Source organism: Rhizobium bangladeshense, from assembly GCF_017357245.1.
Lineage (GTDB): Bacteria > Pseudomonadota > Alphaproteobacteria > Rhizobiales > Rhizobiaceae > Rhizobium > Rhizobium bangladeshense.
Genome location: NZ_CP071612.1, coordinates 860312 through 1084323, shown reverse-complemented (window position 1 = coordinate 1084323; position 224012 = coordinate 860312). Strand labels below are relative to the sequence as shown.

General features: G+C 62.2%; 210 protein-coding genes, 2 tRNA genes and 5 pseudogenes (2 of these 217 running past the window's edge). 104 read left to right on the top strand and 113 right to left on the bottom strand.

Features of this window, described 5'->3' with window-relative positions; genetic code table 11:
• On the bottom strand, positions 1–495 hold the beginning of the coding sequence (locus tag J2J98_RS05210; RefSeq protein WP_207602522.1) for an elongation factor G. 1467 nt of this gene lie to the left of the window's left edge; 495 of the gene's 1962 nt are visible here — the first part of the coding sequence; the start codon lies at positions 493–495; its stop codon lies off the left edge, out of view.
• 672 nt (positions 496–1167) lie between these two features.
• On the opposite strand from J2J98_RS05210, the gene J2J98_RS05205 reads away from it, so the two are divergent.
• Both J2J98_RS05205 and J2J98_RS05200 read left to right on the top strand, forming a co-directional pair.
• Positions 1168–1443 carry a DUF4242 domain-containing protein gene (locus J2J98_RS05205; RefSeq protein WP_138393711.1) on the top strand — a complete coding sequence of 92 codons (276 nt, stop codon included), beginning with the start codon at positions 1168–1170 and terminating at the stop codon, positions 1441–1443.
• A gap of 203 nt (positions 1444–1646) precedes the next feature.
• On the top strand, positions 1647–3431 hold the full coding sequence (locus tag J2J98_RS05200) for an adenylate/guanylate cyclase domain-containing protein (protein WP_207602521.1): 1785 nt from the start codon (positions 1647–1649) through the stop codon (positions 3429–3431).
• A gap of 116 nt (positions 3432–3547) precedes the next feature.
• Here J2J98_RS05200 and J2J98_RS05195 read toward each other — a convergent pair whose 3' ends face one another.
• Complete coding sequence (locus J2J98_RS05195) at positions 3548–4294, bottom strand: glucose 1-dehydrogenase (RefSeq protein WP_207602520.1); 747 nt, start codon at positions 4292–4294, stop codon at positions 3548–3550.
• Between the two features lie 107 nt (positions 4295–4401).
• Between J2J98_RS05195 and J2J98_RS05190 the strand changes: the two genes are divergently transcribed.
• Positions 4402–4746, top strand: a complete 345-nt coding sequence (locus tag J2J98_RS05190) for an ArsR/SmtB family transcription factor (protein ID WP_207602519.1) — start codon at positions 4402–4404, stop codon at positions 4744–4746.
• 1390 nt (positions 4747–6136) lie between these two features.
• Here the strand turns inward: J2J98_RS05190 and J2J98_RS05185 are convergent.
• From J2J98_RS05185 to J2J98_RS05155, 7 genes are all read right to left on the bottom strand, one after another.
• Positions 6137–6727 carry a hypothetical protein gene (locus J2J98_RS05185; RefSeq protein ID WP_207602518.1) on the bottom strand — a complete coding sequence of 197 codons (591 nt, stop codon included), beginning with the start codon at positions 6725–6727 and terminating at the stop codon, positions 6137–6139.
• Between the two features lie 13 nt (positions 6728–6740).
• Positions 6741–6938: a response regulator transcription factor gene (locus J2J98_RS05180; protein ID WP_207602517.1), complete on the bottom strand. Its 198-nt coding sequence runs from the start codon at positions 6936–6938 to the stop codon at positions 6741–6743.
• Complete coding sequence (locus tag J2J98_RS05175; RefSeq protein WP_207602516.1) at positions 6935–7231, bottom strand: GcrA family cell cycle regulator; 297 nt, start codon at positions 7229–7231, stop codon at positions 6935–6937. The genes J2J98_RS05180 and J2J98_RS05175 overlap by 4 nt, the downstream gene beginning before the upstream one ends.
• Positions 7228–7626 carry a hypothetical protein gene (locus tag J2J98_RS05170; RefSeq protein WP_207603086.1) on the bottom strand — a complete coding sequence of 133 codons (399 nt, stop codon included), beginning with the start codon at positions 7624–7626 and terminating at the stop codon, positions 7228–7230. Before J2J98_RS05170 ends, J2J98_RS05175 begins: the two co-directional genes overlap by 4 nt.
• The gene (locus J2J98_RS05165) at positions 7592–7960 is read right to left on the bottom strand and encodes a hypothetical protein (RefSeq protein ID WP_207602515.1); all 369 of its coding nucleotides are present in this window, start codon (positions 7958–7960) and stop codon (positions 7592–7594) included. Before J2J98_RS05165 ends, J2J98_RS05170 begins: the two co-directional genes overlap by 35 nt.
• Before the next feature lie 29 nt (positions 7961–7989).
• Positions 7990–8256, bottom strand: a complete 267-nt coding sequence (locus J2J98_RS05160) for a hypothetical protein (RefSeq protein ID WP_138393718.1) — start codon at positions 8254–8256, stop codon at positions 7990–7992.
• A gap of 138 nt (positions 8257–8394) precedes the next feature.
• A complete protein-coding gene (locus J2J98_RS05155) occupies positions 8395–8619 on the bottom strand; it encodes a hypothetical protein (RefSeq protein WP_207602514.1) in 225 nt (74 codons plus the stop codon).
• Positions 8620–8702: 83 nt separating this feature from the next.
• Here J2J98_RS05155 and J2J98_RS05150 point away from each other — a divergent pair, with 83 nt between their 5' ends.
• From J2J98_RS05150 to J2J98_RS05135, 4 genes are all read left to right on the top strand, one after another.
• Positions 8703–9350, top strand: a complete 648-nt coding sequence (locus tag J2J98_RS05150; protein WP_207602513.1) for a S24 family peptidase — start codon at positions 8703–8705, stop codon at positions 9348–9350.
• A gap of 792 nt (positions 9351–10142) precedes the next feature.
• On the top strand, positions 10143–10406 hold the full coding sequence (locus J2J98_RS05145) for a hypothetical protein (RefSeq protein WP_138393721.1): 264 nt from the start codon (positions 10143–10145) through the stop codon (positions 10404–10406).
• Positions 10407–10662: 256 nt separating this feature from the next.
• Complete coding sequence (locus tag J2J98_RS05140) at positions 10663–10914, top strand: type II toxin-antitoxin system Phd/YefM family antitoxin (protein ID WP_138393928.1); 252 nt, start codon at positions 10663–10665, stop codon at positions 10912–10914.
• Positions 10911–11360: a type II toxin-antitoxin system VapC family toxin gene (locus tag J2J98_RS05135; protein WP_207602512.1), complete on the top strand. Its 450-nt coding sequence runs from the start codon at positions 10911–10913 to the stop codon at positions 11358–11360. Before J2J98_RS05140 ends, J2J98_RS05135 begins: the two co-directional genes overlap by 4 nt.
• 25 nt (positions 11361–11385) lie before the next feature.
• Here J2J98_RS05135 and J2J98_RS05130 read toward each other — a convergent pair whose 3' ends face one another.
• The gene (locus J2J98_RS05130) at positions 11386–11625 is read right to left on the bottom strand and encodes a DUF982 domain-containing protein (protein ID WP_064694135.1); all 240 of its coding nucleotides are present in this window, start codon (positions 11623–11625) and stop codon (positions 11386–11388) included.
• Between the two features lie 120 nt (positions 11626–11745).
• On the opposite strand from J2J98_RS05130, the gene J2J98_RS05125 reads away from it, so the two are divergent.
• A complete protein-coding gene (locus J2J98_RS05125; protein WP_138393723.1) occupies positions 11746–12357 on the top strand; it encodes a hypothetical protein in 612 nt (203 codons plus the stop codon).
• A gap of 72 nt (positions 12358–12429) precedes the next feature.
• Here J2J98_RS05125 and J2J98_RS05120 read toward each other — a convergent pair.
• A tRNA-Pro gene (locus J2J98_RS05120) sits at positions 12430–12506 on the bottom strand.
• A gap of 262 nt (positions 12507–12768) precedes the next feature.
• On the opposite strand from J2J98_RS05120, the gene J2J98_RS05115 reads away from it, so the two are divergent.
• Complete coding sequence (locus J2J98_RS05115) at positions 12769–13176, top strand: hypothetical protein (protein WP_064710963.1); 408 nt, start codon at positions 12769–12771, stop codon at positions 13174–13176.
• A 346-nt stretch (positions 13177–13522) separates the two neighbouring features.
• Here the strand turns inward: J2J98_RS05115 and J2J98_RS05110 are convergent, their stop codons facing one another.
• Positions 13523–16498 (bottom strand): NAD(P)-dependent oxidoreductase, encoded by a 2976-nt coding sequence (locus J2J98_RS05110; RefSeq protein ID WP_207602511.1) that lies wholly within the window; start codon positions 16496–16498, stop codon positions 13523–13525.
• Between the two features lie 924 nt (positions 16499–17422).
• Between J2J98_RS05110 and J2J98_RS05105 the strand changes: the two genes are divergently transcribed.
• Together J2J98_RS05105 and J2J98_RS05100 are read left to right on the top strand one after the other, a co-directional pair.
• A complete protein-coding gene (locus J2J98_RS05105; protein WP_207602510.1) occupies positions 17423–18616 on the top strand; it encodes a TCR/Tet family MFS transporter in 1194 nt (397 codons plus the stop codon).
• Positions 18617–19178: 562 nt separating this feature from the next.
• Entirely contained in the window at positions 19179–19463 is a 285-nt protein-coding gene (locus tag J2J98_RS05100; RefSeq protein WP_207602509.1) for a GIY-YIG nuclease family protein, read from the top strand.
• 1449 nt (positions 19464–20912) lie between these two features.
• Here J2J98_RS05100 and J2J98_RS05095 read toward each other — a convergent pair.
• From J2J98_RS05095 to J2J98_RS05085, 3 genes are all read right to left on the bottom strand, one after another.
• Entirely contained in the window at positions 20913–24308 is a 3396-nt protein-coding gene (locus tag J2J98_RS05095) for an acyl-[ACP]--phospholipid O-acyltransferase (RefSeq protein WP_207602508.1), read from the bottom strand.
• 92 nt (positions 24309–24400) lie between these two features.
• Entirely contained in the window at positions 24401–24682 is a 282-nt protein-coding gene (locus J2J98_RS05090) for a YiaA/YiaB family inner membrane protein (RefSeq protein ID WP_011424367.1), read from the bottom strand.
• Positions 24683–24728: 46 nt separating this feature from the next.
• Entirely contained in the window at positions 24729–25415 is a 687-nt protein-coding gene (locus J2J98_RS05085) for a PspA/IM30 family protein (protein WP_207602507.1), read from the bottom strand.
• Positions 25416–25526: 111 nt separating this feature from the next.
• Here J2J98_RS05085 and J2J98_RS05080 point away from each other — a divergent pair, with 111 nt between their 5' ends.
• From J2J98_RS05080 to J2J98_RS05060, 5 genes and pseudogenes are all read left to right on the top strand, one after another.
• A complete protein-coding gene (locus J2J98_RS05080) occupies positions 25527–26141 on the top strand; it encodes a TetR/AcrR family transcriptional regulator (protein ID WP_097597583.1) in 615 nt (204 codons plus the stop codon).
• Between the two features lie 528 nt (positions 26142–26669).
• Positions 26670–27443: an SDR family NAD(P)-dependent oxidoreductase gene (locus J2J98_RS05075; protein ID WP_207602506.1), complete on the top strand. Its 774-nt coding sequence runs from the start codon at positions 26670–26672 to the stop codon at positions 27441–27443.
• Positions 27444–27626: 183 nt separating this feature from the next.
• Positions 27627–28010: a type II toxin-antitoxin system RelE/ParE family toxin gene (locus tag J2J98_RS05070; protein ID WP_246569394.1), complete on the top strand. Its 384-nt coding sequence runs from the start codon at positions 27627–27629 to the stop codon at positions 28008–28010.
• Positions 27997–28365 carry a helix-turn-helix domain-containing protein gene (locus tag J2J98_RS05065; RefSeq protein ID WP_207602505.1) on the top strand — a complete coding sequence of 123 codons (369 nt, stop codon included), beginning with the start codon at positions 27997–27999 and terminating at the stop codon, positions 28363–28365. The genes J2J98_RS05070 and J2J98_RS05065 overlap by 14 nt, the downstream gene beginning before the upstream one ends.
• A gap of 73 nt (positions 28366–28438) precedes the next feature.
• Positions 28439–29118, top strand: a pseudogene (locus J2J98_RS05060) (SDR family oxidoreductase); the annotation flags it as partial.
• A gap of 74 nt (positions 29119–29192) precedes the next feature.
• Here J2J98_RS05060 and J2J98_RS05055 read toward each other — a convergent pair.
• The 8 genes from J2J98_RS05055 to J2J98_RS05020 all read right to left on the bottom strand — a co-directional run bounded on the left by J2J98_RS05055 (position 29193) and on the right by J2J98_RS05020 (position 39341).
• Positions 29193–29762 (bottom strand): hypothetical protein, encoded by a 570-nt coding sequence (locus tag J2J98_RS05055; protein ID WP_207602504.1) that lies wholly within the window; start codon positions 29760–29762, stop codon positions 29193–29195.
• A gap of 155 nt (positions 29763–29917) precedes the next feature.
• Positions 29918–30436, bottom strand: a complete 519-nt coding sequence (locus J2J98_RS05050; protein WP_207602503.1) for a hypothetical protein — start codon at positions 30434–30436, stop codon at positions 29918–29920.
• 93 nt (positions 30437–30529) lie between these two features.
• On the bottom strand, positions 30530–33724 hold the full coding sequence (locus J2J98_RS05045) for a type I restriction endonuclease subunit R (protein ID WP_207602502.1): 3195 nt from the start codon (positions 33722–33724) through the stop codon (positions 30530–30532).
• Positions 33725–33746: 22 nt separating this feature from the next.
• Complete coding sequence (locus tag J2J98_RS05040; protein ID WP_246569392.1) at positions 33747–35831, bottom strand: GmrSD restriction endonuclease domain-containing protein; 2085 nt, start codon at positions 35829–35831, stop codon at positions 33747–33749.
• A 44-nt stretch (positions 35832–35875) separates the two neighbouring features.
• The gene (locus J2J98_RS05035) at positions 35876–36298 is read right to left on the bottom strand and encodes a hypothetical protein (protein WP_207602500.1); all 423 of its coding nucleotides are present in this window, start codon (positions 36296–36298) and stop codon (positions 35876–35878) included.
• Positions 36295–37566, bottom strand: coding sequence for a restriction endonuclease subunit S (locus J2J98_RS05030; protein ID WP_207602499.1), 1272 nt, complete (start codon positions 37564–37566; stop codon positions 36295–36297). Before J2J98_RS05030 ends, J2J98_RS05035 begins: the two co-directional genes overlap by 4 nt.
• Positions 37563–39113, bottom strand: coding sequence for a class I SAM-dependent DNA methyltransferase (locus J2J98_RS05025; RefSeq protein WP_207603084.1), 1551 nt, complete (start codon positions 39111–39113; stop codon positions 37563–37565). Before J2J98_RS05025 ends, J2J98_RS05030 begins: the two co-directional genes overlap by 4 nt.
• Before the next feature lie 153 nt (positions 39114–39266).
• Positions 39267–39341 (bottom strand) — tRNA-Gln (locus J2J98_RS05020).
• 165 nt (positions 39342–39506) lie between these two features.
• Between J2J98_RS05020 and J2J98_RS05015 the strand changes: the two genes are divergently transcribed.
• Genes J2J98_RS05015 through J2J98_RS05005 form a run of 3 tightly spaced genes read left to right on the top strand, consistent with a single transcriptional unit; the run spans position 39507 to position 42607 of the window.
• On the top strand, positions 39507–40415 hold the full coding sequence (locus J2J98_RS05015) for an MBL fold metallo-hydrolase (RefSeq protein ID WP_207602498.1): 909 nt from the start codon (positions 39507–39509) through the stop codon (positions 40413–40415).
• Positions 40416–40439: 24 nt separating this feature from the next.
• The gene (locus J2J98_RS05010) at positions 40440–40889 is read left to right on the top strand and encodes a thiol-disulfide oxidoreductase DCC family protein (RefSeq protein ID WP_207603083.1); all 450 of its coding nucleotides are present in this window, start codon (positions 40440–40442) and stop codon (positions 40887–40889) included.
• Complete coding sequence (locus J2J98_RS05005; protein ID WP_207602497.1) at positions 40886–42607, top strand: saccharopine dehydrogenase family protein; 1722 nt, start codon at positions 40886–40888, stop codon at positions 42605–42607. The genes J2J98_RS05010 and J2J98_RS05005 overlap by 4 nt, the downstream gene beginning before the upstream one ends.
• Positions 42608–42646: 39 nt before the next feature.
• Here the strand turns inward: J2J98_RS05005 and J2J98_RS05000 are convergent.
• A pseudogene (locus tag J2J98_RS05000) lies at positions 42647–42796 on the bottom strand (VOC family protein); the annotation flags it as partial.
• Positions 42797–42996: 200 nt separating this feature from the next.
• On the opposite strand from J2J98_RS05000, the gene J2J98_RS04995 reads away from it, so the two are divergent.
• From J2J98_RS04995 to J2J98_RS04985, 3 genes are all read left to right on the top strand, one after another.
• Positions 42997–43449, top strand: a complete 453-nt coding sequence (locus J2J98_RS04995; RefSeq protein ID WP_207602496.1) for an NUDIX hydrolase — start codon at positions 42997–42999, stop codon at positions 43447–43449.
• Entirely contained in the window at positions 43446–44444 is a 999-nt protein-coding gene (locus tag J2J98_RS04990) for an extracellular catalytic domain type 1 short-chain-length polyhydroxyalkanoate depolymerase (protein ID WP_207602495.1), read from the top strand. Before J2J98_RS04995 ends, J2J98_RS04990 begins: the two co-directional genes overlap by 4 nt.
• 234 nt (positions 44445–44678) lie before the next feature.
• On the top strand, positions 44679–45359 hold the full coding sequence (locus tag J2J98_RS04985) for a peroxiredoxin-like family protein (protein ID WP_207602494.1): 681 nt from the start codon (positions 44679–44681) through the stop codon (positions 45357–45359).
• 511 nt (positions 45360–45870) lie between these two features.
• On the opposite strand, the gene J2J98_RS04980 is transcribed toward J2J98_RS04985, so the two are convergent.
• On the bottom strand, positions 45871–46779 hold the full coding sequence (locus tag J2J98_RS04980; protein ID WP_138393740.1) for a DUF1499 domain-containing protein: 909 nt from the start codon (positions 46777–46779) through the stop codon (positions 45871–45873).
• Positions 46780–47145: 366 nt separating this feature from the next.
• Between J2J98_RS04980 and J2J98_RS04975 the strand changes: the two genes are divergently transcribed.
• Complete coding sequence (locus J2J98_RS04975; protein WP_207602493.1) at positions 47146–47532, top strand: hypothetical protein; 387 nt, start codon at positions 47146–47148, stop codon at positions 47530–47532.
• A gap of 16 nt (positions 47533–47548) precedes the next feature.
• Here J2J98_RS04975 and J2J98_RS04970 read toward each other — a convergent pair whose 3' ends face one another.
• Positions 47549–47794 carry a hypothetical protein gene (locus J2J98_RS04970; protein ID WP_064711269.1) on the bottom strand — a complete coding sequence of 82 codons (246 nt, stop codon included), beginning with the start codon at positions 47792–47794 and terminating at the stop codon, positions 47549–47551.
• 121 nt (positions 47795–47915) lie between these two features.
• On the opposite strand from J2J98_RS04970, the gene J2J98_RS04965 reads away from it, so the two are divergent.
• Positions 47916–48113, top strand: a complete 198-nt coding sequence (locus J2J98_RS04965; protein WP_064707025.1) for a hypothetical protein — start codon at positions 47916–47918, stop codon at positions 48111–48113.
• 388 nt (positions 48114–48501) lie between these two features.
• Here the strand turns inward: J2J98_RS04965 and J2J98_RS04960 are convergent, their stop codons facing one another.
• Positions 48502–48786 carry a GIY-YIG nuclease family protein gene (locus J2J98_RS04960; RefSeq protein ID WP_207602492.1) on the bottom strand — a complete coding sequence of 95 codons (285 nt, stop codon included), beginning with the start codon at positions 48784–48786 and terminating at the stop codon, positions 48502–48504.
• Positions 48787–49984: 1198 nt separating this feature from the next.
• Between J2J98_RS04960 and J2J98_RS04955 the strand changes: the two genes are divergently transcribed.
• A complete protein-coding gene (locus tag J2J98_RS04955) occupies positions 49985–50245 on the top strand; it encodes a hypothetical protein (RefSeq protein WP_207603082.1) in 261 nt (86 codons plus the stop codon).
• Between the two features lie 34 nt (positions 50246–50279).
• Here the strand turns inward: J2J98_RS04955 and ppdK are convergent, their stop codons facing one another.
• Positions 50280–52946, bottom strand: coding sequence for a pyruvate, phosphate dikinase (gene ppdK, locus J2J98_RS04950; protein WP_207602491.1), 2667 nt, complete (start codon positions 52944–52946; stop codon positions 50280–50282).
• A gap of 780 nt (positions 52947–53726) precedes the next feature.
• Here ppdK and J2J98_RS04945 point away from each other — a divergent pair.
• On the top strand, positions 53727–54710 hold the full coding sequence (locus J2J98_RS04945) for a phosphotransferase enzyme family protein (RefSeq protein WP_207603081.1): 984 nt from the start codon (positions 53727–53729) through the stop codon (positions 54708–54710).
• Positions 54711–54791: 81 nt separating this feature from the next.
• Positions 54792–55442 (top strand): glutathione S-transferase family protein, encoded by a 651-nt coding sequence (locus tag J2J98_RS04940; RefSeq protein WP_207602490.1) that lies wholly within the window; start codon positions 54792–54794, stop codon positions 55440–55442.
• A gap of 1344 nt (positions 55443–56786) precedes the next feature.
• Here the strand turns inward: J2J98_RS04940 and J2J98_RS04935 are convergent.
• The 5 genes from J2J98_RS04935 to J2J98_RS04915 form a co-directional block, all read right to left on the bottom strand.
• Positions 56787–60248, bottom strand: coding sequence for a chromosome segregation SMC family protein (locus tag J2J98_RS04935; RefSeq protein ID WP_207602489.1), 3462 nt, complete (start codon positions 60246–60248; stop codon positions 56787–56789).
• A gap of 108 nt (positions 60249–60356) precedes the next feature.
• On the bottom strand, positions 60357–61127 hold the full coding sequence (locus J2J98_RS04930) for a DsbA family protein (RefSeq protein WP_375337103.1): 771 nt from the start codon (positions 61125–61127) through the stop codon (positions 60357–60359).
• Between the two features lie 155 nt (positions 61128–61282).
• Positions 61283–61585: a type II toxin-antitoxin system RelE/ParE family toxin gene (locus J2J98_RS04925; RefSeq protein ID WP_207602487.1), complete on the bottom strand. Its 303-nt coding sequence runs from the start codon at positions 61583–61585 to the stop codon at positions 61283–61285.
• On the bottom strand, positions 61575–61850 hold the full coding sequence (locus J2J98_RS04920) for a type II toxin-antitoxin system ParD family antitoxin (RefSeq protein WP_064706399.1): 276 nt from the start codon (positions 61848–61850) through the stop codon (positions 61575–61577). The genes J2J98_RS04925 and J2J98_RS04920 overlap by 11 nt, the downstream gene beginning before the upstream one ends.
• A gap of 77 nt (positions 61851–61927) precedes the next feature.
• A complete protein-coding gene (locus J2J98_RS04915; RefSeq protein WP_207602486.1) occupies positions 61928–62419 on the bottom strand; it encodes a DUF721 domain-containing protein in 492 nt (163 codons plus the stop codon).
• A gap of 97 nt (positions 62420–62516) precedes the next feature.
• On the opposite strand from J2J98_RS04915, the gene mutY reads away from it, so the two are divergent.
• Genes mutY through J2J98_RS04900 form a run of 3 tightly spaced genes read left to right on the top strand, consistent with a single transcriptional unit; the run spans position 62517 to position 64596 of the window.
• Entirely contained in the window at positions 62517–63608 is a 1092-nt protein-coding gene (gene mutY, locus J2J98_RS04910) for an A/G-specific adenine glycosylase (RefSeq protein WP_207602485.1), read from the top strand.
• Between the two features lie 2 nt (positions 63609–63610).
• Positions 63611–64225 (top strand): HAD family hydrolase, encoded by a 615-nt coding sequence (locus tag J2J98_RS04905; protein ID WP_207602484.1) that lies wholly within the window; start codon positions 63611–63613, stop codon positions 64223–64225.
• Between the two features lie 5 nt (positions 64226–64230).
• Positions 64231–64596: a nuclear transport factor 2 family protein gene (locus J2J98_RS04900; RefSeq protein ID WP_207602483.1), complete on the top strand. Its 366-nt coding sequence runs from the start codon at positions 64231–64233 to the stop codon at positions 64594–64596.
• A 222-nt stretch (positions 64597–64818) separates the two neighbouring features.
• Here the strand turns inward: J2J98_RS04900 and J2J98_RS04895 are convergent, their stop codons facing one another.
• The 3 genes from J2J98_RS04895 to J2J98_RS04885 form a co-directional block, all read right to left on the bottom strand.
• Positions 64819–65949 carry a site-specific DNA-methyltransferase gene (locus tag J2J98_RS04895; RefSeq protein ID WP_064706395.1) on the bottom strand — a complete coding sequence of 377 codons (1131 nt, stop codon included), beginning with the start codon at positions 65947–65949 and terminating at the stop codon, positions 64819–64821.
• 120 nt (positions 65950–66069) lie between these two features.
• Positions 66070–66420, bottom strand: a complete 351-nt coding sequence (locus J2J98_RS04890) for an antibiotic biosynthesis monooxygenase family protein (protein ID WP_064710934.1) — start codon at positions 66418–66420, stop codon at positions 66070–66072.
• A complete protein-coding gene (locus tag J2J98_RS04885) occupies positions 66417–66746 on the bottom strand; it encodes an NIPSNAP family protein (protein ID WP_207602482.1) in 330 nt (109 codons plus the stop codon). The genes J2J98_RS04890 and J2J98_RS04885 overlap by 4 nt, the downstream gene beginning before the upstream one ends.
• 69 nt (positions 66747–66815) lie before the next feature.
• Between J2J98_RS04885 and J2J98_RS04880 the strand changes: the two genes are divergently transcribed.
• The 5 genes from J2J98_RS04880 to J2J98_RS04860 all read left to right on the top strand — a co-directional run bounded on the left by J2J98_RS04880 (position 66816) and on the right by J2J98_RS04860 (position 69905).
• Complete coding sequence (locus J2J98_RS04880) at positions 66816–67502, top strand: ArsR/SmtB family transcription factor (RefSeq protein ID WP_207602481.1); 687 nt, start codon at positions 66816–66818, stop codon at positions 67500–67502.
• 205 nt (positions 67503–67707) lie between these two features.
• On the top strand, positions 67708–68178 hold the full coding sequence (locus J2J98_RS04875) for a hypothetical protein (RefSeq protein WP_064706391.1): 471 nt from the start codon (positions 67708–67710) through the stop codon (positions 68176–68178).
• A gap of 51 nt (positions 68179–68229) precedes the next feature.
• A complete protein-coding gene (locus tag J2J98_RS04870) occupies positions 68230–68574 on the top strand; it encodes a hypothetical protein (RefSeq protein WP_064710932.1) in 345 nt (114 codons plus the stop codon).
• A gap of 9 nt (positions 68575–68583) precedes the next feature.
• Positions 68584–69027, top strand: a complete 444-nt coding sequence (locus tag J2J98_RS04865) for a hypothetical protein (protein WP_064706389.1) — start codon at positions 68584–68586, stop codon at positions 69025–69027.
• Positions 69028–69215: 188 nt separating this feature from the next.
• Complete coding sequence (locus tag J2J98_RS04860; RefSeq protein ID WP_207602480.1) at positions 69216–69905, top strand: HAD family hydrolase; 690 nt, start codon at positions 69216–69218, stop codon at positions 69903–69905.
• Between the two features lie 890 nt (positions 69906–70795).
• Here the strand turns inward: J2J98_RS04860 and J2J98_RS04855 are convergent.
• Together J2J98_RS04855 and J2J98_RS04850 are read right to left on the bottom strand one after the other, a co-directional pair.
• Positions 70796–71443 (bottom strand): hypothetical protein, encoded by a 648-nt coding sequence (locus J2J98_RS04855; protein WP_171049194.1) that lies wholly within the window; start codon positions 71441–71443, stop codon positions 70796–70798.
• An 82-nt stretch (positions 71444–71525) separates the two neighbouring features.
• On the bottom strand, positions 71526–71702 hold the full coding sequence (locus J2J98_RS04850; protein WP_207602479.1) for a hypothetical protein: 177 nt from the start codon (positions 71700–71702) through the stop codon (positions 71526–71528).
• On the opposite strand from J2J98_RS04850, the gene thrC reads away from it, so the two are divergent.
• The 7 genes from thrC (at position 71695) to J2J98_RS04815 (ending at position 79670) form a co-directional block, all read left to right on the top strand.
• The gene (gene thrC, locus J2J98_RS04845) at positions 71695–73119 is read left to right on the top strand and encodes a threonine synthase (protein WP_207602478.1); all 1425 of its coding nucleotides are present in this window, start codon (positions 71695–71697) and stop codon (positions 73117–73119) included. The two genes, J2J98_RS04850 and thrC, sit on opposite strands and share 8 nt — an antisense overlap.
• 3 nt (positions 73120–73122) lie before the next feature.
• Complete coding sequence (locus J2J98_RS04840) at positions 73123–74418, top strand: M16 family metallopeptidase (RefSeq protein WP_064710928.1); 1296 nt, start codon at positions 73123–73125, stop codon at positions 74416–74418.
• Positions 74419–74446: 28 nt separating this feature from the next.
• The gene (locus J2J98_RS04835) at positions 74447–75061 is read left to right on the top strand and encodes a GNAT family N-acetyltransferase (RefSeq protein WP_064706383.1); all 615 of its coding nucleotides are present in this window, start codon (positions 74447–74449) and stop codon (positions 75059–75061) included.
• On the top strand, positions 75058–77970 hold the full coding sequence (locus J2J98_RS04830; protein WP_138393758.1) for a sensor domain-containing phosphodiesterase: 2913 nt from the start codon (positions 75058–75060) through the stop codon (positions 77968–77970). The genes J2J98_RS04835 and J2J98_RS04830 overlap by 4 nt, the downstream gene beginning before the upstream one ends.
• A gap of 108 nt (positions 77971–78078) precedes the next feature.
• Positions 78079–78498 (top strand): hypothetical protein, encoded by a 420-nt coding sequence (locus J2J98_RS04825; protein ID WP_064710926.1) that lies wholly within the window; start codon positions 78079–78081, stop codon positions 78496–78498.
• A gap of 93 nt (positions 78499–78591) precedes the next feature.
• Entirely contained in the window at positions 78592–78900 is a 309-nt protein-coding gene (locus tag J2J98_RS04820) for a Dabb family protein (RefSeq protein WP_064706380.1), read from the top strand.
• A 77-nt stretch (positions 78901–78977) separates the two neighbouring features.
• Complete coding sequence (locus tag J2J98_RS04815; protein WP_207602477.1) at positions 78978–79670, top strand: substrate-binding domain-containing protein; 693 nt, start codon at positions 78978–78980, stop codon at positions 79668–79670.
• 33 nt (positions 79671–79703) lie between these two features.
• On the opposite strand, the gene J2J98_RS04810 is transcribed toward J2J98_RS04815, so the two are convergent.
• The 5 genes from J2J98_RS04810 to J2J98_RS04790 form a co-directional block, all read right to left on the bottom strand.
• Positions 79704–80606 (bottom strand): metal ABC transporter solute-binding protein, Zn/Mn family, encoded by a 903-nt coding sequence (locus tag J2J98_RS04810; protein WP_207602476.1) that lies wholly within the window; start codon positions 80604–80606, stop codon positions 79704–79706.
• 16 nt (positions 80607–80622) lie between these two features.
• The gene (locus J2J98_RS04805) at positions 80623–81495 is read right to left on the bottom strand and encodes a metal ABC transporter permease (RefSeq protein ID WP_207602475.1); all 873 of its coding nucleotides are present in this window, start codon (positions 81493–81495) and stop codon (positions 80623–80625) included.
• Entirely contained in the window at positions 81492–82241 is a 750-nt protein-coding gene (locus J2J98_RS04800; protein ID WP_207602474.1) for a metal ABC transporter ATP-binding protein, read from the bottom strand. The genes J2J98_RS04805 and J2J98_RS04800 overlap by 4 nt, the downstream gene beginning before the upstream one ends.
• A 523-nt stretch (positions 82242–82764) precedes the next feature.
• Entirely contained in the window at positions 82765–83250 is a 486-nt protein-coding gene (locus J2J98_RS04795) for a peroxiredoxin (RefSeq protein ID WP_138393766.1), read from the bottom strand.
• An 81-nt stretch (positions 83251–83331) separates the two neighbouring features.
• Positions 83332–84171, bottom strand: a complete 840-nt coding sequence (locus tag J2J98_RS04790; RefSeq protein WP_207602473.1) for a protein-disulfide reductase DsbD domain-containing protein — start codon at positions 84169–84171, stop codon at positions 83332–83334.
• 140 nt (positions 84172–84311) lie between these two features.
• Between J2J98_RS04790 and J2J98_RS04785 the strand changes: the two genes are divergently transcribed.
• The 3 genes from J2J98_RS04785 to J2J98_RS04775 all read left to right on the top strand — a co-directional run bounded on the left by J2J98_RS04785 (position 84312) and on the right by J2J98_RS04775 (position 86411).
• Positions 84312–84917, top strand: a complete 606-nt coding sequence (locus J2J98_RS04785) for a YqgE/AlgH family protein (protein ID WP_064706374.1) — start codon at positions 84312–84314, stop codon at positions 84915–84917.
• 152 nt (positions 84918–85069) lie between these two features.
• On the top strand, positions 85070–85261 hold the full coding sequence (locus tag J2J98_RS04780; protein ID WP_064706373.1) for a CsbD family protein: 192 nt from the start codon (positions 85070–85072) through the stop codon (positions 85259–85261).
• Between the two features lie 88 nt (positions 85262–85349).
• Complete coding sequence (locus J2J98_RS04775) at positions 85350–86411, top strand: zinc-binding metallopeptidase family protein (protein ID WP_207602472.1); 1062 nt, start codon at positions 85350–85352, stop codon at positions 86409–86411.
• Positions 86412–86688: 277 nt separating this feature from the next.
• On the opposite strand, the gene rnhA is transcribed toward J2J98_RS04775, so the two are convergent.
• From rnhA to J2J98_RS04750, 5 genes are all read right to left on the bottom strand, one after another.
• Positions 86689–87144, bottom strand: a complete 456-nt coding sequence (gene rnhA, locus J2J98_RS04770; protein WP_138393769.1) for a ribonuclease HI — start codon at positions 87142–87144, stop codon at positions 86689–86691.
• The gene (locus J2J98_RS04765) at positions 87141–88106 is read right to left on the bottom strand and encodes a homoserine kinase (protein ID WP_207602471.1); all 966 of its coding nucleotides are present in this window, start codon (positions 88104–88106) and stop codon (positions 87141–87143) included. Before J2J98_RS04765 ends, rnhA begins: the two co-directional genes overlap by 4 nt.
• Positions 88107–88160: 54 nt before the next feature.
• Positions 88161–89162 (bottom strand): 4-hydroxy-3-methylbut-2-enyl diphosphate reductase, encoded by a 1002-nt coding sequence (ispH, locus tag J2J98_RS04760; protein WP_064706367.1) that lies wholly within the window; start codon positions 89160–89162, stop codon positions 88161–88163.
• 63 nt (positions 89163–89225) lie between these two features.
• Positions 89226–89981, bottom strand: a complete 756-nt coding sequence (locus J2J98_RS04755; RefSeq protein ID WP_207602470.1) for an SURF1 family protein — start codon at positions 89979–89981, stop codon at positions 89226–89228.
• Complete coding sequence (locus tag J2J98_RS04750) at positions 89974–90354, bottom strand: DUF983 domain-containing protein (RefSeq protein ID WP_207602469.1); 381 nt, start codon at positions 90352–90354, stop codon at positions 89974–89976. The genes J2J98_RS04755 and J2J98_RS04750 overlap by 8 nt, the downstream gene beginning before the upstream one ends.
• 136 nt (positions 90355–90490) lie before the next feature.
• On the opposite strand from J2J98_RS04750, the gene J2J98_RS04745 reads away from it, so the two are divergent.
• Together J2J98_RS04745 and J2J98_RS04740 are read left to right on the top strand one after the other, a co-directional pair.
• Positions 90491–91132 carry a chloramphenicol phosphotransferase CPT family protein gene (locus J2J98_RS04745; protein ID WP_207602468.1) on the top strand — a complete coding sequence of 214 codons (642 nt, stop codon included), beginning with the start codon at positions 90491–90493 and terminating at the stop codon, positions 91130–91132.
• On the top strand, positions 91132–91590 hold the full coding sequence (locus tag J2J98_RS04740; RefSeq protein ID WP_138393774.1) for a GNAT family N-acetyltransferase: 459 nt from the start codon (positions 91132–91134) through the stop codon (positions 91588–91590). Before J2J98_RS04745 ends, J2J98_RS04740 begins: the two co-directional genes overlap by 1 nt.
• A 406-nt stretch (positions 91591–91996) precedes the next feature.
• Here J2J98_RS04740 and J2J98_RS04735 read toward each other — a convergent pair whose 3' ends face one another.
• The 6 genes from J2J98_RS04735 to coxB form a co-directional block, all read right to left on the bottom strand.
• Positions 91997–92875, bottom strand: coding sequence for a cytochrome c oxidase subunit 3 (locus J2J98_RS04735; protein WP_064706363.1), 879 nt, complete (start codon positions 92873–92875; stop codon positions 91997–91999).
• Between the two features lie 60 nt (positions 92876–92935).
• The gene (locus J2J98_RS04730; RefSeq protein ID WP_138393775.1) at positions 92936–93541 is read right to left on the bottom strand and encodes a cytochrome c oxidase assembly protein; all 606 of its coding nucleotides are present in this window, start codon (positions 93539–93541) and stop codon (positions 92936–92938) included.
• Entirely contained in the window at positions 93538–93678 is a 141-nt protein-coding gene (locus J2J98_RS04725; RefSeq protein ID WP_092752087.1) for a hypothetical protein, read from the bottom strand. Before J2J98_RS04725 ends, J2J98_RS04730 begins: the two co-directional genes overlap by 4 nt.
• Positions 93678–94628 (bottom strand): heme o synthase, encoded by a 951-nt coding sequence (locus J2J98_RS04720; protein ID WP_064707018.1) that lies wholly within the window; start codon positions 94626–94628, stop codon positions 93678–93680. The genes J2J98_RS04725 and J2J98_RS04720 overlap by 1 nt, the downstream gene beginning before the upstream one ends.
• 67 nt (positions 94629–94695) lie before the next feature.
• The gene (ctaD, locus tag J2J98_RS04715; protein WP_064706361.1) at positions 94696–96393 is read right to left on the bottom strand and encodes a cytochrome c oxidase subunit I; all 1698 of its coding nucleotides are present in this window, start codon (positions 96391–96393) and stop codon (positions 94696–94698) included.
• Between the two features lie 17 nt (positions 96394–96410).
• A complete protein-coding gene (coxB, locus tag J2J98_RS04710; protein ID WP_064706360.1) occupies positions 96411–97295 on the bottom strand; it encodes a cytochrome c oxidase subunit II in 885 nt (294 codons plus the stop codon).
• Between the two features lie 316 nt (positions 97296–97611).
• Between coxB and J2J98_RS04705 the strand changes: the two genes are divergently transcribed.
• Positions 97612–98274 (top strand): invasion associated locus B family protein, encoded by a 663-nt coding sequence (locus J2J98_RS04705; RefSeq protein ID WP_138393776.1) that lies wholly within the window; start codon positions 97612–97614, stop codon positions 98272–98274.
• Between the two features lie 275 nt (positions 98275–98549).
• Here the strand turns inward: J2J98_RS04705 and J2J98_RS04700 are convergent, their stop codons facing one another.
• Positions 98550–99518 (bottom strand): DMT family transporter, encoded by a 969-nt coding sequence (locus tag J2J98_RS04700; RefSeq protein ID WP_064710914.1) that lies wholly within the window; start codon positions 99516–99518, stop codon positions 98550–98552.
• 310 nt (positions 99519–99828) lie between these two features.
• On the opposite strand from J2J98_RS04700, the gene J2J98_RS04695 reads away from it, so the two are divergent.
• Positions 99829–100743: a LysR family transcriptional regulator gene (locus J2J98_RS04695; RefSeq protein ID WP_064707017.1), complete on the top strand. Its 915-nt coding sequence runs from the start codon at positions 99829–99831 to the stop codon at positions 100741–100743.
• On the opposite strand, the gene J2J98_RS04690 is transcribed toward J2J98_RS04695, so the two are convergent.
• Complete coding sequence (locus J2J98_RS04690) at positions 100732–101685, bottom strand: alpha/beta fold hydrolase (protein WP_207602467.1); 954 nt, start codon at positions 101683–101685, stop codon at positions 100732–100734. The genes J2J98_RS04695 and J2J98_RS04690 overlap by 12 nt on opposite strands.
• A 23-nt stretch (positions 101686–101708) precedes the next feature.
• Complete coding sequence (locus tag J2J98_RS04685) at positions 101709–101930, bottom strand: DUF2798 domain-containing protein (RefSeq protein WP_064710912.1); 222 nt, start codon at positions 101928–101930, stop codon at positions 101709–101711.
• 179 nt (positions 101931–102109) lie between these two features.
• Here J2J98_RS04685 and J2J98_RS04680 point away from each other — a divergent pair, with 179 nt between their 5' ends.
• The 8 genes from J2J98_RS04680 (at position 102110) to J2J98_RS04645 (ending at position 107400) form a co-directional block, all read left to right on the top strand.
• The gene (locus J2J98_RS04680; RefSeq protein WP_207602466.1) at positions 102110–102892 is read left to right on the top strand and encodes an SDR family NAD(P)-dependent oxidoreductase; all 783 of its coding nucleotides are present in this window, start codon (positions 102110–102112) and stop codon (positions 102890–102892) included.
• A 262-nt stretch (positions 102893–103154) separates the two neighbouring features.
• Positions 103155–103589: a cupin domain-containing protein gene (locus J2J98_RS04675; RefSeq protein ID WP_207602465.1), complete on the top strand. Its 435-nt coding sequence runs from the start codon at positions 103155–103157 to the stop codon at positions 103587–103589.
• 1 nt (position 103590) lies between these two features.
• The gene (locus J2J98_RS04670) at positions 103591–104046 is read left to right on the top strand and encodes a carboxymuconolactone decarboxylase family protein (RefSeq protein WP_064706353.1); all 456 of its coding nucleotides are present in this window, start codon (positions 103591–103593) and stop codon (positions 104044–104046) included.
• A gap of 129 nt (positions 104047–104175) precedes the next feature.
• Positions 104176–104619 carry a peptide-methionine (R)-S-oxide reductase MsrB gene (gene msrB / locus J2J98_RS04665; RefSeq protein WP_064706352.1) on the top strand — a complete coding sequence of 148 codons (444 nt, stop codon included), beginning with the start codon at positions 104176–104178 and terminating at the stop codon, positions 104617–104619.
• Positions 104620–105126 carry a peptide-methionine (S)-S-oxide reductase MsrA gene (msrA, locus tag J2J98_RS04660; protein ID WP_207602464.1) on the top strand — a complete coding sequence of 169 codons (507 nt, stop codon included), beginning with the start codon at positions 104620–104622 and terminating at the stop codon, positions 105124–105126.
• A 156-nt stretch (positions 105127–105282) separates the two neighbouring features.
• Positions 105283–106011 carry a hypothetical protein gene (locus J2J98_RS04655; RefSeq protein ID WP_207602463.1) on the top strand — a complete coding sequence of 243 codons (729 nt, stop codon included), beginning with the start codon at positions 105283–105285 and terminating at the stop codon, positions 106009–106011.
• Positions 106012–106209: 198 nt separating this feature from the next.
• Complete coding sequence (locus tag J2J98_RS30825) at positions 106210–106332, top strand: hypothetical protein (protein ID WP_138393779.1); 123 nt, start codon at positions 106210–106212, stop codon at positions 106330–106332.
• Positions 106333–106458: 126 nt separating this feature from the next.
• Entirely contained in the window at positions 106459–107400 is a 942-nt protein-coding gene (locus J2J98_RS04645; RefSeq protein WP_246569390.1) for a YeeE/YedE thiosulfate transporter family protein, read from the top strand.
• Between the two features lie 102 nt (positions 107401–107502).
• Here the strand turns inward: J2J98_RS04645 and J2J98_RS04640 are convergent.
• Positions 107503–107898 (bottom strand): annotated as a pseudogene (locus tag J2J98_RS04640) (alpha/beta fold hydrolase); the annotation flags it as partial.
• A 1-nt stretch (position 107899) separates the two neighbouring features.
• Here J2J98_RS04640 and J2J98_RS04635 point away from each other — a divergent pair.
• The 6 genes and pseudogenes from J2J98_RS04635 to J2J98_RS04610 form a co-directional block, all read left to right on the top strand.
• Positions 107900–108007: pseudogene (locus J2J98_RS04635) on the top strand (invasion associated locus B family protein); the annotation flags it as partial.
• A gap of 439 nt (positions 108008–108446) precedes the next feature.
• Positions 108447–109088, top strand: coding sequence for a peroxiredoxin-like family protein (locus J2J98_RS04630; RefSeq protein ID WP_064706347.1), 642 nt, complete (start codon positions 108447–108449; stop codon positions 109086–109088).
• A 217-nt stretch (positions 109089–109305) separates the two neighbouring features.
• Positions 109306–110721 (top strand): metalloprotease TldD, encoded by a 1416-nt coding sequence (gene tldD, locus J2J98_RS04625; RefSeq protein ID WP_138393780.1) that lies wholly within the window; start codon positions 109306–109308, stop codon positions 110719–110721.
• A gap of 14 nt (positions 110722–110735) precedes the next feature.
• Complete coding sequence (locus J2J98_RS04620; RefSeq protein WP_207602462.1) at positions 110736–111227, top strand: GNAT family N-acetyltransferase; 492 nt, start codon at positions 110736–110738, stop codon at positions 111225–111227.
• Positions 111228–111454: 227 nt separating this feature from the next.
• Entirely contained in the window at positions 111455–112096 is a 642-nt protein-coding gene (locus tag J2J98_RS04615; RefSeq protein WP_207602461.1) for a DUF47 domain-containing protein, read from the top strand.
• Entirely contained in the window at positions 112096–113109 is a 1014-nt protein-coding gene (locus J2J98_RS04610) for an inorganic phosphate transporter (RefSeq protein WP_207602460.1), read from the top strand. The genes J2J98_RS04615 and J2J98_RS04610 overlap by 1 nt, the downstream gene beginning before the upstream one ends.
• A 30-nt stretch (positions 113110–113139) precedes the next feature.
• Here the strand turns inward: J2J98_RS04610 and J2J98_RS04605 are convergent, their stop codons facing one another.
• Together J2J98_RS04605 and J2J98_RS04600 are read right to left on the bottom strand one after the other, a co-directional pair.
• A complete protein-coding gene (locus J2J98_RS04605) occupies positions 113140–113448 on the bottom strand; it encodes a nucleoside triphosphate pyrophosphohydrolase family protein (protein ID WP_207602459.1) in 309 nt (102 codons plus the stop codon).
• Positions 113449–113524: 76 nt separating this feature from the next.
• Positions 113525–114808, bottom strand: coding sequence for a D-alanyl-D-alanine carboxypeptidase family protein (locus J2J98_RS04600; RefSeq protein ID WP_207602458.1), 1284 nt, complete (start codon positions 114806–114808; stop codon positions 113525–113527).
• 236 nt (positions 114809–115044) lie between these two features.
• Between J2J98_RS04600 and J2J98_RS04595 the strand changes: the two genes are divergently transcribed.
• A complete protein-coding gene (locus J2J98_RS04595; RefSeq protein ID WP_207603079.1) occupies positions 115045–116061 on the top strand; it encodes a polysaccharide deacetylase family protein in 1017 nt (338 codons plus the stop codon).
• A gap of 4 nt (positions 116062–116065) precedes the next feature.
• Here the strand turns inward: J2J98_RS04595 and pdxH are convergent, their stop codons facing one another.
• The gene (gene pdxH, locus J2J98_RS04590) at positions 116066–116686 is read right to left on the bottom strand and encodes a pyridoxamine 5'-phosphate oxidase (RefSeq protein WP_064706340.1); all 621 of its coding nucleotides are present in this window, start codon (positions 116684–116686) and stop codon (positions 116066–116068) included.
• Between the two features lie 66 nt (positions 116687–116752).
• On the opposite strand from pdxH, the gene J2J98_RS04585 reads away from it, so the two are divergent.
• The 4 genes from J2J98_RS04585 to J2J98_RS04570 all read left to right on the top strand — a co-directional run bounded on the left by J2J98_RS04585 (position 116753) and on the right by J2J98_RS04570 (position 120301).
• Positions 116753–117211, top strand: coding sequence for an RT0821/Lpp0805 family surface protein (locus J2J98_RS04585; protein WP_138393785.1), 459 nt, complete (start codon positions 116753–116755; stop codon positions 117209–117211).
• A 351-nt stretch (positions 117212–117562) separates the two neighbouring features.
• The gene (locus J2J98_RS04580; RefSeq protein ID WP_207602457.1) at positions 117563–118732 is read left to right on the top strand and encodes a DnaJ C-terminal domain-containing protein; all 1170 of its coding nucleotides are present in this window, start codon (positions 117563–117565) and stop codon (positions 118730–118732) included.
• A 121-nt stretch (positions 118733–118853) separates the two neighbouring features.
• Positions 118854–119672 carry an enoyl-ACP reductase FabI gene (gene fabI, locus J2J98_RS04575; RefSeq protein ID WP_011424285.1) on the top strand — a complete coding sequence of 273 codons (819 nt, stop codon included), beginning with the start codon at positions 118854–118856 and terminating at the stop codon, positions 119670–119672.
• Positions 119673–119692: 20 nt separating this feature from the next.
• Positions 119693–120301: a histidine phosphatase family protein gene (locus J2J98_RS04570; protein WP_064706337.1), complete on the top strand. Its 609-nt coding sequence runs from the start codon at positions 119693–119695 to the stop codon at positions 120299–120301.
• 89 nt (positions 120302–120390) lie between these two features.
• Here the strand turns inward: J2J98_RS04570 and J2J98_RS04565 are convergent, their stop codons facing one another.
• Entirely contained in the window at positions 120391–120651 is a 261-nt protein-coding gene (locus J2J98_RS04565; RefSeq protein WP_003569889.1) for a DUF1344 domain-containing protein, read from the bottom strand.
• A gap of 238 nt (positions 120652–120889) precedes the next feature.
• Between J2J98_RS04565 and J2J98_RS04560 the strand changes: the two genes are divergently transcribed.
• From J2J98_RS04560 to ribB, 3 genes are all read left to right on the top strand, one after another.
• Positions 120890–124069, top strand: coding sequence for a bifunctional diguanylate cyclase/phosphodiesterase (locus tag J2J98_RS04560; protein ID WP_207602456.1), 3180 nt, complete (start codon positions 120890–120892; stop codon positions 124067–124069).
• A gap of 163 nt (positions 124070–124232) precedes the next feature.
• Positions 124233–125330 carry a chorismate synthase gene (aroC, locus tag J2J98_RS04555; RefSeq protein WP_207602455.1) on the top strand — a complete coding sequence of 366 codons (1098 nt, stop codon included), beginning with the start codon at positions 124233–124235 and terminating at the stop codon, positions 125328–125330.
• Positions 125331–125338: 8 nt separating this feature from the next.
• Positions 125339–126442: a 3,4-dihydroxy-2-butanone-4-phosphate synthase gene (ribB, locus tag J2J98_RS04550; protein WP_138393788.1), complete on the top strand. Its 1104-nt coding sequence runs from the start codon at positions 125339–125341 to the stop codon at positions 126440–126442.
• A gap of 328 nt (positions 126443–126770) precedes the next feature.
• Here the strand turns inward: ribB and J2J98_RS04545 are convergent, their stop codons facing one another.
• Complete coding sequence (locus J2J98_RS04545; protein WP_064706333.1) at positions 126771–127961, bottom strand: winged helix-turn-helix domain-containing protein; 1191 nt, start codon at positions 127959–127961, stop codon at positions 126771–126773.
• Between the two features lie 342 nt (positions 127962–128303).
• On the opposite strand from J2J98_RS04545, the gene J2J98_RS04540 reads away from it, so the two are divergent.
• From J2J98_RS04540 to J2J98_RS04530, 3 genes are read left to right on the top strand one after another with little or no spacing between them, the layout of a single operon-like run.
• Positions 128304–128978, top strand: a complete 675-nt coding sequence (locus J2J98_RS04540; protein ID WP_207602454.1) for an energy-coupling factor ABC transporter ATP-binding protein — start codon at positions 128304–128306, stop codon at positions 128976–128978.
• Positions 128978–129586 (top strand): energy-coupling factor transporter transmembrane component T family protein, encoded by a 609-nt coding sequence (locus J2J98_RS04535; RefSeq protein ID WP_207602453.1) that lies wholly within the window; start codon positions 128978–128980, stop codon positions 129584–129586. The genes J2J98_RS04540 and J2J98_RS04535 overlap by 1 nt, the downstream gene beginning before the upstream one ends.
• A gap of 24 nt (positions 129587–129610) precedes the next feature.
• Positions 129611–130174 (top strand): biotin transporter BioY, encoded by a 564-nt coding sequence (locus J2J98_RS04530; RefSeq protein WP_207603078.1) that lies wholly within the window; start codon positions 129611–129613, stop codon positions 130172–130174.
• Between the two features lie 847 nt (positions 130175–131021).
• Here J2J98_RS04530 and J2J98_RS04525 read toward each other — a convergent pair.
• The 4 genes from J2J98_RS04525 to J2J98_RS04510 form a co-directional block, all read right to left on the bottom strand.
• Positions 131022–132125, bottom strand: coding sequence for a helix-turn-helix transcriptional regulator (locus J2J98_RS04525; protein ID WP_207602452.1), 1104 nt, complete (start codon positions 132123–132125; stop codon positions 131022–131024).
• Between the two features lie 308 nt (positions 132126–132433).
• Positions 132434–133783: an SLC13 family permease gene (locus J2J98_RS04520; protein ID WP_207602451.1), complete on the bottom strand. Its 1350-nt coding sequence runs from the start codon at positions 133781–133783 to the stop codon at positions 132434–132436.
• Between the two features lie 91 nt (positions 133784–133874).
• On the bottom strand, positions 133875–135389 hold the full coding sequence (locus J2J98_RS04515; protein ID WP_207602450.1) for a malonate--CoA ligase: 1515 nt from the start codon (positions 135387–135389) through the stop codon (positions 133875–133877).
• Positions 135386–136810: a malonyl-CoA decarboxylase gene (locus J2J98_RS04510; RefSeq protein WP_207602449.1), complete on the bottom strand. Its 1425-nt coding sequence runs from the start codon at positions 136808–136810 to the stop codon at positions 135386–135388. The genes J2J98_RS04515 and J2J98_RS04510 overlap by 4 nt, the downstream gene beginning before the upstream one ends.
• Before the next feature lie 160 nt (positions 136811–136970).
• On the opposite strand from J2J98_RS04510, the gene J2J98_RS04505 reads away from it, so the two are divergent.
• Positions 136971–137621 carry a GntR family transcriptional regulator gene (locus J2J98_RS04505; protein WP_207602448.1) on the top strand — a complete coding sequence of 217 codons (651 nt, stop codon included), beginning with the start codon at positions 136971–136973 and terminating at the stop codon, positions 137619–137621.
• Positions 137622–137916: 295 nt separating this feature from the next.
• On the opposite strand, the gene J2J98_RS04500 is transcribed toward J2J98_RS04505, so the two are convergent.
• A complete protein-coding gene (locus J2J98_RS04500; RefSeq protein ID WP_064706324.1) occupies positions 137917–138318 on the bottom strand; it encodes an acyl-CoA thioesterase in 402 nt (133 codons plus the stop codon).
• Positions 138319–138596: 278 nt separating this feature from the next.
• Here J2J98_RS04500 and J2J98_RS04495 point away from each other — a divergent pair, with 278 nt between their 5' ends.
• The 4 genes from J2J98_RS04495 (at position 138597) to J2J98_RS04480 (ending at position 141654) form a co-directional block, all read left to right on the top strand.
• Entirely contained in the window at positions 138597–139532 is a 936-nt protein-coding gene (locus tag J2J98_RS04495) for a histone deacetylase family protein (RefSeq protein ID WP_207602447.1), read from the top strand.
• Between the two features lie 2 nt (positions 139533–139534).
• Positions 139535–139786 (top strand): exodeoxyribonuclease VII small subunit, encoded by a 252-nt coding sequence (locus J2J98_RS04490; protein WP_003545921.1) that lies wholly within the window; start codon positions 139535–139537, stop codon positions 139784–139786.
• Positions 139787–139873: 87 nt separating this feature from the next.
• On the top strand, positions 139874–140641 hold the full coding sequence (locus tag J2J98_RS04485; RefSeq protein ID WP_207602446.1) for an SDR family NAD(P)-dependent oxidoreductase: 768 nt from the start codon (positions 139874–139876) through the stop codon (positions 140639–140641).
• 89 nt (positions 140642–140730) lie between these two features.
• Complete coding sequence (locus J2J98_RS04480; RefSeq protein WP_207602445.1) at positions 140731–141654, top strand: pirin family protein; 924 nt, start codon at positions 140731–140733, stop codon at positions 141652–141654.
• A 36-nt stretch (positions 141655–141690) separates the two neighbouring features.
• Here J2J98_RS04480 and J2J98_RS04475 read toward each other — a convergent pair whose 3' ends face one another.
• Positions 141691–143670, bottom strand: a complete 1980-nt coding sequence (locus tag J2J98_RS04475) for a phospholipase D-like domain-containing protein (protein ID WP_207602444.1) — start codon at positions 143668–143670, stop codon at positions 141691–141693.
• Positions 143671–143933: 263 nt separating this feature from the next.
• Here J2J98_RS04475 and dxs point away from each other — a divergent pair, with 263 nt between their 5' ends.
• Positions 143934–145850, top strand: a complete 1917-nt coding sequence (gene dxs, locus J2J98_RS04470; RefSeq protein WP_064706319.1) for a 1-deoxy-D-xylulose-5-phosphate synthase — start codon at positions 143934–143936, stop codon at positions 145848–145850.
• A gap of 346 nt (positions 145851–146196) precedes the next feature.
• Here the strand turns inward: dxs and J2J98_RS04465 are convergent, their stop codons facing one another.
• Positions 146197–148140, bottom strand: coding sequence for a methyl-accepting chemotaxis protein (locus J2J98_RS04465; protein WP_207602443.1), 1944 nt, complete (start codon positions 148138–148140; stop codon positions 146197–146199).
• Between the two features lie 264 nt (positions 148141–148404).
• On the opposite strand from J2J98_RS04465, the gene J2J98_RS04460 reads away from it, so the two are divergent.
• Both J2J98_RS04460 and J2J98_RS04455 read left to right on the top strand, forming a co-directional pair.
• Positions 148405–149151 carry a TlyA family RNA methyltransferase gene (locus J2J98_RS04460; RefSeq protein WP_207602442.1) on the top strand — a complete coding sequence of 249 codons (747 nt, stop codon included), beginning with the start codon at positions 148405–148407 and terminating at the stop codon, positions 149149–149151.
• Positions 149148–150398 carry a class I SAM-dependent RNA methyltransferase gene (locus J2J98_RS04455; RefSeq protein WP_207602441.1) on the top strand — a complete coding sequence of 417 codons (1251 nt, stop codon included), beginning with the start codon at positions 149148–149150 and terminating at the stop codon, positions 150396–150398. The genes J2J98_RS04460 and J2J98_RS04455 overlap by 4 nt, the downstream gene beginning before the upstream one ends.
• Positions 150399–150402: 4 nt before the next feature.
• On the opposite strand, the gene J2J98_RS04450 is transcribed toward J2J98_RS04455, so the two are convergent.
• Together J2J98_RS04450 and J2J98_RS04445 are read right to left on the bottom strand one after the other, a co-directional pair.
• Complete coding sequence (locus J2J98_RS04450) at positions 150403–151158, bottom strand: crotonase/enoyl-CoA hydratase family protein (protein ID WP_207602440.1); 756 nt, start codon at positions 151156–151158, stop codon at positions 150403–150405.
• Positions 151159–151167: 9 nt separating this feature from the next.
• Complete coding sequence (locus J2J98_RS04445; protein WP_207602439.1) at positions 151168–152943, bottom strand: acyl-CoA dehydrogenase family protein; 1776 nt, start codon at positions 152941–152943, stop codon at positions 151168–151170.
• A 206-nt stretch (positions 152944–153149) separates the two neighbouring features.
• On the opposite strand from J2J98_RS04445, the gene J2J98_RS04440 reads away from it, so the two are divergent.
• Together J2J98_RS04440 and J2J98_RS04435 are read left to right on the top strand one after the other, a co-directional pair.
• On the top strand, positions 153150–154145 hold the full coding sequence (locus tag J2J98_RS04440; protein ID WP_064710898.1) for a transporter: 996 nt from the start codon (positions 153150–153152) through the stop codon (positions 154143–154145).
• Between the two features lie 431 nt (positions 154146–154576).
• Positions 154577–154840: a DUF982 domain-containing protein gene (locus tag J2J98_RS04435; protein WP_064706312.1), complete on the top strand. Its 264-nt coding sequence runs from the start codon at positions 154577–154579 to the stop codon at positions 154838–154840.
• Positions 154841–154967: 127 nt separating this feature from the next.
• On the opposite strand, the gene J2J98_RS04430 is transcribed toward J2J98_RS04435, so the two are convergent.
• Positions 154968–155456 carry a BA14K family protein gene (locus J2J98_RS04430; RefSeq protein ID WP_064706311.1) on the bottom strand — a complete coding sequence of 163 codons (489 nt, stop codon included), beginning with the start codon at positions 155454–155456 and terminating at the stop codon, positions 154968–154970.
• A 126-nt stretch (positions 155457–155582) separates the two neighbouring features.
• Positions 155583–156827, bottom strand: coding sequence for an aromatic ring-hydroxylating oxygenase subunit alpha (locus J2J98_RS04425; protein WP_207602438.1), 1245 nt, complete (start codon positions 156825–156827; stop codon positions 155583–155585).
• Positions 156828–157227: 400 nt separating this feature from the next.
• On the opposite strand from J2J98_RS04425, the gene J2J98_RS04420 reads away from it, so the two are divergent.
• The 3 genes from J2J98_RS04420 (at position 157228) to J2J98_RS04410 (ending at position 160349) form a co-directional block, all read left to right on the top strand.
• Positions 157228–157836: a DUF6656 family protein gene (locus J2J98_RS04420; RefSeq protein ID WP_064706310.1), complete on the top strand. Its 609-nt coding sequence runs from the start codon at positions 157228–157230 to the stop codon at positions 157834–157836.
• Between the two features lie 68 nt (positions 157837–157904).
• Entirely contained in the window at positions 157905–158879 is a 975-nt protein-coding gene (locus J2J98_RS04415) for an L-threonylcarbamoyladenylate synthase (protein ID WP_064707011.1), read from the top strand.
• Between the two features lie 33 nt (positions 158880–158912).
• Positions 158913–160349, top strand: coding sequence for an FAD-binding oxidoreductase (locus tag J2J98_RS04410; RefSeq protein WP_207602437.1), 1437 nt, complete (start codon positions 158913–158915; stop codon positions 160347–160349).
• A gap of 372 nt (positions 160350–160721) precedes the next feature.
• Here J2J98_RS04410 and J2J98_RS04405 read toward each other — a convergent pair whose 3' ends face one another.
• Complete coding sequence (locus J2J98_RS04405) at positions 160722–164045, bottom strand: DUF1217 domain-containing protein (protein WP_207602436.1); 3324 nt, start codon at positions 164043–164045, stop codon at positions 160722–160724.
• A gap of 301 nt (positions 164046–164346) precedes the next feature.
• Between J2J98_RS04405 and J2J98_RS04400 the strand changes: the two genes are divergently transcribed.
• The gene (locus tag J2J98_RS04400) at positions 164347–164913 is read left to right on the top strand and encodes a DUF6101 family protein (protein ID WP_064706307.1); all 567 of its coding nucleotides are present in this window, start codon (positions 164347–164349) and stop codon (positions 164911–164913) included.
• A 94-nt stretch (positions 164914–165007) separates the two neighbouring features.
• Here the strand turns inward: J2J98_RS04400 and ubiA are convergent, their stop codons facing one another.
• From ubiA to J2J98_RS04375, 5 genes and pseudogenes are all read right to left on the bottom strand, one after another.
• A complete protein-coding gene (ubiA, locus tag J2J98_RS04395) occupies positions 165008–165967 on the bottom strand; it encodes a 4-hydroxybenzoate octaprenyltransferase (protein WP_207602435.1) in 960 nt (319 codons plus the stop codon).
• 80 nt (positions 165968–166047) lie between these two features.
• Positions 166048–166859 (bottom strand): annotated as a pseudogene (locus tag J2J98_RS04390) (MipA/OmpV family protein).
• 142 nt (positions 166860–167001) lie between these two features.
• Complete coding sequence (locus J2J98_RS04385) at positions 167002–167583, bottom strand: histidine phosphatase family protein (RefSeq protein ID WP_207602434.1); 582 nt, start codon at positions 167581–167583, stop codon at positions 167002–167004.
• A gap of 34 nt (positions 167584–167617) precedes the next feature.
• Entirely contained in the window at positions 167618–168877 is a 1260-nt protein-coding gene (locus tag J2J98_RS04380) for a cyclopropane fatty acid synthase (RefSeq protein ID WP_064706304.1), read from the bottom strand.
• A 133-nt stretch (positions 168878–169010) separates the two neighbouring features.
• A complete protein-coding gene (locus tag J2J98_RS04375; RefSeq protein ID WP_207602433.1) occupies positions 169011–171320 on the bottom strand; it encodes a Tex family protein in 2310 nt (769 codons plus the stop codon).
• A gap of 226 nt (positions 171321–171546) precedes the next feature.
• Here J2J98_RS04375 and glyS point away from each other — a divergent pair, with 226 nt between their 5' ends.
• Positions 171547–173661 carry a glycine--tRNA ligase subunit beta gene (glyS, locus tag J2J98_RS04370; protein WP_207602432.1) on the top strand — a complete coding sequence of 705 codons (2115 nt, stop codon included), beginning with the start codon at positions 171547–171549 and terminating at the stop codon, positions 173659–173661.
• Between the two features lie 138 nt (positions 173662–173799).
• Positions 173800–174288, top strand: coding sequence for a 2-thiouracil desulfurase family protein (locus J2J98_RS04365; protein ID WP_064706301.1), 489 nt, complete (start codon positions 173800–173802; stop codon positions 174286–174288).
• A 79-nt stretch (positions 174289–174367) separates the two neighbouring features.
• Here the strand turns inward: J2J98_RS04365 and J2J98_RS04360 are convergent, their stop codons facing one another.
• The 11 genes from J2J98_RS04360 to J2J98_RS04310 all read right to left on the bottom strand — a co-directional run bounded on the left by J2J98_RS04360 (position 174368) and on the right by J2J98_RS04310 (position 187333).
• Positions 174368–176191: a methyl-accepting chemotaxis protein gene (locus J2J98_RS04360; RefSeq protein WP_207602431.1), complete on the bottom strand. Its 1824-nt coding sequence runs from the start codon at positions 176189–176191 to the stop codon at positions 174368–174370.
• A 430-nt stretch (positions 176192–176621) separates the two neighbouring features.
• Positions 176622–177083 (bottom strand): plant virulence effector HPE1-like domain-containing protein, encoded by a 462-nt coding sequence (locus J2J98_RS04355; protein ID WP_064706299.1) that lies wholly within the window; start codon positions 177081–177083, stop codon positions 176622–176624.
• Between the two features lie 93 nt (positions 177084–177176).
• Entirely contained in the window at positions 177177–178460 is a 1284-nt protein-coding gene (purD, locus tag J2J98_RS04350; RefSeq protein WP_207602430.1) for a phosphoribosylamine--glycine ligase, read from the bottom strand.
• Between the two features lie 64 nt (positions 178461–178524).
• Entirely contained in the window at positions 178525–180459 is a 1935-nt protein-coding gene (locus J2J98_RS04345; protein ID WP_207602429.1) for a DUF2207 domain-containing protein, read from the bottom strand.
• Positions 180460–180497: 38 nt separating this feature from the next.
• Entirely contained in the window at positions 180498–181760 is a 1263-nt protein-coding gene (aroA, locus tag J2J98_RS04340; protein ID WP_207602428.1) for a 3-phosphoshikimate 1-carboxyvinyltransferase, read from the bottom strand.
• A gap of 91 nt (positions 181761–181851) precedes the next feature.
• Entirely contained in the window at positions 181852–182403 is a 552-nt protein-coding gene (locus tag J2J98_RS04335; protein WP_207602427.1) for a LemA family protein, read from the bottom strand.
• A gap of 112 nt (positions 182404–182515) precedes the next feature.
• The gene (locus J2J98_RS04330) at positions 182516–184261 is read right to left on the bottom strand and encodes a DUF2207 family protein (RefSeq protein WP_207603077.1); all 1746 of its coding nucleotides are present in this window, start codon (positions 184259–184261) and stop codon (positions 182516–182518) included.
• A 226-nt stretch (positions 184262–184487) separates the two neighbouring features.
• Positions 184488–185039, bottom strand: a complete 552-nt coding sequence (locus J2J98_RS04325; protein ID WP_138393820.1) for a P-loop nucleotide/nucleoside kinase family protein — start codon at positions 185037–185039, stop codon at positions 184488–184490.
• Positions 185036–185992, bottom strand: coding sequence for a glycine--tRNA ligase subunit alpha (locus J2J98_RS04320; RefSeq protein WP_064706293.1), 957 nt, complete (start codon positions 185990–185992; stop codon positions 185036–185038). The genes J2J98_RS04325 and J2J98_RS04320 overlap by 4 nt, the downstream gene beginning before the upstream one ends.
• Before the next feature lie 270 nt (positions 185993–186262).
• Positions 186263–186454 carry a hypothetical protein gene (locus J2J98_RS04315; RefSeq protein WP_064694015.1) on the bottom strand — a complete coding sequence of 64 codons (192 nt, stop codon included), beginning with the start codon at positions 186452–186454 and terminating at the stop codon, positions 186263–186265.
• Positions 186455–186472: 18 nt separating this feature from the next.
• Positions 186473–187333 carry a S49 family peptidase gene (locus J2J98_RS04310; RefSeq protein WP_064706292.1) on the bottom strand — a complete coding sequence of 287 codons (861 nt, stop codon included), beginning with the start codon at positions 187331–187333 and terminating at the stop codon, positions 186473–186475.
• 181 nt (positions 187334–187514) lie between these two features.
• Here J2J98_RS04310 and J2J98_RS04305 point away from each other — a divergent pair, with 181 nt between their 5' ends.
• Positions 187515–188855, top strand: coding sequence for an Nramp family divalent metal transporter (locus tag J2J98_RS04305; RefSeq protein ID WP_207602426.1), 1341 nt, complete (start codon positions 187515–187517; stop codon positions 188853–188855).
• A 63-nt stretch (positions 188856–188918) separates the two neighbouring features.
• On the opposite strand, the gene J2J98_RS04300 is transcribed toward J2J98_RS04305, so the two are convergent.
• Positions 188919–189695, bottom strand: coding sequence for a tRNA1(Val) (adenine(37)-N6)-methyltransferase (locus J2J98_RS04300; RefSeq protein ID WP_138393822.1), 777 nt, complete (start codon positions 189693–189695; stop codon positions 188919–188921).
• 7 nt (positions 189696–189702) lie between these two features.
• A complete protein-coding gene (locus tag J2J98_RS04295) occupies positions 189703–189930 on the bottom strand; it encodes a putative signal transducing protein (RefSeq protein ID WP_003569978.1) in 228 nt (75 codons plus the stop codon).
• Positions 189931–190038: 108 nt separating this feature from the next.
• Here J2J98_RS04295 and J2J98_RS04290 point away from each other — a divergent pair, with 108 nt between their 5' ends.
• The 4 genes from J2J98_RS04290 (at position 190039) to moaB (ending at position 194464) form a co-directional block, all read left to right on the top strand.
• A complete protein-coding gene (locus tag J2J98_RS04290) occupies positions 190039–191055 on the top strand; it encodes a polyprenyl synthetase family protein (protein ID WP_207602425.1) in 1017 nt (338 codons plus the stop codon).
• A gap of 131 nt (positions 191056–191186) precedes the next feature.
• Positions 191187–193016, top strand: coding sequence for a tetratricopeptide repeat protein (locus tag J2J98_RS04285; protein ID WP_064706288.1), 1830 nt, complete (start codon positions 191187–191189; stop codon positions 193014–193016).
• 12 nt (positions 193017–193028) lie between these two features.
• Positions 193029–193913, top strand: a complete 885-nt coding sequence (locus J2J98_RS04280) for a 4-(cytidine 5'-diphospho)-2-C-methyl-D-erythritol kinase (RefSeq protein ID WP_207602424.1) — start codon at positions 193029–193031, stop codon at positions 193911–193913.
• Positions 193913–194464 (top strand): molybdenum cofactor biosynthesis protein B, encoded by a 552-nt coding sequence (gene moaB / locus J2J98_RS04275; RefSeq protein WP_207602423.1) that lies wholly within the window; start codon positions 193913–193915, stop codon positions 194462–194464. The genes J2J98_RS04280 and moaB overlap by 1 nt, the downstream gene beginning before the upstream one ends.
• A gap of 46 nt (positions 194465–194510) precedes the next feature.
• On the opposite strand, the gene J2J98_RS04270 is transcribed toward moaB, so the two are convergent.
• Positions 194511–194837, bottom strand: a complete 327-nt coding sequence (locus J2J98_RS04270; protein WP_207602422.1) for a hypothetical protein — start codon at positions 194835–194837, stop codon at positions 194511–194513.
• Between the two features lie 311 nt (positions 194838–195148).
• Positions 195149–195667: a glycosyltransferase family 2 protein gene (locus tag J2J98_RS04265; protein ID WP_207602421.1), complete on the bottom strand. Its 519-nt coding sequence runs from the start codon at positions 195665–195667 to the stop codon at positions 195149–195151.
• A gap of 139 nt (positions 195668–195806) precedes the next feature.
• Here J2J98_RS04265 and J2J98_RS04260 point away from each other — a divergent pair, with 139 nt between their 5' ends.
• A complete protein-coding gene (locus tag J2J98_RS04260; protein ID WP_064706283.1) occupies positions 195807–196964 on the top strand; it encodes a PA0069 family radical SAM protein in 1158 nt (385 codons plus the stop codon).
• A 266-nt stretch (positions 196965–197230) separates the two neighbouring features.
• The gene (locus J2J98_RS04255) at positions 197231–197920 is read left to right on the top strand and encodes a ribonuclease HII (protein WP_064706282.1); all 690 of its coding nucleotides are present in this window, start codon (positions 197231–197233) and stop codon (positions 197918–197920) included.
• A gap of 318 nt (positions 197921–198238) precedes the next feature.
• On the opposite strand, the gene J2J98_RS04250 is transcribed toward J2J98_RS04255, so the two are convergent.
• The 11 genes from J2J98_RS04250 to J2J98_RS04200 all read right to left on the bottom strand — a co-directional run bounded on the left by J2J98_RS04250 (position 198239) and on the right by J2J98_RS04200 (position 209593).
• Positions 198239–198730 carry a F0F1 ATP synthase subunit B gene (locus J2J98_RS04250; protein WP_064706281.1) on the bottom strand — a complete coding sequence of 164 codons (492 nt, stop codon included), beginning with the start codon at positions 198728–198730 and terminating at the stop codon, positions 198239–198241.
• Between the two features lie 3 nt (positions 198731–198733).
• Positions 198734–199357 carry a F0F1 ATP synthase subunit B gene (locus J2J98_RS04245; protein ID WP_207602420.1) on the bottom strand — a complete coding sequence of 208 codons (624 nt, stop codon included), beginning with the start codon at positions 199355–199357 and terminating at the stop codon, positions 198734–198736.
• A 77-nt stretch (positions 199358–199434) separates the two neighbouring features.
• Positions 199435–199662 (bottom strand): F0F1 ATP synthase subunit C, encoded by a 228-nt coding sequence (locus tag J2J98_RS04240; RefSeq protein ID WP_010026583.1) that lies wholly within the window; start codon positions 199660–199662, stop codon positions 199435–199437.
• 67 nt (positions 199663–199729) lie between these two features.
• A complete protein-coding gene (locus J2J98_RS04235; protein ID WP_064706279.1) occupies positions 199730–200482 on the bottom strand; it encodes a F0F1 ATP synthase subunit A in 753 nt (250 codons plus the stop codon).
• Positions 200483–200545: 63 nt separating this feature from the next.
• Entirely contained in the window at positions 200546–200884 is a 339-nt protein-coding gene (locus J2J98_RS04230; protein ID WP_064706278.1) for an AtpZ/AtpI family protein, read from the bottom strand.
• A gap of 273 nt (positions 200885–201157) precedes the next feature.
• Positions 201158–202387 (bottom strand): cell wall hydrolase, encoded by a 1230-nt coding sequence (locus J2J98_RS04225; protein ID WP_207602419.1) that lies wholly within the window; start codon positions 202385–202387, stop codon positions 201158–201160.
• Positions 202388–202644: 257 nt separating this feature from the next.
• Positions 202645–204543, bottom strand: coding sequence for a potassium transporter Kup (locus J2J98_RS04220; RefSeq protein ID WP_207602418.1), 1899 nt, complete (start codon positions 204541–204543; stop codon positions 202645–202647).
• A gap of 18 nt (positions 204544–204561) precedes the next feature.
• Entirely contained in the window at positions 204562–205536 is a 975-nt protein-coding gene (locus tag J2J98_RS04215) for a magnesium transporter CorA family protein (RefSeq protein WP_207602417.1), read from the bottom strand.
• 451 nt (positions 205537–205987) lie between these two features.
• Positions 205988–207172, bottom strand: coding sequence for an iron-sulfur cluster carrier protein ApbC (gene apbC, locus J2J98_RS04210; RefSeq protein WP_207602416.1), 1185 nt, complete (start codon positions 207170–207172; stop codon positions 205988–205990).
• Positions 207173–207805: 633 nt separating this feature from the next.
• Positions 207806–208540, bottom strand: coding sequence for a helix-turn-helix transcriptional regulator (locus J2J98_RS04205; protein WP_064706272.1), 735 nt, complete (start codon positions 208538–208540; stop codon positions 207806–207808).
• Positions 208541–208798: 258 nt separating this feature from the next.
• Positions 208799–209593, bottom strand: a complete 795-nt coding sequence (locus tag J2J98_RS04200; RefSeq protein ID WP_207602415.1) for an IclR family transcriptional regulator — start codon at positions 209591–209593, stop codon at positions 208799–208801.
• 138 nt (positions 209594–209731) lie between these two features.
• Here J2J98_RS04200 and J2J98_RS04195 point away from each other — a divergent pair, with 138 nt between their 5' ends.
• The 5 genes from J2J98_RS04195 (at position 209732) to J2J98_RS04175 (ending at position 213774) form a co-directional block, all read left to right on the top strand.
• A complete protein-coding gene (locus J2J98_RS04195; protein WP_064706270.1) occupies positions 209732–210493 on the top strand; it encodes an SDR family NAD(P)-dependent oxidoreductase in 762 nt (253 codons plus the stop codon).
• The gene (locus J2J98_RS04190) at positions 210493–211410 is read left to right on the top strand and encodes a 2-dehydro-3-deoxygalactonokinase (RefSeq protein ID WP_138393834.1); all 918 of its coding nucleotides are present in this window, start codon (positions 210493–210495) and stop codon (positions 211408–211410) included. Before J2J98_RS04195 ends, J2J98_RS04190 begins: the two co-directional genes overlap by 1 nt.
• A 13-nt stretch (positions 211411–211423) precedes the next feature.
• Positions 211424–212056, top strand: a complete 633-nt coding sequence (locus J2J98_RS04185; protein WP_207602414.1) for a 2-dehydro-3-deoxy-6-phosphogalactonate aldolase — start codon at positions 211424–211426, stop codon at positions 212054–212056.
• A 4-nt stretch (positions 212057–212060) separates the two neighbouring features.
• Entirely contained in the window at positions 212061–212948 is an 888-nt protein-coding gene (locus tag J2J98_RS04180) for an SMP-30/gluconolactonase/LRE family protein (protein WP_064706267.1), read from the top strand.
• A 220-nt stretch (positions 212949–213168) separates the two neighbouring features.
• Complete coding sequence (locus J2J98_RS04175; protein WP_207602413.1) at positions 213169–213774, top strand: PRC-barrel domain-containing protein; 606 nt, start codon at positions 213169–213171, stop codon at positions 213772–213774.
• A gap of 277 nt (positions 213775–214051) precedes the next feature.
• Here the strand turns inward: J2J98_RS04175 and J2J98_RS04170 are convergent, their stop codons facing one another.
• Both J2J98_RS04170 and J2J98_RS04165 read right to left on the bottom strand, forming a co-directional pair.
• A complete protein-coding gene (locus J2J98_RS04170; RefSeq protein ID WP_064706265.1) occupies positions 214052–215416 on the bottom strand; it encodes a putative bifunctional diguanylate cyclase/phosphodiesterase in 1365 nt (454 codons plus the stop codon).
• A 162-nt stretch (positions 215417–215578) separates the two neighbouring features.
• Positions 215579–217309: a response regulator gene (locus tag J2J98_RS04165; protein WP_064706264.1), complete on the bottom strand. Its 1731-nt coding sequence runs from the start codon at positions 217307–217309 to the stop codon at positions 215579–215581.
• 184 nt (positions 217310–217493) lie between these two features.
• On the opposite strand from J2J98_RS04165, the gene mutL reads away from it, so the two are divergent.
• Together mutL and J2J98_RS04155 are read left to right on the top strand one after the other, a co-directional pair.
• Entirely contained in the window at positions 217494–219296 is a 1803-nt protein-coding gene (mutL, locus tag J2J98_RS04160; protein ID WP_207602412.1) for a DNA mismatch repair endonuclease MutL, read from the top strand.
• Between the two features lie 67 nt (positions 219297–219363).
• Positions 219364–219594: a DUF2093 domain-containing protein gene (locus tag J2J98_RS04155; RefSeq protein WP_064706262.1), complete on the top strand. Its 231-nt coding sequence runs from the start codon at positions 219364–219366 to the stop codon at positions 219592–219594.
• Here J2J98_RS04155 and lpxK read toward each other — a convergent pair.
• The 5 genes from lpxK to J2J98_RS04130 all read right to left on the bottom strand — a co-directional run.
• On the bottom strand, positions 219591–220631 hold the full coding sequence (gene lpxK, locus J2J98_RS04150) for a tetraacyldisaccharide 4'-kinase (RefSeq protein ID WP_207602411.1): 1041 nt from the start codon (positions 220629–220631) through the stop codon (positions 219591–219593). The genes J2J98_RS04155 and lpxK overlap by 4 nt on opposite strands.
• Before the next feature lie 101 nt (positions 220632–220732).
• Positions 220733–221455: an HAD family hydrolase gene (locus J2J98_RS04145; RefSeq protein ID WP_064706261.1), complete on the bottom strand. Its 723-nt coding sequence runs from the start codon at positions 221453–221455 to the stop codon at positions 220733–220735.
• Positions 221456–221464: 9 nt separating this feature from the next.
• Positions 221465–222784 (bottom strand): lipid IV(A) 3-deoxy-D-manno-octulosonic acid transferase, encoded by a 1320-nt coding sequence (gene waaA / locus J2J98_RS04140; protein ID WP_064706260.1) that lies wholly within the window; start codon positions 222782–222784, stop codon positions 221465–221467.
• A gap of 140 nt (positions 222785–222924) precedes the next feature.
• Complete coding sequence (locus tag J2J98_RS04135; protein WP_064706259.1) at positions 222925–223173, bottom strand: DUF4170 domain-containing protein; 249 nt, start codon at positions 223171–223173, stop codon at positions 222925–222927.
• Between the two features lie 62 nt (positions 223174–223235).
• Positions 223236–224012, bottom strand: partial view of a 3'(2'),5'-bisphosphate nucleotidase CysQ gene (locus J2J98_RS04130; protein WP_207602410.1) — the 3' portion only. It continues 33 nt past the right edge of the window; 777 of the gene's 810 nt are visible here — the last part of the coding sequence; the start codon falls outside the window, past its right edge — the gene reads right to left on this strand; its stop codon occupies positions 223236–223238.

Sequence of the window (224012 nt, the reverse complement as noted above, 5' to 3'; positions counted from 1 at the left end):
CGCCGAAGTCTGGCCTTCCCGGTATTGCCACGCCCGTTCTGAAATGAGATCGCAGCTCCCCACGATCCTGTCCCCCTCGCGGATCGGGATCTGTCGAAGCAGAAGAGTATGGTTTGCATAGTCCTGAAGCGCCGCGATCACATCCCTTAGCCGTCCTCTCGGTTCGTCGATTCGATTGACGAAGAGGATGCAAGGCGTCTCCGATGCCTCGATTATGCGCAGATAGGGCGCGGCGAGCACAGCTTCCTCGGGAGCCGGAGAAACGCACAGGATGCAGGCGTCGCTGGCAAGAAGCGCGTGCTGCACATGCGCCAACGCTTCGTTCGGTCCTGGCGCATCCAGCGCGCACCACGCCTCGTTTCCAAAGGTGAATTCTGTGAGGTTCAGTCCATAAGGGGAGCTGGATTTTCTCGGCGCCCCCTCCAACGAGCCGAGCTTTTCCACGACTGTCGATTTTCCGGTCTGCGAAGGTCCAAGCACGGTAAAGCAGCGCATCGGCATTCCTCCAACTGCCATAAACACAATTTTCAGCCATCATAGGATGCCCTGAACCGCTGCAAGGCGCCAGAGGTGTTCAGTTTCACAAAACGCTTTGACCTGAAGACCTAGGAACTGTTCTCGAATTGCCAGCGGGGCCGACTCGGCGGTCATCCCCGCCCCTTCAGGAACCAGTCCTCGGCTGTCATCGGCTCTTCGCGACGGGCCGCAAGCGCTGCCTGGTCGCTTCGCGACGTTCAAGGCACGACCGATCCAGGCGTCGTCATCGTGCATTCGGGAACATTCGCCGAAGTGGCAGCCCACCCGGATTGGCAGATCGTTCGCCTGGCCGGCTGTCAGGTGACGCCGCCGTTGCTTCCAACAGGCGATGAGTTTCAGGAGAAATGGACGACTACATCAGCAGATTCTAATAGATAAAGATGCCCGTCGCCTGTAAACTTCTCGTGCCGTCGCCCGTATTGGCTGGCAAGCGTCTGAGACAGGTAAAGATATTCTGAAATCGCGCTCGTGATCGTGTCGCGCGAAACCGTGTTTCAACGCGCTGAGTGTCGGACGAGGTCTGTGAATACGGCGGCAAAATAGATGTCGGTTCGCAACGGCCGGAAGTCAAAGCGAACGCGCGGCATGTCCAAACGCATGTTGTCATCGCTCAACACAGGGACAATCGTCATGCCACAGTATATGGTCGAAAGACACCTGCCAGGAATCACTCCCGATCAGCTCAGTGCGGCGGCATCCCGCGCGAAAAATGTCACTGCCGAGATGACCAGGCAGGGTAAGCCGGTGCGCTATCTGCGCTCGACATTCGTACCCGCCGAGGAACGATCATTCTGCCTGTTCGACGCTTCGTCGGAGCAGGAAGTGAAGGAGGCAAACGAACGCGCCGAAATCCCGCTGGTGAGAATTACCGAAGTCAAGCACATCTCGGCCGACGAAGTGGACTAGCGCATCCGGCGCGACAGAGCGCATATGTTGCGGCACCGCGTCCGGCCAGCCAAGGCCTTGAGCCCTTCCGGACTGGCTGAACCGCTTGTTGCTCCGTTGCTATCACCAAGAGGACAAGTTTGGCTGCGGGAGTTTTTGCTGGGGCAGCCGTTGCCCGCTGGCCAAGTCGCTGCGCTAGATTGCTCGCAGAGCACTCGGAGTCTGTGTATAATCTCGATCAAAAGGGGATGGGGTTGCCGACGGATCGGGCCAAACGCAGGCTCTGCGCCATTTTCGCCGCCGATGTGGCTGGCTATAGCCGCCTCATGGGAATCGATGAGGAGGGGACGCTTACTCGGCTGACAATGCATCGCCGCGACGACGTTGATCCTACCATCAGGCGAAACGGCGGCAGCATTGTCAAAGCCACAGGTGACGGTTTGCTGGCGCAGTTTACGAGCGCAGTTGATGCAGTTCGGTGCGCGGTCGAAGTTCAGGCTCTTATGGCGAACTGTAACGCCAGTGAACCCGTGGAGTCGCGGATAGATTTTCGGATCGGCATCAATGTCGGGGATGTTGTAGAGCAGGACGGCGACATTTTCGGCGACGGCGTCAACATCGCCGCACGGTTGGAAGGCATCGCCGAACCGGGTGGCATCTGCGTGTCGGCCCGCGTGCGGGAAGACGTAGCCGGAAGAGTTGACTGCACCTTCGAAGACATGGGCGATCAGACGCTGAAGAACATCGCCCAGCCAGTCCATGTTTTCAGGATGCGAGTTGCGCACCCTTCAATGACCGGCCGAGCCGCGCAGGCCACATCGCGCGAAAGGCCATCGATCGCTGTCCTGCCGTTCGAGAACATGAGCGGTGACCCGGACCAGGAGTATTTCGGGGACGGTATCACTGAAGACATTATCACTGCATTGTCGAAGGCGCGAGGCTTCTTCGTTATCGCGCGCAATTCGACCTTCGCTTACAAAGGCAAGGTGCTAAGTAGCCGTCAAGTCGCTCGTGAACTCGGTGTTCGCTATGTGCTGGGAGGCAGCGTGCGCAAGTCAGGTGATCGGCTGCGAGTGACTGGCCAACTCGTCGACGCGACCAGCGACAACCACATCTGGGCGGAGCACTACGATCGGCTCACCGCCGACATCTTTGCGCTGCAGGATGAGATCACTGCCAGTGTCGTCGCCACGATTGAGCCGCAGCTCTACGCTGCCGAAAATCTTCGGCTTCAGACCAAGCCCCCGGAGAGCCTCGACGCTTGGGGGTGCGTCGTGCGAGCAATGCCCTACATCTGGACCTGGGTTTCCCAGAACGACGACACAGGTATCACCCTACTCAAGCGAGCTATCGAACTTGATGCCGGCTATGCGCGGGCGCACAGTCTGCTGGCCTGGATTTTCGCCACCAGAGTCGCGCTCGGCAATATGGATTTCGGGCGCGGGGTATCGGAAGGCTTGATTCTTGCCCAGCGCGCGATCGATCTCGATCCGGACGATCCCTGGGGACATCTGGCCGCCGCCTATGTCTTCACCTTGTCGCGGCGCTTTGGCCCCGCTGTTGAAGAGCTAAATGAAGCGTTGCAGCGCAACCCGTGTTTCGCATTGGCACGAGTCATTCTGGCCGTTACCTACGCTTATGCAGGTCTTGCGGAGGAAGGTTTCCGCGAACTAAAGATTGCCAATCGATTGAGCCCCCGCGACTTCGCCCAACCCGCCAATCTCTCGATCGAAGGCCTGTGCCATCTTATCGCGGGCCGCTACGTGGACGCGGTCAATGCCGAGCGTCGGGCTGTTCAACTCCGGCCTGACTACGGTACAGCCTGGCGAACCCTGACTGCAGCCGCTGGCCTCGCGGGTGACGCTGAGCTGGCGCGACAGGGTCTCGCCGAGTGCAGGCGATTGCAGCCGAACGTCAGTATCGCTTGGGTCGAGAAATATCACCCACTGATCCGGGTTGAAGACCGTGCCCGATATATCGAGGGCTTGCGGATCGCGGGGCTCGATTAGGGCACGTTCGCTGCAATATTGATCGAATGCTGGTCGGCCCCGAGGACGACGGAGGGTGGCTGGACCCGTATCCGAGTATGCGCGCGCTCAAGAAGCGCGCGCTTTTCACTTACATCTCAGCGGTAACCGCCGCTGGCTACCAGACGTTCGCCGGTCAGCCAGCGGGCGTCGTCGGAGGCGAGGAAGACCGCGACGTCGGCGATATCATCGGGCTGGCCGATGCGGCCGAGCGGCGTCTGGGCGGCGATGCTCTGCTCGAGATCCGAGCCGATGACGCCGGCCGAGTGCGTCCCCTCGGTCTCGATCATGCCTGGCAGGATGGCGTTGACGCGGATCTTGCGCGGGCCGAGCTCCTTGGCCAGCACGCTGTTGATGCCTTCGACGGCGCCCTTGGTGCCGGTGTAGACGGCGGTGGCCGGCAGCCCCAGGCTGGTGACCACCGAGGAGATGTTGATGACGCTGCCGCCCTCGCCGAGATGCTTGACCGCCGCCTGGGTGGTCAGGAGAACACCGAGAACATTGATGTCGAAGATGCGGCGATACTGCTCCTCGGTCACCTCGTCGATCGGTGCGAATTCATAGACGCCCGAATTGTTGACCAGCACGTCGAGCTTGCCGAATTCCTTGACCGCGGCATCGACCAGTCCCTGCGCCTGCTCGGCCTTGGAAACGTCGCCCTGGACCGCGATAGCCTTGCCGCCCTTGGCGCTGATCGCCTCCACCACGGCATCGGCTCCCGCCCTGCTCGAGGCGTAATTGACCACCACTTGCGCCCCCTCTGCTGCGAGCGCCTTTGCGATCGCGGCGCCGATGCCTTTGGACGCCCCGGTTACGACTGCGACCTTCCCTGTGAGCTTAGCCATCTCTTGTTCCTTCTGATCCGGACAGCCGCCGGAATTGGCAGCTTCGTTCCGTAGTTCAGAAATTCGGAACTGTTGATCTCGATGTCAAGTGGGACTATATAAAATTCATGAGACCGCTCTTTCACCCAGCCCTGGAGGACATAAAGCCCGAGGCAATCCTCTATGCGCTGTCCGATCCCGAGCGCGTCGCGATATTCGCCAAGCTCGCCGGCACCGCCTGCGGCGGGACCTGTTCTGCGCTGGCTGACCTCGGTGACCGCATCATTCCAAAATCGTCGCTATCGAACCATTTCAAGGTGCTGCGCGAATCCGGCCTGATCCGCAGCGAGCGCCAGGGCGTGGAGATGCGCAACCAGACCCGCTGCGCGGAGCTCGACGAGCGCTTTCCCGGCCTGGTCAGGGCGATTCTGACGGCTTACGGACAGCTTCCCGAGCAACTGAAGACGGATTGACCGCCCCTAGAACAGAATGCTTCCGCATGGAGGCTCGCCTGCGTCCTCGGACAAGCCCCGGGGACGGAGACCTGTCGTCCGTTATAAGGTTTTGGCAGGAACCTATAACTCTGATGAGAAGTGAGCGACGAGGACTTCGCCAAGCGACGGGAAATGGAAAGGCGACTGGAGCTCACTCGCTATCGCGCGACAATGTGGCATCGCTCCAGTCCTATCCGCGCGCCCGCTCGATCTTTCCGCAGGCCTATCGCAGCCTGACGACCACTCCGCGCTTCCTGTTTTCCCGGCGGTGAAAACATGAGGGGATGCGGGGTTTTGCGCTGGAGCTGCCGGGCGCACCGTTCAAATCTCTCTGAAGCGCGTCGCATCCAAAATGTTCAGCCGGCTCGGGAACAACGGGCTTTGCCGATCGTAAGTATTATGGGCCGTGCGGAGGTGCTTACAACGCAGCCATGCACTTCGATACTCTGTGCGGCCCACTCCAGTCAAAGCCAGGGCGCGTCCATATGTTTGGAGGCGCCCACATCCCTTGCCCAGTTCTGATCGGCATCGCGATTGGAGCGGCAAAAACACCCGCCCCGACCTCCGTCATCCCATGCCTTGAGCCTGGGATCGATGCCCGGAGTTGGAGGTCGGCGTGGATCCCAGGGTCAAGCCCTGGGATGACGGAGGGTGGGGTTGGCCTTGTGCCCAACGCACCGCCGGTGCGGCTTGCGCCGCTTTTGCCGCAGTTGCCGCCGGTGAAGCGTGTGAGGCGCGGCTTTTGGCGTGGTACCGCCGGCCAGCGTGAGGGCCGCCTTTGCCGTAACGTCATCGCGCCGATGCCGCCTATCTCTCCCGGCACCACCTCTCCTCCGTCATCCCAGGGCTTGACCCTGGGATCCATGCGGGCGAGGCACTGCGTGCCGACGGTGTGCGACGGAAACAACTGCAGCCGCGTGCATGGCTGTGGATCCCAGGGTCAAGCCCTGGGATGACGGAGTGTGGCGTTGGCCTTGTTGCCCAACGCACCGCCGGTGCGGATTGCGCCCGCTGTTGCCGCAGTTGCCGCCGGTGAAGCGTGTGAGGCGCGGCTTTTGGCGTGGTACCGCCGGCCAGTGTGAGGCGCCGCGTTTGCCGGAACGTCATCGCGCCGACGCCGCCTATCTCTCCCGGCACCACCTCTCCTCGGTCATCCCAGGGCTTGACCCTGGGATCCATGCGGGCGAGGCACTGCGTGCCGACGATGTGCGACGCAAACAACTGCAGCCGCGTGCGTGGCTGTGGATCCCAGGGTCAAGCCTGATCCTCGGGTCAAGCCCGAGGAGACGGAGTGCGGGGTTGGCCTTGTTGCCCAACGCACCCGCGGTGCGGACGGAGGATGAGGCACGCTCTGCGGCAGACCCCCATATCACCCCTTCGCCCTGCGCAGCGCAATCAACCCGCGCCGCAGCCACAGCAATTGCTGTGGCGGCATCTGGCGCAGATGTTCGTAGTCCATCACAGCGACGTTATAGACGGTGCTGCGCACCTGCGGCCCGTCCTCGCAGCGGAGAAGGACGGCCTGCAGTTCCATCATGCGGTTGCTGGCCTTGCGGGCGCGGTCGGCGAGGCTTTCGGTCACCTCGCCTTCATGGCCCTTGACGGCAAAGAGCGACTGGGCCCTCGGGCTCGGGGCCGGGATGCCCGTCGTCTTGTGGTAGCGGGCCATGACCTCGGCGTAATCGTCGCCGGCCTGGCGCTGCTCGTCTGATATCAGCCCGTCGAGAAACATGCGGCCGAGGGTATAACCGGCATAGGGGCTTCTGACTGTCTCGTCATCAACCGTCCTGCCGAAGCCGTGAATGCGCCGGCGCGCCGCCATCGCGACGCTGATATTCTCCTTCTCGGTTTCGAACGGCTTGATCTTGCCGCAGGGGAAACGCTCGACATTGGCCTTGCGCGGCCGACCTGCGCCCTTGTTTGCCCGCTGTATCTTCACCTTGGTGGCCTTGCCGCCCATGGGGATGTCCTTCCTATCGAATGATGCCGTTTCGAAGTGCGGCGGCGACCAGCGCGGTCTCCTTGAACACGCCAAGTTTCGCCTTGGCGTTGGCAACGTGGGTGTTGACGGTGATCGGCGAGATGCCGAGGATGGTGCCGATCTCGGCGGCGGTCTTGCCTTGCGCCATCCAGCCGATGATTTCCCGCTCGCGCGGGGTCACGGCGCTCATGGCGCCGGCCCGTCGATCGTCGGCACACGCGGCATCGTCACCTCGGCGCCCGACAGCGTCACCCGCCTGACACGGTCGGGATGGCGGATCGGCGCGGGCGCCGCGCCGGCGGTCGCCAACTGCCTGCGCGCATCCTGCCTTGACGGAAACCTGTCGCGGTTGCGATGCGCCATGTTGATGACGGTGTTCTTCTTCGAGCCGAAGAGTTCGGCGATCTCACGCGCCGAAAACCCTTCCTGCCAGAGCTTCTGCGCCTTGACGATCTTGTCTTCCGTCCAGAACAGATCTCTCATCCCACTGCCTCCTGTGCGTCTCGTGCGGCCTTTGCGATGACCGGATTATCGGGAAACATCTCAGCCAGCGCCCGTTTGGCGCTGCGGCTGCCGTTTGCCGCCTGTCTCAGCAGCAGCATCTTCTCGGCCGCGACCTTCGGCTGCGGCTGTTCGGGTGGCGCCTCGACGCGCGGGCGGCTTTCCGCCGTCATCACCGCCTGCTGCTGGCGGGCGATTTCGGCGAAGCTCGCCGAGCTCGGGGCGAAGGCGCGGTTATGGTCCCTGACCTTGCCTGACAGGAACAGCTTCGCGGCGCGCCACACCGCTTCTGCCGGAATGCCGTCGATGGCGACGAGATAGGCGCGGATCTGCATGTCGGGATCAATGCCGGCGGAGGCCGGAAAGCCCGAAAGCATCCCCGCTATGATCTTCACCGGAGAGGAAATCTCTTGCGGCATCGACCGTCGTCCTTCTGCCCACGCTTGCATTGATCGGCCCGGCTTCCCTCGCCTTCTCATTGAAATACCAATCGGATTTGATCGCCCGCCAGCCGCGCAGGATCTGCATCTCGGCGGCCTCGACCGGATTGCCGGTCTTGAGATACTCCCTGACCTGGATCCTCGCCGCATAGGCCGTCAGCGGCTTCTTCAGCGTGCGGCTGCGATGCTCGATGATCGCCTCCGCCAGTTCCTGCCCCAGCACCGGGCTGAGGATCTCCATGATGTCCTTGTGGATCTCTTGCTTTTCCATGCGACTGCCTTCCCGCTCGAGAGCTCCCCTCAAATCCGGAGCCTGCGTCGGGCGCCAGCGAAACCGACCAGGGCGCCGGGCTTGGCGGCGCGGCCGGCAAACCGCCTGGCTTTGCCGGCGGCGTAATCCTGCTGGGCGGTGTCGCCCTTCTCGGCGCTGCGAAGCCGGTGGATCTCCATTTCCACGGCGGGCACCGACATGCCTAGAATGCTGGCGATCTCGATATAGTCCCGGCCGGAGCGGAAGAGCTCGAGGGCGTTCATGTCAGTGCCTTGATAGGCTGTGGCGATGCTCATCGCTTGATCCTCTTTCTCATTTCGATCCGCAGCCGGCCCTTCCCGCCAAGCGGGCGCCGGCCAGATCGTTCATTTTCAAACTTGTGGAAGAGGCTGGCGTCGCCGAGGGAGCGCGACGACGCCAGCTGCCGAAAGCCTTCAGGGAGGAGTGAGGCTGTCGGAATTGGTGATCGGCTGGGGACCGGGGAAGACCGGCGTCTGCCGCATCTCTTCCGGCTCCGTCTGCCGGCCGCAATTCTCGCAATGGCGCTCGATCACCTCGGCGATCGACAGCGCCCTGCCGCAGCGCGGGCAGCCGGTGTAGCGGGCATTGGCAATGCCCGAAAGCCGGGGCCGTTTGTTGGCGTAATCAATGCTTGTCATGGGAATAAGGGTACGTAAAATACCTCGCACGTCAAGCGAATTAGGGGATTACATGTACCTTTTTTTAGGGTATGATTTATATCATGTTGAAAGATCAGGAACAATTTGAGCGCGAAGAACGCGCAAAGCGTCTGGTCATGGCCAGGAAGAACGCGGGCTTTGCCGGGCCGAAGGCGATCGTCGATCGTTTGGGCTGGAACGCCAATGTCTACAAGGCGCACGAGTCTGGCCGCAACGGCTTCGGCATCGCCGATGCGAAGAAATATGCCAAGGCGTTCAAGGTCAATCTCAACTGGCTGCAGTTCGGAACCGGCGATGCGCTCGATCCGGAGGAGCGGCCGGTCTCCGTCGCCGACGTGCCGAAGATCTCCTGGGTCAGCGCCGGGCAGTTGACCGAGCAGGCGCCGATCACCGACTTCTCGGAATTCCCGACCGTCGCCGCGCTCGATCTGCCCGACGGCGACTGGATCGCGCTCGAGGTCGAAGGCAATTCGATGAACAAGATCTCGCCGCCGGGCTCAATCATTTTCGTCAACCGCCGCGACAAGCGCCTGGCGCCGAATGCGCTCTACGTCGTCGCCGACGAGACCGGGGCCGCGACCTACAAGCGCTACCGTCCGAACGACAATCCGCCCTTCCAGCCCGCCTCCTACGAGGACGTGCCGCCGCCGGAATTCCAGGGCGCCGTCACCATCGTCGGCCGCGTCCGGCGGTCGGTGATCGAGATGTGAGAGTCCGAGCCCTACAAAAAACGTCAATCAGTCCCGCGATATAGCTCTCACCATTCCAGCAACACTCCAACGTCTTCCCAAAAAGATTCAAGGCAATCCGCCCGCCGTCACGAGCCGGCAGAATCTGTTCTCTATCGTCACACTTGCCGTACTGATCATCGCTTTCGGCGCCGCGCGGGCGGTCCTGCTTTGAGGTGAACCTCTCGCAAGCCGGAAACCGGCTCTGCCCGGCGCTTCGCGCAACCACACGCAATGCATGCCGCAACTTTGCGAGACTGACGGCTGCAAACAACCGTTTCGAGCTCGGGCGTCAAAATCTGAAAGCTGCGACGCGCCGCAGAGCGGATCATCGCCCGCCCCGCGCGCCTGCGATATCCTGGTCTCTCTCACTCCCTCTCTCTCCCATCTCTTTCCAGTTCCTGAAGGCTGGTGAGGGAGGGTTCCGGCCAAAGCTTCCCCCTACCCCATGAGCAAGGCCCATGAAGCCGGGAGAGCATTGGCCATGTCCTGAAGGCCGGAGCCGGGATGGGACACGTGCCAGAGGGGCCATTCGCTTCACCCTCGTCCTGATTTTCTGACAGCGCACTTAAGGACTTTCGCTTCCCGCGCCGCTGGGCTTCGTCAGCTCGGGAGTTGCACCCGGTCGCCCAATCATCTGCCTGAGACATACGCCTACGATTCGTACCTCGTCAACCGTTTGGGTATTTTTTATACCTTATCTAATTGACGATCTGAGGTATGATATATACCTTAAACTCGACGCCGAGGGCCGGCACGAAAGAGGGCAGAGCGATGCAGCATATCCGCGGGATCGAGACCGAACAGAGCCGGCGGGACGCCCGCTGGAATGCTGCCCGAGGGCTCGGCGACTGCGCAGCCTATATGGCCAACGAGGCCCAGCGCATGGGCGCGCTCGGCTTTGCCTATCTCGGCCGCCCCGAACATTCGGTGCGCGGCCCGTCATGGCTGCGCGGCGCCACGGCCAGCGTCGAGGCGCATTACCGCTATGCCCGCGAGGTCATGGGCATCACGGATGGCGATCAGCTTTATGCCTGAGGGAGAAAAGGACATGTCCGCCGATTGCGTCATCAAAGCCTTTTCCGGCTGCGCCTGCCCGCCCGGTGAATGCGCCGAGAAGCCCATCATTCCGGCGCCGGTCACCTTCGTCTCCTGGCGGATTCAAGCAATCACCTGCATCGCCTTCGGCATCATGGCCGCGATCCTCTCGGCCGCGTGGATGGGAATTTTCCTTGATTCCAGCCGCGGCCAGCCTATTTTGACTACATATGGTCATACTGGACAGGAGGTGGCGATGTCGACAATCAGCGTCGCGGAGGCAAAGGCTGGTTTCGCCGGCCTGGTGGATGAAGCTGCAAAGGGCGAATTCGTAACCATAACCCGCCATGGCAAGCCCGCCGCCGTATTGGTTTCCGTGGAAGCGGCCGAAGCTGCAAGGAAGGCACTCAGCAAGCCGCGGCCGAATTTCGGGGATTTCCTGCTGACCTTCCCCGGCGGCGTCGAACTGGAGCGCAACCCCTCAAAATTGAGGGATACCGATCTTTGACCGCGTATCTCCTCGATACGAACATTATCAGCAAGTTTGCGCCGGATCGCACACCACCCTCGGATTCCGTTCGAGCATGGTTCCACGCTCGGGGCGAAGCCGACGCGCTTTTTCTGTCGGTCATGACGCTTTCCGAAGTCGAAAAGGGAATGCGCAGCCTTCACCGTCGCGGGGGCATCGAGCGGGCAAAGCGGCTTTCGCAATGGCTGAATTTCATCACCGACAGTTTCGGGGATCGTATCCTGCCGATGGACGCCCTTGTCGCGCGGATCGCCGGCGCCCTGGCGGACGAGGCCGAAAGCAAAGGCTGTCATCCCGGCCTTGGCGATCTCATCATCGCGGCGACGGCACGCGCCTATGACCTCACCGTCGTCACGGAAAATTTGCGGCATTTCCAGCCGCTTGATGTACCTGTGGATCTTCCCGCAGCTTTCCGGCGGGAGTGATTAACCCATCGGCCGGTGAGGCCGGTCAGGAACTGAACTTGATGTCGCTCGCCTTGGCAGCGGTAATGAATGCCCGCCGCACCTGCTCGGGCTCGGCAACATCGTTGAAGACATCGAGCACAAGCAGCTCGGCAGCCTTGGCCGCCGGCGTCTGCTCCGGCCAATCGTTCAGCAAGGTATTGCCGGCCTGGACGACGTTATAGACGGTCCTGGTCTTGCCATTGATGGTGATCTTCACCGGCTTGAAGCTTCGTCGCCTGCTCATGATGCAACCCCCCAACGCGGAACACGCGACTCAACGAGCGGCGTTCGGACTCGTTCCAGTTGAGGTGACTATCTCACATGTTATCGTCGCTGGGCGAATCAACTTGCCGCCAGCCAAAACGTGCCAAAGCCAGAAAAACGTAGCGACCGGTTTACGTGGACATATGCCCTCTGGCTGTTGCCGCTTCTGGCGGAAGTTTGGCTCTACTGGCTTGCGCCTCGATGGGACTGGGGAACGATCGGTCTTATCATTTGGCTCGCGACGCTGATCGCCGTTGCGGGCTCCATGTGCTTCAACCTGGCGCTGCGGCGCTGGCGACGCGTCCTGTCTCTCCTGACAGCGCCCCTGCTGTTGCTCTTCGCCCTTTATCTCCTCGCCACGGCCTCTATAACGCCCGACAGCGTTCGATTTGCGCTGACCAGGCAGGCGTATTTGGCTGAGATCGAACGAAGCGATCCGCCGGACGAGGCGCCGCGCTTGCGCACATTCGTATGGGACGACACGTTCAGGGCTAAGACATACTCGACGCTCGTCTATGATGAGAGTGACGAGATCGCCTTGCCCAAAGGCGCGCAATCCGCTGCCTGGCAACAGCGCCTTCAGAAATCCTGTTTGGAAAACAAGAAAGAATGCGTCAATCTCGATCCGGGTCCGGACGAGGTCGTCGGCGTCAGAAAGATCGGCGAGCACTTCTATATTCTGGACAACAGCTTGCCAAACGCGTTTCCTTAAGCCGCGTCTGTGACTTTACGCGCAGCAACACCAGCGAGAAACGAAAAACCCCGCCAAAGCGGGGTTTCTAGCTGGTCGGAGTGGAGTGATTCGAACACTCGACCCCCACGTCCCGAACGTGGTGCGCTACCAGACTGCGCTACACTCCGTGACCAGCGGCGCTTCTATAGAACAGCCTATCTGGTTGCACAAGCGCCAAATTTCAAAAAGCCGAGGGAATTTTTGACGGGTTGATGACGGCGGGCGAAAGCGGCTGCTGCAGCAAAAAGACACACCGCGGGCAAATCGAACGGAAGTGCAAAAGGGGCAATTTTCTTTTGCCGGGTTCCGCGCTAAAGGGCTCGGCGGGACAGGCGAAACCGCCGTGACGGCGGCTTCGCAGCCATTGCGCTAGAGATCAGGGACGACACGATGAAACTCCGCACCATCACCGCGGCCGGGCTTGCCATTGCGCTTGCCGGATGCACAACCATTCCTTCCGCCGGCAATCCGATCGAGGCCCGCTGGGTCGGCAAATCGGCCGGCATCTTCTTTGCCGCCTACGGGCCGCCGATCAGCGATCGCGAGGAAGGTTCGAGCACCATCTATACCTGGCGCGGCGGCTACAAGACCGTGCGCATTCCGGCTAGATATGCCGAGGGCGCCGATGGCAAGCGCGGCAAGCAGATCGCCGCTGCCCGCACCGCCTATCTGCGTTGCCAGGCCGAAATCACCACGAATTCCGATTACACGATCCGCGACATCCGCACTGTCGCCGACATTCCTGGCGTCAACGGCCCGTCCTATTGCGCCGAATTCCTGGCACCCGAACAGAAGTAACGGGCTCGTCCGGCTTATGGAGACAGGCGGCAAGGGTGCCGCCTGAGACCGCCGGTAAATACCCCCTCTGCCCTGCCGGGCATCTCCCCACAAGGGGGGAGATCGGATGAGCTTTAGGGCTTCCCCAAACAAATTCCGTTTACAATGCCCGCTCGTCTTTTCGAACGAATCTGCGCATCGGCGAGCGAGGGACGAAGTGTTCGCCTCCTGCCAATCGGGGCTCCACGGGAATGCGACGCCCACGTCTGCCCACGCGCTGAGCGGTCCCCATAATCGAGATCGTCTATGCCGCAATCCCTCATTCCGCAACGACAGGAGGCCGTTGGGGCCGAACCGCCGCTGCAACTCACCCCTGCGCCGGCCCGTAGAGGCCGAGCTGGTCGAGAAGCGCGCGCTGCCGGTCGGCATTTTCGACCAGGAGGCCGGTGTAACGCTCGACGATGCGCGCGCGGTGGCCGGGATCGGAGACGGCGGAAAGCGCGCCTGTGATCGCCGCGATCCTTTCCGAGACCTGGCGCAGTTCCTCCAGCAGTTCCGCCTTGCCGGCGGCCTCCGCGACCGCCTGCTTCGTCACCTTGCCGATGCCGGCCGGCGTGCGGCTGCCGGCGGAGACGTAACCCTCCGGCAGGTCGCCCTTGAGATTGACGACCGACTTGAAGCGGATGACGTCGAAGATCTGGTCGACCGCCTGCTTGGCGCCCGTCACCCGCGAGGGGTGATCGGTGTCGGCGGCGGCATGCGGCAGGAGCTCGAGCTTGCCCTTGTGGCGCCGTTCGAGCGGCAGATAGGGCAGCATCGGGCCGCTGAGCGTGCCGGTCGCGGCGTCCTTGAAGAGATCGGCGTCGATCGCCGCATGGGCGATCTTGCCCGACGACAGTGCCGCGTCGAGCGCATTGCGATCGACGACTTCGCCGCGGTCGTAATTGACCAGCACAGCGCCATCCTTCATGGCGGAGAGCACCTTCGCATCGACGGTGCCGGCATTGGAATAGCGGCCGGTCGATGCGTCCAGACGGCCGAGGCCGATATGGACGGAGAGCACATCGGCGCCGTTTGCCGCTTCCACCGGGCTGGCGGCATAGTCGAAACCTTCCGCCTCGATCCAGCGCTTGTGATGTTCACGCGCATAGATCGCCACCTTCATGCCGAAAGCCTTGGCGAGCTTGGCGACCTCGCGGCCGATATTGCCGTAGCCGAGCACGGCGAGCTTGCGGCCCTCGAGCTTGGCTGTCGGGAAATCCTTCAGCTGACGGCCGGTATCGAAATCGCCGCCGGCGACCATCCGGTGCAATCTATCGACCGGCAGGTCGGGAACGACCTTCAGGATCGCCTTCATCACCATCTGGGCGGTCGCCCGGCTGTTGATGCCGGGCGTGTTCATAAGGGCCGCAGTACCGCCCTCGCCGTTGCCGCCGCCCCAGGAGGCCGAGCCCATATTGCCGGTGCCGGCGCCGATGCGCACGCCGCCGAGCGGAAAGATTGAGGCCTTCGGGATGAAGGTCGCCGCCGCGATCAGCGCGTCGTACTGGCCCTTGTCGGTCTGCGGCAGGATCTCCGCCTCGGTGCTGAGGTTCGGCTGGTAGAAGAAGTGGATGCGGCCCTTTTCAAGGCCGGCGCGATCGCCGAGCGGACCGAGATGGAAGACGCCGCCCTTCTCCTCGATATAGGCCTTGACCTCGCTGTAATCAGGCTCGCCGTCGGCGCCGAAGCGCAGGCCGACCAGGTCGGCGATCAGCACCGTATAGGCGCGGTTCGGATCGTCCTTGCGAACGGCGCCTTCGGCTTTGACAGGCGCCTCGAAGGTGACGCCGTGCTTTTCCAGCTCCTCCTCGAGAACGACGATCTTGGCGCGGAGATAGGCATATTGCAGGTTTTCCAGGAGGGCGACGACATCGTCCGGTTCGCGAATGCCGCCGACCCAGGCGCGGTAGTCGCCCGGCGTGCCCGGGAAGGCGTTGACATAGCGGGCCGCGTCGAGGCCGGGCTCGTATTCGCCGTTCGGATGGGTGATGCCCTCATAGCCGAGCAGCTGCTTGGACCGGGCGATGATGCGGGCGTGGATGGCGGCATCGGTGATGTCAGCATCCCAGACCTTCAGCAGCGTCACCGCAGCACCGCGCCGTTCGGCATCGGTGACGGTCAATGACAGCAGCGGATGCGACTTGACCCAATCGTCGATGACGGCGCGATTGGCGGCGGAGCGGCGGTTGAGCTCGACGACGGAGCCGACCCGGGCCTCCGACTTCAGCAGGCCGAAGGTGGTCTCGGCAAAGGCGAGCGCGCTGTAGGTATTGATGACGCCGCCCAGCATGCGGTCTTCAGCCGCATCGTAGAACGGGCCGGCATCGACGGAGCGCTTGGCCGAAAACGGCTGGCGCGGATCGACCGGCGGGGCGATCTTCAGCTGCCGCGGGATCGCCCAGGCCGGATCCTGCTGGTTCTTCTCGATCAGCGCCAGGGCATGCGGCGTGAAGGAAGCGACGAAATAGCCGGAAATGCCGCCGATCGCCTTCTGGAACGGCATGAACAGGCAGCATTTCGCCATAACGGCGCTGACCAGTTCCGGCTCCCACGGCATGGCGCCGAGCATCGAGGTGGCGTCGAACACCGCATGGCGGTTGGCCGGATCGCCGTCGAGCCAGCTCAAGAGTTCGCGGATCTCGCGGCTGGTATAGGCGTTCGCCCCGGTCGTCTCGTGGCCGACGCCGACGAAGATCGAAACGCCGAGGTCGGCAAGCTCGGCCGCCGTCGGGATCACGCCCTCGGAGGCGGCGAAATGGATGCGGCTCTCGCAGCCCTTTTCGGCGAAGCGCTGCATCTCGATCAGCTGTGTGGCCCATGACTGGCGGAAGAAGCCGGCGGCCTTGGACGGATCGCTCTCCGGCCGCGGCGTATCGACATAGACGCGCTGGCCGGCGTCGTTGGCATTCATCAGGTGCTGGATGCAGACGGTGAAGCCGCTATGGCCGCCGCCGAGCCCGACCGCCATGCGGTTCTCTTTCGGGAAACCGAAATAGCGATGGATCGCCCGCATCATGTCGGTCAGGATCTTATCGGCCGGATAGCCGCGATGCATGCTGCGGGAAATCTCGGCCGTGGTGAAGCCGCCGATATCATTGCCCTTGTCGTCGAACTTGCGATAGGTCTTTTCGATCCAGGCGTCGAAGGCGATGCGCCGCAGGCGGCTGTCGACCTCGTCGGTCGTCGCATCGGTGATCGGCCCGACGCCGAAGAACGGGTTGGACGGCAGTCTCGGCGCGCCAGACGCGGTCTGTCGAAGGGCGCTCAACCGCTGTTCCTGCATCTGCGCAATATCTGTCATGGCCTGCCTGTCTCTATCCGGAGCTGAAGTTGCCTTCATGGTGAAGCGAGTGCACGGGCAGGACAAGCTCATATGCGCCGAACGACAGGCGAAACGCGTCATCGGGGGCCAACGTTTCGGTAGCCACCGCCAAGATCACCGACATCTCGCCGGAGGCGAAACGCGCGCGCCGCTTCGGCCTGTTCAACGCGATGTTCTATGCGCTCACCGTGCCGCTCGCTCTGCGTCTCGGGTTGACGACGCCGGAACGGGCGCCGGCGAGCTGAACCGCTGCGGCAGGCCTGGTGCCGCCCGGATTCGTCCGGGAGCCGGTCATCGGCGCGTTTGGCGAGAACGCCACCTACACTCCGTCATCCCAGGGCTTGACCCTGGGATCCACAGCCAGGCGCGCGGCTTCAATTGTTCCCCTTCAGATCATCGCTCTTCTGCAGTGCCAGCCGCATGGATCCCAGGGTCAAGCCCTGGGATGACGGAGGAGAGGTGGTGCCCGGGATGACGGAGGAGAAGTGGTGCCCGGGATGGAGGAGGAGAGGCAGTGCCGGGGACCAAAAGCCTCGCCAAGGCGATGAAGCGAACCGCGAGCGCGGCGCCACAAAGCGTCACAGCCGCAACCATCCCCCGCACAAAAACAGGCTTGCCGCACGCAACCATCCGGCGTATGTCTTTGCCGTCGCGAAAAGCGACTGCCTCCCTTGATCCGCTCAGTGGCGGAGTAAACAGGTGGACGAATGGGTCGTCCAGGCGGTCGAGCACACGCCATCCATGCGCATCAGCCATGGTTCGGCCAGCACTCCCTGAAACCAACGCCTGACCAGATCAGGCCTCATCGTGAGCCCTCGGCGTCGCGACGCAATTCCGTGATTTGAACGAAATCAGGGATGCGCTGGCGAGCCTCCCGGCTTGCGTCGACCACGGAACGCACCCATGACCAGATCCCTCACCGTCATCTTTACCGCCATTGTCCTCGATGCCGTCGGCATCGGCCTCATCTTCCCCCTCCTGCCGCAGCTCTTGCAGGAGATCACCCACGCCGACAACGTCGCGCCCTATATCGGCACGCTGACCGCGCTTTATGCTGTGATGCAGTTCGTCTTCGCGCCGGTGCTCGGGGCGCTGAGCGACCGGCTCGGCCGCCGGCCGGTGCTGCTGATTTCGCTTGCCGGTGCAGCCGTCAACTACCTGTTCCTCGCCTTTGCGCCCAACCTGCTGCTGCTCTTCATCGGCCGGGCGATCGCCGGCCTGACAAGCGCCAACGTCTCGGTGGCCACCGCCTATATCACCGACATATCGCCGGAGGAGAAACGCGCCCGCCGCTTCGGCCTGTTCAACGCCATGTTCGGCCTCGGCTTCATCATCGGCCCGGTCCTCGGCGGCGTGCTCGGCGATCACTGGCTGCGGCTGCCCTTCATCGCAGCCGCCGCGCTGAACGGCGCCAACCTGCTGCTCGCCCTCTTCGTCCTGCCGGAATCGCGCCCGGGCAGCCGCGAAAGGATCGCGCTGTCGGCGCTCAATCCGCTGAAGCCGCTCAGCGCCGTGCTCGAGGTCAAGAGCCTGCTGCCCGTCATCATCCTCTTCTTCCTCTTCAGCGCCACTGGCGAGGCCTACGGCACCTGCTGGGCGCTGTGGGGCAGCGACGCCTTCCATTGGGACGGGCTGTCGATCGGGCTGTCGCTCGGCGCCTTCGGCCTCTGCCAGACGCTCGCCCAGGCCTTCCTGCCGGGACCGGCCGTCAAGCTGTTCGGCGAACGCGGGGCGATCCTGACCGGCGTCGCCGGCGTCTCCATCGCGCTCACCGTCATGGCCTTCGCTAGCCGGAGCTGGATGATCTTCGCCATCATGCCGGTCTTCACCCTCGGCGGCATCGGCGTGCCGGCGCTGCAGTCGCTGGCAACAAGGCAGGTGGACGAATCCAGGCAAGGCCAGTTCCAGGGCGTGCTCGCCTCGGCCGTCAGCCTCGCCTCTATCGCCGCGCCGCTTGGCTTTTCCAGCATCTATTTCCTCGTCCGGCAGGCATGGCCGGGCGCCATCTGGCTCTCGGTCGTCGCCGTCTACGCGCTCGCCGTGCCGCTGGTTCTCATCCTGCGACTGAAGAAGCCGGAGGTGGCGCCGACGAGTTGAAACACTGCAGCGACGGGCTTCTGCGTCCCGGCACCCACCTCTCCTCCGTCATCCCAGGGCTTCAAGCTGTGCCGGCAGTGCGTTTGGCAACAAAGGCAATCCCACCCTCCGTCATCCCAGGGCTTGACCCTGGGATCCATAGCCGGGCACGCGGCTTGAATAATCTCCTGCAGCTGCACTCCATCACTCCACACGCGCCAGCCGCATGGATCCCAGGGTCAAGCCCTGGGATGACGGAGGAGAGGTGGTGGCGGGACGCGAAAGCCAGCCAGCGCGGAGGAGAGGTGGTGCCGGCACGCATAAGACCGCCGGTGCGAAGGAGAGATGGTGCCGCGACGCATAAGTCCGACCGCGCGCAACAGAGGTGGTGCGGGACGCTCGGCTTAGCGGCGCAATGAGGCGCCGGTAAAAGCGACGCCGCACAAGCCTCGGCGCGAGCGACATCCCACAAGCTGCCCCGGCGCTCAATCTGCACCAGCGGTGCATTTGGTCGAGAACGCCAACCCAGACTCCGTCATCCCAGGGCTTGACCCTGGGATCCACGACCAGGCACTCTGCGCAAATGGCAGGATATGTTTACATCATCACCAACCAGAAAAACGGTACGCTCTATATCGGCGTGACCTCCGATCTGGAGCGCCGCATCTATGAGCACCGCGAAGGGCTGACGCCGGGTTTTGCCTGGAAATATGGCTGCACCCGCCTCGTCTGGTACGAGGAGCATTGGGACATCGGCAGCGCGATCCAGCGCGAGAAATCGTTGAAGCGGTGGAACCGGCAATGGAAGATCGACCTGGTCGAGGCGATGAATCCCGAGTGGGAAGATCTCTATCTTACGCTGGGGTAATGCCGGCCGCGTCTCCTGCAGCGCCAGCCGCATGGATCCCAGGGTCAAGCCCTGGGATGACGGAGGAGAGGTGGTGGCGGAACGCACAAGCCGGCGCGGACGAGGGGTGGTGCCGGGACGCATAAGTCCACCCGCGTGGACGGGAGGTGGTGGCGGGAGGCATAAGTGCGCCAGCGCGGAAGCGAGGTGTGCCGCAACGCATCGGCTCAGCAACGGTGAGGAAGCTGCGGCAAAGCGGCGCCGCACAAGCCTCGGCAAAAGCGACGCCGCACAATCTGCGCCGGTTCTCAAGCTGCGCCAGCGGTGCATTTGGTCGAGAACGCCAACCCCACACTCCGTCATCCCAGGGCTTGACCCTGGGATCCACAGCCAGGCACGCGGCTTCAGTTGTTTCCCTGCAGTTGGAGGCGATCAGTCCACGAGTGCCAGCCGCATGGATCCCAGGGTCAAGCCCTGGGATGACGGAGGAGAGGTGGTGGCGGGACGCACAAGACGGCGCGGACGAGAGGTGGTGCCGGGACGCACAACCCGGAGGTGGTGCCGTGACCCATCGGCTCAGCAGCGGCGATGAAGCCTCGGCAAAGGCGACATCCCACAAGCTGCGCCGGCTCTTAAGCTGCGCCAGCAGTGCATTTGGCGAGAACGCCAACCCCACACTCCGTCATCCCAGGGCTTGACCCTGGGAGCCACAGACAGGCGCGCGTCTTCAATTGTTTTCCCTCAGCGGCACAAATCAATTCCCGCAGAGCCAGCCGCATGGATCCCAGGGTCAAGCCCTGGGATGACGGAGGAGAGGTGGTGGCTGAACAGGCCGCCTCCGCAGGCGCGATTAAGCTTCTGACGGAGGAGAGGTGGTGCCTCGACACAAAGCCTCACCGGCGCGATGGAGCCACGAAAGCGGCGCCTCACCCTTCGCCGGCGGTGCTGCGCCAAAAGCTCGCCTCGGCTGCGGCAAAAGCGTCGCATAAGCTGCACCGGCGGCGCGCTGGGCGAGAACGCCAACCCCACACTCCGTCATCCCAGGGCTTGACCCTGGGATCCACAGCCACCCACGCGGCTTTACTAATTTCCCGCAGACGGCCTCCATCAATTCACGTAGTGCCAGCCGCATGGATCCCAGGGTCAAGCCCTGGGATGACGGAGGAGAGGTGGTGCCGGACGCACAAGCCGGCGCGGACGAGAGGTGGCGCTGGAATACATAAAGCCGCCAACGCGGAAGCGAGGTGGTGCCCGCATAAGCCGCCAACGCAGGGGAAAGGTGGTGCCGGGATGCATAAATCCGGCCAGCGCGGATGCGATGTGGTACCGCGGCGCATCGGCTCAACAGCGGTGAGGAAGGTTCGGCAGATGCAGCGCCACACAAGCCTCAGCGCCGCCCGCATGGATCCCAGGGTCGAGCCCTGGGATGACGGAGGAGAGCTGGCGCCCTCCCCCAACCCAACGCAAGCGCTACGCCGCCTCCTCCTTCTGCACCGCCCCCTCCGCCAGCTTGCGCGCCGCGACGAAATCGACCTTGCCGGAGCCCAGCACCGGCACCTTGCCGATGGTGACCTCGGCCGGGACCATCATGTCCATGGCGCCCTTCGATTTGGCGAAGGCGAGGAATTCGGGGCGGGTGGCGGTCGGCGCGTCGGTGAGCAGCACCAGGCGCTCGCCCTTCTTGGCGTCGGGGAGCGACGAGACGACCGAGAGTGCGCCCGGCCAGAGCTCGGCGGCAAGCGCCTCGATCGCCGCCAGCGACACCATTTCGCCGCCGATCTTGGCGAAGCGCTTGGCGCGGCCGCGGATCTTGACGAAGCCGTCCTCGTCGATGCTGACGATGTCGCCGGTGTCGTGCCAGCCATCGGCGAGCGGCTCGAGCACGCCGGGCTTTTCGGCACGGAGATAACCGGCCATGACATTGGCGCCGCGCACATGCAGCCGGCCGCCCTCGTCGATGCCGGGCACCGGCTCGAGCTTCCATTCCATGCCCGGCAGGATTTTGCCGACCGTGCCGGAGCGGTTGTACATCGGCGTGTTGATCGAGATGACAGGCGCGGTCTCGGTGACGCCGTAACCTTCGAGGATGCGCAGGCCGAATTTTTCCATATAGGTGTGGCGGGTCGAAGCCTTCACCGGCTCGGCGCCGGAGAAGATGTAGCGGATCGAGCGGAAATCGTAAGGATGCGCCGTCCTGGCATAACCGTTGAGGAAGGTGTCGGTGCCGAAGATGATCGTGGCATTGGAGACATAGATCAGCTCCGGCACGATGCGGTAATGCAGCGGCGAGGGATAGAAATAGACCGGCACGCCCGAGATCAGCGGCAGCACGGTGCCGGCCGTCAGCCCGAAGGAATGGAAGACGGGCAGGATGTTGAACACCTTGTCGCCGCTGTGGAAATCGATGCGGGCGGCGGCCTGGGCGGCGTTCGACAGGATGTTGCGGTGGGTCAGCACCACGCCCTTCGGCGTGCCTTCCGAGCCTGACGTAAAGAGGATGACGGCCGGATCGTCGGCCTGGCGCTTGACGAGCGGCCGGGCCTTGCGGAGCAGGCCGATGAGCTTGTCCTTGAATGAGATTTCGGCTCTCAGATCATCGAGCCAGACGACCGTCAGCTGCTTTTCCAGCTCCTCGATCACAGGACCGAGTTTGGCCTGGGCGACGAAGGCGCGCGAGGTCAGCACGTGTTTCACCTCAGCCGCCTTGCAGGCAGAGAGGATATTGGTGGCACCGGCGGTGAAGTTCAGCATCGCCGGAACCTTGCCCGCCGTCATGACGCCGAGAATGGTGGCGGCGGCGCCATTGGCATTCGGCAGCATGACGCCGAGGTTCTTCTCCGGGAAACGGGCGCGGAACTTGGCGCCGAGCACGGCGGCACCGGTCAGCAGCTTGCCATAGGTCAGCCGGCCGGTGACCGGATCTTCGACGGCGAGCTTGCCCATGCCGAATTCGCGGCCGGCCTGAACGACGCGGTCGAACACGGTGGACGAGGTATCGGCGGTGCGGAACAGCAGGTTCGACATCACCTGGTAGAGGGCGGCACCCGCCGCCGTGCGGCGCTTGCGGCCTTTCAGCTCCGGCTCCACCTCGAGCTTCACCGGCTCGAGAATGGTGACCTTGACCTTGGGAAACAGCCGGCGGCGGATCTTGCCGTTGTCGAGGTAGGAGAAATAGGTCTTCTCCAGCCCGTCGATCTTGACCGGCACCACCATCGAGCCGGTCTTGTCGGCGACCATGGCCGCACCGTCATAGACCTTCATCAGCGTGCCGGTCACCGTCAGCCGGCCTTCGGGGAAGATGCCGATCGGGCTGCCTTCCTGCGCCACCTTGATCAGCGAGCGCGTCGCCATCGGCTTTGTCGGGTCGAGCGGCAGGAATTTGCACATTTTCAGGAAGGGGCGCACCCACCAAGCCTGGGCGATCTTGTAATCGACGGCAAAGGTGGGCTCTTCCTCGGTGATGGCGAGCGCCAAGGCCCCATCGAGCAGGCTGACATGGTTCAGCGCAATGATCGGCGCCGGGCCGGCCTTCTTGATATTCTCCAGCCCCTCGACCTCGAGCCGCATGAAGGCGCGGAACAGGATCGAGATGAAATCGCGGAAGGCATTGGTCGGCAGCGTCTTCAGCATCAGCCAGGCGACAGCGAAATTGACGATGCCGAGGCCGATCAGGATCTGAGGAATGCTGGCGCCGAGCGCCTGGATGACGGCGACGAGACCGAGGCCGACGGTGATGAACAGCGCCGAAAGCACGTTGGCGGCGCCGATGACGCGGGCGCGGCGATCTTCATGCGCCCAGCTCTGCAGGCCGGCGAAAGTGGGAACGGCGATGAAGGCGCCCGAGATCGCCATGCCGGCGAGATCGATGGCGACGCGGATGGTATTTTCGCCGGCGAAAAAGGCGAGGATGGTCGTCGCGTGCGAGGTCGAAGCCAATCCCCAGAGGTTCCAGGCGAGATCGAGGCTGAAGAGGCCGAGCAGCGCGGTGCCGACCGGGGCCGGCAGCAGCACGATGCGGCCCGCCGACATCCAGGCGGCGATGCCGGAGCCGACGGCGACGGCGATCGCAAAAACGGTGAGATAGGCCGGCACGACGAGCTCGGAGCCACCCAGCAGCTCGGTCACCATGGTCGGCAGGATGGAGAGAATGAAGGCGCCGACCAGCCAGAACCAGCAGTTCATCAGCGCCGAACGCCACAGCCTCTTGTCCTCACGGATTTCCATGACCAGCGTGTAGCTGGAGCGGATGACATTGCGGTCGATCTGAAGATCCGGCGCCTTGGAGCCTGTCGGCGGGATCATCCGGGCCGAAAGCCAGCAGAGCAGCGACAGCCCCATCATCATCGAGCCGAACAGCAGCACATTGTCGCCGCTGGAAAAGGCAAGGGCTGCGATGATCGTGCCGCCGAGAATGGCGATGAAGGTGCCGCCCTCGATCCAGGCATTGGCCTTCGGCAGGTCGCGGCGTTCGAGATGATCGGGCAGGATGCCGTATTTGATCGGCCCGAACAGCGCCGAGACGACGCCGAAGCCGAAGAGCGCCACCATCAGCACTGAAATGGAGGAGAAGCCGAGGCCGACGACGGCAAGGGCGGCGATGCCGATCTCGCAACGTTTCAACAGCTCGGCGATTTTGGCCTTGTCGTGCTTGTCGGCGATCTCGCCGCCCAGCGCCGAAAGCAGCAGGAAGGGCACGATGAGGATGACGCCGGCCAGCGTCGCCAGTGCTGCCCCCTCGCTCGCCGACATCTTGAAGAGGATGAGGAATACCAAAGTATTCTTGAGGAAATTGTCGTTGAAGGCGGTCAGGAACTGCGTCCAGAACAGCGGCGCGAATTTCCGCGATGTCATCAGATTGGTTTGCACGGCGGGACCCTCTTTTGGTGGGCAGAGAAGGCCACAGAGTTGTTACGCAAAAGTTGAGCGCGATAACAACTCTGCGATGTGGTTAAGGAAGATCAATCTTCATCGCTACGATTGAATTTGACCAGCAGCTTTTCGGTGCGGGCATCCTCGACCTTGCGGATCAGCTTCTCGGATTCGGCATTGTCGCGCAGCGTCTTGGTGATATTCACCGTCGTCTGCACCAGCATCAATATGCCCATGGCGAGATAGCCCTTCCCCCAAAGATCGAGCGGCATCATGTAGAGGCCGAGCGCCAGCATGAAGGCGGCGGCGCCGAAGGAGATGTAGGAGAAGCTGACCCAGCTGGCGGAATGTTTCTGGAAACTGTCGTTCATTTCAGTGACCCTTTAATTTCTAGGGGTGGATGGTGGGATGACGATGTCAGGCGGCCGGCGTGATGCGGCTCTTTAACCGGGCGAGCACGTCATCGGCCGATGAGGTGAGCGGCGCGCCGCAGCCGGCATTGGCAAGCTTTTCGATGATGCCGGCCGGCCGCGTGGCGCTTTCCATCTCCTTCAGCGCCGCCGCCGTCAGCTCGTTCTGGCTCTGGCGAAGGCGAAGCCTGGCCAGCGTCTCGTCGGCTTCGTCGAGCGTCGCGAGGCCGGGGCCGGCGACTGCGACATCGAGCTTCTGCGCCTCTTGCGTGGCGCGGGCCAGCCGCTCACCGCGCTGCAGCGCCTGCAGCCGCGCCTCGGCATCCCTGACGATGCCCTTCAGCTTGGCGATCGATGTGGTGAACTGGCTCTGCGCCTGTTCCGACGCGTCGCGCTCGGCCTCGAGAAAGGCGATCGCCTCGGCCGCTTCCCGCGCCAGGCCTTCATTGCCCTTGGTGAGTGCCGCGGTGGCGCGGGTTTCGAGATCGGCGATGCGGGCGAGGATCGTCTGATGCTGCGCCTTCTCCTGCTCGTTCTGGGCGATGGCGACGGCGACGCTGCGCCGCGCCGTCTGGATCGATTGCGCCGCATCACGGATCTGCTGGGCCAGCAGCGGCACGGCGTTGCGATCGGCGAAAGCCTGCTCGGCATCATGCGCCCTGCCCCGCAGCAATGTGGAAATCAATTTGAACATTTCTGTCCTCCGGTTTATGAACGTTGTTCACGAGATGAGTTATGGCAGAATCATGAACGACGTTCAAGCTATTTTTTGAACGTCGTTCAGAAATTCGAAGGGAAATGGTTAATGGCCGGCAGACGAGAAGAAAAACGCGAGGACCTGAAGGCCCGGCTGATCGAGGCGGCGCGCGAGCGCATCGCCCGCGACGGCCTTGCCAACCTGCGCGCCCGCGACATCACCCAGGATGCCGGCTGCGCGCTGGGCGGCCTCTACACCGTCTTCACCGACCTCGCCGAGCTCGTCATCCATGTGAATTCCGCAACGCTGAAGGCGCTGGAGGCCCGGCTGACGCTTGACGAGGCCAGGGGCAAAAGCCCGACCGATCGCCTGCGCAACCTCGCCCAGGGCTACCTCGCCTTCGCGGTGGAACACCGCAATCTCTGGAAGGCGCTGTTCGACCACTTCCCCCCCGCCACCAGCCCGACGCCGCAATGGCACCTCGACGAACACCTCTTCCTGATGGACGTGATCGCCGAACCGCTCGCCGAACTGCAACCCGACATGCCGGCCGAAGACCGCGCCATTCGGGCGCGCACGTTGTTCGGCGCGGTGCATGGGGTGGTCAGCATCAGCCTCGAAGGCCGCTTCGTCGGCCTGCCGCTGGAGCGGCTGGCGCGCGAGGTGGACGAGCTGGTGCAGACGATTGCGGCGGGGGCGGAGCTGCGGCGGCAGGGGATGTGAGGTGGTCTGGGGTGGAGTGAGGTCGGAGGACGAGCGGACGTCGAAAGAGCCGTGTTTGGTAGAATGACGTAGAGAGGAAGCGGTATCATCTGATTACCCGCCTTGCGGTTCTAGCCTAAGCCCCACCCCACTCTCCGTCGTCCTCGGCCTTGAGCCGAGGATCCAAGCACGCCACCGATGATCTCGACGGGTATTTGCGACAACCCGCTGAAATCACCGCAAAAAACGCCCCTCATCCGCCTGCCGGCACCTTCTCCCCGTAAACGGGGCGAAGGGGATATGCCGCACCCTCTCCGTCCCTCCCCCACGTTCCGCAGGGCACGTCCCCTCTCCCCGTCAGAACGGGGAGAGGGCTAGGGTGAGGGGCAGAACCACAGGCAAAATCGCACCCACACGCTGGTGGAATTGCTCCACCATCTCGCCTCTTGCCGATCCTGTCCTCCCTACCTCCGTCGTCCTCGGGCTTGACCCAAGCACCCATACCCAAGCACTCTGCCCCCACCCCACGCCCCTGCGAAAGGAACCTCCATGAGCCGCATCTTCATCACCGGTTCCACCGATGGCCTCGGCCTCGCCGCCGCCCGCACCCTCATCCGCGAAGGCCACGAGGTCGTCCTCCACGCCCGCTCCCGCGAACGCGCCGCCGCCATCGCCGAGACCTCCGCCGCCGCCCTCGGCCTCGTCATCGGCGATCTCGCCAGTGCTGCGGAAACCCGCTCGATCGCCGAGCAGGTCAACGCCATCGGCCGCATGGACGCCGTCATCCACAATGCTGGCATCTACCTTGAGCGCAGCCGCGGTGACACCCCGGAAGGTCACGCCAAGACGCTGGCAGTCAACACCCTCGCCCCCTATCTCCTCACCGCCTGGATCACACGGCCTGACCGGCTGATCTATCTCACCAGCGGAATGCACCGCAGCGGCGGCAGCGCGCTTGACGATATCGACTGGAAGAAGCGGCCATGGAGCGCCAGCCAAGCCTATTCCGAAAGCAAGCTCTACATCGCCACGCTTTCCGCCGCCATCGCCCGCCACTGGCCGGATGTTCTCAGCAACGCCGTCGACCCCGGCTGGGTGCCGACCAAAATGGGCGGCGCCGGCGCGCCTGACGATCTGGAGATGGGGCATCTGACGCAGACGTGGCTTGCGACGAGCGAGGAGGAAGCTGCGAAAGTGAGCGGCGGGTATTGGTATCATCGCCAGCAGCGGGAGGCCTCGGCGGAGGTGCGTGATGTTGGGTTTCAGGAGGTGTTGGTGGAGAGGCTCGTGGGCGTGACTGGGGTTCGGCTCTTTCGAAATTGAGGGTAAGCCAGACGGCGCTCACGCTCCGCCCAGACATCATTCCCCTTAGCACTTGACGCAATATGCCAGATCTGGCATATTGCGTAGCGAGGAGGGTGATATGCTTTCGCCCTGCCGCCAGAGGTGAGGAGGGGACCATCATGATAGGCAGCAAATGCCGACTGGTAATTAAAGGGCGAAATCGTGAAGCAGATCATTTTTCTCGGGTCGAGTAATGATGAAATTCGTAATTTTCCAAGGGAGGTTAAAGAAGAGATAGGCTTTTCTCTATATCTCGCTCAGCGAGGCGACAAAGCCATCAACGCGGTCGCGCTCACCGGGTTCGGAAACGCGATGGTCCCCGAGATCATCGTTGACCACATGGGTGATACCTACCGCTCCGTGTACACGGTGCGCTTTAAGGAGGCGGTGTACGTGTTGCACGCATTCAAGAAGAAATCGAAAAATGGTCGATCAACACCAAAGCAGGAAATCGATCTCGTTAAGAGGCGGCTAAAACAAGCCCAGACCCACTACGAGGAAAACTTTGGAAAGAAGATTGAGAGGAAGAAAAATGTCGGCACGTGAGGACGATAGAGAGACGATCGTCCGTAGCTCTGGTAATGTGTTTCGTGACCTGGGCATTGAACTCACACCCGAGGATGAGATCAAAATTGAGATCGCTCGGGAGATCACGCGCGTCATTCAGATGCGTGAGTACACACAAAAGCAAGTCGCTGAACTGTTGTGTACCGATCAAGCCAAAGTTTCGAACATTGTACGAGGTCGGTTGTCTGGATTCTCTGCAGAAAGGCTGCTTCGATTTTTGCTTTCACTTGGCGTGAACGTCGACGTTCACCTGTCTGAAGTCAATATCGGTGCCGATAGCGCACCAAGCGAAGGTCGCGTCACATTCCATACGCCATTAGCCGCATGCGGCTAATGGCTCAAGCTCGTTTAATGCGGTGAGTGTGACGAAATCTCCTATCTGCGCTCCGTCACTTTGGCCGTCCTGCTCCCGCAAGCGCGCCGCGGCAATAGCAGGACCTCAGCCGCCGCGCTCGGCCTCGTCATCGGCGATCTCGCCAGCGCCGTCGAAACGCGCTCCATCGCCGACCAGTTCAACGCCATCGGCCGCATGGACGCCGTCATCCACAATGCCGGCATCTACCTCGAGCGCAGCCGCGGCGAAACACCCGAAGGTCACGCCAAGACGCTGGCGGTCAACACGCTCGCCCCCTATCTCCTCACCGCCTGGATCACGCGGCCCCACCGCCTGATCTATCTCACCAGCGGCATGCACCGCAGCGGCAGCAGCGCGCTCGACGACATCGACTGGAAGAAGCGGCCATGGAACGCCAGCCAGGCCTATTCCGAAAGCAAGCTCTACATCGCCACCCTTTCCGCCGCCAACGCCCGCCACTGGCCGGATGTTCTCAGCAATGCGGTGGATCCCGGCTGGGTGCCGACCAAAATGGGCGGCGCCGGTGCGCCGGATCTGGAGATGGGGCATCTGACGCAAACATGGCTTGCGACGAGCGAGGACGACGCTGCGAAGGTGAGCGGCGGGTATTGGTATCATCGCCAGCAGCGGGAGGCCTCGGCGGAGGTGCGTGATGTTGGGTTTCAGGAGGCGCTGGTGGAGAGGGTGGCGGGGCTGACCGGGGTGCGGCTCTTCGAAAGGTGCTCCACGTGAGGAACTGTTCACCTCCGACAACGTCTGCACCGCACGTTTTTGAGAAGGCTCCGCCAAGAGTCCCCTCTGCCCCGTCAGCACGTCTCAGCCTTGAAGTTATGAGACGACGATGCCGGGGACTTGGGCGCGGCACGTTCTGCCAGATTGACGACAGCGATGTTGTAGCCCGTCTTCCTGATGCTGGTTTGAGCCTGTCGTTCTATTCTTGTACCGACAACAAAATAGAAGTGTTCCCCTTCCATGAGCGAAAGCTTTGCGAGTGTTCTTTTCATGCGGCTGTGAAGCACGCCCTTCGCATGTGGCGACGTGGTCACTTCGGCTGATATCCGCACGCCGTCCAAGTCCGCGCCACGTAAGTCTGGCTCATCTTTCGTCCCACCAGCCCTGGGATTCCAGTACCAGACAAGGCCTCCCAGGTCTGGACGATGGACGTTGAGCCATTCCATTGCCCTGACGAGAGCGTATTCGTGCTGAATTTGGTTCAGCTCTTCGTAGATTTCCTTCCTGTAATCAGCAAGGACTGGCACCGCTTGGTCGATTGAATGCAAAGTCGTCGCCGAGAACCTCCTCGTTGCCTGGGCGAGTCGCTGCACATCCTCCCAAAGTTTTTGGCGGCAATGCTCCAGAGCGCCAACCATTTCCATTCGACAGCTCCCCGGTCGTGTCCGCGCTTTCGGTATCAAAAAAAGCTACGCCAACATACATCATCCGATTTAAGTACCCTCACAAGAGGATCCAGTTCAGATACGGTTCGATAATGCCCATGCTACGAAGCTTGCCAAGCACCGACCAGAGGCCATCAGCGCTCGTTGAAATGCGCGCGAAGGGCTTCCAAGCGGCGGCTCATTTCCTCTGAAGTTAGAGGAACATTCAGCACGGGGGCTTCCGCCGCTTTCGGAGGAGACCTCCGGCGCTCGCTTCTGCTCGGCATCGCCGATATGTCCACTCTCTTTGATTTGGCCGGGACAATGATGCGGGCAGCAGCACGCTCTGCCACACGAGTGTAAATCCGAGCGAGGAGAAAATAGACGAGGCGCGGGTTCCATTCTTTTCCCGCCCATGTACGAATTTGCTCCTTGTTCAGAAGGTGAGACACCTGCGCGGGCTTCTTAAAACCGGCTTTCGCATATCCAATGATTTTCTCCGTCAAGCTGGAGGCGAACTGATCGAACCGTTCTTCGGTCAGCCCAAAATGCGCCAAGTCTTCCTTTCGCAACACCGGCTTAGCATTTGCGTAATCAGGCGTGTTGTCGGGGAGCGAACGATCTCGCTTGGCTGCCCCTCGTTGCATTGATCTTACTTGAGCCTTGCTCCCCATCCAGTTTGCTCCCCACACACTGAAATTCATGAAAGTGCGTTTGAGGCTGCACGATAGTGGTGTTTTCGACAAGCTCTCACCATTGTCACTGCCTTAACTGGCGCCATTGCTCACGACTTCCCTTAGCAGCACCTCGGCTTGCGCCAGCACAGTTTGAACGGCCTCCTGCTCCAGATCGGGCGGGTAGCCGAATTTCTTGAGTATGCGCTTCACCAGGACCCGCATTTTCGCTCTCGCGCTCGCCTTGTGCTGCCAGTCTACCGTGACAGAGCCCCGCATTTGCTCCACCAACTCATGGGCGATCACGCGCAATTGCTCGCTGCCCATAACTTGCACCGCTGTTTCATTACCAGCGAGGGCGTCGTAAAACGCAATCTCTTCAGGGGAAAGTCCCAGTTCATCGCCTCGGGCAGCTGCCGCTTGCATCTCCTTTGCCAGGCCAATCAATTCTTGAATCATCTCGACGGTTGAAATCGCGTTCGCATGGTAGCGGGCAACAGCTTCCTCGAGGCGCCGCGAGAAAGTTTTGGCTTGCACTACGTTGGTCTTGGACCGGCTCTTGATTTCCCCGTTCAGAAGCTTCTTTAAGGCCTCAAGCGCCAGATTCTTCTTCTCCATCTTCTGGACGTCCATCAGGAACTGATCGGAGAGAACGGAGATATCCGGCGACTGCAACCCAGCCGCCTTTAGGATGTCGACGATCTCGGCATTGGCCACGGCCTGATTGAGAAGCTGTTCCACTGCGAGCGACTTTGCCTTGTCGGACATCTTGCCTGTGGCCGTGGTCTTCACCAGGGCAGCTCGAACAGCTTGGAAGAAGCCTACCTCGTCGCGGATTTCAGTCGCTTCATCGCTGGCAGAGGCCAGGGCATAGGCTTTGCTGAGTTCCAGAACAGCATCCTGATAGCGGCGATGCGCCTGCTTCTTCGCCTCCGGGCTTTCAACCTTCGCCGCTTCCGCCTGTTGCCATTTCAAGATCCAGTCGATTCCATCCGCCAGCGCCTTCAACCGCTCCACAGGTTTGCCCGTCACGCCTAGGCTGTAATCGTGCCCGTTAAATATTCCCCGTACGATCTCGTATTTCTCAAGCAAGAGGGCAATGGCTTCCTCTTCATCAATCCCTGTCTTTTCGCGGTCGGATTGCGAGTACTGGGCTAGAGCCTTCTTCAGGTTGGTGGCGATGCCAATATAGTCGACCACCAGACCGCCCGGCTTTTCCTTGAACACTCGGTTCACGCGGGCGATGGCTTGCATCAGCCCATGACCGCGCATCGGCTTATCAATATACATCGTGTGCATACAGGGAGCATCGAACCCCGTCAGCCACATGTCACGAACGATGACCAGTTTTAACGGATCATCGAGCTTACGTGCTCGCTTGGCGAGATCATCGCGACGCCTCTTGTTACCTATATGCGGCTGCCACTCGAGCGGGTCGGAAGCTGAGCCGGTCATGACGATCTTTACCGATCCCTTGTCGTCGTCGTCCGAATGCCAGTCGTGCCGGAGCGCAATGATCTCGTTGTAGAGATCGACGCAAATGCGGCGGCTCATGCAGACGGCCATGGCCTTGCCCGGTAGTCCTTCCATGCGCTTCTCCAGATGCTCCACCAGATCGGCAGCAACCTGAGCCAACCGCCTCTTGGAGCCGACCAGCCGCTCAACCGTAGTCCACTCAGCCTTCTGCTTTTCCTGCTCCGTCAGTGTCTCGTCCTCGAGCATGGCGTCGATCTGCTCATCGATCGTCGACTTATCGTCCTCGTTCAACTCGATCTTGGCCAAACGGCTTTCGTAATAGATCGGCACTGTAGCGCCGTCTTCCACCGCCCTGCTGATGTCGTAGATATCGATGTATTGCCCGAAGATCGCCGGGGTGTTGACGTCCGCTGCTTCAATCGGCGTCCCCGTTAAGCCGATGAAGGAGGCGTTCGGCAGTGCCTGACGGATGTAATGGGCGTAGCCATAGCGGCGCTCGCCGGTTTCCCGGTTCAGCTTGGCGTCGAAACCATACTGGCTACGGTGCGCTTCATCGGCCATGACGATGACGTTGCGGCGCTCGGTCAGCACCGGAAACACCTCTTCACCCTTTTCCGGCGTGAACTTCTGCACGGTCGTGAAAATCACGCCACCGGAAGCGCGGTTCAAAAGCTGGCGCAGATCCTCGCGGCTGTCTGCTTGCTCTGGGTTCTGACGGATCAGATCCTTGCACAGGCTAAACGTGCCGAAGAGCTGGTCGTCCAGATCGTTGCGGTCGGTCAGTACGATCAGCGTTGGGTTTTCCAGCTCGCGGGAGCGCACGATCAGGCCGCCAAGGAAGGCCATCAGCAAGCTCTTACCGGAGCCTTGCGTGTGCCAGATTACGCCGATCTTGCGGTCTCCCTCGGGCGTTGCCGCCTCGATGGCGCTAGTGATGGCTTTGCGGGCTCCATGGAACTGATGGTAACCGGCAATGATTTTGAACGGCCCTTCGCCGCGATCTCCAAAGACCGTGAAGTCGCGGATCAGGGCGAGGAAGCGCTCCTTGTCAAAAACGCCCCGCAATAGCGTGTCCATCTCATAGGGGCCATGGGGTGTGAAATCGCTCTCGGCCCCGGTAACGGACCGCCAAGGCATGAAGCGCTCTTCATCTGCCGTCAGCGAGCCGATCCGCGCCAGCATTCCGTCAGAGGCCACCATCACCGCATTAGTGCGAAATAACGAGGGGATCTGCTCCTTGTAGGTCTGAAGCTGATTGTAGGCATCGTTGATAGTGGCGTTTTCGCTCGCCGCGTTCTTCAGCTCGATGATACCAAGCGGCAGCCCGTTGACGAAAACCATGACATCGGGCCGCCTTGTGTATTTGCCCTCTGCCACGGTCAACTGACTGGTCACCCAGAAGTCATTGTTCTCCGGCTGCTCAAAGTCGATGAGCCACAGCTTGTCGGCCTTCACCTCTCCATCGCCAATGCCAAACTCCACATCGACACCCTCGGTGATCAGGCGATGGATGCGGCGGTTTTCTTCGACCAGAGACGGTGTTTCGCTCAGAGAAAGCTGGCGAATGGACTGTTCGCGGGCATCTGCCGGAATGTTCGGGTTCAGGCGCTGAACGGCAGCGGCCAGCACATCCGAAAGCAGCACATCCCCATACGCCAGACGGGCTGGAGCGGAGCCATCCGGCGAGATGACCTGCGAGGGCTGATAGAGGTAGCCAAGCTCTTGAAACGTCGCGAGAACGACCTCTTCGACGAGACCTTCGGAGAAGCCGGAAGGTGAGGTCGAAGTTTGCCGATAGAGAATATCTTCCATAAGGCCCCTCCCGCCGCCTATCTCAGACGAAGCGCTCCTTGATGTAGGTGATGGCTTGGTCGCCTGTCATTTCGCGCGAAGAATTGCCATTCCGGACGTAAAACCGGTCCTGGGCAGCCCCACCCTTGTCCGCCAGCTTGATGTAGATTGGCTTGTTGGCCGGCAAGATTTCAACCCGGCAGATTTCCTTCTCACCAACTTCGGGAAAAGCAAGCTTGAGCTTGGTCGCAGCAAAGGCCTCGCCGAACGTATTGATGATCAGAGTCTTGAGATGAAGTTCGAACTTGTCCCGATTTCCGCCGTTGAGAGACTTGTAATCATTATCCAAGCCCATGATCTCGCCATTGTCGGCGATCCCGATCAGAAGCGTACCTCCCTGCGCATTCGCGAAGGCAGCGATCGTTTTCATGATCACCCCCTCCAGCTCCTTGTTTACGTTGCCCAACTTGATGTCCCAGCGAAGGGACTGCTTGAACTCGACCTCTTCGTTCTCCCCCTCGGCAATCATGTCTTCGAGCGAGACTTTTTCCGCAACTGCATGAGTCTCGGCAAGTCCTTGCAGCCAAGCATTCAGGCCGTCAGCAAGCATTTTGCGGCGAGTCTTGAGGAAGAGCTCGTAGTTCTCAATCTGCCAAAGCTCGCGATCATCCGGTATGAGCTGCAAGGCGAGCGCGTTTGGCTGGTTCTCTGCGACGCCAGTCAGATAGGCTTCAGTTTCCTTTGCACCCTTAGATCGGTTTGCGGTCTGGGTAAGAATGGCGCGGTTCGTCAGCTCCTGCGCCAATTGATAGCGAAGTCTGTTCTCTTGACCATATCCGGCTGCCCTCAGATTGGCGAAGGCGAAGATGTGGTCGTATTCCAGCCTGTATTTCTCGCCCATCGGCTGGTGGATCGAAACGCCTGTTGTCAGGCACTTTGCACCACGGCTTTTCAGGTGCCAACGCAGGAGTCCAAACAATGGGTGCTGAACGGCACTGCCAATAAATTCGTCTGGAGAGATGGCGATGTTGCCGCCGCGGTCCTCCCGGATGACGTCCAGCAGTCGATCGAATGGGGTCTCATTGCTCGCAACGATCTTGAGATCGTGGTCAAGCTTCTGCGGAAGCTGGCTGACGTAGCGCCGGCGCACCTGCGAATAATAAAACCACTTCACCACCTTCTGGATGTCGTTGTGGCTCAGATTGCAGTTCATCCGGTGGCAATAGGCGACGATTGGGATGAGCGCATAAATCGAGTTGATTTCATCGGTATGGTCAACGAAGGCATGGCCGCGCAGCAGGTTCGCCACATAGTCCAGAACCTGCCCGTCGAGGTCTTTCCATACCTTCCGAATCTGATCGTTGTTGTCGGCTGAATGCAATTTACGCATATCGGAACCGCCCTGATGCAGAATGGCTAGCAGCGCATAGACGATGAAATCGAGCTTGAAGATGAAGCCATTCTTCTTCAGCGCGTCGAGTTTCTTCTTGAAGGCTTCACGGGCCTGCGGCCAGTATCCGGAGATCTGAGCCAATGCCAGTTCGGCGTCCGTCAGCGCCACGCCGCCTGCGTTGACAATGTAAAAGATGTCGATCGCTTCGCGCAATGAAGCCTTGATCGGTATGTTCTGTTCGGGAAATTCCCGGTCAAGAATGCCCTGCACGGCAGAAAACGTATCATCGATATTGTCTTCTTCCTGGCGTGATACTTGGCGCCCAGCCTGTTCCAGCTCTCGGACGACGTCGCGTGCCCGCTTTGTCCGGCTGAAAATGTCCGTGACATTCAACCAGCGTGGATCGGCCTCCATCCGCCTCTGATAGTATTCGATCTCTCGCGTCTCGACATTGATGTGCAGGCCGCGCGTGTCCTCGGTGATCTCTTCGAGCGTATAGTAGGGCGGTAACTCACCGCGGATCAGCATGTAAAGCGTCGTCACCCGCTGCTGACCGTCGAGCAGGATCTTGATCGCGCCTTGGAGTGGATCATAGATGTGGCCACCCTTCAGTTCGGGCGGTAGGTTGGTGTCCCAAGTAAGGATGGTGCCCGTCGGATAGCCCTTGATCATCGAGTCGATCAGTAGCTTGGCGTCCTTCTTCTTCCAGACATATTCGCGCTGGAAGGCCGGCACAAAGAGCTGCCGTTCGTCGATCTTCTCCAGAATGCTGCTGATTCTCATGAGGATGCTCTGCCTGATTTCAGGTTTTCAGGATATTCGGAAAGATTTTTGAGGGCTTTGATGATCGCCCGGACGTCGGCCAGCGTCTTCGGCACGAATTTGGCCAGGTCGGCATAGGCCAGTTGCGGCATGTGCTCCAGGGCACTGTGACGTCCGTACTGACCGGGCTCCCGGTTCAGGCGGTCTGCACGGTCGATCTCGCAGTCAACGCCCTCCACATGGTCGGTGACCTTGGCGAGACACCAGATGTTCGGCGGCGTCTTTGTACCCTTTTCGTACATTACCTCAAATGGTACGCCGCCTGTGACGTGGATGACGTATCTACTGGCATAGACGCCTTGATGCTTTGCACGGTGCTCCCGTCCCACCTGATCCAACAGCTTTTCCACTTGCTTCTTAAACTGCATGTCCTGGGTCACTGCGCCGCCTCCATCAGGCCTTCCGCCTCGGATAGACGGATTTCGCCGGACATCAGCTTGGGGAGGAGAAGGTCGCGGGTGGCTGCAAGGGTCCGGTTTTCCTCTTTGGATGACTCCATTTTTGCAAACATGGGAGCTGCGAAGCCGGAAAAGCCTGACGCCACATCGCTAGGAACCAACGGCAGTGTGGTCGCGATAACAACCTCGGGCTTGACAGCGGGATACGCTCCGCCGTCGGCAAGCTTTTCCAACCTCTGAATGTTCTCAGGCGACGTCGCAGCACAGTTCACAAGCTCATTGAAAACAGGTTGCTTCGGGCGAAGAACGGCGAAGCCGGTACTTGCAGTTAAACCGCTGCGCCCCACAAAAGCGTAGGAACCATTGCCCGGTCTGACTGTGCCGACAATCGTATCCCCAGATCGGACGATGCGCCGCGCTCGGCTTGGGGCGTCTTCCCAACTGTACACGGAGGTGCTTTCGATCGTTCCCCACTTGGTATTTGCAAGGTCAACATACTCGACCTGATCTGGAGCTGTTTTCGGGCTCCAACTTTCGGGATTCAGAGAAGCGTAACTTTGAAGGGTGGTCTCGTTCCACCCCTCCGGCAGTTCATCATCCCCAAGCGCAGTTGGGAATAGATCGGCAAGGGCTTGTGCCCGCTCAGTGTCCTGCACGAGGCCGCCCATAATGGTGAGCGGATCGGTTGCGCCTTCAAGCTTGCGGCGGGTGGGGCCGAAATCCACGAACCAGTCGCGGAAGATCGCTTGCGCCATCGCCTCCAGCGTCTCGTTCATTCGCCGATTCAGTTCGATCTTGTCGTCCAAAGAGCCGAGTAGTCGAACAATCTGCATTTGCTCTTCTAACGAGGGGCAAGGAACCATCACACGGTTGAGGCTGCTCTGCGAAAGCTTCGGGATGGTCGAACCAGTCACGTATCCCGAGATGTCTGCCAGGTTGATGGCGTAGTACAAAAAACGTGTGTCGGCCTGCTTATTGCCTTGTAGGATGTGGGCATGATTATTTACCCAAAATTTACCCTTTGCCAGCAGTGCGATAGGTTCTTTTCGGGAGCGCAAGTTCTCGCCATCTTCGGCCACCAACATGTATTCGCCATCAAAGATGTAATCGTGAACGTGGTCTGCAATGCCTTGAGCGCCATAATACGGGAACGGACCAGGCTTGCGGTCAGCCGATTTTACTGGACGACGCTTGGCGTCGAAGTTCACTGTCACTTCCGCTAATGCCCGATGGGGGAATGATGCGGTCATGGGATTTGCCCCAACACAAGGCGGATTATTGCATTTAGCCGCTCGCCATCTTGGAACTGTATGTCCAATGTTTCTCGTAACCCCTCAAGCTTCTCCGCAAACGAAACCCCATCATCCTCCGCATCCGCAGCAGCCACATAGCGGCCCGGCGTCAGTACGTGGCCGTGGCTCCGCACCTCTTCCAGGCTGGCGGATTTGCAGAAACCCGGCTCGTCCACATAGTCCGCCCAGCCATGTTTCGCCCGCATTTCCGGCTTCGAGCGCCACCGATGATAGACGCCAGCGATCTTCTCGACATCCTCTGCCGTGAACTCGCGGCGTACACGGTCCACCATGAAGCCCCTCTTGCGGGCGTCGATGAAGAGGATTTCGCCGCGCCGGTCGCGGTGGCCATTGGCGCTCTTGTCGCGGGCCAAGATCCAGAGACAGGCGGGGATCTGGGTGGAATAAAAGAGCTGGCCCGGCAGGGCCACCATGCAATCCACCTGATCCGCTTCGATCATCGCCTTGCGGATCTCACCTTCACCAGATTGTTGCGAGGACATAGAGCCATTGGCCAGCACCACGCCAGCCGTTCCGCGCGGGGCAAGGTGATGGATGATGTGCTGCAGCCAGCCAAAGTTGGCATTGCCATTTGGCGGCTTGCCAAACTTCCAGCGGGCATCATCCGCCAGCCGCTCGCCGCCCCAATCTGAAATATTGAAGGGCGGGTTTGCGAGGATGAAATCGGCCTTCAGGTCCGGCAACTCATCGCGATGAAAGCTGCCCTCGTTGTTCCAGCGGATATCGGCATCGATGCCCTGCACGGCGAGGTTCATCTTGGCCAAGCGCCAGGTGGTGTGGTTGATCTCCTGTCCATAGACGGCAATGTCATTGCGCCGCCCGCCATGCCCCTCGATGAACTTTTCCGACTGTACGAACATGCCGCCTGAGCCGCAGCAGGGATCATAGACGCGACCCTTGTACGGCTCCAGCATCTCAACAAGGGTGCGCACCACGGACCGCGGTGTGAAGAACTCGCCACCGCGCTTGCCTTCGGAGCTGGCGAAACCGGAGAGGAAATACTCGTAGACTCGGCCCAGCAAATCCTTCGCCGTGTCGGAGGAATCGTGCAGCCCGATGTTGGAGAATAGGTCGATCAGTTCCCCCAACATGGTTTTGTTCAGCGTTGGGCGAGCGTAGTTCTTCGGCAGAACACCCTTCAGCCCCTCGTTCGACGGGAAGCGCTCGATAGCCTCCATCGCCTCATCGATCAGCTTGCCGATCTCGGGTCGCTTAGCACTGGCCTGAAGATGGCTCCAGCGGGCCTCTCTCGGGACCCAGAAGACATTCTCCGCAAGATATTCCTCCGGGTCTTCCGCATTGGCATATTCGTCTGCCTCAAGCTTGGCATGAAGACCATCAAAGGCATCGGAGATGTATTTCAAGAAGATGAGGCCGAGCGCCACATGTTTGTATTCCGAGGGCTCCAAATTGCCCCTAAGCTTATCTGCAGCCCTAAAAAGCTCGGCCGTGAAGCCGAGGTCACCATTATTCTCTTTTGCCACTCGTGCGCTCCCAGTAACTGGGCCGACGATAGCAGGGAAGCGTGCTGTGTAAAGGACGAAAGGCAAGTCTTAGTTGTCGACGGGCGATGTACGAACCTGGTGTATCGTCACCGCAACATATCGCCTTAAGGATTGTTTATTAGACTTAAAAATTGGCTGGGGCGCCTGGATTCGAACCAGGGGATGGCGGTACCAAAAACCGCTGCCTTACCGCTTGGCTACGCCCCACCAGAGCTTGAGCGGCGAACCGCGCTCACAAATCGACGCCTGATTAGCAAAGCTCTTTGCCTGTCACAATGACTAAGTTTAAGCCTCGTGCAGATTTATGCGCGCGAAGCGGCGGGCGGCGTGCTAGCATAAGGCGATATTATCAACCTGAGATCATCGTCCCGCATGGAAAGTCCCGCATTCGACCTTGCTTTCGAGCCGGCCTATGGGCGCGCCGTGCCAGTTGCTCCTGATATCTTGCGCATCACGGCGGAAAATCCCGGGCCGTTCACCTTTTTCGGCACCAACAGCTATCTCGTCGGCTCTTCCTCGCTTGGCGTCATCGATCCCGGGCCGGAGGACGAGGCGCATTATCAGGCGCTGATGGCGGCGATCGGCGGGCGGGAGGTGACGCATATCTTCGTCAGTCACACCCATCGCGATCACTCGCCGCTCGCCCGCCGGCTGCAGGCGGAAACGGGGGCGGTGACGGTGGGGCAAGGGCCGCACCGACCGGCGCGGCGGCTGCGGGAGGGCGAGATCAATCCCTTTGCCGAGAGCTCGGATATGGAGTTCGTGCCGGATATCGCGCTCGGCGACGGCGAGACGATTTCGGGCGATGGCTGGTCGCTGACAGCGGTGCTGACGCCGGGGCATACGGCCAATCATGCCGCCTTCGCGCTCGAGGGCCGCGAGATCCTGTTCTCCGGCGATCATGTCATGGCCTGGTCGACCTCGATCGTCGCGCCGCCGGATGGGGCGATGGCGGATTACATGGCTTCGCTCGACAGGCTGATTACGCGCGAGGATGCCCTGCTCTTTCCCGGCCATGGCGGGCCGGTGACGGAGCCCCGCCGTTTCCTGCCGGCGCTGAAGGCGCATCGGCTGGGGCGCGAGCAGGCGGTGCTGGCGCGGGTCGCGGCCGGCGATCGAGAGATATCGGAGATGGTGAAGGCGATCTATCGCGATACCGATCCGAAGCTGCATGGGGCGGCGGCGCTTTCCGTGCTCGCCCATATCGAGCATCTCATCGAGCGCGGCGAGATCGCGGCGGATGGGCCGCCTTCGCTTGCCGCGCGCTACCGGCCGGCGTAAAGGAGAGGCGGAGGGGAGATGAGCATGGGCCGCGCCGATTACAGCTATCGCAACGATCCCGCCGTTCCCGCCTTTGCCGATGACCGGCCGCTGATCGTCTTCGATGGCGAATGCGTCTTCTGCTCCGGCTGGGTGAAATTCGCGCTGAAACACGACAGGCGGCAGCGCTACCGGTTTGCCGCGGCGCAGTCGCCGCTCGGGCAAGCGCTCTACCGCCATTACGGGCTCGATTGCCGCGATTACGAAACCAATATCCTCATCGAAGGCGGCCGCGCCTTCTTCAAGTCGGATGGCTCGATCCGCATGGTGGCGGGGCTCGGTTTTCCCTATTCGCTGGTGAAGCTGTTCCGGCTCCTGCCGCGGCGCGCAGCCGACGCGCTTTATGAATTCATCGCCCGCAACCGGCTGAAGATCGCCGGCCGCCAGAGCTGCATGGTGCCGACGCCGGAGCAGCGCGGCCGCTTCATCACATGAGCGGCGGCACCTTTTCCCTGCTGATCATCGGCGGCTACGGCAGCTTCGGCGGCCGGCTCGCCCAGCTGCTCGGCGAGGAACCCAGGCTCCGGTTGCTGATTGCCGGGCGCTCGCTCGAAAAGGCCGATGATTTCGTCTTCGATATGCGATCGCCGAAAGGGGGCGCCGGGCGGCTGGGCAGCAACGATCTCGGGGCGTGGCTGCAGGCGGTCGCCTTCGATCGCGATGGTGATCTCCAGGAGCAGCTGACGCGGCTGAGGCCCGATCTCGTCGTCGATGCCTCCGGGCCGTTCCAGAGCTTCACCGGCGATGGCTACAAGCTGGTGCGGGCCTGCATCGACCTCGGCATCGATTATGCCGATCTCGCCGACAGCACCGGCTTTGTCGCCGGCGTCAGCGGGCTCGATGCTGAGGCCAAGGCCAAGGGCATCTTTGTGCTGTCGGGGCTGAGCAGCCTGCCGGCGCTCTCCTTCGCGGCGCTGCAGGCGATGGCGCCGCATTTCTCCCGCATCGAAAGCGTGGCGGCCGGCATTGCCCCGTCGGCGCATGTGAAGATCGGCCTCAATGTCGTCAGGGCGATCGCAAGTTATGCCGGCAAGCCGGTGGCGGTGCTGCGCGAGGGGCAGCCGGCCGAGGGACGCGGGCTGATCGATGAGATGCGGGTGGCGATCGCGCCGCCCGGTGCGGCGCCGCTCGCCAGCCGGACGTTCCTGCTGGTCGATGCACCGGATCTGGCGCTGCTGCCGCAGCACATTGCCGGGCTGCAATCCACCTTTACCGGCGTCGGCACCGAGCCGCAGGCGCTGCAGCGGCTGCTGAGCCTTGCCGCCCGGCTGGTGAAGCTGCGGCTGCTGCCCTCGCTCATTCCGTTCGCGCGGCTGGTGCAGGCCGCCAGCCACCGCTTCGCCCTTGGCGCCCATCGCGGCGGCATGTTCGTGCGCCTGGGCGGCCTCGATCATGAGGGGCGGCGGCTGACGGCCGACTGGTCGCTGATTGCCGAAGGTGATGACGGGCCGTTCATTCCGGTTCTCGGCGTCGAGGTGCTGGTGCGCCGGCTGCTCAAAGGCCAGCGGCCGGAAAGCGGCGCACGGCCGGCGGCGGGGGAATTGCCGCTTGCGGATTTCGAGGAGGCCTTCAGCCGGTTCTCGATCACATCAGGCATCCGGCTGGATTACCAGGAAGAGGCGCAGCCGCTGTACCGGCGCATCCTCGGCGACGCCTGGGAGAAGCTGCCGCCGGCGCTGGCGGCGATCCATGGCGGCGGCACCCGGCTTGCCTCCGGCCGGGCGCGCATCGAGCGCGGCCGCGGGCTCTTCGCCCGGCTCGTCGCCGGCATCATCGGCTTTCCCGCCGCCGGCGAGGATGTGCCGGTCGCGGTGCGCTTTGTCGCGGATGGCGAGAAGGAGATCTGGACGCGGTCTTTCGGGGGCAAGACATTCCGCAGCTGGCAGGCGGCGGGCACCGGCGGCGAGCGCCACCTGATCGCCGAGGTGTTCGGGCCGTTCCGGGTGCTTTTGGCGCTGGTGCCGGAGGGGCAGAAGCTCAGGCTCATCGTGCGCGGCTGGCGTTTGTGCGGCATTCCGCTGCCGCTGTTTCTGGCGCCCGGCGGCGAAACTTACGAGGAGGAGCGCGACGGGCGCTTCCATTTCCATGTCGAGATAGGCGGGCGGCTGACGGGGCTGGTGGTGCGGTATTCGGGGTGGCTGGTGCTGGAGTGAGAGGCCCCTCGCCCGGCATCAACGGCCGGCGAAACGCCGTCACGCGGCGTCGGTGACGGGCGTATAGAGGGCGACGCGTGTTCCCTCGGGATCGGAAAACTGCGCTGTCCGATTGCCCCATGGCAGATCCTTGGGCGCGTGCACCACCGTGACCCGGTCCTTGAGCCGGGCGAATTCCGCATCGACATCCCCTGCGCGGACCTTGCCGGTTCTCGCAAAAGATCGGAACCAACCACGGCGTTGAGGGCTTCCTGTGCGGGTCGAGCTTGTTTTGGGTCTCGGACGACAACGTGAACTCCGGCTGCCGGAGGAACCAGCTCAACGCGGACCAGACTGTCATGATCCGATGCTACAGCTCTGAAGCAAGATAGGAAAAATCGAAAACAGCCATGCTCCACGCTCACGATCAATCCAACTCGACAATCTCAATCGTCCGCGATGTTCAGCAGGCCGGCGCGATCTGTTATCGAAGAAACGGAAGCGGGCAGCTTCGCATCCTTCTCGTGGGAAGTCGTCGGAATGGACGATGGGGCGTTCCGAAAGGCAATCTCGACCCGGGCGAGACAACATCTGCAGCGGCAAGGCGGGAATCTTTCGAGGAAGCGGGCGTCGTTGGCGATGTGGAGGCGACAGCTTTCGGTTCGTTCAGCTACCGCAAAGACAGCTCGCCGCATCACTACCATGTCACCGTTCATCTGCTGCACGTCGTCGAGGCGCAACTTGATTTCCCCGAGAAGGGCACGCGCAAACAGAAATGGTTTCCTTTGAAAGTCGCGATCCGCGATGCGGCACAGCCCGGCTTGAAGGCTCTGCTTTCCAGGCTTGAAGGCGTGGTCCTTTGAAGCTCGGCTTCACCAAATCGCTGTCGGGATTGCTGAAGACGCGACGGAGAGCCGCGCGCTTGTTGGAGAAGGCATGGAGCCCGCTTCGCCGCAAGCCGTCCAGGCCGGAGCGACCGAGGCTCCAGACGACCCCCGCATTTGGCAGCAACCCCGGAAGGCTTGTGATGAAGACCTTCGTGCCCGCCGATCTGCCAAGCAAGCCGGCCCTTGTGGTGGTGCTTCATGGATGCCGGCAGACGCCGGAAAGCCTGGACGCCGCCAGCGGCTTCTCGAGACTGGCCAGGGAGAGAGGCTTCGTGGTGCTTTATCCGCAGCAGACCCACAGCAACAATGCCCACAAATGCTTCAACTGGTTCCGTCCGAGCGAGGTCGCTCGCGATCGCGGCGAGGTGCTTTCCGTCAAGCAGATGATTGACCATGCCCTCAAACGACATCGAGCCGATCGCACGCGCGTTTACATTGTCGGCCTTTCTGCCGGCGGAGCGATGACAGGTTCATTGGTCGCCAACTATCCCGATATGTTTGCCGGTGCCGCTATCGTCGCCGGAATGCCGGTTGGCGCCGTGCGCGATGCAATGTCAGCGTTGCGGGCGATGAAATCCGGCGCGGCACTGCCTTCGGATGGCTGGGGAGCAAGGATTGCCGAAATCTCCCCTCGCCGACGGTCCTGGCCGCCGATCAGCATCTGGCAGGGGACTGCGGATCGCACGGTCAACCCGGCAAATGCGAGGGCTTGCGTCGATCAATGGCTTGAAGCGAACGCCGTTGATCGAAGCAGCGTCCGTGTCGAGAGGAAGCCTTGGGGCGAGTTGTCCTCCTGGAACGCCGGCGGTGCACGCCGCGTATCGCTCTACTCAATCCATGGCATGGGGCACGGTCTTCCCGTCAAGAGCCGAAAGCCGGCCCCCTCCGGATCGACAGATCCATTCGTGTTGACAGCGGACATCTCGGCTCCGGTCGAACTGATGCGTCTGTGGCGTCTGCCAACGCGGTAGGACGTGGCCAAACTGGGTATGCCCCTTGTGGCGCCAACCTGCCGATGCCGCATTGTGTCGGTTGGTGGCAATCGCTCATAACTGCGGATCTTTGCCGGCGTGCCGTGTCGCCCCTCTCGGGGCATGCCTGCCACTTCAGGCGATCTTGACATCGAGCGCTGGGTCTTCTTGCAACGAGTGCTATATTCAATTTCGGTCGTTTCACCTGAGACGAGCCCGGAAAGGAATTCTTCCATGGGAGACCAGAAGCGCCCGCTGCAACCCGGAAACACCGCGCCCGCGTTCGAACTCGCCACGGCCAATTTCGACGGAACGGTCTCCTTGGCCGATTTGAGCGGTCGGCCGTTCCTGATCGGCTTCTTTCGCGGGCTGCACTGCCCGTTCTGCCGGCGCCAGCTCGAACAGCTTGCCGGCATAGAGCCCACCTTGCGCGCCGCCGGGGTGAAGATCGTCGCCGTCATCAACACGCCGGTGGAACGGGCTCGCCTGTATTTCCGCCACCGGCCGACGCCGGTGACGCTGCTATGCGATCCCGACTGCCGCACGCATCGCGCCTATGGTGTGCCGCATGCCGAATTCCTGCCCGATGGGAGCAGCGATCAGCCGGAATGGCCTTATCGCGCGACGATGGCGCAGTTCCAGGCGGCGCGCATCAACCCCACCGGCGAGTTCCCGGAACCTGTCCAGCCGATGGAAGCCAACACGGTGCTCAATGCCAAGGACCGCTTCGAGCTTGTTGAAGCCGATCATGCGATCTTCGCCAAGCACGGCACACAGCTCGTCGGGCACTTCCTGGTCGATCAGAACGGCACCATCGCCTGGGCACGAATCGAGTCGCTGGACGGACCCAACAGCCTTTGCATCTTCCCGAGTGCCGCGGAGATTATCACTGCCGTGGGTGAGCTTCGACGCTGATCTGCAGCGGTGGCCGAAGATTGCCAACGCCTTTGGCGGGAGGGAGCCCGGTCTGTCGCACCCTTTCCCGGCCCTTCGCTTTGGGCTCGGGGCGTTCGCCCCGCCCTCATTCCTGTGCTCGTCACAGGAATGAGGGCGGTTGGGATGGCGATCTCTCGGACCATCGAGTTGCGGCACGGTATGAGGTCGCGTCTGCCGCGCCCTATCCCGGCCCTTCGCTTTGGCTCAGGGCGTTCGCCGCTGCAATCGATTCACTGGATCGATTGCTGCCGCCTGCGGCGGCACAGGAACAGGGGTCGGGTCTGCCGCGCCCTCTCCCGGCCCTTCGCTTGGGCTCAGGGCGTTCGCCGCTGCAATCGATTCACTGGATCGATTGCTGCCGCCTCTGGCGGCACAGGAACAGGGGTCGGGTCTGCCGCGCCCTATCCCGGCCCTTCGCTTGGGCTCAGGGCGTTCGCCGCTGCAATCGATTCACTGGATCGATTGCTGCCGCCTGCGGCGGCACCGCGGCTCACCCACCCGCAATCCCGAGGAGTTCGGAGTCAAGGGCCTTCAGGTAATCGCCGGCGATGGCGGCGCTGAAGCCGAGGTCGTGCTGGCCGTAGCGGGAGGCGACGCGGATGTCGACGAAGGTGGTTTCGGCTTCTTCGCGCAGCCGGATGATCATATCGAAGCGCAGGCCGAGGACCAGCGTGCGGGTGGTCGCCTGCAGCGTCACGCCGTTGGCGCCGCGGATCAGCCTGGCGACATCGTCGTCATAGGGGCGCGGCGTCGGCACCGGAACGGGGCCGGGTGCATCGGTCACGGCGTCGTCGCCGGGGGCGGGCCTTGCCGGCCTGTCCTCGAGATCGCGGCCCGGCTCGGTCGTGCCGGTGCTCTTGACGATCACAAAGCCGCTCTGCTTGGCGACCTTGCGCACCGCCTCCAGCACGCGGTCGAGCGCCCCCTCATAGCGCCGGCCGGTCAGTTCGGGATAGGCCTCCATCTGCTTTTCGCGATCCTCCGGCGTCACGAGCGGGTTGCGCTTCAGCCAGATCTGGTCGGATGCCGGCGGCGACAGCCAGTCGGGTGCGGCGACCGGATCTGTGGAGACATCGTAGATCGCGGGCAGGCTGAGGTAGCGCTCGGCGGCGAAAGCGCCGATGCCGAGCGGAAAGGCGGCGTAGATCAGCGCCGCCAGGGCGGCGAGTCCGCCTTCGGCGCCCGTCATCCACAGGCTGCGCAGGCCGATTGCGGCCAGAAATGCGGCCAGCAGCGCCCAGCCGGCGGCGGCGATCAAAAGCAGCACCAGATAGGGGGTGGCGAGCCCGCCGAAGCGGTGGGCGATCAGCACGGCGAGCGCCAGAACCAGTGAAAACGCTCCAAGGAGCCGCGAAAGATGGGCGGCGCTGGAAACGGGACGGTCGTAACGGATGGCCATCAAACTTACCGGTTGCTGATCAGCGCCGCGTCACGAACCACGCAAATCGCCGTAACCCTGTTTAGAGCATGATTGAGAAAAGTGTGAAGCGGTTTTCGGACGACATCATGCTCTATTTCTTTGATTTAGATCCGGATTTCAGAATGCTTCAATCCAACCCGGAAAGGCTCTAGGCCGCCCCGGCCTAAAATCATCCGGATCTGTGCACGATTCGCCTGAATTGAAACTGGTGTCTCGGAATATCAGATGGAATTCAGCGGAGACCGCCGGCAATCGGCCGTCCACTTCATAAGCCCTTGCTGATATGACAAAAAAAGGCCATTCTGCAGCGGTTTCATCTCCAAAGTCACGGACAGGAGAGACGGGATGATTTCACCCGAGATTGCAGCAAGGCCGCAGGCGTCTGCGCTTGGCGGGATCGATCACACCGAACCGACGCTGCCGATGGAGCTCGTCGAGCTCGAACTTTCGCTCGAAGGTTATGCCGGCGGCGATGTCGGCTTCTGCGAGGCAGTGCGCCAGGCAGCCGGCCGCTCAGGCGGCGAACTGCTGTTCGACCTGCCGGCAGCCGGCCTGATCGGCGATTGCCGCCGCATCGCCGTGCTGCGCATTCCTGATGGCGAAAACATGCGCGTCGTGCTGGCGCTGCTCGATCAGAACGGCACCGAGATCCGCATGCAGGCGCCCGATGAGGACACCGCACATCTCGTGCGTTTCGCCGATGCCTTCGTCGAGGTGCTGGAGCGGATCTGAATACCGCCCGAGATTTCTAGCGTCGTTCCGTCGCGGCTTCCGCCAGGCTGCGGAAGGGAAATTTGCGCCCGCATTCGCACTTGATCATGAAGCTTTCCTGGTGGTTGGAAGCCCGCTGTACGCCAAAGCCGCGCGGCAGCTGGTCAACCTGGAAATCCGGGTGCTTGCGCTTGGGATCGTCGATCTCCGAAGCCTCGGCAAAACCCGCATTGCCGCATTGCGGGCAGTTCAGTTTCTTCGAGAATCGATCGCGAATGGCCATGCTCAGTTCCATGTTGCAGGCCCTCTCATATAGAGGAATGCCGCTTATGCATAGCAAGGTCGGCGGCGAAAGTGGAACCATCCGAAGGCCGTGCCGTTCCTTTTTCGAAAAGGAGGCGATCATGCCGAACAGAGATCCGATCCCGACACCGACGACCGACACACCGCGCGGCCCGACGCCGACACCCGGCATTCCCGACCGCGTCCAGGAAAAACCGCCGCTGACCCCGGCCCAGGACCCCGGCGACACGAAAAACCCGCAAGACCCGCCGCTCGACCCGGCGCTGCTGCCGATCGGGGATCCCGCCGGGGCGGCGTGAGTGTGGCGAGAAGCGTTGCACGCCTTGAGCGGCCGGCACCGTGTGAGGAGCGATGGCATTTTCTCGTAAGTAATTGAAGCCGCGCGCCTGGCTGTGGATCCCAGGGTCAAGCCCTGGGATGACAGAGTGTGGGGTTGGCTTTGTTGCCACATGCACGGCCGGTGCAGCTTATGACGCGCCGCTGTGCCTCAACTTCATCGCGCCGCCGGAGTCGATCAGTTGCGCGACCACTTCTCTTCCGTCACCGTCGCCAAAAGCGTCGCCACTTTTCACATCGCTTCATCGCCGCTGCCGAGCCGATGGAGCCAGGCACCAACCTCTCCTCCGTCATCCCAGGGTTTGACCCTGGGATCCATGCGGCTGGCCCTGCGGGAAGACGCAGCCGGCATCACCACAGCGTAAGATAGAGATCGTCCCACTCGGGATTCATCGCTTCGACCAGATCGATCTTCCATTGCCGGTTCCACCGTTTCAGTGACTTCTCGCGCTGGATGGCGCTGCCGATGCCCCAATGCTCCTCGTACCAGACGAGACGGGTGCAGCCATATTTCCAGGCAAAGCCCGGCGTCAGTCCTTCGCGATACTCGTAGATGCGGCGCTCAAGATCGGATGTGACGCCGATATAGAGGGTGCCGTTTCTCTGGTTGGTGATGATGTAAACATATCCTGCCATGTGGGCAGAGTGCTTGGCTGTGGATCCCAGAGTCAAGCCCTGGGATGACGGAGTGTGGGGTTGGCTTTGTTGCCAAATGCACCGCTGGCGCGGCTTGAGAACCGGCGCAGCTTGTGAGACCTCGCTTTCGCCGAGGCTTGTGGCCGCCGCCTTTTCCCAAGCTTCCTCACCGCTGCTGAGCCGATGCGTCGCGGCACCACCTCGCTTGCGCGCTGGCGGACTTATGCGTCCCGCCACCACCTCTCCTCCGCGCTGGCTGGCTTTCGCGTCCCGCCACCACCTCTCCTCCGTCATCCCAGGGCTTGACCCTGGGATCCATACGGCTGGCACTGCGTGAAGAGTGAAGACCTGCATGAATCGAAATCGCGCGCCTGGCTGTGGATCCCAGGGTCAAGCCCTGGGATGACGGAGTGTGGGGTTGGCGATGTTGCTAAACGCACGGCCGGTGCAGCTTATGACGCGCCGCTGTGCCTCAACTTCATCGCGCCGCCGGAGTCGATCAGTCGCGCGACCACCCCTCTTCCGTCACCGTCGCCAAAAGCGTCGCCACTTTTCGCATCGCTTCATCGCCGCTGCCGAGCCGATGGAACCAGGCACCACCTCTCCTCCGTCATCCCAGGGCTTGACCCTGGGATCCATGCGGCTGGCACTGCGTGAAGAGTGAAGACCTGCAGGAATCGAAACCACGCGCCTGGCTGTGGATCCCAGGGTCAAGCCCTGGGATGACGGAGTGTGGGGTTGGCTTTGTTGCCACATGCACCGTTGGTGCAGCTTGAGAACCGGCGCAGCTTGTGAGACCTCGCTTTCGCCGAGGCTTGTGTCCGCCGCCTTTTCCCAAGCTTCCTCACCGCTGCTGAGCCGATGCGTCGCCGCGCCACCTTGCTTCCGCGCTGGCGGACTTATGGGTCGCGGCACCACCTCTCCTCCGTCATCCCAGGGCTTGACCCTGGGATCCATACGGCTGGCACTGCGGGAAGAGCCGCATGCCGGGGCTGGATCGCAAGGCAGCTCAGGGCCGAGCATGACGGAGAGTGGGACGCGCAGGAGAAACCATTCCGGGGTAGACCCATGTAAGCCATACGCCAGCGATACCGGTCAGGTCACGGCCTAGGCCTTCTCGCAAGGGACGAGAGGTCTGTCACTTGACGGGGTCAGCCGAATGGCATTTGCTCAGCGCATCATGCCAAGGACCAAGCCGATGCGCATCCCCATCCTCCTCACCCTCCTCGCCACCATCGCCGGCCTGTCGGCCTGCCAGACGATGACGCCGGAGGAGCGGCGGGCGGCAGATGAGCGGCAGTGTCTCAGCTATGGTTTCCGCCGCGGCACGGATGGGTTCGCCACCTGCCTGCAGCGCATCGATCTCGACCGCCGCGCCGAATCGCGGGCTGAGAGTGCCGAAATGATGAACCGCATGGCCTGGGATCTGAACGGGCCCTACGTCTACCGCGATCGCTAGCGGTATCGTCACTGAGGGCCGTGCTGCCCAGTCTTTACCTGCTTCCCGCAATCACCGCCTGGGCCGCCGCAAGCCTTGCGATCGGCACGCGGAAAGGCGAGCAGGAGACGTAGTCGAGGCCGATCGTTTCGCAGAAGCGGATCGAAGCCGGATCGCCGCCATGTTCGCCGCAGATGCCGAGCTTCATGTCGTTGCGGGTGCGCCGGCCGCGTTCGGCCGCGATGCTGATCAGTTCCCCCACCCCGTCGAAGTCGAGCGAGATGAAGGGATCGTGCTCGATGATGCCCTTGCGCTGATAGGTGGGAATGAAGGCGGAGGCATCGTCGCGCGAGATGCCGAAAGTGGTCTGCGTCAGGTCGTTGGTGCCGAAGGAGAAGAATTCGGCAGCCTCGGCGATCACATGCGCGCGCAGTGCTGCGCGCGGCAGCTCGATCATCGTGCCGACGAGATAATCGATCTTCATGCCGGCCTCGCGCATGACATTGCCGGCGATGGCGTCGATGCAGGCCTTGACGTAATCGAGCTCGGATCGCAGGCCAACGAGCGGCACCATGATCTCGGGCACGACGGCGGCGCCGGTCTCCTGGGCGGCAGCCACCGCCGCCTCGAAGATGGCGCGGGCCTGCATCTCGACGATCTCGGGATAGGAGATCGCCAGCCGGCAGCCGCGATGGCCGAGCATCGGGTTGAACTCGTGCAGCGCATCGACGCGCTGGCGCAGCGCTAAGGGCTCCATGCCCATGGCAAAGGCGACCTCGGCGACCTCCTCGTCGGTCTTCGGCAGGAATTCGTGCAGCGGCGGATCAAGCAGGCGGATCGTCACCGGCAGGCCGTGCATGACGGTGAAGAGGCCGGTGAAATCGGAGCGCTGCATCGGCAGCAGCTTGTCGAGCGCCACCCGCCTGCCCTTCTCGTCCTCGGCCAAAATCATCTCGCGCATGACATGGATGCGCTCGCCCTCGAAGAACATGTGTTCGGTGCGGCAAAGGCCGATGCCCTCGGCGCCGAAGGAGCGGGCGGCGCGCGCATCGGCCGGCGTATCGGCATTGGTGCGCACCGTCATGCGCCGGGCACGGTCGGCCCATCCCATGATGCGGCCGAAATCGCCTGACAGTTCCGGCTGGATCATCGGCACCTCGCCCTTCAGCACCTGGCCGGCCGAGCCGTCGATGGTGATGATATCGCCCTTCTTCAGCGTCACGCCGATGCCGAGCAGCCGCTCGTTGCGTTGATCGATGCGCATGGTGCCGGCGCCGACGACGCAGGGAATGCCCATGCCGCGGGCCACGACCGCCGCATGGCTGGTCATGCCGCCGCGCGTCGTCAGGATGCCTTCGGCGGCATGCATGCCGTGAATATCCTCCGGGCTGGTCTCGACCCTAAGCAGAATGACCTTGCGGCCCTCGGCCTCCGCCTCGACCGCCTCTTCGGCGGTGAAGACGATGGCGCCGGTCGCCGCCCCGGGCGAGGCCGGCAGCCCGGTGCCGATCACCTGACGGTTGACGCGCGGATCGATCGTCGGATGCAAGAGCTGGTCGAGGCTCGAAGGTTCGATGCGCAGCACCGCCTCCTCTTCGGTGATCACCCCCTCGTCCACCATGTCGACGGCAATCCTCATCGCCGCCCGAGTCGAGCGCTTGCCCGAACGGGTCTGCAGCATCCAGAGCTTGCCGCGCTCGATGGTGAATTCGATATCCTGCATGTCGCGGTAATGCACCTCGAGCTCGGTGCAGATGCGGGAGAGCTCGTGGAAGGCCTCCGGCATCAGCTTTTCCATGGAGGGCTTGTCGGAGCCGGAGGAAAGCCGCCCCTCCTCGGTGATGCTGTGCGGCGTGCGGATGCCGGCGACGACATCCTCGCCCTGGGCATTGACGAGGAATTCGCCGTAAAGCGCCTTCTCGCCGGTCGAGGGGTTGCGGGTAAAGGCGACGCCGGTGGCCGAGGAATTGCCGAGATTGCCGAAGACCATGGCCTGGATGTTGACCGCAGTGCCCCAGCCCTCGGGAATATTGTGCAGCTGACGATAGGTGACGGCGCGCGCGCTCTTCCAGCTGGAAAACACCGCGCCGACCGCGCCCCAGAGCTGGATCTCCGGATCCTGCGGAAATTGCTGTCCCAGTTCCTCCTCGATCAGCTTCTTGTAGAGGGAAACGACATGCTGCCATTCGGTGGCGCTGAGCTCGGTATCGAGTTCATGGCCGAGCTTGGCCTTCTCGTCTTCCAGGATTTCCTCGAAGGCGTCGTTGCCGAGGCCCATGACGACATCGGCATACATCTGGATGAAGCGGCGGTAGCTGTCCCAGGCAAACCGCGCGTCGCCGGCATCGTGACCGAGCGCCTGCACGGTTTCGTCGTTGAGGCCGAGATTGAGCACGGTGTCCATCATGCCGGGCATGGAGACGCGGGCGCCGGAGCGCACAGAAAGCAGCAGCGGCTGGCTGGTGGAGCCGAAATGGCGGCCGGTGATCGCCTCGATCGCCGCTATGCCGTCGCGCACCTCGGCCTTCAGCCGGTCCTCGATATGGCCGCCATTTTTATAATAGGTGCTGCAGGCATCGCTGACGATCGTCAGCCCCGGCGGAACAGGAAGACCGAGAGCGCACATTTCGGCGAGATTGGCGCCCTTGCCGCCGAGAATCTCGTGGTCGCGCGCACCGCCCTCAGCCTGTCCGTCGCCGAACCTATAGACCCACTTGGTCATCTTCCCCCCAACACCAGATCGGGATCAGCTTGATCCCTCAGTCTGTTGACAAACCTCGCTGTCGGCTCGGAGCCTTCGGAAGTTTCAGCAGGCATTGTCAGCAGTCCGAGTGACCAGCTTAATGGCTTGGAGTTGAAATGAAAATCGACAAATGCGGCAAAATGTTGCGCTGCACAATAAATGTGAGGCCTGGAGGCGCGGGAACCACAGAATCGAGCGCATAAAAAAAGCTTTGCGGGACTGCAACATTGTCCCGCAAAGCCTTGTTTCCGTCCGGCCAGGAATACCGGACGGGGGGTCCCTCAACCCAGGACGGTTCACCAACCGCCCCGACCTTCATTTTCCGCAATCCCTCTGAAGACGCTTCGCGCTTCCCGTGATTGCTCAAACAGCTTCCAGGTTCTGCCCTCTACCCCAGGAAGCGCATCGCAAATTCTACAATTCGCAACGTTGACCACGCGCTTTTCAGCAAAGTGATCAGGTTGCGTTGAAACAACTTCTAATGCAAGTCAGAGAAAAGAGCATCATCCAAATGGGGTACGGCCCGCAAGACAGCCGACCTTTTTTGGTGTTTATCGCCGAATGCGGGAAAATTGCGCGCGTTCTGTGCGGGTTCCGTGTCCCGAGCCGCTCCCGGCCGGATCATCGGTCAACAAACGCTGCGCGGCATCTGCAACTGTAATGACAAGGGTCGTCAAGACCATACACAAGCAGGCGTTGCAGCTGCCGCAGAATGCCTTATCTTGCCAAGGCTCCCGAGATTCGACCATGGACATCCGCATGCTCGATTTTGATCCGCAATATTCCACCCCCAGGATCGAGGCGATCGGGCGGTTCATCGATAAGCATTATGCGCTCGCCAGACCGGTTTCCTGCCGCATGCTGCAGCGTGGCTTGAACGATGTCTATCTCGTCACCGCCAGCAACGGCGAGCGCTATGTGTTCCGGCTTTCGCATCATCGCAGCCGCGGTCGAGCCGACGTCAGGACTGAGACGGCATTTCTCACGCATCTCCGGGGCGCAGGCGTACCGGTCGCCGCACCTGTCCCCACCCGCGATGGCGCCCTCTTCGTGCAGGGGGAGGCGCCGGAGGGGCCGCGGGAGGGTGTGCTCTTCCAAGAAGTTTCCGGCCGCGATCCGAGCCCGACAGACGCCGGGGATGCCCGAGCCAACGGCAGGACGCTTGCCCTGATGCATAATGCGGCACAGACTTTTTCGTCGGAGGGAGCGGTCTATCGGCTCGACCTCGAACATCTGCTGCATCGCCCCCACGCGCAAATCCGTGACAGCGGCCTCATCGAAGACGCGGATGTTCTCAGTGATCTTGAAAGCATCGCCGCGCGCACCGCGAGGGCGATCGAAGCGTATCAAAATCTGACCTGGATCTATTGTCACGGCGACTGTCACGGCTTCAATGCGCGCATCAACGACGCAGGTGAAGCCGTCTTTTTCGACTTTGACGACGGCGGGCCTGGATATCTCGCTTACGATCTGTCGGTCTTCCTATGGGCAAAAGTCTCCTTCGGCCGGTCATTGACCCCCATGTGGACCGCATTCATCGATGGTTACCGCGCGATCCGGCCGATAACACCGCACGACTTCGAGGCGGCGCTTCGGTTCGTGATCGTCCGCCACTTCTGGCTCATGGGCGAATATGCGAGCCGCGCCAACGAATGGGGGAGCAATACTGTCGGCTGGATTGCGCGGGAAGCAGCTTTTCTCAATGCTTGGGAAGCTGAAAATTTCGCCGATCGCCTGTTCTGACTTGGAGGGAAACGGGCGCCGGAAATGTCGGGATCCCGTTTGGCCGCGCGTCTTCAAGGCGGACAAGCTATGGAGAAAGCGATGACGATCACCATTACCGCGTTTGAACGCTCGCCCGACCGCGGCCGCGGCCTAGCCCGCGACATGCGGGTTCGCTGGGCGCTCGAGGAGGCGGGCCAGCACTATGAGGTTCGCCTTGTCTCCTTCGAGGCGTTGAAGCAGCCGGCGCATCTGGCGCTTCAGCCTTTCGGCCAGATCCCGACCTTTGAGGAAGGCGATCTCACCCTGTTCGAGTCCGGCGCCATCGTCCTTCATATCGCCGAGCGCCACGGCGGCCTGTTGCCTCGGGATGCCAACGGCCGGGCGCGGGCGATTGCCTGGATGTTTGCCGCGCTCAACACGGTGGAGCCGCCGATCTTCGATCACAGCCTCGCCCGGATCCTGGAGCGCGACGAGCCCTGGTACGAGCAGCGCCTGCAATCCCTCGAGAAGAGCATCCGCAAACGGTTGGACAGTCTTTCCAGGCACCTCGGCGATGCCGACTGGCTCGACGGCGCCTTCAGCGCCGGCGACCTGCTGATGGTGACGGTGCTGCTGCGGCTGAAATCAACCACCATCCTGGACGAATATCCGAGCCTCGCCGCCTATGTCGCCCGCGGCGAAGCGCGCCCCGCCTATCAACGCGCCTTCGCCGCGCAGCTCGCGGTTTTCCAGGCGGCCTCGGCGGGCTGAGCAACTTATACCAGCGGGCCGGTGTCAGCCCCGGTCCGCGCCTCCTGCCGCTCCGTTTCCTCCATCTCCGTCATCCCAGGCCTTGAGCCTGGGATCCACGGTCTGGCGCTAGAGCGCGTCCACTTTACTCGGGTCATTTCCGCAGGATGCGCACTCCTCGGCTCGAATGTGGTTACGACCTGGCTGACGGGGTCCCATACCTGCCGCGCGGCTTGCAACAGGTGCAATGCACCTCCACGGAAGGCATGTGAAATTCGATCAGTCTGGGTGCGGGTGCCATGGTGGCACACTCCGGCTCTGACCGGCCGCATTCGGTTTGGGACTTTCTCACACCGCCATGAGGTGCAAACTGATGGTCGAACCGTTCTTTGAGGAAGGTAAGTTTGACATAGAACTGCAAATAATTGAAAAATCGGGTGGTAAGCTACAATCAGCGGCATTCGTCTGGCGCTCACCCATAGCCGCCGTAAGATGCGTTGGTATATCCACAAGCAGGCGGTTGGTGCGTGACAGTAACTTTGGCCAATACGATGGCGCGCGGCATTGCGTCGGGAGCGGTTTTGATGCTGGCGGGATGCGGCTTGCCAGTCTATGAGACCGTCCAACCAGAGGCATCACTAACAGTGAGATCTGAGACGGGCACGCCGATCCAAGGGGCGCAGGTGAGGCTCAACATGCGCGCGATCCCCAGTGCCAACAGCGCGGTAGCCGTCGTGTTGACGGACACCGATGGGAGGGCCTCATTTCCTGAGGTGAAGGAGTGGCATACCAGATATCCGCTTATGATGCACGGAACGGTGGAATACCGATGGACCTGGTGCGTTTCAAAGGCAGGTTATCAGGACCACGATGAAAGATGGTCTGTACGAGAGTTTAAACCCTATGCGGTTGTGACCATGAAAGAAGGAAGCTCAAGTGGCTGCCCAGACACGACCTCACTGAAAGCTCGGGTCATTTTAACTCCGACCTAATCACCAGTCGGAGCGATGGAATCAGAGTTTGGCCTGTAAGGAAACCCTCAACCTGATTCCGCGTTCAACGGACGCGCTCTAGCGGGTGCCGCCTGGAGTCATCCCAGGCCTTGAGCCTGGTATCCACGGCCTGGCGCTGGCGGATGCGGCATGGATCCTCGGGTCAAGCCTTGGGGAAGACGGAGGGTCGGTGACAGCCGCAGCAAAACAGCGACGGATCGCCAAATACGAATTCGGCGGCGCCCAGTCTGTCCGTAGCCTCCTGCCGGTCGCGCCTCCGGTTACTTGCTAGCCTCCTACCGGTCCGCGCCTCCTGCCGGTCACTTCCCCATCTCCGTCATCCCAGGCCCTGGGATCCGGCAACCGCAAGACCTCAAGCAATCTCGCGCAGGCGTTCGGCCGTCTGCAGGTCGACGGAGACGAGGGTGGAGACGCCCTGCTCGGCCATGGTGACGCCGAAGAGGCGGTTCATGCGGGCCATGGTGATCGGATTGTGGGTGATGATGACGAAGCGGGTTTCGGTGGAGGCCGCCATTTCGTCCATCAGGTTGCAGTAGCGCTCGACATTGTGGTCGTCGAGCGGCGCGTCCACCTCGTCGAGCACGCAGATCGGCGCCGGATTGGTGAGGAAGACGGCAAAGATCAGCGCCATCGCCGTCAGCGCCTGTTCGCCGCCTGACAGCAGCGTCATGGTCTGCGGCTTCTTGCCCGGCGGCCGCGCCAGGATTTCGAGGCCGGCTTCCAGCGGATCGTCGGATTCGATCAGCTGCAGCTCGGCGGTGCCGCCGCCGAACAGATGGGTGAACAGCCGCTGGAACTGGCCGTTGACAACGTCGAAGGCGGCGACCAGGCGCTCACGGCCCTCGCGATTCAAACTCTGAATGGCGCCGCGCAGCTTGCGGATCGCGTCGATGACGTCGTCGCGCTCCTTGATCAGGGCTTCCAGCCTTTCGCTCAGCTCCTTCTGCTCCTCATCGGCGCGCAGGTTGACGGCCCCAAGCCGTTCGCGTTCCATCTTCAGCCGCTCCAGCTCGCGCTCGACCTCGCGCGGATCGGGAAGCGCCTGCATCGGCTGCAGCCCGGCTAGCGGCAGCGCTTCGTGCGGCTGCACTTTCAGCGCTTCACGGATGCGGCTTTCGCTTTCCTGCCGCCGCTCGCGGGCGGAGACGAGGCGCTCCTCGGCGCGGCCGCGGCGTTCGCGGTATTCGGCAAGCTCGGAAAGCGCGGTTGCCGCCTTGTGGTCGGCCTCGCGCTGGATGCGTTCGGCTTCGGCGAGCAGATCGCCGGCGTTGCGCCGTGTCTCCTCGGCCTTCTGCAATTCGCTGAGCAGAGCGCGTCGCTTGTCGTCGAATTCGTCGGGCGCCATTTCGAGTTCGGCCGCCTCTTCGCGCGCCTCCTCCTCGCGCTCGCGCAGCGTCGCGACATGATCCTCGCCGCTTGCCGCCCGCTGGCGCCAGGCCTCGCGCTCCTGGCCGATCGCGACGAGGCGGCGCTGGCGAGCGTCATTCTCCCTGGCAAGGCTTTCATGGCGGGCACGGGCCTCGGCAAGCGCGCCGCGATCAGTCGCCACTTCCGCCTGCTGAGAGCGCAGCCGCTCGTCGATCTCCGTCAGATCGGGCGCGTCTTCCAGCTCGATGCGGGCATTTTCTTCCTGGATGCCGATCTCCTCCAGCTGCGCGCCCAGTTGGCTGGCGGCTTCGCTGACGACGTCGCGGCGGCGGATGAGGTCGCCGGAGGCCCGCTCGGCCGCAGCCAGCGCCTCGCGCGCTTCGCCGAGATGACGCGCCGAGAGCCGGCTCATGTCGCGGGCTTCCGCAAGCCTGCGCTCCTCGATGCGGATGGCATCGGCGGCGGCGGCCTGCCGCTCCTCGGCTTCGGCAAGCACGTCGCGGGCAATTGCCGCTTCACTTTCGAGTTCGGCCAGGCGGTTCTTCTGGGCAAGGCGCAGTGCCGCAGCGCTCGGGGCATCGGCGCCGGTGACATGGCCGTCCCAGCGATAGACGGCGCCCTCCCTCGTCACCAGACGCTGGCCGGGCTTCAGCGCCGCCATCAGCGATCGCGCGTCGCCCTCGCCGACCAGGCCAATCTGGCGCAGGCGGCGGGTCAGTGCGGCGGGCGCGCTGATATGGGTGATGAGCGGCGTGACGCCTTCGGGCAGCGAGGGATCGCCGGCGCCGTCGCCATTGTCCGACCAGTGGGCCGGCGCCTCGGCATCGAGCGGCGATTCCAGATCGTCGCCGAGTGCCGCACCGAGCGCCGTCTCGAAGCCGCGATCGACCTTCAGCTCCTCGGCAACCGGCGGAAACCTGCCCGCCGCCGCACCGGCGGCGAGCATGCGGGAAATGGTGCGGGCTTCGGTTTCCAGCGCATTCAGGCCGCCGCGGGCCTGATCGACCGGGGCACGCGACAATGCCTCGGCCTGGCGGGCGGCAGCCAGCGCCTGTTCGACCGTCTGGACAGCGGCCTCGGCATCGGCAAGCGCGATTTCGCCAGCTTCGACGATCGCCCGTTTCTCCTCGGGATCGGCCAGGCCTGATATCTTCTCGCCGATGGCTGACAATTCCCCGTTCGCCTCTTCCATCTGACGCTCGAGGCGCATGCGGCGGTCGGCGAGTTCGCGGATGGCGCGCTCCAGCTGGTTGCGGCCGGCGGCCGCCTCGGCGCGCTCGGCCGTCAGCTGGGTGAAGACGCGTTCGCTGTCGGCGAGCTTTGCGGCGGCAGCCTCGAAAGCCTCGCGGGTTTCCTCGGCATGGCGGCCGGAATCGGCGAGGATTTCCGAAATCTCGGCCTCTTCGGCGTCGAGCTTGGCGAGGATGACGGCATTATCGGCCACCAGCCGCTCCTCGCGGCGGATGTCCTCGGCAAGCTGGGCAAGACGACGGGTGAGCTCGTCACGGCGGCGCAGGATGCGGCCGGCATCCTCCTCCAGCTGGCTCCTGGCGATCTGCAGACGCTGCAGGGCGGCGGCGGCGCGGGCCTCGCCCTCGCGCAGTTCCGGCAGCTTAAGGCTGGCGATGCCCTGCTGCTTGGCCGCCTCCATCTGCGCTTGCGCCTTTTCGGCGACGATGACGGTCGCCTGATTGAGGGCGCTGTCGGCCTCGGCCTCGGCCTCCTTGGCCTGCACCCAGCGGATATGCAGAAGCATCGCCTCGCGGGCGCGAATATCGGCCGACAGGGTCTTGAAGCGATTGGCCTGGCGGGCCTGGCGCTTCAGGCTTTCGATCTGGCTTTCGAGCTGCGAGGTGACGTCGTCGAGGCGCTCGAGATTGGTTTCGGCGGCGCGCAGGCGCAGCTCGGCCTCGTGGCGGCGCGAGTGCAGGCCCGAAATGCCGGCCGCCTCTTCCAACAGCTGGCGGCGGGCCTGCGGCTTTGCCTGGATCAGCTCGCCGATGCGGCCCTGGCCGACCATCGAGGGCGAGCGCGCACCGGTGGAAGCATCGGCAAACAGCAGCTGCACGTCCTTGGCGCGGCTTTCCTTGCCGTTGATGCGATAGAGCGAGCCCTGCTCGCGCTCGATGCGGCGGGTGACCTGGATTTCGTCGCTGTCGTTGAAGGCGGCAGGAGCGGTGCGCTCGCCATTGTCGAGATAGAGCGCCACCTCGGCGGTGTTGCGGGCCGGGCGGTTTCCCGAACCGGAAAAGATCACGTCGTCCATGCCGGAGGCGCGCATGTTCTTGTAGGAGTTCTCGCCCATCACCCAGCGCAGCGCCTCGACGAGGTTGGACTTGCCGCAGCCGTTCGGGCCGACGACGCCGGTCAGCCCCCGTTCGATGATGAATTCCGTCGGCTCGACGAAGGATTTGAAGCCGACGAGGCGCAGCTTGTTGAACTTCATGCGGAAGCTCCGCGGCGCGGGTCAGAGCCGACAGAGGATTCCCTACGCAGCGACAAAAAAACGGGCGCACGGCTTTCGCCGTCGCCCGTTGTGGTCGAACGATCCAATTCAGATGAGGCTGTCGATGAGCTTCGACATGGTGTCAACCGGCATGTCTCCAGAATAGCGCTTGCCATTGATGAGGAACGTTGGCGTGGCGTCGACGCCGAAATCCTTGGATCCCCTTTCCCGCGTGGCGTTCACTTCATCCAGAAGCTTCTGGTTCGTCAAGCATTTCGTGAAGCTATCCTCAGTAAATCCGGCAAGCTTCGACATCTGCAGCAGTGCCGCGCGGCCATCTTCGGCGGCAGCCCAGACCTGCTGCTGCTTGAAGAGCATTGAGACCATCGGGAAATACTGTTCCGGTGTGCTCAACTGCTCCGGATTGGAGGAACTGCAGCGGGCGAGCATGAAGGCGGCGGCCGCACGCGGATCGAAGGGGAATTCCCGGATGATGAACTGCACCTTGCCGGTATCGATGTACTTCTGCTTGATCGTGTCGAAGGTGGTGTTGTGGAAATGGGCGCAATGCGGGCAGGTCATCGACATATATTCGACGATCTTGACCGGAGCGTCGGCTTTACCAAGCGCCATCTCAGGCAGCGCGCCGGGTTTCAGCACCTCGGCCATGTCGACGTCGCCGTCGGCCTGCGGCATCTCGGTCGCCGAGGTGGCCGCCGTCTGCATGGTATCGACATTGGTGCCGTCGGCCGTGGTCTTGCCGGAAGACGACGCATCGGCAGCGTCCTTGCTGTCGTTGCAGGCGGCAAGCGCTGCGGCCGCTGCGGCGATGGCGATCCCGCCGAGGAGGCGGCGTTTCGTCAGTTGCATTTCGGACATCTGCATGGGTTCCCCATAAGTAATGAGAGTGACGGCATGACTGTGCGATATAACGGCTAGGGGCCGCTCACAAGGCACTGATCAGCAACTTCCTTCAAAGAATTGTGACCGTGATGGGACTAGGTGCCGACTTCGCGTCCGAAATACTGCGATTGTCAGTTTCGACGGAAGGCAGCAGGCGTATTCCGCCCGGCGTAGAACAGCCTCAGCACTTGTACCCGATTTTTGGTGATCCGGTAAGCAACGGTCACGCGCCGCTCGAAAACCAAAATGCGAACACCCGGAGCAAAGTCCTCGCGTGGCGATCCCCTTTCCGGCATGTCCTCCAACTGATGACAGAATTGCCTCAGCCGACGGATGAATTCGATAGCCGCCATAAGATTGTCGGCAGCAATGAATTCGTAATTTTCAAACAGATCCTTCTCCGCCCTGGGACGAAACGCGACTTTAAACGCCACCGCGCCTAGCCTTGACGCGTTCGGCATGTAGATGTTCGAGCCTCTCGAAAACCGTATCGGCATCGATATCCGAACCCGGATCGTCGATCGCCTCGCGAACTTTCTGGCGCATGATTTCGTCGATGGCACCTTCTTCCCGGTCGAGCGCGCGCAAAGCAGCGCGGATAACCTCGCTTGCCGAGCTATAGGCACCCGATTGCAGCCGCGCGTCCAGGCTTTTCTGCTGGCTGCCGAGTGTGACTGTAATGGGTTTACTGCTACGCATCCTGCTTCCTCTGTCAGAGGATTACAGTGTAATACACTTGTGGAGCACTTCAAGTGAAGTCTAGCATTTAGCGCAGTTCATCGTCCCCGCTTACCCATCACCGCCGTGCCCAGTCGCTCAATCGCCTGCCGCAGCTTGTCGCCCTCGATCCCCTCCATCATGCCTTTGAGCTTGCGGGCGGCCTCGCCCTTTAGCGGCGCGGGCGGGCGGGAGCGGCGCACGGCCTGGGAGACCGGCTTCTGGACGATGCGGATCTGGTGGACGGCGGCGAAGCCGAAGAAGCTGTTGATCCGCTGGATGAGTTCGCCCTGGGCATGGGTGAGGAAAAGCGCGCGCGCACCTTCACAGGCGATCGTCAGCACGCCGGGGCGGAAGCTGCCGTCGTCACCGCCGCCACGGGCCCAGGCGATCTTCTCCGGCCGGGTGCAATCGGCGAAATCCTCGCCGGCGATTTCGCTCCAGGAGCCGAGCAGCGCCGTATTGATGCCGGCACGGCGCGCCAGGACGGGATCGATCAGCCCGTTGGCCAATTCGGAAATCTGCTTCACATCTTTGCGTGGATAACTCATCGAAACCCTTCGGCGCCGCCGCCAATTCTCATAGTCGACTTGATCGAGCGCCATTGCTTCGCCAAGTATAGGGCCTTCCCCCCCATTGCGGCAAATCATGACGACCACGACACTCGACACGCCCTCGGCAAAGCCCCTCCTCGACTGGTACGACCGCCACCATCGCGATCTGCCCTGGCGCGTGTCACCCGGCATGGCGGCGCGTGGCGTGCACGCCGACCCCTATCGCGTCTGGCTGTCCGAGGTGATGCTGCAGCAGACGACGGTGCAGGCGGTCAAACCCTATTTCGAAAAATTCCTTCAGCGCTGGCCTGAAGTCACTGATCTTGCTGCGGCCGAAAACGACGAGGTGATGGCCGCCTGGGCGGGGCTCGGCTATTACGCCCGCGCCCGCAACCTGAAGAAATGCGCCGAGGCGGTGGCGAAGGAGCATGGCGGCATCTTTCCCGACACCGAGGAGGGTCTGAAATCGCTGCCCGGCATCGGCGATTATACGGCAGCCGCCGTCGCGGCCATCGCCTTCAATCGGCAGGCGGCGGTCATGGACGGCAATGTCGAGCGGGTGATCTCCCGGCTTTATGCGATCGAAGCGCCGCTTCCGGGCGCCAAACCGCTGATGAAGGAAAAGGTGGCGCTGATGACCCCGGCTGCGCGCCCCGGCGATTTCGCCCAGGCGATGATGGATCTTGGGGCGACGATCTGCACGCCGAAACGGCCGGCCTGTTCCCTCTGTCCGTTCCGCGGTACCTGTCAGGCTCTGAAGCTTACCGATCCCGAGCTTTTTCCGGTCAAGGCGGCGAAGAAGGAAAAGCCGGTGCGCCATGGCGCGGCCTTTATCGCGGTGACCGCCGAGGGCGAGATCCTGCTCAGGCGGCGTGGCGAAAGCGGCCTGCTCGGCGGCATGACCGAAGTGCCGACGACCGCCTGGACGTCCCGGCTCGACGGCGAAACATCAGTCACGGCCGCGCCCTTCGACGCGGCGTGGCAGGCTAGCGGCACCGTCACCCATGTCTTCACCCATTTCGAGCTGAGGCTGTCGATATGGCGGGCGGCGATCGCTCGCGCGCTCGACACCAATGACGGATGGTGGGAGCCGGTTACAAATCTTGAAGCGCAGGCCTTGCCGACCGTCATGAAAAAAGCGATCGCAGCGGCTATTCCTCTCGCGTTCAAAACATCCAGGGCATAAACATGACCACCGACATAAAGCATATCGTTTTCGACATCGGCAAAGTCCTTATTCATTACGATCCGCATCTTCCCTTCGCCCGCCTTATTCCCGACGAGGCCGAGCGCAACTGGTTCTTCGCCAATATCTGCACCCATGACTGGAACGTCGAGCAGGACCGCGGGCGCACCTGGGCGGATGCCGAAGCGCTGCTGATCGAAGCGCATCCGACGCGCGAGGAGCATATCCGCGCCTTCCGTAAATACTGGCACGAGATGGTGCCGCACGCCTATGAGGACAGTGTGGCGGTCATGGAGGGACTGATCGAGGAGGGCCGCGACGTGACGATGCTCACCAACTTCGCCTCCGACACTTTCCGCGAGGCGCAGCAGCGCTTCCCCTTCCTCAACCTGCCGCGCGGCGTCACCGTTTCCGGCGATGTCGGCCTGATCAAGCCCGATCCCGAGATCTACGAGACGCACACGAAAAGCTTCGGCCTCGATCCCGCCGCAACGATCTTCATCGACGACGCACCGGCCAATGTCGAGGGCGCAAAGGCATTCGGCTGGAATGCGGTGCTGTTTTCCGGCACGGACAAGCTGCGCAGCGATCTCGCCGCTTACGGATTGAAGGTCTGAGACCCATGGCTTTCGACCCGGTTGAGGAAATCGAGCGCTTTCACGCGGCGATCAACGCGTTGGATTTTCCCGCGATCGAGGGCTATTTCGCCGACGAGGCGACCTATGTCTCGAACGGCGTCGGCAGCCTTGCCGGACGGAGCGAGATCATGGCCGCCTTCCGGCGTTATTTCGACGATTACCCCGATCAGACGGCGGAAAATTCGCTGGTGGAGCGGCTGACGCCGCTGTCCGGCCGCGCCGTCTGGTCGCTCAGCGCCACCCACAGCCGGACCGGCAAGCCGCTGGTGCGCGAGGGCGAGGAGACGATCACCTTCAATGAAAACGGCCGCATCACCCGCGTCGAAGTCACCGACTACAAGTCGTTTTGACCGGTGATGCTCAAATAGAAGACGCCCGAGGCTCGAACCCCGGGCGCCTTGGCCTTCTTCCGCAACTGGAGGAAACCGGAAGAAGGTATTTCGATCCCCAGAGCATGATGCCGAAAAGTGTAAGCGGTTTTCGGACGACATCATGCTCTATTTTTCTGACTTAGATCCGGATTCAGATTTTAGGCCAATCTGGCCTAAAATCATCCGGATCTATGGTGCTGCTCAGTCCACCTTTGCCAGATCACTGCGGATGACGGACCTGAGCTCGTCGATCGGGCGCAGGGATTGCCCGTCTTCGAAATGCCAGAAGGTCCATCCGTTGCATGCATCGAGACCCTGCACCTTGGCGCCGAGACGATGAATGGAGCCGGCCTCGCCGCCTGAGGCGACCGTGCCGTCGGCGCGCACGATGGCGCTATAGCGGCGCTTGGCATCGGTCAGCACCTGGCCGGGCTTGATCAGGCCGCTTTCCACAAGCACGTTGAAGGCGACGCGGACTTCGGCCTTCTTGCCGGTCATAACGGTCAGTTCCGCCTTGCCCAGCGGCTCGACGGCGGCGATACGGGCTGCGGCCGCATCGATATAATCCTGCTCGCGCTCGATGCCGACGAAGTGGCGGCCGAGGCGCTTGGCCACCGCACCCGTCGTACCCGAGCCGAAGAAGGGATCGAGCACGATATCGCCGGGCTTGGTCGAGGCCATGATGACACGGGCGAGCAGCGCTTCCGGCTTCTGGGTCGGATGCACCTTCTTGCCGTCCTCGCCCTTCAGCCGCTCGTTGCCGTTGCAGATCGGGAAGAGCCAGTCGGAGCGCATCTGCACATCGTCATTGGCCGCCTTCATCGCATCGTAGTTGAAGGTATAACCCTTGGCCTTGGCGTTGGGGCTCGCCCAGATCATCGTCTCATGGGCGTTCTGGAAGCGGCGGCCCTTGAAATTCGGCATCGGGTTGGTCTTGCGCCAGATGATGTCGTTGAGGATCCAGAAATTCAGATCCTGCAGCGTGGCGCCGACGCGGAAGATATTGTGGTAGGAACCGATCACCCAGATCGAGCCGGTCGGCTTCAGGACGCGTCGGCAGGCGAGCAGCCAGGCGCGGGTGAAGGCGTCATAGGCTTCGAAGGAGGCGAACTGATCCCATTCGTCATCGACGGCATCGACCAGCGACTGGTCGGGACGATGGAGCGTTCCGCCGAGCTGGAGATTATACGGCGGGTCGGCGAAGATCACGTCGACGGAGTGGTTGGGCAGGGCTTCAAGGGCGCTCACGCAGTCGCCCTTGATGATCGTGTCAACCCAGGAGTCCGCCTTGACGGAAGCCTTGAGGTCGGCAAGCGGAAAAACTGACGCCATTCTGATACTCACTCATACGCTTTACGCTTAACTCTCCGTTATGGTTACCCAACTTAGTTACCAAAGCCTGAAGCGCTGGCCGATTTCGGGAATTTATTGTGGCAGACACCCCTTCCCTCATCATGCTGCGTCATGAACCCTGCGGCTGTCGGCCGGCGCCTCGTCGCGTTCGAACATGCCGTAATCGCGCACGACACTGGCGATACGCAGCCGGTAATCGGCGAAGACGCCGCCGCGGCCGGCCTGCTGGGCGGCCCGATGGCTCTCGCGGTTGCGCCATTCCTTGACCGCCGCCTCGTCGCGGAAGAAGGACAATGACAGCAGCTTGCCGCGGTTGGTCAGGCTTTCGAAACGCTCGATCGAGATGAAACCATCGATCGTTTCGAGCTCGGCGCGCAATTCGCCGGCGAGATCGAGATATTTGTGGCGTTCGCCCATATAAGGCACGACTTCGAAGATGACGGCGATCATGGCAGCACCAGCTTGGCGTGGGGAGCGGAGACGTTTTTCAGGAAGATGCGATCCTCCTTCAGGATGAAGCGTTCGCGACGGGCGAATTCGTAATTCTCGCGGCCGAGCGGATCGGCGGCCAGCCTGGCGCGATAGGATTCGTAGGCGGCGAGGCTTTCGATGTTATAGACGCCGCAGGCCGTCGTCGCCGAGCCCTCATGCGGGGCGAAATAGCCGATCAGGTCGGCGCCATTGCTCGGGATCGCCTGGCCCCAGTTGCGGGCATATTCGGCAAACGCCTCCTTCTTGAAGGGGTCGATCTGATAACGGATGAAGCAGGTGATCATCGGGTTCTCCTTTGTGCTTCCCGGTTTTCGCACATTGCCGGACGGCGATGCTTCGGTTACGATCGAAGTATGAAGGAAGGACCAGACATAGCCCAGATCGGCGCGCTGATCGGCGATCCGGCGCGGGCCAACATGCTGGCGGCGCTGACCGGCGGCCGGGCGCTGACGGCGACCGAGCTTGCCGGCGTCGGCGGCATTACGCTGCAGACGGCCAGCACGCATCTGGCCAAGCTCGAAGCCGGCGGGCTGCTGGCCCAGCGCAAGCAGGGGCGCCACCGCTATTTCACGCTGGCCGACGAGGCGGTCGCCCGGCTGATCGAAAGCATGATGGGTTTTGCCGCCGGACGCGGGCATCTGCGTCACCGGCCCGGTCCGAAGGAACCGGCGCTGCGCAAGGCGCGCATCTGCTACGATCATCTGGCCGGCGATTACGGCGTGCGCATGCTCGACAGCCTGATTGCCTCAGGCGCGATCGAGGCGGTTGGAGAGGGTCTGGCACTGACGGAAAAAGGCGAGAGCGATCTCGCCCGCATCGGCATCGACGTCGGCAATCTCAGATCCTCACGCCGCCCGCTCTGCCGCTCCTGCCTCGATTGGAGCGAAAGACGCGCCCACCTTGCGGGCAGCCTCGGGAAGGCGCTGCTTGCAAACTTCCTCGACAAGGGCTGGGCGCGGCGCACTGCCGAGAGCCGCTCCATCCTCTTCTCGCCGGAAGGCGACCGGCAGTTTCTGAGGCTGTTTCCGGTCGCGATGTAGTTTGTCGCCTTTCTGTGGCGACGCGCTCCCTCCGCCCGCCCCCGTCCTTCGAGGCTCCGGTTCTCCCGCGAATCCGCCCAAGGTCCGACACCAGTCCGACTGAGGTCCGACCACAGGAACAGCCGGGTAAAACGGTCGTTTGTCCAACAGTCGTCCATCCACTGCGGATGCGGCGGCAACTGACAAACAATCGGAGGAATACCCTATGATGAAGGTAACACACCTGGCATTGGCCGCGGCCCTTCTGGCCGGCACGGCGGCGTCCGGCTTCGCCCAGTCTTCGAGCACGACCGGCACCGGCGGTTCGACGGCAGGCGGCGGAACTGCGAGCAGCACGGTCGGTACTGGTGGCAGCTCTGCCGGCGGCACCTGCCCTGACGGTACGACCACCTGCAATTCAGGCACGTCCTCGACGACCGCCACCGGCGGCTCGTCGGCTGGCGGCGGCACCTCCAGCAGCACGGTCGGCACCGGCGGCTCGGCCGCGGGTTCGGGTGATGCCAATTCGGCCTCGAGCGTCGGCACCGGGGCTTCGTCTGCGGACGGAGACAAGACCGGCAGCACCGTCGGCACCGGCAGCAGCGCGGCAGGCACTTCGCAAGACAACCAGGGCAAGAAGGGCTGCGCGCCTGGCCAGGTCAAGAAGGACGCCCCCGGCACCGAGGATTGCAAATGATCCCAGGCCGGCGCCTCCAAGGCGCCGGCCAAACCCCTGGAGATAAAAACCATGACCCGGTTTTCCACAATCGCGCTGACCGCTTCGCTCGTACTGATTGGCGGCGGGACAATGGCCGAGGAGATCAAGCTTGACGATGGAACGACGTGCACCGTCGTCGAATCCCAGGCTGGCGACATGTCCACGACCGTGACCGCCGGCAACGGTCAGGTGTCCTCGTCGACCACGACCGGAGCAGGCTCAAGCGGCTCCACCTCGTCATCAGCCTCCGCCGGCTCCTCGGCAAGTTCGGGAAGCGTCGACAGCTATTCGACCGCAAGCGTCACGCGGCCGGACGGCACCGTCATCACCAAACGTTCCGATGGAACCTGTTCGGTGACGAAACCGAAGAAATAGGAGATGGCAATGAAACCTATCAACCTTATCGCAGCCGCTTCGATTGCGCTGCTCGCATCGAGCTCGGCCGTCCTTGCAGAGGAATGCAATGCGGCGGGAACCGTAGGAACGGCTGGAAGCGCTTCGGCCGGGGGCACATCCGCCAGCTCGGTCGGAACCGCGGGCGCCTGCCAGACCGACGGCGGCACGACATCCTCGATCGGATCGGGCGGCAGTGCGGCCACCACCGACGGCAAGGCGCAAAGCAAGACCCATGTCAACGACAATGGCGACAAGCTGAAGGCGCAGACCAAGGCGCAGGCGGTCGACCAGGGAACGTTCAGCAAGTCCCGCACCAAGACCAGCACCGACGGCAGCTCGCTCGACAGCACGACCCGTACAATGTCGCATGTTCCGGGCGAAAAGCCGGTGAAAAGCACCACCACTCAGAAGATCATTCTGCCGGAACAATAGTTGCCTGGGGCTCGCCGCCTTGAACCTCGACGAGCCCTGCCCCTCCAGCATCATCATCGGCAGCGAGTACGGAGCCGGTCGCCTGCCGCATCGCAGCCATGCTTCAGATCAGGTTGAGCTTTGCCCGGCCATCGTGTAAAGCCCCAGTATCCCCGGACAAGATCAGATTTCCAGCAAGGCGTGAACATATGGACGGCTTCGATCTCATCATCTTTGATTGCGACGGTGTTCTCGTCGATTCCGAAATTATCGCGGCCGAAGTCGAATCCGCGCTTCTGACGGAGGCCGGATACCCGATCGGCGTCGAGGAGATGGGCGAGCGTTTCGCCGGCATGACCTGGCACAATATCCTGCTGCAGGTCGAACGCGAGGCCAGCATCCCGCTTTCGGCCTCCCTGCTCGAAAAATCCGAGAAGCTGCTCGACACAAGGCTGGCGAACGACGTCAAGGCGATCCCGGGCGTCGAATTCGCCGTCTCCAGACTGCCGATGAAGCGCTGCATCTGCTCGAATTCGAGCACGAAGCGGCTCGACATGATGCTGGGCAAGGTCGGCCTGAAGCCGCTCTTTGCGCCCAACATCTTCTCCGCCAAGGATCTCGGCGCCGACCGCGTCAAACCGAAGCCGGATATCTTCCTCCACGGCGCAAGCCGCATGGGCGTCTCTCCCGACCAGACGGTCGTCGTCGAGGATTCCGTGCACGGCGTGCACGCCGCCCGCGCCGCCGGCATGCGCGTCATCGGCTTCACCGGCGCCTCGCACAGCTACCCCGCCCATGCCGATAAACTGACGGATGCCGGCGCCGAAACGGTGATCTCACGCATGAACGACCTGCCGGGCGTGGTTGCCGCGCTTGCGGCCTGGGAAGGCGTGCTCTAGGTCTATTGCGCGCCTGCTGAGCCCGATGGGTCTCGGCACCACCTCTCCTCCACGCCGACGGGCGTATGCCTCCCGGCACCGCCTCTCCTCCGTCATCCCAGGGCTTGACCCTGGGATCCATGCGGCTCGCGCTGCGTGAGGAGCGATGGAGTGCAGCTGCAGGAAAATTATTGAAGCCGAGTGCCGGGTCGTGGATCCCAGGGTCAAGCCCTGGGATGACGGAGTGTGTGGTTGGCTTTGTTGCCAAACGCACCGCCCAAGCAGCTTGTGAGATGTCGCTTTCGCCGAAGCTTGTGGGCGCCGGATCTGGCGTCGCTTCATCGCGGCCGCCGAGCCGATGCGTCTCGGCACCACCTCTCCTCCACGCCGACGGGCCTATGCCTCCCGGCACCGCTCTCCTCCGTCATCCCAGGGCTTGACCCTGGGATTCATGCGGCTGGCGCGCGTGAAGAGCGATGGCACCCGTAGGGACATTAGCGAAGCGGCGTGTGGGTCGTGGATCCCAGGGTCAGCCCTGGGATGACGGAGTGTGTGGTTGGCTTTGTTGCCAACACCGCCGAAGCAGCTTGTGAAACGTCGCTTTCGCCGAAGCTTGTGGGCGCCGGATCTGGCGTCGCTTCATCGCGGCCGCCGAGCAGATGCGTCTCGGAACACCTCTCCTCCACGCTGGCGGGCTTATGCATCCAGGCACCACCTCTCCTCCGTCATTCCAGGGCTTGCCCCTGGAATCCATGCGGCTGGCACGGCGTGAAGAGCGATGGCACCCGTAGGGACATTAGAGAAGCGGCGTGTGGGTCGTGGATCCCGGGGTCAAGCCCTGGGATGACGGAGTTTGGGATTTTCTTTGTTGCCAAACGCACTGCCGTCAGCATGACGCAGGAGGGAATAGGTTAGCTACTCTTCTTGCTCTTGGCCGGCTGGGTATCGAAGCCGATGTTGACGCGCACCAGGGCGCCGGCGCCGACCGGCATCTTGATGCCTTCCTTGCGGAAGATGACCTGCGTGCCCGGCGTGCCCGGCGGGATTTCGGTCGGGAACTTGGTGACCTCGGAGTAAAGCACATTCTCGCCGTCGACGACGCTGACGCGGATCGGCAGCGTCACCGGGCCGGGAGCGCCGGCCGGGCCGGTGATCAGGCGCAGCTGGGCGACGACAGTCATCGTCAGGTTCGTGTCGTTCAGCATGCACTGGCGGGTGTAATCGCCGAAGGAGGCCTGGACGACGATCTGCTGCGGATCGTCCTTCTTGCCCTTGGCGTAAGTGCGGAAGATCGCATCCTGGTCACGCATGAAGATCTGCGGGCAGGCGCCCTGGACGACCGGGGCGGTCGTGCCCTGCGCGGTCGTGGCCGTGCCGATCGACGGATTGTTGGACGAGGGGTTGGCGGGTGCGAGCGGCATGATCTGGGCGTTGCCGTTCGGCTGGGCGGGCGCAGCCTCCGGTTTGCTGTCGCCGCCTATGCCGAGCGAATTGCAGCCGGCGAGCAGGGCGACAAGAGAAGCGGAGACGATGAGACGCGAGACCTTGCCGAGCACGATATTCCACCCCTTGCACAAGCGTTTCTTGGAGGCCCCATGTCTTTTGCGTGAGGCCTTTCACGACGGTTTGCGATGGTCTATATCAGCGGCTCAAACAAAAATCGATTGGGTACGCGCCGTTTTGATGCACTTTTCGCCGCCGGATGCGGGCAACTTCAACAAGATAACGGCGATCGTATGTCAGCAGCCCCCGCGCCTTCTCGGTTTCCGGCAAAGAAAGCGGCCGGATTTCTTTCAGCGATAGATCAAGGATGACCAACGTGGACTATATCTCGACCCGCGGCGAGGCCCCTTCCCTCGGCTTTTGCGACGCCCTGCTGACGGGCCTGGCGCGCGACGGCGGGCTCTACGTTCCCCGTGAATGGCCGAGCCTTTCCAAGAAGGAAATCCGTGCGCTGCGTGGCAAAAGCTATCAGGATGTCGCCTTCACCATCCTGTCGCCCTTCACCAACGGAGAGATCCCCGCGGCGACCTTCCGGGCGATGATCGACGAGGCCTACGGCACCTTCCGCCATCCGGCGATCGCGCCGCTCGTGCAGACGGGGCCGAACAGCTTCGTCATGGAACTCTTCCACGGCACCACCCTCGCCTTCAAGGACGTGGCGATGCAGCTGCTCGCCCGGCTGATGGATTATGCGCTGGAAAAGCGCGGCGAGAGGGCGACGATCGTCGGCGCCACCTCGGGCGATACCGGCGGGGCGGCGATCGACGCCTTTGCCGGCCGCGAGCGCACCGATATCTTCATCCTCTTCCCGCATGGCAAGGTCTCGCCGGTGCAGCAACGGCAGATGACGACATCGACCTCGTCAAATGTCTATGCGCTTGCCGTCGAGGGCAATTTCGACGACTGCCAGAACCTTGTAAAGGCGATGTTCAACGACGCGGCGTTCCGCGACAAGGTGAATTTGTCGGGCGTCAATTCGATCAACTGGGCGCGCATCATGGCCCAGATCGTCTATTATTTCACGGCGGCGGTGGCGCTGGGCGCACCCGACCGGAAGATCTCGTTCACGGTGCCCACGGGCAATTTCGGCGACATCTTCGCCGGCTACTGCGCCAAGCGCATGGGCCTGCCGATTGACCGGCTTGTCATCGCCACCAATGAGAACGACATCCTGGCGCGGACGCTGAAGACCGGCCGCTATGACATGAAGGCCGTCAAGGCGACGACCTCGCCGTCTATGGACATCCAGATCTCGTCGAATTTCGAGCGGCTGCTGTTCGAAGCCTATGGGCGCGACGCCTCCAAGGTGCGCGCGGCGATGGAGAGCCTCAAGCAATCCAACGGCTTCGAGATCGCTCCCGAGGCTTTGAAGGCGATCCGCCGCGACTTCCGCGCCGGGCGCGCGAGCGAAAGGCAGGTGGCCGAGACGATCCGCCAAATCCATGCCGAGACCGGTTATCTCCTCGATCCGCATTCGGCGATCGGCGTCTTCGTCGCGGCCAGGAAAGAGAAGCCGAATACGCCGATGGTGACGCTTGCGACCGCGCATCCGGCGAAATTCCCCGCCGCCGTAAAATCCGCCTGCGGTATTGACCCGGCGCTTCCGACGTGGCTTGCTGGTCTGATGCAAAGGGAGGAGCGTTTCCAGATTATCAACCCGGAGCTGAAAGCCGTTGAGACCTTTATCGGCGATCACGCCCGCAGCGAGAAGACGGCAGGCGCAGAAAGATAGCCAATGACAGTTGAGTGCACCCGGCTGAAATCCGGGCTGACAGTAGTCACAGAAACCATGCCGCACCTGGAAAGCGTCGCGCTCGGAGTCTGGATCAAATCGGGATCGCGCAACGAGACGGAAGACGAGCACGGTATCGCCCACCTGCTCGAACACATGGCCTTCAAGGGCACGGCGCGCCGCTCGGCCCGCCAGATCGCCGAGGAAATCGAGGATGTGGGCGGCGAGGTCAATGCCGCCACCTCGACCGAGACGACCTCCTATTATGCCCGCGTGCTCAAGGACCATGTGCCGCTCGCCGTCGACATCCTCGCCGACATCCTGACGGAATCGGCCTTCGAGGAGGATGAGCTGGAGCGCGAGAAGCAGGTGATCCTGCAGGAGATCAACGCGGCCAACGACACGCCCGACGACGTGGTGTTCGACCGCTTCTCCGAAGCCGCCTATCGCGACCAGACGCTCGGACGGCCGATCCTCGGCACACCGGAGACTGTCGTCTCCTTCACGCCGCAGCAGATCCGCACCTATCTCGGCCGCAACTACACGACCGACCGCATGTTCGTGGTGGCGACCGGCGCGGTCGATCATCAGGAATTCCTGCGCATGGTCGAGGATCGTTTCGCCAGCCTGCCGACCGCGCCATCCGCCCCGCCGGTCATGGAAGCGGCGCGTTACATCGGCGGCAGCGTGCGCGAATCGCGCGACCTGATGGATGCGCAGATCCTGCTCGGCTTCGAGGGCAAGCCCTACCACGCCCGCGATTTCTATTGCTCGCAGATCCTCGCCAATATCCTCGGCGGCGGCATGTCGTCACGGCTGTTCCAGGAAGTGCGCGAATTCCGCGGCCTCTGTTATTCCGTCTATGCCTTCCACTGGGGCTTTTCCGACACCGGCATCTTCGGCATCCATGCCGCGACCGGCGGCGAGAACCTGCCGGAGCTGGTGCCCGTCATCATCGACGAGCTGCATAAATCCGCCAATGCCATCCACCAGAAGGAAATCGAACGCGCCCGCGCCCAGATCCGCGCCCAGCTGCTGATGGGCCAGGAGAGCCCGGCTGCCCGCGCCGGCCAGATAGCCAGGCAGATGATGCTCTACGGCCGGCCGATCTCCAATCCGGAGATGATGGAGCGTCTGGAAGGCATCACCATCGAGCGGCTGACCGATCTCGCAGGCCGGCTGTTCTACGACACGGTGCCGACGCTTTCGGCGATCGGCCCGCTCGAGCAGCTCGCGCCGATGGAAGACATCGTTGCCTCGCTTTCGGTCCCGGCGCCGAAGACGATGCAGGCCAGCTGAGCCGACGTCCGTCTGCCGGGAGTGATCGATGCCAAAATCGGTGTTTCGGTTCCTGTCGCGGCAGCCGGATGCGGTAGAGCTGGAGAATGACAGGTACCTCTTGCGCCTGCCGCGCTATCAGGATTTCAGCCAGTGGCACCGGCTGCGCGCCGAAAGCCGCAAATTCCTGGAACCCTGGGAGCCGACCTGGCGGCGCGACGAGCTGACGGAAGGCGCCTATCGCGCCCGCGTTATCCGCGGCAAACAGGAATATGCCTCCGGTCAGGCGATCCCGCTGTTCATCTTCCTCAAGGAAAACCGAACTCTCGTCGGCGGCATCACCATCGGCTACATCAGGAGGGGTGCGGCACAAAGCTGCATGATCGGCTACTGGATGGGCGAACGCCATGCCGGCCAGGGCCATATGTACGCCGCGCTTCAGTTGGTTATTCCTTACATCTTCTCCGGGCTTGAGTTGCACCGTATTGAAGCAGCCTGTATTCCAGATAACACGCGCAGCATGCGTCTGCTTGAAAAGGCCGGGTTTCAGCGGGAAGGCTATCTGCGCGGATACTTGAAGATCAACGGTCAGTGGCACGACCACGTGATGTTCTCACGGCTCGCCACCGATACGGATAAAGGCAGGAAAACCGACAGCCGATGACCAGAAACAGCATGCTGCCCACGTCACCGTCCGGACGAGTGATCGCGGTGATCGCAGCCCTTTTCCTGGCGGTCTTCGCCCTTTCGGCGGGCGTTACCAAGGCGGCCGAACCGGTGAAGATTTCCCGTGACGATACCGCGCTCGACCTGACGGCGACAACGGAGATCTATGCCAATCAGGGCGAGGCCTTCCAGGTGTCGACGGCGGCCGGCGCCGACGGCATCCGCCGGCGCATCGAGGTCAGGGCGAGTTCGGAAAACCATCAGGGCGACTGGGCGGTCTTTGCGCTCGCCAACGTCTCGGAGGAACAGCTGGAGCGCGTTATCGTCGCGCCGCATTTCCGTCTGGTCAATTCCAAGCTCTTCTGGCCGGATCTCGGCTCCCAGCGCATCATCGCCATCACCCCTAGCGAAGGCTTTGCGCTCGACCGGCAGCCGAGCGACGAAGCCGACGTCTTCCGCATTACGCTGAACCCGGGCGCCGTCATCACCTTCGTCGCCGAATTGTCGACGCCGGAACTGCCGCAGATCTATCTTTGGGAACCGAACGCCTACAAGGATACGATCAACGCCTTCACGCTCTATCGCGGCATCGTGCTCGGCATTGCCGGCCTTCTCGCCGTGTTCCTGACCATCCTCTTCGTCGTCAAAGGCACCTCCATGCTGCCGGCGACGGCGGCGCTCGCTTGGGCGGTGCTCGGCTATATCTGCGTCGATTTCGGCTTTCTCGGCAAGCTCATCAGCGTCGCCTCGGCCGACCAGCGAATATGGCGGGCCTGCGCTGAAGTTGCGCTCGCCTCGAGTTTCGTCATCTTCCTCTTCACCTATCTGAACCTCAACCGCTGGCACGCGCATCTCGGCTACGCCACGCTCGCCTGGGTGCTCGGCCTTGCCCTGCTCTTCGGCGTGGCGATCTACGATCCGTCTATCGCCGCCGGCATCGCCAGGCTCTCCTTCGCACTGACGGCGGCGACCGGCCTGCTTTTGATCATCTATCTCGGCTTCAACCGCTACGACCGCGCGATCCTGCTGGTGCCGGCCTGGGCCCTGACGCTCGTCTGGCTGTTCGGGGCGTGGCTGACCGTTACAGGCCGGCTCGACAACGACATCATCCAGCCGGCGCTCGGCGGCGGCCTCGTGCTGATCGTGCTCTTGATCGGCTTCACCGTCATGCAGCACGCCTTTGCCGGCGGCGCCTTCCAGCAGGGGCTGTTTTCCGATCTCGAGCGGCAATCGCTGGCACTGACCGGCTCCGGCGACATGGTGTGGGACTGGGACGTGGCGCGCGATCGCGTCGTCACCATCCCTGACGTCTCGGTCAAGCTCGGCCTCTCCCCCGGCACGATGCACGGGGCTGCACGCAACTGGCTGCCGCGGCTCCATCCTGACGACCGCGACCGCTTCCGCGCTACCCTCGACGTGCTGCTCGAGCACCGGCGCGGCCGGCTGAACCATGAATTCCGCATCAGGGCCGAGGACGGGCATTTCCACTGGCTGCTGATCCGGGCCCGGCCAGTGCTCGGCTCCAACGGCGAGATCATCCGCTGCGTCGGCACGATCGTCGACGTCACCGAGCAGAAGAATTCGGTCGAGCGGCTGCTGCATGACGCATTGCACGACAATCTGACCGGACTTCCGAACCGGCAGGTCTTCCTCGACCGGCTGCAGGCCGTGCTGGCGTTGGCGCCGGGCGGCGAGACGCTGCGCCCGACGGTGATGGTGATCGACATCGACCGCTATAAGCTGGTCAACGATTCACTCGGTGTTGCCGCCGGCGACAACATTCTGATTGCGCTGACGCGGCGCCTGCGCCGCCTGATGAAGCCGCAGGACACGCTGGCGCGTCTTGCCGGCGACCAGTTCGGCCTCATCCTGGTGTCCGAGCACAATCCGGCCAAGGTCGCCGATTTCGCCGATGCGGTCAGCAAGGCGATCATGGTGCCGATCAACTTCTCCAATCGCGAGATCATCCTGACGGCCTCGATCGGGCTTGCCTCCTGGGTGGACCAGCAGGAAAGCGCCAGCGGCCTGCTCAGTGATGCGGAGCTCGCCATGTACCGGGCGAAACGGGCCGGCGGCAACCGCGTCGAGCCGTTCCAGCCGGCCTTCCGCGACTTCGGCACCGACCGGCTGCAGCTCGAAACGGACCTGCGCCGCGCCATCGAGCGCAAGGAATTGTCGATGGTCTACCAGCCGATCGCCCGACTGGAGGATGTGGAGGTCGCCGGCTTCGAAGCGCTGATGCGCTGGGAACATCCGAAGCGCGGCAACATCCCGCCGTCGGAATTCATTCCGCTTGCCGAGGCGTCCGACATCATCGGCGCGCTCGGAATGTTCGCGCTCGAACAGGCGACCAACGACCTGATGAGCTGGCAGAACCAGACCGGCGAACTGCCGATCTTCGTGTCGATCAACCTGTCGAGCGTGCAACTGCTCAACAACGAGCTTTATGACGACGTGCGTTCGGTTCTCGCCAAGACCCATTGCACGCCCTCGCGGCTCAAGCTGGAACTGACGGAATCCATGGTGATGGAAAACCCGGAACAGGCCCGTCTCGTGCTGCAGAAGCTGAAGGAGGCCGGCATCGGCCTGGCGCTCGACGATTTTGGCACCGGCTATTCCTCGCTTGCCTACCTCACCCGCTTCCCCTTCGACACGATCAAACTCGACAAGGCGCTGGTGCGCGACAGCAGCGACAAGAAGGCGACCGTGCTCCGATCGGTGATATCGATGGCGCGCGAGCTGGAGATGAAGGTGGTGGCAGAGGGCATCGAATCCAACGAGGACGCGATCGAGCTTGCCAAAATGGGCTGCAGCTACGGGCAGAGCTATCTCTTCGGCCCGCCGATGCCCTCGGAATCGGTACTGCGGCTGCTTCGCGACCGGTTTCCACTCACGAAACGGGCGTGAGCGGTCCAGGGGAGCCCGACCGCTTGCCGGGCGCTCCGCTCACCATGAATGGTCGTTGACCAACGAAGGGCGCTATGCGCCTCTGTGTCATCACATAAGGAAAATTTGATGCTCAAGCTTCTGCTCGCTGTTTCGATCGGCGCCCTTTTCGTCTCGCCGCTCGAGGCCGGCGAAACTAAACCCGTCACCAAAGCCTGCCAGCCTGGAGCGAAGCATTGCGAGCGATGGACCGCCGAATTCGCGGCGGCGCTGCAGCAGGCGCTGAAAGGCAATCACGCCGCTCAACAGACCGTGGCCTTCTGCCTGTCTTCCGGATGCCGTGACGCGGTTGTCATTGACAAGGTCGCCGCCTGCAGCTGGCACCTCGTCATCGCCAATTCCGGCGCTGCCACCGTGCTCGATTCATCCAACCTCCGCCACACCTGCCGGCCGATGACGCCGGCACAGAAAGACGAAGCCCGTGCGAATGCCCGGGAACTCGTCCGCAAGATCTATAACCGCGACCCGGCCGCGACCGACCAGATGTAAGTCTGTCCTCATCCGGCCTGCGCAAAAATAAATCCCGTTGCCGTCCCGGCTTTCGCCGCTATGCTGCCGACACAGAAAATCGGGAGGACCATAATGATCCTGCACTGCGTGTTCCTGCGGCTGAAGACGGCGCTGACGATGGACGACAAGCAATCACTGTTTGACGCGATCGTCGCGCTGAAACAAGTCATCCCCGGCATATTGGATATCAAATACGGGCCGAATGTTTCGCCCGAAGGGCTGCATGCCGGCTTCGTCGATGGTTTTGCCGTGACCTTTGAAAGCGCCGAAGCGCGCGATGCCTATCTCGTCCATCCCGCCCATGTGGCCGTCGGCGAGCGTATCGTCTCCTCGACGGATGGCGGTCTTGCCGGCATCCTGGTCTTCGACCTCAATCTGTGAGGGCGGCCGGCAGTTGCGGAACGCAGCTGGGATCCGTATCGTAGGGACGGTCGTTTCGACCGATTTCAGGTTGGGCCATGCATCAGCAGATCCGGCTTTTTGGCGCTATCGCGGTCCGGCCCGCCGTCATTGCTCTCATTCCCCAGTTCGAAAGCGCCACGGGACTGACGGTTACGGTCAAGTGGGAAGTCAATCCGACAGTCAAGAAACAGATTGAGGCCGGGGAAGCTTTTGACCTCGTCATCATCAATCCGTCCATGGTTCAGGACCTGACTGCCACGGGAAAGGTCAAGGCGGCAAGCCAGGTCGCCTTTGGCCGAGTAGGGATGGGTGTGGCGGCAAAGGCGGGCAGCCGGCCACTCGACATGGGATCGGTTGACGCCTTCGTGCACGCATTGAAGAGTGCCGAGACGATCGCTTACGCCAGTGACGGCACCAGCGGCGGCTACTTCTCCGGTTTGCTGGATCGTCTGGGAATAGCCGAAGAAGTGCGGCCCAAGCTCGTGGCCGTACCGGGAGGGCAGACAGCGTCGGCGGTGGGCCGTGGGGAGGCCGAGCTGGCAGTTGTTCCCGTGACGTCAATTCTCGCGGCCGCTCCCGAAGTCGTGCTCGCCGGCAGGTTTCCTGCAGAACTGCAAAGTTATATTGATTTCGCCATCGGCGTCAGCGCCAATCCGCGTGACCCAGAAGCCGCCAGGCAGCTATCGGAGTTTCTGACTTCGGCCTCGGTTGACCATATCCTGGCGGCAAAGGGTGTCGAGCGCCGATAACGTAGCGGCGCACGACCCCCGACGCCTCGATCCTCAGCTCGATTTCGCCATGGCGGCGGCGAGTTGGTCGACATTGTAGCGGAACATCTTCTCATAGGTCGGCGCCGGGCCCTTGGCATCGGAAAGCGATTCGACATAGAGCTCGCCGCCGGGCGCGGCGCCAGTGGCCTTGGCCACCTGCTTGACAAGGCGCGGATCGTTGGAATTCTCAAAGAAATAGGCCTTTACGCGCTCGCTCTTGATCTGGTCGATCAGCTTGGCGACGTCGGCGGCAGAAGCTTCGCTTTCGGTGGAAAGGCCGAGCGGCGCGAGGAAGCTGACATCATATTCACGGCCGAAATAGCCGAAGGCATCGTGGCTGGTCAGCACCTTGCGGCGGTCGTCGGGGATCTTGTCGAATTTCGAATGGGCATAGGCGTTCAGACCGTCGAGCGTTTTCGTGTATCTCTCGGCATTGGCCTTGAAGGCGGCGGCATCGGCGGGATCGGCCGCCGACAGCGCCTTTTCTATATTGGCCACCCAGACCTTGACGTTGACGGGGCTGTTCCAGACATGCGGGTCAGTGATCTCGGCGCCGTCCTCTTCCATGGTGCGGGTGGCGATGCCCTCGGAGACAGTGACCGGCTTGCCCTTGTAGCCCGAGGCGGTGATCAGCCGGTCCATCCAGCCTTCCAGCCCTTCGCCGCTGACGAAGGTGACTTGCGCCGCTTTCAAATTCCTGGCGTCGGCCGGCGACGGCTCGAACTCGTGGGGATCGCCATTCGGGCCGACAAGGCTCGTCACCTTCACATGGTCGCCGCCAACCTCTCTGACGACATCGGCAAGCACGGTGAAGGACGCCACAACCTTCAGCGTTTCGGCCGAGGCGGGTGCGGCCGACAGAGCCGTCAGTGCGGACAGTGCGGCGACGGAGAGAAGCAGTCTGCGCGATATCATCGAAGTCTCCTTGAGGTCAGCCCTTCAGATGCGGGCGGGGAAAGAGGCGCCGGGCGATGCCGGAGGGTGCGAAAAGGATCGAGAAGGCGTAGATGAGGGCCGCCGTCATGATGATCGTCGGGCCGGAGGCGAGTTCGAGATGGTAGGAGGCGATCAGGCCGAGATAGCCGGAGGCGCCGGCGCTGGCGGTCGCGATCAGCATCATGACGGGCAGGCTGCGCGACCAGAGCTGGGCGACGGCGGCCGGCAGCATCATCAGGCCAACCGCCATCAGAGTGCCGAGCGCCTGGAAGCTGGCGACGAGGTTCAGCACAACGAGCAGCAGGAAGAGAACATGATAGATCGGCCCACGCCCGCCGACGGCGCGCAGGAAACCCGGATCGAAGCACTCGGCCACCAGCGGCCGGTAGATGGCGGCGAGGACGACGAGCGTCAGCGAGGTGATCGCGCCGATCTGGTAAAGGGCGGGGGCATCGATCGCCAGGATGGTGCCGAAGAGCACATGCAGCAGATCGATATTCGAGCCGCGCAGCGAGACGATCAGGACGCCGAGCGCCAGCGACGCGAGATAGAAGCTGGCAAAGCTCGCATCCTCCCGCAGCACGGTCATACGGCTGACCGCACCGGAAAGCAGCGCCACCGACAGGCCGGCGACAAGGCCGCCGAGGCCCATCGCCGTCAGCGACAGCGAGCCGGCGACGAGATAACCGATCGCCGCGCCGGGCAGCACGGCATGGCTCATGGCGTCGCCCATCAGGCTCATGCGCCTCAGCATCAGGAAAACGCCGATTGGCCCGGAACCGAGCCCGAGGCAGAGGCAGGCGACAAGGGCGCGGCGCATGAAACCGAAATCGTCAAAGGGCGCGAGGAAGAGATCGTAGGCCGTCATGCCGCCGGCGCCTCTTGCGGGGCGCAGGTCGCCGCATCCTCATCCCAGCGCTCGGCCATAGCGCGGGCCTTCATCAGATTGGCGGAGGACATGATGTCGGCGGTCGTCCCCCATCCGACAAGCTCGCGGGCTAGCAGCAAGGTCTGAGGGAAATGCGCCCGGACAAGCTCGAAATCATGCAGCACGGCGATGACGGTGCGGCCTTCGCCATGCCAGCGGGCGACGATATCGACGAGATCCCTGGTCGTGCGGGCATCGATTGCCGTGAATGGTTCGTCGAGCAGGATGACGCCGGCATCCTGCAGCAACAGCCGGGCGAAGAGCACGCGCTGGAATTGGCCGGCCGAGAGAGATCCGACATGGCGCCTGGCAAAACCGTCGAGGCCGACGGCGGCAAGCGCCTCGCCTGCTCTCTTCACGTCGGCGGGCGCGACACGGCCGAAGGCTCCCCTCGCCTTCCAGACGCCGAGCATGACCGTGTCGATGACCGAGATCGGAAAGCGCCGATCGATCTCGGCCGCCTGCGGGAGATAACCGAATTCCGCCCGGCCGAGCCGGTGTTCGACCCTGCCCTCGGCCGGACGAAGCTCACCCATGATCGCCTTCAACAGCGTCGACTTGCCGGCCCCGTTCGGCCCGGCAATCGCCGTCAGGCTGCCGGGTGCAAAAGCGCCGGTAACGTGATGAACGGCCGGATGCCTGTTATAGGCGATGGTGAGATCATCGAGACGGATCAACGGCGTCATGGCAGCAGAACCGCCCAGTGAATGGCGAGCCAGAGGACGGCAATAATCAGTGTGATGCCGACTACCCTCAATAAGGCCGATTGTCCCATGAGGCTGATGGGAAGGCGGTCGGGGTTTCGCGGCATAGCTGATCCTACGATGTAATAACATTACTGTTATGTTATAACGATTGCGGCAGGATTGAGGCGCGGATTGTCCTCCCAATGGAGTAGAGAAGACGAGCCGGTCGCAGACGTCAGATCACAGTGAGCAGGAGGTGCTTACCACTCCATCGGCACTTGCTTCAGCAGCCCAACCTCTCCTCCGTCCTGCCCGGGCTTGACCACGGCGGCGCAGCGAATGCTACGTTGGACGTTCCTAAGACAGCACCAATCTCCTCGTTGCTGTGACGAGACAGGAATGAGGGTGGGGAGGTGGCGGCTCTACAGCAGCGGCCGGCGCACGTCTTCTTCGGCCAAACGTCCCGCCCAGCAACAAAAAGGGCGACCGTATGGCCGCCCCTTCATCTCTCCGGAATAGTGCTTCAAAGCAGTTCCAACATCGCCGCCGCACCGGAAACCGTCGCCTGGCCGGGGCTTTCCTCGATGTTGAGGGCTTTCACGACGCCGTCTTCGACCAGCATCGAATAGCGCTTGGAGCGCAGGCCGAGGCCGCCGGCGGAGAGGTCGGCTTCCAGGCCGACGGCCTTGGTGAAGCCGGCATCCCAATCAGCGAGGAAGTGGATCTTGCCGAGGCCGCCTGAGGATTGCGCCCAGGCGCCCATCACATGCCAGTCGTTGACGGCGAGCACGGCGATGTCGTCGATGCCCTTGCCGAGGATGGTGTCCCGGTTTTCGAGATAACCCGGCAGGTGGTTCAGCGAGCAGGTGGGCGTAAAGGCGCCCGGCACGGCAAAGAGCACGACGCGCTTGCCGGCGAAAAGCTGCTCGGTGGTGATTTCGACCGGGCCGTCCGCGGTCTTTTCCTTGAAGGTGGCGGCCGGAAGCTTGTCGCCGATCGCGATGGTCATGGTTTTCTCCTCCGGTTCTATTGCGGGGTTCGGGCTGGACGGCAGGCGCCGTCGGGGAATGAGGGTGACTATAAGTGCCGGTCAATCAAAGGCAAGCGCGGTCTCCATTGCCCTGCCGCCATCGATGACAAGCACGCGCCAGCGCTCGCCCGAAATGTCGTAATCCTTTGGTAGTTTGCCGATCATCACGTCGGTCCTGAAGGTGGCGCCCTCGCGTTTGCCGCCGCTCTGCTTGGTGAAGGCATAGCCGCTCGGACCGGTGACGATGATATCGGGCGCGCCCTTGCCGTCGGCCGGCAGAGCGAGCGTCAGCGACAGCGTCTTCCGATCGGGCGAGATCGCATGCGCCGTCACCTTGAAATCATCCGACGGCGGCTTCGGCAGCGTCGCATCGGCCGCCGCAAGGATCGCCTCTTCTTCCGGGCGCGACTGCATGGCGCGGCCGAGCTTCAGGCTCAAATTCGCCTGGAAGGGAATGCAGATATCCTTGCAGATGCCGATGAAGACTGTCGCATCGATCGTGACCTCGCCTTTGCCGGCCGCCGTCAGCGACAGCGGCAGCGTCACCGGCGCGTCATAGGCGATATCCTCGATCCCACCTTTGAAAAAATGCTTCGGCAGGGGATAGGCGATGGCATCGAGCCTTACGCCGCCGGCCGGCGCGATGGTGACCTGAGGCGGAATGCCGCTGTTGCCGGGCTCGCGCCAGTAGGTGATCCAGCCGGGTGTCGGTTCGATCTGCAGGCCGGCGCGGATTTTGCCACTGGCATCGGGCGCCAGCGCCACGAGGCGCATGCGGCCTCCCTCGGCCTCGGCCCAGGCGCTCATTTCCGCCTTGGCGGAAAAAAAGGGGGCAAGGCTCGCGGTCAGGGAAATGGCCGCCATCAAAAGCCGTCGCGAGGCCAATGAAATAGTCATCATGGAACAAAGGTTTACCGAAAGTGCTCTCCGGCCGCCAGAAGCGGCGGCCATTTAATCTTCATTTTCGGTTGATTGATTTGTGACATTGGCCCATCTTTCTCTTGTCGGGGCCTTTGTGCGGTCTGGCAGCAGGAGGAATGATGTCCTTATCGACGCTGAAGAACAGACGGGAACGTGGCTTCTTCGATGGCCAGTTCCTCATCGCCATGCCGGGAATGGAAGACCGCAATTTCGCGCGCACGGTGATTTACATCTGCGCGCACTCGGATGCCGGGGCCATGGGCTTCGTCATCAACCGGCCGCAGAGCCTCACTTTCACCGACGTGCTGCTGCATCTCGACATGATCAAGCAGGAAGAACCGATCGTTCTGCCGCAGCGGGCGCGCGACTTCCCGATCCAGACCGGCGGCCCGGTTGAAAGCGGCCGCGGCTTCGTGCTGCATTCGGACGATTATGCCAGCGACTCCTCGATCCCGGTCAGCGACGACATCTGCCTGACGGCGACGCTCGACATCGTGCGCGCCATTTCCAAGGGCGCCGGGCCGAAACGCGCGACGATGCTGCTCGGCTATTCCTCCTGGGCGGCCGGCCAGCTCGAAAACGAGGTCGCCAACAATGGCTGGCTCACCTGCCCTGCCAATGAGGAACTGATCTTCGACCGTAACCTCGAGGACAAATACGAGCGGGCGCTCGCCGGTATGGGCATCAACGCCGCCATGCTTTCGGCCGAAGCCGGCCACGCCTGAGGGTCGCTGCTCGCCTGACGGTCGCCGCTCCCTGACGGTCGCTGCTCCATGACAGTCGCTGCTCCATGACAGTCGCGGGAACGATTAGGCGCGAGTGACGTTCCCTTCCCGCGCGGACGAGAGGTCCGACGCCGAGCACGGAGACATCACAGATGGGTAGCACCAGCGACAAGATTTCAGGCAAGGCAAACGAAATTGCCGGCAAGACCAAGCGGGCGGTCGGCCGGGCCACCGACGACCCCGACATGCAGGCCAAGGGCGACGTCCAGGAAGCCAAGGGCAAGGGACAGGTCGCAGCAGGCAAGGTCAAGGACAAGCTCAAGGGCGCCGTCGACAGGCTCTGAACCACAAGCTCGGCCCTCATCAACATGCCCGCTGCGCCCGCGCGGCGGGCATTTTCAATCCCGCTCCTGCTTTGCAGAGATTAAAACGATGAAGCTATTTGCCTGCGACAATTGCGACCAGGTCGTCCACTTCGATAACCGCCACTGCGTGCGCTGCAACCACCGTCTCGGCTTCCTGCCCGGCGACCTTGCCATGCACGCGCTGGAGCCCTGCGAAGAGGCGGTCTGGCAGCTCGTTTCCGACGCCGACCGCAAGGTCCGTTTCTGCGCCAACGCAGGCCTCGACATCTGCAACTGGCTGGTGGAGGGCGACGGCGAATTCTGCGCCGCCTGCCGCCATAACCGGCTGGTGCCGAACACCGATACTCAGGACGGCATCGACCGCTGGCGGCGCATCGGCCAGGCGCAGCGTCATCTCTTCTATTCGCTGCTGCGCTGGAAGCTGCCGCATCCCGATCGCGGCGAGGATCCGCAAGGCGGCCTCGTCTTCGATTTCCTCGAAGATTCCCTGCAGGGCAACGGCAATGTCGTGCCTGCCATGACCGGCCACGAGGAAGGCCTGATCACCATCCGCGCTGCCGAAGCCGACGACGCCACCCGCGAACAGGCGCGCAGCTCGATGAACGAGCCCTATCGCACGCTGCTCGGGCATTTCCGCCACGAGGCCGGCCATTTCATCTGGAACAAGCTGGTGCGTGACCAGAACGGCCTCGACGATTTCCGCGCCGTCTTCGGCGACGAGCGGCAGGATTATCTGGCGGCCCTCCAGAAACACTATGCGGCCGGCCCGCCCCTGGGATGGCATGATAATTTCATCAGCGCCTATGCGTCATCGCACCCCTGGGAGGATTTCGCCGAATGCTTCGCGCATTACCTCCATATCGTCGATACGCTGGAGACAGCCCGCGCCTTCGGCATAGCCATCGATCCGCGCGGCCATGAGGAAATATCCGGCGAGGTCGATTTTCTTCCCTACAGGGCCAAGAGCGCCGAGCAACTCGTCAGTGCCTGGGTGCCGCTCAGTCTCGCGATCAACGCCATCCAGCGCAGCATGGGCCAGCCCGACGCCTATCCCTTCGTGCTCTCTTCGCCCGTCGTCGCCAAGCTCGAATATCTGCATCGGCTGATCCAGGGCGCGGCGGCGCCATAGCAGTGAGATGCAAAGCCTCTCCGATCCACTCCGTGCTCGTCATCGGATGAGTCCGCCTCCGCCCATTGTCGGCTTTCGGGGACGAATTGGCTGCGACGACCCCACGTATTCCGTCATCCTCGGCCTTGAGCCGAGGATCCATGCCCCTGCTGGTAGGTGTCGGCGTGGATGCTCGGGTCAAGCCCGAGCATGACGGAGATTAGGTTGGACCGAGGGGCACATTCATGCCGCCAGCGCTTTAATAGAGAGAGGTGCCAACGGCAAAACCTCCCACCCTTCAAAACGAAACCGCCTTGCCCTTCTTGAACGGCTCCATGCCCCTACGCGCGAGTTCATCGGCGCGTTCGTTTTCCGGGTGGCCGGCGTGGCCCTTGACCCAGTGTAGCGTCACCTTGTGGCGGTTGCGGGCTTCCTCCAGCGCCTGCCAGAGCTCGGCATTCTTCACCGGCTTCTTGTCCGATGTCTTCCAGCCGTTTTTCTTCCAGCCGAAAATCCACTTGGAGATGCCGTCCTTGACATAGGCGCTATCGGTATAGAGGTCGACTTCGCAAGGGCTCTTCAGGGCCTGCAGCGCCGAGATCGCCGCCATCAGTTCCATGCGGTTGTTGGTCGTCTCCGCCTCGCCCCCGCAAAGCTCCTTTTCGATCTCGCCGTAACGCAGGACGGCGCCCCAGCCGCCGGGACCGGGATTGCCGGAGCATGCACCGTCGGTGAAGATATCGACATGTTTCATAGGCTCAACCCGTATTCGGCCGGAGAGCTGATCTGGCGATGGAAGCGCAGCTTGCGCAAATATTCGAGCGGGTCCTTCTTGGTGACCATGGCGCCCTCAGGCGTCGTCAGCCAGTCATAGAGCCGCGTCAGGAAGAAGCGAAGCGCCGACCCGCGCGAGAGCACCGGCAGGGCAACGATCTCCTCGCCGCTCAACGGCCTGACACTCTGGTAACCCTCGAGCATCGCCGTGCCCTTGGTGATGTTGTAGGCGCCGTCCTTCTCGAAGCACCAGGCATTCAGGCAGATCGAGACGTCATAGGCGAGCAGGTCGTTGCAGGCGAAATAGAAATCGATCAGGCCGGAGAGCTCATCGCCAAGGAAGAAGACGTTGTCGGGGAAGAGGTCGGCATGGATGACGCCAGAGGGCAGGTTCTTCGGCCAGGCAGCGGCGAGAAAATCGAGCTCGTTGCGGATCTCGCCCTGCAGGCCCGGCTCGACCTCGCCGGCGCGCGCCTCGGATTTCTCCCAGAGCCCCCGCCAGCCGTCGATCGACAGCGCATTCGGACGTTTCAGCTCGAAGCCCTCGCCGGCCACATGCATTTCGGCGAGCGCCCTGCCGACCTCGCGGCAGTGCTTCGCCTCCGGCTTTCTCAGCCACATGCCTTCGAGGAAGGAAATCAACGCGGCCGGGCGGCCGGAGAGCGAGCCGAGCAGCGCGCCGTCGCGCCGCGGCAGCGGCAGCGGGCAGGAGAGGCCTCGGGCCGAGAGATGCTGCATCAGGCCGAGGAAAAAAGGCAGATCGCTCTTTTCCACGCGCTTTTCATAGAGCGTCAGGATCAGCGGGGCCTTGGAGGTATGCAGCAGGAAATTGGAATTTTCTACGCCTTCGGCGATGCCTTTGTAGGAGAGCAGCGTGCCTGCATCATATTCCGTCAGGAACCATTTCAGATCGTCTTCGGCGATATCGGTGTAGACTGCCAAGGGAGGTCTCGTCTCTGTATTATGGATGGTGGATTGCTGGGCCGCGATGGCGGCCTAACCATTGACGAAGGCCATGTCGGCTGCCGTCAGCTCGATACTGCGCAATTCGCGGTTGACCAGGAAGTTTTCAGTTTCCTGCACCGTCTCGGCCAGCTCGACGCGGGCATCGAAGCGGGCGCGGAAAGCTTCGATGATCTCGTTGACGATGACTTCGGGCGCCGAGGCACCGGCGGAAAGGCCGAGCGTCGAAATCGCGCCGATCTCCTCCCAGTCGAGCTCGGCGGCGCGCTGCACGAGAATCGATTTCTTCGCCCCTGCCCTCAGCGCTACTTCGACGAGGCGCTTGGAATTGGACGAATTCGGCGCCCCGACGATGATGAAGAGATCGCAGCCGGGGGCCGCCTGCTTCACCACTTCCTGGCGGTTGGTCGTCGCATAACAGATCGAATCCGCCGCAGGCGCGGTCAGCTTGGGAAAGCGCTCCTGCAGGCGGGCAATGACGCCGGCGGTATCATCGACCGACAGCGTCGTCTGGGTGACATAGCCGAGATTGTCGGGATCGACGGGGGCGTAGGCATCGGCATCCTCGATCGTCTCGATCAGCGAAACCGTGCCTTCCGGCAACTGCCCCATCGTGCCGATCACTTCGGGATGGCCGGCATGGCCGATGAGGACGACGTGACGGCCGAGGCGATTGTGGCGCATCGCCTGCTTGTGGACCTTGGAGACCAGCGGACAAGTGGCGTCGAGATAGAAGAGATTGCGGCTCGCCGCATCCTCCGGCACCGATTTCGGCACGCCATGGGCTGAGAAGACCACCGGCTGGGCGCGATGCTCGGCCGGAATTTCGTCCAGCTCCTCGACGAAGACGGCGCCCTTGGCCTCCAGCCCCTCGACGACATAACGATTGTGGACGATCTCATGGCGCACATAGACGGGCGCGCCGTAGGATTTCAGCGCCAGCACGACGATCTGGATGGCGCGGTCGACGCCGGCGCAGAAACCGCGGGGACCGCAGAGCCTGATCGTCAAGGGAGGTTTCGCCGCAATATTCATGTCTGTTCCGGATTGAGAGGTTTAGGGACCTCTAGCCCAATATGGCAGAGAATTGAAGCGATACTATTGCCGCGGCGGCTTGGCCTCCTTGCGAAACCAGGAGATCGCCACCACGACCACGAGCACGGCGGCAAGCCCGTACCAGGTCAGGGCATATTGCAGATGGTCGTTCGGCAGGTCCACCTGGGTGACGCCGCCGATCGGCAGGCCGGCCGGGTTGGGGGTGGAATCCGCATCGACGAAGAAGGGGATGACGCGCGCCTTATCCAGCCCGACGCTCTCGGCCATCACGTCGAGATCCTTCCAATAGAAGATGTTCCTGGCGACATCGTTATCGGGCACCAGCCGTGAGGGTTTGCCGGCAAGCTTTGCGCGGGCGAGGCCCGTGACCGTCTGCTGATCAGTCAGCTGGCCCTGCATGCGCATTTCCGGCTCCTTGTTCTCGTAGGGAACGAAGCCGCGATTGACGAAGAGGATGCGCCCGTCGGAAAGCTCGAGCGGGGTGTAGACGTAAAAGCCGGTCTGGCCACGCCAGGTGGCGAAGAAGTGCCGCTCCTTGTTGTTGATGTAGCGGCCGATGGCGGTGACCTTGCGGTATTCGATGTCGCCGCCGGAGGCCGCCATCGCCTCGATGTCGGCGAGCGGCACGGGCGCCGCAGCCTGGCGGGCGGCGATATCGGCGAGCAGATCCTCTTTCCAATAGAGACGCTCCACCTGCCAGGTGCCGAGCGAAATCAGGATTGCGAGCGAGATCAGCACCAGGATACCCGTCATCACGGGCAGCCGGCGGCGCGGCGCTGCATGTGAAGTATCAGTCACTCAGGCGTCCTTCACGGGCATTGTGGCGGTACTGCATGGCAATCAGGATGCCCTTGAACCAGCGCAGCGTCAGAAGCGACAGGATGATCGTCAGCGGCCCGAAGATGAGGATATGCACCCAGATCGGCGGCCCGTAATTTACCTGCAGCCATAGCACCATGCCGATGATGATGAAGCCGACGATGAGGATGACGAAGACGGCGGGACCGTCTCCGGAATCGGCAAAGGAATAATCGAGGCCGCAGGAGGCGCAGCGCGGCTTCAGGCCGAGCAGGCCGTCGAACAGCTTGCCATTGCTGCAGCGCGGGCAGCAGCCCTTGATACCGGTTTTCACCGGATCGACGGGGGGAAATTGCGCGCTGTCCTCGCTCATGCTGTTCCTTCCAGCGGCCTCTTTCGACCGCTGCATTCAATGCTGCCTTAACTCTCCCATAAAGTATTCGCATCCCGAATGGAAATGCCGTGCGGCGTCTCCTGAGCGATTCGCGCCAAACAGAAGAAGAAGACTGATGACCAATGACAGCCACGCCGGACAGATCGTCATCCTGAACGGTGCGCCGAGAAGCGGAAAATCCAGCATCGCCCGCGCAATTCAGGACGAATTCGAGGGGCCGTGGATCAAGCTCGGCGTCGACGCCTACAATGCCATGACGCCGAAACGCTATCTGCCCGGCATCGGCCTGAGGCCCGGCGGCGAGCGGCCGGATCTCGAGGAACTCGTGCCGTTCCTCTATGCGGCACTCTATGAATCGATTGCCATTCACGCCGGATTTGGGCTCAATGTGGTCGCCGATCTCGGCCATCACGACAGCTATTCGCAGCCGCTCGGCATTCTTGCTGATTGCGCCCGGCGGCTGGAGGGATTTCCCGTGCTGTTCGTCGGTGTGCGCTGTCCAATCGAGACGATCATGCAGCGGCGGGAGATCAAGCAGGAAGGCCGCGAGACCCTATATCTTCGCGCCACCGACAACGTGCCGGTTCCCGAGCCGGTGCAGCGCTGGCAGGAGGAGGTGCACCGCCCCGGCATCTACGACATGGAAGTCGATACATCGGTGCTGACGGCGCTCGAATGCGCCGAGGCGATCCGCCACCAGCTCGACCTCGGCATATCAGAGCCCTCGGCCTTCGACCGGATCGCTGGAGGACGGTGATGGGCACTGAACTTCTGCAGGTGAAAGAAGTTGAGGATTGGCAAGCCTATCATGCCATCCGGCGGCACGTCTTGTTCGATCTGCGCGGCCTCGATGGCTACGATGACAATCACCCGGATGAGCATGAAACGAGCCATATACCACTCCTGCTGAGGAAAGACGGCGTTGCTCTCGGCACGGTGCGCCTCGATTTGTCGAATGACGCGACCGGTATCGTGCGGCTTGTCGCCATCACGCCGGAGTATCAGAGACAGGGGCTCGGGCGGATTTTGATGTCGGAAGTCGAGAGACTATCGGCCAAGCACGGCCTTGAACGTCTGGAGGTCCACGCCGCGCCAGATGCCGTCCCCTTCTATGAAAAGCTGGGCTGGCTCATGGTCGATGCCGGCCAAAGCAGCCCGCTAATGGCGAAGGACATTCAGTCGTCCGTTGATGGCGCCGGATCGGACGACGATTGACCGTTTCCCTCTATAGGGATTTTGCTTTCGACGCCGGAGGGCGGCCAGCCCCTCATCCGGCTGCCGCCACCTTCTCCCCGTAAGCGGGCCGATGGAATATGCCCCGAACTCTCCGTCCCTCGCCGATCTCTCGCTGGGCATGTCCCCTCGCCCCGCTTTTACGGGGAGAGGGTTAGGGTGGGGGCAAGCGTCCGCATGAACCTGACAGCAGTGGTCTTGAGCCGAGCATCCACGCGGGGTCTTACCCGGCACGAAGAACGTTGAGCTTATGTCGGCACTCGCTTGTATCCGCGACCTCAGCGCTCGCCGCACGAATAGCCGGGTCAAACCCGACAATGACGGTAGCGGACTCCCCAGACAAAAAAGGCGGGCACCGAGCCCGCCTTTTGCATTTATTCCGTCCCGATCAGCCTGCGGCGACCGGAGCGCCCCAGCCGCCCCAGACGTAGATGCAGAAGAACAGGAACAGCCAGACGACGTCGACGAAGTGCCAGTACCAGGCCGCCGCCTCGAAGCCGAAATGCTGCTTCGGGGTGAAGTCGCCGCGCAGGGCGCGCAGCAGGCAGACCAGAAGGAAGATCGTGCCGACGAGGACGTGGAAACCGTGGAAGCCGGTCGCCATGAAGAAGGTCGCACCGTAGATCGAGTTCTTGAAGTCGAACGGAGCGTGGGCATATTCGTAGGCCTGCACGCAGGAGAAGAAAATACCAAGCAGCACCGTCAGCGTCAGGCCCTGGACGAGGCCCTTGCGGTCATTGTGCAGCAGCGCATGGTGCGCCCAGGTGACCGTCGTGCCCGAGAGCAGCAGGATAACAGTGTTGTAGATCGGCAGGTGCCAGGGATCGAGGACCTCGACACCCTTCGGCGGCCAGACGCCGCCGGTATAGGCGAGCCGCGAGGCCTGGATCGCTTCGTTCGGATAGAGGCTGGCGTCGAAATAGGCCCAGAACCAAGCGACGAAGAACATCACTTCGGAAGCGATGAACATGATCATGCCGTAGCGCAGGTGCAGCGAGACGACGCGGGTGTGGGCGCCCTCATGGGCTTCCTTCACCGTATCGGCCCACCAGCCGTACATGACGTAAAGAACCAGCACGAGGCCGATATAAAAAAGCCAGGGATTGGCGAGTTCGGCGCCGGCGATCTTGAAGGAGCCGCCGTTCAGGTAACGCATGTAGCACACGCCGCCGAGCGCCATGATGAAGGCGCCGAGCGAGGCGAGAATCGGCCACGGGCTCGGATCGATGATGTGGTAATCGTGGTTCTTCTGATGCGCATCGGCCATGTGGTTATCCCCGGATGTCTTCCTCACTTCGCCTCCGGCATAGCCGGAAACGAGCCTTGATCAAAGTTTCTTTTCAATCTTTACCGCTCCACCCTCATTCGAAGCGACAGGCTTCGGGCCCTCTTTCGGATAGAACGTGTATGACAGCGTCACCGTGTGGATATCCTTCGATTCCACTGCCTTGACGATGTCAGGGTCGATATAGAACACGACCGGCATTTCCAGCTTCTCGCCCGGCTTCAGGTCCGTGTCGGTGAAGCAGAAACATTGCACCTTGTTGAAATAGGCACCTGCTTCGCCCGGCGTGACATTGAACACCGCCTGGCCGCGCTGGGTCTCGTTCGACCGGTTCTCGGCGACGAAATTGACCTGGATGGTTTCGCCGATCTTCGGGTTGACCTCGCGCTCGACCGGCTTGAAATTCCACTGCAGGCCGGGAGCGACATTGGCGTCGAAGGTCACGCGCATCTTGCGGTCGAGAACGACGCTCGACATCTGCTCGACGCGCTGGGTCGTGCCGTTATAGCCGGTCACCTGGCAGAAGATGCGGTAGAGCGGCACGGCGGCATAGCTCATCGCCCCCATGCCGAAGACGAAGCTCAGGCACATCATGACGACGGCGCCGTTATTGCGGCCCTGCTTCTTCGCGGCGGCCTTTTCGCTCATCCGGCCGTCCCCCCGCCAATCTTCACGATCGTGATCGCATAGAAGAGGACGACGAGGCCGGCCAGCACCAGCCCGAGAGCGATATTGCGGTTGCGGCGCGACTTCATCTGCTTTTCGGTGAGCTTGACGAGATCCATCAGAACGAGCCTCCCAATTGCGAAACCAGCATGGCAGCCAGCCGGTCGATCATCAGGGCGGAGAATACGGCGAACAGATAGAAGATCGAAAAGGCGAAGAGCTTCTTTGCCGGGATCATTTTCAGATCGCCGTCGGGCATGCGCCAGACGGCGATGGAACAGTAGATGAAGACCGCGCCGAGGGCAGCGGCGACCAGGCCGTAACCGGCGCTGGCGAAGCCTGCGAAGGACGGCAGGACCGCGCAGATGGCCGTCAGCACCGCATAGGCGAGTATCTGATGCTTGGTGACCCGCTCGCCGGCGACGTTCGGCAGCATCGGTACGCCGACGGCCTCGTAATCGCGCATCTTGAAGAGGGCGAGCGCCCAGAAATGCGCCGGCGTCCACAGGAAGATGATCAGGAAGAGAATGATGCTTTCGATCGTCACTGAATTCGTGACGCAGGCCCAGCCGATCATCGGCGGAAACGCCCCGGCAGCACCGCCGATGACGATGTTCTGCGGCGTCGAGCGCTTCAGCCACATGGTGTAGATGACGGCGTAGAAGAAGATCGTGAAGGCGAGGATGCCTGCCGACAGCCAGTTGACCGCAAGGCCAAGTATGACAACCGAGAAGCCTGACAGCACCAGGCCGAAAGCGAGCGCTTCCGACGGTGCGACACGGCCAGCCGGAATCGGGCGCTTGGCCGTGCGGCTCATGATCGCGTCGATATCGGCATCGTACCACATGTTGAGCGCACCGGAGGCGCCGGCGCCGACGGCGATGCAGAGGATGGCGATCAGGCCGAGAACGGGATTGATATGGCCCGGCGCCAGCACCAGGCCGGCAAAGGCCGTGAAGACCACGAGCGACATGACCCGTGGCTTCAGCAGTTCGAAGTAATCGCGCGCGCTCGCTTCCGACAATTCGCCGTCCTCTGCAAGCGCCTCGTGATTGTCGATGACCGTCATCATTCCGTCCTGAATGTCTCGATGTCAGGACGCCGTATTCGATGCGGCGTCCCGATATCAGCGCATTTTACTTGATGCGCGGCAGCTGTTCCCACTGGTGATAGGGCGGCGGCGAAGGCAGCTGCCATTCGAGCGTCGTTGCGCCCACGCCCCACGGATTTTCTCCGGCAACGCGCTTCTTGGCGAAAGCTTCGAAGACGCTGAAGAGGAAGACGAGCACGCCGAAGGCCGAGATGTAGGAGCCGATCGACGACACGTAGTTCCAGCCGGCAAAAGCGTCGGGGTAGTCGATGTAGCGGCGCGGCATGCCGGCGAGGCCGAGGAAATGCTGCGGGAAGAACACCAGGTTGACGCCGATGAACATGATCCAGAAGTGCAGCTTGCCGACGAACTCATTGTACATGTAGCCGGTCATCTTCGGGAACCAGTAGTACCAGCCGGCGAAGATCGCAAAGACAGCGCCGAGCGACAGAACGTAGTGGAAGTGAGCCACCACGTAATAGGTGTCATGCAGCGAACGGTCCAGACCTGCATTGGCGAGCTGGACGCCGGTGACGCCGCCGACCGTGAACAGGAAGATGAAGCCGATCGCCCAGAGCATCGGCGTGCGGAACGAGATGGAGCCGCCCCACATCGTCGCGATCCAGGAGAAGATCTTCACGCCCGTCGGAACGGCGATGACCATCGTGGCGAAGACGAAGTAGCGCTGGGCGTCGAGCGACAGGCCGACCGTGTACATGTGGTGGGCCCAGACGACGAAGCCGACGGCGCCGATCGCGACCATGGCGTAGGCCATGCCGAGGTAGCCGAAGATCGGCTTCCTCGAGAAGGTCGAGATGATGTGGCTGATCATGCCGAAGCCCGGCAGGATGAGGATGTAGACCTCGGGGTGACCGAAGAACCAGAACAGATGCTGGTAGAGGATCGGATCGCCGCCGCCTTCCGGAGAGAAGAAGGCCGTGCCGAAATTGCGGTCGGTGAGCATCATGGTGATGCCGCCCGCCAGAACCGGCAGAGACAAAAGGAGGAGGAAGGCGGTGATCAGCACCGACCAGGCGAACAGCGGCATCTTGTGCAGCGTCATGCCGGGAGCGCGCATGTTGAGGATCGTGGTGATGAAGTTGATCGCACCCAGGATCGACGAGGCGCCAGCAATGTGGAGCGCAAAGATCGCCAGGTCGACGGCCGGTCCCGGCATGCCGCTCGTCGACAGCGGCGGATACATCGTCCAACCGCCACCGGCGCCATAGGCGCCTGCGGGACCTTCAACGAACATCGAAAGCAGCAGAAGAGCAAAGGCCGGAACGATCAGCCAGAAGGAGATGTTGTTCAGGCGCGGGAAGGCCATATCGGGCGCGCCGATCATGATCGGCACCATCCAGTTGGCGAAGCCGCCGATCATCGCCGGCATGACCATGAAGAAGATCATGATCAGCGCGTGCGCCGTCGTGAACATGTTGAACATCTGCTTGGCGCCATCGACGGCGGCATCGCCCTCATAGCCGTAGACCATCGAGGCCAAGCCGTGGAAGATCTGGATGCCCGGCTCCTGCAGCTCCATGCGCATGGCCACCGACAGCGCGCCGCCGATGATGCCGGCGATGATCGCGAAGATCAAATAGAGCGTGCCGATGTCCTTGTGATTGGTCGAGAACAGCCAGCGATTAACAAAGCTTGGCTTGTGCCCGTGATCATGATCGTGATCATCATGCGCGTGGTCGTGGTGGGCGTGAGAATGATCGTCGTGAGCGGAAGGTCCAGCCATTGTCCCGATCCCTTTAATTACTGTGCTTTGGCAACGTCGACGGTCTTTGCGGGACCATCGGTTGCGGCCATGAGTGTCTTGTAGGCGCCGGGCAGGTCGCTGGCGGCCGTGGTCAGCCACTGCCTGTACTTGTCCTCGGAGACGACGCGGATGGCGATCGGCATGAACGCGTGGTCCTTGCCGCAGAGCTCGGAACACTGGCCGTAGAACAGGCCTTCGCGGTCGGCCTTGAACCAGGTTTCGTTCAGACGGCCCGGCACGGCGTCGATCTTGACGCCGAAGGACGGCATGGCGAATGCGTGAATGACGTCGGTAGGTGCCGCGGTCACGAGGACGCGAACCGTCTTGTTGACCGGCAGGACCAGCTCGTTGTCGACGGCGAGAAGACGCGGGTAGACCGACTTGTCTTCCTTGCCGGCGGCCGCGCGGTCCTGATCCTTCAGCAGGTAGGAATCGAAGGCGAGCGGTGTTTCGCCCGAGCCCTCATATTCGTAGTTCCACTGCCACTGCGTGGCGGTCGCCTTGACCGTGACGTCAGGATTTTCCGGCAGCGTCAGCTGCGCCGTCAGAAGATTGAAGGAGGGAATGGCGAGAAGGAGCAGCACCAGGACCGGCCCCACGGTCCAGATGACCTCGATCAGCGTGTTGTGGCTCGTCTTCGAAGGCACCGGATTGGCGCTGGCGCGGAACTTGAAGCAGACGACGATGAGCAGGATCAGAACGAAGAGCGTGATCGGAACGATAAACCACAGGGTATATTGTTCGAACCACTGGATTTCCCGCATGATCGGCGTCGCCGCCGGCTGCAGCGTTGCCTGCCACGGCGTCGGCTGGTCGGCATATGTACCGGAAGCAAAAAGCAGACAGACCAGCGCGGTCAGAGCTGCATAAGCCTTCTTCATCACCTTATTATCTCCCTCGAGCGCTTGACCTGCAAAAACGGATGCAGAATCCTTGCCATCTTCAGCGCTTCAAACCACAGTTTGGCATTTGCCGCAACAGGCCAGAGCAATTGTCTGTGCGGCATTTTCGCTTAAAGAGCAGGCAGGCTCGGACGGCAAAACATCCCAAGTTTTTCATCAGCATATGAAAAAACGCCTTTCCGGCCAATCCGGCCGCCGCACAATATGTTGTAAAGGTCCAATTTCTGCCGTAGTCCCCCGGTTTTCACGGGGTGGGGCTTTTCATTTCCGGTGGGCGGCTTCAACAATAGCCGCAATGATTCGATATCCAGAGGTTTCCATGGGTTTCCGTTCCCTCGCGCAGTCGCTCGTCGTGACCGCCAGCATCGCGGCCGCGGCGACGACGCCCCTCTTTGCGCAGCAACCCGCCCCTTCCCCGGCCAACCCCTCCACACCGGCACCGGCGGCCCCTGCCCCCGCCCCGCAGCAACCGAACGCCGCTAGCCCGAATGCCGGACAGGTGACGCCCGGCCAGACGCAGCCACAGGCGCCGGGCACGGTGAAATCCAATCATGGCGCCTGGTCCGTCGTCTGCGACAAGCCGGCCGGTGCGGCGGCCGAACAATGCGCGCTGATGCAGAACGTCATTGCCGAGGACCGGCCGGAAGTCGGACTGTCCGTCGTCGTGCTGAAGACGGCCGACCGCAAGTCGAAGATCCTGCGCGTGCTCGCCCCCCTCGGCGTGCTCTTGCCGAACGGCCTCGGGCTCAATGTCGACGGCAAGGATATCGGCCGCGCCTACTTCGTGCGCTGCTTCGCCGACGGCTGCTATGCCGAGGTCGTGCTCGAGGACGAACTGCTCAAGACCTTCCGCAGCGGCGCCCAGGCAACCTTCATCGTCTTCCAGACCCCGGAAGAAGGCATCGGCATCCCCGTCGACCTCAAGGGTTTCGCCGAAGGCTTTGACGCGCTGCCGTGAGGGCTGGCGGCCTGCCGTAAGCCCGCCCTTTCAGCTGCTGCGGAGTCGAGCCACGGGTCTCGCCCCCTCCTTCGTGTCCCACTCTCGCGGATGAACACATACCCGAGCGGCCGCTTTGCGCCTTCATCTCGGTCATACAGTCCACCCAAGCGGTGTCTTGAAAGCGACAATGCGGTGCACTGACGAGGTGGCGCGTGTTGCGTCAACAGCGGACCATTGCATTAAACTTGACTGCCTTTCCGCTAAGTGTCTGTCACTGGCCTGCCAACAGCAGATCACTCATGCGCCAGGACTGCCTTTCCCCACGCGAATTGGCGATTGTAGAAAATCCGCACTGACAGAACCACGCCCGCGATGAGGACAACCACTCCAGCGACTTCGATCGGGGTTGGCCAACGGGCATGGACGACAAGCCCTCCGATAACGCCAAAGGCGGTTTCCGAAACGATCAATTGCGCGGCTAATGCAACGGGCAGGCTCCGTGATGCGATGTTCCAGGCCAAGACGCCGCCTACGGTTGCCAGCAGCGCGAAAGATGCGCCCCAAAGGTACAGATTGCCGGCGGCGCTCCATCCAAATCCCAAAGTCGGAAGCTGGAAGAGGTTCATGGCGGCACCGAAGGGATAGAAGGCCAGCATCAAGACGCCGCCGCCCACCAGTATCAGCGCCGACCACACGCTCGAGTGCACATCCGGCCGGGCGGCGAGTGCGGCCTGATTTGCAAGCGCGAACCAGCACCAAAGGCCCACTGCAGCGAGCGCCAGTGGCACGCCGATCCACATTGATCTAACGGAGTCCAGTCCCTCGGCTGTGAATGACGTGCCATTGACGAGAGCAAGGCCGACCACCACCAGCGCCAACGGCATCATAAGCGACCGCCATGGCAATGATCCCTGGCGCTGGTTGCCAATGACCATCAGGACGATCGGTACCAGACCGAGAAAGGCCGGAGCGATGACCGGGCCAGCAAAGACCGCAGCTCCCGTCACCGTCAAGAAATAGCCGACATATCCAATGAAAGCGAGCCAGATGGCCTGCAAGCAATTGCCAAGCGTGAGATGGCGCACGACGCCCTTCTGCGAAAGCAGAATGTAAAGTCCGACCAGCGCTGAGACGACATGACGAATGAGGGCGAAATCAAAGTTGGAATAGTCACCGATGATGAAGGGCACGACGAAGTTGAGGGAAAAGGCAAAGGCTGCAAACAGAGCAGCAGACACGCCGACATAGAAGGTTCTGTCCATCGTGTTCACCTTTCGGAGTTTCGTCACTGAGCCAGCTATCTTCGTGAAGCCGACAGTGTCGGTTGATCGAATGGGTGAAAATTACCGGCCGCGAGCCCAGGCCGGTACCCAGTGAAAATGAGAACCACCTTCTCGATGCTCGTCAGAGGATAGTGAAGCGGTTCTGCGCCGCCGAGGTCAGGTAGAGCTGCAAAGTGGATGGCCGGGGAACAGCCAGCCGGGATATCAGTCCCGCAGGTGGTTGTGGCGCTATTCACCGAAGCAGATTTCTCATATCCTCGACATCCAGGCTTGTAATCGGCGGGATGTCATGGATCGGCTTGATGCAATGCGGGTTCTGCTTGCGGTTGTTGACGCCGGGAGCTTGTCGGCGGGCAGTCGCAAGCTGAACGCGCCGCTGCCGAGCGTCAGCCGCAAGGTCGCCGATCTGGAACGGTACCTCGGCACCAATCTCGTCATCCGAACAAGTCGCAACCTACAGCTGACCGATGCAGGGCGTGACTATGTCGACGCCGCACGCAAGATCATCGCCGATCTTGAAGAGGTCGAACGCAGGGCATCAGGTGAGTACCAGACGCCGCGGGGCCTGCTGACCATCACGATGCCGATTGAATTTGGCCACCGGTATGTGCTGCCGATTGTTCTCGACTTCATGAGCAAGCATCCGGAGGTGACATTGAATGTTCTCTCACTTGACCGGTCTGTTCATCTGGTCAACGAGCAGGTCGATATCGCCATTCGGCTGGGTGAGCTGGTCGACAGTTCGCTCTATGCCGTAAAGGCTGGCGAATTCCGTCTGTTGACCTGCGCAAGCCCCGCCTATCTGGAGCGGCATGGCATTCCTCAACATCCCACCGAACTCACCAGCCACGACGGGATCATGTTCCACAACCGGTCGTTCTTCTGGAGTTTCGAGATCGACGGGAAGTCTGTCGAGGCGATGCCGCGGACCCGGATCGAGGTCAACACGGCGGCCAACTGCGTTGCCGCCGCGCGAAACGGTGCCGGGATCGCCCGCCTCTTCGACTATCAGGTTCCGGAAGAAGTGTCCTCGGGCGCGCTTGTGCAGATTTTGAAGGACTATGGCGGCGAGCCCAAGCCGATCCACATCGTCTATTCGCGTCAGGGCCTGCTCGCCCTCAAGGTGCGTGCCTTCATTGATTGGGTCCTGCCCCGGCTTCGTGCCGCCTGCAGCAACTATGGCGATGTCCCGTCACTGGAATGATGTCCGCACTTCTTGGACCGTCCGCCCCACATCCTGGAGATGCGGATAGTGACCGATGTCGGGAAGGACCGAGAGCTTGGCCCCGATCCGTTCGGCGAATTCCTTGCCCATTTCCTTCTTGATGTAGAGGTCCTTCTCGCCCCAGACCACCTTCACCGGGGTCCTGAGCTTTTCCAGATTGGCCTCGAAATACGCCTGGTCCCTGGTGAAATGCGCGTAATAGCTCGCGAAGGCGTCCGCTGTCGTGAGCGCGCCATAGGACCAGCCCTGCGCCATGTCGTTCCTGAACCGGGCAGAGAGTTCGAACTGCGCCTCCTTGGCCAGCCCTCTCCTGAAAGCGTTCTCGAGAATGTCGGCGCGGTTCCTGTTGAGTTCCTCCCGCGCCTGATCCGCGGACGACTTCTCCTTCAGCTTCTGCAGGCTCGCATACATGTAAGTCGGGCGGTCGAAGGGCGCGAAGTCACCGACGATAATGGTTCGCGCAATGTCGGGCTTCTTCAAGGCCAAGAGAAGCGCCGGGAGGGCACCGATATCCGTGCCGTAGATCGTGAGCCTGGACCTGTCGATGTGCGCCCTCTCGAGGTAGCCGTCCAGTACATCCGCATAATCCATCGGCGCATACGAGAAGCGGTCAGTCGCCGGGCGCGAGGAAAACCCGTAGCCGGGCCAGTCGAAAGCGTGGACCTCGTAGTCGTCGCCGAGAGCCAGGGAAGCCTCCTTCCAGGCATACATGGTTTCCGGAAAGCCGTGCAGGAAGAGAACCGTTCCCTTTGGCTTCGCATTGCCCACGACCATCCTTCTCAGGGTGATGTCCTTGTCGATCTGAATGAAGCTGATGTTTGCCCTCGGTGGAGCCCCGTAGTTCTGAGCGTGCGTTGTTGTCGTAATCGCGGAAAGTACCGCGGCAGCCGCAAGCAGCTTTCCAAGCGTGGTCCTGGTCATGTCAGTAGCTCCGTGTCGGCGCGTCAGCGAACGACGCGGTCAACTTGCGCCTGAAGACGCGGGCCGATCAGCAGGATGGCCGGGATGACGATGAGATAGGCTATGCTCCACGAGCGGAGCCATGTCAGGACGAACCCTTTCGAGAAGCCGAGATTGAGCGCGAGCAGCGTGAAAGAGATCAGCCCTGTCGTTACGATACCCATCGACAAGGCGAAGGCGATCTTGCGTTTGAAATGCGTGTCCATGTTGGCCTCCTGGATAGATATGGAATCACCCTCTCACGATTGGGATCCCGGGTTAGCGCTTCAAAATCGCGCAATGCTGCTGCACACGGTAGCAAGGGAACCTGAGAGGCAGCCTCTTGAATTCGGCAAGTTTCCAACGGCACGGAAACCGATAGACCGATCGCGAAAGGACGAAAGTCATGTCGCGAACACGCCCCAAGGCTCTCATCACTCATGCATCCTGCGCGATTGGGCTGGTCTACGCCGATCGCCTGGCGCGCCGTGGCTACGACCTCGTGCTCGTAGCCGATCGCGGCCAGCGTCCGACCGCGCTTGCGCGTATCCTACAGCGCGAAACCGATGCACGTATTGAAGTCCGCGTCGCCGACCTGACAAGGGAACGTCACCTCAAAGATGTCGAGGCCGAGGTCCCAGGCCTCGACCTCCTGATCAACAATCTCGAGCTGCCAATCGATGGATCGATTGTTTATGGCAGGACGCCAAGTCTCGATCGGCTGCTTGATATCAACATCAAGGTCCACGCCTGGCTCACGGCAACGGCAGCCAGAAGCATGGTGATGCGGCGCAACGGCGCGATTGTGAATGTTGCGTCGGCGGTTGGTCTGGCCCCCGAGTTCGCCACAGGCGCCCATGGTGCCACCAAGGCCTTCGTCATCGCGCTGACCCGAACGTTGCAAGCCGAATTGGTGCCCGATAACGTCTATGTGCAACTCGTCATCGCGGCTGCCACACTGACCCATGGCTGGCCATGGGATGATTGTCGGCCCGAACCTCTGCCCGGCGTGATGACGCCACAGGACTTCGTCGATGCCGCGATGGTAGGGTTTGATCTTCGCGAGCCCGTCACCATCCCCTCACTCGCTGAGGCTGATGGCTGGATGCGATATGAAAACGCCCGAAACGCGCTGCTTTTCGACCTCGTCAACGGCGACCCCGCCTCTCGTTACCTGAAGCGGGGCTGATGGAAAACGAGAGTCTCACTCTCGCTTTCGCTCGCTACCGGGCAACTCTTCTCAGGCTCATTTTCCCGTCATCGCAGCCCACAATCGTATTGGTCCGGGCGGCGTCCACCAAAACCCGAAAGGAAATGCCATGCCTGAGACAATGGGAACGGCCGTCATTACCGGGGCTTCGAGCGGCACGATGCCCTTTATGCATTACAGCGACAGGTAGGACCGTCGCGAAGGAAACAATGTTCAACACCTGCAAGGGAGAAAAGCCATCATGAATGCACGATTCATCGGCGCAGCCTGCGCCATTCTCGCCATTGCCACACCCGCAGTTGCTCATGGGCCAGGCGATGTCGTCATGCCCCATTTCGAACACGCGATACCGAACATTCCCGGAAAGACACTGACAGCGCTGGTCGTCGACTATCCACCGGGCGGAGCCTCCGTTCCGCACACGCACGCGGACTCGGCCTTTATCTTCGCCTACGTCCTCTCCGGAGAGATCGAATCGAAGGTAAACGACGGCCGGATCCAGCGCTACGACGCCGGCGAAAGCTGGTACGAGCCGCCGGCAGCCCGCCATCTCGTCAGCCGCAATGCCAGCAAGACCAAACCGGCAAAGCTGCTCGCCGTGTTCGTCGCCAACTCCGAGGAGAAAGCGCTGACCACTGCGGCCGAAGAGAGCAATACCGCAGAAAGGAAGCAATAAGATGAGCAAGCGCCTTGATTACAACCAGATCGCACCAGCCGGCGCCAAGGCCCTTGGCGGGATCTACGGATACGTCTCGCAGAGCGGCCTTTCCCCGACGCTGGTCGAACTGGTCTATCTTCGCGTTTCCCAGATCAACAACTGCGCCTTCTGTCTGGACATGCACACACGCACCTTGCTGAAAAAGGGCGAGAAGATTGAAAAGATTGCCCTGCTGCAAGCCTGGGCGGAAGCCGGCGAACTCTTCGATGCGCGTGAACGGGCCGCTCTCGCCTGGGCGGAGACGGTGACGCGCGTGGCAGAGACCGGCGTACCGGATGAGGCCTACGGGAAAGCCAGAGCCGTGTTCGACGAACGGGAGCTTGTTGACTTAACAATCGCGATCAGCCTGATGAACAGCTACAATCGCATGGCCATCAGCTTTCGCAACACGCCGCAGGCTGCGCTTGAGCCATAGCACCGGCGCCGCCCCAATTGACCGCGGAGGCAATCTGTCGATGCCTCCGCCACCGTGCCGGCTTCGCAGTGAGATACCCATCGATCGCAATGGCGGGGTTCCGGCAAATCACCGAGGAAAGGAAAGGAAATGGCCTACGCAAAGACCGACGAGGCAATCGGAAAGCTGACGCCCGAGCAGTATCGAGTAACGCAGCAGAATGGCACCGAGCGCCCCTTCACGGGAGAGTATAACGACAACAAGCGGCCGGGGATCTATGTCGATATCGTATCCGGCGAACCGCTATTCGCCTCGTCCGACAAGTTCGATTCTGGTTGTGGATGGCCAAGTTTCACCAAACCGATCGTGCCGGCGAATGTGCGGGAGCTACGGGACGGCTCGCACGGCATGATTCGCACCGAGGTGCGCTCCGAGCATGGCGACAGCCATCTGGGCCACGTGTTTACGGACGGCCCGCGCGACCGGGGCGGCCTCAGGTATTGCATCAATTCCGCGGCATTACGTTTCATCCCCCGTGAGCACATGGCGGCGCAGGGCTACGGGGCGTTCATCGAACAAGTGGAGGATATCTGAATGATCAGCAGAGCTGTTTTGGCCGGTGGCTGTTTCTGGGGAATGCAAGACCTGATCCGCAAACTTCCCGGCGTCATCGAGACCCGTGTGGGCTACAGCGGCGGTGACGTCCCGAACGCCACCTACCGCAATCACGGGACCCACGCCGAGAGCATCGAGATCATCTTCGATCCTAAAATCATCAGCTACAGGCAGATCCTGGAGTTCTTCTTCCAGATCCACGATCCAACGACAAAAAACCGGCAGGGCAACGACATCGGCCTCTCCTATCGTTCGGCGATTTACTACGTCGACGACGAACAGAAGCGAATAGCCGAAGACACCATTGCCGACGTCAACGCTTCCGGCATCTGGCCGGGCAAAGCGGTGACCGAGGTGGAGCCAGTGGGGGACTTCTGGGAGGCCGAACCGGAGCACCAGGACTACTTGGCGCGCTACCCCAACGGCTACACCTGCCATTTTCCACGCCCCAATTGGGTGCTACCCCGTAGATCAGCGGCCCAATAGCGGGCCGTCGCCTCGACCGTAAGACACATTGCTTTCAACGCGTCCGGCGGAAGCGGCGGGCGCGCATTTTCAGCTAAAATATGCTATACACCATAGTCGCAATTGGGGCAGACTTGCGAGTAATCTCTTCATGGACTTCGCTGAAGGAGAGAGGCGATGAGCAGTGCGCTGCATCCACTGCTAGAGGAAGCCTTGACGGCGCATGGCGGACATGAGCGCTGGCGCAACTTCACCGGCATTGCCTCGACCATACTGACCGGCGGAAAGCTATGGGAACTGAAAGGCGCTCCGATAATTCCTGTGCCTCGGCGAGCAACGACCGAGTTCCGCCGCCAATGGACTCGCGTTACGCCCTTTGGCGAGCCAGATTGGGCAATGACCTGGACCCCGGCCCATACGGAGATTGCGGCTGGAGACGGTTCGCTCGTCGCGGAGCGAGACAACGGTCGTGATGCGTTTGATCGAACCTTTGATGGGCCTTGGGACCCGCTGAACCTGGCCTATTTCAATGGCTATGCGATGTGGACCTACCATGCGACGCCGTTTGTTTTCGGCGAGCCGGGATTTGAGGCGCGCGACGTTGCCCCGATCGAGGAGGCAGGTGAATTGCTTCGCGGCGTAGCCGTGCGCTTCCCCGGGAACATCGCCACCCACACGCGCGAACAGCGCTTTTACTTCGACACGAATGGGCTGCTTCGACGTCATGACTATACGGTTGATGTCTGGGCCGACACTCCGGCTGCGCACTTTGTCGCTGATTACGTCGACGTTGATGGCCTGAAGTATCCTACCCGACGCAGCGTATTCACTCTCAAACCGGACGGCACTCTCGACCGCGATTTCAATGCCGTCACCATAGAGCTATCGGAATATGCGCTGTTTTGAGACTGGCGTCATGGATTTCGTGGGCGGTTGAGCTGCCAGCCAATTCGTTCCAGGTTCTGAAGAAAGGCGGCAAACTTGTCTTCGCCGTTCCCTTCCGGACCGGGCCCTAGCTGAAGCTATGAGGTCACGGCTTGCTTCTTTCTCGTTGACGTTTCCACGGCGAGCTTGCGAAAAATATCATCGCTCGTCAGCCAAGGGATGATTCAGGTTCATATCGGGCCTAAATTGCCCTTCGAACAAGCAAGGGAGGCCCATCTCATGCTGGAGGGAAGCCTTCCTCGTCCGAAAGGCAAGATTGTCCTCGTGATGAACGTGCAATGATGCGTGCGCGGTCGTCGCGCAATGGGCAAGTGTGCCGTCGCCGGACGGCTTTCCTCGCCTGTCAATTGGCGAGCGTCGTCTTTGAGACGGTCGTGAAAGACATTCCGTTTGCGGAAGGAGTTCCTCGTGAACGTCTTGTCCTTGAGCACTGTCGCCACGGGTGCCGGGCTTTGGCTGGCAACAGCAATGATCGGGGGACTAAGTTTCGTGCTTGGCTTCGCGATGAACCATGGGTCGATTTGTACCGTCATTGCGACCACAGAGCTCATTGAACAGAAGAGGCCGGCCCGGTTTGTGGCCCTGGTCGAATGCGCGCTGTGGGCTGCGATCGGCTACACAGTTCTCGGGGCGTCGCCGACAATGCAGGATGTCTGGGCACCTGTGATCTACTTGGCTGCCGCAGCGTGCGTATTCGGGGTCGGCATCTATGTGAACGGCGCCTGCATCTTTGGCTCGGTGGGGCATTTCGGGAATGGCGATATCGACTTCGGTTTTACGTTTCTCGGGGTATTCGCGGTTCTCTGCTTCGCATTCCTGATCGGTGGCGATGTAAATCAAATGCCCGTCAGCGCAGCGCCACCGATTGGCCTGCAACTGTTGATCCTTGCGTTGGCGGCGTTGCTGGTGGTGAGATTTTCCGTCTTCAATTCCGGGAAGAACTTCCAACGGCTGACCTTGGCGATGTGCGCCATCGGCATGACATCGGCGGTAATTTCAGTCTTGGCTCCGCGCTTTTCGATTACGACGACGATTGGGTCAATTCTCTCGATCCCCGTCGCCGGCATCCTGATTTTCATCTGCATGTTCGGCGGCAGCCTAGTCTCAGCGCGCCTGCGGAATCGTCGCTTCGTCCTGAAACGTCCCACCAGGCTCGACATTATCAGGCGAATGCTCGGCGGCCTTCTCATGGGGCTAGGCGCGGTCCTGATTCCGGGAGGCAATGATACGCTGCTGCTGGTTGGCTTTCCCATGGGCGCATGGCAGGCCGTGCTGGCCTACCTCCTGATCGTCGCCACACTCGCCCTGCTGATCGCAAGATTTGGCTCTGCGGCAAGGTCGTGGTCTTAGGTTCATAAACAACCCTACTTGGCTCCCGCAAGGCCCTCAGTGTCGCGTCACGATCGACGGCGTGTCGGAGCAGTCTCAGACTTTCCCGCCAAGCTCGGACATTCAAGACCGCAAAGTTCTGAATGCTGCCCGGATTTCTTCGCTGAAGACTTCGGGCTCCTCCCAGGCTGCAAAGTGCCCGCCCCTCGACGCGCGATTGTAGTAGATCAGTTTGGGATAGGCCTCAGTCAGCCACCTCTTCGGCGGGTTGTAAACCTCTCCGGGGAACACCGTGACGGCGACCGGCACCTTGATGGGGGTCAGTTTGATGCCCGAGGAAGCATTCTCCCAGTAGATCCGACCACTCGACGAGCCGGTGTTCGTCAGCCAGTAGAGTGTGATGTTGTCGAGGATTGCATCCTTGCCCAGGGCGCGCTCCGGATCTCCCCGTTCATAAACCCAGTCGGCGATCTTGTCGTAGAGCCAGGCCGCCAGACCGACGGGAGAGTCAGCCAGGCCGCGCAGCGGCGCCCAGGCGACCTTCATCGTCTTCCAGACCCCGGAAGAAGGCATCGGCATCCCCGTCGACCTCAAAGGTTTCGCCGAAGGCTTTGACGCGCTGCCGTGAGGGTAACGGCGGCCTGACGCGGATCCGCACCCTCATCCGCTTGCCGGCACTGACCGGGGGTCGAGCCACTGGTCTCGGTCCCTCCTTCGGAGCCCGCGTGCGGGGAGAAGGTGATATGCCGCAACCTCTTCGTTCCTGGCCAACCTCTCGCAGAAAGGTCGGCCAATTATCGACTTGAGCGAATGTTGCCGCTCATTCCACTTCATTTCCGCTAGGGCCCCCCCATGCCGCTAAAAAGTTGGCTTCGTGGGAACTGGACTTTTTCAATTCACGATACGCTGTTTACCACTTGCCTGCGGACCAATGTGGGACCATTCTCGGATCGGATGCTGGCGGTACGGTAAGACGAGAGGTCAGGCCTTGCAACGCTCAATCTCGACCTCGAAGCACTTCAACGTGGCGCCTTTTCTCGACTGATCCCCGAGCAAGGAGGTTGTCCATGTCCACGCGCTATGTCGACCATCCGCTGCAACCGGGCGACCGGGTCCCGAACGTTGTGTTTGATGCGATCTCGCGCGAGGGGAAGATCGCGCTTGATGATTTTCGCGGCCGCAGTCCATTGTTGATCGGTTTGTTTCGAGGCCTGCATTGTCCGTTCTGCCGCCGCCATGTCGCGGCCATGGCATATCTCAACCCGATGCTGCGTGAGCAGGGCGTCCAATCCCTGGCGGTGGTAAACACCCCGGTCGAACGCGCGCGCCTGTATTTCCGTTACCATCCGATGCCCGATCTTCTTGCTGCTTCCGACCCGGTACGGGCTTCGCACCAAGCCTTCGGTTTACACGAGGTCGGGATCGACACGCTCATGGCGATACGGTTCACTCTTCCGGGCGAGTTGCCCGAGCCTGTGGGCGTGAGGGCAATGACCGAATTTCTCAACAAGAAGGAAGGATATCAAATTACGGAAGCCGATCAGCAGATGATGACCGCCGACCAGGGGCAGCTTGTCGGTCAGTTTCTGATCGACCGGGAGGGCATCGTACGGTGGAGCTTCACTGAAGTTCTGAAGGCTGGGCTCCAAACATTCACGGCACCGAATTCCGAGGAGTTGATGTCGGCAGCCTCGCAAGTCGCACATTAACAAGGAAAACTCGCTCGACGCCCTACCGCCGGAGTGGTTAGCGTCGCCTACTCCACGCAAGGCGATCAACCGGGTTGCATCATCTTCGAGACGCATCCCACCTCCCGAGATCATCCCTCGACAAAGAATATTCGCCTTGAGGGCTTCACTCCTTGTTATATGGAGCCCTATCTAGGGAATAAGCGCATTCCCTAACGCATGCCCATTGGAGCCCATCATGACCACCGATCTCCTGACGCTTTTCGACGCCGACGAAGCCACGATGCGCGGCCTCGTCGCCGAGGCCCTCACCGGCGCCGATGACGGCGAGCTGTTCATCGAGCATGCGCAGGCCGAAGCGCTGACTTTCGATAATGGCCGGCTGAAGGGCGGCAGCTTCAACACCGAACAGGGCTTCGGGCTTCGTGCCGTTGCCGGCGAAGCTGTGGGTTATGCCCATGCCGGCGATCTTTCGGTGGCGGCGCTGAAACGGGCGGCCGATGCGGTGGGCGCGGTGACGCGCGGCTATTCCGGCACCTATGCCGCCGCTCCCCAGGGCACCAACAAGAAATTCTACGGCGACCAGAACCCGATCGGCCAGCCGAGCTTCGAGGAGAAGGTCAAGGTCCTGCAGGACATAGACGCCTATCTCAGGGGCAAGAACGACAAGGTTCGGCAGGTGACGGCCTCGGTCGCAGCGAGCTGGCAGGTCGTCGACATCCTGCGCGCCGACGGCCATCGCGTGCGCGACATCCGGCCGATGACGCGTATCAACATCTCCGTCGTGGTCGGCGAAGGCGAGCGGCAGGAGAGCGGGTCCTACGGCAGCGGCGGGCGCATTGGCTTCGGCGATTTCATTGCCGAGGGCAGCTGGCAGTACGGCGCCGACGAAGCGCTGCGCCAGGCGCTCGTCAACCTGGAGGCGATCGACGCGCCGGCGGGCACGATGGATGTCGTTCTTGGTTCCGGCTGGCCGGGCGTGATGCTGCACGAGGCGGTTGGTCACGGGCTGGAGGGCGATTTCAACCGCAAGAAAACGTCGGCCTTTGCCGGCCTTCTCGGCCAGGTCGTCGCTGCGCCCGGCGTTACCGTCGTCGACGACGGCACGATCGACAACCGCCGCGGCTCGATCACCATCGACGATGAGGGCACGCCGTCCGGCTATAACGTGCTGATCGAGAACGGCAAGCTCGTCGGCTATATGCAGGATCGGCAGAATGCCAGGCTGATGGGCATGGCGCCCACGGGCAACGGCCGCCGTCAGGGCTATGCCCATGTGCCGATGCCGCGCATGACCAACACCTATATGCTCGGCGGCGACAAGACGCCTGATGAAATCATCGCCTCGGTGAAGAAGGGCATCTATGCCGTCTCCTTCGGCGGCGGCCAGGTCGACATCACCTCGGGCAAGTTCGTTTTCGGCTGCACCGAGGCCTATCTGATCGAGAACGGCAAGATCGGCGCGCCCATCAAGGGCGCCATGCTGATCGGCAACGGGCCGGACGCGATGAAGCGGGTGTCGATGATCGGCAACGACATGAAGCTCGACACCGGCATCGGCAATTGCGGCAAGGCCGGCCAGTGGGTGCCGGTCGGCGTCGGTCAGCCGCATCTGCGCATGGATCAGGTGACGGTCGGCGGCACGCAGACCTGAGGCGGGAGGAACTGATGGCGGAGATCGAAATCAGACCCTTTGCCGATGGCGACGCCGATGACGTGCTTTCGGTGATCCTGCCGATCCAGCGCGAGGAGTTCGGCATCGACATATCAGCCGATGCGCAGCCGGATCTCAGGGTCATTCCGGATTTCTACCAGTCCGGCAAAGGCCAGTTCTGGGTTGCCGTCAAGGACGGCGCCATCGTCGGCACGCTCGGGCTGAAGGATATCGGCAACAGGCAGGCGGCGCTGCGCAAAATGTTTGTCGCCGCCGAAGTCCGCGGCAGCGAGCATGGGGTGGCGGCACGGCTTCTCGAGCGGATGTTCGCCCATGCCAGGGCGGTCGGCCTCGCCGACATCTTTCTCGGGACGACCGACAAATTCGTCGCCGCCCATCGCTTCTACGAAAAGAACGGCTTTACCGAGATCGCCAAGAACGCCCTGCCCCGCTCCTTCCCGCTGATGGCGGTGGACAGCAAGTTCTACCGGTACAGGGTCGGCTGAGCTTCCGTATCTGCGTCTGAACCGCGCACACCCTGATCCTCTTGTCACTCAATTCAGCACCGCGCATCGGCGTGACGGCGGCTGAGGCCATGCGGCAACGTTGTCACAAATCTGTCATAAAGTTCAATCCGGCCCTATCTCTTCAAGGAGATAGGGTTTAGGAGGGCCGTGACGGACGGCGGCCGCTTTCGCTGTCCACAGCGCAGGCCAAGAAACGCGAGGTCCTCATGCTTGGTTGGTTTCGAAAGTTGATGCCGCGCGAAGACCGGTTCTTTGTACTCTTCGAACAGCATTCGAGAACGATCGTCGAAGCCGCGCAAGCCTTGGACCGGCTGTTGTCGGGCACCGAGATCGAGCATCAATGCGAGAAGATCGTGCGGTTGGAAGACCAGGCCGACGATATTACGCGCGAAGTCATGCAGGCCGTCCGGCGAAGCTTCATCACGCCTTTCGATCGTGGAGACATCAAGGATCTCATTCAATCCATGGATGATGCGATCGACATGATGCACAAGACCGTCAAGACCATCCGCCTCTTCGAGCAGACCAGCTTCGATCCGGGCATGCGCGAGATGGGCAAGATCGTCGTCGAGGCCGCCAACCTCATTGCCGAGGCCATTCCGCTGCTCAATCGCATAAATGCCAATGCTCCGCGTCTTTCGGCAATCGTCGAGCAGGTGACCCGCGTGGAGGGCCGCTCCGACGAACTGCACGAGCATGGCCTCAAGGATCTGTTTCGCCGGCATGGCTCGAATAATCCGATGGGCTATTTGATCGGCAGCGAGATCTATGGCGAGCTGGAAAAGGTGGTCGACCGATTCGAGGACGTCGCCAACGAGATCAGCGGCATCGTGATCGAGAATGTCTGATGGATGCCGCCCTCGCCTTCCCGCTCCTCATCGGCCTTATCGGCGTCGCCCTGCTCTTCGATTTTCTCAACGGCCTGCATGATGCGGCGAATTCGATCGCGACAATCGTCTCGACACGAGTTCTGAGGCCGCAATATGCGGTCTTCTGGGCGGCCTTTTTCAATTTCATTGCCTTCCTGTTCTTCGGGCTCCATGTGGCGGAGACGCTTGGAACCGGTATCATCGATCCGGCGATCGTCACGCCGCAAGTGATTTTCGCGGCCCTGATGGGCGCTATCGTCTGGAACGTCGTGACCTGGATCTTCGGCATTCCCTCCAGTTCCTCGCATGCGCTGGTCGGCGGCCTGGTCGGCGCGGGACTTGCCAAAACCGGGTTGAGCTCGATTGTCTGGAGCGGTCTTCTGAAAACCGCCGGCGCAATCGTCATGTCGCCGATGATCGGCTTCCTTTTAGCCCTGTTCCTCGTCCTGGCGGTCACCTGGACCTTCGTCCGGCAGACGCCCTTCGCCGTCGACCGATCGTTTCGCTTCCTGCAATTCGTGTCGGCGTCGCTCTATTCGCTCGGCCATGGCGGCAATGACGCCCAGAAGACCATGGGCATCATTGCGGTGCTTCTCTATTCGCAGGGCTATCTCGGCGGCAGCTTTCATGTGCCGTTCTGGGTGGTGATTTCGTGCCAGGCTGCGATGGCGCTCGGCACCTTGTTCGGCGGGTGGCGCATCGTCCATACGATGGGGTCGAAGATCACCAGGCTGAACCCAATGCAAGGCTTCTGCGCCGAAACGGGCGGCGCCTTGACCCTCTTCGGCGCCACATGGCTCGGCATCCCCGTTTCCACCACCCACACCATTACCGGGGCCATCATCGGCGTCGGCGCCGCAAGACGCCTATCCGCCGTGCGATGGGGGCTCGCCGGCAACATCGTGGTCGCGTGGATTGTCACCCTTCCGGCTGCGGCGTTGATTTCGGCGATTTCATTTTGGCTTGTGACGCTGTTGAGCCAAATTTTCTAACGCCGATCCTGCAGCGAGATGGCCGACTTCTTACCTGCTCTGCGGCTGAAACCGCCACTTCCTTTCGATCGCCGCGGCAAGGTCTAGGTCATTGTGGCGGGCAAACAGCAGAAGATGGCCGAGAACATCGGCGGTCTCATCGGCCAAATCCCGCTGCATGTCTTCAGGAGAGCGGCCCTTCGCACGGCCGCGGCCGGTCAGGCGGTTCCATGCCTGAGTCAACTCACCCATTTCTTCCTGGAGCTTCAGCAGGTACCAGTCGGCGTCGCGTTCGATGTTGTTGGCAGCGACATGGACAGAGGATGAGATTTCGAACTGTTCGGCAAGACGGCGCAACATGAACGTTCTCCTTTTGTTTAGGGAGGAGACGCTGATTCCCGCTGCTTGTCCAGAGTGGAATATGATGCTGCTGCGATCAGCCGTGATCGGGCAGCAGCATGCAGTCATAGGAACGCTGCTTCAGCGCATCGCACGCGGAGACGGCGGCGTCCCTGCTGGCGAAACCGACGAAGCGGGCGCGATAGATCCTGTTCGCCCCCTGGCCGACCGCTTCGGTATGGGGCGAAGCGGCAAGGAGCGGTGCTCCGGCCTCCGACTGCGCCTGGGCGAGAAGCGCACGCGCCGCATCGGCGCTCGGCGCGGCCGATATCTGGATCTGCCAGGTTCCGTCGGATTTCTCGGCCGGAGTCTTGACGGTCTTGCCGGCGGCGAGGATCTCGTCCATGGCGGTCGGGCGTTCCAGCGGCACGACGGCGTCGTCGGCATAAGCCAGGCTCTTCGCTGCGAGATCTTCGTCCGGTCGCGGTGCGTTCAGCGGCACCGGAACATCGGAAGCATCGGCGGCGGAAGCGACTTCGACCGGCTCCCTGGCGCCGACGCTCGCCATCAGCCTGGCGCCGCCTGATGACGAGGCACGGCCGAGATAGCGGTCGAGCAGCGCTTCCATCTTGGCGTCGCGGCTGCGGGCGGTGCGACCGCCGAGCACGACACCGACGACGCGGCGGTTGCCGTCCCTGACGGCGCTGACGAGGTTGAAGCCGGAGGCGTTGGTATATCCCGTCTTGATGCCGTCCATGCCCTGGTAGCGGTACATGAGATTGTTGTGGCCGCGCACAGTCTTGCCGCGGAAATTGAAGCTTGCCATCGAGAACAGCCGGTATTCATTGGGATAATTCCTCATCAGCGCCACGGCGAGCGTCGACATGTCACGCGCCGTCGTCACCTGACTGCTGTTCGGCAGGCCCGATGCATTGGCGAAGACGGTGCGGCTCATGCCGAGCTGGCGGGCTTTGGCGGTCATCATCCGGGCAAAGCCGCTCTCCGAACCGCCGAGCTTCTCGCCCATGGCGGCAGCGGCATCATTGGCGGATTTGACGATCATGCCATAGACCGCCTCGCGCACCGTGATGGTGCCGCCCGCCTTGACGCCGAGCTTGGTCGGCGGCCGGGCGGCCGCGTATTTCGACATTTTGATCGGCGTATCCCAGGCGATCTTGCCGCGTTTCAGCGCCTCAAAGGTGAGATAGAGCGTCATCATCTTCGTCAGCGAGGCCGGATGGTTCAGCGTGTCGGCGTTTTCGGACGCCAGGACCTTGCCGGTGCGGGCATCGAGGATCAGCGAGGCGCTGCCGGCAAGAGCCGCCAGCGGCGCCGAAACGGCGAGCGTCACGGTCAAAACAGCCGCCAAAAGCTTTCTCATGGAATTCCCCCTGATGCGCTGGCTCTCGATGGGCCGGCCATGTGTCGTAATGTAACAGAAGCCGGAAGTTTGGCGCGACTTTGCGGCAACGCCTATCATTTTTCTAGCCTTTTCATCGTCTTGGTTAACAAAAAACGAAAGAAGCTGTGCGAAATCGGGATTCAGCAAGGCTTAAGCTGCGCTTGCTAGTTTGCCGGAAGTGGCAATAGGCGACGCATGAGGGGCAATTGAAGCGACTGGTAAAACGCGCGGCGATCGTCGCCGGGCTCGAGGCGTCCTGGCTGATCGCTGCGACCGGCCTGATGCGGCAGGCGCGCGGGCGCGGGGTCATCTTCACGCTGCATCATGTCCGCCCCCAAGTAGACCAGGCCTTCGCGCCGAACGCACATCTTGAAATCACTCCGCATTTTCTCGATGCGGCGCTCAGGCGGCTGACGCGCGACGGCTATCGTTTCGTACGGCTCGACCAGCTGCCGGCGCTGTTGGCCGAGCCCGAGGGTGGCAGGCCGTTTGCGGCCTTTACGCTCGACGACGGCTACACCAACAATATCGAGTATGCGCTGCCGGTGTTCGAGCGGCATGGCGCGCCATTCACCGTGTTCGTCACCAAAGGTTTCGCTGAAGGCTCCCACAGCATCTGGTGGGAAACGCTCGCGGTCCTGTTGCGACAGGCACAGGAAATCCGTTTCGATTTCGGCCGTGGCAGCGAGCGGCTGGCGCTCGACGGCCCGCAGCAGCAATGGGTCGCCTTCGACCGCTTCGCCTGGTATATCCACCGCTTCGATGAGGCGCGGGGAATCGCCGCCCTCGACACGCTGGCGCGGGAAAACGGCATCGAGCCGACCGATATCGCGCGCGACCTGGTGATGGGGCCAGCGCAACTGCAGCGGCTCGCGCGACATCCGCTCGCAGCGCTTGGCGCTCATACGATCAGCCATCGCGCCCTTGCCCGCCTGCCGGAGGCCGAAGCGCGAATCGAAATGGAAGTTTCGGCCGACTACATCGAGGCGATGACCGGCATCCGTCCCGCCACGATCGCCTATCCCTACGGCACGCCGGAGGCTGCGAGCGCCCGCGAGGCAGCACTTGCCGGCCGGCTGGGCTTTTCGGTCGCCGTCACCACGCAGCCCGGGCTGCCGGCGGCAGGCAAGACCGGTTATCTCCCGCGCATGTCGCTGAATGGCTTCTATCAGAAGCGACGCTACGTCTCAGCGCTTGCCTCCGGCATTCCGCTGAAAATCATGGGCCGCTAGCGTCTCACGGATACATCCGCACCTTTTCCCACGCCCCGACTGGCGACGGACGGCGGAATTCGATGCGGTCATGCAGGCGGAAATTCTGATCTTTCCAGAACTCGATCGAAGTCGGCCGGATCCGGAAGCCCGACCAATAGGGAGGCCGGGGTATCTCGCCAATGGCGTAGCGGGCGGTATATTCCGCCACCGCCTTCTCCAGCGCGAATCGGCTTTCGAGCGGACGCGATTGTTTGGAAGCCCAGGCGCCGATGCGGCTGCCGCGCGCCCGCGTCTTGAAATAAGCGTCGGCTTCTGCGTCGCTCACGATCTCGACAGGCCCTCTGAGCCGCACCTGACGGCGCAGGCTTTTCCAGTGGAAACACATGGCGGCCTTTTGCTGCCCCAAGATTTCGCGACCTTTCTGGCTCTCGAAATTGGTGTAGAAGACGAAACCGCCTTCGTCGAATCCCTTCAGGAGAACCATGCGGACATTGGGAAGACCAGCCTCATCGACCGTTGCCAGCGCCACGGCATTCGGATCGTTCGGTTCGGAGGCCTCCGCTTCCTTCAGCCATTCGGCAAAGAGCTTGAAGGGCTCGCCACTTTCGGTAAAGTCACCGCTTGTTAACTCGTTTGCCGACATATTGGTTCAAATGCCCCGGATTATTCATAACTCGCCCAGCTTTTTGATAACTGGACAGGATGCAGGGTGGAAGTCATAGCAAAGTCATATCGCCATACAAAGGGTCTGCGGCAACGCGGCAGCGCCTTCCTGGTCGTCGGCGCCGCAATGCTGTCGCTTTCGGGCTGTGTCTCCGGCGGCATGGATTTCTTGAGCGAAGCCAAGGTCGACCGGTCGGTGGCCACCGGCACCGTGCCTCAGACGCCACCGAGCACCGACACGCTTTCGGATGAAATGACGGTGCGCAACGCGGTGACCTCGGCCGATGTGCACAAGCTCGAAGGCCAGCCGCTTCCCTGGGCCAATGCGTCGACCGGCAGCGCCGGCGTCATCGAGACAATCGTCGAGAACAACGAGGCAGGCCAGGTCTGCCGGCAGTTCCGCACGACGCGGCACTCCTATGTCGGGATTGCCAAATTCTACGGCAAGACCTGCCTCGTCGGCGGCGGCAACTGGCAGCTGCTGAGCTTCCACCCGGAAAGCTAGTTTCCGGCGGGAAAGCTAGTTTCCGGCGGGAAAGCTAGTTTCCGGCGGGAAAGTTGATTACCGGCGGGAAATTTGATCTGCCGGAACCGATTCGGCGAGCCGAGAAGTTAACGGCCGCCGGCTTCGTGCCGAATGCTTAGCAAAGAGCTAACCATTCGCGGCAAAACACTCCCCACCCCTCCACAGAAATAAGAAGTGATTAGCAACTCGGCCGCACGATCGGCGTTGAGTGTGGCTGCCTCCGCCTTTGCGGCCGGTGGCGCGTCACGTGTTGATATTGGACTTTCATATTGGGCGGGGATGCCGGGCAAGGACAGGTGCGCCCCGCATCGCAACACCGGCGGTTTTGACATGCGCGATCCTTACAAAATTCTTGGCGTCAAGCGCGATGCAGCGGCAGACGAGATCAAGGCGGCCTGGCGCAACATGGCCAAAGCAGCCCATCCCGACCACAATCAGGACGATCCGACGGCCACGGCCCGGTTCGCCGAGATCGGCCGCGCCTATGAGACGCTGAGAGACCCGCGCAAACGCAGCCTGTTCGACAATGCCGTGCGGATGGCGGAAGCCAAGAAGCAGGAACAGACGATCATGCAGCAGCGCCAGGCCGCGCGCGAGGCGGCGGCCCGCGCCAAGGCGGCGCAGGCCAATGCCGAGCGGGTGATGGAGGAGCTTGCCAGGGCCGCTCAGAAAACCGCGGCCGATGGGCCAAAACAGCAGAGCGGCGCCAGCGAAGGCGCCGAGGAGATGGTGGAACGCATTTTCGGCGCGCAGGCGCGCGCCGCGGCGGGCGGCCAGCCCCAGGGCCGCCCGCAGCAGGCCCATCATCAGACGCAGACAGCGCAGGGCCAGGCCCAGGCCGAAGCGGGCAAGCGCGCGGCTGGCGACGCCGCCGAAGCCGACGAGGAACCCGGCGAGACGTCAAACAATGCCGGCTCCAACCTGTCGCTGCCGCTCAGCATCCTGACTTCGCTGGTGCGTCGTTTCACCGGCGCCAAGGATACCGGCCTCGAAAAAGCGCCCGACGAGGTGACGACGGCGACGGTCACGATCGACGACGTGCTGAAGGGCGGCTGGGTCACCGCGTCGCTGCCGGAGGGCCGCGAGATCGGCTTCGCATTGCCGGCGGGCACGACGGATGGGCACGAGATCCGGCTCAAGGGACAGGGCTTCAAGCTGCCTGGCATGCAGCGCGGCGATGCCGTCGTCAATATCCGCATCGCCCCCGATTCGCGCTTCACCGTCGACGGTTTCGACCTACACGCCGTGCTGCCGCTCAGCATCGAAAATGCCGTGCTCGGCACCGAGGCAAGCATCGATGGGCCATCCGGGCCTATGAACATCACCGTTCCCCCATGGTCGGGCTCGGACAAGACGATTCGGATTGCCGCCCAGGGATTGCCGCGGGAAGACGGCAGCAGAGGCGATCTCGTCGTCGAATTGCGCATCATCCTGTGGGAAAAACCCGACGACAAAGTCACCGATCTCATGCGCAGCATGCGCGAAGGTCTGTTCTTGTGAAATTTTTATGACATTCGCACCCTTTGTTACGATCCCTAACAGTTGATGATCCAGGCCAAGCTTGAACCGATTAACGGCCTATGCCATAGGCAGGATCGATCAGAATCCTAGGGAGCGAAATATGGCTCAAGCATCCGGCCTCATGGCAGGCAAACGCGGCGTCATCATGGGTGTCGCCAACAATCGTTCGATTGCGTGGGGTATTGCCAAGGCCATTCATGCGCAGGGCGGAGAAGTTGCGCTCACCTATCAGGGCGATGCGCTGAAGAAGCGCGTCGAGCCGCTCGCCGCCGAAATCGACGCGACGCTCGTCGGCCACTGCGACGTCGCCGACGAAGCCACTATCGACGCGGTGTTCGAAAATGTCGAAAAGCTCTGGGGCAAGATCGATTTCCTCGTGCATGCTATCGGCTTCTCCGACAAGGACGAGCTGACCGGCCGCTATATCGATACCTCGCCCGACAATTTCAACAAGACGATGCAGATCTCCGTCTATTCCTTCACCTCGGTTGCACGCCGCGCCGAGAAGCTGATGACGGAAGGCGGCTCGATGCTGACGCTGACCTATTACGGTGCGGAAAAGGTGATGCCGAATTATAACGTCATGGGCGTCGCGAAGGCCGCCCTCGAAGCGAGCGTCAAATATCTCGCCGTCGACCTCGGGCCGCAGAACATCCGCGTCAACGCCGTTTCGGCCGGACCGATCAAGACGCTCGCCGCCTCCGGCATCGGCGATTTCCGCTATATCCTGAAGTGGAACGAATATAACGCCCCGTTGCGCCGTACGGTTACCATCGAGGAAGTCGGCGATGTCGGCCTCTATCTCCTGTCCGACCTGTCGCGTTCGGTCACCGGCGAAGTGCACCATGCCGACAGCGGTTATCATGTCATCGGCATGAAGGCGGTCGACGCCCCTGACATTTCGGTCGTCAAGGACTAATCAGCTCCGGAGCCGAGACCGTGCTCATCTACGTGATCAGACACGGTCAGACCGACTGGAATGCCGAGCGCCGCCTGCAGGGCCAGAAAGACGTCCCGATGAATGCCACGGGCCTGGAACAGGCCCGGCAGAACGGCATCGCGTTGGCCGAGATTCTCGGCGAGAGGGTCAGCGAATTCGATTTCGTTGCAAGCCCGCTCGGGCGCACGCGCGCAACGATGGAAATCATGCGCGCCGCCATGGGCCTGCCGCCGCTTGCCTATCGCACCGATCCGAGGCTGGTGGAGATTTCCTTCGGCGACTGGGAGGGTTCGACTCTCAAGGAGCTGAGGGCGACCCAGGCCGAGCGAGTGGCGGAACGCAATGCCTCCAAATGGGATTTCATCCCGCCGGGAGACGATGCCGAAAGTTACGAAATCCTCTCCTGGCGCACCGGCGCATGGCTGCGCTCCGTCGATCGTCCGACCGTCTGCGTCACCCATGGCGGCGTCATCCGTACGCTGTTCCAGGCAATTGCCGACCTGCCGAAGAGCACTGCCGCGGAAGGCGGGATCCCACAGGACCGGATCGTCAGGATCGATACGAGCGAGCGGACGATTGTCTGGCTGCAGGCATCATCCGCCGCTTAGTTAGCTCCGATTGGGGACGAACGATCTGTTCGGTCCGGGAGGATGAGGGGCAGCCATTGGCGGCATGCGATGACTCTCCAGTGTCCCGCCTACTTGACGATATCGAGATCGTTGATGACGCGCTTGCCGTCCACCTCGGTATAGAAGACGATGACCTTCACGCCGGCTTCGAGGCCGTCGAAATTGAATTCCTCTGGCGCCTGATAGGTCTTGCCGTCGTCGAGCGTCAGCACGAGGTTGGCCGTGTCGACCTTCTTGATCGTCGCCTCGACATCGGCGCTCTCGGCAAAACCGCTCATCGGCGACAGGAAACTTGCTGTGGCCAAAAGCGTGGCGACGACGAAACGCATGGCAACAATCCTCTTGAAACGCTGCACGAGAAAACTGGCCACAGATAAGCTCCTGAATATGGCGAAAATTGCCCGTAAGGATGGCTTTTGCCGCCCAATTGATGAATACAATTTTAAATATAATCAACGCGCCGCGTTAACCACGCGCCTCCCCGTCCGGAATCCTTCAGCATCGACAACAGGCAATCGTAAATTAACCCCTGGCTCCTAAAGTTGCCGCGAATGTGGGGGTCTCGTTTTGCTATCCAGCCTCGGCGACAGCAAGCAGTTGCGGCGCGTTTTGAAGAATACCCGCGTCTCGTTTCTGGTTTCTTCGTTTGTCGCCCTTGTCGTCATCATGGTCGGCTTCGCGCTCGATCAGACCAATACTGCCGCTCATGTGCGCGAACTTCATATCCGCACCGAGAACGAGACGAACCTGTTGCGCGCCAGGGTGAAGGCAGAGATCAACATGAGCCTCACCATGGTCCGCGATCTCGCGAACCTGACTTCCGTCAGCAATACCGCAAACCGGGAGGAGACGGAGCGCCAGATCAGGTGGCTGCTGATCCAGAACCCGGCTTTCATCCATATCGCCATCGCGCCTAGCTTCGTCGTCGCCGATGTCTATCCGCAGCCCCCGAACGGCGGGCGGATCGGCCGCGATGTGCGGGAGATCCTTTTCGCACACCAGGCGATGACGGCTGAGCCACGCGACCAGCTGGCGCGTTTCTATGGTCCGATCAGCGTCGACGGTCGGGAGGCCTTCGCCATCTTCTTTCCGGTTTTCGTCAAGGAAAACGGCCAGCGGCGTATCTGGGGCGCGGTGGAGGTCGCCGTCGACCGGAAGATCTTTTACGAGGCGACCGGGCTGATGCCGGCGCGCGACCGCGAAAACCAGGAGCGCTATCCCAATCTCGATCATCTTTCGATTGCGGTGCGGGATATCGGCCCGACGGCCGGCAAGGCCGGTCCTTCGGCGCCGTTCTTCGGTCCTGCCGGCATTGACGACAAGGATCCGATCCGCCGGGAGATCAGCTTCGCCGGCGGCAAATGGGAGCTCTCCGCCGTCCCGAAAGATGGCTGGAATGCGATACCGGAAAATCGGACGGAGCTGCGGCTGATCGTCATTGCCGCCGGGTGCATCATCATCGTCCCGATCTTCCTCGCTACGCTGCTGCTCGGCGAGCGCAACCGCAACATTGCCGAACTGGAGACGCGAGAAGCGAAGCTCCTGGAGCTGTCGCAGCGGCTCAATCTGGCGCTCGAATCCTCCAATATCGGCATCTGGGAGCTGCAGGATCATTCGAGCGGCCTCCTTTGGGACGCCCGCGCCGCCGCGCTGCACGGAAAGCCGGCGGAGGAAGGAAGCCGGCCGCTCGACGAATGGCTGGCGGCGATCCTGCCGGTGGATCGCGAGCTCGCGGAGGTGCATTTCTTCAGCTGCAGCATTGCGGGCGCCGCCTGCACGGCGCAGTACCGCATCATGCTCGCCGACGGCGGCATCCGGCATCTGCGCTCGGTCGGCGCCCTCTACCGGGATGCGGGCGGCGGCGGCAAGACGATCGGCATCGTCTGGGACGTGACCGCCGACGCGGAGGCCACCGACGCGCTGCGCAAGGCCAGGGATGTCAGCGAGGTCAAGAATGCCGAACTGGAACTGGCGCTCGAAGAGCTTTCGAGCCGTGAGGTCCAGCTCGCCGAGCTTTCGAGCCGACTGGACCTTGCGCTCAATTCCTATCAGTGCGGCATATGGGAGGCGCGGCCCGACCGCGGCGGCTCGATCTGGAACGAGCGAATGTACGAGCTCTACGGGCTTCAGCCGCGCAATGGCTTCATGACCGAGGAGACCTGGCTGTCCCGCATCCACCCCGAGGATCGCGGGCTGGCGCTCGAAAGCGCGCGTCACTTCAAACGAAACGGCGATACGCACACCCTCGTCTGCCGCGTTCTCGTTGAAGACGGTTCGGTGCGCTATGTGCGCTCGGTCGGCAAGGTCTACCAGACGGCCGCCGGCGAGATGAAGATCATGGGCATCGCCTTCGACGCCACCGAGGACATGCTGATGACGATCCGGCTGAAGGCGGCCAAGGACGAGGCCGTCGCCAAGAATATCGAACTCGAACTTGCCAAAAACAGGATCGAGCACAATTCGCTGCACGATCCGCTGACCGCTCTCGCCAACCGCCGCAAGCTCGATATCGCGCTCGAAACCCTCAGCCATGACGGGCGGCGGCAGCGGCAGAAATTCGCGATCCTGCACATCGACCTCGATCGCTTCAAGGATATCAACGACACGCTCGGTCATGCCGCCGGCGATGCGATGCTGGTGCATGCCTCGAAGGTACTTGCCAGGAATGTCCGCGGCAGCGACCTCGTGGCGCGCATTGGCGGCGACGAATTCGTCATCCTCGCCGGCGATGTCGGCGACAAGGAAATGGCGGAGCTTGCGACGCGGATCATCGAGGAGATGCGCCAGCCGATCGATTTCGAGGGCTTTTCCTGCCGCTGCGGCGTGTCGATCGGCGTGGCGCTCGCCAACGGCATTCATGTCGATGCGCGCAAGGTTCTGATCAACGCCGATATCGCGCTCTACCGCGCAAAGACCACGGGCCGCAATCGCTTCGACTTCTTCAATCACGATCTTCAGGCAGATATCATCAACACCAAGCGCACGGCCGACGAGATCCTTGCCGGCATTGACAATGGCGAATTCACCGCGTGGTATCAGCCGCAATTCTCGGCCCGGACGATGGAGCTGACCGGCGTGGAGGCGCTGGTGCGCTGGAAGCATCCTTCCAAGGGGTGGCTCGCGCCCGACAAGTTCCTGCGCATCGCCGACGAGATCAACGTCGTGCAGACGCTCGACCGGATCGTGCTGGAAACGGCGCTGCGCGACAAGATGCGCTTGACGGCGCTGGGCATTGCCGTTCCCAAGGTCTCGGTCAATGTCTCGGCCCGGCGGCTGCACGACGGCAGCCTCCTGGAATCGCTCGCCGACCTCAATATCCGTCCCGGCGAACTCTCCTTCGAACTGGTGGAATCGATCTTCCTCGACGAGAGCGAGGACGTCGTCTCGCACAATCTCGCACGCATCAAGGCGCTCGGCATCGATATCGAGATCGATGATTTCGGCACCGGCCACACCTCGATCGTCAGCCTGTTGAAGCTGAAACCGAAGCGGCTGAAGATCGACCGCCAGCTGGTGCAGCCGATCGTCGGCGCTTCGCAGGAACGCGCGCTGGTTCGCTCGATCATCGACATCGCCCGCTCACTCGGTGTCGAGACGGTGGCCGAAGGAGTGGAGACGGCTGCGCACGCCGCATTGTTGCGCGACCTCGGCTGCGACATGCTGCAGGGCTACGCCTTCTCGCCGGCGCTCTCCTTCGACGATTTCGCCGCCGAGGCGGCCGGAAGCGGGTGGCGGCTGGCTTCGTGACGGCCATCAAGTTGCAAAAGACGGAAACAGGATTTCGGCAGCTGCCGGTTTGACGCAAAGAAAGGCTTTTGCCTCGGCGGTTTTTTGGCCTATGAGTGTCGCGCCTTTTCAAGCAATGGCGCGGCCGGCGGCGACCGGCCCTGGCGCGCCACCGTGGGAACACATGTCGCACAATACATTCGGTCACCTCTTCCGCGTAACCACCTGGGGCGAAAGCCATGGTCCGGCGCTCGGCTGCGTCGTGGACGGCTGCCCTCCGGGCCTGCGCTTTACGCTTGCCGAGCTGCAGGTCTGGCTCGACAAGCGCAAGCCCGGACAATCCCGCTTCGTCACGCAGCGGCGCGAGGACGATCTGGTGAAGGTGCTGTCCGGCGTCATGCTCGATCCCGACGGCGAGACGATGACGACCACCGGCACGCCGATCTCCATGCTGATCGAGAACACCGACCAGCGTTCCAAGGATTATGGCGAGATCGCCCGGCAATACCGTCCCGGCCATGCCGACTATACCTATGACCTCAAATACGGCATTCGCGACTATCGCGGCGGCGGCCGCTCCTCGGCGCGCGAGACCGCAGCCCGGGTTGCGGCAGGCGGCATCGCCCGCCTCGTCGTGCCGGGTGTTACGGTGCGCGGCGCACTGGTGCAGATCGGCAAGCACAGGATCGACCGCAGCAACTGGGACTGGGACCAGGTCGGGCAGAACCCCTTCTTCTCGCCGGATGCGGCGATCGTGCCGGTCTGGGAGGAATATCTCGACGGCATCCGCAAGGCCGGCTCCTCGATCGGTGCTGTTATCGAAGTGATCGCCGAAGGCGTGCCCGCCGGCCTCGGCGCGCCGATCTATTCCAAGCTCGATCAGGACATCGCCTCGCTGCTGATGTCGATCAATGCCGTTAAAGGCGTGGAGATCGGCAATGGTTTTACCGCCGCCGAAACCTCAGGCGAAGACAATGCCGATGAAATGCGCATGGGCAATGAAGGCACGCCGATCTTCCTTTCCAACAATGCCGGCGGTATTCTGGGCGGGATCTCGACCGGACAGCCGATCGTCGCGCGTTTCGCGGTCAAGCCGACCTCCTCGATCCTGACCGAACGCCAGTCGATCGATGCCGATGGCAAGAATGTCGATGTGCGCACCAAGGGCCGGCATGACCCCTGCGTCGGCATTCGCGCCGTGCCGATCGGCGAGGCGATGGTCGCCTGCGCCATTGCCGATCATTATCTTCGCGACCGCGGCCAGACCGGCCGTCTGAAATAGGAGCGTCCATGTCTTACGATCAGAAACGCGTCGTCGACGCCATCAGGGCCTTCGAGGCCGGCGAAATCGTCGTCGTCATGGACGACAATGACCGCGAGAACGAGGGCGACCTGATCGTCGCCGCCGTGCACACCACGCCGGAGAAGATGGCCTTCATCGTGCGCCACACTTCAGGCATCGTCTGTGCGCCGATGCCGAAGGAGGAGGCCAAGCGCCTCAACCTCAACGCCATGGTGGCCGAGAACGATTCCGCTCATACGACGGCCTTCACCGTCTCGGTCGACTTCAAGCACGGCACGACGACCGGCATCTCGGCCGACGACCGGACGCTGACCGTGCGCAACCTCGCCAATCCGAATGTCGGAGCCGCCGATTTCGTCCGTCCCGGCCATATCTTCCCGCTGGTTTCGCGCGAAGGCGGCGTGCTGATGCGCTCGGGCCATACGGAAGCGGCCGTCGACCTCTGCCGGCTCGCCGGCCTGCCGCCGATCGGCGTCATTTCCGAACTCGTCAATGACGACGGCACCGTCACCCGCGGTCCGCAGGTGGTCGAGTTCGCCGAAAAGCACGGGCTGAAGCTCGTCTCGGTCGCCGATCTCATCGCCTACCGCCAGCGCAAGGAAACACTGATCGAACTCGGCGCGAGCTTCGACATCGACACGCCGTTCGGCAAGGCGAGAGCCCACACCTATTCGCTGCCCTGGGATCCGATGCAGCATCTCGCCGTCGTGTTCGGCGACATCCGCGACGGCATCGAAATCCCCGTGCGCCTGCATCCGGAAAATGTCGCCGAGGATCTCTTCGGCAGGAAGAGCCCGGTCGATTTCTACATGGAGAAGATCGCCGCGGAAGGGCGCGGCGTCATCGTCTATCTGCGCGAAGGCTCGGTCGGCGTCGGCCATTACGACAATGGCCGCAAGGCCCGCAACCAGGGCCGCGAAGGCCATGCGGAGGCGCAGACGCGCGAAAGCGAATGGCTGGAAATCGGCCTCGGCGCCCAGATCCTCAAGGACCTCGGGGTGAGCTCAATCAAGCTGCTCACCAGCCGCGAGCGCCACTATGTCGGCCTGGAAGGCTTCGGTATCAAGATCAGCAAGACGGAGATCTGTTGAGGGAAGACCCTCTCCCCCTCACCAGGTCAAAGTTTGGGCTGTGACCGGCGGATGGCATCGCTGACAGGGCTTTCGGGCTGTGAATGGTTTGTCCTGTCCAATCCACCTCCGTCATGCTCGGCCTTGAGCCGAGCATCCACGCCGCACCCACCAGCAGCAGACGCATGGATCCCAGGCTCAAGGCCTGGGATGACGGAGAGTGCGGTGGCGTTGTTGCCAAACTTAGCGTCGGAGTAGACGAACGCGCGCCACGATGGTTGCTTTGTTCGGTCGGTGCTTATGGCGACCTCGCTTGTGAGGGCGCAGTGACGAGCAGAGGATAATTCGATTACCCCTTCCACCCGTCGAGCAACACCACCTTCTCCACACCCGCAAACCGCGCCACCCGCTCCAACTCCGCTTCCAGCCGCTCCAGCCGTCCGGCCGAAGCCTTCACGCCCGGTTCCAGCCAGAGCCGCCTGACATCGAGGGTCGATTTCTTCCGGTCGGCCTTCATGTCGATGCGGCCGATCAGGCGGTCGCCCTCGAGCAGCGGGAAGACGTAATAACCATATTCGCGTTTGGCTTCCGGCACGAAGACCTCGATGCGGTAGAAAAAGCCGAACAGGCGTTCAGTGCGATTGCGGTCGCGGATCATCGGGTCGAAGGGGCTGAGCACGCGGATGCGCGGCGGAGCGTCCGGATAGCTGTCGAGCGTCGAAGGGAAACCGGCAAAGGCCCAGGACGGGCGAGGCTTGCCGCCAGGCGCCGCTTCGATCAGCACTTCGGTCAGCTCGTCGCGGTGAGCCGATACCCAGGCCTTGGCCTCGTCGGGCGAGACCAGATTCCAAAAGGCTGCGATCTCGCCGTGGGTGGCAAAGCCAAGGCGGGTGAGCGCGCCGCGGCAGGCCCAGTCGACGAAGTCTTCGCGGCTCACCTCCGGCTCGCGGAATTCGGCCGGAATGACACGCTCGGTGAGATCATAGATCTTCTGGAAATTCGAGCGGCCGGCGATCGCGAGTTTGCCGGTGTGCCAGAAATATTCGAGCGCCGTCTTGTTCGGATGCCAGTTCCACCAGCCGCCGGACACATGGCCATCGGCCTTGACGTCGCGCGCCAGCATCGCGCCGTCGCGACGCACTCGCTCATAGGTCTCCTCGAAGGCGGCCTCGAAACCCTCGCCGCGCCACTTGCGCCAGCGCTCGACCAGGACCTTCTCCTGATGGCGGAACTTGTGCTTCCAATAGACGAAGAAAGCGCTCGGCAGGATGGAGGCATCGTGCGTCCAGTGCTCGAACAGCGCGCGTTCCTTCTCCAGCAGCGCCTTCAGATGCTCGCGCCGATAGGTTTGATTGCGGGAAAACAGGATCTGATGATGCGCCCGCTCGACCGTCTGGATGCTGTCCACCTGGACGAAGCCGAGATCCTGGATGAGCTGCAGCAGGCCGGCCTTGGTCAAGGCTCGGTTCGGTGGGGCGCTGAGGCCCTGCTTGGCAAGAAAGACGCGGCGGGCATCGGAATTGGAAAGCAGATTCGTCATGACCGCATCATAATCCGGAAAATCTTCCTAGCCACCCGATATCGACAGCGAGATTTGCTCTTTCACCGGGGAGGGTCAACCGTATAGAAGGAGCGCTGTCAGGTTGGCGCCGATTTCCGCCCCTCACCCTAGCCCCTCCCCGCTCTGACGGTGAGAGGGGACGTGCCCTATGAGAGGCAACTGGGGACGGAGGTCGTGGCATATCCCCCTCGCCCCGCTTACGGGGAGAAGGTGGCGGCAGCCGGATGAGGGGCTGTTTCGCAAATCTCCCTCTATAAAAGGCGCTCAATCGCCGCATGATGTGGACCTCCTGTGTCACGTCGCCGAATGCGAGGGACTGGTTTGGATATTGAATTCGAAAGTGCGGGTGTCAGTTTCGGGGCGCGGGTGGCACTGGAGCCGCTGACGCTCGGCATCAGCGGCAAACGCATCGGCGTCATCGGGCTGAACGGTTCGGGCAAGACCACCTTCGCGCGGCTGATCAATGGGCTGACCAAGCCAACCATCGGCCGCGTCATGGTCAATGGCCGCGACACGGCGGACGAGAAGGCTGTTGTCGCCGATGTCGGATTCATCTTCCAGTCGCCGCAGAACCAGATCATCCTGCCGATCGTCAAGGACGACATCGCCTTCGGGCTGAAGCGGCGTGGCTTCAGCAAAGCCGAGATCGAAGCAAGGGTCGAGGGCGTGCTTGCCCGCTTCGGCGCCGAGGCACTGGCCGATCGCCGCGCGCACGAGCTTTCCGGCGGCGAACTGCAGCTGGCGGCACTCTGCTCGGTGCTGGCGACCGGCCCCGGCATTCTCATCCTCGACGAACCTACCAACCAGCTCGACCTTAAAAACCGGGCGCTGGTCGAGAGGATCATCGCCGGGCTGCCGGAAAGCGCCATCGTCATCACCCACGACCTCGAGCTGATCGCCGGATTCGAGCGGGTGCTGCTGTTTCATCAAGGGCGACTTGCCGCCGACGCGCCGGCGGCCGAAGCCATCGCCCGCTACAGGGAGATCGCCGCCTGATGCAATCGCTCTACGTGGAAGGCAACAGCCGGATGCATCGGCTCTCGCCGCGGGCAAAGCTCCTGTCGCTTGCGGCCTTCGCAATCCTGCTGTTCATGAGCCACAATCTGCTTCTGCTCTCGGGCGCCGTGCTGGTGACGGCGGCCCTCTACGGCAAGATCGGCCTGCCGCTCGGCGAGGCGTTGCGACGGCTGCGGCCGATCCTCCTGGCGATTACCGTCGTCGGCCTCTTCAATCTCATCTTTAACCCATGGCAGGCGGCGCTCGTCCCCGTGCTGCGGCTGACGGCGCTGATGCTTCTTGCCGCCAGCGTGACGGGGACGACGAGCATTACCGAGTTCATCGACGAGGTGACGGCGCTTGCCCGCCCGCTCGAACGCACCGGCCGGGTTCGGGCCGACGATATCGGTCTGGCTCTCGGCCTGGTGCTGCGCTTCGTGCCCGAAATCGTCAACCGTTACCAGGCGATCCGCGAGGCGCACACGGCGCGGGGGCTGAAGGTCGGGCCGACGAGTCTGCTTGCGCCGCTGATCATTCTGACGCTGAAGGACGCGGATAATGTCGCGGCGGCGATTGACGCGCGCCGCATTCGGCGGCATGGGAGTTAACGATTTCTTAATACGGAGTTCATGATGAGCACCCGCGACCTCGTCCTTACCGCCCTCTTTGCCGCGATCATCGTGGCGCTCGGCCTGCTGCCGCCGATTTCGCTCGGCTTCATTCCGGTGCCGATCACCGCCCAGTCGCTCGGCGTCATGATGGCGGGCGTCGTTCTCGGCGCCCGGCGCGGCGCGATCGCAGTGCTGATCGTACTGCTCCTGGTCGCGATCGGCCTGCCGGTGCTTTCGGGCGGCCGCGGCGGCCTGGCGATCTTCGCCTCGCCGACAGCAGGCTTCCTCGTCGGCTGGATCTTTGGCGCCTTCGTCACCGGCTACCTCAGCGAGCGTCTGGTCGACGACAAGCAGTCCGGCCTCGTACAGACGGTGAGCTTCTTCCTCGCGGCCATGATCGGCGGGATCGTCGTGCTCTACGCCTTCGGGATCACCTATCTGGCAGCGGTCGCAGGCCTCGGCTTCACGAAAGCCTTCGTTGGCTCGATGGCCTTCATCCCGGGGGACGTGATCAAGGCTGTCGTCGCCGCCCTCCTCGGCCGCGCCGTCATGGCCGGTTATCCCCTGCTGCCGGCGCGCGCTTGAGCGCCTGAAGGCCTGAACCTGCAAAGCCGCAATGGCCGCCTTCTGCCTGAAGGCGGCCATTATGCATCAGCGGCAGTGCAACGATGCCCGGTCGATCCCGAAAAGAACGGATGGTGTGCACTGAGTCAAAGGCCGAGTCGGGAACATATCCCGGCACGATCGCCAACCGGCTCTCTCCCATCAACTGCACCTAAGCCTGGGACTCCTTCGCCCGAAAACCGGCCGCGCGTTGCCAAGTCGGTCGAGGAGCCGTCGCAAGACGCTGCGGACCGGCGGCTCTCCCCATTTGCACACGGCGAGCGACATTGCGCAGACGATCGCGACGGCGAGAGCCTCTGACATTCCGGCCTGTTTGCCGGCATGGTAAGGAGTGGAATTCGGACAACAAAAAACCGCCTTGAGGCGGTCGGGCATTCCATCGATTTCCGTTTGAACTAGTCTCCTCCTCCACCGTCCCCGCCACCTCCATCACCGCCGTCGCACCCTCCGCCATCAGAGGCCTCGAACTCAACTCCGCCATCGCCTGAGCTGCGCCGGGTGTTTGCGGTGGTCTGAGCGGTTGCTCTTCCCGCGGTCAAGGCAAAGGCCATGAAGCCTGCCACGAGTATGATCGTCAGAAGAAATAATCCAATCAGTTTCCTTTCGTTTGCTTCAGGAAATCTTGTTTCCTGATAAAAATAGTCGATTACTTTGCCGAAACTCGCAATAGGTGCGACATGAAATTTTTATGACAGCGTGGGCCACGTCAACCTGGAAGGACTAAATGTCGAGGTCAACGTCCTGGCGGAGCCACATCTCAGAGGCGAATGCGCGCAATACGGGTCCCGTTCCAACCGGCCGATTCCATTCAGCGCATCAGCAGCGACACCAGCCCGACCCGCGAATTGACCCCGAGCTTCGAATAGATGTTCCTGAGGTGCGTTCTAACCGTTTCGTAGCTGATGTCGTCGGCTATGGCCACTTCCCTTGCGGATTGGCCCGATGCAATGCTCGAGGCGATGCGGATTTCCGTTGCTGTCAGTTTATAAAGCTGCATCAGCAAATCTCGCCGCTCATAGAGCGGGCTGGCCACGGTCGGCTCGACGATCACCGCCACGGTCGGCCCCTCCACGAACTCCGTGAATGCATCGGACCGAAGCCGGACGAGGGTGATGCGATAATTGTCCTGGTTGCTGCCCTTGACGATCGCGGTGTGCGGTGTTGTCTGCACCCCATTTCTGGATGTCAGGAATTCGAGAACCGCCAACGACTTCTCGCATTGGAGCCGGAATTTGCCGTCCGCGGCGATCTGCACAGGCAGGCCGGCCGCCATCAAGGCCTCTGCGCTTTTATTCCAGCGGCGGGCTTTCCCCTGCTCCGAGACGTAGATCAATCCGACCCCGATGCTATCGAGCAGGGTCTGCGTTTCATGTTGGTGCGGCGCGAACAGATCGCGCTTGCGGATGAAGTCGAAGGCCCTCTTCAGATGCGGCGCGAGCTGCGTGTAAAGCTTGGCCGCTTCCTTGTTCAGATCGGCGTCCGCCGACGATGTGGACGTCGACAGGATGAAGGTTCGGCTTTCCTCGCGAATGATGGAAACGCCAATGCTCGTCTCGCATCCGGTCTGCCGCTTCAGCCAGTCGTTGTAAAACTCCGATCTGATGAGCTGCTCGCGCGGAAAGATCTCGTCACCACATAAGCCTTGGCCGACGGGCACGAGGCCCAGTCGTGGGATCCAGGGATTGACCGAGGCAAAGTGGCTGCGGAACTGATCGATCTCGGACTGAGAGAAGCCCGACATGAAAGGAACATGGGCAACGGACGAGGCCAGATCGTGGTAGTGGAGTGCAGCCTTGCCGCCGGGCGAGGTATGCGCAAGACGGTCGAGAAAATCCTGCCAGCTACACTCTCCGAAGAGGCTTCCGTAAATCAAATCCGTCAAAAGCGATGCGACGTCGGCCGATTCAACCATGATCGATTTTCAACATACGAGATGAAACGTCTTCGGATAATGAATAGTGTTAAGTTCACAAATGCAACGGGATTCGCACATTCATATCCCAAGACTGGTGATCACCTCCAATTGCATGCCGATATCAGTGTTCTCGAGCGCCCGTGCCAACCATTACTTCAACCTTAGCGTGTTTAATCTTCGGCGAACGTTGAATAACCGCTCGACTCCTTCGGGTACTGGCGTTGAACTTGGAATGCCCTCGCCCGCACCTTGACCGCCGCAGGCGATGGACTGCGGCAGAAAGCGATGGGTCCGGCGGCCCGTCGTCAAACCAGTCCCGGCACGACGAACACCAGCCAGGCGACGATCGGGCCGATGATGGCAATCAACGCGCTGTAGATCAGCAACTGCCGCAGAACCTGCTCGCGCCTGTCATCCGGCGCGTTGGCGACGACAAGCGCGCCATTCGTGGAGAATGGGCTGGTATCGACGATTGTTGTCGATATGGCGATGGCCGCGACCACGCCGACGGCGCTGACATGTCCTTGCAGCAGGAACGGAACGGCAAGGGGGATGATTGCGCCGAGCAGCGCGGTCGAGGATGCAAAGGCCGAGACAATGGCGCCGGTGAAGCAAAGCAGAAGCGCTACCAGCAGCGGCATGCCGAGACTGGATATGCCGTGCGCGACGTAGTCGACCGTGCCGGCCTTCTCCATGACGCCGACATAGGTGATAATGCCGGCGATCAAAAGCACGGTCGACCAGCTGACCTTGTCGATTGCCGCTTTCTGCGTTTTCGGCGACAGCAGCGCCAGCGCAACGGCGACGGTCATGGCGACAAGGCCGACATTGAACTTGAAAACCAGGGCGCCGATGCCGAGCGCCGTCAGCCCGATCAGGGTGGTGATTCTCTCATTGTTCAGACGCAGCGTCGCAGCGGTATCTGCCGCCGTACCGTAGGCATGCTCCCTGATCGGCTTTGCCGGCGTGCCGCCGTGACCTCTGATCGAAGCCGATACGCCTTCGGGATGCAATTCGGGCAAGGGGCCGAGCGATGTTGCGGGAACGTGCTTCATGACCTTTGCGCCGCCGAAGGCGAAGAAGACCAGCACTGCGATCGCCAGGTTGAAGAAAAAGCTCGAGAGAAACAACGACGTCGGTGCGAAAGGCAGACCGGCCTTCGCAACGATCTGATTGGTGATGCCGCCATAGATGCTGATCGGCGAAAAGCCGCCTGCCTGCGCGCCGTGGATCACCATCAGGCCCATCATGACCGGGTGAATGCGGTACTGGATGGCAAAACTTAGCGCGACAGGCGCGAGAATGGCGACGGCGGCAGGCCCAAGCGCACCGAAACCGGTAATGACGGCGGCGACGAGGAACATCACCCAGGGGATCAAGCCTATTCGTCCACGCACAATGCGAACCGCGCATTCGACCAGCCAGTCGATAGTGCCGTTGATCTGCGCGATGGCGAAGAGGTAGGTGACGGCGACGAGCGTCAGGAACAGATCGCTCGGGAAGCCGGCGAAAATATCGCCGGTCTTCATCCCGATGGTCATGGAGCCGAGCACGAAGGCGCCAGCAAAAGCGAGCGCTCCCATGTTGATCGGCTGGATCGTCGCAACGACGAACATGGCGACCAGCATGCCTATGGCCAGTATTTCAATACCCATGATTCCCCTCCCTCCGACGCCTCCAGCGCCGTAGTTGCTGTTTGCAAGATTATGCGAATGCCGACGCACCCTCCTCCCAGAGGCGATCGCCTTACGTCCTGGTGTAAAGATCGGCGTATTGCTGCCGCAGGATGTTCTTCTGAACCTTGCCCATCGTGTTGCGCGGCAAGTCCTCGGCGAAGATGATGCGTTTGGGTTGCTTGTAGCGCGCGAGACGGTCTTGGAGCGCGCCGACGATGCTTTTTTCATCCAGGACGGCGCCAGGTTTGCGCACGACGACGGCGGTTACGCCTTCTCCGAAATCGGGATGAGGCAGGCCGATGACAGCGCTCTCAACCACGCCCTCGATCTGGTCGATCTCGCTCTCGACCTCCTTCGGATAGATGTTGTATCCGCCTGAAATCACGAGATCCTTGCCGCGGCCGACGATATGGACATAGCCGTCCCGGTCGATCTTGCCGAGATCGCCGCTGATGAAGAACCCGTCGGCGGTGAATTCGGCCGCGGTCTTCTCCGGCATGCGCCAATAGCCCTTGAAGACGTTCGGCCCCTTGATCTCGATCATGCCGGTTTCTTCAGGCGGCAGCACCTGTCCGGTGGCCGGGTCTGTGACGCGCACCGTCACATCAGGCAGCGGGAAGCCGACCGTTCCGGCAAGCCGTTTCCCCTCATAGGGGTTCGATGTGTTCATATTGGTTTCCGTCATGCCGTAGCGCTCAAGAATCGCATGGCCGGTCCGCGCCTGGAAGGCGTTATGCGTCTCTGCCAGCAGCGGCGCCGAGCCGGAGATGAAGAGGCGGATGTTGGCCGCCGCCTGCCTGTCGAAGCCGGGGCTTTGCAGGAGGCGCACATAGAAGGTCGGCACGCCCATCAGCATCGTTGCCTGCGGCATCAGCGAAACGACTTCGTCAGCGTCGAATTTCGACAGCAGGAACATCGAGGCGCCGGCGAGCAGCGTGACGTTGGTGGCGACGAAGAGCCCGTGTGTGTGGAAGATCGGCAGCGCATGGATCAGCCGGTCGTCTGACGTGACGCGCCAGTAGTCCCGCAAGGTTAGCGCGTTCGAAAGCAGATTGCCATGGGTGAGCATCGCCCCCTTGGAACGTCCCGTCGTTCCCGAGGTATAGAGGATCGCAGCCAGATCATCGGCGGAGCGCGAGGCATCGACAAAGTCGGCCGGCTCGTCGCGCGCAAGATCGAGCAGCGAGCCGCTGCCGTCGGCATCGAGCGTTTCGACGATCGCGCGGTGGCGCTTGACGATCGTTTCCACGCCTTCGCGAGCGGCCGAGGCGACGACCACCAGACGCGGCTCCGCATCGCCGATGAAATAATCGAGCTCAGCCAGCGTATAGGCGGTGTTGAGCGGCAGATAGACCGCACCGCTTCGAAGGCAGGCGAGATAGAGGATCAATGCCTCGGCGCTCTTCTCGACCTGCACGGCAACCCGGTCGCCGGGGCGAATGCCGAGCGCATCCATCGCGCTGGCAATGCGGCCGGAAAGGGCGAAGGCATCCTCATAAGTCCATGTGCGCCCGCTGCCGAGCCGAATGAACGCTGCGTCCCCAGGCGCGGCAGCCCGCATGGCATCGAAAAGATGGTTGCTCACTTTCGCCCTCCTCCGAGCGTGGAATTCATCAGTTGCACGAATGCTCGAGAACCTTGCTGGCCATTGCCGCCACGGCGGCTTTCGTCCTTCTGGCTGAGCAGGCTTTTGACGGCCGGCGAGGCAATCACTTCGCCCCGCTGCGCCAGCGCTTCGTGATTGGCCACGATGTCATCGAGCTTGTAGAGGTAGTTGACCATCAGGCCGTGCGCCTGCTGGATTGCCTTGGGCGAGCGGTCGCCGAGAAAATTCACGCGTTCAAGCCGAGCGCCGTTGCCGAGATGGAAGCGGGCGACGGGATCGACAGGACGGCCCTCCGGCGTCCGTTCGGTCAGGAAGTAGCGCGCCGCAAGCGGCAGCAACAAGCGCTCCACTTCGGCCGCGCCCTTCTCGCTGTCGGGCCAGTTCGGATCGTCGAGCAAGGCCAGTGTTTTGCGGGCGGCTTCAGACAGGACGCTGTCGGCACCCACGGCGCGTGCCTTGGCAAGCCAGCGGGCAAAGCCGGGGGCGGGCGACAGCGTGACGAAATTCTTCAGGCCGGGCAGGTCCTTGCGCAGATCTTCCACGACCTGCTTGATCAGGAAGTTGCCGAACGAGATGCCACGCAAGCCATCCTGGCAATTGGAGATCGAATAGAAGACGGCCGTCGTCGCCTCGTCGGCATTGATCTGCTCCCTCTCCTCGTCGAGTACATCGGCAATCGCCTTCGGCACGGATCGGGTGAGCGCCACCTCGACGAACACCAGCGGCTCGTCGGCCAGTCGGGGATGGAAGAAGGCAAAGCATCGACGGTCGGCCGGCGCCAAGCGACGGCGCAACTCCTCCCAGCTGGCGATCTCGTGCACGGCCTCGTATTGGATGATCTTTTCGAGGATGTTTGCCGGCGTTGACCAGTCGATGGGCCGCAGCGTCAGAAAGCCGCGATTGAACCAGGAGCCGAACAGATGCGTGAAATCGGCATCCAGCGCGCGGTAGGCTTCGGATCGGTCTTGGGAAGCGAGCAGCTGTTGACGCATGCGGACGAGCTTGGCCGTCCCGTTTGGCGCGTGGTTCAATCGGCGCAGGAGTTCCTGTCGCCGGGGCTCGGCTGCCTGGTGGAGCGCAATGACGGCGGTCGAACTCTTGTCGGTGCGGTAGCGTTCAATCGCCTGGTCGAGCTTGCTCACATCAGGCCCGAACCCTTCGTGAAGCATCTGGAGGAATGCCTGGGCGCCGACGCTGTCGAGCGCTTCCCAGCGATCGAGAATCTCGGCCGCAAGCGCCATGCCGGATGCTTCACCGCGGCTCGAAAGCAGCATTTCACAGAGAGTGTGGAGATCGGCCTTGGCGGCGGCCTGGGTGTTACGGGAGCCGGAAAACAGCAGCTGCCTTCCGTGATCGGTAATGCTTTGCAGCATGTCGGTGAAGAAAGAAGCTTCGGGCATGCCATTCTCCTCCCTTTCGAAGACACCGCATTCTGCAGCCGCTGGACATCGCTTCCCATAGCCGAGCTTCGCCGGTAGTATGTAGATTGTCATCTTTCGTACACGACGTCAACATTCGTGTATACAAGAATGGCGTTTATGTATGAAGGATGCGAGATAGATGTCCGAGAATGTCGGCCGGTGGCTTCGGGATGAGATTGAAAATGCGATACTTTCGTACGAGTTCGCCCCCGGCGAACGGCTTGATGAAACGGTGCTTGCCAATCGGTTCGGCGTATCGCGAACGCCGGTGCGCGAGGCGCTGATGCAGCTTGACGCGATCGGACTGATTGAAATCCGTCCGCGCCGGGGTGCGATCGTGATCGATCCGGGGCCGCACCGCATCTACGAGATGTTCGAGGTTATGGCGGAACTCGAGGGCCTGGCGGGGTCGCTTGCAGCACGCAGGCTGGACAAGGCGTCCCGGGAAGCGATCACCGCCACCCACGGCCACTGCGAACAATCCGCCGGCGCCGGCGACAGCGATGCCTATTATTACGACAATGAGGAATTCCATAAGGCGATCTACGCCGCAAGCCGCAGCGATTTCCTCGAGGAGCAGTGCGTGCAACTGCATCGACGCCTGCGCCCCTATCGCCGCCTCCAGCTGCGCGTGCGCAACCGCCTCTCGACCTCCTTCTCGGAACATTGCGCCATCGTCGATGCGATCTTTGCCGGAAACGGAGACGAAGCCCGCCGCCTGCTGCGAACACATGTCGGCATTCAAGGCGAGAGGTTCAGCGATCTGGTCGCAAGTATGGCGGCCAGGTGACTGGACGCCCGACGAATTTCAAGCGGCTGAAAGCCGAGCCGCATCGCGGAGATCAAGGAGACCATCTGCGTAAAAACCGCAAGTAACGGCTCTTACTCTTGAGGTTCATCTCCATCACTCGGAGATACGGGAGGCTTTTGCTTGTCGGGCCACGCAGAACAAAGTGCTTTCCAGAAATCCCGCAGCGCCAGAAGCAGCGCGGCTCTCTGTGTTCCATACATGAACTTCGCGACGTCGTCGGCGTCCCACCGACCGGTCTCTTGCTCGTCCTTCATCGCTACCTGCCGCAACGCCCCTAATCCAAAAACCGATAGAGCCAGTCGCGGGTTTCCTCCGGCAGGGGGGCTGGCAGGTCGTCCTCTCTGCTGCGGGCCTGCCAGATGATCTCGACCTCGGCGGCGCGCTCCTCCCCGGTGTCGATCGAAACCAGAAAGCCGATGGAACGCACGCCAATCTTGTCGATGGCGGCAGTGAAGATCACCGGCTCGTCATGGTGCAGCGGGCGGTGAAGCATGCAGGAAATCTTGCTGGCGCTATAGACGGGTTCGTCATCTACATCGGGCCTTGCCGACCAGAAACTCGCAATGACGGATTCAGCGTAAGAAATATAGGAGGCCAGAAACATCTTGCCGTTCATATCGACATCTCGAAACGGTACGCGTATTTCCGTCACCCCAGGACGCTTTGACTCACTCATCAACAATACTGCCTTACAACACTCCCCCAAACAGACAATACTGCATAATTCGTTGGATCGAAACAGATTTCGCAAACGAATAGTCAATGGTTCAAAGTGTTAGTACCTGGTTTGCAAGTCCGACGGCGCGCGCCGGTGGGACGATGCGGTCGGAGCAATATTGCGAACAACGGTCCGCGTCCCCAAGCGTGCCAAAGCGCCGCCGGAGCTTGTTGAAATCGGCGGGCAATGCCCCATCTGCTGTGGATCATGACAGAAGCGGCCGATAGAGTGTCTCCATGAGCACCCGTCTTTATGAACACCCGATCTTCCTGCAACATGTGACGCCCGCCGGCCATCCGGAGCGATCCGACAGGATCCGCGCCATCAACGTCGCGCTGGAGCATCCGAATTTCGACCGGCTGGAGCGCCGGCAGGCGCCTGAGGCGAGCGAGGATGCGGTGCTGCTCGCCCATCCGGAAGAGCATCTGACCGCGGTGATGCGGGAGATCCCCGATGAAGAGGACCGGATCAACCAGCTCGAAGCCGATACCTACGCCAGCGTCAAAAGCCTGCAGGCGGCGCTGACCGGGATCGGCGGGGCGATGGCGGCGGTGGACGACGTCTTTTCCGGCCAGGCTGACAATGTCTTCGTTGCCGCCCGTCCGCCCGGGCATCATGCCGAGAAGATGACAGCAATGGGCTTCTGTTTCTTCAACAATGCGGCGATCGCCGCCCGCCATGCGCAGAAGAAGCATGGCGCCGAGCGCGTCGCCATCGTCGATTGGGACGTGCACCACGGCAACGGCACCCAGGACATCTTCTGGGACGACCCATCGGTGCTGTTCTGTTCGACGCATCAGATGCCGCTCTATCCCGGCACCGGCGCCAAGGAGGAGAAAGGCAAGCACAATAGCATCGTCAATGCGCCGCTTTCGCCGAATGTCGGCAGCGACCATTTCCGCGAGGCGTTCAAATCGCGCGTGCTGCCGGCGCTGGACGACTTCCGGCCGGATCTCATCATCATCTCCGCCGGGTTCGACGCACACCACCGCGATCCGCTGGCGCAGATCAACCTGACGGGCGAGGATTTCGACTGGGCGACGGGCAGAGTCCTGGAACTCGCCGACCGGCACGCGAAGAACCGGGTCGTCAGCCTGCTCGAAGGCGGCTATGATCTCGAAGGCCTCGCCGAATCGGCGGGCATGCATATTCTGAGAATGATGAAGGGTTAAGAATGACTGACAGCGCCAAGCCTGAAGTATCGGGCCTTTCCTTCGAAAAGGCGGTCGCCGAACTCGAAAGCATCGTTGCCCGGCTGGAACGCGGCGACGTGGCGCTGGATGAATCGATCGAGATCTATGAGCGCGGCGAGGCGCTGAAGAAACATTGCGAGACGCTGCTTTCGGCCGCCGAGAACCGCATCGAGAAAATCCGGCTCGACCGCGCCGGCAAGCCGCAAGGCGTCGAGCCGCTGGACGGCGCCTGAGGCGTACCAAAGCGCGCTTTCGAAGACGCTTGGCGACTGGCTTTCGGCGTTCTATGATCCCCTTCCGGAAGCATCAGGGGACAGACAATGACGGACAGATTGAAGGGCAAGGTCGCCATCATTTCGGGCGGCGCGACCGGCATGGGGGGTGCTGCCTCGAAGCTGTTTGCGGCCGAAGGCGCGCGTGTGGCGATCATCGACCGCAATGGCCAGGCGGCCGCCGAGACCGTCAAGCAGATCCGTGATGCCGGAGGCGAGGCCGACTGCTGGACGGCGGATGTTTCGGAGGAAGACGCCGTCAATGCCGCCGTCGCGGGCGTCGAGGAGCGCTACGGCGCGGTGACCGTGCTCTTCAACCATGCCGGCACCATCGTCATCAAGCCTTTCCTCGAAACGACGCTTCAGGAATGGGACTGGCTGCATGCCGTCAATGTGCGCTCGATGTTCCTGATGACCAAGGCCGTGCTGCCGAAGATGATCGCCGCCGGCGGCGGATCGATCGTCTGCACCTCGTCGATCTCGGCCGTCGCCGCGACCCCGATGGAAGTGCTGTACGACACGACCAAGGGCGCGGTGCATATGTTTGCCCGCGCCATCGCGGTCGAATTCCGCGACCGCAACATCCGTTGCAACGCCGTCTGCCCCGGCTTCATCCGCACGCCGCACGGCCTGCGCGAGGTCGCCGACCTGCAGGCGCTCGGGGTCGATGTTTCGGATGCCGCCATCGCCGCGCAGCAGGGGCGGATCGGCGAACCGGAAGACGTGGCGAGGGCCGCCCTTTATCTGGCAAGCGAGGAATCCAGCTTCGTCAATGGCGCTCATCTTTTCGTCGATAACGGCTTCACCGCGATCTGACAACATGGAGCCTCTTCGGCACATCCTGTTGGACGCGCGACGCTACAGGCACTGTCAGTGGTCGATGTCACTGCAAGCGGAGATCCGTCATGTCCTTCTTTCCCGGTAAAGATCCCCTGGCCGGCGATGCCTTCGCCTGCGATGCGATCGAGAACCTGATCATCCCGCGTACGAGCGACATCGGCGGGTTCCAGGTGCGGCGCGCGCTGCCGACGCGGCAGCGGCGGCTCGTCGGGCCCTTCATCTTCTTCGACCGCATGGGACCGGCGATCCTGAAGCCCAACGAGGCGCTCGACGTCAAGCCGCATCCGCATATCGGCCTGTCGACGGTCACCTATCTCTTCGACGGCGAGATCCGCCATCGCGACAGCCTCGGCACCGAAAAGGTCATCCGTCCCGGCGATATCAACCTGATGACATCAGGCCGCGGCATCGTTCATTCGGAACGCACGCCCGACAATCTGCGCGGCCATCCGCTGCTGATGTCGGGGCTGCAGACCTGGCTGGCGCTGCCCGACGACAAGGAGGAGATCGATCCCTCCTTCGCTCATACGGAAAAGTCGGAAATGCCGCTGATCGAAACATCAGGCGTGCGCGGGCGCGTCGTCATCGGCTCGTTCGAAGGCATGACATCGCCGGTCGGCACGTTCTCCGACACGCTCTATGTCGATCTCAACCTGCAGCCGGGCGTCCGCTTCCCCTTCGGCGCGAACCATGAGGAGCGCGCTGTCTATGTGCTCTCCGGCGAGGTGGTAATCTCGGGAGATCGCTTCGCCGCCGATCAGCTGCTGGTTTTCCGGCCGGGCGATCCGATTACGCTTGAAGCCGGCGGCGACGGCTGCCACCTGATGCTCTTCGGCGGGGCGGCGTTGAATTCCAGACGCTATATCTGGTGGAACTTCGTCTCCTCATCGAAGGAGCGGATCGAAAAGGCCAAGGAGGAATGGCGCACCGGCCGCTTCGATATCGTACCTGGCGACGAAGAGGAATTCGTGCCTTTGCCGGAGGGGTGACGGCGGCGGCGCTCCGGCGGCAACCCTTTCCGGAATTCAACGCGTTGCGAAATAGCGCGTCAGCGCACCCTTCGTGCCAGCGACGTAGCGGTCCTGCCAGCTGTCATCGACGTTGAGAAAGCCCGACCAGCCCTTCTTGCCCTGACGCTTCAGCTCCGCCTCGACCGCACGGAAGCGGTAGTGATCGTAGACATCGAGGATGTGGACGGCATAGGCCTCGGCAAGCGCCCGGTCGCCTTTGACGATCAGCATGTTTTCGTCATTGGCGTAAGAGGCCTTGAAGCCGAGATTGTGGCTGCCGAGGACGACGACGCAGTCGTCCGACAAGGGATCGATCACCAGCACCTTGTCGTGAATGATGGCGCCGACCTTCTTGGCCGTCAGTTCCTCCGCGCCGAAATCCGCCAGGAGCTGGCGATCATCGATGCGCGAGGCCCGGACGATCGAGACATTCGCTTCATCGAACGTATGCGGCGAGACGGACGCTGTATCGTCGTCCTCATCGTCGGGATCATTCTTCTTGCCGGCGACGTAATTGGGCATGGCCTGGGGGCTGGAAACGGCGCCGGTGACGATCAGCTTCTGATCCTTCAGGCCGATATCGATCGCCTCGCCGACGATGCAATCCCTGCCGGATTGGCCGGGATAGAAGGCCAGAAACAGCACCGCGTGCTCGGCGCGTCGCATCAGCCGGTAGACCTCGCGAAGGTCGGGCGGCGTCTCCTTGCCCTTTCTTCGGCTTTGCATATTCGGCGAGAACCAGGCTTCGACCGAGGCGCCATTACCGGCAGGCACAATGAACGGCGTCTCGTTCGAGCGGCGAAACGCCTTGCTCTGCTGGTTGTCGGGCATGCCGTCGTCGAATTCGACGGGCGCTTCCAGCGTCGCATTATCTTCCAGCATTCGCTCCCAATAAGCGATGTAGGCCGCGGCAACCGCATCGTTCCTGACGATCAACGCATTGTTGGACTGGCCGGCAAGGCCCGTCGCCGTCCAGTTGGTGCTGCCGGTGAACACGCTTCGTTCAGCGCCATCGGGCGGGATGTGGACGACGAACTTGTTGTGGCCGATCTGGCTGGAATTGTTGAACATGCGGTGGTGAATCTCGACGCCGGCATCGATCAGCGCCTTGCGTGCGTGCGCATTGCGCACATCCCAATCATCTCCTACCTTTCCCGTATTGGCGAGGATGATGCGCAGCTTGTCCTTGTTGGCAAGCAGCAGGTCGAGCAGTTCCTTATCCTCAAGCTCGTAGAGGGCGACAAGGAAGCGGCCGGGCGCATTCATGAAATCTCTGAGCATGGGAATGACATCGCCGGCAAGATATTTGCGGATGCCGTTCGACGGCGTGGAAATCATGTCGATCAGCTCGTTCGGCTGTTTCACACCGTCCTCCAAGAGCACATTTCTCAGCCACTGGGCGGCGAGGATGCCGTTGGTGAAGGTGGACTCAAACTGGCCGCGCTTGCGCGTCACATGGACCGGATTGGAGGCGACAGCCGGCCCGAGATAACCGAGCGGCCGCGGAGGCCCATCATAGGCCTTGACCGCGATTTTCTCGAAGGTTCCGTCAGCCTTCTCGATCGGCCGGCCATTTTCGTCCCGCTTGTTGATCTCGACGATCCGAGGCGTCGGATCCGGCGCGGCCTGCATGCCCGGCTTCAGATCACCGAGCGGACGGATCTCGTAACGCACGCGGACCTCGTCCGGTCGCCGTCTCATTTCGTTGCGCCGCTTGCGCAGCGTCAGATCGCGCCAGGAGAGCTTCTGCACGGGCCAGAGCGACGTCGTCTGCGGCAGCCAATGCGGATTGCGCTGTCCCTTGAAGGCGACCCAGGCGGCGCAGGTCACCCGGTCCTCGCTGCCATCGGCTCTTGTCGCTACGTTTCCCTGCTCGTCGAGATAGACCCGGACGACCTCGAAGCCGAGGCACCCGTCGATCTTGTTGTCTATGTTCCAGGCCACATAGGCGACCTCGTTATTGACATAGGCATGCGCTGCAACAATCGTTCCCATGATCGGTCCCCCAGCCAGCGCGGCAACAGTGCTACCATTCCGTGTCATATTCAAGCTGCTCGCCGGCCTCTGCGCGTTCGATCGCCGAGGCAAAATCAGGCGAGTGCAACGCACAGAAATAGAAAGTGATATCTTCCGAAACCGCTCACACTTTTTTCCGCCATGCTCTAAGGTGAAAACCTTCGGTTCCTGAAATGCACTTGTTTTGCCCCGATCTAATCGAATAAAGCGAAACGAGGAAAAGCAAGAAAGAGCGCCCGCCCGTGACACAACTGCCGAAGACCCCCCTGCTCGACCAGGTCATCTACCCCGCCGACCTGCGCAAGCTCGAGGATCGCGACCTGCCGCAGCTTGCCCGTGAGGTCCGGGATGAAATGATCGATGCGGTGTCGCGCACCGGCGGCCATCTCGGCGCCGGCCTCGGCGTGGTCGAGCTGACGATCGCCATTCACAGCGTCTTCGATACGCCGAACGACCGGCTGATCTTCGATGTCGGCCACCAGTGCTATCCGCACAAGATCCTCACTGGCCGGCGCGACCGCATCCGCACGCTGCGCCAGGAAAACGGCCTTTCCGGCTTCACCCGCCGGGCCGAAAGCGAATATGATCCGTTCGGGGCGGCGCATTCCTCGACGTCGATCTCGGCCGGCCTCGGCATGGCGATCGCCGCCGATCTCGAGAAGACCGACCGCCGCGTCATCGCCGTCATCGGCGACGGGGCGATGTCGGCCGGCATGGCCTATGAGGCGCTGAACAATGCAGGTGCCCTCGATGCGCGCCTCATCGTCATTCTCAACGACAACGACATGTCGATCGCGCCGCCGACGGGGGCCATGAGCGCCTATCTCGCCCGCCTCGCCTCGGGGCGCACCTATATGGGCTTCCGCGATTTCGGCAAGAAACTGACGGCTTATCTCGGGAAGAACATCGACCGGGCGATCACCCGCGCCGTCGAGCACGCGCGCGGCTACGTCACCGGCGGCACGATGTTCGAGGAGATGGGCTTCTATCATATCGGGCCGATCGACGGGCACTCCTTCGATCACCTGCTGCCGGTGCTGCGCAATGTGCGCGACAATGCCCGCGGACCGGTGTTGATCCATGTCGTCACTCAAAAGGGCAAGGGCTATCCGCCGGCGGAAGCGGCGGCCGACAAATATCACGGCGTCAATAAGTTCGACGTCATCACCGGCGCGCAGGCGCGGGTCAAGCCGAATGCGCCGAGCTATACGAGTGTCTTTGCCGAAGCGCTGGTGCAGGAAGCCGCCCTCGACGAGAAGATCGTCGGCATCACCGCCGCCATGCCTAATGGTACCGGCCTCGACAAGTTCGCCGAAGCCTTTCCGTCGCGCTGTTTCGATGTCGGCATCGCCGAACAGCATGCCGTGACTTTCGCCGCCGGCCTTGCGGCCGAAGGCTACAAGCCGTTCGCCGCGCTCTATTCCACCTTCCTGCAGCGCGCCTATGACCAAGTCGTGCACGACGTGGCGATCCAGGGCCTGCCGGTGCGTTTCCCGATCGACCGCGCCGGCTTCGTCGGCGCCGACGGGCCGACCCATGCCGGCTCCTTCGACACTGCCTTCCTCGCCACCCTGCCCGGCTTCGTGGTGATGGCGGCGGCCGACGAGGCGGAACTGAAACATATGGTGCGCACGGCCGCTGCCTATGACGCCGGGCCGATTTCCTTCCGCTATCCCCGCGGCGAAGGTGTCGGCGTCGACATGCCGGCCCGCGGCGAAATCCTGCAGATCGGCAAGGGCCGCATCGTCAAGGAAGGCACCAAGGTGGCGCTGCTCTCCTTCGGCACCCGGCTTGCCGACTGTCTGCTCGCCAGCGAGGATCTCGAAGCCGCCGGCCTTTCGACGACGGTCGCCGATGCGCGTTTCGCCAAGCCGCTCGACCACGACCTGATCCGCCAGCTTGCCCGCCACCACGAGATGGTGATCACCGTCGAGGAAGGCTCGGTCGGCGGCTTCGGCAGCCAGGTGATGCAGTATCTTTCAAGCGAAGGCCTGCTCGACAACGGGCTGAAGATCCGCTCGCTCGTCATGCCCGATATCTGGATGGAGCAGGCCAAGCCCGAAGCGATGAACGCTCATGCCGGGCTCGATCGCGCAGGCATCGTCTCGACGGTGTTCCGGGCGCTCGGGCGCGGGGTTGCCGTTGGGGTTGCGGGGTAGGTGAATTGTGAGGGTGTGCCGTGTGGCCCCCTCATCCGACGGCCGGCACAGACAGGGACGAGTGCTGAAGGTGATTGAGCCATCAACCGCCAAGGGCGCAACCCTTCTTATTTGCCGCCTATTTGCTGTCTCCCATCACTGTACTTGCTCCAGCAGCCACCCCACCCTCCGTCATGCTCGGCCTTGAGCCGAGCATGACGGAGGGTGAGGAGATGCCGCAGCCAAACACGCCGGCTAAACAGCGGATAACCTTATTTTTTCGTGTCAATCATAGTGGTCCCAAACGAAAAGGGCGGCACCACCGCGCCGCCCTCTGTATTTCAGCTCCATCCGAAAAGCGGCGCTCTCAGAACTCCGTCCAATCTTCCTGAACCGCAAACGCCGCACTCGCCTGTCTGCCGCCGAAGGCTTTGCTGACCTTGCTGGCGAGCGCGCGGGCCGGTGAGGCGACCGGCCGCGAAGCCGGCGTTGCGGCGGCCGTCTTCTGGGCCGGAGCGGCAAGCTGGGTTCCGAGCTTGAACTGGCGCAGCAGTTCGTCCAGGGCGCTTGCTTCCTGGGCGAGCGCATGGCTTGCGGCGGTCTGCTGCTCGACCATGGCCGCATTCTGCTGCGTGCCCTGATCCATGTTGTTGACGGCGGTGTTGATCTCCTGCAGCCCGATCGACTGCTCGCGCGTGGCGGTGACGATCGCGTTGACGTTGCGGTTGATCTCCTGCACCTCGGCAACGATGGCTTCCAGCGCCTTGCCGGTTTCGCCGACCAGCGACACACCGGTCTGGACATGCGTACCGGAATTGGTGATCAGGTCCTTGATTTCCTTTGCAGCCTTGGCGGAACGCTGCGCCAGTTCGCGCACTTCCTGAGCGACGACGGCAAAGCCTTTACCTGCCTCACCGGCACGTGCTGCCTCGACGCCCGCGTTCAACGCCAAGAGGTTGGTCTGGAAGGCGATGTCGTCGATGACGCCGATGATGTTGGAGATTTCGCCCGAGGACTTTTCGATCTGCTGCATGGCCGAGACCGCCTTGCGGACAACCTCCCCGGATTTTTCGGCCCCGAGGCGCGTGCGCTCGACGAGGTTGCCGACATCCTCGGCGCGCTTGGCGCTGTCGCGCACCGTGGTCGTCACCTGCTCGAGCGCAGCGGCGGTTTCTTCGACCGCGGCGGCCTGCTGCTCGGTGCGATGGGCAAGATCGTCGGCGGCCGAGCGGATTTCACCGGCGCCGGCATTGATCGCCGAGGCGTTGCGGCCGACCGACTGGAGGGCTGCCTGCAGCTTTTCGACGGCATTGTTGAAGTCGTTGCGCAGACTGTCATATTGCGGCGCGAACGGCGTCTGGATGCGGGCGGCGACATCGCCGACGGCAAGGCCGGCAAGGCCACCAGCCAAGGCGTCGACGGCGTGGCGAAGCTCGCCTTCCTCGCGCGCCTTCTGCTCATCGCTTGCCTGGCGCTGGCGCTCGGCGTCATCACGCATACGGTCGGTCTCACCGGCAAGGCGCAGCTTCTCGATCGCCGCCTGCTTGAAGACCAGCACCGACTGGGCCATGCGGCCGATTTCGTCACCTCGCTCGACAGCCGGAACCTCGATATCGTTCTGACCGCCGGCGAGGCGATCCATGGCCGCGGTCATGCCGACGACCGGGCGGACGATGGTGCGCGACATCAGCCAGGCGAGAACGGCGGCGGCCAGCGAGGCGATGACGCCACCGGCAAGCAGCGTTACCTTCAGATCGCTGTTGGCATCGGCCCGGACCGCTGCAAGCGCATTCGACTTTTCGCGGGCGGTGGCCTTGATCTTGGCGGACGCCTGGCGGAAACCGTCGAGCTGGCCCTTGGTGGCGTTGACGCCGATCTTGACGACCTCCTCGATCGGCATGTCGGTTTCCTTGCGCGCCTTGGTCTGCGGTTCGGCAAGTTCGTGGAAATAAAGGTCGGCCGCCTTCTGCATGCCGTCGATCATCTCGACCAGCTGCGGCTCGCCGGATGCCGTCTGCTTGGCGGCGGCGATCGCCTTCAGCATGCGCTCGCGATTGGCGAAGACATCAGCATAGGTGCTGTCGCTGCGGAAGAGAATGAAGCCGCGCAGGTTGACCGCCTGCTCGAGCATTGCCTGCAGCGCATCGTCGATTTGGTTGACGAGCAGCTCCGACTTCTCCTGCTCGGCGGAAGCGGCCCCCGACGCCGTCGCCTTGGAATAGACGAAAGCCGAAACGGACATGAAGATCAGAATGAGGGCTGCGAACGTGGCCGCAAGCTTCCCGTTCAAGGATATGTTTTTAGCAGACATCGGTGAATTTCTCCTGGCGACAGTCGACGCGGCGAGAGACGGTCGCGCGCAAGACGCAACCGCAAAGACTTGGAATCGGAAACATGATCGGCGGAAGACGCCTGCGCCTTCATGGCACCAAGCAGTTCGGACGAACCACTGCAATCGAGACGACCCTATGCGGGCAGGCTTTAAATTTGTTTAAATCGCGCGTGACAGGAATTGCCTGCAGTTGTCGGGAATAAAAGACTTGCAAGCGGCGGCTTTGCCGGTCATTCACAGCCGATGTCCGATCAGAACAGCCAACGCCTCGACCAGCTTCTCGTTTCCCGCGGCCTCTTTGCCAGCCGCTCGCGGGCCCGCGACGCCGTGCAGCGCGGCACCGTGCGCATCGCCGGACAGGTGGTGACGAAGGCGGGCGCGCTCTTCGGCGCGGACGCGGTGATCGAGATCGACGATCCGGCGCAGGATTACGTCTCGCGCGCCGCACTGAAGCTCGCTGCCGCTCTCGACCATTTCCGGCTCGACCCGGCCGGCCACCACTGTCTTGATATCGGCGCTTCCACGGGCGGCTTCACCGAAGTGCTGCTGCAGCGCGGTGCCGCGCATGTCACCGCCATTGATGTCGGCCATGGGCAGATGCATCCGCGCATTTCGGCCGATGCCCGGGTGACGAACCGGGAGGGTCTCAACGCCCGCCATCTGACCGCCAGCGATATCGGCGATCCCGCCACCTTCATCGTCTCCGACGTCTCCTTCATTTCGCTGAAGCTGGCGCTGGCGCCGGCGCTCGATCTTGCCGCGCCGGGCGCCGTCGCCGTGCTCCTGGTCAAGCCGCAATTCGAGGCCGGGCGCGAGGCGATCGGCAAGGGCGGGCTTTTGAAGGACCCTTCCTCCGCTCCCGCGGTAGCCTCCGAGCTGGAGCGCTGGTTCACCGAGGACATGGGCTGGAAAAGCCTCGGCCTCATCCCCGCGCCGATATCAGGCGGCGACGGCAATCAGGAATACCTTCTGGCAGGATTGAAACCGTGAGCACCGAAACCGTCACAATCGAGAAACTCGGCGCCCAGGGCGACGGCATCGCAAGCCATGCCGACGGGCCTGTCTACGTGCCCTTTTCCCTGCCCGGGGAAACAGTGGCGATCGCCCGCGTCAAAAGCCAGGGCACGATCATGTCGATCGCAGCGCCCTCACCCGACCGGCAGGAACCGCCTTGCCGGCATTTCGGCCCCGACGGTGTCAACGGCACCTGCGGCGGCTGCACGCTGCAGCATCTGGCAGACGGCCCCTACCGTGACTTCAAGCGTCAGCTGGTCATCGATGCGCTGAAATCCAAAGGATTGACGCCTGATGTCGGCGAGATCGTCCCGGCCCGCCCGGGCGAGCGCCGGCGCCTGGTGTTTGCGGCGCGCAGGACCGAAAGGGATATGCTGATTGGCTTCAACCAGGCCGAAAGCCATCATATCGTCGCCATCGAGGAATGTCCGATCTCCTCGGCGGGCATCGTCGCCCGGCTGCCGGCGATCAAGGCGATCGCCGCGTCGCTTGCAACCAGTGCCGAGCCCTTCCGGGTCGCGGTGCTGGAAACGCTCTCCGGCCTCGACATTGCGGCCGACGAGATCAAGAAACTCTCCGACCCGCAGCGGCGCAAGGCGATCGAGACCGTGCTCGGCCTACGCGGCATCGCCCGCGTGACGGTAAACGGGGAAATCCTGGTCGAGCCGTCGAAGCCGCTCATCGATTTCGGCGGCGTTTCGGTTTCGCCGCCGCCGGGCGGTTTTGCCCAGGCGACCAAGCCTGCGGAAGAGGCGATGGCCGAGCTGGTGCTTGCCCATGCCGGCAAAGCGAAACGGATCGCCGATCTCTTTGCCGGCGCCGGTACGTTTTCACTCAGGCTGGCGCGGATCGGCCGCGTCCATGCCGTCGAAGCCGAGGCAAAGGCGCTTGCAGCCCTTGACCAGGCCGCCCGCAAAACCCAGGGCCTGAAACCCGTAACGATCGAAAAGCGCGATCTCTTCCGCCGTCCGCTGATGACGCAGGAATTCAAGCCCTATGACGCCGTCGTCTTCGATCCGCCGCGGGCCGGCGCGGAGTTCCAGTGCAAGGAGCTGGCCCGCTCGGCGGTTAAGAAGATCGCCGCCGTCAGCTGCAATCCGCTGACGCTGGCGCGCGATCTGGCGATCCTTGTCGAGGGCGGCTACCGCATCACCGGGGTGACGCCGATCGACCAGTTTCTCTGGGCCTCGCATGTCGAGGTCGTGGCGACACTGGAGAAGTAGAGCCTCAGCGACGCATGAAGGCTTCGAAAGCGGCCCGCGCCTCTGCACTTTTCAGCCGGGCGGAGAAATGGCGGGCCTCTTCGTCGATACGGGCGATGATCTCCTCGCGCGGGCCGCGGACGAGCTCGCGGGCGATGCGCAGCGCCTCGGGCGGCTTGGCAGCCAGCCGAGCGGCGATGTCGAGCGTCAGGGCGTCGACGTCGCCGGGATCGGCCACCTTCCAGACAAGACCGGCCTCACGAGCTTCTTCAGCGCTGAAGGCTTCTCCGGCGGCGAGCATGGCAAAAGCCCGCTGGTGGCCCATGATGCGCGGGCCGATGAGGCTGGAAGCCGCCTCCGGCACCAGCGCCAGATCGACGAAGGGTGTTCGGAATTGGCTGCGGTTCGAGGCGATGGTCAGGTCGCAATGGAGATGGATCGTTGTGCCGATGCCGATTGCCAGGCCGTCGACGCCCGAGACGACGGGTTTTTCGGCGTTAACAAGCGCATAAAGGAAGTCGAGGATCTCCTGGCCGAGGCCGCCGCCGCCAATTGCGGCAGAGAGAAAATCATTGAGGTCATTGCCGGCCGAAAAGCAGCCTTCCGTGCCGAGAAAGGCCGTCGCCCTGATATTCGCGTCCGCATTGGCGGCGTTCAGCGCATCGGCCATGGTGCGATACATCGCGCGCGTGATCGCGTTCTTCTTTTCCGGTCGGTTGAAGCGGATGAACTGGACGCCGGGATGGGCGGAAGGCTGATCGACGATGATGTGATCGGTCATGGAATCTCCTCAGGCAAGCAGAATACGGGCTGCGGCAAGACTTGCCGCGCCGTTGACGACGCGGTCGCGAAGGGCTGCGGTCTCGGCAAGCAGGTTTTCGGCGGCGAAGCGGCAGAGCGCAATGCGACCCTCGCCTTTGCCGTCGCCGCTCTCGGCCAGGCCACCCTTGGCGAGATAACAGCCGGTGAGCACCAGGCCGGACAGGCGCTGATAGGGTGTGGCGCCGGCGAGCGCTTCAGCGGTCCTGTCATCTGCCAGCGCCTTCAGGAGCCAGGCCGTGGCCTGCTCAAGGTCGGCGATGGCTGCATCGAGCCGCGCGGCCGTCTCGCCGAAACCGTCGAGATTCGAGCGGCGGACGCCGTCGGCGATCTCCTTCAATTCGGCGATGAAGCCCTTCACCTGATCGCCGTCGGAAAGCGGCAGCTTGCGAGTGACGAGGTCGATCGCCTGGATGCCGTTGGTGCCCTCGTAAATCGGCGCGATACGGGCGTCGCGGAGATAACGGGCCGCACCCGTCTCCTCGATGAAACCCATGCCGCCATGCACCTGGATGCCGAGCGAGGCGACCTCGACGCCGGCATCGGTTGAAAAGGACTTGGCGATCGGCGTCAAAAGCGCGGCGCGCTCCTGCCAATGGCGGCTGTCGCCTGCCCGGCGAGACATGTCGATCGCGTGGGCGCAGGCATAGGAGATGGCGCGCGAGCCTTGGGTCAGCGCCTTCATTGTCAGAAGCATGCGGGCGACGTCGGGATGCTCTGCGATCGGGCTCATGCCGGTCCCCGCCCAACCCGGAGCCTTGCCTTGCGTGCGCTCGCGGGCATAGGCGAGAGCCTTCTGGGTGGCGGCCTCGGCGATCGCCACACCCTGCATGCCGACCGCCAGGCGCGCATTGTTCATCATCGTGAACATGCAGGCGAGCCCCTTGTTCTCCTCGCCGACCAGCCAGCCGATCGCCCCCTTTTCCTCGCCGAACCGGCCGTCACCATAGATCATGGTACAGGTGGGCGAACCATGGATGCCGAGCTTGTGCTCCAGCGAATGGCAGAAGAGGTCGTTGCGGGGGCCTAGCGAGCCGTCGTCGTTCACCAGGAATTTCGGCACCAGGAAGAGCGAGATGCCGCGCGTGCCGGCCGGCGCATCCGCAAGCCGCGCCAGCACCAGATGGATGATATTGTCGGCCGCGTCGTGTTCGCCCCAGGTGATGAAGATCTTCTGACCGAAAATGCGATAGCTGCCGTCGGGCATTCGCTCGGCCCGCGCCTTAAGGACCCCGAGATCGGACCCGGCATGCGGCTCGGTCAGGTTCATGGTGCCGGTCCATTCGCCCGACACCATCTTTTCCAGATATTTCTCCTTGAGCGCCGCACTGCCATGGGTGCTGACCGCCTCGATGGCGCCCATGGTCAGCGTTGGCGCCAGCGCAAAGGCCATGGAGCCGGAATTCCACATTTCGAGCGCCGCTACATTCAGCATATGAGGCAGCGCCTGGCCACCGAAAGCCTCCGGCGCCGTCAGGCCGTTCCAGCCGCCCGCGATCCAGTCGCGGTAGAGATCACGCCAGCCATCCGGCAGCCGGACCTCGCCATCAACAAGGCGGGCGCCCTGGCGGTCGCCGATTTCGGCGAGAGGCGCCACTTCCTCTGTAGCAAAACGTCCTGCCTCGGCGAGGATGGCGTCGACGAGGTCGTCGCCGAGATCTCCGAAAAGACCATTCGACATCGCCTCGCCCATGCCGGCTACATGTTTCAATGTGAACGCGATTTCCTCGACGGGCGCCTTGTACATGCTTCCTCCTCCGTGGGGTGCCTGCACCTCATGCAAAGCCCTCCTCGGCAAGGGCTAGTTGATTTTTACGTAAACGTCAATTTTGATTCACGCGCCGCCATGCGATATATCGCCGTCATGGCGCTTTGCTCTTGCACAGTTGCACACATGGACGGCATTGAGAAACTCAAGACAATTCTATCGCCCTCGCAAAGGATCGGCGACCAATGGATACTTTGCCCGTCAACATACCTGGTTTCGTCTGGGCCTATCGTTTCTCGCCGGAGGAAAAGACGGCCGTGCGGCTGACCAACAGCGCGACTGTGGCGGATCTGACCGCGGAGAACTGTTTTTACTGGCTGCACCTCAACCTCGTCGACGCCCGTGTGCCGGCCTTGCTCGAGACGCTCGACGGTCTGACCGAGGAGGCGAAATCGGCGTTGACGACGCATGACACGCATGCGGCGCTGACCGTTGACGAGCAGATGCTCTACGGCACGCTCGTCGACTGCCAGCGCGATTTCGCCCAGGACACCAATAATCTCGGCTGGCTGCATTTCGCCATGTCCGACCGCTTCATCATCACCACGAGGCTGCAGCCGCTGCGCAGCGTCGAGCGGGCGCGCACGCTGATCGAGAAGAATCCAGGCAAATTCTCGCGGCCGGTCGACCTCTTCGAACTGCTGGTGATCGAATTCCAGCGCACGCTGATCGCGATCGTCATCGAGCTCACCGAGGAGCTGAACCAGATCGAGGATATCGTCTACGACAACGCCCCGCGCGACGAGCGCCGGCGGCTGGCCCCGGTCCGGCGAACCGTTGTGCGGCTGCACCGGCATCTGCGCACGGTGCTGGCGCTGATGCGCCGTGCGGCGGCGGCCGACGAAGACGAGATGCCCTTCGGCTTCGACGATGTGGCGCGGCGGCTGACGAGCCGGCTCGAAACGGTCGACCACGATGTCTACGCTCTGCAGGATCGGGCCCGCCTGCTGCACGAAGAAATCGATTCGAAACAATCCTCCGAGACTAACCGTCACCTCTATCTTCTGTCGATCATGACCGCCTTCCTGCTGCCGCCGACGCTGGTGACCGGTTTCTTCGGCATGAACACCGCCAACCTGCCCTTCGCCGTTGGCGACTACGGCACGGAATATGCCTTCATCCTGATCATCGCCTCGATCGCCTTCGCCTGGTGGCTGCTGCGGCGGGTGAACATTCTTTGAGGGTGAGAGTTCGACGTGACTGTCGGGAGGCGCAGTCGCTTCTATACCATCAAACGTCGCGGTACTTGCCACAGAGATCACCCAACGCTCCGTCATCCTCGGGCTTGACCCGAGGATCCACGTAGGTCTCCTCCATCAGCACCGGGGGGCATGGACCCTTCGCTCAAGGCCTGGGATGACGGAGGGTGGGTTAACGTTCTTGCCAAATCCGCTCCCGACGCAGCGGATGGCGCGGGGTTGCGCCTATCGCATCATGCGGGACGCGGCCACCGTCAGCATTGCGACGCTTCGGCCATCTAATCTCTGGCCTCGGTGATGGCGGGCAATCTCAGCGATCGATGCGCGGGTGATGAACTGGTTCATGCCACCACCCCGCCCGGAACGGTTCTTGCAAGGTTACTAATATGTTCACCGTGGGGAGGCCTAATGTCATGAAGTGGCACATACCTGGAGAATTCAGCCCTCTGATGCTCGTTGTGGACGGGCCGGAAAAATACAAACTTGTCGCGAGCCTTTGGGATGCGGCCCAGCTGCTGACGGCTTGCTGGCCGCTCGACGACGGGGAAGAATATCTTACAGCGGTGAAGGCATGCCGAGATGCCATCCACGGGGACCTTCCGGCTGAGGACGCGCGAGAAGCGCTGATCAGTGCGGCCAGGGAAGCAGGCATTCCGGTGATTACCGTCGTTCACTGAGTTCGCAGCCGACTTACGAAATGCGTTCACGGGCTCCTTCATGCCACCGCCCTATCGCTCCGCTGCCCACGTTTGGCCCGTCCCCTCTCCCGTTTACCGGGAGAGGGTGAGGGGCAGCATTCGGGACCTATCGATACGGCGAATAGCACTGCTGGCGTGGGCCGTTATAGGGCTGGAACGTATTGTCGTAAGCGCGATAGGAACGGTAGCGGTTCGCACACCAGGCGACGTGAGACGAGCCCATGCGCGGTGCAGGCGCAACGTAGCGCGGCTGGGCAATGGCGCCGCCGATCACCGCGCCGGCGCCGAAAGCGGCGAGCGGATACCAGTAGCCATTATAGCGGCGATAGCCGGGGCGGTAGTAGGAATAGCCGCGATAGCCGCCATACCAGCCCGGCCGGTAGTAGGCGCCGGGGCGATAGCCGGGTCGATAATAATCGCGACGGTAGGGCCGATAGTAATCGCGGCGGTAATAATATTGGACATTTTCGACAGCCGAGGATTTTTCAACCTTCGGCGCGGCCGGCATCTGTATTGCCTGTGACGGCACGAAGCTCGTCAGAACGACGGCAACGGCCAGAACCGCGGTCGCCATCTTGTTTCTCAGCCCGATCATTTCTCTCTCCCATTCAACGGCGATCACCGCCTGCCCTGCAACGCCTGCGGGCGAAAATGGTTCCAAAAGCGGCCGGGACCGGCTGCTTTTGGATGAGCGGAGCTGAACCGCGGCTAAACGGCAGCGTCAGGCGACGGCGGAGATTTTCGCCTTGTCGCCCTGCAGGCGGTTCACCATGAAGCTCGAATACCATTCGAGGAACTGCATGACGCCACCCTCGTGCAGGCCGGAATAGGGGCCGGGCTCATAGGCGGGCGAGTGGATGCCGAAGGCATTTTCCTCGACGATACGGCGGTCCTGGTCGTTGGTCTCGGTCCAGACGTGGGTCAGTTCCTCGAGATTGTAATCCACGCCCTCGACAGCGTCCTTGTGGACGAGCCACTTGGTCGTCACCGCCGTCTCGTTGGCGCTGAGCGGCAGCACCCGGAAGGAGATGGCATGGTCGCCGAGCAGATGGTTCCATGTCGTCGGGTAGTGGAAGAGCAGCATGGTGCCGATATGGCTGATCGAGATATCGTCGGAGATCCGGCGCTGCACGGCGGGCTTGCCCGACATTGTGTAGCTTTCGGCGTCCTCGATCAGCGGCATGCGGGCGGTGCGGAACTGCCCGTCCGGCGAAATCTGGAACTTGCTCGGCAGGCCTGCGGACTCGCAGCGCGCCCAATGGCCGGCGATCTCCGGGTCGTCGGCGCCGCCGTCCGTGCCGGTGACGCTCGGGGCTTCGGGATAGGTGCGGCAGAGTTCCGGATGATTGGCGGCGCAGTGGTAGCACTCGCGGTTGTTTTCCCAGACGAGCTTCCAATTGCCCTTTTCGATGATCGTGCTTTGGAAAGCGACCTTGGTCTCGCCGATCCGATGCGGCGCCATATAGGGCTCGATCTTGTCGCGCACCGGCTTGAAATCAGGGGCGATATCGGCGAGGCAGATGAAAATGTAGCCTGCGACGCTTTCGCAATGGACGGGCTTCAGGTTAAAGCCCGATTTGTCGAAATCGTCGCCCATATGACGGGCAAAGGCGAGTTTGCCGTCGAGATCGTAAGTCCACTGATGATAAGGGCAGACGAGGCGCACGGAAGAGCCATGCTCCTTCGTGCAGACGCGCGAGCCGCGATGACGACAGCTGTTGTGGAAGGCGCGGATGACATTGTCGCGGCCGCGGACGATGACGACCGGATAGCTGCCGATCTGGACGGTGAAATAGGCGCCAGGCTTTGGCAGTTCGCAATCATGGCCCATAAACAGCCAGTCGCGATAGTAGATCATCTCCATGTCGAGCTTGAAATAATCCTCGTCGATATAGAACGGCTGTTCGAGGCTGAAGCCCTCACGGCGGTTCTTGAGCTGACGTAAAACGTTGCTGCGAATATCCATCTTCATGTCCTCGTGCACCCGGCTGCCTTCAAGCGGAAAGCTATGGAAGCGCGCCTGCTTCCTTCTCCGGCGGGAGAATTGCTCATGGCGTCATTTAATCACCTGGCATTCCTGCCGCTTGGTTGTAATGCGACATCGGCTTCGAAATTGACGACAGGCTGCGGCGAGGCGCCAGGCGCCCCTCTCGGTCGACCCGATCATTCGGCTCTGCCCGCAATTATCGTCAATTGCGACATTGGGTAAAGACCGTATCAGCAAAGAGGCCCGCTCTCCGATATCGACGATTGTCGCGTTTGCGACATCACCGGCTCCCGTCCGATGCGCCAATCGCTTCTTAAGATCGCGTTAAGCATACGGTCTTATCCTGCTGCCGATCCGAGACCGACGAAGCACGTAAACCATGGCCAGACTCCGTTATTTCGACGCCAAAGAAGTAATCCGGCCGCAGGAGCGGCAACTGGTCGCCGCGCATTCCGAATTCCTGCGGACCGGCCGCATCCCGCGCGAGCGGCGGCACTGGCTGGCAGAGGAAAAACGCTATCTCACCCATGACGAGGTCGCCGCAAAGACCGGGCGCAAGCTGCAGGTGGCCGGCGAGAAGACGCATCAGCACATCAACGGCTTCCACCACTCGATCCAGTTTCCGAAAATAATCTTCCACCGGACGCTGCAGGACAGTCCGCATCTCGGTTATTGCCACGTTACCGCGGCGCGCACGAAATTCGCCCGTTACGAGGAGGTCAGCTGGGCCTTCTACATCGCCAACTTCTATTCCGACATTGGTGACAACGACAATTTCTTCGAACGGATCGACGTCGGCTATTCCCGGATGTATTTCGCCGTCGCAATCAAGCCGGGCGAGGATTCTTCCGAGAAGATGACGATCGACAGGTCGGTGCGCGGCAATGGGCTGCTCTTTCGCACCCACGATCCGCAGGCGGCGATCCGCAATATCCTGCTGCTCGGCGCCCGCAACGAACAGCTGCGTGAAATCATCCGCCAACTGTGAGCAAACAAGGCGATTGATCGCGGGCGACGGAAAGCCTAATGACTGCCGAAAACAGAGACGGGCAGCATATGGCACGCATCATCGACATCAGGGCAGACAGGCAGGCGGCGCTCGAAGCGGCCTGTGCCGCTCTGTCCGACGGCTTTGCCATCGCCATGCCGACGGAGACCGTCTACGGACTTGCGGCCGACGCCACCAATCCGGCAGCCATCGCCCGCATCTACGAGACAAAGGGCCGGCCGCGCTTCAACCCGCTGATCTGCCACATGGCCGATCTTGAGATGGCCGAACAACATGCCGAGTTCGACCCCGTGTCGCGGGCGCTCGCCGAAGCCTTCTGGCCCGGCCCACTGACGCTCGTGCTGCCGCTGAAGGCTGAAAGCCCCATCCACGCGCTGGCGACCGCCGGTCTCGACAGCGTCGGCGTGCGCGTGCCCAAGGGCTTCGCCGGCACCCTGATAGGCGCCTTCGGGCGGCCGCTCGCAGCTCCGAGCGCCAATACGTCAGGCGCCATCAGCGCGACGAGTGCGGCCCATGTGGAAGCCGATCTCGGGGCGAGAATCCCGTTGATACTCGACGCGGGGCCGAGCGTCGTCGGCGTCGAGTCGACCATCGTCAAGGCCGAAGACGGCCGGCTGCGACTGCTTCGGCCCGGCGGCCTGGCGGCGCGCGAGATCGAGCGCGTGGCGGGCAAGCCGCTGTTGCGCGCGAAAAAGGCCTCGGCGGCAATCGAGGCGCCAGGCATGCTCGCCTCGCATTATGCGCCGGGCGCCAGCGTGCGCCTCAATGTTACGGCGGTGGAACCCGGCGAAGCACTGATCGCCTTCGGCGGTGCCGCGATCGACGGCGCGCGCGAGGCACGCATCGTCCTCGACCTCAGCCCACGCGGCGACCTGGCGGAAGCGGCCGCCAATCTTTTCGACTATATGAAGCGGGCCGATGCCAGCGGGGTCTCGAGCATCGCCTTTTCGCCCATTCCGGACGATGGACTTGGCGAAGCAATCAACGACCGGCTGCAAAGAGCCGCCGCCCCGCGCGACTGACAGACCCGATAAAAGCGATAGAGGATCGACCTGATGAGCAGCGCCGGCATTTCCCCCGATCTTCTCGACCGCTTCGCTGCAATTGTCGGCGAGAAATACGCACTGCGGAGCGAGGCCGACCTGGCACCGCACCTGATCGAGAACCGCGGGCTCTATCATGGCTCCTCCCCTCTCCTGCTGAAGCCCGGCTCGGTCGAGGAAGTCTCCGATATCATGAAGCTTGCGACCGAGACCGGAACGGCGATCGTGCCGCAGACGGGCAATACCGGCCTCGTCGGCGGCCAGACGCCTCGCACGGATCAGGCCGACATCATCCTGTCGCTCGAACGCATGACGAGGATCCGCGACGTCGACCCGGTGGCGAACGTGCTGGTTGCGGATGGCGGCGCGGTCCTTGCCGATGTGCAGAAGGCGGCCGAGGCGCATGGACGGCTCTTTCCGCTGTCGCTCGGCTCGGAGGGCTCCTGCCGCATCGGCGGCAATCTCTCCACCAATGCCGGCGGCACGGCCGTGCTTGCCTATGGCAATATGCGCCAGCTCTGCCTCGGCCTCGAAGTGGTGCTGCCGACCGGCGAGATCTGGGATGGCCTGCGCCGCCTGAAGAAGGACAATACCGGCTATGACCTGCGCGATCTCTTCATCGGCGCGGAAGGCACGCTCGGCATCATCACCGGCGCGGTGCTGAAGCTGTTTCCACAGCCGCTCGGCCATCAGGTGGCGTTTGCCGGACTGCATTCGGTCGAGGATGCGCTCGCCCTCTTCAACCTTGCCGCCAGCCTCTGCGGCACCTCGCTCACCGGTTTCGAGCTGATGCCGCGATTCGGCGTCGAGATCACCACGCGCCATATCGAAGGCGTGCGCGATCCGCTGGAAGCAGCTTACCCCTGGTACGTACTGATCGACATCTCGACGTCGGATTCGGCCGAAACGGCGGAGCGGATGATGAATAGCGTGCTGGAGCAGGGTTTCGAGGCCGGGCTGGTGCAGGACGCCGCCATCGCCGCCTCGGTCGCCCAGCAAAAGGCGATATGGCACATGCGCGAGAGCATGTCGGATGCGCAGAAGCCGGAAGGCGGTTCGATCAAGCACGACGTGTCCGTGCCGGTGTCGAAGATCCCGCATTTCATGGCCGAGGCGGAGAAGGCGGTGATGGCGGCCATGCCGGGCGCGCGCATCTGCGCCTTCGGTCACATGGGCGACGGCAATATTCATTATAATATCTCCCAGCCGATCGGCGCCGACAAGGCCGCCTTCATCGCCCGCTGGCGCGAAATGAACCACATCGTGCATGGGCTGGTGCTCGCGCATGGCGGCTCGATCTCGGCCGAACATGGTATTGGCCAGCTGAAGCGCGACGAACTGGCGGCGATTCGCCCGACCATCGAAATCGAGCTGATGCGCCGCATCAAGCGCGCCTTCGACCCGGCCAATATCATGAACCCGGGAAAAGTCGTCAGCTTCGACTCGTGAGGTCGGCGGTCAGGTTTCGCCCCTCATCCGGCTGCCGGCACCGACCGGGCAGATGAGGGGTTGTGGAACGCTAGCGACGGACACCTTGAGCGCAAGCGAGAGGCAGAGCGGCACCCGCCCAGCTTGTTCAACCATTGTCTAGCATTGCTTGGTTTTGCTAACGGATGGCATTGACATGAGTTTCTGCACCCCCGTTGGTTCTTCCGTCATCCCAGGCTCAAGGCCTGGGATGACGGAGTGTGGGGTTTGCCCTCGCAGCAACCTAGGCGGCCCGCCGGCGTCACCACGGGGGAGACAAGTGGCTCGACCCCCGTGAGAGACGCCATGCGTGCCAAACGCTGCGCGCTTTGCTGGAATTGCTTAAACCTGCCGTTAGCCGCCGCCGGTCAGGATCTGCAGGGCCGGCGACTGCTGCGTGCTGTTCTGGACGTCGTACATCGCAGTGAAGCGCCGCAGCAGCTTGTCGACCTTTTTCGGATCCTGGAGATCCTCGAGCTTGACGAAGCGATTGATAAGATCGGCCTGTTTGGCGACGTCCATGCCCGATATCTGTGACGGCAGGCTGTAGGCGGTAGTAATGACCTGGTACAGCGCCCTGTCGCCGAGAATCGAATAGATCGAGGTGATGCTTGAAGCCTTGCGGCTGAAATAGAGCGCCAGACGCACACCGTCGTTACTTTCGCCCTCCTGCGTTTCCAGTGTCTGCTGCAGGAAGAGCTGCTGGGTGCGATCCTCGGCCGCCTTGTTCTGGATGGCGCCGATCTTGGCGCGGGTCAGATTGCCGTCCTTGTCGAAGTTGAAGGCGGCGACAATATCCTTGAAGCGCGCATCTGCCGTAGCGTTGAGATAGCTCTTCTTGTCGTCGGGATCGGAGGTGAAGATCTTCTTCAGCGTGGCCCTGTCGTAGTCCTTCGGGTCGAGATTGTTCGCCTTCAGCACCAGATCGGTCAGGCGGCTGTCATCAAGGAAATCGTCGAGCGATTTCACCTTCGCCATGGTCTTGGCGAAGTAATCCACCTCAGCCGTCGCGTCTTTCGCAGCCTTCTCCTTCACCGGGCCGTCCTTCAGCAGCATGGTGACATGCGCCTTGTAGTCGGTGGCGTATTTGGCCATGGTCGCATCGGGAAGCGCCTGGAAGGGTGCCGCGGCCTTGCCGTCGGGACCGAAGTTGAAGGCGCGCGCAAGGTTGGTGATGCGCTCGTCCTTGAGCGAGGCGATATAACCATTCGGGTCGTAGGCATCGCTCGTCAGGATTTTGCGCATCATCGAGCGCGGCACGTCCTGCTCGGTCAAGCCGTAGGCCTGCAGCGCCACGTGATAGAGATCCGGCAGATTGTCGTTGCTCTTGGAGAAATCCGCCGTCCTGTTGGTGCGCAGGAAGTCGTTGACGCTGTCGATCTCGGAAAAATCAAGCAGGCTCGTGCTGTCGGCCATCATTCGCGTATAGTTGTCGGCAACCTCTTCGATCGCCTCCTCGCGCTCGTCGTCATAACGCGCCATGTAATTGTCATTGGTGGTCTGCGCCTGTTCGGCGGTCTGGACCGAACTGACGACGGGCAGCGATCCATCGGCGGCGAAGTTGAAATCGGCATTGAGGTCGGCATAGCCGGCGGCCGTGGCGGCGGCCGCATCGGTCAAGATGCTCCTCAGATCGGCATTCGAGATATCGAACGGCAGATTATAGGTGCTCTTCAGGAAATTGGTGATGGCGGGATCGGCGATGAGATCATCGACATTGGCGATCTTCGCCATGCGGGCGGAATAGTCATCGGTACGCGCCGAGGCAGTGATTTTCGTGTTGGTGATCTGGCTGCTCGTCTGGGCCGCCATGCCGTCCTCGAGCGAACCGTCCGCCTTGAAGTTGAAGGCGGCGGCGACGTCGGCATAGGTGCCGGTGCCGCTCTGATCGGTCAGGATGGCGCGGAGATCGACGTCGCTGACGGTCGGCGGGATGCCATAGGCGTTGCGTATGAAATTGTTCAGCCTGCGGTCTGCCAGCAGCTGGTCGACATTGGAGATGCCGGCGATGGTTGCCTGGTAATAGACAGCCGCATCGTCGGCCTTGCCGGCCGTGCTTGCGCTCTGCGCTGCGCTCTGCGACGCATAGAGCGTCGCGACCGAACCGTCCGTCTTGAAATTGAAGAGAGCGTTGACGTCGCTGTAGCCCTGGGCGCTGGCAGCAGCAGGGTCGACGAGGAACGTCCTCAAGGTCGCATCCGAGACGCTGTCTGCGATCTGCATGCTGGTTCTGATATAGCTGACCGCGACGGGATCAGGCATGATGTCGTCGACATTGGTGACATTGCCGATCATGCTGCTGAAATGGGCTGCGTTCGCCGCCGACTTGTCGGTGGTCGACTTGCGCTGCGCGTCTGTCTGAATCACCGAACCGTTGATCGAGCCATCCGCATTGAAGTTAAAGTCGGCATTGAGGCCGGCCTTACCCTGGGCGGCGGCATAGTCCGGATCGGTCAGAATGCTCTTCAGCTCGGCATTGCTGAAATTCACGCCGAGGCCATAAGCGTCCTTGATGTAGCGCGCCAGCACGCCGTCGGCGAGCAGATCGTCGACATTGGTGATGCCGCTCGACTGCGAGGTAACGGTGTAATAGTTGCCGGTGCTCGCCGCGGCGTCCTTCAGCTTATTCGACTGGGCGATCGTCTGGGCGCGCGCCGTGGTCGAGGTCGTCCCGTCGGGCTTGAAGTTGAAGGCATTGTAGACATTGGTAAAACCCATCAGCTGGGCATAGCCGGGGTCGGTCAGCACCATGCGCAGTGCTGGCGCGGTGAAGTCGGCGCCCATGCTGTAGGCCGTTTTGATATAGGAAGTCAGGCGGCTGTCGGCGACGAGATCGTCGACATTGGTGATCGTGCCGATCTTGGCGGTGTAATAGGCCCTGTTGTAATCGGCGGCCGTCTTGCTGACATAGTAGACGTCCGAACCGACGGAATTGTCGATGATGACCGACTGGGAATTCAGCGTATAGGTCTCGATGACCGACGCCTTCTGCGTTGCGGTCTGGGCCGTGCCGTTGACCGTGCCGTCGGCATTGAAGCTGAACTGGGCGGCAAGCGCCTTGTATTTGTCGCCACCCTGTGTGTTGACGACGCTCGTCGGATCGCTGAGATCGCTCGTCAGCACCTGGCGCAGAAAGTCTTTCGAGGCGTAGGTGGGATCGATCTTGAAGGTCTTCAGCACATAGGTGCGAAGCCTGGTGTTGTTGATCAGATCGTCGACGGTCTTCACGGCGTCGATGTTGTTGCTGTAATAGGTGCTCTCGGCGTTCGCCGCCTTGTCGGCGTCGATGAAGGACTGCTTGTAGAGGCCGATGAGCTCGTCCTCCTGCGCGTCCGTCTGCACGTCTTTCTCGGGCGCGTTGAAATTGAAGGCGGCGGCGAATTCGCGGTAGCGCGTATCGGAGAGCTTGTTGGCGTAGCTGTTCGGGTCGGTCAGATCGCTCTCGAGCACCTTCTTCATGAAGGCCTTGGCATAGGTCATATCCTCCAGACCATATGCCTTCATCGCGTAGCTGTAGAGCCGGTAGTCGCCGAGGAAGTCGTCGACGTCTTTGACCTGGTTGATATTGTCGGCGTAGTACTGGGCGTCCTTCTTGACCGTCGCCTGCGACGCAACCTTGTTAAGGCTCGACGTCATGTCCTTCGACAGGATCGTGTAAGCGAGGGAGGCCGTGATCATCAAAAAGCGCCCTTTTCAGCAAAATCTCTAAAGAACGACGAACTGCTGGTGAGCACATTTTGCCACGCAAAACTTACCCGAGACTTACCCTTGGACTGCGCCATATCAGGACAGCGCGCCATTCACCTTCCGGAAACCCTGCCGAATTCGGTTTTGATAACCATCAGGGGAGGCAAAGTTTTCTTAACCGCAATTTTTAAGCTGTACGGAAGGGCCGCCGCCTATTGTCGGACATAGAGGACGAAAAGTCCCGAGGAGAAGACCGCAAACCGGCTCTCAGGTAAGACAAGGGTAGAATGAAATGAACAATCCCGTTTTGAAGCCCGCTTGGGCTGACACGACGCTACGTCTCGATCCGTCCCGCTTCCCGCAGCAGGTCAGCTACGCCATCCATGATTGTTCGGATGACGTCAGCATCACGATAGACGAACGCGGCGCCGTTCTGCGCAAAGTCCTTCCCTCCAGCGGCCTGCCGCTCTCAATTGCCCTGCCGAAGCGTGTCTTCAAGGGTGTCGCCGCACGCGCCATAGATCATGGCGATGGCGAAGTAACCGTCACGCTCGAGCTTCACCACGCCGATCCCGAGCTCTGCATCCCCCTGCTCGTCGCCCATGATCTCTGCGACATTGCAGCCGACTGGCGCAGCTGGTCCGAGGCTTTCCGCATTCCGATGCTGATGGTCGAGGCAGACGGCGTAGCGCGGCCGCTCGAAGACCATATCGGCGCGCTGCGCACCGGCGATCTTAAGCCGCGCCGCCGCCATTCCTACTTCGCCAATCGTCGTCCCCGCTTCCTCGTGCGGCGCACCACCGGGCGGCTGGGAGTCGCCATGAAGATCGAAGGCAAGGAGATCATCGCCCGCAACTGACCGAAATCGCGACAGCGCCATTTCGGTGGGACAATCCTTCAGCTTGCAAAACCCGGCGCCTGCGCCGGGTTGATCATTTCATGCGTCGTCTCATTCAGGGAATGGCGAAGAGCAGCGAAAAGAACAGGCCGCAGAAGATGGTCAGGCCGACGCGGTTGTTCAACTTGAAGAGCGCCAGGCATTGGGAGGCATCGTTGATATCGAGCCGAACGATCTGCCAGGCGAACATGCCGGCCGCACCGAACAAGGCGATAAAGGCGATGAGATTGGCGCCGGCAAGAACGAAGGCCGCAAACATCAGCACCAGCGTCAGCCCATAAAGGCCGATCAGCCATGCCCTCGTCTTATCACCGAAGAGGCGCGCGGTGGAGCGGACACCGATCAGTTCGTCATCCTCCTTGTCCTGATGGGCGTAGATCGTGTCGTAACCGATCGTCCAGGCGACGGAGGCGGCGTAAAGCAGGATGGCGGCGAAGGAAAGGCCGCCCAAAATGCCGGCCCAGCCCATCAGCGCGCCCCAGGAGAAGGCAAGGCCGAGATAGAATTGCGGCCAGTCCGTGAAGCGTTTGGCGTAGGGGTAAAGCGCCACGATGCCGAGCGAGAGCAGGCCGAGAAAGACGGTGAACCAGTTGAACTGCAGCAGCACGAAGAGGCCGACCAGAGCCTGCAGGCCGATGAATATCTTCGCGCGGTCGCGCGTGACGCGGCCGGAGGGGAGCGGGCGCGAGCGGGTGCGCGCCACCTGCATGTCGATCTCGTGGTCGACAAGATCATTATAGGTGCAGCCGGCGCCGCGCATTGCGACGGCGCCGACGAAATAGAGGATAAGGTGGAATACCAGCAGGCTGCCGGAATAAAGCCCCTGATAGATCGCCGCATTGGCGGCAAGCGTGGCCGACCAGAAACAGGGCCACATCAACAGCTGCCAACCGATGGGCCGATCCCAGCGCGCGAGCTGCGCATATGGCCAGACCCATGGCGGCAGGATCCGGTAGACCCAGTTGTCGGACGGCGCGTCGGAGACGCGATCGTTGAAATTGTCGGTATCTTCCATGCCGTTCATCTAGCGACGGGCTGGCGATCCGGTCAAGAAGCGATCGCGGCGGCGGCGTGCTTTGCCTGCGACGACCAGGCTCACTGCAGCGAAAAATTGAACTTGTAGGTGGCCGAGACACCGATCAGAAGCTGGTTCTTCGAGCCGCGCTCGCGCACCAGGCTGCTGTCGGCGGTGGGACCGGCAAGCCGCTTGTATTCGAGAAAAGAGCTGGCCGAGAGGTTTTCCGCCGCCTTCCATGTCAGGGCCGCCCCGGCGCCATAGGACTGAATGCCCGACGACGGCTTGTATTGATCAAGCCCGCTCGCCGCCGCCTGTTTGGCGTTGACGCCGTAATAAGCATCGTAATAGCCGCTGGTGGCGAATGTCGCGCGCGGACCGCCTGACAGCTGCAGGTCGGGGGCGATGTCGGTGAAGGCATCGACGGCAAGATCGGCGACGACGCCGTCATGGGAGCGGATACCCTGGCGGACTTCGGCACGGGCGCGCAGGAAATCGGTCGGATAAACCTCAACGAAGCCGCCGGCTTCCGCTCCCCATTTGACCTTCTTCATGCCTTTCAGCTCGTGACCGTCACCCTCGTCGCGCGAAGGCACGAATTTGCCGACGATGCCGGGCGGAAAGCACCGTTATCCATGAGGGCGAAGGACGGATTGTCGTTGCGCGAGGAAAAGCGCGGAGCCGAGCCCTGCCGGCCGGCCGAAATCAGCGGGCTGAACCGAAATTCATAACGCCGTGAGCCCTCGAATTTCGGCGCGGAGAAGCCGGCGACACCGACACTCAAATACCAGTCGCCGGACCAGAAATGCTGGCCGCTTTCCTGCGCGAAGGCTGAGCCAAAGGATGAAAAGGCAATAAGCAAAGAGATCGATACAACTGATCGATGAGACACGTCCGCACTCCAGGAAACGCAAAAACAAAGCCGCGGAGAGCGGCGGCCGCTAGACTTATCCTGATGTCGTTAGCCCAATGTTAACCACGGTGAACCAGGGCGCTAATGAACAGATACCGTGCGGCGCGATATAATTGTTGCTCTATCTCTGGTTCCACCGGCGGATGACCGGTTCGGTCAGGTCGTGCTCATAGCCGAGCACGCTGATGGTGGCCGTATCAAGCACGAAATGCGCGCCACCTTGCGGCGGCAGACCGAGCCAGCGGGCGGCCAGCACGCGCAGGAAATGCGAGCTGGAAAAGATCAGAACGGCGCCCGCCGTTTCACGGAGCCCGCCGATGACGGCGTCGGCGCGGGCGCCGACATCGGCAGCCGTTTCGCCATTGGGGCAACCATCGCGAAAGAGCTGCCAGCCGGGACGTCCTGCCAAGATCTCCTTAGTCGTGACGCCTTCATAGGCGCCGTAGTCCCATTCGGCGAGATCGTCGCGGATCAGAGCTGCCGATCCGAATCCGGCGAGCGCGCAGGTCTTGCGCGCCCGAGCCGACGGGCTCGACCAGACGGCGGAAAAGGAAGGGCCGGCCAGCTGCTCGGCGAGTTTTCGAGCGGCGGCTTCACCGTTCGCCGTCAAGGGAATATCGCTGCGTCCGGTATGGCGACCGGACAGACTCCATTCGGTTTCACCGTGGCGAACCAAGTAAATCTCGGGAAACACACTGCTCATCCGCAGCCCCTTTCATCACAAACGGCGCCACGGATCAGAACGTCACCTTTTCCAGTGGCGCCCGCCTCGCCTCGAATTCCTTCAGCTTCGCTTCATTCTCCGCGATATAATTGCGGTTGTCGGGAACGGTGAACTGGTTCTTGGCGATCTGGATCTGCAGGATGAACAACTCGTCCCAACGGAAGCCCATCTCGGAACCGGCCAGATAAAATTCCCACATGCGGAAAAACTGCTCGTCGTAAAGCGCTACCGCTTCAGCCTTGCGCGCCACGAAACGCTCGCGCCAATGGCGCAGCGTATAGGCATAGTGCATCGGCAGGATTTCTACATCCCTGACGAGGAGCCCCGCCTTTTCGAGCGGCGCCATGACCTCGCCGACCGAGGGGATATAGCCGCCGGGGAAGATGTATTTCTCGATGAAGGCGTTGGTGCCGAAGCTCGGCTTCGGACGGCCGATCGAATGCAGCACCATGACGCCGTTGTCGTCGAGCAGGTCCGCCACCTTGCGGAAGAAATTGCCGTAATTACCGATGCCGACATGCTCGAACATGCCCACCGAAACGATGCGGTCGAACTTCCGGCCGTTCATGCTGCGATAGTCCTGCAGCTCGAAACGCACGCGGTCGGAAAGGCCGCGTTTTTCGGCGCGGGCGCGGGAGACCTTCAGCTGCTCTTCGCTGAGGGTGATGCCGGTGAAATCGGCGCCCTCCGTCGCCTCCGTCAGATACATGCCCATGCCGCCCCAGCCGGAGCCGATCTCCAGGATGCGCTGATTGGGCGCAAGCAGAAGCTTGGCGGCGATATGACGTTTCTTGGCAAGCTGCGCCTCGTCGAGGCTGATGCCCGGTGGTTCGAAATAGGCGCAGGAATATTGCCAGTCCTCATCCAGGAAAAGATCGAAGAGCTTGGCCGAGAGATCGTAATGGTGGGCGACATTGTGCTTGTTGCGGTTGACCGGCACACGGCTCTTCAGCTGCTGCCAGGCGATGCGGCCGACGAGCAGCGCCGCCATCTTGAAATCGAAGATTTCGTTGGTGGTGTTCTGCTTCACCAGCGACAGGAAATCGTAGATGTTGCCCTGTTCTAGGATGAACCGGCCCTGCATGTACATTTCGCCGAGCTTCAGCGTCGGGTCGCGGCGGATCGCGTCCTCGGCCTCCTGATCGGCGAGGCGGGCGGCAACCATTTCGCCGGTGCCGTCGCCGATCATGTGTGTCTCGCCATTGGCAAGGGTAAGTTTCAAAGAACCCTTGCGGATGATTTGCTTGACGATCGATAAGAAAGCCGACGCCATGGACGCCTCGCAAATGTGACAGGATGGTCACATCAACTTAATAGCTCTCTTCCGCCTTACAAGCGCCGGATTTGGCACTCAGCGCAGAACGCTGCCAAACTGTGGCATTTTTGCCAGAATACCGGCTAAGCACTTATTTTCGCTTCATGGCCTCGGCCAATGCAGCGCCGAATGCACCCTGGCTCTGGGACTTCTGAGCTGCAGGCCGACGCTCGTTCTGCGGCCGACCAGCCTGACTTCCGCGAGAATCACCGCGCGGCTGAGACGCCGATGAACCATCGTCGCGGCGCATGGAGAGACCGATGCGCTTGCGCTTGGCATCGACTTCCACGACCCGCACCTTGACGACATCGCCCGCCTTTACGACCTCATGCGGATCCTTGACGAAGCGATCGGCCAGCTGGGACACATGCACCAGGCCATCCTGGTGCACGCCGATATCGACGAAGGCACCGAAGGCGGCGACATTCGTGACTGTGCCTTCGAGCACCATGCCGGGCTTCAGATCGGAAATCTCATTGACGCCCTCGGCGAAGGTCGCGGTCTTGAAACTCGGTCGCGGGTCGCGGCCGGGTTTTTCCAGCTCGGCGATAATATCCTTCACCGTCGGCAGGCCGAATTTCTCATCGATGAACTGGCGCGGATCGATCGATTTCAAGGCGGCGCTGTCGCCCATCAGCGCGCGCAGGTCGCGGCCGCAGGCGGCGACGATTTTCTTGGCGACGCCGTAGGCCTCGGGGTGAACGGAGGAGGCGTCAAGCGGCTCCTTGCCGTTGGGGATACGCAGGAAGCCAGCGCATTGTTCGAAGGTGCGGCCGCCGAGGCGTGCAACCTTCAGAAGATCGCGGCGCGTCTCGAAACGGCCTTCGCTGTCGCGGTGGCGGACGATGGCCTCGGCGATCGACGGGCCGAGGCCGGAAACGCGGGCGAGAAGCGGCGCCGAGGCGGTGTTCAGATCGACGCCGACCGCGTTCACCGCATCTTCGACGACGGCATCGAGGGAACGCGACAGCTTCTGCTGGTCGACATCATGCTGATACTGGCCGACGCCGATCGATTTCGGTTCGATCTTGACGAGCTCGGCGAGCGGATCCTGCAGGCGCCGCGCGATGGAGACGGCGCCGCGCAGCGACACGTCGAGATCGGGGAATTCCGCCGCACCGGTCGCCGAGGCGGAATAGACCGAGGCGCCGGCTTCCGAAACGATGACCTTGGTCGGCTTCGGGGCCGGCAGCTCGGCGAGCATGTCGGCCACCAGCTTTTCCGTTTCGCGGCTGCCGGTGCCGTTGCCGATCGAGATCAGCTCGACATTGTGCTTGCGGATCAGCGACGCGAGCTCGATCTGGGCGCCGCGCACGTCGTTCCTCGGCTGGAAGGGATAGACGGTCGAGGTCGCCACCACCTTCCCGGTGCCGTCGACGACGGCAACCTTGACGCCGGTGCGGATCCCGGGATCAAGACCCATGGTCGCGCGCGAGCCGGCGGGGGCGGCGAGCAGCAGGTCTTTGAGATTGCGGGCGAAGACATGGATCGCCTCCTCTTCGGCCCTTTCGCGCAGCTCGCGCATCAGGTCGAGCGAGAGCGACATGGAAAGCTTGACGCGCCAGGTCCAGCTCGCGACCTCCATCAGCCAGCGGTCGCCCGGACGGCTCGCACCAATTTCGTAGGCCGCGGCGATCATGCGTTCGACCGGCTTGTTCGGCGAGGCGGTCTCGGCGTCGGCCTCGATCGTCAGCGTCAGCACCTCCTCGTTCCAGCCGCGCAGCATGGCGAGCGCCCGGTGCCCAGGCGCGGTCGCCCAGCGTTCGGAATGATCGAAATAGTCGGAAAACTTCTCGCCCGCCGCCTGCTTGCCGTCGACGGCCTTGGCCTTCAAAAGCGCAGCCTGGCGCATATGGGCGCGCAATTTCCCGAGCAGATCGGCATTTTCGGCGATGGCTTCGGCGATGATGTCGCGCGCGCCTTCGAGCGCCGTCTTGATGTCGGTCACATCCGGCGTGATGAACCCCTCTGCGAGAACCGCCGGCTCGCGGCCGCGGTCGGCAAGGATCGCCTCGGCAAGCGGGCCGAGGCCGCGTTCACGGGCGATCTCGGCGCGGGTGCGGCGCTTCGGCTTGTAAGGCAGATAGAGATCTTCGAGCTCTGCCTTGGTTTCGGCGCCGGCGACCTTGGCCATCAGCTCGTCGGTCATCTTGCCCTGGCCGGTGATCGATTCGACGATTGCGGCGCGGCGGGCTTCGAGTTCCCGCAGATAGACCAGCCGCTCGGCGAGATTGCGCAGCTGCGTGTCATCGAGCCCGCCCGTCACTTCCTTTCGATAGCGTGCGATGAAGGGCACGGTGGCGCCTTCGTCGAGCAGCTCGATGGCGGCTTTGGCCTGTTCGGGCCGGGCATTGATTTCGACGGAGATGCGGGCTGCGAGAAAGCGGAGGTCTGCGGCCATGGGATTTCCTATGTGGTCGAAGGTTGCTGGACCATAGCGGCGAAAAGCGGCAAGGCAATGCCCGACTGTGGTTTCCACAGCGGAAGTTAATGGATCGGGGGATCATCGGACGGTCACCCCGCCATCGCTCTCACCCGTTTTTGCGGTTGTGCAGATGCGGCATTCTTTGATAGCAGAAGCAACGTTTTTGGATCGCCCTGCCCGAGGGCGCAAGGAAAAGAGTGACATGCCAAACCTTCTTCTCGAACTTCGCTCCGAAGAGATTCCGGCCCGCATGCAGCGCAAGGCTGCGGGCGACCTGAAGAAGCTCGTCACCGATGCCCTTGTCGAAGCGGGTCTGTCCTATGAGGGTGCGCGAGAATACTGGACGCCGCGGCGGCTGGCGCTCGACATCCACGGCCTGACGGCACGCTCGGCCGATGTGCGCGAGGAGCGCAAGGGGCCGCGCACCGACGCCAACGAGAAGGCGATCGAGGGCTTTCTGCGCGGCGCCGGCCTTTCTTCGGTCTCCGAAGCCCAGGTGGTGAGCGATCCGAAGAAGGGCGATTTTTACGTCGCCGTCATTTCCAAGCCGGGCCGCGCTGCCGAAGATATTGTCGCCGAGGTGATGCCCGGCATTATCCGCGATTTCCCCTGGCCGAAGTCGATGCGCTGGGGCAAGGCCTCCTCCAAACCCGGCGCCTTGCGCTGGGTGCGGCCGCTGCAGTCGATCGTCTGCACTTTCGGCCCCGAACATGAAGAGACGGTCGTCATCCCCTTCGAGATCGACGGCGTTACCGCCTCCAACGTCACCTACGGCCATCGTTTCCATGCGCCCGAGGCGATCACGGTCCGCCGCTTCGACGATTACGCGGCGAGCCTGGAAAGGGCGAAGGTCATCCTCGACGCCGAGCGGCGCAAGGACATCATCCTCCACGACGCCCGCGACATCGCCTTCGCCAACGGGCTGGAGCTGGTGGAAGACGAAGGCCTGCTGGAGGAAGTCTCCGGCCTCGTCGAATGGCCGCAGGTGCTGATGGGCTCGTTCGAGGAGGATTACCTCTCCATCCCCTCGGAGATCATCCGCCTGACGATCAAGACCAATCAGAAATGCTTCGTCACCCGCAAGCAGGGCGACGAGACGTTGTCGAACAGGTTCATTCTCGTCTCCAATATCCAGGCGAGCGACGGCGGCAAGGAAATTACCCATGGCAACGGCAAGGTGGTGCGGGCCAGGCTTTCCGACGCGCTGCATTTCTGGAAGCGCGACCAGGGCGACATGCCCGATCTCGAAACACTGAAAGCATCTGCCGCAAAATTCAGCCTCGACCTGACGAAGCCGCTCGACCAGCGCATGGCCAAGCTCGACGCGCTCGACGTGACCTTCCATGCCAAGCTCGGCACGCAGGGCGCACGGGTCGCCCGCATCCGCTCGCTGGCGAGGGAGCTCGCCGCCATCACCGGCGCGGACGCTGCTCTCGTCGATCGTGCCGCCGTGCTCGCCAAGGCCGATCTGCGCACCGAAGCCGTCGGTGAATTTCCGGAGCTGCAGGGCCTGATGGGCCGCAAATATGCGGCGCTGCAGGGCGAGAACGCCTCCGTTGCCGCGGCGATCGAGGACCATTACAAGCCGCAGGGCCCGTCGGACCGCGTGCCGGACGACAAGGTGGCGATCACGCTGGCGCTTGCCGACAAGCTCGACACGCTGACGGGCTTCTGGGCGATCGACGAAAAGCCGACGGGTTCGAAGGATCCCTTCGCCCTGCGACGGGCAGCCCTCGGGGTCGTCCGCATCCTGCTGGAGCGACGGATCCGGCTGCCGCTGCTGGCGACGACCAAGGACGGCGATCTGCTCTCCTTCTTCCATGATCGTCTCAAGGTCTACCTGCGTGACCAGGGTGCCCGGCACGATCTGATCGACGCCGTGCTGACGCCTGAAGCCGACGACCTGTTGATGGTGGCGCGCCGCGTCGAAGCGCTGACGGCCTTCATCACTTCGGAGGACGGCAAGAACCTGCTTGCCGGCACCAAGCGCGCGACACAGCTGCTCGCCGCCGAGGAAAAGAAGGGCACCGTCATCGCCGACGGCGTTTCGCCGGCGCTCTTCAGGCTCGCTGCCGAGAAGGAGCTGTTCGCCGCCATATCGAGCGCCTCGGAGGATGCGGCGAATGCCGTTGCCGCGGAGGATTTCCGCTCGGCGATGGAAGCACTTTCCAAGCTGCGCGGCCCGGTCGACCGCTTCTTCGAAGACGTGCTCGTCAACGACGAGGACGCCGCGATCCGCGCCAACCGCCTCGCCCTGCTCAGGCTGATCCGCGAGGCGACGGGAACGGTGGCGGATTTCTCGAAGATTTCGGGGTGAGCGGTTTTTGGGCTGGGTGCTCTTCCCAGTGCTAACGCGAACGCTGTGCTTGCCGCATCTCTGATTGCGTGGTTTATTTTGGTCGGTCCACGATAATCACCCTAGCATCACCGTCCCCGTGGGATTACTCAAACAGCCATGCAGAGCAAGATCCTCGTCAGCGCCTGCCTCATGGGGCACGCCGTCCGTTATGACGGGCGGGCCAAGCCTTTGCTTCATCCGGCGATCGAGATATGGCGGGCCGAGGGGCGGCTGGTGACGATCTGTCCGGAGATGTCGGCGGGTATGGCGGTGCCGCGGCCGCCGGCGGAGATCGCGGATGGAGCGACCGGCGAACAGGTTCTGGCCGGCAAGGCGCGGGTCGTCGAGCTGACCGGCGGCGATGTAACGGCAGAGTTCCTGCAGGCAGCGGAGAACGCCGTGGCGCTCGCACGGCAAACCGGCTGCCGCCATGCGCTGCTGATCGACGGCAGTCCATCCTGCGGATCGGATTTCATCTATGACGGGACATTTTCCGGCCGCAGGCAGGCCGGCAATGGCGTGACCGCGGCGGCCCTGAAGGCGGCTGGCGTCGAGGTGTTTTCGGACAGGGAAATCGACCAATTGCTCGACCGTCTGGCACCATGAGCCTGAAACGGCACGGCCGCCGGAAAACCGACGGCCGCTAAGATTTTGGTGCTGAAAATCCTGATTGTCGCCGCGCCGCTCAGGCAGCGCGACGACCTTGATGCGTGACCGGTACAGCGCTTTCGCCGCTGACCCGGAAGCCGCGGATGAGGTTGATCAGTTCGTCGGTGTCGCTGGCGAGCGTCTCGGCCGATGCCGTGGTCTCTTCGGCCATGGCGGCGTTCTGCTGGGTGGCGGCGTCGAGCTGATTCACCGACGAGGAGATCGAGCGCAGCGTGGTGTCCTGTTCGGAAGCGCTGTGGGCGATCTTGGCGACGATCTCGTTGGCGGCCTTGATCTGGTCGGAGATGCGCTTCAGCGCCTCGCCTGCCTCGCCGACCAGACGGACGCCGTGATCGACCTGGCTGGAGGAGCGGGCGATCTGGTCCTTGATCTCCTTGGCCGCGGCGGCGGAACGTTGGGCGAGTTCACGCACTTCCTGGGCGACGACGGCAAAACCCTTGCCGGATTCGCCGGCACGGGCCGCCTCGACGCCGGCATTCAAAGCCAAGAGGTTGGTCTGGAAGGCGATCTCGTCGATAACGCCAATGATCTTGGTGATCTCCGAAGACGATTTCTCGATGCCGCTCATCGCCTCGATCGCCTGGCTGACGATCGCATCGCTATGGGTCGCCTCGGCGCTGACGGCATGCACGCGCTTGCTCGCCTCATGGGCGCCATCCGCGGTCTGGCGGACGGCGACGGTGAGCTGATCGAGGGCGGCAGATGTTTCTTCCAGACTTGCGGCCTGGCGCTCGGTGCGCTGCGACAATTCGTTGGAGGCGCGGCGAATTTCTTCCTTGCTCGTGCCGATGTCACTGCCCTTGACGCTGACCTTGGCCATGGCGGCTTCGAGATGCGACAGCGCATCGTTGAAGTTGTCGCGAAGGGCGGCGTATTTCTGGCCAAGATCGGCGCAGCGGACGGTAAGGTCGCCGCGGGCGATCAGCTCCAGCGCCTGGCCGATCGTCGTCACCACGCGGGCCTGGAGCGCGGCCTCGTCCTGCTGCTGGCGCAGGTTGTTTTCGCGCTCACTTTCCAGCGCCAGCTGCTGGGCCGCCTCGCGGTCGGACATTGCATGGCGTTCGCGGATCTTTTCCTGCAGCGACAGGGTCGCTTTTGCCATCATGCCGACCTCATTGTTCATGCCGGTATGCGGGATGGCGATGGAAACGTCCTCTTCTGACACCGCCTTCAGGGCGGCGTGGACATTGTTGAGAGGTCCCGATATGCCGCGGATGACGACGTAGGCGGCAGCCATGGCAAGGAAGAAGAGAACGATGCTGCCGGAAAGGGCGGTCAGGATCGTTTTGTTGACCTGCGCATCGAGATCGTCGGTGTAGACGCCGGTGACGACGACGACCTTCCAGGGTTCGAAAGCCTGGCCATAGGCCGTCTTGCGGTAATCGCCGACCGGCTGGCCCGGCTTGCTGGTGGAATAATAATCGACAAGGCCGCCGCCCTGCTGGCCGAGCTTGACCAGCTCTTCGCGATAGAGCTTGCCCTTGCTGTCCGGTTGGCCCTTCAGGTTCTGTCCGACCTTAGAGGCATCGTAGTGGAACATCATCTGGAGATCGTAACTATATCCGAAGAAATAGCCGTCCGGATCGTATTTCATGCCGTTGACGGTGGTATAGGCCTGCTTCTGGGCATCCTCCAGCGTCATTTCGCCCGCGGTGACCTTGGCCTGGTAAAGCTTGAGAACCGAGACCGCCGACTGAACCTCGGCGCGGAGCATGTCATACCGCTCCTTGTAAATCGCATCGACCGAGGATCGGATCTGCAAGGACGTGGCGATCGCGAAGGCCATCATCAGGCCAATGACCAGCAATATGAGCTGCTTCGATATCTTCAAATTTTTCATGATTCCTCGCAAAGGGGAATGAGGGAATACATTCCGGTGCGGTCTTCTACCGCCTGTGCGAGCGCATCCAGGAGGACGCGTCTACCGCTGCTGAAACAACATGCTGCGACCGGCGAACAAGAATTGAAGCTGACTCAATAAGAAAGCTTTAATTTTATTCAAAACAACGGGAATTTCCCTAAAAATCAGGGGGTGGCGCTCCGACACAACCCGCGCATTTTCACGCGACGGTCGAACATCACACGGTTTTCGACGTCCAGACGTTTCTCGGGGCTTCAAAGCCGAATGCACCCCCGCTTCTCTTCGAGGGTGCATTCGCTCCACCGTGGTGGAACCCCAAGCGATCGACACCTTGATCGGGCAGGGGCAGGGAACGTTCGGAGCGGCTCAGCTCGCCATGGAAGCGCAAAGCAGTCTTGCGGCTTGGATTTCAGAAACGCAGCTTGAATTCGGAAACATCGAGGGCCGCCGGCTGTTCAGCCATGCCGGCGGCAACCGGCCTGGCATCGCCGCCGATGACGGCTGCGGTCGTTGCGTTCATGTCTATGCCATGTTCGGGCGGGATCGAAGGCTCGGCGGCAGCCAAGGCTTCCGGCGTTGCCTTGGTGACGAAGACGACGGGCGAGCCGCCCATCCAGGCTTCGGTGCGATAGATCTTCTTTTCGCCGCCGACGCTACGGACTTCGCTTGCCTGGAGGACGCCCGGTTTCAGTTCCGGCACCGCATAGTCCTTGTGGCTCTGTTCGGCCTGCAGCGGCGGGCAAGCAGCGCAGCTTTCAGTGACGATGCTGCCCTCGGCACGCGCTGCCGTCTTGCCGATCACCTCAATCGAAGAGGCCACCGCCGAGCCTGCCATCAGCAGGATTGCCGCACCGAGGAAAATCTGACGCATCAACGCACCTCCGTCTCACTACGGGAGCGTTATAGCGAAGCTTTGTTTCCATCCCGTCAGGGGAAAGGGTAAAAATTTAGGGAACTCGGCGGTTTATACTTTGCCGGAGGCTTTTTCGCGCTCGACCGCACGCCAGCCGATGTCGCGCCGGCAGAAGCCGTTTTCCCACCGAACCCTGTCCAGCAGCGCGTAGGCGCGACCCTTCGCTTCGGCAACCGTGCGGCCTGATGCGGTAACGTTCAGCACCCGTCCACCGGTCGCGACCAGGGCGCCGTCCTTCACGCCCGTGCCGGCATGAAACACCTTCTCGCCCTCGCCTGCCTCCGGCAGGAATTCGATCGGTGTGTTCTTCTGATAGCCGCCGGGATAGCCCTTCGAAGCCATGACCACCGTGAGCGCCGGATCGTCGCTCCATTCGGCGCTCACCTGATCGAGCGTTCCATTGGCTGTGGCCAGCAGCAGCGGCAGCAGATCGCTTTTCAGCCGCATCGTCAGCACCTGGCATTCCGGATCGCCGAAACGGACATTGTATTCGATAAGCTCCGGCCCCTTCTCGGTGATCATCAGGCCGGCAAAAAAAACGCCGGAGAAGGGATGGCCGCTTTCAGCCATCCCGCGGATCGTCGGCTCGATGATCTCCTTCATCGTGCGCTCGACCATCTCGGCCGTCATGACCGGCGCCGGCGAATAGGCGCCCATGCCGCCGGTATTGACGCCGCTGTCTCCCTCGCCCACCCGCTTGTGATCCTGGGCGGTCGCCAGCGGCAGCGCATGTTTTCCATCGCAGAGACAGAAGAAGCTCGCTTCCTCGCCATCGAGATAGGCTTCAACGACGACTTCGGCGCCGGCCGCGCCGAAGGCGCCCTCGAAGCAGTCGTCAACCGCGGCAAACGCCTCGTCCAGGGTCATCGCAACGGTCACGCCCTTGCCGGCGGCCAGACCGTCAGCCTTGACGACGATCGGCGCGCCCTGAGCGCGAATATAGGCTTTGGCTTTCGGCGCATTGTTGAAGCGCTGATAGGCGCCAGTCGGAATACCATAACGGGCGCAGATATCCTTGGTGAAGCCCTTGGAGCCTTCGAGCTGGGCGGCGGCGGCAGAGGGGCCGAAGACCGCCAGGCCATCGGCGCGCAGCCGGTCCGCGAGACCGGCGACGAGCGGCGCCTCGGGGCCGACGACGACGAAATCGACCGCCTTCTCCCTGCAGAAGGCGGCCACCGCTTCATGATCCTCGATATTGACCGGCACGAGGACGGCGTGTTCGCCAATGCCGGGATTGCCGGGCGCGGCGTAGAATTCGCTCATCAACGGCGATTGCGCCAGCTTCCAGGCGAGCGCATGCTCGCGTCCGCCCGATCCGATCAACAGAACCTTCATGCGCCACCCTTTCCTGTTCCGTCAGGCGGTTAAGGGCCAAGGGGCGAAAGGTCAAGCGAGAAAGCTACCAGCCTCCACCTCCCCCGCCTCCGCCACCGCCGCCGGAGGAGCCGCCGCTGGAAAAACCGGAGGATGAACTCGACGGCGGCGGCGAGGGTATCGTCGAAGCGATGGTGGACGCCATCGACGAGGAGAACCCGCCGACGCGGTCGGAGAAGCTGCCGCTGTCGAAATCGCCGGAATACCAGGAGGGGTCGTAGGCCGCGGCCGCGCCGGCGGAAGCTGCCGCAAGCCAGGTCTCGAAGGTGCGAGACCAGGGCTTTTCGACGCCCAATGCCACGGCGTAGGGAAGCAGCGTCTCGAAATGCTGCGGCGACATTGCAGGCGCGCCCGCCATGTTCATGCGGTCCTTCTCGGCAAGCGTCAGATATTGCCGCAGGCCGTCGATGCCGTCCATCATCCTGGCGCCGAGCGGGGTCGGCGCGCCCATGATGAAGAAATAGAGGATGTTGAGCAGCACGATGCCGCCGATGGCAAAGAGCATCGGCGTCTCGTGCAGTTCGATCAGCGACGAGGCGAGCGTCAGGACAATGATGGAAAGAATGCTGATGCCGACAAAAACGCCGACCGCTGCGGCGATGACGGCCATGACCTTGGCGAACAGCGATCTGCCGTGGTGCAGCGACTTGACCAAACCGGCGATGAACACTGAAATGAAGACGGAGACGGCAATCGGGATCAGCATCAGCGCGATCGTGTCAGGCTCCAGCGAGCCGAAGACGAACAGCGCCACCAGGGCGGCGGCACTGAGCGCGACGCCGCCTATGGTATAGCCGATGTTGGAATTGTAATATTTGCCGCGATGTTCCTTCTCGATCGCCGAACGGAAGGACTGCCCAACCGATTTTACCCGCTCGCCATTGGCCTTGTCGATCGTCAGCATGCTGCCTTCGCCGCCGGCGAATTTCAGCAGCTCGGCCTCGCCGGCCTGAAACTTCTCCTTGCCGAGCGCTTTGCCGGTGCCGCGGATAACGATCGAATTCTTCAGGTCTTCGAGTTTGACGTAGCCGCGGACCGCCAGATTGAGCGCCGTGGCGGCAAGTGCGGTCCAGCCTTCCCCGGAGAAGCCCTTATTGTCGATGTAGTTGACCAGCGCTGGGGAAATGCCTTCAGGGGCATCCCATCGTGGCACGATGACGCCGCGCGCAGGATCGCGGCCGACTTTCAGCCAGGATCTCAGGTAATAGGCGAAGACCAATGCCAACCCGCCGAAGCCGATGAAATAGTTGCGGTTGTCCTTCAGCCACCAGTTGCTCTCCATGTCCGCGCTCGGCGGATCGATCGAGCCCTTCGGCATGCGGATCGCAAAGGACAAGCCTTCTTGGGGGCCAAGAGGCGCGGTGGTGGAAAAGACGAGGCCGGCGCCGGTTTCGCTGACACGGGCATCCTTCCCCTTGGCGCCCTGCGGGCCGGTAAAGAAGGTCGTCTCGGTGGCGGTAACGCCGGACGGCAGCGTCACCGTCGCCGTCGCCGAGCGGATCGGGAAGATCCAGCCATTGCCGGTGACGTTCCAGTAGAGCTCGTTATGGTAGTCGAAATAGCGGATCTGGCGGTTGGTCCTGTAGGTGAAGACGTAACGATGACGGCCCGGCGCCACCGTCACTTCGGCGGAGCCCGCATAGATGCGGATGCCGCCCGATATCGATTCCGTGTGCCAGGGCTCGTCCCTGCCATCACGCTTCACCGACACCATGTCGAAATCGACGCTGCGGCGACGGCCGCCGGCGTCAGTGAAATAGAGCGGGAAGTCCCGGAAGATGCCGTGATTGATCTGATCGCCCTCGGCATTCACGGTGATCGTTTCCGTCACCGTCATCGCACCGCTCTTTTCGAGCGCAATGTCGGAGAGGAAACTGTCGATCAGTTCCGTAGCAAAGGCCGCCTGGGCAGCCACCAACAAGAGCAGCGCCAAGCAAAAACCGAAAAACCGACGCCCCATCCCTGTCTCCCCGCCGGCAGCCGCGGCCGCGCCTGCCGTCAATCCTTGTCCCGGTATGTCACGCCGAGTGCCGCGAGCGTCCGCCAATAGGCGGGGAAGGTCTTGCCGACGCAATCGGGATCGAGAATGGTGATGCCCTCGATCTTGAGGCCGGCGAGCGCAAAGCTCATGGCGATGCGGTGATCGGCAAAAGTGTCGATCTCCGCCGGCAGCGTCTGACCGGCGAGATCAGGATCGGCATGGACGATCAGATCATCACCCTCCTCGACGGCCAGCCCTTCGCGGATGTTGTTAAGCCCCGTCGACAGGGCGCGGATGCGGTCGCACTCCTTGACGCGCAGATTGGCGATCCGGACGAAACGGACCGGCGTCTCGTTGAAGGCGGCAAGCACGGCAATCGTCGGAATGGCATCCTGCATCTGCGAGCCATCGATTTCAGCCGGCAGATTCGGGAACTTGGCGATCGTCTCGTAAGCCTTGGCATCCGGCTGAGTGAAGGCATCGTTCGGGACGCCGAGATCGATCCTGCCATCGCTCAGCACTTCGGCCGCCCAGAGATAGGTCGCGGCGGAGGCATCCGGCTCGATGACGAAATCGGCGGCGCGGTAGCCGGTCGGCTCGACGCGCCAGGTGACGGCGCTGGTCTTCTCGACCTTGGCGCCGAAGGCCTTCATCGCCGCCGTGGTGAGATCGATATAGCCCAGCGCGCCGATATCCTCGCCGACGAGTTCGATGTCAACCGGCCGGTCGCCGCCCGCCGCCATCATCAGCAGGGCCGAGACATATTGGCTGGAGAGGCCGCCATCGATCAGGATCCGGTCGGCCTCAAAGCGGCCGGTCCCCCTGACGGTGACCGGCGGGCAGCCGGTCTCGGCGCTCACATCGATGCCGAGCGTGCGCATCGCCTCGACCAGCGGGCCGATCGGGCGCTTGCGCATGTGTTCGTCGCCATCGACGATGACGGTGCCGTCGACCAGGGCAGCCGCCGCCGTCAGGAAGCGTGTCGCCGTGCCGGCATTACCGAGGAAGAGCGGCGCTTTCGGCGGCATGAGCCTGCCGCTGCCGGTGACGACGAAGGTGGTGTCGTCGGGTTCGTCGATCGCAACTCCCATGGCGCGCAGCGCATCGGCCATATAACGCGTATCGTCGCTCTTCAGCGCGCCGGTCAGCCGGCTCGTGCCCTTGGCAAGGCCCGCCAGCAAGAGCGCGCGGTTGGTGATCGACTTCGATCCCGGCGGCATGGCGCGGCCCGAAAGCGGCTTGCCCGGCGGGATGATCGTGAGTTTGGCTTTGCGTGTCATGCTATGTCTTCCGTCCATGAGCGAGGCTAAGGCGCGTCGCCACCTGCCCTTGCTCTTAATCGCTTTTTCGCAAAGGCAAAATGCCGGATCGTCAGAATTTGACGCTGGGGACGGCACGATCGGCCTCATTGGTGATTTCGAAATATTCCCGCTTGGCAAAACCGAACTGGCCGGCAACGAGATTGGAGGGGAAGCTTTCGACCTTGACGTTCAGATCGCGGGCCGCACCATTGTAATAACGCCGCGACATCTGCAGCTCGCCTTCCATGGCTTCCAGCGATTCCTGTAGCTCGGCAAAATTCTGGTTGGCCTTGAGATCCGGATAGGCCTCGGCGAGCGCGATGACGCGCCCGAGTGCCTGGCCGAGCAGCCCTTCCACCTGCGCCCTGCCGGCGACATCGCCGGATGGCACGGCCTGCGCCTTGTTACGGAGTGAAACCACCTCCTCGAGCGTCGACTTCTCATGGGCGGCATAACCCTTGACGGTCTCGATCAGGTTCGGGATCAGATCGGCGCGGCGCTTCAACTGCACATCGATGCCCGACCAGGCTTCCTCAGCCATCTGCCGGGAGCGAACCAGGCCGTTATAGATGAAGACGATGTAAAGCGCGATGACAACGATAAGAGCGAGTATTAGATACATGCGGATGGGCTCCCCGATTTGTTGATCGCACGTTAGTGATTCGGCAAGGGAAAGTCATCTTGGCGCGGTTGTCTTCAGCTGAATTGAAACAGACTTCGATATCGCCGCCCCTTTAAGAACTGCTCCGCCAATCCGGAGCATAGGTCTCCATCTTTTCGTTTTCTCGCCACTGATTGAAGCATTCGGTCCAGCGTTGCTCGACATCAAGCGCAACGGCGAATGGCAGATAGTGCTCGTAGGATTCGACCGACATTGCCGGACCATCTATCTCGCCGCGGAAATAACCATTCAAACTGAGGATGTTATTGCGGATCTGCTGCTGCTTCGACGTTGGAATGCGCAACATCGCCAAAACCGCAATAATGCCGGCAACGTGCAGCAAGATCGCCATCAGATATGGCACCTGTTCGCTGACCACCTCAGTCGTACCGATATAGACAAGTGCAACAATCACCATCGCCGGAAGACCCACCATCAAAGCAAGCGCCTGTTTGAACTGCTCGGCGGTGCCGGTCGCCACGGGAAACCGTTCAGGATGGCGGAACATGGTTACGACCAGAAAACCAATGAACAATAACCCTAAGATGGCGGCGGAATAGAGCAAAAGGCCCGTAATATAGGCGACGGCAACGCCAAGACCCAGAATCGTCGCCGAAGTCGCCAAACTCCATCGGTCTTTGCCTCTGGACTTCCGATATTCCTCAGCGACCGCTTTAAGCAATTCATCGCTCAACGTGCGGCGGGCAGCTACAACCCTACGCCGATCGCCGACAGGCCGCTCTCCTTCAATTTGGCCGAATACCAAGCGCGTCGCTGCTGGAAGAGCATACCATCTGGAACGACCCGGCTTGCCCTTCTTGCGCTCTTGCTTTGTGAATAAGTTCGAAGCCTCCGCATCTTCATCCAGGCTGGAAATGCGAAGCATTCGCCTTACTGCGAGCTGGCAGACGGACGCCATGAAGGCTGCTTTTGTCGCATCTGTCTTCCAATTCCGGAACACATAGGCTGCCAGAGCCGGGGATATGCTCTTCGACATTTTGATGTCGACGGCTATCGGAGCAGGCAATCGCCAACCCTGCCCCAATCTCGTGAGCACAAACAGACCGGCGACGAGAGGTCCCAAAATGGCGATGAATGGAAGAAAGTGATCGGAAAGCCACCACTCTACCCGCTTGCCGGTCGTTATGGTCACAAAGGTCCCTGCGGGATATTCGATCTCGATATCAGGCAGGACTCTATCCCCCTTGCCTGCTGGAACAGACACCAAGAGCTCATTCGGCGCGATGCGCATGACGTCATAGGCCGCCGCCCGATCCTGTTGCGAAGGGCGTAACGTTCCGCCCGGCGGCAGCTTCAGGGTCAGCGTTTTTTTGGCTCCCTGGCCATGCACGCGGCCCATATAGGCCGGCAGGAAGAGAATCTCGCGATCGCCTTCCTGGCGAACCAGGCGTCCGAGCCAGTAAGCGATCTGGATCTTTGTAGGAACCTTGGGCAGATCTGCAGAGCAACTTTTGCAGTGCTCCATTCCTATATAAATCGAATAGCCCGGCACATTGTTTTCCATGGAAAAATATTCATCGAGTCCGCCGCGCCGAGCTGCGGCCAGTTGGAAATCGCGCCAGTGAACACCACCTGAGGCATCCGTGAAACGTTGAGGGATATCAACGTAAACGCCGCCGTAATTTTCCGCCCTTTTGACCTCGATGTCGAAGAACTCCGACACAAAGGCAGTGCCGTCGGTGTAGACCTCAACCGTACTGTTTGCCGATTGGACGGTGAACTCTCGGTCGAAATTGCTGCACGAGGTCAGCGCGAGCAGCATGGCGCATAAGATCGGCCATGATAAAAGGCGCAACATACTAGAAACGGAATTTTCATATGAAATTTTAAAGTAAAAAATGTCGCTCTTCAAAAGAGATACCGAAGCCTACGTTGTCGCAACACCAGATGATAACTTAGCGATGGTTTGCGCAATACAAAAGAAGCCTGTCCCTGGAGGGCAGGACTTTTTTTGGATGTGCCTCGTCAGATTGACGCCGACGGCATCACGAAGACAATATGGAGTGCAGGTTTCCCGGCTGTCGTCAAACACCGATATGCGCGAGAATCCAGGCCGCCGTCCCTTCCGGTGAAAGCTCCGTCGTATCAATTTCGACTGTGTGTTCAGCCAGCCCGCGCAACAGTTTATAGTTTGCCCGGAGCCGTTGCAGCTTCGCCGTATCCGTCAGCTTGAGCGCCTCGGACCGGCCCGGCGAGATGAGGCGCCTGGCATTCTCCTCCGGCGCGCAATCGAGGAGAACCGCGACCAGATCCGCGCCTCTAGCAGCAGCCAGATCGACATACCAGGAGAACATCGCACTATCATGCTCGTCATCCGCAAGAGCATCGGTAAAAACAAAACTTTCAGCCGGATCGGCGCGCACGGCGTGATCGAAAACCGCTCGCCGAATCTGCTCACGCAGTGATGCATGCAGAGGGTCGCTGCGGGTGAAAAGAGCTTCGGCTGGATTAAGCAGCGTGTGATTGTCGATGAGCCGCGCGCCGAGCCTTTTCGCCAGCATGCGGCCGACAGTCAGCTTTCCCGTGCCTGGCCAGCCGTTGATATGGATGATACGGCTGGCGGGCTTTTTCGTCACGCCGCCTCGCCCGTCAGATTGACGCCGCCCGCGTCGGTCAGCAGGAAGGCTTCGCCGCAGGCCTTGGCGAGCGTGCGCACCCGCAGGATATAGCTCTGGCGCTCGGTGACCGAGATGACGCCGCGGGCGTCGAGCAGGTTGAAGACATGGCTGGCCTTGATGCACTGGTCGTAGGCCGGAAATACGCATTTGTGCAGACGCTGATTGGCACTATCGCCGGGGGCGCCGGCATCGAGCAGCGCCCGGCATTCCTTCTCGGCATCGACGAAGTGGCGATGCAGCATTTCGGTATTGGCGAATTCGAAATTGTGACGCGAATATTCCTGCTCGGCCTGCAGGAAGACATCGCCATAGCTGATCTTCTCGTCGCCCTCGCGGCCGTTGAAATTGAGGTCGTAGACATTGTCGACGCCCTGGACATACATGGCGAGGCGTTCGAGACCATAGGTCAGTTCGCCTGCGACCGGCGCGCACTCAATACCGCAGACCTGCTGGAAATAGGTGAATTGCGAGACCTCCATGCCGTCGCACCAGCATTCCCAGCCGAGGCCCCAGGCGCCGAGCGTCGGGCTTTCCCAGTCGTCCTCGACGAAGCGGATATCGTGAAGCAGCGGGTCGAGGCCGATCGCCGCCAGCGAGCCGAGATAGAGCTCCTGCAGATTGGGCGGGTTCGGCTTCAGAATGACCTGATACTGGTAATAATGCTGCAGCCGGTTCGGGTTTTCGCCATAGCGGCCGTCCGACGGGCGGCGGGAGGGCTGGACATAAGCCGCTTTCCAGGGCTTGGGGCCGAGGGCGCGCAGCGTCGTTGCCGGGTGGAAGGTGCCGGCGCCGACTTCCATGTCGTAAGGCTGCAGCACCGCGCAACCCTTGTCCGCCCAGTAGCTATGCAGGGTCAGAATCAGCGCCTGGAAAGAGCGCTTCGGGTTCATATGGTCGGGGAGAGCTGACATGGGATGGCACCGCTGGCTTGGGAATTATCGGCGCGACAGGTGCCACGGGGGGCGGCGGGGGTCAAGGGTTTTGCGGCAGTCGTATGCGTCGCCGAGAGCCGCTGCCGCTGCCTCTGCCCCTCACCCTGACCCGCTCCCCGTAAACGGGGCGGGGGACATGCCCTGCGGGAGGTGGTAGGAAACGGAGAGGGCGCGGCATGTCCCTTCGCCCCGTTTACGGGGAGAAGGCGGCGGCGGCCGGATGAGGGGCCGACGCAGGTGCTACGCCTCTTATTCCTCTTCGCGCTTCAGCCGATACTCGCCGGTCACGGGGTCCTTGACCAGTGTGCCGACCGCGCCGGTCTGGCGCTCCTTTTCGGCACGGCGCGATTTTTCGGCGAGCCTGCGCGCATCGGAGACGAAGCGGCGGTAGAGCCACCAGGCTGAGAACACCAGGATTAGGATCGTAATAAGCTGTGCCATGCCCCTCTCTTGCTCCTCTCAAAGTCCGAAGCGGCTCCACAATGCTCTCTCTTCGGCCGCTTCGACAAGCCCCGTCGCGAGGCCCGATGCGACACCATCGAGTGTGACAGGCGATACGCCGGGAATCCGGCGGCCGAACAGGCCGCGGCCGGCGGTGACGAGTTCCAGCCGGGTCTTCTGGCCGTAGCGCCTCTTCAATTCCTGGCGCATGTCGCCGAGGCCGTCGATGAGGCCGAGTTCGAGGCCGCGGGTGCCGCTCCAGAACAGACCGGAAAACACCGTCGCATCGTCCTTGAGCTTGCCGGCGCGGCGCTCGCGCACCATTGCGATGAAGACCTGGTGGATTTCGAGCTGCAGGCTCTTGAGGTATTCGATGTCCTTTTCCTTTTCCGGCTGGAAAGGATCGAGGATCACTTTGTTTTCGCCGGCCGTATAGACGCGGCGCTCGACGCCTATCTTCTTCAGGAGCTCGGGAAAGCCGAAACCGCCGGAGACGACGCCGATCGAGCCGACGATCGAGGTGGCGTCTGCGATGATCTCGTCGCCGGCAAGCGCAATCATATAGCCGCCGGAAGCGGCGACATCCTCGACGAAGACCAGCACCTTCTTCTGCTTTTCGCGGGCGAGCTCACGAATTCGGGTGAAGATCAGGCGGGACTGAACGGGCGAGCCGCCCGGCGAATTGATCGAGATGGCAACCGCTGGCGCGTCCTTCATGGCGAAGGCTTTTTCCAGGACCGGGGCGACATTGGCGAGATTGAGGGTTGGCCGGAACTGGCCGCCGCCGCTTATGATCGCGCCCTGCAATCTTACAACAGGGATGGAGAGACCATCCTTGCGAAACCGTTTCGGCAGCAGCTTTCTCAAGAATCCGGCCATTTCCTATCCTTCGCTTCGGGTCGCACGATCGTTATTTCGCGATCGCATCCATGTATGCGCTGGAACGACAAACGCAATGGTCGCGTTCCTGAAAACACCGGATTGATTTTCTTGTTGCGAATGACTTGCATTATCACGCTGCTCCGTCATAGTGCGCTCACGATAAACAGGTGGAAATTGCATGGACGCCCCCAATCCCAATGCAAAAAGAGGCTGGCGGCACGAGCGCGGAGAGGCTTCGCTGTCGGATGTCTACCGCACCGTCGGAACGGGGCGGCCGAGCTCGATGTGGCGCCGGGCCGCGGCCTTCGCCGGGCCGGGCTATATGGTTGCCGTCGGCTACATGGATCCGGGCAACTGGGCGACTTCGCTCGCCGGCGGCTCGAAGTTCGGTTATGCGCTGCTCACCGTCGCACTGCTTTCCAACCTGATGGCGATCGTGCTGCAGTCGCTCTGCGCGCGGCTTGCAATCGCCTCCGGCCGCGACCTCGCACAGGCCTGCCGCGACGCCTTTCCGAAATATGTCTCGGTGCCGCTCTGGGCTTTCGCGGAAATCGCCATCATCGCGACCGACATTGCCGAGGTTATCGGCACGGCGATCGGCCTCAACCTGCTGTTCGGCATTCCGCTGGAGCTCGGCGTTCTCATCACGGCGCTCGACGTCTTCCTGGTCCTTTTCCTCCAGAAGCTCGGTTTTCGCTGGGTGGAAGCCTTCATCATCGCACTGCTCGGCGTCATCGCGCTCTGCTTCGGCGTTCAGATCTTCCTCGCCGATCCGCAATGGGGCGCGGTCATCAAAGGCTTCTTCCCGACGACCGAGATCGTCAGCAATCCTGAGATGCTCTATCTGGCACTCGGCATCCTCGGCGCGACCGTCATGCCGCACAATCTCTATCTTCACTCCGGCATCGTGCAGACGCGGGCCTATGGTCATACGGTACCCGAGAAGAAGGAGGCGCTCACTTATGCGACGATCGACTCCACCGTCGCGCTCTGTTTCGCGCTGCTGATCAACGCTTCGATCCTGATCCTTGCGGCCGCCGCCTTCAATGCGCACGGCAAGACCGATGTCGTCGAACTCGGCGAGGCGCATTCGCTGCTGTCGCCGCTTCTGGGCCTGGCGATCGCGCCGACGCTGTTCGGTATTGCGCTTCTCTGCTGTGGCCTGAATTCGACGGTGACGGCAACGCTTGCCGGCCAGATCGTCATGGAAGGCTTTCTCAAGATCCGGCTGAAACCGTGGGTGCGCCGGCTGATCACCCGCGCTATCGCCATCGTGCCGGCGGCGGTCGTCACCGTCTGGTACGGCGACCAGGGCACGGCCGAGCTTTTGATCCTCACGCAGGTCGTGCTCAGCCTGCAGCTTTCCTTCGCCGTCTTCCCGCTTGTCATGTTCACCGCGAGCAAAGCCAAGATGGGCGAACTCGTGGCGCCGCGCTGGCTGAGCGGCATCTCCTACGTGATCGCGATCTTGATCGCCGGGCTGAACGTCAAGCTGCTCTTCGACTTCGTCACCGGCTGAAGCAATTCCAGGAAAAGTGTAGGAGCGGTTTTCCGTCCGGAATTGCGCTGGAAACAATCGAGCCTAAAGCCTGGCATAGGCCGCCCGGCCATTGTTGAAATCATCAACGAGAGGGGAGAACTTGTGGCTCCCCTCTTCGTGCATGATGAGGGCAGAGCGCAGCGACAGCCGCGCCCGCGAGCCCTTGATGGCCGTCACCAGGATGCGGACGGCATTTTCACCGGGGCGCGGATGGATGGCGGTGATCTCGATGCCGCCGAAGCGCCGGCCGCAGGCATCGATGATCTCCGCGATCGACTGGGGTCTGGCGATCAGCGACAATTGTCCGCCGGGGATCATGATGGCGCCGGCCGTGCGGATCCAGCGTTCGAACAGGCCGTCGGTCATCGCATGAGCTTCGGCTTTGAGCGCATCGGGCGTGCGCCGGTCGCCGGCATCGTTGAAGGGCGGGTTCATGATCACGTGATGGAAGCTTTCATCGGCAAGGCCGGCATCGTTGCGTGCCTTGGCGGTCAGCGTCACATCCGCCTCGACGACGCCGACGCGGGCGGCGAGATGGGCATTTTCCGGCAACAGGATGCTGCGGCGGGCGTAATCGGCCATCTCGGGAGAGCGCTCGAAGAGCACCACTTGCGCATTGGCAAGGCGCGAGGCGACGGCAAGGCCGGCAGCACCGGCGCCGGCGCCGAGATCGGCAACCCTGATCGCGCTAGGGTCGGCGACGAGAGCAGCCAGCAGCATCGCGTCCATGCCGGCGCGATGGCCCCTGCCCTTCGGCTGCACCACATGAAAGGCGCCGCGATGGAAGGCATCGATGCTTTCAGCGGGTCTGCCGGTCATCGCCCGCTCACGTCCTGTCGCGCAGTTCACCGCCGAGGCCGGCGTCGATCAGGATGCGGCGAGCCTGATCGGCCATTTCCTCATCCACCAGCAGGCGTCGCGGCAGCATGCCGAGCGACCCTTCCAGCACGCTCATGCCCTGATCGGCGATGAAGCAGTGAATTCCCGCATCCTTCATCAGGCTCTCGGCAAAGGAGAGCAGAACGGGATCGTTGGCGCGGATAAGTTCATGCATTTGCCGTGGTTTTCCTTCCAATTTCGCCAAGCGCGACAATTCACCCCTTGCCGCGTCCATCGCCCCTTTCTATTGTCAGATGCAATGAGTGAACAGGAGTCCGGGTCGTTGGGCGTGGTCATACCGCTTGAAGAAAGCAAAAACAAACTGGCATCCATCAAGCCGCTGGTCGATCTCACCAAGGCTGACATGGAGCGGGTGAACCAGCTCATTCTGTCCAAGGCCGGCTCCGACGTACAGATGATTCCCGAAGTGGCGAACCATCTGATCTCGTCCGGCGGCAAGCGGCTGCGGCCGATGCTGACGCTGGCGGCCGCATCGCTGTTCGACTACCGCGGCGAAAACCACGTCAAACTCGCCACCTCGGTCGAATTCATGCATACTGCGACGCTGCTGCATGACGACGTCGTCGACGAAAGCGACCTGCGCCGCGGCAAATCGACGGCGCGCATGATCTGGGGAAACCAGGCAAGCGTGCTGGTCGGTGATTTCCTGCTCGGGCAGGCCTTCCGCATGATGGTCGATGTCGGCTCTCTCGATGCGCTCGACGTCTTGTCTTCCGCGGCCTGCGTGATTGCCGAAGGCGAGGTGCTGCAGCTTTCCGTCGCCAAGAACATGGAGACGACGGAGGATGATTATCTCTCCGTCATCCGCGCCAAGACGGCTGCCCTCTTTGCCGCCGCCGCCGAAGTCGGCCCGATCGTCGCCGAAGCCGGCCGGCCGGGCCGCAACGCGCTGAAATCCTACGGCATGAACCTCGGGCTCGCCTTCCAGCTCGTCGACGACGCGCTCGATTACGGTGGCAAGGCCACCGATCTCGGCAAGAATGTCGGCGACGATTTCCGCGAAGGCAAGATCACGCTGCCCGTCATCCTCGCCTATCGCCGCGGCACCACGGAGGAGCGCGCCTTCTGGCGCGATGCGATCGAGGCCGGCAACAGCAGCGACACCAACCTGGAAAAAGCGCTGGGGCTGATCACCAAATACGGCACGCTCAGCGATACGATCGGCCGGGCGATCCATTACGGCACGATCGCGCGGGACGCGCTGGCGCCGCTTCCCGATACGGTATGGAAATCCGCCTTGATGGAAGTGATCGACTTCTGCATCGAGCGCGTCAATTAACCGAACGCCTTCGAGCGCGGGCTGATTTTCTTGCAGCGCCGCTCCAAAAAAGCCATCCTGTTATGAATCAGTGATCACAACTGATTTGCGACCGGCAGGACGGCCGGACGCTCTCGAAGAAAGGTTTTCTAATGCGGCAGAGATTTGCCATCCGTCTTCTTACGAGCGCAGCGCTGGCGGCTGTCCTTTCGCTCGGCGGTGTTGCCGGAGCGAACGCCGAGGATGCGGCCAAGGCAGGCGATGCCGGCAAGATTGAGAGTTTCGATACCGATAGTGTCACCACTTTCTCCGGCGCCTTCCTCGCCGCGCGCACGGCCGATGTCGATCACGATTACGAAACCGCAATCGCACTCTACAAGAAGGCGCTGCAGATCGAGCCCGGCAATCCCGAGATCCGCCAGCGGCTGATGATCTCGCTGCTGCTCAACGGCGACATCAAGGAAGGCGTCAAATATGCCAACGATCTGAAGAGCGATCCCACCGTCGAGCGTATCACCACGATCGTCCGCGCCATGGATGCGGTCCGCCGCGGCGACTACAAGGCCGCCGAATCGATCCTGAAATATAAGGGGCCCAACGATCTCGACCGGATGATGAACGACCTGCTGCTCGCCTGGGCCCGCGTCGGCGCCGGCCGCGGCAAGGAAGCGCTCGCCATGGTCCAGAAGATGAAGGGGCCGGACTGGTTCCGCATCTTCCAGAATTACAATGCCGGCGCGATCGCCGTCGTCACGGGCGACGTGAAGTCGGCCCGCCAGCACCTCAACGATGCCGTGCTCGATAAGGAAGGCGGCGCTACGGCGCCCGACACCTTCATGCGTGCGGTGATGGCGCTCGCCCGCCTGGAGGCGACGCAGGGCAACAAGCAGAAGGCGCTCGACGCCGTGTCCGTCGGCGACAACCTGCTTCCGAACTACGCGCCGCTGAATGCGCTGCGCGACAGCATCGAAAAGGGCGAGAAGCAGGAACAGCAGGTCAAGACCGCCGAAGAAGGGGCCGCCGGCGTGCTCTTCTCCGTTGGCGGCGCGCTGAACCGCGACGGTGCCGAGGATATCGTCTCGCTCTACCTGCAGACGGCCAATGCACTCGACCCGAACAGCGCCGATACGCTGGTCCTGCTCGGCGGCATAGCCGAAAAGCAGAACCAGATGGACCGCGCCATCTCCCTCTATAAGAAGGTGCCGGAAAATTCGCCGATGCGGCGCATTTCCGAGCTTCAGCTCGGCCTCGCCCTTGCTCAGGGCGGCAAGGTCGACGAGGCGCGCAAGCACCTGCAGGCGCTGATCGCCTCCGACCCGAAGGACATTCGCAGCTACCTCGCCTATGGCAGCGTGCTCTCCGACGCCAAGGACTACGAGGCAATGGCCGCCAATTACGACAAGGCAGTCGAAGTGATCGGCCCGATCGCCGGCCGCGCCAACTGGAGCGTCTTCTTCCAGCGCGGCATTGCCTATGAGCGGCTGAAGAAGTGGGACCAGGCCGAACCGAACTTTCGCAAGGCCCTGGAGCTCAACCCCGATCAGCCGCAGGTGCTGAACTATCTCGGTTATTCCTGGATCGATATGAACCGGAATCTCGATGAAGGTCTCGCCATGATCAAGAAGGCCGTCGAGTTGCGCCCGGACGACGGCTACATCATCGATTCGCTCGGCTGGGCCTATTTCCGGCTGAAGCGCTTCGACGATGCCGTCGACGAACTGGAACGGGCGGCACAGATCAAGGCCGGCGACGCGACGATCAACGACCATCTGGGCGATGCCTACTGGCGCGTCGGGCGCAAGCTCGAAGCCGTCTACCAGTGGAACCGGGCGCTCGCCTCCGAGCCCGAAGCGGCCGAAATTCCGAAGATCAAGGAGAAGGTCGCGAACGGCCTGCCCGCCGACGACGATGCCAAGGCGGCCGACAAGAAGCAGCCGGATCCGGTGCCCGTGACCCCGCCGCCGGCCGATAAGAAATCCTGACGGACTCGACCGATGCGTGAGCAGGGGATGGCCGACGCTTTCGGCGTCACCGAAGAGGCGCGCGCGAAGATCAACCTCGCCCTGCATGTGACGGGCCAACGGGCGGACGGCTATCATCTGCTTGATATGCTGGTGACCTTCGCCGATTGCGGCGACCGGCTGGGCTTCCTGCCCGCGCCGGCCGACGCCTTCACCCTGTCGGGCCGCTTCGGAGAGACGCTTGCCGGTGACGGCGGCACCAATCTGGTGATCAGAGCCCGCGATCTGCTGCGCGAGGTCCTGGGCGCCCTCGCCTTTCCCGTTCACATCCACCTCCAAAAGAACCTGCCTGTTGCCTCCGGCATCGGCGGCGGCTCGGCCGACGCGGCGGCGACCCTGCGGGGGCTGACGCGCCTCTGGGGCACTGGATTGCCGGTGGAGACGCTGGCGGCGCTGGCGCTGAAACTTGGCGCCGACGTGCCCATGTGCCTCGAGAGCCGGCCGCTGATTGCCCGCGGCATCGGCGAAGAGATCGAAGCCGTTCCCGATCTGCCGGCCCTTGCCATGGTGCTTGCCAACCCACTGAAGGGCGTGTCGACGCCGGAGGTTTTCCGCCGGCTCAAGGCAAAGAACAATCCTCCGCTGAACCTCGCGCAGAGCGCCGGCTGGCTCGCGGCAATCAAGGCGGCCCGCAACGACCTGGAGCCGCCGGCGCGCGAAGTCGTGCCCGAAATCGCGGTGATCTCGGCGATGCTGCAGACTGAGGGCGCGCTCCTTGCCCGTATGTCGGGCTCCGGCGCCACCTGCTTCGGGATCTTTGCCGACATGGCCACCGCACGAGATGCGGCGGCGGCTCTTCACGAGGCGCGGCCAGACTGGTATTTCCAGGCGACGCAAACAGTTTCGGGAGGCATCTGATGGCAGGTTTGGACGAAAAACGGCCCTTTATCGCCATCGGCATTGCGGTTCTCACCGTCTCCGATACGCGCACGCCCGAGACGGACAAGTCGGGCGATACGCTGGCGGCGCGGATCACCGAGGCGGGCCACAAGCTGGTCGAGCGGGCGATCGTGCCCGACGACCGGGAGAAGATCGCCGCAAGCGTCAAGGCCTGGACCGAGCGGGACGAGATCGACGTCGTCATCACCTCAGGCGGAACCGGCTTCACCGGGCGCGATGTGACGCCCGAGGCCCTGGAGCCGCTGTTCGAAAAGCGCATGGACGGCTTTTCCGCCGTCTTCCACCGCATCTCCTATGAGAAGATCGGCACGGCGACGATCCAGTCGCGCGCTACGGCAGGTGTTGCCAACTCGACCTTCATCTTTGCGCTGCCGGGCTCGCCCGGCGCCTGCCGGGATGCCTGGGACGGCATTCTGAAAGCGCAACTCGATTATCGCAGCGTGCCGTGCAATTTCGTCGAGATCATGCCGCGCCTAGACGAGCACCTGAAACGCGGCGCGAAGAAATAGACTGCTGCTGCCGCGAGAAATGCAGTCCAAATGTCGATCGGAATTTTCAGCGCCGATGCGTTGTGGCGATACCCGACAGGGCCGGCATCGAATCCCAGCTGTCACCCGACAGCAGAATGCAACTTATGCCTTGAACATCCGTGACGACGAGCGTCCAGGTTCCGCTTTTTGCGGCATAGACCTCGAGAACGGCGTTCTGGTTGACAAGCCCGACCGCCGTCAGCTTCTCAGCGAAATTCTTGTCCAGGAATTTGACGACGTCGGATCGGCCTGCGCAACTGAGCATCGCCTGCGATGCTGCCGAATGCGGATGCGCGATCACCAGTGTCGGCAATATGACGGCCAACAGGCCACAGATCATACCCCGTCGCATGACGCACCTCCTTTTCGCCGGGAACCCGGCAGAAGAGGAGATTTTCGCCGACCTGTTCTGCCGTTCACCGGCATTCCATGGCGTCCGTTTGCGAAGCGAGGCGCTTCGACGGCGCCATAAGCGAATTATAGCGCCAAATCCGATGGGGCGCCATCTTTACGCGGCAAGGGCATATGCCGCGACCTCTCCGTCCCTCTCCGACCTTTCGCAGGGGACGTCCCTCGCCCGGTTGTACTGGGAGAGGGCTAGGGTGAGAGGCGGCCATTGGCGTAGAGGAAGCAGACGAAGACCTGGTCGCGGAAGTCGAGTTGTTACCGCGCAGCGCGCGCGACCCAGGAGGGAATGAGTTCGCTGGAGAGTTTGCGCGGCTTCTGGCCCTTGACGAAGTCGGCAAGAGGCATCCCGCTTCTGGCGGTCGCGAGCGCCTGGCTCTTCGGCATCAACAGCCCTAGTTCCAGCGGCGGCCGGGCGCGAGCGACGCGCTGGAAGAAGGGGCGTCGGTAGCCGCGCGATGCGGTAAAGCGCGCCGGCGTCTTGTTCAGCGCGATATATTCGGCGATTTCATCGATCCAGCCGGCCTGCGGCCTTGCCCCCGGCTCGACGAAGAGCAGCCACTCGCCACGGGCCGAGCGGACGACATCTTTGATATCCCATTGGGAATGGAAACGGCAGCCGGCGGCGTCGGCGACCCGCGACGTGCCGTCGCGTGAACCGTGGTCGAGCACGATCACATCGCTGACGAGCCCTTCCACCGCGCCTGCCACCAATATCGATAAAGTCTGCGCCAGTTCGGATTCCTGATCCTGGCACTCGAGAACAACCGTCAACATCGATTATTCATAATGCGCCGCACAATTATTTGCCAGCACCCTTTTCCTCATTTTGTTCTTGCATTGTTCTCTTTTTGCCGATAGGAATTTAATCATCAAAACGGGCGGAGGCAAAGGCTTTCCGCCGCGGGAGAATCCGATGAGAGAGCAGTCCCTGGCAGGGCAGGCCGCATTCGCGCCTGCCAATACGGCAGATATTGCCGATGCAATGATCGTATCCTCTGGCCTCAGGATCGAAGGCGATCGGCGACGCGGGCGTGGGGCGGGACTGAATCCGACGGGCCGTTTCGAAGCGCTGCAGCGGGAGACGTTCGACGATGGCTGGCAGACGCTGGAGGAGCTGCCGCCGTTCAAGACCGAGGTGCAGGTCGAAAAACCGCGCACGGCGATCACCCGCAACGAATCGCCGGACATTTCCTTCGACCGCTCGATCAATCCATATCGCGGCTGCGAGCACGGCTGCATCTATTGCTTCGCCCGGCCGACGCACGCCTATATGGGGCTCTCGGCAGGGCTTGATTTCGAGACGAAGCTCTTCGCCAAGCCCGACGCGGCGAAACTGCTGGAGCGGGAGCTCGCCAAGCCTGGCTATAAGGTGCGGGTGATCGCGATCGGCACGAATACCGATCCCTATCAGCCGATCGAGAAGGAGTGGCGCATCATGCGCGGCATCCTCGAGGTGCTGAACAAGGCGAACCATCCGGTTTCGATCGTCACCAAATCGGCGATGATCCTGCGCGATCTCGACATTCTGCAGGAGATGGCCAGTAAGAATCTGGTGCGCGTCGGCATCTCGGTCACAACGCTCGACCGCAAGCTTGCCCGGGCGATGGAGCCGCGCGCCGCCACGCCACCGCGAAGGCTGGAGACGATTCACGCGCTTTCGGAGGCAGGCATCCAGACTGCCGTCATGGCCGCGCCGCTGATCCCGGCGCTGAACGATCACGAGCTGGAGCGCATCCTCGAATCGGCGAAGGCTGCCGGCGCTGCCGAGGCGAGCTATGTCATTCTGCGGCTGCCGCTCGAGGTCAGCCCGCTCTTTCGCGACTGGCTGCTGCAGCATTATCCCGATCGCTACCGGCATGTGATGTCGCTGGTGCGCTCGATGCGCGGCGGCAAGGATTACGACGCCGAATTCGGCAAGCGCATGAAGGGCGCCGGCCCCTATGCCTGGCAGATCGCACGGCGTTTCGAAATGGCGGCACGACGCTTCGAGCTGACGCGACGCAGCGTGCCTCTGCGCGACGATCTGTTCGTGCCACCTGATGGCAGCGGCGTGCAGCTGTCGCTGCTCTAGCCTTCAGTTTTCAACCGAGTGCCGGGGGCCGGCAGTTCCCGGAATCATGACTGACGTTTTGTGCAATTCCGGACGGAATCCGCTCCAAACTTTTCGGAATTGCTTTCAGCTTGCGTATCGGCTGCTCGACAAACCGCCCTGTTTTCGAGCCTCGATCGCAATTCCCGCGGATGGCACTGACCGCCACCATCCGCCGGACGGTCCCCGGCTGCCGCCCTGATCCGGGGACTTGCGGGAAATCGGGTTGGCGTGCGAGGTTCAGCCGCATGAAACGTCGCACGCCACCCGATTCTCCCCTGCTTTTCGACACGGTCCCTCTCGTGCCGGATTTCAAGCTCGAGCTCAAAGCTCGCAAGGCCGGCCACTGGCCGGTGGCCGGCGCCGACGAGGCAGGCCGCGGGCCACTGGCCGGACCCGTTGTAGCCGCCGCCGTCATTCTTGATCCGAAGCGCATTCCCGAGGGGCTTAACGATTCCAAGCAGCTCTCGGCGCAGCGGCGCGAGGAACTGTTCGCCCAGATCCTGGCAACTGCGACTGTCTCGATCGCCTCCTCCAGCTCGACCCGCATCGACGAGACGGACATTCGCAAGGCAAGCCTGGACGCGATGCGTCGCGCCATATGCAGCCTCGCCGTTCCCGCCAGTTACGTGTTGACCGATGGGCTCGATGTGCCGCCAGGCCTCGATTGCCCAGGACAGGCCGTGGTCAAGGGCGATGCCCGCTCGGTCTCGATCGCCGCCGCCTCGATCGTCGCCAAGGTGACGCGCGACCGAATGATGGCAAGAGCGCATCATGTATTTCCCGATTACGGTTTTGCCGCACATGCCGGTTACGGTACGGCGCAGCACCGCGCCGGCATAGAGAGGCACGGCCCCTGCTCGCTGCACCGGATGAGTTTCCGGCCATTGCGGAAGGATGGTGACGAGCCTGAGATGGACGAACTGCTATCGGAATAGGTGCTCAAAACGAAACGCCTAGGTCTCTGAACCGCCAAGCTGCCGCTCATCCGGCCGTCATTGCGTTCGACACCTCTCTCTATCGGATCGGAGAGCGCTCGGCTGTCAGACGAGAGCGAGCGTAAAACGGAGCGGGCGACAGGGAACGGAAAGCCCAGGGCATGTCCCTTCGCCCCCAAAGCGGGGAGAAGGTGGCGGAAGCCGGATGAGGGGCACGCGCGCCGAGCTACGCTCGCTGCACCAGACGGAGAAAATAAACAAGGTATCAACAAAAAGGCCGGGACATGCCCGGCCTTTCCGACATTCATTCGATACCGCTCAGTTGAGCCGAGTCTTAACCTGGCCGACGGCATTGCCGAAGAGCTCGGACTGGACCTTGCCGTCCGCCTTCTTGGCGAGCACCGTTTCTGCGGCCGCGATCGCCAGATCGACGGCGGCGGAACGCACCGCCTTCATCGCATCGGCCTCGGCCTGCTTGATCTTCTGCTCGGAGAGCGCCGTGCGGTTGGCGACGAATTCTTCCGTCTTCTTCTTCGCCTCGGCAGTCAGCATCTCGGCTTCGCGCTCAGCGGCGGCAACGATATGGGCCGCCTCGGCTTCCGCTTCCTTGCGCTTGCGCTGGTATTCGGCCAGCAGGTGCTGCGCTTCCTCGCGCAGGCGCTTGGCTTCGGCCAGCTCGTTGCGGATCTGGTCAGCGCGGTCATCCAAAGACCGTGCCATCATTCCCGGAACCTTCAGATAGACGACCAGCGCCAGGAACAGGATGAGGCCGACAAAGGCAAAGAAAGTCGCGTCAAGGTGAAACTCCATCGATCAAGCCTCCTTCTTGGCGGCCGCGACGGCGGCGGCGACATCTGCCTGAGCAGCGGTGCTGCCGATCAGTTGTTCGACGACGGCAGCGGCCGTTTCCTCGGCAATGGTGCCGACATCGGCAAAAGCCTTCGCCTTGATCTCGGCGATGCGGGCTTCGGCAGCCTTGATCTTTTCCGAAAGGCTCGTCTCAACAGCGCGACGATCTTCTTCGGCCTTGGCCTTGGCGGCGTCACGGGCGGCGGAGCCGATCGCGTGGGATTTGGCGCGGGCGGCGGCCAATTCGCCTTCATAGGTCTCGACGGCAGCGTCAGCTTCCGCCTTCAGGCGGCCCGCCTCTTCCAGGTCCTGGGAGATGCGCGTGTGGCGCTGATCGAGGATGGCCCCGATGCGCGGCGCGATGACCTTTTGCATAAGGAGGTAGAAGACGCCGAACGTAATAACCAGCCAGAGCAGCTGGGATGCGTAGGTCGTCGAATCGAAAGGCGGGAACGGGCCACGGGCGTGTTCGCCTTCGGCTACGCCGGTCTCGGTATGGACCTCGCCTGCGGCCGGAGCGGCATGCGCATCCGTGCCGGTCGCTGCCGCCGGTGCTTCCTCAGCGTAAGCCGGGGTCACAAAAAACATGCTCACCTCCAGGTGTACTGCAAATGCAAAGGATCACGGCTTGCGGGCGCAGGCCGTGATCCATCTATCCGCCGATATCAGACGGCGAAGAGGAGGAGGAGAGCGACGAGCAGCGAGAAGATGCCCAGAGCTTCCGTAACGGCGAAGCCGAATACCAGACGGCCGAACTGGCTGTCAGCGGCAGACGGATTGCGCAGAGCGCCGGAGAGGTAGTTGCCGAAGATATTGCCGAGGCCGAGAGCCGTACCGGCCATACCAAAGCAAGCCAGACCTGCACCGATGAACTTTGCTGCTTCCGCTTCCATGTTGAACTCCTTTGAAATGGTTGTTGCGGCGAATGACTGACGCCCTTTGACGTCGATGTCGTTATCCTTAGTGCCCGCCCGGATGGATCGCGTCATTGAGGTACATGCAAGTCAGCACCGCAAAGACGTAAGCCTGGAGGAAGGCGACGAGGAACTCGAGACCGGTCAGGGCGACGGTCATGATGAGAGGAAGAATGGCTCCGCCCACACCGACGGCACCGAGGGCTCCAAGCGAGGCGACGAAGCCTGCGAACACCTTCAGCGTGATGTGACCAGCCAGCATGTTCGCGAAAAGACGAACAGAGAGCGAAATCGGACGGGACAGGAAGGAAATGATTTCGATCGCGACGACCAGCGGCAGCAGAACGCCCGGCACGCCTGAGGGCACGAAGACATTCAGGAAGTGGAAGCCGTGCTTATAGAAGCCATAGACGAGAACCGTGCCGATGACGAGCAGGGCAAGGGCGAACGTGACGATGATCTGGCTCGTCACCGTGAAGAAATACGGGAACATGCCAAGCAGGTTCGCCGTCAGGACGAACATGAAGAGCGAGAAGACCAGCGGGAAGAACTTCATTCCCTGCTTGCCCGCGCCTTCCTTCAGCATGCCGGCGATGAATTCATATGACATTTCCGCGACCGACTGCGAACGACCCGGCACGATGGCGCGGTTCGAGGTCGAGAAATAGAGGAAGCCGGCGGCAACGGCGGCCGAAGCGGCCATGAAGAGCGAGGCATTGGTGAACGAGAAATCAATCCCGCCGATTTCGATCGGCACAATCTTCTGGATCAGGAACTGATGAGTCGGATCGTTAGACACCGCAGGTTCTCTCTCTTTAGCCCGCAGGACGCGGGGTCATTGCACTGGACCGGGAACCGGTCCTTACTTGTTGCCGTCCTTGCGGTCCAGGGGCTGAGACACCTTTCCCGCAGAACGCAGCACGTTTAGAACGCCGGCACAAAATCCGAGAAGCAGAAGAACAATCAAACCCCAAGGCGCCGTACCGACAAAACGGTCGAGGACGTAGCCAAGGACGGCACCGACGACGATTGCGGAAATGAACTCGCTCGAAAGCTTCATCGCCTGGGCATAGCCTTTGCGGCTTTCCTCGGCGCGGGCTTCGCTCGCCTCTTCCACTTTCGCCTCGACGCGCTTGGTGGCGAGTTCCGCTCCAAGCTGCGCACGGCGCTTCTCAAGACTTTCCTCGCGGTCATCCGCCATGGATCCCTCCTCGCCTGCCCGTCGCCCGCACTCCCGCTACCCCGGTTATTCGGACTCCGGACGCGAAGGTTGAGAACCCTCCGGCCCGTTCTGAAGTCGCGCGCAACATAGTTTTAGGGATTGGTATAGTCAAGGCGTAGACAGCATCTGTCCAGCCATAAAATAAGCACGCCAAATCAATGAGATAAGTTGATTTTCCGCCGAGCGCGCAAATTCGACCGAAAGAATCCGCTTTTGGGGGCGGAAAATCAGCCCGGCCCCGGCCGCCTTAGCTCAGCTCCAGCCGCCGCCATAGGTGCGGTAGAAGACGTGGAGACCGATGCGCCCGACCTTTTCCATGGTCTTTGCCCATTTCGGCCGGACGTAGACGGCATGGTAGTGCGTCGCCGACCCCACCTGTGGCAGCCAGATCTTGCCTGATGTCACCGCCATGGCCACGTCGCGGGCCACCCGCCAGTGATATTCCGAATTCACCCGGTCCTTGATGCTGTCGCAGGCGAAGGAAAACTGGCAGCGGTTGCGCCAATCCTCGTTCTGGTAGACGACGCCGCAGATGCTCTTGGGATAGGCAGGGTTGCGAACACGGTTGAGGATGACCTGAGCGACGGCCGCCTGGCCTTTCACCGATTCCCCGCGCGCCTCGAAATAGATGCCGGAGGCAAGGCATTGCTGCTCGCGTGCTGAAAAGACACTCGGCGGCAGCACGCTTGCGGCCCAGGCGTGATCGCCCGGACCGATCTTGGGGACGAAGCGGCCGCTGTCCTGTTCCGTCAGGATCGAATCGAAGGGCGACTGGCGGGCATAGTCGGGTGCTGCCGGCGCATAGGCGGTGGCAAGCACGTCGGCCTTGTTGCTGGTGGCGAGGCCTGCGAGCATCGCCGGCAAACCGGCTTCCGGCGTTACCGGCTGCTTCTTATAAAAGGAGGTGGCGATCTCGATTTCCTTGCCCTGGATCTTCGGTTTGACGAAAGCCGACCCGTCCTTGAGATCGAAATTCGGAGTGAAGAGCATCCTGGTGCGCTGGAGAATGGAGCCGGCGGAAAAATCCTTCGGCGGCTGCATCTTCTCGACGGCGACGATGCGACCTCTCTTCATGCCGCGGTTGACGCGATCCTCGTCCGGCGTGTCCTCGTGGCCCTTGTCCTTGGCGGTGCCCTTGTCCTTGGCGGTGAAGGCGACCTTTCGGCCATCGGGCAGCACCATGCCGGCGCCCGAGGCGATCGAACCGGTCGCCGCCGGATCGGCGAAGGCGAGTTCGGCCTGATGGATGGAGCCGGCCGGTGAATTGGTCAGCACCATGCGCCAGCTCTCCCCCTCACGGTCGAGACCGGCGAGCATGGTGGCAAGATCGGCGTGGGAGGCAACGCTCGGGAAGATCAGCCAGCCGGCGAGCCCGAAGATGGCGGGCGATACCCAGTTCTCGGGGAGAAGACGCAGCTTGCTACGGGAAGGGCTCTTTCGACGCAACACGAACTCCGGGCATGAAACGCGGGAACATGCCATCGAAAATCCCTCATTAACCTTGACGTCCGGTTAACGACGTGTGCCGGAATGTGGCCATGCGGATGTTCTAATGTGGCTGGTTTGACGCGGACGCAACCCCACTCTGCGTCATCCTCGGCCTTGAGCCGAGGTTCCATGCCGCTGTTGTTGGTGGGTGCCGTGTGGATGCTCGGCTCAGGGCCGAGCATGACGGAGGACGAGGTGGCGGAAGGAGCCAGGGAGCGCGGACACCACGTCGGCAATGTCGCCCGCACCCGTCAAATAATAACGTGAGACCCCAGCTCCACCACGCGGTTTGCCGGCAGGCGGAAATAATCCGAGGGATTGGTGGCGGCGTTGGCGAGCGCGATATAGAGGCGGTCCTGCCAGTAGGGCATGCCCGACTTGGCATCCGGCACCAGCTTGCGGCGGCCGAGGTAGAAGGAGGTCGACATGATGTCGAACTTCAGTCCGGTCTTGCGCAGCGTCGCGAGAGCCTGCGAGACGTTCTGCGATTCCATGAAGCCGAAGAGCAGTTCGACGCGGGAGAAGCGTTCGGAGATGGGCTCGACCTTATAGCGGTCGTGGCTGGGCACCCGCGGCTTGTTGACCGTGCGGATCGTCAGGATGACGTTGCGGTCGTGAAGCACGTGGTTGTGCTTGAGATTGTGCAGCAGGGCGGCGGGGGCCGATTCCGGATCGCTGGTCAGGAAGATCGCCGTGCCCGGAACCTGCGCGGGCGAATGCTCGCTCTTGCGCTCGATCGAACTGACGAAGGAGGCGAGCGGAATGTCGGTGTGTCGGGTCTTTTCCATCAGAATCGCGCTGCCGCGGCGCCAGGTCCACATGACCACGGTAAAGCCGGTGGCGATCAGGATCGGGATATAACCGCCATCGTGGATCTTCAGCAGGTTGGCGCCGAGAAAGATCATTTCGAGCAGGACGAGCGGCGCCAGCGCCATCACGGCGACCGGCAGCGACCAGTTCCAGCGGGCGCGGACGAATTCGAAGGCCATGATCGAGGTCACGACCATGGCGCCGGTAACCGAGATTCCGTAGGCGGTCGCCAGCGCGTCGGAGGTTTTGAAACCGAGCACCAGGAAAATGACGCCGATGAACAGCAACGCGTTCACCGAGGGAACGAAGATCTGGCCGGTATTGGTTTCCGAGGTGAAAAGGATTTCCATGCGCGGCAGGAAGCCGAGGTTGATGCCCTGGCGCACCATTGAGAAGGCGCCGGTTATGACGGCCTGGCTGGCGATGATCGTTGCGGCGGTCGCCAGGATGACGACCGGCAGCAGCGCCCATTTGGGATACATCAGATAGAAGGGGTCGGACATCGTCATCGGATTGCCGAGAACGAGCGCACCCTGCCCGAGATAATTCAGCGTCAGCGCCGGAAAGACCAGCAGGAACCAGGCCCACTGGATCGGGCGGCGGCCGAAATGGCCGAGGTCGGCATAGAGCGCCTCGGCTCCCGTCACCGTCAGGAAGACGGCGCCGAGCACGACGATGCCGTAAAAGCCCTCATGCAGCAGGAAGCTGACGGCGTAATAGGGATTGAAGGCGGCGAGGATGCCGAAATCGTCGGAAATATGGGAAATGCCGGCGACGGCCATGACTATGAACCAGAGGGCGGTGATCGGACCGAAGAACCTCGCAACGGCGCCAGTGCCGCGCGACTGCACGACGAAGAGCAGCGCCAGGATCACCACCGAGATCGGCACGATATAGTCCGCGAGCCTGGGTGTGACGAGTTTCAGGCCCTCGACGGCCGACAGCACCGAAAGCGCCGGTGTGATCATCGCATCGCCGAGGAACAGGGCAGCGCCCATCAGTCCGAGCAGCATCAGCAGTGCGGTATGGCCGTTCGCGGTCTTCATCAGAAGGGCGAGCAGCGACAGCGTGCCGCCCTCCCCGTCGTTGTCGGCGCGCAGCAGGAAGAGAACGTATTTGATGGTGACGATAATGGTCAGCGCCCAGATCATCAGCGAAATCAGACTGATGATCTCGAAACGGGTGACGCCGTCATGGGCAACGGGCTTCAGCGCCTCGCGAAAAGCGTAGAGCGGGCTCGTGCCGATATCGCCATAGACGACACCAACGGAACCGAGCGCGAGATAGAACAGCTTGCGCGGCGTCATGTGGCGCTCGTGCGGATGGCTCTCTTCGGACATGAAATTTCAACAGGCTCCTCAGAGCCAGCCTTTCCAGCGAAAAAAGAAAAAGGGGATGACGGCCGATATCACCATCAAGGCCAGCGAATAGGGGTAACCGGCGGCCCAGGCCAGTTCGGGCATGACCTGAAAATTCATGCCATAAATGGAGGCGACCAATGTCGGCGGCAGGAAAACGACCGACGCGATCGAGAAGATCTTGATGATCGAGTTCTGTTCGATGTTGATGAGGCCGAGTGAGGCGTCGAGCAGGAAGGTGATGTTGGCGGCAACAAAGGAAGCATGCTCCGACAGCGACTGAATATCGCGCGAAACGCTGCGGCAGAGCTCCCTGGCCTCGTGGTCCTGCTGGATCGCCGGGATAGTGTGAAAGAACGTTAGAAGCCGGGAAAGCGAACCGAGACTGTCGCGCAGCTTGCTGATCATGCGGTGATGACCGGCTATATCGCGCAATTTTTGCTCGAGGTAGTTCGAAGGCCTGCGCACCTTTTTCGCCCGGCCGAACACATGCGTCGACAAGATGTCGATTCGCGAAACGGCGGTCTCCAGGATCTCGGCCGTCCGGTCGACAATCGTCTCCAGCAGCTTGGCGAGAAGGGCCGCGCCGCTGCGCCAGTTTTCCGGAAGCCGGTGAAGGGCGGCGATGAACAGCGCAAAAGATTTGGGATGGGCGTAACGGATGGTGATCAGCCGCTTTCCGGCCAGGATGAACGCGACATCTGTCAGCGTCGGCGCGTCGGTATCGGCTTTCCAGACGAGGGAAGCGGCCATGAAGACGGCACCGTTTTCAGTATAAAGCCGCGCCGAAGGTTCGATGTCCTTGAGATCGTCACGGGTCGGAACCTCGATGCCGAGAACCTTCTCGACATAAAGCTCCTCCTCTCGGCTCGGCTCGACCATGTCGATCCAGACGACATCCTCGGGAAAGGAGGCGGCCGGCGAGAGATCGCGGATCTCGACCGATTTGCAATTGGAACAGTACGCGGTGATCACCGGCAGCGTCTCCGATGCTCACGACACTTCGTGGTCATCATCTTCATCGCAAGCGTTTCCATGCGGCCGCCATCGCGGCAATGCGAGGGTGGCTCGCTCCAGGTCCAAACGGAAGCGGATCAAGAAAGTTCATACAACTCCAGCTGCATCCGACCTCGAAGGCCAGCATGCGCATTATGCTCCACCGCATCGCAGTTACCAATCCTTCGACCTTGCAGGCGGTCCGGGACCTTCGAAACGAAGACGGCCGTCATGAGCATCTGCAGCAACGCCATCATGGCGCCGCGGCATATGAAGCAAAGCCGTGAAATAATCAAGACATCTTCCGTGAAGTGCGCCTTTTCACCACGTTTCCCTCACAATTTGGGATGTCGCAACGGTGATTCGGCGGTTCAGCGCTCTGCTGTCATGCACGCGATTGGCCGGGAAGTCCTGCCTATAGCCGGAGGCGTCATTCGAAGACGATCGCCGGCGCCGGGCGCTGGGCCTGGCCGCCGAGTTGCTGCCATACCTTGGCGGCGATACCGCGATAGATGCCGGCGACGGTACCGTTCGGATCGGAGGCGACCAGCGGCGTGCCCGCGTCGGAAGTTTCGCGGATGTTCATCGTCAGAGGCACTTCGCCGAGGAAGGGCACGCCAATCCGCTCGGCCTCCTTGCGGGCGCCGCCATGACCGAAGATGTCGTAGCGGGTGCCGGTGTCGGGCGCTATGAAATAGCTCATGTTTTCGACGATGCCGAGAACCGGCACCTCGACCTTGCGGAACATGTTGAGGCCCTTGCGGGCATCGATCAGGGCGAGATCCTGCGGCGTGGAAACGATGACGGCGCCGGCAAGCGGCACTTGCTGGGCCATCGTCAATTGCGCGTCGCCGGTGCCGGGCGGCATGTCGACGACGAGGACGTCGAGCTCGCCCCATGCCACTTCGCGCAGCATCTGCATCAGCGCCGACTGGACCATCGGCCCGCGCCAGATCATCGCCGTCTCCTCGTCGACGAGGAAACCCATCGACATGACCTTGAGGCCGTAATTCTCCATCGGATTGATGATGCGGCCATCGATCTGCGTCGGGCGGCCGGAGATCTTCAAGAGCCGCGGCATCGAGGGGCCGTATATATCGGCATCGAGAATGCCGACTCGCAGACCATTGGCGAGCAGGCCGAGCGCCAGGTTGACGGCAGTGGTAGATTTGCCGACCCCGCCCTTACCGGAGGCCACGGCAATGATGGCGCCGATACCGGGAACGCCGATCTTGCCCGAGCGGGGCGGCTGTTGCTGCGGTGCATGCCCGTGATGCTGTTGATCGTGGCCTCCATGATCATGACCGGCATGACCGTGGGGCGGATTGGGCGCCGGGCGGGCGGCAGACGCGGCGGCCGCCGCCTTCTTGTCTGCCGTCAGAGTGACGAGCGCGCCCCTGACGCCCGGCATCTCCTTGATGACGCGCTCGGCGGCGAGCCGCATCGGCTCCAGTTCCCTGGCGCGTTCGGCCGGAACCGTGATGGAGAAATAGACCTTGCCGTCGGAGATGAAGACATCGGAGACCATGCCGAGCGCGACGATATCGTGTTCGAGATCCGGTCCGCGCACGGTCTTAAGCGTTTCGAGAACCTGTTCCTTGGTGACGTCGGTCATTCCACCCTCACTGCTTCTTCTCGTAGACTACGGCGCCGCGCGTTCTCAAGACGCGCAACGGTGCCGTAGCACTTTAAATTGCCGCATGATTTTAGCCTTGGCCGCTTTCGGCAAAGGCTAAAATCATGCGGTAGAGATAGTGGAGACGCACGTCTTCGCCAAATAAAATCATCGGGTGAAAATGAATTGCCGACTGCGAAAAACGCGGGGGGATTTGCGATCCGCTGCGGCCATCAAGTCCGCCGGGCTTTCGCCCTGATGGCCGCAACGGTCTCTCTCCCCAGGAACCGGCGCAATGCGGGGCGAACTAGCGCAAGCCGAAAAAAAGGCCAGAAAAAAGTGCTTGGGAAGAGGAAATCGTGAACAACTGCGAAAGAAGCGGTGCCAAAAGGCAACAACCGCCACCGACGCCGACGGCCGGGAGAGAAACGGCGTCGGCGTCGGGCAGCGGTGTGTCGGCCGCGCCATTTCCTGGCGCTGGTCATCAAAGTCCCCTCTGGACCTCTTGCAAATGAGAAGCAGAAAACGTGCCAGATCGAAAAATCGGGAAAAGCCACGCGGCAGCGCCGGGCGGCACCCCGTTCTGCCTAAGCGCTGAGCGCCCGACCCACCGCGCGCCGCCAATTTTGCAACTTATTTGATCAGGCCGATCCGCAGCGCCTTGGCGACCGCCTGGGTACGGTTGACCGTATCGAGCTTTTTGGTGGCGCGGTTGAGGTAATGATTGACCGTGTGCTCGGACAGCGCAAGGATTTCGGCGATTTCCGCGCTGGTCTTGCCGGCCGCCGTCCAGTTGAGGCAGTCGATCTCGCGATCCGTCAGCGTGTCCGTCATTCGGCTATCGAGATTGCGGATTTCGGCAAGCCTGTCGAAGACATGGATGGCGATATAGCAAAGCTCGCGCATTTCGGCGGCGCTGAACGGCTCTCGATCGCCAGCGAAGGAGACGGCGCCGCGCAGGCCGGAAGGCTCATGCGTCGGGAAGTAGGCGCAGCGCATCATCCTGAAACGCTCGAACAGCGAGGTCACCAGGGCGGACTTGCCGTCTTCGCGCGACCAGTTCTGTCGCGACATGTCGTAAATGAAAGGCCGCGTCGATGTTCTAAGCCGCCTCAGAACCGGGCTGTTCATCATCAGCCCTTCCTGGTCGTAGAGCGCCAGAAGCTCGGCCGGCCAACTGGTGAGGACGGTGCTGCCCTGAAGGTCGAGAGAGGTGATCGGCGGCAGATTGAGAACCATGAAAGCGCGGCTGCGATAGGCTTCCGTGACCCGTTTCAAGAAACGGAAAATATCGAACTGCGTCTTCAGGCCGGCGATTTCCGTGATGTAATCGTCTTCTTCCGTGGATGTTTGCGACAAGGGTACCATCACATTTCTTCATCTTCGGCGCAGCGGCCGGCAAACCATTTGCGAAGCTGGCCGCCGCGGCCAGTTCGATTGTATCGAGGAATGATGATCGCGAACTGGATGACATGGAACCGGCCTCGGCGGGCAGCGTTCGGCCAATGAGAGGCTGCAGATTTCGCGGGCCATTCCACTTGTGGTGATTCGCCGCCAAATCTCAATATCGCTGTCATCATATGCATGCTCTGCTAACGCGTCCAGCAATGGCCATGACGATTACCGTCAACGCCGCGGGCCGAGGCGAACGCGCATGCCCTCCATAATCTTTGCAGCCGTCAGCTGCACCGGAACGGCCCACTGCCGCAGAAGTTCCATCGATAGCCGATAGGCCGGACCGGTGACCGAAATGCCGCCGATGAAGGTTCGATCCTCCGACCAGACCGGCGCGGCGACGCAGCGGATGCCTGCCTCGTGCTCCTCACGGTCGAAGGCATAGCCCTGTTCGGCAATTTCGCGAATTTCGGCGGCAAGCGTTTCGGCCGAGGCGTGCGTCGAGGCGGTAAAGCTGGTGAAGCTGAGACCAGCGAGGAGATCGACGAGGCTTTCGGGCGGAAGCAGCGAAAGAGCGGCCTTGCCGACGCCGGTGCAGTAGCAGGGCGAGGCGTTGCCGATCTGGGAGTACATGCGCACGGGCTGGCGGCCTTCGACTTTGTCGAGATAGATGATCGACTCTCCCCGGAGAACGCCGAGATGCACCGTCTCGCCGGTCGCCTGCTGGAGTTCGGCCAGGTGAGGTTCGGCAATCAGGCGGAATTCATTGCGCGCCCAGCTGCGCGCGGCAAAATCGAGCAGGCGCAGGCCCGGCGCGTAACGGCCGTCGCCATCGAGCTCGAGCAAGCCCTCCTCCACCAGGTGGCTGAGCTGGCGGTGCAGAGTGCCGCGCGGCTGGCTGGCCAGCGCCAGTATATCGGTGAAGCGCAACGGCGTATCCGCATGGGTGACGAGATCGAGGAGAACCATCAATTTGCCGAGGGTGCCGGTCTCGCGTGCCTGTGCCATGCCGTCGCTTGATGCCATCTCTAAGTGCCGTTGAATCGGTCCGCCCTTGAAAGGCGTGCGCCCTTGACAGAAAGAGCAGCATAATCCGATAATTCCAAATAGTCAAATTAAGTTCCAAATAATGGAACATAGGGATTGGAGGAGACGGTGAGCGCAATGGCAGCACAATTTCCCGAGTTCAAGGATCGCGCCGTGCTCGTGACCGGCGGCGGATCGGGCATCGGCGCGGCGATCGTCGAGGGTTTCGCGCGTCAGGGCGCCAAGGTGTCTTTCATCGACATTGCCGAGGCGGCCGGCAGGGAACTCGCCGAAAGCCTGTCGCGGGAAACGCCGCACCCTGTCCTCTTTCACCATGCCGATCTGCGCGACATCGAGGCGATCCGGCGCACGGTCGATGCCGTCGTTGCGGCGTCAGGGCCGATCCGCGTGCTTGTCAATAATGCCGCCTGGGACGACCGTCACGAATTCGACGAGGTGACCGAGGCCTATTGGGACAACAATCAGGCGGTCAATCTCCGGCACGTGTTCTTCACCTCGCAGGCGGTGGCGCCGTCGATGCGGTCGGCCGGCGGCGGCGCAATCGTCAATATGTCGTCGATCGCCTTCAAGCTCAACATGGGCGGATTTCCCGCCTATGCGGCGGCGAAGGCGGCGGTCGTCGGACTGACGAAGAGCATGGCCGGCAGGCTCGGGCCGGAGAACATCCGGGTCAACTGCATCCTGCCCGGCATGGTCGTCACCGAGCGGCAGATGCAGCTCTGGCTCACCGAGGAGAGCATTGCGCGCTCGGTCGAGCAGCAGTGCCTGAAAAAAGCGCTCAAGGCCGATGCGATCGTCGGTCCCTGCCTGTTTCTTGCATCCGATTGTGCGGCTGCTATGACCGCTCAGTCCCTGATCGTCGATGGAGGCGTTTTGTAATGACTAATCCCGCTTATGTCGCGGTGGACTGGGGCACCAGCAGCTTCCGGCTCTGGCTGGTCGGCAAGGACGGCAGCATCCTCGCCGAACGCCGCAGCGGCGAAGGCATGACGAGCGCGGCAAAGATCGGCTTTTCCACCGTCTTGTCAGGCCATCTCGCCGCCATCGAGGCGCCGGAAGGGCTGCCTGTGATCGTCTGCGGCATGGCCGGCGCAAAACAGGGCTGGGTCGAAGCCGGTTATATCGACGTGCCCGCGCCGCTCGCCTCGATCCTCACCGCGGCGGTCCGCGTGCCAGGTGAAAGCCGGGACATCCGCATTCTGCCGGGCCTCGCCCAACGGCAGATGGCAATGCCTGACGTTATGCGCGGCGAGGAAACCCAGCTTCTCGGCGCCCTCGGCGGCGCAGGCACCGGCGCGCAGGCGGTCTGCATGCCCGGCACGCATTCGAAATGGGTGCACGTGACCAATACGGAAGTCACCGGCTTTTCCACCTTCATGACCGGCGAACTCTTCGACGCGATCAGCAAACATACGATCCTGTCGCATGCGGTCGCCGGTGCTGAGGAGCAGCCGGCGGATGCGGCGGCCTTCGAGGCGGCGGTGTTGGCCGCTTTCGCCCGGCCGGGCATTGCCACCAACCTCCTGTTTACCGCCCGCTCGGGTCAGCTGCTGCACGGAATCTCCGCCGCTGCCGCGCAAGCCCGGCTTTCCGGCACGCTGATCGGCCTCGAAATTGCCGGAGCGCTTCAGGATGCCGCCAACGGCACTGATATCACCCTCGTCGCCTCCGGACGCCTGCAGGCGCTCTACGAACAGGCCTTCAAAACCCTCTCCATTGACTTCACCGCCATCGACGCCGACGCGGCCGTGCGCCGCGGGCTATCGGCAGCCGCCGAAGCCATCTGGCCGAATTGAGAAAGCTGACACGATGAATCGTATCCCCTTCCCCGACATGAAGCGTCCGCTGATCGCCATCCTCCGCGGCATCCGGCCCGACGAGACCGAGAGCGTCGTAAGCGCCTTGATCGAAAACGGCCTGACGGCGATCGAAATTCCGCTCAACTCGCCGGAGCCGTTCAAATCCATCGAGATCGCCGCGAAGATGGCGCCGGCCGAGGTGCTGATCGGCGCCGGCACGGTGTTGACGGTCGAGGCGGTCGATAGCCTGAATGCGGCCGGCGGCAAGCTGCTGGTGACGCCAAATGTCGAGCCCGAGGTGATCATCCGGGCACGCGGCCATGGTATGGTGACGATGCCCGGCGTCTTTACGCCGACCGAAGCGCTCGCTGCTGCACGCGCCGGAGCCACTGGTCTCAAATTCTTTCCGGCGAGCGTTCTTAGTCCTTCCGGCATCACGGCGATCCGGGCGATTCTGCCGCCGGAGCTCACGATTGCCGCCGTCGGCGGCGTATCGGACAAGAATTTCGCCGATTACACCAAGGCCAGCATCTTCGCCTTCGGTCTCGGCACCAGCCTCTACAGGCCCGGAATGACCGCGGCAGAGGTTGCCGAGCGCGCGAAAGCAACCATTTACGCCTATGATGCAGCCATGGGAGCGTGAGCGTATGACCGACATTTATGAGTTCGAAGGCAAGACCCTTTGCAATACCAATTCCGTTCTCGGAGAAGGGCCGACCTATGATCCGGACAGCAATACGGTCTGGTGGTTCAACATCCTCGGCAAGGAGCTGCACGAGCTCAAACTGGCAACGGGGGAAAAGAAGGTCCATGCTCTGCCTGTTATGGCAAGCGTGCTCGCTCGCATCGATGCCGGACGGCAGCTGATCGCGACGGAGGAAGGGCTTTTCGTGCGGGATGTGGCGAGCGGCAACCTCACCTTCTATGCCGCGCTCGAAAACGACAGGCCGGAGAACCGCTCGAACGACGGCCGCACCCATCCCTCGGGGTCGCTCTGGATCGGCACGATGAGCAAGCGGGCGGAAAACCAGGCCGGCGCTATCTATCATGTCGCCGGCGGGAAGGTGACGAAGATCTTCAGCGGCATCAGCATTCCAAATTCGATCTGCTTTTCCCCCGATGGCACGATCGGCTACTATACGGATTCCCGCATCAACCGGCTGATGCGCGTCATGGTCGATCCGCAGACCGGTCTGCCCTCGGGCGAGCCGATCGTGCTGGTCGACAGCATGAACGAGCCCGGCGACATCGACGGCTCGGTGGTCGATGCCGATGGCTATATCTGGAATGCGCGCTGGGGTGCGGGCGTCGTCGATCGCTACAATCCCGATGGCTTGCGCATCTCGCGCTACAAGGTCCCCGCCGTCCAGCCCTCCTGCCCAGCCTTCATCGGCGCCAATGCCGATCGGCTGGCGGTGACGACCGCCTGGGAAGGGCTCGACGAGGATGCCCGTTCGGCTCAGCCGAGCGCCGGCGCGCTTCTGGAACTCGGCATCGGGGTCAAGGGCGTGTTCGATCCCGTCTATGTGATCTGAAACAGAGGGCTCCGCCCGTTGCCTTCAAGGCGCTCCCGAGCGGGGCGCCTTTTCGTTTCGGCGGCCGTTCACCGATAAAAGTTCCGCGAGAATCAAGATATTTTCCGTGTTTTCAACCGGAACCAATCGGCGCACCGCTCATTTTCCCTTCGAACCGGCGCGGCAAGAATCATGCATTGCCGGGTCAGCGATCACTCTAGGAAATGAAAGTAGGTTCGAAATGACACGCAAACTTTTGACGACCGTTGCCGCTGGCGCGTTGTTTGCCACGGCTTTCGCACCGGCGGCATTCTCGCAGACGGCGCCGCAGCCTGCCGACCCCGCCGCTACCAACCAGGCAGCGCCGGCTGATCCGGCTGCGCCCAAGCCGGCCACCCCTGACGTCACCCAGCCTGCGGGGGATGCTGCGCAGGCTCCTGCCGCGGCGCCGAGCACCGACACTGCCCAGGCCACCTACCTGACGGAGCAGGCTGCGGACCAGATTAGCGCCAACACCTATATCGGCCAGTCGGTCTATAATGCCAACAATGAAAGCATCGGCAGCATCAACGACCTGATCATGAAGAAGGATGGCGGCATGGTTGCTGCGATCGTCGGCGTTGGCGGCTTCCTCGGTATCGGTGAAAAGAACGTCGCCGTCCCGATGGACAAAATCACCGTCGCCCAGAATACCCAGGACGGCAGCGTCAAGCTGACGACCACCGAAACGGCTGAATCGCTGAAGGCTGCGCCCGAGTTTAAGACGCTTGCAATGCAGGCTGCAGAGAAGGCTCCGGCCGCAACCGGTACCGATACGACGGCAACCGGCTCGACCACGCCGAAGTAAACCGCGCGCGGTAGTATAGCGTAGGCGATGGCGCTCCTAGGGGCGCCATCGCTATTTGCTGAGCGCTTGTTTCACGCATCCCGTACGCACTTTGCTGGGATCGGCTTGTTTGCTTCACGCAATCCCGGACGCAAAACCGCTGCGCACTTTTGCTGGGATTGACTTGTTTGCTTCACGCATCCCGGACGCAAAACCGCTGCGCACTTTTGCTGGGATTGACTTGTTTGCTTCACGCAATCCCGGGCGCAAAACCGCTTCGCACTTTTGCTGGGATTGCTTATGCGCTGACGCGCTCGGCGAGCGTCGTATCGTAATAGTTCTCGTGCAGGAAGCGTAGCGTGGCGATGCCGTCGGCCGGGCGGCCGAAATGATAGCCCTGGCCCATGCCGCAGCCGAGCGTGCGCAGTTTCACCGCCTCGGCATAATCCTCGATGCCCTCGGCCACGACTTCCAGCTCCAGACCTTCGCACATCGCAAGGATAGCCTTGATGATGTGTTCGGAGGCGCGGTCGGAATTGATGCGCGAGACGAAGGCACGGTCGATCTTGATCTTGTCGAAGATGAAGTCGCGCAGGCGCCCGAGACTCGACTGGCCCGTGCCGAAATCGTCGAGCGAGATGCGAACGCCGGCGGCGCGAAGATCGGCGATGATGCGGTGGGCGGTGTCGGCCGAGCCCATCACCGCAGTCTCGGTGATTTCCAGTTCCAGGCGATGCGGATCGAAGCCGACACGGCCGAGGATCGACAGGATGCTGCCGCTCGTGCCGGGATCCATCAGTTGAGCCGAAGAGAGATTGAACGATAAGAAGAGTTCGCGCGGCCAGGACAAGGCTGCTTCGGCGGCCTTGCGCAGCAGGGCCTCCGACAGAGCGTCGATGAAGCCGCGCTCTTCGGCGAGCGGCACGAATACGCCGGGCGAAACGAAGCCAAGATCGGGATCGTTCCAGCGGGCGAGCGCCTCGAAGCCGAGGACTTGATTGTTGGCGAGCGAAACGATCGGCTGGAAATGAACATCGATTGCGTCGGAGATGATGGCGTTCCTGAGCGCCTGCTCCAGCTGTGTGGCGCGCTTCATCTCCTGGGCGATCTCACGCGAGTAGACGGTGATCTGACCGCGGCCGCGGCGCTTGGAACGATAGAGGGCGGTTTCGGCGCTCTTTAACAGTTCTTCGCAGTCCTCCCCCGAGAACGGATAGATGGCAAAGCCGAAGGAGGCGGAGAGACGGACATTGCGGTCGCCGAGATCATACGGCGCCGACAGCACCTCGCGGATCATCTGGCCGAATTTCTCCGCGCTCGCCCGCTCGAAAATCAACGGCAGCACGAAGGCGAATTCGTCACCATCGTGGCGGGTGACCAGCGCCCCGTCCGGAATGCAGGCCCTGAGCCGATGAGCGACCTGACAAAGGATCTCATCCCCGGCCGAAGAGCCAAAGAGATCGTTGATCGGTTTGAAGCTGTCGAGGTTGGCGATTCCGATGGTGAAGGGAGCTGGATCGCTGGCGCGCTCGGCGGAAATCTGCAGAACCCTTTCGCGCATGCGATTACGGTTTCCCAATCCGGTCAGCGGATCGGTGTAGGCCATCGCATGCAGCTCATTGTGACTCACGGTCAAGGAAGCTATGTCCGCCGATCTCATTATCCAAACCCGAGCTTCCCTCCGCAGCAGAGGAGAGAATGACCGGCATTTCTTAACAATTCGCTAGTTAATCAACCGTCTTGGCAGCCTGACCTACCCCAGTTTTGGGGAGATTGCCGCATTTGCCAGAGCAGATGTCCTCGCAGACGCGGCCAGATTCCTGTCTTATCCGCTCGCGCGAACCTGCGCAGCCTCTTCGGTCAGGTATTTCTGAAATATCGTCTCCAGCATATCGGGACTGACGGGCTTCATGATGACGTCGTCCATGCCCGCTTTGGCGCATTCGGCGCGGTCGCGCTCGAAGGCCTGGGTGAGCACGCCGACGATGGGGGTACGGGCTGCGCCGCCGGCTTCCTCCATCTGCCGGATCAGGCGGGCGGCCTCGAAACCGTTGAAGCCCGGCAGCGAAATGTCCATCAGCACCACCCCAGGCCTGTGTTCGGCCCAGAGGCGCACGACCTCGTCGCCGGTCGCCGCGATCATATGGCGATAGCCGAGGCCCTCGAGGATCTGTGAAAACACGATCTGGTTGATGTCATTGTCTTCGGCGACGAGAACCTGCAGGCCGGCAGCTTCGTCAGAAATGCTGATTTCCCAATCGGCATCCGCACCATCACCGCTGTTGCGGCTGTTGCGATTGAAATGCCGGGCGATCTGGAAGGTGAGCTCGTTGGCGATCTGAAAGCCGTCCATCACGAGCGCGGGAATGCCATATTGTTCGGAAAGCTCGAGGCAGCGCATGCCCATCTGATTGTCGATGATCAGCAGATCGAGCGAAATTCCGGAGGAGGTGGCGATTTCCAGGAACCGCTCCTCTTCATCCTCGCCTCGCACCGAGCAGGATTCGAAGCCATATTTCGCCAGCGTCCGTAGTGCGGCGGTCTCGGCAGCAAGGTCGGCGGTGACGACGAGGATCTTGCGGCCGGAGAAATTCTCCGGAACGATCGCTTCCATCGCCGCCGGCTCGCGCCGCTCCACCGCGCTCGGCACCGGCACATAGGCGCGGCGATAGCTCTGGTTGGTGGAGGTGGTGATCGCCGAGGCGCGGTCGAACTCCTCGAGATCGGAACCATCGCGCGGCAGGTCCTGCATAGTCGACACCAGGAAATAGCGGCCGGGCTTGCCGATGCGGTGCTTGCGGCTGACGATGTCGCGCTCGATGCCCCCGCGGGAGATCTGCCGCTGGCGGGAGATCGACATCTCGCCGGTTTCCAGCACGTGACGGTCGCTTTCTTCGAAGCGCTTGGCGATTTCGGGTGAGAAGAGATCTGCGCTCTTGCGCCCGAGCACCTCGTCGGCGCTCGTCTGGTATTTCTCACAAAAGGCGAGGTTTACCGCGACGTAGGTGAGATTGCGATCCTTGACGAAAAGCGGGAACGGCAGATTGTCGAGAATGTCTTCGGTAAGCTGCACCCGCTCCAAGTCCGAGCGCCACTGCTCCTCCCGCTTCTTGTCCTCGGAGATGTCGGAGATGATGGTGACGCCGTAACCGCCCGGCAGCCTGCGCTTGACGAAGCGGACCCAGCTGTCGGTGCCGTGGCGCTCGACGGACTCGAAGCGCTCGCGCCAATGCGAGGCGATCTTCTGCGACAGCCAGTCCTCCCGGCTGAGCGAGCCGCCCTGCCTGACATCATATTGCTGGCGAACGCCGGTATCGTAGATGGCGCCGAGGAAATCGCGCAGCCGGATACCGGGCTTCAGCATCTCGGACGGCAAGGGGAAGAAGTCGAGAATCTGGCGGCTTGCGAAGATCAGATGATCGTTCTTGTCGTAGATGATGAAAGCTGCCGAAAGGCTGTCGCACACCACATCGAAAAGCGCCGTCTGCAGATCGGCCTCGGCGGGAATCCCGTCGATCTTCGATGATGTGTCCGCCTTTTCGAAGCCGGCACTCATTCTCTTACGTCCCACATCTGTTCGATTTTCGCAGCTTTCGGAGGTATATGAATATAAATGCCATTTTTCTGTTAAAACCGGCTTAACACTACCTGTCCACGAATTTGGCGCCGCCATCCATAAGGTTTAGGTGAAGCGCCTGGAAAGGCCTTCCCTCCAGCCCGCGAATCCCCGAAAATAGACCATGGCCATCAGACAGCTTTCCGAAACGCTCATCAACCAGATCGCCGCCGGCGAAGTCATCGAACGGCCGGCGAGCGCTGCCAAGGAACTGATCGAAAACGCGCTCGATGCGGGGGCGACGCGCATCGAGATCGCCACGTCAGGCGGCGGCAAGGCGCTGCTGCGGGTCAGCGACAACGGCTCCGGCATGGACGCTGCCGATCTGGAACTGGCGATCAGGCGCCACTGCACCTCGAAGATCTCCGGGTCGCTGGAGGATATTAGAACGCTCGGCTTCCGCGGCGAGGCGCTGCCTTCGATCGGGTCCGTCGCGAGGCTCAGCATCGCAAGCCGCAAGCGCGACAGCGCCGGCGGCCACGAGATCGCCGTTGCCGGCGGCAAGATCTTGCATATCAGGCCGGCCGCCGCCAATCCCGGCACGATCGTCGAAGTGCGCGACCTGTTCTTCGCCACACCCGCCCGGCTCAAATTCCTGAAGACGGAGAAGGCCGAAGCCGGCGCCATTACCGAGATCGTCAAACGCATGGCGATCGCGTTCCCCGCCGTGCGCTTCGTACTGTCGGGCTCGGACCGCACAACGCTGGAATTTCCGGCGACGGGCGACGATCATCTGGCGCGCATGGCGCAGGTACTCGGCAAGGATTTCAGCGACAACGCCATTGCGCTAGACGCCGTGCGCGAAGAGATCTCGCTGACCGGCTTTGCCGGCGTGCCGACCTTCAACCGCGGCAATTCCGCCCATCAATACGCCTTCGTCAACGGCCGTCCGGTGCAGGACAAGCTGATCCTTTCGGCGATCCGCGGCGCCTATGCCGAGACGATCCCGTCCGGACGCTATCCGGTGGCAGTGCTGTCGATCACCCTCGATCCGGCTCTCGTCGACGTTAACGTGCATCCGGCAAAATCCGACGTACGCTTCCGCGACCCAGGCCTGGTGCGCGGCCTGATCGTCGGCGCCATCCGTGAGGCCCTGGCGCGCGACGGCAGCCGGGCGGCCACGACCGGAGCGGGCGATATGCTGCGCGCCTTCCGTCCGGGTTTTCAGCCGAAGGCTGATCGGCCGCAGGGAGGATGGTCGGCCGAAACCTCGCCCTCTCGGCCTTATCAGCCGCCAGCGAGTTTCGGCGAAAGACCCCAGGCCGCCTTCGACGGCCTTTCGATGCCGACGGCGAGGGCCGAGCCGCAGCTTTCGCCGCAGCGGGCAGCGCCTGAACCGGCCGCGCGCTATCCGCTCGGCGCGGCACGGGCGCAGATCCATGCCAACTACATCGTCGCCCAGACCGAGGACGGGCTCGTCATCGTCGATCAGCATGCGGCGCATGAGCGGCTGGTCTTCGAGGCGATGCGCAAGGCGCTGCATTCCAAGCGGCTGGCCTCGCAGGTGCTGCTTATCCCGGAAATCGTCGACATTCCGGAGGAGGATTGCGACCGGCTGATGCTGCACGCAACCGAGTTTGCCGAACTCGGTCTGGCGATCGAGCGCTTCGGTCCCGGTGCGATCGCGGTGCGCGAAACACCGGCCATGCTCGGCGAGGTCGACGCTCATGGCCTAATCCGCCAGCTTGCCGACGAGATCGCCGAATGGGATACGGCGTCTGGCCTATCGGCCAAGCTCGAATATGTGGCAGCCACCATGGCCTGCCACGGATCGGTTCGCTCCGGCCGGCGGCTGCGGCCGGAGGAAATGAACGCGCTGCTGAGGGAAATGGAAGTGACACCCGGCTCCGGCCAGTGCAATCACGGTCGGCCGACCTATATCGAGTTGAAGCTTAGCGATATCGAGCGGCTTTTCGGCAGAAGCTAAAAAAGCTGGCAAAGCCGCGTTTGCGGGAGTATGGCAAACGGATGACAGACTGTAGGGAACGGAGCGCATGAACTTGTTCGAAGGGCACGGAAACCGTGAGGCGAAGATCCGCTATCTCGACGGCGATTTCCAGATTCTCTCGCCCGGCTCCTATGTCGTCTGCGCGATGACCGGCAAAAATATCCCGCTCGACGAGCTGCGCTACTGGAGTGTTGCCCGCCAGGAGCCCTATGCCGACGTGATCGCGGCGATCGAGGCTGATAAACGCGCCGGCGTGCTGCCGAACCAGCGGCGTTAACGCGCTTTCAATTCCTTGAGGCGCCGCTCACGGCAGGCAATGATTGCCCTGTCGATGATCAGGCCTGGGGCGAGATGATCCTCAAAGACCATGTCGACTTCGATCACCCGGGTCTTCTGCGCCAGCTGCTCCGCTTTGCCGTGATGGCCGGACAGGCGAACGAAATCCTTCGACGTGGTGACGATCAGGAGGTCCTGGCGCTCGGCGGTCATCAGGATATCGTCGATCTCCTCCTCGGTCAGGTGCTCGTGGTCGCCGAAGGTCTTGGCGACGGCGATCTCGGCGCCACGCGATTCGACGGTGCGGAAAAATTTGGCAGGATCGGCGATACCGGCGAAGGCGAGCACCTTGACGCCGGCAAGCCTGTCGTCGCCGCGTACCTTGAGCGAAGCGGTAAAATAGGGCTTCGCTGCGCGCGCCGCCATGCGGACGATCGCGTCTGCAGCATTGCCACCGCCGACTTTCAGCAGCGCCGTCGCCGAGCGCAGTTGCTGACGGATCGGCGCGCGGACCGGTCCGGCCGGAACGATATGGCCGTTGCCAAGGCCGCGCGTCGCGTCGATGACGAGCAGGGCATAGTCGATCGCCAGCCGGGCGCTCTGAAAACCATCATCCATGATGATGAGGTCGGCGCCTTCCGCCACCAGGCGCCGTGCGCCGTCGACCCGCCGGCGGGAAATCACGGTCAGCGCCTCTTGGGCGAGCAAGAGCGGTTCATCGCCGACGGCGACCGCTCGGTGATGATGGGGATCGACCACCGTCGTCACGTCGAGCGAGCCGCCATAACCTCTGCTGAGAAAGCCCGGTTTCAGGCCTTTCGCCTTGGCGGCGCGGGCGAGCGTCAGCGCCGTCGGCGTCTTGCCGGCGCCGCCGACGGTGAAATTGCCGACGCAGATGACGGGAACCGAAACCGAGGCGCGGCGCGCATGGGCCATGCGATGGCCGGCGACACGGCCGTAGAGAAAGGAAAGCGGCGTCAGCAGCCAGGCCCGCCAATCGGCTTTCCTCCACCAGAACGGCGGCGCTTCGGATATCATTTTGCGGTTCCGCTCCCCTGCCCGCCCTGCGACGATCAGCTCCGTGCCTCGACCGGCCGGATTGAGAAGCCAAAACCGGTGAAAATGCAAGTCCTTACATATCAGGCTGGCTGCAGATCCGGCAGCAACGTCTCAATGGCAGTGATGTCGTCGAGCACATGATCGGCGGCGGCAGCAAGCGAATCGCGTGACCCGGTTCCGGTCAACACGGCGATCCTAAGTCCCGTTCCGGCATTCAGGCCCATGTGCAGGTCGTGATTGTTGTCGCCGACGATGGCGACCTCGGACGGCAAAAGGCCTGTCGCGGCGCAAAAGCCGAGCACCATGCCCGGCTCCGGCTTGACGCCGAAGCCGCTGTCATAGCCGGCGATATAATCGACATAGCGGGCGAAACCGAAGCGCTCCGCCGTCTGGCGGATGGAGCGTTCATTGTCGCTGGATGCGACGCCGAGCTTAAAACCGCGCCGATGAAGCCTTGCGAAGAAGGCAGCAAGGTCCGTCACCGGCACGGAAAATTCAGCGGCGCCGGAGAAGAGGTCGTCGAGACGGATCGTCAACGCCCCGATATCGACCATCGAGCCGGCGGCGACGAGGCCCTCGGCGATCTGACGGGTGTTGCCAGCGGCAAGCAGGCTGTCGGGAACGATATGCCCGGTAACAGGATCCATACCGCAGGCCGACAGGAGCCGGTCCGCCAGAAGCGGATCACCCTCAGCGGCGATGCGGGCAAGCTCGCGATTGACCGGCAGCCAGCTCTCATCATAGTCGAGCAGCGTGCCATCCTTGTCGAAAAGGATGCCTTTGATATTGGCCGGGCCCGACATCGCGTCTCCTCAGACCTGGGCCGCGGCCTTGGGCAACAGACGTGCCTTGACCGTCAGCGGATTGATATAGGGTTCGAGCCCCTTCACCGTTGCCGATAGTGCACCGCGCATCTCGTGCACGGAGGCGATACCGGCCTCGATCATCTTGCGGCGGGCTTCCTCATTGGTCAGCAGGTAATGCACGCCCTTGGCCAGCATTTCGGTATCCCGCACCATGCGGGCGCTGCCACTGCGGGCGAGCTTCTGATAGGCCTCGCGAAAATTCTGCACAGCGCCGCCGGAGAGAATGGCGCAGCCAAGCATGGCGGGCTCCAGCGGGTTCTGACCGCCCTCGGCGAAGAGCGAGCGGCCGACGAAAGCGATTTCGGTCAGACGGAGATAAAGCCCCATTTCGCCGATCGTGTCGCCAAGGAAAATATCGACATCCGCGGAGAGGACGTCATCGCGGGTGCGGCGGGCGACTTTCAGCCCCTGCTTGACCAGTGCCGCCTCGATCTCGTCGCTGCGCTCGGGATGGCGCGGTACGATGATCGTCAATTGACGATCGCGCTCCTTCAGGGCGCGATGGACGATGCCTGCGGCATTCTCCTCGCCATCAAAGGTGGAGATCGCCGCCCAAGTTTTGCGATCGCCGATCTGCTTTTTGTAGCGGGCGAGGACGGCGCTGTCATAGGGCGGTGCGTCCGTATCGACCTTCAGATTGCCAGAGGTGATGACGGGGACAGCACCAAGATCGCGGAAACGTTCGGCATCGACATCGGATTGAGCGATGACGAGGGCGAGGTTCTCGAACAACGCTTCCGCAATCGACGGTCGGCGGCGCCAACGGGCAAAGGAGCGATCGGACATTCGGGCATTGACAAGGATCTGCGGGATGCGGCGATGGCCAAGCTCCAGCACCGTCGCCGGCCAGATCTCGGATTCGGCGATGATGGCGCAATCGGGCTGCCAATAATCGAGGAAGCGGCTGACGGATGGTTTCAGGTCGAGCGGCACATATTGATGGATCGCCTCCTGGCCGAGGCGCTCGGCGGCGAGCCTGGCGGAGGTGATAGTGCCGGTTGTCAGTACGACATGGATATCTCGGCGGCGGATTTCGCGGATCAGCGGGATGACGGCATTGGTTTCGCCCACACTTGCGGCATGAAACCAGACGAGCGGGCCCTGCGGCCGGTTGGCGCTCGGATAGCCGAAGCGTTCCAGGCGGCGCGCACGGTCTTCCTTGCCCTTGGCGGTGCGGTAGGTGAGATAGAGACCGACGACCGGAGAGGCGATGGTTCCCGCCAGACGGTATGTGCTCAGACCGAGCCGCGCCATCCGAGAGCTCATCGCGCCAGCCTTCGACCCAAGACGATCGACATCAAACCCATTCCCTAATTATCGTTGCGGCCGGAATGGCCGATCAATTTGTTCAGAATGCGTCAAACGATCCGGATCGACGGCCCACTCGCTGGCGGCTGCTGCCGCGGTCAGTTGCCCCTGGCCTTTTCCTGCGGATCGAGCAGACGGTGCATATGGACGATGAAATAGCGCATATGCGCATTGTCGACCGTCTGCTGCGCCTTCGCCTTCCAGGCCGTGAGCGCCGTTGCATAATCGGGAAAAATGCCGACGATATCGAGGCCGTTCAGATCACGGAACTGGACGTCATCGAGGCTTTCCAGTTCGCCGCCGAAAACCAGGTGCAAAAGCTGCTTCTTGTCGCTGGAGTCAGTCATTTTCTTGTTCTCTTTCTGCCTAGTTCCCCCGTCACCTCATCTGCGGGATTTTGACGGAAACGTCAACCGTCTCGTCGCCCGCCAAAGGCCGTGAGGAACTCATCGATGCGGGGCGCCGGTGCGGCACAGAGGACCTTGTGGGTGACGTCGGCCCTGTTGTAGACGATCGGCTTGCCTTCGAGGTCGACGAGGCCGCCGCCGGCGCAGGCCAGAACGAGATCGGCGGCGGCAAGGTCCCAGTCGTGCGAATTGCCCTTGACGAAGGTGCCTTCGAGACGGCCGTCCGCCACCATGGCGATACGATAGGCAAGCGAGGGAACATATTTCTCGCGTCTGACGCGGTTACGGAACGCCGGCGGAAATGTCTTCAACAGGTCCTCACCGATGGCGAGCCGGCTCAATTCGTCCGGCCCGGCGGCGGAAACGGTGAAGGGCATGCCGTTCTTCAGCGCCACGCCGCCATCGACGGCCTCGTAGAACTCTTCGAGCGCCGGCGCATAAAGCACGCCGGCGACGGGACGGCCGCGATGCACGACCGCGACGCTGACGCACCAGACCTTCTGCCCGCCAAGGAAGGCGCGGGTGCCGTCGATCGGATCGACGATGAACAGCGTCTCGCGCGAGAGGCGGCCGGCATCGTCCTCGGTTTCCTCGGACAGCCAGCCATAATCAGGCCGCGCCTTGCGCAAGATCGTTTCAAGCGTCTTGTTGGCGGCGAAATCGGCGGCGCTGACCGGAGACCGGTCGCCGTTCTTCCACCAGACTTCGGGAGACTGGTTGAAGAAGCCGTAGGCGACCGCACCGGCCTCCTTCGCAGCATCGGCGATCAAGGCGAGATC

What these genes read in the sequence shown, in the direction of transcription:
- J2J98_RS04385 (WP_207602434.1), bottom strand. Translation starts at nt 167,583, where the DNA reads ATGAGCAGTGTGTTTCCCGAGATTTACTTGGTTCGCCACGGTGAAACC.
- J2J98_RS05075 (WP_207602506.1), top strand. Translation starts at nt 26,670, where the DNA reads ATGAGCCGCATCTTCATCACCGGTTCCACCGATGGCCTCGGCCTCGCC.
- J2J98_RS04420 (WP_064706310.1), top strand. Translation starts at nt 157,228, where the DNA reads ATGGCCAGACTCCGTTATTTCGACGCCAAAGAAGTAATCCGGCCGCAG.
- J2J98_RS04185 (WP_207602414.1), top strand. Translation starts at nt 211,424, where the DNA reads ATGAATCGTATCCCCTTCCCCGACATGAAGCGTCCGCTGATCGCCATC.
- J2J98_RS05010 (WP_207603083.1), top strand. Translation starts at nt 40,440, where the DNA reads ATGGGCCGCGCCGATTACAGCTATCGCAACGATCCCGCCGTTCCCGCC.
- J2J98_RS04380 (WP_064706304.1), bottom strand. Translation starts at nt 168,877, where the DNA reads ATGGCGTCGGCTTTCTTATCGATCGTCAAGCAAATCATCCGCAAGGGT.
- tldD (WP_138393780.1), top strand. Translation starts at nt 109,306, where the DNA reads ATGACCACCGATCTCCTGACGCTTTTCGACGCCGACGAAGCCACGATG.
- J2J98_RS04895 (WP_064706395.1), bottom strand. Translation starts at nt 65,949, where the DNA reads ATGGCGTCAGTTTTTCCGCTTGCCGACCTCAAGGCTTCCGTCAAGGCG.
- J2J98_RS05170 (WP_207603086.1), bottom strand. Translation starts at nt 7,626, where the DNA reads ATGCTTTCGGGCTTTCCGGCCTCCGCCGGCATTGATCCCGACATGCAG.
- J2J98_RS04240 (WP_010026583.1), bottom strand. Translation starts at nt 199,662, where the DNA reads ATGGAAGCGGAAGCAGCAAAGTTCATCGGTGCAGGTCTGGCTTGCTTT.
- J2J98_RS05155 (WP_207602514.1), bottom strand. Translation starts at nt 8,619, where the DNA reads ATGACAAGCATTGATTACGCCAACAAACGGCCCCGGCTTTCGGGCATT.
- J2J98_RS04320 (WP_064706293.1), bottom strand. Translation starts at nt 185,992, where the DNA reads ATGTCAGCTCTCCCCGACCATATGAACCCGAAGCGCTCTTTCCAGGCG.
- J2J98_RS04405 (WP_207602436.1), bottom strand. Translation starts at nt 164,045, where the DNA reads ATGATCACGGCCTCCCTCGCTTACACGATCCTGTCGAAGGACATGACG.
- J2J98_RS05165 (WP_207602515.1), bottom strand. Translation starts at nt 7,960, where the DNA reads ATGGAAAAGCAAGAGATCCACAAGGACATCATGGAGATCCTCAGCCCG.
- J2J98_RS04465 (WP_207602443.1), bottom strand. Translation starts at nt 148,140, where the DNA reads ATGTCTGCTAAAAACATATCCTTGAACGGGAAGCTTGCGGCCACGTTC.
- J2J98_RS04155 (WP_064706262.1), top strand. Translation starts at nt 219,364, where the DNA reads ATGAACTTGTTCGAAGGGCACGGAAACCGTGAGGCGAAGATCCGCTAT.
- J2J98_RS04870 (WP_064710932.1), top strand. Translation starts at nt 68,230, where the DNA reads ATGACCCGGTTTTCCACAATCGCGCTGACCGCTTCGCTCGTACTGATT.
- J2J98_RS04580 (WP_207602457.1), top strand. Translation starts at nt 117,563, where the DNA reads ATGCGCGATCCTTACAAAATTCTTGGCGTCAAGCGCGATGCAGCGGCA.
- J2J98_RS05160 (WP_138393718.1), bottom strand. Translation starts at nt 8,256, where the DNA reads ATGAGCATCGCCACAGCCTATCAAGGCACTGACATGAACGCCCTCGAG.
- J2J98_RS04725 (WP_092752087.1), bottom strand. Translation starts at nt 93,678, where the DNA reads ATGGATCTCGTCAAGCTCACCGAAAAGCAGATGAAGTCGCGCCGCAAC.
- apbC (WP_207602416.1), bottom strand. Translation starts at nt 207,172, where the DNA reads ATGACCGACGTCACCAAGGAACAGGTTCTCGAAACGCTTAAGACCGTG.
- msrB (WP_064706352.1), top strand. Translation starts at nt 104,176, where the DNA reads ATGGCCTACGCAAAGACCGACGAGGCAATCGGAAAGCTGACGCCCGAG.
- J2J98_RS05185 (WP_207602518.1), bottom strand. Translation starts at nt 6,727, where the DNA reads ATGGGCGGCAAGGCCACCAAGGTGAAGATACAGCGGGCAAACAAGGGC.
- J2J98_RS05055 (WP_207602504.1), bottom strand. Translation starts at nt 29,762, where the DNA reads ATGGAAATGGTTGGCGCTCTGGAGCATTGCCGCCAAAAACTTTGGGAG.
- J2J98_RS04280 (WP_207602424.1), top strand. Translation starts at nt 193,029, where the DNA reads ATGCGTGAGCAGGGGATGGCCGACGCTTTCGGCGTCACCGAAGAGGCG.
- J2J98_RS04920 (WP_064706399.1), bottom strand. Translation starts at nt 61,850, where the DNA reads ATGCGTAGCAGTAAACCCATTACAGTCACACTCGGCAGCCAGCAGAAA.
- J2J98_RS05015 (WP_207602498.1), top strand. Translation starts at nt 39,507, where the DNA reads ATGGAAAGTCCCGCATTCGACCTTGCTTTCGAGCCGGCCTATGGGCGC.
- ppdK (WP_207602491.1), bottom strand. Translation starts at nt 52,946, where the DNA reads ATGACCAAGTGGGTCTATAGGTTCGGCGACGGACAGGCTGAGGGCGGT.
- J2J98_RS05080 (WP_097597583.1), top strand. Translation starts at nt 25,527, where the DNA reads ATGGCCGGCAGACGAGAAGAAAAACGCGAGGACCTGAAGGCCCGGCTG.
- J2J98_RS04750 (WP_207602469.1), bottom strand. Translation starts at nt 90,354, where the DNA reads ATGAGCGAGGACAGCGCGCAATTTCCCCCCGTCGATCCGGTGAAAACC.
- J2J98_RS04200 (WP_207602415.1), bottom strand. Translation starts at nt 209,593, where the DNA reads ATGGCATCAAGCGACGGCATGGCACAGGCACGCGAGACCGGCACCCTC.
- J2J98_RS04375 (WP_207602433.1), bottom strand. Translation starts at nt 171,320, where the DNA reads ATGGCCGCAGACCTCCGCTTTCTCGCAGCCCGCATCTCCGTCGAAATC.
- J2J98_RS04995 (WP_207602496.1), top strand. Translation starts at nt 42,997, where the DNA reads ATGCTCCACGCTCACGATCAATCCAACTCGACAATCTCAATCGTCCGC.
- J2J98_RS05030 (WP_207602499.1), bottom strand. Translation starts at nt 37,566, where the DNA reads ATGACCGCATCATTCCCCCATCGGGCATTAGCGGAAGTGACAGTGAAC.
- purD (WP_207602430.1), bottom strand. Translation starts at nt 178,460, where the DNA reads ATGAAGGTTCTGTTGATCGGATCGGGCGGACGCGAGCATGCGCTCGCC.
- J2J98_RS04970 (WP_064711269.1), bottom strand. Translation starts at nt 47,794, where the DNA reads ATGGCCATTCGCGATCGATTCTCGAAGAAACTGAACTGCCCGCAATGC.
- J2J98_RS04180 (WP_064706267.1), top strand. Translation starts at nt 212,061, where the DNA reads ATGACCGACATTTATGAGTTCGAAGGCAAGACCCTTTGCAATACCAAT.
- J2J98_RS04430 (WP_064706311.1), bottom strand. Translation starts at nt 155,456, where the DNA reads ATGATCGGGCTGAGAAACAAGATGGCGACCGCGGTTCTGGCCGTTGCC.
- J2J98_RS04955 (WP_207603082.1), top strand. Translation starts at nt 49,985, where the DNA reads ATGCGCATCCCCATCCTCCTCACCCTCCTCGCCACCATCGCCGGCCTG.
- msrA (WP_207602464.1), top strand. Translation starts at nt 104,620, where the DNA reads ATGATCAGCAGAGCTGTTTTGGCCGGTGGCTGTTTCTGGGGAATGCAA.
- J2J98_RS04800 (WP_207602474.1), bottom strand. Translation starts at nt 82,241, where the DNA reads ATGACGCCGTTGATCCGTCTCGATGATCTCACCATCGCCTATAACAGG.
- J2J98_RS04520 (WP_207602451.1), bottom strand. Translation starts at nt 133,783, where the DNA reads ATGGGTATTGAAATACTGGCCATAGGCATGCTGGTCGCCATGTTCGTC.
- J2J98_RS05140 (WP_138393928.1), top strand. Translation starts at nt 10,663, where the DNA reads ATGTCGACAATCAGCGTCGCGGAGGCAAAGGCTGGTTTCGCCGGCCTG.
- J2J98_RS05145 (WP_138393721.1), top strand. Translation starts at nt 10,143, where the DNA reads ATGCAGCATATCCGCGGGATCGAGACCGAACAGAGCCGGCGGGACGCC.
- pdxH (WP_064706340.1), bottom strand. Translation starts at nt 116,686, where the DNA reads ATGTCGGCAAACGAGTTAACAAGCGGTGACTTTACCGAAAGTGGCGAG.
- J2J98_RS04815 (WP_207602477.1), top strand. Translation starts at nt 78,978, where the DNA reads ATGCATCAGCAGATCCGGCTTTTTGGCGCTATCGCGGTCCGGCCCGCC.
- J2J98_RS04730 (WP_138393775.1), bottom strand. Translation starts at nt 93,541, where the DNA reads ATGAGCGAAAAGGCCGCCGCGAAGAAGCAGGGCCGCAATAACGGCGCC.
- J2J98_RS04230 (WP_064706278.1), bottom strand. Translation starts at nt 200,884, where the DNA reads ATGGCGGATGACCGCGAGGAAAGTCTTGAGAAGCGCCGTGCGCAGCTT.
- J2J98_RS04250 (WP_064706281.1), bottom strand. Translation starts at nt 198,730, where the DNA reads ATGGAGTTTCACCTTGACGCGACTTTCTTTGCCTTTGTCGGCCTCATC.
- J2J98_RS30825 (WP_138393779.1), top strand. Translation starts at nt 106,210, where the DNA reads ATGATTCAGGTTCATATCGGGCCTAAATTGCCCTTCGAACAAGCAAGG.
- J2J98_RS04840 (WP_064710928.1), top strand. Translation starts at nt 73,123, where the DNA reads ATGACAGTTGAGTGCACCCGGCTGAAATCCGGGCTGACAGTAGTCACA.
- J2J98_RS04365 (WP_064706301.1), top strand. Translation starts at nt 173,800, where the DNA reads ATGCAGAGCAAGATCCTCGTCAGCGCCTGCCTCATGGGGCACGCCGTC.
- moaB (WP_207602423.1), top strand. Translation starts at nt 193,913, where the DNA reads ATGGCAGGTTTGGACGAAAAACGGCCCTTTATCGCCATCGGCATTGCG.
- J2J98_RS04310 (WP_064706292.1), bottom strand. Translation starts at nt 187,333, where the DNA reads ATGGCCGGATTCTTGAGAAAGCTGCTGCCGAAACGGTTTCGCAAGGAT.
- J2J98_RS04135 (WP_064706259.1), bottom strand. Translation starts at nt 223,173, where the DNA reads ATGACTGACTCCAGCGACAAGAAGCAGCTTTTGCACCTGGTTTTCGGC.
- J2J98_RS04975 (WP_207602493.1), top strand. Translation starts at nt 47,146, where the DNA reads ATGATTTCACCCGAGATTGCAGCAAGGCCGCAGGCGTCTGCGCTTGGC.
- J2J98_RS04490 (WP_003545921.1), top strand. Translation starts at nt 139,535, where the DNA reads ATGACTGACAGCGCCAAGCCTGAAGTATCGGGCCTTTCCTTCGAAAAG.
- rnhA (WP_138393769.1), bottom strand. Translation starts at nt 87,144, where the DNA reads ATGAAACATGTCGATATCTTCACCGACGGTGCATGCTCCGGCAATCCC.
- J2J98_RS05090 (WP_011424367.1), bottom strand. Translation starts at nt 24,682, where the DNA reads ATGAACGACAGTTTCCAGAAACATTCCGCCAGCTGGGTCAGCTTCTCC.
- J2J98_RS04700 (WP_064710914.1), bottom strand. Translation starts at nt 99,518, where the DNA reads ATGGACAGAACCTTCTATGTCGGCGTGTCTGCTGCTCTGTTTGCAGCC.
- J2J98_RS04195 (WP_064706270.1), top strand. Translation starts at nt 209,732, where the DNA reads ATGGCAGCACAATTTCCCGAGTTCAAGGATCGCGCCGTGCTCGTGACC.
- J2J98_RS04205 (WP_064706272.1), bottom strand. Translation starts at nt 208,540, where the DNA reads ATGGTACCCTTGTCGCAAACATCCACGGAAGAAGACGATTACATCACG.
- J2J98_RS04445 (WP_207602439.1), bottom strand. Translation starts at nt 152,943, where the DNA reads ATGTACAAGGCGCCCGTCGAGGAAATCGCGTTCACATTGAAACATGTA.
- J2J98_RS04505 (WP_207602448.1), top strand. Translation starts at nt 136,971, where the DNA reads ATGTCCGAGAATGTCGGCCGGTGGCTTCGGGATGAGATTGAAAATGCG.
- J2J98_RS04935 (WP_207602489.1), bottom strand. Translation starts at nt 60,248, where the DNA reads ATGAAGTTCAACAAGCTGCGCCTCGTCGGCTTCAAATCCTTCGTCGAG.
- J2J98_RS05115 (WP_064710963.1), top strand. Translation starts at nt 12,769, where the DNA reads ATGAAACTCCGCACCATCACCGCGGCCGGGCTTGCCATTGCGCTTGCC.
- J2J98_RS04335 (WP_207602427.1), bottom strand. Translation starts at nt 182,403, where the DNA reads ATGTATCTAATACTCGCTCTTATCGTTGTCATCGCGCTTTACATCGTC.
- J2J98_RS04690 (WP_207602467.1), bottom strand. Translation starts at nt 101,685, where the DNA reads ATGACCAGGACCACGCTTGGAAAGCTGCTTGCGGCTGCCGCGGTACTT.
- J2J98_RS04980 (WP_138393740.1), bottom strand. Translation starts at nt 46,779, where the DNA reads ATGGCCATCCGTTACGACCGTCCCGTTTCCAGCGCCGCCCATCTTTCG.
- lpxK (WP_207602411.1), bottom strand. Translation starts at nt 220,631, where the DNA reads ATGATATCCGAAGCGCCGCCGTTCTGGTGGAGGAAAGCCGATTGGCGG.
- J2J98_RS05150 (WP_207602513.1), top strand. Translation starts at nt 8,703, where the DNA reads ATGTTGAAAGATCAGGAACAATTTGAGCGCGAAGAACGCGCAAAGCGT.
- J2J98_RS04825 (WP_064710926.1), top strand. Translation starts at nt 78,079, where the DNA reads ATGCTCAAGCTTCTGCTCGCTGTTTCGATCGGCGCCCTTTTCGTCTCG.
- J2J98_RS04875 (WP_064706391.1), top strand. Translation starts at nt 67,708, where the DNA reads ATGATGAAGGTAACACACCTGGCATTGGCCGCGGCCCTTCTGGCCGGC.
- J2J98_RS05005 (WP_207602497.1), top strand. Translation starts at nt 40,886, where the DNA reads ATGAGCGGCGGCACCTTTTCCCTGCTGATCATCGGCGGCTACGGCAGC.
- J2J98_RS04860 (WP_207602480.1), top strand. Translation starts at nt 69,216, where the DNA reads ATGGACGGCTTCGATCTCATCATCTTTGATTGCGACGGTGTTCTCGTC.
- J2J98_RS04485 (WP_207602446.1), top strand. Translation starts at nt 139,874, where the DNA reads ATGACGGACAGATTGAAGGGCAAGGTCGCCATCATTTCGGGCGGCGCG.
- J2J98_RS04600 (WP_207602458.1), bottom strand. Translation starts at nt 114,808, where the DNA reads ATGAGAAAGCTTTTGGCGGCTGTTTTGACCGTGACGCTCGCCGTTTCG.
- J2J98_RS04885 (WP_207602482.1), bottom strand. Translation starts at nt 66,746, where the DNA reads ATGATCACCTGCTTCATCCGTTATCAGATCGACCCCTTCAAGAAGGAG.
- J2J98_RS05045 (WP_207602502.1), bottom strand. Translation starts at nt 33,724, where the DNA reads ATGGAAGATATTCTCTATCGGCAAACTTCGACCTCACCTTCCGGCTTC.
- J2J98_RS05180 (WP_207602517.1), bottom strand. Translation starts at nt 6,938, where the DNA reads ATGAGCGCCGTGACCCCGCGCGAGCGGGAAATCATCGGCTGGATGGCG.
- J2J98_RS04295 (WP_003569978.1), bottom strand. Translation starts at nt 189,930, where the DNA reads ATGCATGAACTTATCCGCGCCAACGATCCCGTTCTGCTCTCCTTTGCC.
- J2J98_RS04945 (WP_207603081.1), top strand. Translation starts at nt 53,727, where the DNA reads ATGCTCGATTTTGATCCGCAATATTCCACCCCCAGGATCGAGGCGATC.
- J2J98_RS04890 (WP_064710934.1), bottom strand. Translation starts at nt 66,420, where the DNA reads ATGATCGCCGTCATCTTCGAAGTCGTGCCTTATATGGGCGAACGCCAC.
- J2J98_RS04835 (WP_064706383.1), top strand. Translation starts at nt 74,447, where the DNA reads ATGCCAAAATCGGTGTTTCGGTTCCTGTCGCGGCAGCCGGATGCGGTA.
- J2J98_RS04785 (WP_064706374.1), top strand. Translation starts at nt 84,312, where the DNA reads ATGTCCTTATCGACGCTGAAGAACAGACGGGAACGTGGCTTCTTCGAT.
- J2J98_RS04165 (WP_064706264.1), bottom strand. Translation starts at nt 217,309, where the DNA reads ATGAGTGCCGGCTTCGAAAAGGCGGACACATCATCGAAGATCGACGGG.
- J2J98_RS04620 (WP_207602462.1), top strand. Translation starts at nt 110,736, where the DNA reads ATGGCGGAGATCGAAATCAGACCCTTTGCCGATGGCGACGCCGATGAC.
- J2J98_RS04330 (WP_207603077.1), bottom strand. Translation starts at nt 184,261, where the DNA reads ATGTTGCGCCTTTTATCATGGCCGATCTTATGCGCCATGCTGCTCGCG.
- fabI (WP_011424285.1), top strand. Translation starts at nt 118,854, where the DNA reads ATGGCTCAAGCATCCGGCCTCATGGCAGGCAAACGCGGCGTCATCATG.
- J2J98_RS04630 (WP_064706347.1), top strand. Translation starts at nt 108,447, where the DNA reads ATGTCCACGCGCTATGTCGACCATCCGCTGCAACCGGGCGACCGGGTC.
- J2J98_RS05195 (WP_207602520.1), bottom strand. Translation starts at nt 4,294, where the DNA reads ATGGCTAAGCTCACAGGGAAGGTCGCAGTCGTAACCGGGGCGTCCAAA.
- J2J98_RS04300 (WP_138393822.1), bottom strand. Translation starts at nt 189,695, where the DNA reads ATGACCGGCAGACCCGCTGAAAGCATCGATGCCTTCCATCGCGGCGCC.
- J2J98_RS04305 (WP_207602426.1), top strand. Translation starts at nt 187,515, where the DNA reads ATGGACGCCCCCAATCCCAATGCAAAAAGAGGCTGGCGGCACGAGCGC.
- J2J98_RS04355 (WP_064706299.1), bottom strand. Translation starts at nt 177,083, where the DNA reads ATGCGTCAGATTTTCCTCGGTGCGGCAATCCTGCTGATGGCAGGCTCG.
- J2J98_RS04985 (WP_207602494.1), top strand. Translation starts at nt 44,679, where the DNA reads ATGGGAGACCAGAAGCGCCCGCTGCAACCCGGAAACACCGCGCCCGCG.
- ubiA (WP_207602435.1), bottom strand. Translation starts at nt 165,967, where the DNA reads ATGGAAGATACCGACAATTTCAACGATCGCGTCTCCGACGCGCCGTCC.
- J2J98_RS04775 (WP_207602472.1), top strand. Translation starts at nt 85,350, where the DNA reads ATGAAGCTATTTGCCTGCGACAATTGCGACCAGGTCGTCCACTTCGAT.
- J2J98_RS04145 (WP_064706261.1), bottom strand. Translation starts at nt 221,455, where the DNA reads ATGTCGGGCCCGGCCAATATCAAAGGCATCCTTTTCGACAAGGATGGC.
- J2J98_RS04450 (WP_207602440.1), bottom strand. Translation starts at nt 151,158, where the DNA reads ATGACCGATCACATCATCGTCGATCAGCCTTCCGCCCATCCCGGCGTC.
- J2J98_RS05205 (WP_138393711.1), top strand. Translation starts at nt 1,168, where the DNA reads ATGCCACAGTATATGGTCGAAAGACACCTGCCAGGAATCACTCCCGAT.
- J2J98_RS04810 (WP_207602476.1), bottom strand. Translation starts at nt 80,606, where the DNA reads ATGATATCGCGCAGACTGCTTCTCTCCGTCGCCGCACTGTCCGCACTG.
- J2J98_RS04220 (WP_207602418.1), bottom strand. Translation starts at nt 204,543, where the DNA reads ATGTCCGAAGAGAGCCATCCGCACGAGCGCCACATGACGCCGCGCAAG.
- J2J98_RS05175 (WP_207602516.1), bottom strand. Translation starts at nt 7,231, where the DNA reads ATGAGAGATCTGTTCTGGACGGAAGACAAGATCGTCAAGGCGCAGAAG.
- J2J98_RS04740 (WP_138393774.1), top strand. Translation starts at nt 91,132, where the DNA reads ATGGGCACTGAACTTCTGCAGGTGAAAGAAGTTGAGGATTGGCAAGCC.
- J2J98_RS04255 (WP_064706282.1), top strand. Translation starts at nt 197,231, where the DNA reads ATGAAACGTCGCACGCCACCCGATTCTCCCCTGCTTTTCGACACGGTC.
- J2J98_RS04745 (WP_207602468.1), top strand. Translation starts at nt 90,491, where the DNA reads ATGACCAATGACAGCCACGCCGGACAGATCGTCATCCTGAACGGTGCG.
- J2J98_RS04605 (WP_207602459.1), bottom strand. Translation starts at nt 113,448, where the DNA reads ATGTTGCGCCGTCTTGCCGAACAGTTCGAAATCTCATCCTCTGTCCAT.
- J2J98_RS04415 (WP_064707011.1), top strand. Translation starts at nt 157,905, where the DNA reads ATGGCACGCATCATCGACATCAGGGCAGACAGGCAGGCGGCGCTCGAA.
- J2J98_RS04795 (WP_138393766.1), bottom strand. Translation starts at nt 83,250, where the DNA reads ATGACCATCGCGATCGGCGACAAGCTTCCGGCCGCCACCTTCAAGGAA.
- J2J98_RS04315 (WP_064694015.1), bottom strand. Translation starts at nt 186,454, where the DNA reads ATGGCACAGCTTATTACGATCCTAATCCTGGTGTTCTCAGCCTGGTGG.
- J2J98_RS04425 (WP_207602438.1), bottom strand. Translation starts at nt 156,827, where the DNA reads ATGGATATTCGCAGCAACGTTTTACGTCAGCTCAAGAACCGCCGTGAG.
- J2J98_RS04495 (WP_207602447.1), top strand. Translation starts at nt 138,597, where the DNA reads ATGAGCACCCGTCTTTATGAACACCCGATCTTCCTGCAACATGTGACG.
- aroC (WP_207602455.1), top strand. Translation starts at nt 124,233, where the DNA reads ATGTCGCACAATACATTCGGTCACCTCTTCCGCGTAACCACCTGGGGC.
- J2J98_RS04545 (WP_064706333.1), bottom strand. Translation starts at nt 127,961, where the DNA reads ATGACGAATCTGCTTTCCAATTCCGATGCCCGCCGCGTCTTTCTTGCC.
- J2J98_RS04480 (WP_207602445.1), top strand. Translation starts at nt 140,731, where the DNA reads ATGTCCTTCTTTCCCGGTAAAGATCCCCTGGCCGGCGATGCCTTCGCC.
- J2J98_RS04565 (WP_003569889.1), bottom strand. Translation starts at nt 120,651, where the DNA reads ATGCGTTTCGTCGTCGCCACGCTTTTGGCCACAGCAAGTTTCCTGTCG.
- J2J98_RS04460 (WP_207602442.1), top strand. Translation starts at nt 148,405, where the DNA reads ATGTCCGATCAGAACAGCCAACGCCTCGACCAGCTTCTCGTTTCCCGC.
- J2J98_RS04530 (WP_207603078.1), top strand. Translation starts at nt 129,611, where the DNA reads ATGAGCACCCGCGACCTCGTCCTTACCGCCCTCTTTGCCGCGATCATC.
- J2J98_RS04260 (WP_064706283.1), top strand. Translation starts at nt 195,807, where the DNA reads ATGAGAGAGCAGTCCCTGGCAGGGCAGGCCGCATTCGCGCCTGCCAAT.
- J2J98_RS05105 (WP_207602510.1), top strand. Translation starts at nt 17,423, where the DNA reads ATGACCAGATCCCTCACCGTCATCTTTACCGCCATTGTCCTCGATGCC.
- J2J98_RS04400 (WP_064706307.1), top strand. Translation starts at nt 164,347, where the DNA reads ATGAACAATCCCGTTTTGAAGCCCGCTTGGGCTGACACGACGCTACGT.
- J2J98_RS04345 (WP_207602429.1), bottom strand. Translation starts at nt 180,459, where the DNA reads ATGGGGCGTCGGTTTTTCGGTTTTTGCTTGGCGCTGCTCTTGTTGGTG.
- J2J98_RS04960 (WP_207602492.1), bottom strand. Translation starts at nt 48,786, where the DNA reads ATGGCAGGATATGTTTACATCATCACCAACCAGAGAAACGGCACCCTC.
- J2J98_RS04930 (WP_375337103.1), bottom strand. Translation starts at nt 61,127, where the DNA reads ATGTCCGAAATGCAACTGACGAAACGCCGCCTCCTCGGCGGGATCGCC.
- glyS (WP_207602432.1), top strand. Translation starts at nt 171,547, where the DNA reads ATGCCAAACCTTCTTCTCGAACTTCGCTCCGAAGAGATTCCGGCCCGC.
- thrC (WP_207602478.1), top strand. Translation starts at nt 71,695, where the DNA reads ATGACCAACGTGGACTATATCTCGACCCGCGGCGAGGCCCCTTCCCTC.
- J2J98_RS04510 (WP_207602449.1), bottom strand. Translation starts at nt 136,810, where the DNA reads ATGCCCGAAGCTTCTTTCTTCACCGACATGCTGCAAAGCATTACCGAT.
- J2J98_RS04190 (WP_138393834.1), top strand. Translation starts at nt 210,493, where the DNA reads ATGACTAATCCCGCTTATGTCGCGGTGGACTGGGGCACCAGCAGCTTC.
- J2J98_RS04900 (WP_207602483.1), top strand. Translation starts at nt 64,231, where the DNA reads ATGGCTTTCGACCCGGTTGAGGAAATCGAGCGCTTTCACGCGGCGATC.
- J2J98_RS04695 (WP_064707017.1), top strand. Translation starts at nt 99,829, where the DNA reads ATGGATCGGCTTGATGCAATGCGGGTTCTGCTTGCGGTTGTTGACGCC.
- J2J98_RS04670 (WP_064706353.1), top strand. Translation starts at nt 103,591, where the DNA reads ATGAGCAAGCGCCTTGATTACAACCAGATCGCACCAGCCGGCGCCAAG.
- J2J98_RS04440 (WP_064710898.1), top strand. Translation starts at nt 153,150, where the DNA reads ATGGATACTTTGCCCGTCAACATACCTGGTTTCGTCTGGGCCTATCGT.
- mutL (WP_207602412.1), top strand. Translation starts at nt 217,494, where the DNA reads ATGGCCATCAGACAGCTTTCCGAAACGCTCATCAACCAGATCGCCGCC.
- ctaD (WP_064706361.1), bottom strand. Translation starts at nt 96,393, where the DNA reads ATGGCTGGACCTTCCGCTCACGACGATCATTCTCACGCCCACCACGAC.
- coxB (WP_064706360.1), bottom strand. Translation starts at nt 97,295, where the DNA reads ATGAAGAAGGCTTATGCAGCTCTGACCGCGCTGGTCTGTCTGCTTTTT.
- J2J98_RS05065 (WP_207602505.1), top strand. Translation starts at nt 27,997, where the DNA reads ATGTCGGCACGTGAGGACGATAGAGAGACGATCGTCCGTAGCTCTGGT.
- J2J98_RS04475 (WP_207602444.1), bottom strand. Translation starts at nt 143,670, where the DNA reads ATGGGAACGATTGTTGCAGCGCATGCCTATGTCAATAACGAGGTCGCC.
- J2J98_RS04265 (WP_207602421.1), bottom strand. Translation starts at nt 195,667, where the DNA reads ATGTTGACGGTTGTTCTCGAGTGCCAGGATCAGGAATCCGAACTGGCG.
- ispH (WP_064706367.1), bottom strand. Translation starts at nt 89,162, where the DNA reads ATGAATATTGCGGCGAAACCTCCCTTGACGATCAGGCTCTGCGGTCCC.
- J2J98_RS04905 (WP_207602484.1), top strand. Translation starts at nt 63,611, where the DNA reads ATGACCACCGACATAAAGCATATCGTTTTCGACATCGGCAAAGTCCTT.
- J2J98_RS04610 (WP_207602460.1), top strand. Translation starts at nt 112,096, where the DNA reads ATGGATGCCGCCCTCGCCTTCCCGCTCCTCATCGGCCTTATCGGCGTC.
- J2J98_RS04225 (WP_207602419.1), bottom strand. Translation starts at nt 202,387, where the DNA reads ATGGCATGTTCCCGCGTTTCATGCCCGGAGTTCGTGTTGCGTCGAAAG.
- aroA (WP_207602428.1), bottom strand. Translation starts at nt 181,760, where the DNA reads ATGACACGCAAAGCCAAACTCACGATCATCCCGCCGGGCAAGCCGCTT.
- J2J98_RS04720 (WP_064707018.1), bottom strand. Translation starts at nt 94,628, where the DNA reads ATGACGGTCATCGACAATCACGAGGCGCTTGCAGAGGACGGCGAATTG.
- J2J98_RS04820 (WP_064706380.1), top strand. Translation starts at nt 78,592, where the DNA reads ATGATCCTGCACTGCGTGTTCCTGCGGCTGAAGACGGCGCTGACGATG.
- J2J98_RS04680 (WP_207602466.1), top strand. Translation starts at nt 102,110, where the DNA reads ATGTCGCGAACACGCCCCAAGGCTCTCATCACTCATGCATCCTGCGCG.
- J2J98_RS04615 (WP_207602461.1), top strand. Translation starts at nt 111,455, where the DNA reads ATGCTTGGTTGGTTTCGAAAGTTGATGCCGCGCGAAGACCGGTTCTTT.
- J2J98_RS04865 (WP_064706389.1), top strand. Translation starts at nt 68,584, where the DNA reads ATGAAACCTATCAACCTTATCGCAGCCGCTTCGATTGCGCTGCTCGCA.
- J2J98_RS04285 (WP_064706288.1), top strand. Translation starts at nt 191,187, where the DNA reads ATGCGGCAGAGATTTGCCATCCGTCTTCTTACGAGCGCAGCGCTGGCG.
- J2J98_RS04675 (WP_207602465.1), top strand. Translation starts at nt 103,155, where the DNA reads ATGAATGCACGATTCATCGGCGCAGCCTGCGCCATTCTCGCCATTGCC.
- waaA (WP_064706260.1), bottom strand. Translation starts at nt 222,784, where the DNA reads ATGAGCTCTCGGATGGCGCGGCTCGGTCTGAGCACATACCGTCTGGCG.
- J2J98_RS04360 (WP_207602431.1), bottom strand. Translation starts at nt 176,191, where the DNA reads ATGAAAAATTTGAAGATATCGAAGCAGCTCATATTGCTGGTCATTGGC.
- J2J98_RS04735 (WP_064706363.1), bottom strand. Translation starts at nt 92,875, where the DNA reads ATGGCCGATGCGCATCAGAAGAACCACGATTACCACATCATCGATCCG.
- J2J98_RS04830 (WP_138393758.1), top strand. Translation starts at nt 75,058, where the DNA reads ATGACCAGAAACAGCATGCTGCCCACGTCACCGTCCGGACGAGTGATC.
- J2J98_RS04965 (WP_064707025.1), top strand. Translation starts at nt 47,916, where the DNA reads ATGCCGAACAGAGATCCGATCCCGACACCGACGACCGACACACCGCGC.
- J2J98_RS04915 (WP_207602486.1), bottom strand. Translation starts at nt 62,419, where the DNA reads ATGAGTTATCCACGCAAAGATGTGAAGCAGATTTCCGAATTGGCCAAC.
- J2J98_RS04705 (WP_138393776.1), top strand. Translation starts at nt 97,612, where the DNA reads ATGATTCGATATCCAGAGGTTTCCATGGGTTTCCGTTCCCTCGCGCAG.
- J2J98_RS04435 (WP_064706312.1), top strand. Translation starts at nt 154,577, where the DNA reads ATGAAGTGGCACATACCTGGAGAATTCAGCCCTCTGATGCTCGTTGTG.
- J2J98_RS04175 (WP_207602413.1), top strand. Translation starts at nt 213,169, where the DNA reads ATGACACGCAAACTTTTGACGACCGTTGCCGCTGGCGCGTTGTTTGCC.
- J2J98_RS05050 (WP_207602503.1), bottom strand. Translation starts at nt 30,436, where the DNA reads ATGGGGAGCAAGGCTCAAGTAAGATCAATGCAACGAGGGGCAGCCAAG.
- J2J98_RS04655 (WP_207602463.1), top strand. Translation starts at nt 105,283, where the DNA reads ATGAGCAGTGCGCTGCATCCACTGCTAGAGGAAGCCTTGACGGCGCAT.
- J2J98_RS05130 (WP_064694135.1), bottom strand. Translation starts at nt 11,625, where the DNA reads ATGAGCAGGCGACGAAGCTTCAAGCCGGTGAAGATCACCATCAATGGC.
- J2J98_RS04535 (WP_207602453.1), top strand. Translation starts at nt 128,978, where the DNA reads ATGCAATCGCTCTACGTGGAAGGCAACAGCCGGATGCATCGGCTCTCG.
- J2J98_RS04780 (WP_064706373.1), top strand. Translation starts at nt 85,070, where the DNA reads ATGGGTAGCACCAGCGACAAGATTTCAGGCAAGGCAAACGAAATTGCC.
- J2J98_RS04410 (WP_207602437.1), top strand. Translation starts at nt 158,913, where the DNA reads ATGAGCAGCGCCGGCATTTCCCCCGATCTTCTCGACCGCTTCGCTGCA.
- J2J98_RS05110 (WP_207602511.1), bottom strand. Translation starts at nt 16,498, where the DNA reads ATGACAGATATTGCGCAGATGCAGGAACAGCGGTTGAGCGCCCTTCGA.
- ribB (WP_138393788.1), top strand. Translation starts at nt 125,339, where the DNA reads ATGTCTTACGATCAGAAACGCGTCGTCGACGCCATCAGGGCCTTCGAG.
- J2J98_RS04880 (WP_207602481.1), top strand. Translation starts at nt 66,816, where the DNA reads ATGAAGGAAGGACCAGACATAGCCCAGATCGGCGCGCTGATCGGCGAT.
- J2J98_RS04940 (WP_207602490.1), top strand. Translation starts at nt 54,792, where the DNA reads ATGACGATCACCATTACCGCGTTTGAACGCTCGCCCGACCGCGGCCGC.
- J2J98_RS04270 (WP_207602422.1), bottom strand. Translation starts at nt 194,837, where the DNA reads ATGCGACGGGGTATGATCTGTGGCCTGTTGGCCGTCATATTGCCGACA.
- J2J98_RS05190 (WP_207602519.1), top strand. Translation starts at nt 4,402, where the DNA reads ATGAGACCGCTCTTTCACCCAGCCCTGGAGGACATAAAGCCCGAGGCA.
- J2J98_RS04245 (WP_207602420.1), bottom strand. Translation starts at nt 199,357, where the DNA reads ATGTTTTTTGTGACCCCGGCTTACGCTGAGGAAGCACCGGCGGCAGCG.
- J2J98_RS04685 (WP_064710912.1), bottom strand. Translation starts at nt 101,930, where the DNA reads ATGGACACGCATTTCAAACGCAAGATCGCCTTCGCCTTGTCGATGGGT.
- J2J98_RS04805 (WP_207602475.1), bottom strand. Translation starts at nt 81,495, where the DNA reads ATGACGGCCTACGATCTCTTCCTCGCGCCCTTTGACGATTTCGGTTTC.
- J2J98_RS05085 (WP_207602507.1), bottom strand. Translation starts at nt 25,415, where the DNA reads ATGTTCAAATTGATTTCCACATTGCTGCGGGGCAGGGCGCATGATGCC.
- J2J98_RS05100 (WP_207602509.1), top strand. Translation starts at nt 19,179, where the DNA reads ATGGCAGGATATGTTTACATCATCACCAACCAGAAAAACGGTACGCTC.
- J2J98_RS04790 (WP_207602473.1), bottom strand. Translation starts at nt 84,171, where the DNA reads ATGATGACTATTTCATTGGCCTCGCGACGGCTTTTGATGGCGGCCATT.
- J2J98_RS04525 (WP_207602452.1), bottom strand. Translation starts at nt 132,125, where the DNA reads ATGGTTGAATCGGCCGACGTCGCATCGCTTTTGACGGATTTGATTTAC.
- mutY (WP_207602485.1), top strand. Translation starts at nt 62,517, where the DNA reads ATGACGACCACGACACTCGACACGCCCTCGGCAAAGCCCCTCCTCGAC.
- J2J98_RS04500 (WP_064706324.1), bottom strand. Translation starts at nt 138,318, where the DNA reads ATGAGTGAGTCAAAGCGTCCTGGGGTGACGGAAATACGCGTACCGTTT.